This is a genomic window from Cloacibacterium caeni, from assembly GCF_907163125.1.
Lineage (GTDB): Bacteria > Bacteroidota > Bacteroidia > Flavobacteriales > Weeksellaceae > Cloacibacterium > Cloacibacterium caeni_B.
This window is the reverse complement of the sequence record NZ_OU015319.1, coordinates 1,095,760-1,326,445: the sequence shown is the minus strand read 5'-3', so window position 1 is coordinate 1,326,445 and position 230,686 is coordinate 1,095,760. Positions and strand designations below refer to the sequence as shown.

At 32.6% G+C, this 230,686-nt stretch carries 207 protein-coding genes, 1 tRNA gene, 3 pseudogenes and 2 riboswitches (2 of these 213 running past the window's edge); of the genes and pseudogenes, 135 read left to right on the top strand and 76 right to left on the bottom strand.

From position 1 onward, the window contains the following. A protein-coding gene (locus KKQ79_RS06095) for a diacylglycerol/lipid kinase family protein (RefSeq protein ID WP_213189377.1) crosses the window boundary here: on the top strand, window positions 1-20 show its 3' portion. 910 nt of this gene lie to the left of the window's left edge; the window shows 20 of its 930 coding nt (coding positions 911-930); the start codon falls outside the window, past its left edge; its stop codon occupies window positions 18-20. 3 nt (window positions 21-23) lie between these two features. Here KKQ79_RS06095 and KKQ79_RS06090 read toward each other — a convergent pair whose 3' ends face one another. The 6 genes from KKQ79_RS06090 to KKQ79_RS06065 form a co-directional block, all read right to left on the bottom strand. Then, a complete protein-coding gene (locus tag KKQ79_RS06090) occupies window positions 24-881 on the bottom strand; it encodes a mechanosensitive ion channel family protein (RefSeq protein ID WP_213189376.1) in 858 nt (285 codons plus the stop codon). Window position 882: 1 nt separating this feature from the next. Beyond that, on the bottom strand, window positions 883-1,386 hold the full coding sequence (locus KKQ79_RS06085) for a phosphoribosyl-ATP pyrophosphatase (protein WP_213189375.1): 504 nt from the start codon (window positions 1,384-1,386) through the stop codon (window positions 883-885). 11 nt (window positions 1,387-1,397) lie between these two features. Next, a complete protein-coding gene (locus KKQ79_RS06080) occupies window positions 1,398-1,709 on the bottom strand; it encodes a phage holin family protein (protein WP_069796910.1) in 312 nt (103 codons plus the stop codon). Between the two features lie 82 nt (window positions 1,710-1,791). Continuing rightward, a complete protein-coding gene (locus tag KKQ79_RS06075) occupies window positions 1,792-2,136 on the bottom strand; it encodes a YtxH domain-containing protein (protein WP_069796908.1) in 345 nt (114 codons plus the stop codon). A gap of 123 nt (window positions 2,137-2,259) precedes the next feature. Next, window positions 2,260-2,934, bottom strand: a complete 675-nt coding sequence (cmk, locus tag KKQ79_RS06070) for a (d)CMP kinase (protein ID WP_213189374.1) — start codon at window positions 2,932-2,934, stop codon at window positions 2,260-2,262. Between the two features lie 80 nt (window positions 2,935-3,014). Beyond that, complete coding sequence (locus tag KKQ79_RS06065) at window positions 3,015-3,464, bottom strand: hypothetical protein (RefSeq protein ID WP_213189373.1); 450 nt, start codon at window positions 3,462-3,464, stop codon at window positions 3,015-3,017. Window positions 3,465-3,669: 205 nt separating this feature from the next. On the opposite strand from KKQ79_RS06065, the gene typA reads away from it, so the two are divergent. From typA to KKQ79_RS06050, 3 genes are all read left to right on the top strand, one after another. Beyond that, a complete protein-coding gene (gene typA / locus KKQ79_RS06060; RefSeq protein ID WP_213189372.1) occupies window positions 3,670-5,472 on the top strand; it encodes a translational GTPase TypA in 1,803 nt (600 codons plus the stop codon). Between the two features lie 32 nt (window positions 5,473-5,504). Then, complete coding sequence (gene ychF, locus KKQ79_RS06055) at window positions 5,505-6,596, top strand: redox-regulated ATPase YchF (protein WP_213189371.1); 1,092 nt, start codon at window positions 5,505-5,507, stop codon at window positions 6,594-6,596. A gap of 108 nt (window positions 6,597-6,704) precedes the next feature. Next, window positions 6,705-7,493: a TIGR00266 family protein gene (locus KKQ79_RS06050; RefSeq protein WP_213189370.1), complete on the top strand. Its 789-nt coding sequence runs from the start codon at window positions 6,705-6,707 to the stop codon at window positions 7,491-7,493. Window positions 7,494-7,550: 57 nt separating this feature from the next. On the opposite strand, the gene KKQ79_RS06045 is transcribed toward KKQ79_RS06050, so the two are convergent. Then, window positions 7,551-8,255, bottom strand: coding sequence for a DsbA family oxidoreductase (locus KKQ79_RS06045; RefSeq protein WP_213189369.1), 705 nt, complete (start codon window positions 8,253-8,255; stop codon window positions 7,551-7,553). A gap of 173 nt (window positions 8,256-8,428) precedes the next feature. Between KKQ79_RS06045 and KKQ79_RS06040 the strand changes: the two genes are divergently transcribed. The 3 genes from KKQ79_RS06040 to KKQ79_RS06030 all read left to right on the top strand — a co-directional run bounded on the left by KKQ79_RS06040 (window position 8,429) and on the right by KKQ79_RS06030 (window position 13,650). Next, entirely contained in the window at window positions 8,429-10,306 is a 1,878-nt protein-coding gene (locus KKQ79_RS06040) for a DNA topoisomerase IV subunit B (RefSeq protein ID WP_213189368.1), read from the top strand. A 64-nt stretch (window positions 10,307-10,370) separates the two neighbouring features. Next, window positions 10,371-12,974, top strand: a complete 2,604-nt coding sequence (locus tag KKQ79_RS06035; protein WP_213189367.1) for a DNA gyrase/topoisomerase IV subunit A — start codon at window positions 10,371-10,373, stop codon at window positions 12,972-12,974. 10 nt (window positions 12,975-12,984) lie between these two features. Further along, entirely contained in the window at window positions 12,985-13,650 is a 666-nt protein-coding gene (locus KKQ79_RS06030) for a rhomboid family intramembrane serine protease (protein ID WP_213189366.1), read from the top strand. A 103-nt stretch (window positions 13,651-13,753) separates the two neighbouring features. Here the strand turns inward: KKQ79_RS06030 and prmC are convergent, their stop codons facing one another. Further along, the gene (gene prmC / locus KKQ79_RS06025; RefSeq protein ID WP_213189365.1) at window positions 13,754-14,566 is read right to left on the bottom strand and encodes a peptide chain release factor N(5)-glutamine methyltransferase; all 813 of its coding nucleotides are present in this window, start codon (window positions 14,564-14,566) and stop codon (window positions 13,754-13,756) included. Between the two features lie 84 nt (window positions 14,567-14,650). On the opposite strand from prmC, the gene KKQ79_RS13880 reads away from it, so the two are divergent. The 4 genes from KKQ79_RS13880 to KKQ79_RS06010 are packed head-to-tail and all read left to right on the top strand — an operon-like array spanning window position 14,651 to window position 16,155. Continuing rightward, window positions 14,651-14,860, top strand: coding sequence for a hypothetical protein (locus tag KKQ79_RS13880; protein ID WP_250131202.1), 210 nt, complete (start codon window positions 14,651-14,653; stop codon window positions 14,858-14,860). Continuing rightward, window positions 14,848-15,024 carry an STAS/SEC14 domain-containing protein gene (locus tag KKQ79_RS13875; RefSeq protein WP_250131201.1) on the top strand — a complete coding sequence of 59 codons (177 nt, stop codon included), beginning with the start codon at window positions 14,848-14,850 and terminating at the stop codon, window positions 15,022-15,024. Before KKQ79_RS13880 ends, KKQ79_RS13875 begins: the two co-directional genes overlap by 13 nt. A gap of 24 nt (window positions 15,025-15,048) precedes the next feature. After that, window positions 15,049-15,606 (top strand): hypothetical protein, encoded by a 558-nt coding sequence (locus KKQ79_RS06015; RefSeq protein ID WP_213189364.1) that lies wholly within the window; start codon window positions 15,049-15,051, stop codon window positions 15,604-15,606. A gap of 42 nt (window positions 15,607-15,648) precedes the next feature. After that, on the top strand, window positions 15,649-16,155 hold the full coding sequence (locus tag KKQ79_RS06010) for a pyridoxamine 5'-phosphate oxidase family protein (protein ID WP_213189363.1): 507 nt from the start codon (window positions 15,649-15,651) through the stop codon (window positions 16,153-16,155). 45 nt (window positions 16,156-16,200) lie between these two features. Here the strand turns inward: KKQ79_RS06010 and pdeM are convergent, their stop codons facing one another. The 7 genes from pdeM to KKQ79_RS05975 all read right to left on the bottom strand — a co-directional run bounded on the left by pdeM (window position 16,201) and on the right by KKQ79_RS05975 (window position 24,412). Further along, window positions 16,201-16,839, bottom strand: coding sequence for a ligase-associated DNA damage response endonuclease PdeM (gene pdeM, locus KKQ79_RS06005; protein WP_213189362.1), 639 nt, complete (start codon window positions 16,837-16,839; stop codon window positions 16,201-16,203). 21 nt (window positions 16,840-16,860) lie between these two features. Further along, window positions 16,861-19,338 (bottom strand): ligase-associated DNA damage response DEXH box helicase, encoded by a 2,478-nt coding sequence (locus KKQ79_RS06000; RefSeq protein ID WP_213189361.1) that lies wholly within the window; start codon window positions 19,336-19,338, stop codon window positions 16,861-16,863. A 31-nt stretch (window positions 19,339-19,369) separates the two neighbouring features. Next, window positions 19,370-20,965: an ATP-dependent DNA ligase gene (locus tag KKQ79_RS05995; protein WP_213189360.1), complete on the bottom strand. Its 1,596-nt coding sequence runs from the start codon at window positions 20,963-20,965 to the stop codon at window positions 19,370-19,372. Window positions 20,966-20,968: 3 nt separating this feature from the next. Further along, entirely contained in the window at window positions 20,969-22,006 is a 1,038-nt protein-coding gene (locus tag KKQ79_RS05990) for a ligase-associated DNA damage response exonuclease (RefSeq protein ID WP_213189359.1), read from the bottom strand. A gap of 63 nt (window positions 22,007-22,069) precedes the next feature. Further along, complete coding sequence (locus KKQ79_RS05985) at window positions 22,070-22,660, bottom strand: YciE/YciF ferroxidase family protein (protein ID WP_213189358.1); 591 nt, start codon at window positions 22,658-22,660, stop codon at window positions 22,070-22,072. A gap of 101 nt (window positions 22,661-22,761) precedes the next feature. Further along, entirely contained in the window at window positions 22,762-23,523 is a 762-nt protein-coding gene (gene yaaA, locus KKQ79_RS05980; RefSeq protein ID WP_213189357.1) for a peroxide stress protein YaaA, read from the bottom strand. 277 nt (window positions 23,524-23,800) lie between these two features. After that, window positions 23,801-24,412: an L-threonylcarbamoyladenylate synthase gene (locus KKQ79_RS05975; protein WP_213189356.1), complete on the bottom strand. Its 612-nt coding sequence runs from the start codon at window positions 24,410-24,412 to the stop codon at window positions 23,801-23,803. 89 nt (window positions 24,413-24,501) lie between these two features. Between KKQ79_RS05975 and KKQ79_RS05970 the strand changes: the two genes are divergently transcribed. From KKQ79_RS05970 to KKQ79_RS05950, 5 genes are all read left to right on the top strand, one after another. Next, window positions 24,502-24,574, top strand: a tRNA-Met gene (locus KKQ79_RS05970). 123 nt (window positions 24,575-24,697) lie between these two features. Next, window positions 24,698-26,110, top strand: a complete 1,413-nt coding sequence (locus tag KKQ79_RS05965; protein WP_213189355.1) for a CotH kinase family protein — start codon at window positions 24,698-24,700, stop codon at window positions 26,108-26,110. A gap of 179 nt (window positions 26,111-26,289) precedes the next feature. Then, the gene (locus KKQ79_RS05960; RefSeq protein WP_069798227.1) at window positions 26,290-26,649 is read left to right on the top strand and encodes a BlaI/MecI/CopY family transcriptional regulator; all 360 of its coding nucleotides are present in this window, start codon (window positions 26,290-26,292) and stop codon (window positions 26,647-26,649) included. Window positions 26,650-26,734: 85 nt separating this feature from the next. Then, window positions 26,735-28,627: a M56 family metallopeptidase gene (locus KKQ79_RS05955; protein WP_213189354.1), complete on the top strand. Its 1,893-nt coding sequence runs from the start codon at window positions 26,735-26,737 to the stop codon at window positions 28,625-28,627. A gap of 59 nt (window positions 28,628-28,686) precedes the next feature. Beyond that, complete coding sequence (locus KKQ79_RS05950; RefSeq protein WP_213189353.1) at window positions 28,687-29,547, top strand: GLPGLI family protein; 861 nt, start codon at window positions 28,687-28,689, stop codon at window positions 29,545-29,547. Between the two features lie 147 nt (window positions 29,548-29,694). Here KKQ79_RS05950 and fsa read toward each other — a convergent pair whose 3' ends face one another. Then, a complete protein-coding gene (fsa, locus tag KKQ79_RS05945) occupies window positions 29,695-30,348 on the bottom strand; it encodes a fructose-6-phosphate aldolase (protein WP_069798232.1) in 654 nt (217 codons plus the stop codon). Between the two features lie 260 nt (window positions 30,349-30,608). On the opposite strand from fsa, the gene pepE reads away from it, so the two are divergent. Next, complete coding sequence (pepE, locus tag KKQ79_RS05940) at window positions 30,609-31,301, top strand: dipeptidase PepE (RefSeq protein ID WP_213189352.1); 693 nt, start codon at window positions 30,609-30,611, stop codon at window positions 31,299-31,301. 274 nt (window positions 31,302-31,575) lie between these two features. Here pepE and KKQ79_RS05935 read toward each other — a convergent pair whose 3' ends face one another. Continuing rightward, the gene (locus tag KKQ79_RS05935) at window positions 31,576-31,986 is read right to left on the bottom strand and encodes an acyl-CoA thioesterase (RefSeq protein ID WP_213189351.1); all 411 of its coding nucleotides are present in this window, start codon (window positions 31,984-31,986) and stop codon (window positions 31,576-31,578) included. A gap of 134 nt (window positions 31,987-32,120) precedes the next feature. On the opposite strand from KKQ79_RS05935, the gene dnaA reads away from it, so the two are divergent. The 3 genes from dnaA (at window position 32,121) to KKQ79_RS05920 (ending at window position 34,876) form a co-directional block, all read left to right on the top strand. Further along, on the top strand, window positions 32,121-33,572 hold the full coding sequence (gene dnaA, locus KKQ79_RS05930; protein ID WP_213189350.1) for a chromosomal replication initiator protein DnaA: 1,452 nt from the start codon (window positions 32,121-32,123) through the stop codon (window positions 33,570-33,572). Window positions 33,573-33,669: 97 nt separating this feature from the next. Next, window positions 33,670-34,128, top strand: a complete 459-nt coding sequence (locus tag KKQ79_RS05925; protein WP_213189349.1) for a low molecular weight protein-tyrosine-phosphatase — start codon at window positions 33,670-33,672, stop codon at window positions 34,126-34,128. Between the two features lie 49 nt (window positions 34,129-34,177). Continuing rightward, window positions 34,178-34,876 (top strand): SAM-dependent methyltransferase, encoded by a 699-nt coding sequence (locus KKQ79_RS05920; protein WP_213189348.1) that lies wholly within the window; start codon window positions 34,178-34,180, stop codon window positions 34,874-34,876. Between the two features lie 2 nt (window positions 34,877-34,878). On the opposite strand, the gene KKQ79_RS05915 is transcribed toward KKQ79_RS05920, so the two are convergent. Both KKQ79_RS05915 and KKQ79_RS05910 read right to left on the bottom strand, forming a co-directional pair. Further along, on the bottom strand, window positions 34,879-35,304 hold the full coding sequence (locus tag KKQ79_RS05915; RefSeq protein ID WP_213189347.1) for a hypothetical protein: 426 nt from the start codon (window positions 35,302-35,304) through the stop codon (window positions 34,879-34,881). Window positions 35,305-35,459: 155 nt separating this feature from the next. Further along, the gene (locus KKQ79_RS05910) at window positions 35,460-35,933 is read right to left on the bottom strand and encodes an Mpo1 family 2-hydroxy fatty acid dioxygenase (RefSeq protein WP_213189346.1); all 474 of its coding nucleotides are present in this window, start codon (window positions 35,931-35,933) and stop codon (window positions 35,460-35,462) included. 97 nt (window positions 35,934-36,030) lie between these two features. On the opposite strand from KKQ79_RS05910, the gene KKQ79_RS05905 reads away from it, so the two are divergent. Beyond that, the gene (locus tag KKQ79_RS05905) at window positions 36,031-36,669 is read left to right on the top strand and encodes a class I SAM-dependent methyltransferase (protein ID WP_213189345.1); all 639 of its coding nucleotides are present in this window, start codon (window positions 36,031-36,033) and stop codon (window positions 36,667-36,669) included. Here KKQ79_RS05905 and KKQ79_RS05900 read toward each other — a convergent pair. The 3 genes from KKQ79_RS05900 to metG form a co-directional block, all read right to left on the bottom strand. After that, window positions 36,648-37,961, bottom strand: coding sequence for an IS1380 family transposase (locus KKQ79_RS05900; protein ID WP_213188815.1), 1,314 nt, complete (start codon window positions 37,959-37,961; stop codon window positions 36,648-36,650). The genes KKQ79_RS05905 and KKQ79_RS05900 overlap by 22 nt on opposite strands. A 180-nt stretch (window positions 37,962-38,141) precedes the next feature. After that, the gene (locus tag KKQ79_RS05895; RefSeq protein WP_213189344.1) at window positions 38,142-38,732 is read right to left on the bottom strand and encodes a hypothetical protein; all 591 of its coding nucleotides are present in this window, start codon (window positions 38,730-38,732) and stop codon (window positions 38,142-38,144) included. Window positions 38,733-39,091: 359 nt separating this feature from the next. After that, complete coding sequence (gene metG, locus KKQ79_RS05890) at window positions 39,092-41,125, bottom strand: methionine--tRNA ligase (RefSeq protein WP_213189343.1); 2,034 nt, start codon at window positions 41,123-41,125, stop codon at window positions 39,092-39,094. A 362-nt stretch (window positions 41,126-41,487) separates the two neighbouring features. Between metG and KKQ79_RS05885 the strand changes: the two genes are divergently transcribed. The 16 genes from KKQ79_RS05885 to KKQ79_RS05810 all read left to right on the top strand — a co-directional run bounded on the left by KKQ79_RS05885 (window position 41,488) and on the right by KKQ79_RS05810 (window position 64,804). Continuing rightward, window positions 41,488-44,319, top strand: a complete 2,832-nt coding sequence (locus KKQ79_RS05885) for a SusC/RagA family TonB-linked outer membrane protein (protein WP_213189342.1) — start codon at window positions 41,488-41,490, stop codon at window positions 44,317-44,319. Between the two features lie 15 nt (window positions 44,320-44,334). Beyond that, window positions 44,335-45,945 carry a RagB/SusD family nutrient uptake outer membrane protein gene (locus KKQ79_RS05880; RefSeq protein ID WP_213189341.1) on the top strand — a complete coding sequence of 537 codons (1,611 nt, stop codon included), beginning with the start codon at window positions 44,335-44,337 and terminating at the stop codon, window positions 45,943-45,945. Window positions 45,946-45,963: 18 nt separating this feature from the next. Further along, window positions 45,964-47,097 (top strand): SusE domain-containing protein, encoded by a 1,134-nt coding sequence (locus KKQ79_RS05875; RefSeq protein ID WP_284070057.1) that lies wholly within the window; start codon window positions 45,964-45,966, stop codon window positions 47,095-47,097. Between the two features lie 27 nt (window positions 47,098-47,124). Then, on the top strand, window positions 47,125-48,531 hold the full coding sequence (locus tag KKQ79_RS05870) for a SusE domain-containing protein (protein WP_213189339.1): 1,407 nt from the start codon (window positions 47,125-47,127) through the stop codon (window positions 48,529-48,531). Window positions 48,532-48,668: 137 nt separating this feature from the next. Beyond that, window positions 48,669-50,828, top strand: a complete 2,160-nt coding sequence (locus tag KKQ79_RS05865) for a glycoside hydrolase family 97 protein (protein ID WP_213189338.1) — start codon at window positions 48,669-48,671, stop codon at window positions 50,826-50,828. 64 nt (window positions 50,829-50,892) lie between these two features. After that, a complete protein-coding gene (locus KKQ79_RS05860) occupies window positions 50,893-52,734 on the top strand; it encodes a glycoside hydrolase family 13 protein (RefSeq protein WP_213189337.1) in 1,842 nt (613 codons plus the stop codon). A 31-nt stretch (window positions 52,735-52,765) separates the two neighbouring features. Next, a complete protein-coding gene (locus KKQ79_RS05855; RefSeq protein WP_213189336.1) occupies window positions 52,766-54,088 on the top strand; it encodes an MFS transporter in 1,323 nt (440 codons plus the stop codon). 127 nt (window positions 54,089-54,215) lie between these two features. Continuing rightward, the gene (locus tag KKQ79_RS05850; RefSeq protein ID WP_213189335.1) at window positions 54,216-54,938 is read left to right on the top strand and encodes a pirin family protein; all 723 of its coding nucleotides are present in this window, start codon (window positions 54,216-54,218) and stop codon (window positions 54,936-54,938) included. A 325-nt stretch (window positions 54,939-55,263) separates the two neighbouring features. Continuing rightward, complete coding sequence (gene purM, locus KKQ79_RS05845) at window positions 55,264-56,253, top strand: phosphoribosylformylglycinamidine cyclo-ligase (RefSeq protein WP_213189334.1); 990 nt, start codon at window positions 55,264-55,266, stop codon at window positions 56,251-56,253. 69 nt (window positions 56,254-56,322) lie between these two features. Then, window positions 56,323-56,895 carry a phosphoribosylglycinamide formyltransferase gene (gene purN / locus KKQ79_RS05840; RefSeq protein WP_213189333.1) on the top strand — a complete coding sequence of 191 codons (573 nt, stop codon included), beginning with the start codon at window positions 56,323-56,325 and terminating at the stop codon, window positions 56,893-56,895. A gap of 64 nt (window positions 56,896-56,959) precedes the next feature. Beyond that, window positions 56,960-58,474 carry a bifunctional phosphoribosylaminoimidazolecarboxamide formyltransferase/IMP cyclohydrolase gene (gene purH, locus KKQ79_RS05835; RefSeq protein WP_213189332.1) on the top strand — a complete coding sequence of 505 codons (1,515 nt, stop codon included), beginning with the start codon at window positions 56,960-56,962 and terminating at the stop codon, window positions 58,472-58,474. Between the two features lie 110 nt (window positions 58,475-58,584). Continuing rightward, the gene (purD, locus tag KKQ79_RS05830; protein WP_213189331.1) at window positions 58,585-59,823 is read left to right on the top strand and encodes a phosphoribosylamine--glycine ligase; all 1,239 of its coding nucleotides are present in this window, start codon (window positions 58,585-58,587) and stop codon (window positions 59,821-59,823) included. 251 nt (window positions 59,824-60,074) lie between these two features. Next, window positions 60,075-61,604: a glutamine-hydrolyzing GMP synthase gene (gene guaA, locus KKQ79_RS05825; RefSeq protein ID WP_213189330.1), complete on the top strand. Its 1,530-nt coding sequence runs from the start codon at window positions 60,075-60,077 to the stop codon at window positions 61,602-61,604. A gap of 67 nt (window positions 61,605-61,671) precedes the next feature. Then, the gene (locus KKQ79_RS05820) at window positions 61,672-62,178 is read left to right on the top strand and encodes a hypothetical protein (RefSeq protein WP_250131199.1); all 507 of its coding nucleotides are present in this window, start codon (window positions 61,672-61,674) and stop codon (window positions 62,176-62,178) included. 109 nt (window positions 62,179-62,287) lie between these two features. Next, the gene (locus tag KKQ79_RS05815; protein WP_213189329.1) at window positions 62,288-63,421 is read left to right on the top strand and encodes a porin; all 1,134 of its coding nucleotides are present in this window, start codon (window positions 62,288-62,290) and stop codon (window positions 63,419-63,421) included. A gap of 30 nt (window positions 63,422-63,451) precedes the next feature. Beyond that, window positions 63,452-64,804: a DEAD/DEAH box helicase gene (locus tag KKQ79_RS05810; protein WP_213189328.1), complete on the top strand. Its 1,353-nt coding sequence runs from the start codon at window positions 63,452-63,454 to the stop codon at window positions 64,802-64,804. A 33-nt stretch (window positions 64,805-64,837) separates the two neighbouring features. Here KKQ79_RS05810 and KKQ79_RS05805 read toward each other — a convergent pair whose 3' ends face one another. From KKQ79_RS05805 to KKQ79_RS05785, 5 genes are all read right to left on the bottom strand, one after another. Beyond that, window positions 64,838-65,149: a tetratricopeptide repeat protein gene (locus tag KKQ79_RS05805; RefSeq protein ID WP_213189327.1), complete on the bottom strand. Its 312-nt coding sequence runs from the start codon at window positions 65,147-65,149 to the stop codon at window positions 64,838-64,840. Window positions 65,150-65,178: 29 nt separating this feature from the next. Then, entirely contained in the window at window positions 65,179-65,796 is a 618-nt protein-coding gene (locus KKQ79_RS05800; protein WP_213189326.1) for a tetratricopeptide repeat protein, read from the bottom strand. Window positions 65,797-65,817: 21 nt separating this feature from the next. Beyond that, window positions 65,818-66,477: a GDSL-type esterase/lipase family protein gene (locus KKQ79_RS05795; RefSeq protein ID WP_250131198.1), complete on the bottom strand. Its 660-nt coding sequence runs from the start codon at window positions 66,475-66,477 to the stop codon at window positions 65,818-65,820. Window positions 66,478-66,522: 45 nt separating this feature from the next. Next, window positions 66,523-67,893: an aminotransferase class V-fold PLP-dependent enzyme gene (locus KKQ79_RS05790; RefSeq protein WP_213189325.1), complete on the bottom strand. Its 1,371-nt coding sequence runs from the start codon at window positions 67,891-67,893 to the stop codon at window positions 66,523-66,525. An 87-nt stretch (window positions 67,894-67,980) separates the two neighbouring features. Then, window positions 67,981-69,144 (bottom strand): iron-containing alcohol dehydrogenase, encoded by a 1,164-nt coding sequence (locus KKQ79_RS05785; RefSeq protein ID WP_213189324.1) that lies wholly within the window; start codon window positions 69,142-69,144, stop codon window positions 67,981-67,983. Between the two features lie 123 nt (window positions 69,145-69,267). Here KKQ79_RS05785 and KKQ79_RS05780 point away from each other — a divergent pair, with 123 nt between their 5' ends. Then, complete coding sequence (locus KKQ79_RS05780; protein WP_213189323.1) at window positions 69,268-71,814, top strand: phosphoenolpyruvate carboxylase; 2,547 nt, start codon at window positions 69,268-69,270, stop codon at window positions 71,812-71,814. A gap of 76 nt (window positions 71,815-71,890) precedes the next feature. On the opposite strand, the gene KKQ79_RS05775 is transcribed toward KKQ79_RS05780, so the two are convergent. Then, window positions 71,891-73,486 carry a S8/S53 family peptidase gene (locus tag KKQ79_RS05775; RefSeq protein WP_213189322.1) on the bottom strand — a complete coding sequence of 532 codons (1,596 nt, stop codon included), beginning with the start codon at window positions 73,484-73,486 and terminating at the stop codon, window positions 71,891-71,893. Window positions 73,487-73,591: 105 nt separating this feature from the next. On the opposite strand from KKQ79_RS05775, the gene KKQ79_RS05770 reads away from it, so the two are divergent. The 4 genes from KKQ79_RS05770 to KKQ79_RS05755 are packed head-to-tail and all read left to right on the top strand — an operon-like array spanning window position 73,592 to window position 77,397. After that, the gene (locus KKQ79_RS05770) at window positions 73,592-74,716 is read left to right on the top strand and encodes a DegT/DnrJ/EryC1/StrS family aminotransferase (protein ID WP_213189321.1); all 1,125 of its coding nucleotides are present in this window, start codon (window positions 73,592-73,594) and stop codon (window positions 74,714-74,716) included. A 36-nt stretch (window positions 74,717-74,752) separates the two neighbouring features. Continuing rightward, window positions 74,753-75,772 carry a UDP-glucose 4-epimerase GalE gene (galE, locus tag KKQ79_RS05765; RefSeq protein ID WP_213189320.1) on the top strand — a complete coding sequence of 340 codons (1,020 nt, stop codon included), beginning with the start codon at window positions 74,753-74,755 and terminating at the stop codon, window positions 75,770-75,772. Window positions 75,773-75,778: 6 nt separating this feature from the next. Then, window positions 75,779-76,927, top strand: a complete 1,149-nt coding sequence (locus KKQ79_RS05760; RefSeq protein ID WP_213189319.1) for a hypothetical protein — start codon at window positions 75,779-75,781, stop codon at window positions 76,925-76,927. A gap of 32 nt (window positions 76,928-76,959) precedes the next feature. After that, window positions 76,960-77,397 (top strand): adenylyltransferase/cytidyltransferase family protein, encoded by a 438-nt coding sequence (locus KKQ79_RS05755; RefSeq protein WP_069798309.1) that lies wholly within the window; start codon window positions 76,960-76,962, stop codon window positions 77,395-77,397. A 36-nt stretch (window positions 77,398-77,433) separates the two neighbouring features. Here KKQ79_RS05755 and KKQ79_RS05750 read toward each other — a convergent pair whose 3' ends face one another. From KKQ79_RS05750 to pnuC, 4 genes are all read right to left on the bottom strand, one after another. Then, the gene (locus KKQ79_RS05750; RefSeq protein WP_250131197.1) at window positions 77,434-79,914 is read right to left on the bottom strand and encodes a TonB-dependent receptor; all 2,481 of its coding nucleotides are present in this window, start codon (window positions 79,912-79,914) and stop codon (window positions 77,434-77,436) included. A 141-nt stretch (window positions 79,915-80,055) separates the two neighbouring features. Then, on the bottom strand, window positions 80,056-81,093 hold the full coding sequence (mltG, locus tag KKQ79_RS05745; protein ID WP_213189317.1) for an endolytic transglycosylase MltG: 1,038 nt from the start codon (window positions 81,091-81,093) through the stop codon (window positions 80,056-80,058). Window positions 81,094-81,180: 87 nt separating this feature from the next. After that, window positions 81,181-81,966 (bottom strand): diaminopimelate epimerase, encoded by a 786-nt coding sequence (gene dapF, locus KKQ79_RS05740; RefSeq protein ID WP_213189316.1) that lies wholly within the window; start codon window positions 81,964-81,966, stop codon window positions 81,181-81,183. A 60-nt stretch (window positions 81,967-82,026) separates the two neighbouring features. Then, a complete protein-coding gene (gene pnuC / locus KKQ79_RS05735; protein WP_213189315.1) occupies window positions 82,027-82,689 on the bottom strand; it encodes a nicotinamide riboside transporter PnuC in 663 nt (220 codons plus the stop codon). Between the two features lie 208 nt (window positions 82,690-82,897). Here pnuC and KKQ79_RS05730 point away from each other — a divergent pair, with 208 nt between their 5' ends. From KKQ79_RS05730 to KKQ79_RS05700, 7 genes are all read left to right on the top strand, one after another. Then, complete coding sequence (locus KKQ79_RS05730) at window positions 82,898-84,439, top strand: APC family permease (RefSeq protein ID WP_250131196.1); 1,542 nt, start codon at window positions 82,898-82,900, stop codon at window positions 84,437-84,439. 53 nt (window positions 84,440-84,492) lie between these two features. Beyond that, entirely contained in the window at window positions 84,493-85,512 is a 1,020-nt protein-coding gene (locus KKQ79_RS05725) for a WD40/YVTN/BNR-like repeat-containing protein (protein WP_213189314.1), read from the top strand. 84 nt (window positions 85,513-85,596) lie between these two features. After that, a complete protein-coding gene (gene hemN, locus KKQ79_RS05720; protein WP_213189313.1) occupies window positions 85,597-86,955 on the top strand; it encodes an oxygen-independent coproporphyrinogen III oxidase in 1,359 nt (452 codons plus the stop codon). Between the two features lie 216 nt (window positions 86,956-87,171). Then, complete coding sequence (secD, locus tag KKQ79_RS05715) at window positions 87,172-90,063, top strand: protein translocase subunit SecD (RefSeq protein WP_213189312.1); 2,892 nt, start codon at window positions 87,172-87,174, stop codon at window positions 90,061-90,063. 100 nt (window positions 90,064-90,163) lie between these two features. Further along, a complete protein-coding gene (locus KKQ79_RS05710) occupies window positions 90,164-91,411 on the top strand; it encodes a TCR/Tet family MFS transporter (protein ID WP_213189311.1) in 1,248 nt (415 codons plus the stop codon). Window positions 91,412-91,443: 32 nt separating this feature from the next. Further along, entirely contained in the window at window positions 91,444-91,803 is a 360-nt protein-coding gene (locus tag KKQ79_RS05705; RefSeq protein ID WP_069798325.1) for a Sec-independent protein translocase subunit TatA/TatB, read from the top strand. After that, window positions 91,803-92,378, top strand: coding sequence for a phosphatase PAP2 family protein (locus KKQ79_RS05700; protein WP_213189310.1), 576 nt, complete (start codon window positions 91,803-91,805; stop codon window positions 92,376-92,378). The genes KKQ79_RS05705 and KKQ79_RS05700 overlap by 1 nt, the downstream gene beginning before the upstream one ends. 39 nt (window positions 92,379-92,417) lie before the next feature. On the opposite strand, the gene rlmH is transcribed toward KKQ79_RS05700, so the two are convergent. Beyond that, window positions 92,418-92,891, bottom strand: a complete 474-nt coding sequence (gene rlmH, locus KKQ79_RS05695) for a 23S rRNA (pseudouridine(1915)-N(3))-methyltransferase RlmH (RefSeq protein WP_213189309.1) — start codon at window positions 92,889-92,891, stop codon at window positions 92,418-92,420. Window positions 92,892-92,984: 93 nt separating this feature from the next. Here rlmH and KKQ79_RS05690 point away from each other — a divergent pair, with 93 nt between their 5' ends. After that, complete coding sequence (locus KKQ79_RS05690) at window positions 92,985-93,929, top strand: YihY/virulence factor BrkB family protein (RefSeq protein WP_213190689.1); 945 nt, start codon at window positions 92,985-92,987, stop codon at window positions 93,927-93,929. Window positions 93,930-93,990: 61 nt separating this feature from the next. On the opposite strand, the gene KKQ79_RS05685 is transcribed toward KKQ79_RS05690, so the two are convergent. The 3 genes from KKQ79_RS05685 to cdd all read right to left on the bottom strand — a co-directional run bounded on the left by KKQ79_RS05685 (window position 93,991) and on the right by cdd (window position 96,775). After that, window positions 93,991-95,892 carry a TonB-dependent receptor gene (locus tag KKQ79_RS05685; protein WP_213189308.1) on the bottom strand — a complete coding sequence of 634 codons (1,902 nt, stop codon included), beginning with the start codon at window positions 95,890-95,892 and terminating at the stop codon, window positions 93,991-93,993. Between the two features lie 2 nt (window positions 95,893-95,894). Beyond that, window positions 95,895-96,047, bottom strand: a complete 153-nt coding sequence (locus tag KKQ79_RS05680; RefSeq protein WP_213189307.1) for a hypothetical protein — start codon at window positions 96,045-96,047, stop codon at window positions 95,895-95,897. Continuing rightward, window positions 96,008-96,214: riboswitch (cobalamin riboswitch) on the bottom strand. (Overlaps the previous gene by 40 nt.) 81 nt (window positions 96,215-96,295) lie before the next feature. Further along, window positions 96,296-96,775, bottom strand: a complete 480-nt coding sequence (gene cdd / locus KKQ79_RS05675; protein ID WP_213189306.1) for a cytidine deaminase — start codon at window positions 96,773-96,775, stop codon at window positions 96,296-96,298. Between the two features lie 108 nt (window positions 96,776-96,883). Between cdd and namA the strand changes: the two genes are divergently transcribed. Beyond that, window positions 96,884-97,936 carry an NADPH dehydrogenase NamA gene (gene namA, locus KKQ79_RS05670; protein WP_213189305.1) on the top strand — a complete coding sequence of 351 codons (1,053 nt, stop codon included), beginning with the start codon at window positions 96,884-96,886 and terminating at the stop codon, window positions 97,934-97,936. A 42-nt stretch (window positions 97,937-97,978) separates the two neighbouring features. On the opposite strand, the gene nhaA is transcribed toward namA, so the two are convergent. From nhaA to KKQ79_RS05655, 3 genes are all read right to left on the bottom strand, one after another. Beyond that, window positions 97,979-99,151, bottom strand: a complete 1,173-nt coding sequence (gene nhaA, locus KKQ79_RS05665; RefSeq protein WP_213189304.1) for a Na+/H+ antiporter NhaA — start codon at window positions 99,149-99,151, stop codon at window positions 97,979-97,981. Between the two features lie 2 nt (window positions 99,152-99,153). Beyond that, entirely contained in the window at window positions 99,154-101,358 is a 2,205-nt protein-coding gene (locus KKQ79_RS05660) for a RelA/SpoT family protein (protein WP_213189303.1), read from the bottom strand. Between the two features lie 133 nt (window positions 101,359-101,491). After that, entirely contained in the window at window positions 101,492-101,932 is a 441-nt protein-coding gene (locus KKQ79_RS05655; RefSeq protein ID WP_213189302.1) for a hypothetical protein, read from the bottom strand. A gap of 241 nt (window positions 101,933-102,173) precedes the next feature. Between KKQ79_RS05655 and dacB the strand changes: the two genes are divergently transcribed. Further along, window positions 102,174-103,523, top strand: coding sequence for a D-alanyl-D-alanine carboxypeptidase/D-alanyl-D-alanine endopeptidase (gene dacB, locus KKQ79_RS05650; RefSeq protein WP_213189301.1), 1,350 nt, complete (start codon window positions 102,174-102,176; stop codon window positions 103,521-103,523). A 25-nt stretch (window positions 103,524-103,548) separates the two neighbouring features. Then, window positions 103,549-104,700, top strand: a complete 1,152-nt coding sequence (locus KKQ79_RS05645; RefSeq protein WP_213189300.1) for a sensor histidine kinase — start codon at window positions 103,549-103,551, stop codon at window positions 104,698-104,700. A gap of 131 nt (window positions 104,701-104,831) precedes the next feature. Here KKQ79_RS05645 and KKQ79_RS05640 read toward each other — a convergent pair whose 3' ends face one another. The 5 genes from KKQ79_RS05640 to KKQ79_RS05620 form a co-directional block, all read right to left on the bottom strand. Then, window positions 104,832-105,383: a hypothetical protein gene (locus KKQ79_RS05640; protein ID WP_213189299.1), complete on the bottom strand. Its 552-nt coding sequence runs from the start codon at window positions 105,381-105,383 to the stop codon at window positions 104,832-104,834. Window positions 105,384-105,438: 55 nt separating this feature from the next. Then, window positions 105,439-107,046, bottom strand: a complete 1,608-nt coding sequence (locus tag KKQ79_RS05635) for a M1 family metallopeptidase (protein WP_213189298.1) — start codon at window positions 107,044-107,046, stop codon at window positions 105,439-105,441. Between the two features lie 117 nt (window positions 107,047-107,163). After that, entirely contained in the window at window positions 107,164-108,348 is a 1,185-nt protein-coding gene (locus KKQ79_RS05630; protein WP_213189297.1) for a sigma-54-dependent transcriptional regulator, read from the bottom strand. 40 nt (window positions 108,349-108,388) lie between these two features. Further along, entirely contained in the window at window positions 108,389-109,156 is a 768-nt protein-coding gene (locus KKQ79_RS05625; protein ID WP_213189296.1) for a hypothetical protein, read from the bottom strand. 618 nt (window positions 109,157-109,774) lie between these two features. Beyond that, window positions 109,775-110,428 carry a YggS family pyridoxal phosphate-dependent enzyme gene (locus KKQ79_RS05620; protein ID WP_213189295.1) on the bottom strand — a complete coding sequence of 218 codons (654 nt, stop codon included), beginning with the start codon at window positions 110,426-110,428 and terminating at the stop codon, window positions 109,775-109,777. 88 nt (window positions 110,429-110,516) lie between these two features. On the opposite strand from KKQ79_RS05620, the gene KKQ79_RS05615 reads away from it, so the two are divergent. The 6 genes and pseudogenes from KKQ79_RS05615 to arsB form a co-directional block, all read left to right on the top strand. After that, entirely contained in the window at window positions 110,517-110,846 is a 330-nt protein-coding gene (locus KKQ79_RS05615; protein ID WP_213189294.1) for an ArsR/SmtB family transcription factor, read from the top strand. Between the two features lie 180 nt (window positions 110,847-111,026). Beyond that, window positions 111,027-111,866, top strand: a complete 840-nt coding sequence (locus tag KKQ79_RS05610; RefSeq protein ID WP_213189293.1) for an arsenite methyltransferase — start codon at window positions 111,027-111,029, stop codon at window positions 111,864-111,866. A gap of 37 nt (window positions 111,867-111,903) precedes the next feature. Continuing rightward, window positions 111,904-112,524, top strand: coding sequence for a class I SAM-dependent methyltransferase (locus tag KKQ79_RS05605; protein ID WP_213189292.1), 621 nt, complete (start codon window positions 111,904-111,906; stop codon window positions 112,522-112,524). Between the two features lie 9 nt (window positions 112,525-112,533). Next, window positions 112,534-113,322, top strand: coding sequence for a cation efflux transmembrane domain-containing protein (locus KKQ79_RS05600; RefSeq protein WP_213190688.1), 789 nt, complete (start codon window positions 112,534-112,536; stop codon window positions 113,320-113,322). 4 nt (window positions 113,323-113,326) lie between these two features. Then, on the top strand, window positions 113,327-113,941 hold the full coding sequence (locus tag KKQ79_RS05595) for an arsenate-mycothiol transferase ArsC (protein ID WP_213189291.1): 615 nt from the start codon (window positions 113,327-113,329) through the stop codon (window positions 113,939-113,941). Between the two features lie 19 nt (window positions 113,942-113,960). Then, window positions 113,961-114,677 (top strand): annotated as a pseudogene (arsB, locus tag KKQ79_RS05590) (ACR3 family arsenite efflux transporter); the annotation flags it as partial. Between the two features lie 7 nt (window positions 114,678-114,684). Here the strand turns inward: arsB and KKQ79_RS05585 are convergent. After that, entirely contained in the window at window positions 114,685-115,998 is a 1,314-nt protein-coding gene (locus KKQ79_RS05585) for an IS1380 family transposase (protein WP_213188815.1), read from the bottom strand. Window positions 115,999-116,074: 76 nt separating this feature from the next. Here KKQ79_RS05585 and KKQ79_RS05580 point away from each other — a divergent pair. Next, window positions 116,075-116,395, top strand: a pseudogene (locus KKQ79_RS05580) (arsenic resistance protein); the annotation flags it as partial. Window positions 116,396-116,508: 113 nt separating this feature from the next. On the opposite strand, the gene KKQ79_RS05575 reads toward KKQ79_RS05580, so the two are convergent. From KKQ79_RS05575 to KKQ79_RS05550, 6 genes are all read right to left on the bottom strand, one after another. After that, the gene (locus KKQ79_RS05575) at window positions 116,509-117,198 is read right to left on the bottom strand and encodes an SIR2 family NAD-dependent protein deacylase (protein WP_213189289.1); all 690 of its coding nucleotides are present in this window, start codon (window positions 117,196-117,198) and stop codon (window positions 116,509-116,511) included. Further along, on the bottom strand, window positions 117,195-117,521 hold the full coding sequence (locus KKQ79_RS05570) for a hypothetical protein (RefSeq protein ID WP_213189288.1): 327 nt from the start codon (window positions 117,519-117,521) through the stop codon (window positions 117,195-117,197). Before KKQ79_RS05570 ends, KKQ79_RS05575 begins: the two co-directional genes overlap by 4 nt. 4 nt (window positions 117,522-117,525) lie before the next feature. Next, complete coding sequence (locus KKQ79_RS05565; RefSeq protein ID WP_250131195.1) at window positions 117,526-119,085, bottom strand: amidase; 1,560 nt, start codon at window positions 119,083-119,085, stop codon at window positions 117,526-117,528. 49 nt (window positions 119,086-119,134) lie between these two features. Next, window positions 119,135-121,747, bottom strand: a complete 2,613-nt coding sequence (locus tag KKQ79_RS05560; protein ID WP_213189287.1) for a heavy metal translocating P-type ATPase — start codon at window positions 121,745-121,747, stop codon at window positions 119,135-119,137. Between the two features lie 109 nt (window positions 121,748-121,856). Next, on the bottom strand, window positions 121,857-122,417 hold the full coding sequence (locus KKQ79_RS05555; protein WP_213189286.1) for a helix-turn-helix transcriptional regulator: 561 nt from the start codon (window positions 122,415-122,417) through the stop codon (window positions 121,857-121,859). After that, complete coding sequence (locus KKQ79_RS05550; protein ID WP_213189285.1) at window positions 122,418-122,810, bottom strand: acyl-CoA thioesterase; 393 nt, start codon at window positions 122,808-122,810, stop codon at window positions 122,418-122,420. A gap of 184 nt (window positions 122,811-122,994) precedes the next feature. Here KKQ79_RS05550 and KKQ79_RS05545 point away from each other — a divergent pair, with 184 nt between their 5' ends. Beyond that, window positions 122,995-123,861 (top strand): aldo/keto reductase, encoded by an 867-nt coding sequence (locus KKQ79_RS05545; protein ID WP_213189284.1) that lies wholly within the window; start codon window positions 122,995-122,997, stop codon window positions 123,859-123,861. A gap of 303 nt (window positions 123,862-124,164) precedes the next feature. Next, entirely contained in the window at window positions 124,165-124,512 is a 348-nt protein-coding gene (rbp, locus tag KKQ79_RS05540; RefSeq protein WP_069798372.1) for an RNA-binding regulator, read from the top strand. A 71-nt stretch (window positions 124,513-124,583) separates the two neighbouring features. Here rbp and KKQ79_RS05535 read toward each other — a convergent pair whose 3' ends face one another. From KKQ79_RS05535 to KKQ79_RS05525, 3 genes are all read right to left on the bottom strand, one after another. After that, the gene (locus KKQ79_RS05535) at window positions 124,584-126,383 is read right to left on the bottom strand and encodes a DUF4153 domain-containing protein (RefSeq protein WP_213189283.1); all 1,800 of its coding nucleotides are present in this window, start codon (window positions 126,381-126,383) and stop codon (window positions 124,584-124,586) included. A 77-nt stretch (window positions 126,384-126,460) separates the two neighbouring features. Continuing rightward, window positions 126,461-126,844: a BlaI/MecI/CopY family transcriptional regulator gene (locus KKQ79_RS05530; protein ID WP_213189282.1), complete on the bottom strand. Its 384-nt coding sequence runs from the start codon at window positions 126,842-126,844 to the stop codon at window positions 126,461-126,463. 41 nt (window positions 126,845-126,885) lie between these two features. Beyond that, window positions 126,886-127,494, bottom strand: a complete 609-nt coding sequence (locus KKQ79_RS05525; RefSeq protein WP_213189281.1) for a phosphatase PAP2 family protein — start codon at window positions 127,492-127,494, stop codon at window positions 126,886-126,888. 174 nt (window positions 127,495-127,668) lie between these two features. Here KKQ79_RS05525 and pdhA point away from each other — a divergent pair, with 174 nt between their 5' ends. The 13 genes from pdhA (at window position 127,669) to KKQ79_RS05460 (ending at window position 142,146) form a co-directional block, all read left to right on the top strand. Then, window positions 127,669-128,670: a pyruvate dehydrogenase (acetyl-transferring) E1 component subunit alpha gene (gene pdhA, locus KKQ79_RS05520; protein ID WP_213189280.1), complete on the top strand. Its 1,002-nt coding sequence runs from the start codon at window positions 127,669-127,671 to the stop codon at window positions 128,668-128,670. A gap of 96 nt (window positions 128,671-128,766) precedes the next feature. Further along, window positions 128,767-130,380, top strand: coding sequence for a dihydrolipoyl dehydrogenase family protein (locus KKQ79_RS05515; protein WP_213189279.1), 1,614 nt, complete (start codon window positions 128,767-128,769; stop codon window positions 130,378-130,380). 132 nt (window positions 130,381-130,512) lie between these two features. Further along, window positions 130,513-131,178, top strand: coding sequence for an ABC transporter ATP-binding protein (locus KKQ79_RS05510; protein ID WP_069798382.1), 666 nt, complete (start codon window positions 130,513-130,515; stop codon window positions 131,176-131,178). Window positions 131,179-131,227: 49 nt separating this feature from the next. Next, entirely contained in the window at window positions 131,228-131,905 is a 678-nt protein-coding gene (radC, locus tag KKQ79_RS05505) for a RadC family protein (protein ID WP_213189278.1), read from the top strand. Next, complete coding sequence (locus tag KKQ79_RS05500; RefSeq protein WP_213189277.1) at window positions 131,902-132,798, top strand: hypothetical protein; 897 nt, start codon at window positions 131,902-131,904, stop codon at window positions 132,796-132,798. Before radC ends, KKQ79_RS05500 begins: the two co-directional genes overlap by 4 nt. Before the next feature lie 35 nt (window positions 132,799-132,833). After that, window positions 132,834-133,343, top strand: coding sequence for a DUF7935 family protein (locus tag KKQ79_RS05495; protein WP_213189276.1), 510 nt, complete (start codon window positions 132,834-132,836; stop codon window positions 133,341-133,343). 27 nt (window positions 133,344-133,370) lie between these two features. Continuing rightward, complete coding sequence (locus KKQ79_RS05490; RefSeq protein WP_069798390.1) at window positions 133,371-133,988, top strand: inorganic pyrophosphatase; 618 nt, start codon at window positions 133,371-133,373, stop codon at window positions 133,986-133,988. Window positions 133,989-134,166: 178 nt separating this feature from the next. Further along, the gene (locus tag KKQ79_RS05485; protein ID WP_213189275.1) at window positions 134,167-136,440 is read left to right on the top strand and encodes a sodium-translocating pyrophosphatase; all 2,274 of its coding nucleotides are present in this window, start codon (window positions 134,167-134,169) and stop codon (window positions 136,438-136,440) included. Window positions 136,441-136,533: 93 nt separating this feature from the next. Continuing rightward, entirely contained in the window at window positions 136,534-137,619 is a 1,086-nt protein-coding gene (gene dnaX / locus KKQ79_RS05480; protein ID WP_213189274.1) for a DNA polymerase III subunit gamma/tau, read from the top strand. Further along, window positions 137,619-138,224 carry a hypothetical protein gene (locus KKQ79_RS14010; protein WP_488645670.1) on the top strand — a complete coding sequence of 202 codons (606 nt, stop codon included), beginning with the start codon at window positions 137,619-137,621 and terminating at the stop codon, window positions 138,222-138,224. Before dnaX ends, KKQ79_RS14010 begins: the two co-directional genes overlap by 1 nt. 12 nt (window positions 138,225-138,236) lie before the next feature. Next, window positions 138,237-139,511: a TIGR00341 family protein gene (locus KKQ79_RS05470; RefSeq protein WP_213189272.1), complete on the top strand. Its 1,275-nt coding sequence runs from the start codon at window positions 138,237-138,239 to the stop codon at window positions 139,509-139,511. A gap of 35 nt (window positions 139,512-139,546) precedes the next feature. Continuing rightward, a complete protein-coding gene (locus tag KKQ79_RS05465) occupies window positions 139,547-140,956 on the top strand; it encodes a chloride channel protein (protein ID WP_250131194.1) in 1,410 nt (469 codons plus the stop codon). Between the two features lie 110 nt (window positions 140,957-141,066). After that, window positions 141,067-142,146 (top strand): chorismate mutase, encoded by a 1,080-nt coding sequence (locus KKQ79_RS05460; protein WP_213189271.1) that lies wholly within the window; start codon window positions 141,067-141,069, stop codon window positions 142,144-142,146. A 47-nt stretch (window positions 142,147-142,193) separates the two neighbouring features. Here the strand turns inward: KKQ79_RS05460 and KKQ79_RS05455 are convergent. Further along, a protein-coding gene (locus KKQ79_RS05455) for an IS3 family transposase (RefSeq protein WP_213190683.1) occupies window positions 142,194-143,548 on the bottom strand; the annotation gives its coding sequence in 2 pieces (ribosomal slippage) (window positions 142,194-143,074 and window positions 143,074-143,548; 1,356 coding nt in all). A 100-nt stretch (window positions 143,549-143,648) separates the two neighbouring features. On the opposite strand from KKQ79_RS05455, the gene rsgA reads away from it, so the two are divergent. Beyond that, window positions 143,649-144,575, top strand: a complete 927-nt coding sequence (gene rsgA, locus KKQ79_RS05450; RefSeq protein ID WP_213189270.1) for a ribosome small subunit-dependent GTPase A — start codon at window positions 143,649-143,651, stop codon at window positions 144,573-144,575. Window positions 144,576-144,710: 135 nt separating this feature from the next. Here the strand turns inward: rsgA and KKQ79_RS05445 are convergent, their stop codons facing one another. Then, window positions 144,711-145,655, bottom strand: a complete 945-nt coding sequence (locus tag KKQ79_RS05445; protein ID WP_213189269.1) for an ISAon1 family transposase — start codon at window positions 145,653-145,655, stop codon at window positions 144,711-144,713. Between the two features lie 28 nt (window positions 145,656-145,683). Beyond that, a complete protein-coding gene (locus KKQ79_RS05440) occupies window positions 145,684-146,037 on the bottom strand; it encodes an ISAon1 family transposase N-terminal region protein (protein WP_213189268.1) in 354 nt (117 codons plus the stop codon). A gap of 154 nt (window positions 146,038-146,191) precedes the next feature. Between KKQ79_RS05440 and KKQ79_RS05435 the strand changes: the two genes are divergently transcribed. Both KKQ79_RS05435 and KKQ79_RS05430 read left to right on the top strand, forming a co-directional pair. Continuing rightward, window positions 146,192-147,118 carry a mevalonate kinase family protein gene (locus KKQ79_RS05435; protein ID WP_213189267.1) on the top strand — a complete coding sequence of 309 codons (927 nt, stop codon included), beginning with the start codon at window positions 146,192-146,194 and terminating at the stop codon, window positions 147,116-147,118. A 63-nt stretch (window positions 147,119-147,181) separates the two neighbouring features. Continuing rightward, on the top strand, window positions 147,182-148,075 hold the full coding sequence (locus KKQ79_RS05430; RefSeq protein ID WP_213189266.1) for a UbiA family prenyltransferase: 894 nt from the start codon (window positions 147,182-147,184) through the stop codon (window positions 148,073-148,075). Here KKQ79_RS05430 and KKQ79_RS05425 read toward each other — a convergent pair. After that, window positions 148,072-149,148, bottom strand: a complete 1,077-nt coding sequence (locus KKQ79_RS05425) for a glycoside hydrolase family 53 protein (protein ID WP_213189265.1) — start codon at window positions 149,146-149,148, stop codon at window positions 148,072-148,074. The genes KKQ79_RS05430 and KKQ79_RS05425 overlap by 4 nt on opposite strands. 3 nt (window positions 149,149-149,151) lie before the next feature. Beyond that, window positions 149,152-150,162 carry an aldose epimerase family protein gene (locus KKQ79_RS05420; RefSeq protein ID WP_213189264.1) on the bottom strand — a complete coding sequence of 337 codons (1,011 nt, stop codon included), beginning with the start codon at window positions 150,160-150,162 and terminating at the stop codon, window positions 149,152-149,154. A 128-nt stretch (window positions 150,163-150,290) separates the two neighbouring features. On the opposite strand from KKQ79_RS05420, the gene KKQ79_RS05415 reads away from it, so the two are divergent. The 5 genes from KKQ79_RS05415 to KKQ79_RS05395 all read left to right on the top strand — a co-directional run bounded on the left by KKQ79_RS05415 (window position 150,291) and on the right by KKQ79_RS05395 (window position 153,069). Further along, window positions 150,291-151,283 carry a pseudouridine synthase gene (locus KKQ79_RS05415; protein WP_213189263.1) on the top strand — a complete coding sequence of 331 codons (993 nt, stop codon included), beginning with the start codon at window positions 150,291-150,293 and terminating at the stop codon, window positions 151,281-151,283. A gap of 63 nt (window positions 151,284-151,346) precedes the next feature. Continuing rightward, window positions 151,347-151,805 carry a DUF1569 domain-containing protein gene (locus tag KKQ79_RS05410; protein WP_213189262.1) on the top strand — a complete coding sequence of 153 codons (459 nt, stop codon included), beginning with the start codon at window positions 151,347-151,349 and terminating at the stop codon, window positions 151,803-151,805. Then, window positions 151,802-152,188 (top strand): bacillithiol system redox-active protein YtxJ, encoded by a 387-nt coding sequence (ytxJ, locus tag KKQ79_RS05405; protein WP_213189261.1) that lies wholly within the window; start codon window positions 151,802-151,804, stop codon window positions 152,186-152,188. The genes KKQ79_RS05410 and ytxJ overlap by 4 nt, the downstream gene beginning before the upstream one ends. A gap of 11 nt (window positions 152,189-152,199) precedes the next feature. Then, a complete protein-coding gene (locus tag KKQ79_RS05400) occupies window positions 152,200-152,778 on the top strand; it encodes a Crp/Fnr family transcriptional regulator (protein ID WP_213189260.1) in 579 nt (192 codons plus the stop codon). Window positions 152,779-152,805: 27 nt separating this feature from the next. Continuing rightward, the gene (locus KKQ79_RS05395) at window positions 152,806-153,069 is read left to right on the top strand and encodes a GNAT family N-acetyltransferase (protein WP_213189259.1); all 264 of its coding nucleotides are present in this window, start codon (window positions 152,806-152,808) and stop codon (window positions 153,067-153,069) included. Window positions 153,070-153,110: 41 nt separating this feature from the next. Here the strand turns inward: KKQ79_RS05395 and KKQ79_RS05390 are convergent, their stop codons facing one another. From KKQ79_RS05390 to KKQ79_RS05380, 3 genes are all read right to left on the bottom strand, one after another. Next, window positions 153,111-153,767 carry a 3-oxoacid CoA-transferase subunit B gene (locus KKQ79_RS05390; RefSeq protein ID WP_213189258.1) on the bottom strand — a complete coding sequence of 219 codons (657 nt, stop codon included), beginning with the start codon at window positions 153,765-153,767 and terminating at the stop codon, window positions 153,111-153,113. A 12-nt stretch (window positions 153,768-153,779) separates the two neighbouring features. Then, a complete protein-coding gene (locus tag KKQ79_RS05385; RefSeq protein WP_213189257.1) occupies window positions 153,780-154,481 on the bottom strand; it encodes a CoA transferase subunit A in 702 nt (233 codons plus the stop codon). 103 nt (window positions 154,482-154,584) lie between these two features. Then, entirely contained in the window at window positions 154,585-155,661 is a 1,077-nt protein-coding gene (locus KKQ79_RS05380; RefSeq protein ID WP_213189256.1) for a M28 family peptidase, read from the bottom strand. A 55-nt stretch (window positions 155,662-155,716) separates the two neighbouring features. Between KKQ79_RS05380 and KKQ79_RS05375 the strand changes: the two genes are divergently transcribed. Further along, window positions 155,717-156,427 carry a DUF4294 domain-containing protein gene (locus KKQ79_RS05375; RefSeq protein WP_213189255.1) on the top strand — a complete coding sequence of 237 codons (711 nt, stop codon included), beginning with the start codon at window positions 155,717-155,719 and terminating at the stop codon, window positions 156,425-156,427. 1 nt (window position 156,428) lies between these two features. Further along, window positions 156,429-157,220, top strand: coding sequence for a S1/P1 nuclease (locus KKQ79_RS05370; RefSeq protein WP_213189254.1), 792 nt, complete (start codon window positions 156,429-156,431; stop codon window positions 157,218-157,220). On the opposite strand, the gene KKQ79_RS05365 is transcribed toward KKQ79_RS05370, so the two are convergent. Next, the gene (locus KKQ79_RS05365; RefSeq protein ID WP_213189253.1) at window positions 157,212-157,628 is read right to left on the bottom strand and encodes an NUDIX hydrolase; all 417 of its coding nucleotides are present in this window, start codon (window positions 157,626-157,628) and stop codon (window positions 157,212-157,214) included. The genes KKQ79_RS05370 and KKQ79_RS05365 overlap by 9 nt on opposite strands. 36 nt (window positions 157,629-157,664) lie before the next feature. Beyond that, a complete protein-coding gene (gene mnmC2, locus KKQ79_RS05360) occupies window positions 157,665-158,348 on the bottom strand; it encodes a tRNA (5-methylaminomethyl-2-thiouridine)(34)-methyltransferase MnmC2 (protein ID WP_213189252.1) in 684 nt (227 codons plus the stop codon). Window positions 158,349-158,432: 84 nt separating this feature from the next. Between mnmC2 and KKQ79_RS05355 the strand changes: the two genes are divergently transcribed. The 5 genes from KKQ79_RS05355 (at window position 158,433) to KKQ79_RS05335 (ending at window position 162,272) form a co-directional block, all read left to right on the top strand. Beyond that, complete coding sequence (locus KKQ79_RS05355) at window positions 158,433-159,506, top strand: branched-chain amino acid aminotransferase (protein ID WP_213189251.1); 1,074 nt, start codon at window positions 158,433-158,435, stop codon at window positions 159,504-159,506. Window positions 159,507-159,596: 90 nt separating this feature from the next. Beyond that, window positions 159,597-160,106 carry an FKBP-type peptidyl-prolyl cis-trans isomerase gene (locus KKQ79_RS05350; protein WP_213189250.1) on the top strand — a complete coding sequence of 170 codons (510 nt, stop codon included), beginning with the start codon at window positions 159,597-159,599 and terminating at the stop codon, window positions 160,104-160,106. Window positions 160,107-160,184: 78 nt separating this feature from the next. Further along, entirely contained in the window at window positions 160,185-161,192 is a 1,008-nt protein-coding gene (locus KKQ79_RS05345) for a peptidylprolyl isomerase (RefSeq protein ID WP_250131255.1), read from the top strand. A gap of 134 nt (window positions 161,193-161,326) precedes the next feature. After that, the gene (parS, locus tag KKQ79_RS05340; RefSeq protein WP_213189248.1) at window positions 161,327-161,806 is read left to right on the top strand and encodes a type II RES/Xre toxin-antitoxin system antitoxin; all 480 of its coding nucleotides are present in this window, start codon (window positions 161,327-161,329) and stop codon (window positions 161,804-161,806) included. A gap of 13 nt (window positions 161,807-161,819) precedes the next feature. Then, window positions 161,820-162,272 (top strand): RES family NAD+ phosphorylase, encoded by a 453-nt coding sequence (locus KKQ79_RS05335; protein ID WP_213189247.1) that lies wholly within the window; start codon window positions 161,820-161,822, stop codon window positions 162,270-162,272. A gap of 5 nt (window positions 162,273-162,277) precedes the next feature. Here the strand turns inward: KKQ79_RS05335 and KKQ79_RS05330 are convergent, their stop codons facing one another. Continuing rightward, the gene (locus KKQ79_RS05330; protein ID WP_213189246.1) at window positions 162,278-163,114 is read right to left on the bottom strand and encodes an ion transporter; all 837 of its coding nucleotides are present in this window, start codon (window positions 163,112-163,114) and stop codon (window positions 162,278-162,280) included. 140 nt (window positions 163,115-163,254) lie between these two features. Here KKQ79_RS05330 and KKQ79_RS05325 point away from each other — a divergent pair, with 140 nt between their 5' ends. From KKQ79_RS05325 to KKQ79_RS13965, 7 genes are all read left to right on the top strand, one after another. Then, window positions 163,255-164,352 (top strand): Nif3-like dinuclear metal center hexameric protein, encoded by a 1,098-nt coding sequence (locus KKQ79_RS05325; RefSeq protein WP_213189245.1) that lies wholly within the window; start codon window positions 163,255-163,257, stop codon window positions 164,350-164,352. A 3-nt stretch (window positions 164,353-164,355) separates the two neighbouring features. Then, entirely contained in the window at window positions 164,356-165,135 is a 780-nt protein-coding gene (locus KKQ79_RS05320) for a zinc ribbon domain-containing protein (RefSeq protein WP_104793683.1), read from the top strand. Window positions 165,136-165,204: 69 nt separating this feature from the next. Continuing rightward, entirely contained in the window at window positions 165,205-165,684 is a 480-nt protein-coding gene (locus tag KKQ79_RS05315; protein ID WP_213189244.1) for a PH domain-containing protein, read from the top strand. Between the two features lie 7 nt (window positions 165,685-165,691). Beyond that, window positions 165,692-166,504 (top strand): 3-deoxy-8-phosphooctulonate synthase, encoded by an 813-nt coding sequence (kdsA, locus tag KKQ79_RS05310; RefSeq protein WP_213189243.1) that lies wholly within the window; start codon window positions 165,692-165,694, stop codon window positions 166,502-166,504. 397 nt (window positions 166,505-166,901) lie between these two features. Further along, complete coding sequence (locus KKQ79_RS05305) at window positions 166,902-169,040, top strand: TonB-dependent receptor plug domain-containing protein (protein ID WP_213190685.1); 2,139 nt, start codon at window positions 166,902-166,904, stop codon at window positions 169,038-169,040. 21 nt (window positions 169,041-169,061) lie between these two features. Then, complete coding sequence (locus tag KKQ79_RS13970) at window positions 169,062-169,631, top strand: helix-turn-helix domain-containing protein (RefSeq protein WP_430982093.1); 570 nt, start codon at window positions 169,062-169,064, stop codon at window positions 169,629-169,631. Then, the gene (locus KKQ79_RS13965) at window positions 169,619-170,461 is read left to right on the top strand and encodes an IS3 family transposase (protein ID WP_430982099.1); all 843 of its coding nucleotides are present in this window, start codon (window positions 169,619-169,621) and stop codon (window positions 170,459-170,461) included. Before KKQ79_RS13970 ends, KKQ79_RS13965 begins: the two co-directional genes overlap by 13 nt. A gap of 50 nt (window positions 170,462-170,511) precedes the next feature. Here KKQ79_RS13965 and KKQ79_RS05295 read toward each other — a convergent pair whose 3' ends face one another. The 3 genes from KKQ79_RS05295 to KKQ79_RS05285 all read right to left on the bottom strand — a co-directional run bounded on the left by KKQ79_RS05295 (window position 170,512) and on the right by KKQ79_RS05285 (window position 173,800). Then, window positions 170,512-171,864 (bottom strand): MATE family efflux transporter, encoded by a 1,353-nt coding sequence (locus KKQ79_RS05295; RefSeq protein ID WP_213189242.1) that lies wholly within the window; start codon window positions 171,862-171,864, stop codon window positions 170,512-170,514. A gap of 16 nt (window positions 171,865-171,880) precedes the next feature. Beyond that, window positions 171,881-172,711, bottom strand: coding sequence for a twin-arginine translocase subunit TatC (gene tatC, locus KKQ79_RS05290; RefSeq protein ID WP_213189241.1), 831 nt, complete (start codon window positions 172,709-172,711; stop codon window positions 171,881-171,883). Between the two features lie 129 nt (window positions 172,712-172,840). After that, on the bottom strand, window positions 172,841-173,800 hold the full coding sequence (locus KKQ79_RS05285; RefSeq protein WP_213189240.1) for a KpsF/GutQ family sugar-phosphate isomerase: 960 nt from the start codon (window positions 173,798-173,800) through the stop codon (window positions 172,841-172,843). A 134-nt stretch (window positions 173,801-173,934) separates the two neighbouring features. Between KKQ79_RS05285 and recQ the strand changes: the two genes are divergently transcribed. From recQ to KKQ79_RS05260, 5 genes are all read left to right on the top strand, one after another. Continuing rightward, entirely contained in the window at window positions 173,935-176,136 is a 2,202-nt protein-coding gene (gene recQ / locus KKQ79_RS05280) for a DNA helicase RecQ (RefSeq protein WP_104793677.1), read from the top strand. Window positions 176,137-176,225: 89 nt separating this feature from the next. Continuing rightward, a complete protein-coding gene (locus tag KKQ79_RS05275; RefSeq protein WP_213189239.1) occupies window positions 176,226-176,429 on the top strand; it encodes a hypothetical protein in 204 nt (67 codons plus the stop codon). Between the two features lie 215 nt (window positions 176,430-176,644). Beyond that, window positions 176,645-178,048 (top strand): dihydrolipoyl dehydrogenase, encoded by a 1,404-nt coding sequence (gene lpdA / locus KKQ79_RS05270; RefSeq protein ID WP_213189238.1) that lies wholly within the window; start codon window positions 176,645-176,647, stop codon window positions 178,046-178,048. Window positions 178,049-178,378: 330 nt separating this feature from the next. Beyond that, window positions 178,379-178,813, top strand: coding sequence for a VOC family protein (locus KKQ79_RS05265; RefSeq protein ID WP_213189237.1), 435 nt, complete (start codon window positions 178,379-178,381; stop codon window positions 178,811-178,813). Window positions 178,814-178,854: 41 nt separating this feature from the next. Further along, a complete protein-coding gene (locus tag KKQ79_RS05260) occupies window positions 178,855-179,691 on the top strand; it encodes a CvfB family protein (RefSeq protein WP_213189236.1) in 837 nt (278 codons plus the stop codon). 35 nt (window positions 179,692-179,726) lie between these two features. On the opposite strand, the gene KKQ79_RS05255 is transcribed toward KKQ79_RS05260, so the two are convergent. The 4 genes from KKQ79_RS05255 to KKQ79_RS05240 form a co-directional block, all read right to left on the bottom strand. After that, window positions 179,727-181,262 (bottom strand): flotillin family protein, encoded by a 1,536-nt coding sequence (locus KKQ79_RS05255; RefSeq protein WP_213189235.1) that lies wholly within the window; start codon window positions 181,260-181,262, stop codon window positions 179,727-179,729. A 24-nt stretch (window positions 181,263-181,286) separates the two neighbouring features. After that, window positions 181,287-181,847 (bottom strand): NfeD family protein, encoded by a 561-nt coding sequence (locus KKQ79_RS05250; RefSeq protein ID WP_213189234.1) that lies wholly within the window; start codon window positions 181,845-181,847, stop codon window positions 181,287-181,289. A 65-nt stretch (window positions 181,848-181,912) separates the two neighbouring features. After that, window positions 181,913-182,263, bottom strand: coding sequence for a hypothetical protein (locus KKQ79_RS05245; protein ID WP_213189233.1), 351 nt, complete (start codon window positions 182,261-182,263; stop codon window positions 181,913-181,915). A 129-nt stretch (window positions 182,264-182,392) separates the two neighbouring features. Then, window positions 182,393-182,929, bottom strand: a complete 537-nt coding sequence (locus tag KKQ79_RS05240) for a hypothetical protein (protein WP_213189232.1) — start codon at window positions 182,927-182,929, stop codon at window positions 182,393-182,395. Between the two features lie 237 nt (window positions 182,930-183,166). Between KKQ79_RS05240 and KKQ79_RS05235 the strand changes: the two genes are divergently transcribed. The 3 genes from KKQ79_RS05235 (at window position 183,167) to hisS (ending at window position 185,735) form a co-directional block, all read left to right on the top strand. Beyond that, window positions 183,167-183,496, top strand: coding sequence for a single-stranded DNA-binding protein (locus KKQ79_RS05235; RefSeq protein WP_104793665.1), 330 nt, complete (start codon window positions 183,167-183,169; stop codon window positions 183,494-183,496). Window positions 183,497-183,811: 315 nt separating this feature from the next. Beyond that, window positions 183,812-184,309: a GNAT family N-acetyltransferase gene (locus KKQ79_RS05230; RefSeq protein ID WP_213189231.1), complete on the top strand. Its 498-nt coding sequence runs from the start codon at window positions 183,812-183,814 to the stop codon at window positions 184,307-184,309. A gap of 82 nt (window positions 184,310-184,391) precedes the next feature. Further along, window positions 184,392-185,735 carry a histidine--tRNA ligase gene (gene hisS, locus KKQ79_RS05225; protein ID WP_213189230.1) on the top strand — a complete coding sequence of 448 codons (1,344 nt, stop codon included), beginning with the start codon at window positions 184,392-184,394 and terminating at the stop codon, window positions 185,733-185,735. Window positions 185,736-185,765: 30 nt separating this feature from the next. On the opposite strand, the gene KKQ79_RS05220 is transcribed toward hisS, so the two are convergent. After that, window positions 185,766-186,047: a YtxH domain-containing protein gene (locus KKQ79_RS05220; RefSeq protein ID WP_213189229.1), complete on the bottom strand. Its 282-nt coding sequence runs from the start codon at window positions 186,045-186,047 to the stop codon at window positions 185,766-185,768. 144 nt (window positions 186,048-186,191) lie between these two features. Here KKQ79_RS05220 and KKQ79_RS05215 point away from each other — a divergent pair, with 144 nt between their 5' ends. Together KKQ79_RS05215 and KKQ79_RS05210 are read left to right on the top strand one after the other, a co-directional pair. Then, window positions 186,192-186,992 (top strand): class I SAM-dependent methyltransferase, encoded by an 801-nt coding sequence (locus KKQ79_RS05215; RefSeq protein WP_213189228.1) that lies wholly within the window; start codon window positions 186,192-186,194, stop codon window positions 186,990-186,992. Between the two features lie 249 nt (window positions 186,993-187,241). Then, on the top strand, window positions 187,242-188,510 hold the full coding sequence (locus tag KKQ79_RS05210) for an OmpP1/FadL family transporter (RefSeq protein WP_213189227.1): 1,269 nt from the start codon (window positions 187,242-187,244) through the stop codon (window positions 188,508-188,510). A gap of 241 nt (window positions 188,511-188,751) precedes the next feature. Here KKQ79_RS05210 and pruA read toward each other — a convergent pair whose 3' ends face one another. Then, entirely contained in the window at window positions 188,752-190,377 is a 1,626-nt protein-coding gene (gene pruA / locus KKQ79_RS05205; RefSeq protein ID WP_213189226.1) for an L-glutamate gamma-semialdehyde dehydrogenase, read from the bottom strand. A gap of 216 nt (window positions 190,378-190,593) precedes the next feature. Between pruA and KKQ79_RS05200 the strand changes: the two genes are divergently transcribed. Together KKQ79_RS05200 and KKQ79_RS05195 are read left to right on the top strand one after the other, a co-directional pair. Beyond that, a complete protein-coding gene (locus KKQ79_RS05200; protein ID WP_213189225.1) occupies window positions 190,594-191,124 on the top strand; it encodes a lipocalin family protein in 531 nt (176 codons plus the stop codon). Window positions 191,125-191,218: 94 nt separating this feature from the next. Then, window positions 191,219-192,486 (top strand): IS3 family transposase gene (locus tag KKQ79_RS05195; protein WP_213188606.1). Its coding sequence is split into 2 segments (ribosomal slippage): window positions 191,219-191,558 and window positions 191,558-192,486, totalling 1,269 coding nucleotides; the frame shifts between segments, so codons are not numbered across the junction. A gap of 143 nt (window positions 192,487-192,629) precedes the next feature. On the opposite strand, the gene KKQ79_RS05190 is transcribed toward KKQ79_RS05195, so the two are convergent. Then, window positions 192,630-193,004 carry a hypothetical protein gene (locus KKQ79_RS05190; RefSeq protein ID WP_213189224.1) on the bottom strand — a complete coding sequence of 125 codons (375 nt, stop codon included), beginning with the start codon at window positions 193,002-193,004 and terminating at the stop codon, window positions 192,630-192,632. A 1,261-nt stretch (window positions 193,005-194,265) separates the two neighbouring features. Here KKQ79_RS05190 and KKQ79_RS05185 point away from each other — a divergent pair. Together KKQ79_RS05185 and KKQ79_RS05180 are read left to right on the top strand one after the other, a co-directional pair. After that, complete coding sequence (locus KKQ79_RS05185) at window positions 194,266-195,015, top strand: hypothetical protein (RefSeq protein WP_213189223.1); 750 nt, start codon at window positions 194,266-194,268, stop codon at window positions 195,013-195,015. A gap of 241 nt (window positions 195,016-195,256) precedes the next feature. Further along, window positions 195,257-195,353: riboswitch (SAM-I-IV-variant riboswitch) on the top strand. Between the two features lie 36 nt (window positions 195,354-195,389). Next, entirely contained in the window at window positions 195,390-196,709 is a 1,320-nt protein-coding gene (locus tag KKQ79_RS05180; protein WP_213189222.1) for a Na+/H+ antiporter NhaC family protein, read from the top strand. 895 nt (window positions 196,710-197,604) lie between these two features. Here the strand turns inward: KKQ79_RS05180 and uraH are convergent. Further along, a complete protein-coding gene (gene uraH, locus KKQ79_RS05175) occupies window positions 197,605-198,015 on the bottom strand; it encodes a hydroxyisourate hydrolase (RefSeq protein WP_213189221.1) in 411 nt (136 codons plus the stop codon). Window positions 198,016-198,278: 263 nt separating this feature from the next. Between uraH and KKQ79_RS05170 the strand changes: the two genes are divergently transcribed. The 24 genes and pseudogenes from KKQ79_RS05170 to KKQ79_RS05055 all read left to right on the top strand — a co-directional run. Further along, the gene (locus tag KKQ79_RS05170; protein WP_213189220.1) at window positions 198,279-199,874 is read left to right on the top strand and encodes a type I restriction-modification system subunit M; all 1,596 of its coding nucleotides are present in this window, start codon (window positions 198,279-198,281) and stop codon (window positions 199,872-199,874) included. A gap of 46 nt (window positions 199,875-199,920) precedes the next feature. Continuing rightward, on the top strand, window positions 199,921-201,084 hold the full coding sequence (locus KKQ79_RS05165) for a restriction endonuclease subunit S (RefSeq protein ID WP_213189219.1): 1,164 nt from the start codon (window positions 199,921-199,923) through the stop codon (window positions 201,082-201,084). 27 nt (window positions 201,085-201,111) lie between these two features. Then, entirely contained in the window at window positions 201,112-202,266 is a 1,155-nt protein-coding gene (locus KKQ79_RS05160) for a PDDEXK-like family protein (RefSeq protein WP_213189218.1), read from the top strand. Between the two features lie 52 nt (window positions 202,267-202,318). Then, on the top strand, window positions 202,319-204,616 hold the full coding sequence (locus KKQ79_RS05155; RefSeq protein WP_213189217.1) for an AAA family ATPase: 2,298 nt from the start codon (window positions 202,319-202,321) through the stop codon (window positions 204,614-204,616). A 151-nt stretch (window positions 204,617-204,767) separates the two neighbouring features. Beyond that, entirely contained in the window at window positions 204,768-205,493 is a 726-nt protein-coding gene (locus KKQ79_RS05150; protein ID WP_213189216.1) for a type IV toxin-antitoxin system AbiEi family antitoxin domain-containing protein, read from the top strand. After that, window positions 205,478-206,479, top strand: a pseudogene (locus KKQ79_RS05145) (nucleotidyl transferase AbiEii/AbiGii toxin family protein). Before KKQ79_RS05150 ends, KKQ79_RS05145 begins: the two are co-directional and overlap by 16 nt. Then, window positions 206,476-209,664, top strand: coding sequence for a type I restriction endonuclease subunit R (locus KKQ79_RS05140; RefSeq protein ID WP_213189215.1), 3,189 nt, complete (start codon window positions 206,476-206,478; stop codon window positions 209,662-209,664). The pseudogene KKQ79_RS05145 and the gene KKQ79_RS05140 overlap by 4 nt, the downstream one beginning before the upstream one ends. Window positions 209,665-209,690: 26 nt before the next feature. Then, complete coding sequence (locus KKQ79_RS05135) at window positions 209,691-211,757, top strand: McrB family protein (protein ID WP_213189214.1); 2,067 nt, start codon at window positions 209,691-209,693, stop codon at window positions 211,755-211,757. Further along, on the top strand, window positions 211,744-212,982 hold the full coding sequence (locus KKQ79_RS05130) for an McrC family protein (RefSeq protein WP_213189213.1): 1,239 nt from the start codon (window positions 211,744-211,746) through the stop codon (window positions 212,980-212,982). The genes KKQ79_RS05135 and KKQ79_RS05130 overlap by 14 nt, the downstream gene beginning before the upstream one ends. A 4-nt stretch (window positions 212,983-212,986) precedes the next feature. Further along, complete coding sequence (locus KKQ79_RS05125) at window positions 212,987-213,748, top strand: LytR/AlgR family response regulator transcription factor (protein ID WP_213189212.1); 762 nt, start codon at window positions 212,987-212,989, stop codon at window positions 213,746-213,748. Between the two features lie 138 nt (window positions 213,749-213,886). Beyond that, entirely contained in the window at window positions 213,887-214,789 is a 903-nt protein-coding gene (locus KKQ79_RS05120; RefSeq protein ID WP_213189211.1) for a viperin family antiviral radical SAM protein, read from the top strand. Further along, window positions 214,786-214,917 (top strand): cytidylate kinase family protein, encoded by a 132-nt coding sequence (locus tag KKQ79_RS05115; protein ID WP_213189210.1) that lies wholly within the window; start codon window positions 214,786-214,788, stop codon window positions 214,915-214,917. The genes KKQ79_RS05120 and KKQ79_RS05115 overlap by 4 nt, the downstream gene beginning before the upstream one ends. 452 nt (window positions 214,918-215,369) lie before the next feature. Then, window positions 215,370-216,724, top strand: a protein-coding gene (locus KKQ79_RS05110) for an IS3 family transposase (RefSeq protein ID WP_213190656.1) whose coding sequence is annotated in 2 segments (ribosomal slippage) — window positions 215,370-215,844 and window positions 215,844-216,724 — 1,356 coding nt in all. Because the reading frame shifts where the segments join, the coding sequence is not laid out codon by codon here. 151 nt (window positions 216,725-216,875) lie between these two features. Further along, window positions 216,876-217,784, top strand: coding sequence for a L,D-transpeptidase (locus KKQ79_RS05105; protein WP_213189209.1), 909 nt, complete (start codon window positions 216,876-216,878; stop codon window positions 217,782-217,784). A gap of 153 nt (window positions 217,785-217,937) precedes the next feature. Next, complete coding sequence (locus tag KKQ79_RS05100; RefSeq protein WP_213189208.1) at window positions 217,938-220,124, top strand: alpha-N-acetylglucosaminidase; 2,187 nt, start codon at window positions 217,938-217,940, stop codon at window positions 220,122-220,124. Window positions 220,125-220,335: 211 nt separating this feature from the next. Further along, a complete protein-coding gene (locus KKQ79_RS05095) occupies window positions 220,336-221,535 on the top strand; it encodes an acyltransferase family protein (protein WP_250131193.1) in 1,200 nt (399 codons plus the stop codon). Between the two features lie 76 nt (window positions 221,536-221,611). Beyond that, on the top strand, window positions 221,612-222,997 hold the full coding sequence (gene mnmE, locus KKQ79_RS05090; RefSeq protein ID WP_213189207.1) for a tRNA uridine-5-carboxymethylaminomethyl(34) synthesis GTPase MnmE: 1,386 nt from the start codon (window positions 221,612-221,614) through the stop codon (window positions 222,995-222,997). A gap of 148 nt (window positions 222,998-223,145) precedes the next feature. Continuing rightward, on the top strand, window positions 223,146-224,285 hold the full coding sequence (locus KKQ79_RS05085) for a site-specific integrase (protein ID WP_213189206.1): 1,140 nt from the start codon (window positions 223,146-223,148) through the stop codon (window positions 224,283-224,285). 259 nt (window positions 224,286-224,544) lie between these two features. Continuing rightward, window positions 224,545-224,829: a helix-turn-helix transcriptional regulator gene (locus tag KKQ79_RS05080; protein ID WP_213189205.1), complete on the top strand. Its 285-nt coding sequence runs from the start codon at window positions 224,545-224,547 to the stop codon at window positions 224,827-224,829. A 101-nt stretch (window positions 224,830-224,930) separates the two neighbouring features. Further along, a complete protein-coding gene (locus KKQ79_RS05075; RefSeq protein ID WP_213189204.1) occupies window positions 224,931-226,088 on the top strand; it encodes a VapE domain-containing protein in 1,158 nt (385 codons plus the stop codon). A gap of 234 nt (window positions 226,089-226,322) precedes the next feature. Next, on the top strand, window positions 226,323-227,126 hold the full coding sequence (locus tag KKQ79_RS05070; RefSeq protein ID WP_213189203.1) for a toprim domain-containing protein: 804 nt from the start codon (window positions 226,323-226,325) through the stop codon (window positions 227,124-227,126). A gap of 22 nt (window positions 227,127-227,148) precedes the next feature. Beyond that, a protein-coding gene (locus tag KKQ79_RS05065) for an IS3 family transposase (RefSeq protein WP_213190683.1) occupies window positions 227,149-228,503 on the top strand; the annotation gives its coding sequence in 2 pieces (ribosomal slippage) (window positions 227,149-227,623 and window positions 227,623-228,503; 1,356 coding nt in all). Between the two features lie 127 nt (window positions 228,504-228,630). Then, window positions 228,631-229,272: a cyclic nucleotide-binding domain-containing protein gene (locus KKQ79_RS05060; protein WP_213189202.1), complete on the top strand. Its 642-nt coding sequence runs from the start codon at window positions 228,631-228,633 to the stop codon at window positions 229,270-229,272. A gap of 522 nt (window positions 229,273-229,794) precedes the next feature. Continuing rightward, window positions 229,795-230,686, top strand: the 5' end (the start) of a protein-coding gene (locus KKQ79_RS05055) for a type I restriction endonuclease (protein WP_250131192.1). Its footprint extends 2,168 nt past the window's final position; only the first 892 of its 3,060 coding nucleotides appear in the window; it begins with the start codon at window positions 229,795-229,797; its stop codon lies off the right edge, out of view.

The following is a 230,686-nucleotide window of genomic DNA, read 5'->3' as shown; positions in this document are numbered from 1 at the left end:
AATTGCGTTTTTTGAAGTAAAAATTATTCTTTTACCGTTTTTCGTTCATCATCAGGATTGGGAGAGTTTTCCTCGATTTGAATGTCTTGTTTTTTAATGTAATGAATAACTTTGAACAATATTTCAGATTTTAAACTGTTTCCGGGAGCGTTTACATCAGTCGTTTTGAACCAATAAGCGCCACGCAATTTTATTTTTTCGCCATCTATTTCCTGTACATAAACACTTGCATGAGGATTTTTCTCTACTTCTTCAAACGAATTGATGATGTGCAAAATATCCTTCATCACTTTTTCTAAATCTTCGGAATAATCTACATTAATGAAGAATTCACTTCTCAAAAGTTGATTGTACGTGAAATTTTCAAGTGGATTTTTAAGAATAATGGAATTGGGAATGAAAACATCTTTTCCGTCAAGAGTTTTAATATTGGTTTCTCTGAGCGACATTTTTTTAACTCGACCTCTCATTCCTTGCACTTCGATTAAATCACCGATTCTAAAAGGTCTTCTAAACGCCATAAGAATTCCTGCCAAGAAATTTTCGCCAATATCTTTTAAGGCAAAACCTACAATAAAAGTGGTGAGCGCAGTTCCTGCCAGAATTTTATCGGTAATGTTTCCGTAGCCCAAAATCCCCAAACAAACAATAATCAGAAAGATGGTGAGGATAAAAGAAACGATATTCACCAAGAAATCTGTAACGATAGAATCTTTTGATTTTTCGTCTATGAATTTGGTAACAACTTTTGAAAATAGTTTAATGGCAAAAATTCCAGCAATAAAAACCAAAATTGACATCAAAATTGCCGGCAATTGACTTAGAAAATTTTCCCATGAATGTTGTATAGTAGTTCTAAAATCTACAAATTCCTTTTCCATATTATAAAATTTCTTCTAAGCTTTTTAAAACTTCACGTTCTTCGTATTCTTCTAATTTTTCTCTTAAAAATTTTAAAACAAAGGGCGCCAAATAAATAAGTGCAATGCCGATTAATTTTTTCTTCCAACTGGTATGATAGAGGTTCTTCTTCGCAAAATTGGTAACTACGGCTGCCAATCCTATTTTGATGGCGTTTTCGGCGATGCTTCCTACTACGTTTTGAGTATTGATGCCTATTTTTTCTTCGCCGTATTGATTAATTTTGGTTTTGATATAATTTTCGGAAGCGCCACCAGTTGCAAAACTTAGAATTTCGGCTGGTTTCAGTCCTAATCGGTGTTCTCCGTTTTCGTCTGTCTTATCGACTAAAAATTGGTCAGTGAATCCATGAGTGATGGCACTTAAACTTTCTTTAGGATTTTTAAATGCTGCGATGTCTTCTAACTCTGCAATTTCTTTTCTTAAAGTTTCCTTGCGTTTTCTTAAGTCTTCTAAGTTTTTCATGTCATGGAGTTTTAATCGTTAAACAGCATTTCTATGGCCTTGTTGGTAATGATTTTTTTAATGTAATTTCTCATTAAAAAGACCAATAAAATGAGCAATAAATAGAATCCTGCAAGAATGAGGAAGCCATAAGCAAAGTTGTGGAGCCAATTTCCTAAGAATAAACCTAAACTCACGTTTAACAAAAAGATAAAGAAAATGGCAAGAACAGAGATAATCATTACAGGTACTGAAACTCCAATGATTTTAAGAGATTTCTCGGTAGCATCTAGCTTTACGAGTTCTATTTTTTTTTCTGCGTAATCTTTGATGAGGTCTATCATGGCAAATTTCTTTGTTTAAAGGTACAAAAAAAGGAACTTTTATGATAAGTTCCTTTATAAAATTTTATAAAAACTTTACAGATTATTTTAAAGCATCTAGCTCTGTTTCTACTTCTTTTACTACTCCCGAAGCTTTATTGGCTGCGGTATGTTTGTATTTTTCGTAGCTATCTTTTACACTAGAAACTACTTTATCTAAATTTTCTTTTGCCTTGTCTGATAGATTTCCGTATTCCGACTTTACTTTTTCAGATACTTTATCATATTCATCTAATGCTTGATCTTTTAAATCATTTGCTTTAGCTTTTAGTTTTTTTCTGGTTTCTTTACCTTCTTCTGGAGCGTAAAGCATTCCTAGAACTACACCTACTGCAGCACCTGCTAGAAGACCTGCAATAATTCCTGCTGTATTTTTACCTTTTCCCATTTTGTAATAATTTAGTGTTAATAATTTATTTTCGTTTACCTCTTCATTCGCACAACTTCTATACCAAATATAAGGAAAATTTTCACAAATTTATGTTAAAATTGTATGAATAGATTCTATTTTTTATTTCGAAATATGTGATAGAATCAATGCTATGGTTTCTTCTTTGTTCAGTAAAGTATTGTCTATCAAGATGGCATCATCTGCTTTTTTCAGCGGAGCTACCACTCTTTCGCTATCGATTTTATCTCTGGTTTTAAGGTTTTCGTAAACTTCTTCTCTAGAAATGTCTACGCCAGAATGTTGCAATTCTAGATGTCTTCTTTTGGCTCTTTCTTCTGGACTGGCGGTGATGAAAAATTTATAATCTGCATTAGGCAAAATAACGGTTCCTATGTCTCTTCCGTCCATAATGACACCACCTTTTTGAGCTAAATTTCGTTGAAAATCAAGTAAAAAAGCTCTTACTTCTGCCTGTTTTGCAATGAGGCTTACATGGTCAGAAACTCTAGGTTCGCGAATTTCTTTATCAATATTTTTACCATTGAGGAAAAGCTCTAAAACGCCATTGTTTAAAATAAATTCCAAATGAATTTGGTCAAATTTTTCAAAGAGTGACTTTATGTCTATTTCTTGGCTGTCATTAAGGCAGTTTTCTAAAGCGAAATACGTAATTCCACGGTAGAGTGCACCTGTATCAATATGGATGAGGTCAAGTTTTTGGGCAATCACTTTAGAAATTGAACTTTTTCCGGTAGATGAAAATCCGTCAATAGCAATAACTGGTTTTTTGTTCATGCTACAAATTTCGTTAAAGTTTTTTGAATTTGAAAATAACTAAAAGAAAAACCTTTTTGTGGTTGCTGAGTTTTTATCTTTTAAAAGGATTTATTTTTTGGATAGCCATGATAATAGTTAACTTCTATAATGAACGCTTTTCCATTGTTTGTTCTTTTAAAATTTTTTAGTCCAAGAGAATCCAAAATGCGATTTCCATGATTTAATATCAATTTGTCTAATGGTGAAAACTTTAAATAGATATTTTTGCCATAATCTTGGGGTAAATCTCCATCAAAAACAGTGTAAATCATTTGTTTTGAAACTTCACTAGTTTTTGTAATCTTATTAGGATAGAATTCGTAATAACTTCGAAATCCTAAACTATCAACCGAAGCATAAATATGTTGAATATTGTTTTTTTTACTTTCGTTGTAAAATTTTACTTTCCCATAATGTGTATCGATTTTATCAACAAGTGTTTTGTTGCTTGAGCAAGAAACAAATAGAATTTGTAAAACTATTATTTCAAAAAAACGTAGGTTAGTCATTTCGTAAAGTTAAAAATTACAACAAACTTGCAGACTTGCAAAGTTACCAAACCAAATATACAAAAGTTTTCTTGCTATTCGTTTTCTAAAATATAAAGTCTCAAAATGATTTCATTATCAATGTTTTAACGAATTGTTAATCTTGTATCTTCATACTTCCATCTTCCAATTTTTTTCACTACTTTTGCACCTTCAAAAAATATATATGCAAAATATCAGAAACATCGCAATTATTGCCCACGTAGACCACGGGAAAACCACATTGGTAGACAAAATTATCCATGCTACTAATGTTTTCAGAGATAATCAAGAATCTGGAGATTTAATTATGGATAATAACGATTTAGAAAGAGAAAGAGGAATTACCATTCTTTCTAAAAATATTTCGGTTACGTATAAAGATACTAAAATTAATGTAATCGACACTCCTGGTCACGCCGATTTTGGTGGTGAAGTAGAGCGTGTTCTTAAAATGGCAGATGGTGTTATTTTATTGGTAGATGCTTTCGAAGGACCAATGCCACAAACTCGTTTCGTTTTGCATAAAGCTTTAGAATTAGGGCTTAAACCTATTGTAGTTATCAATAAAGTAGATAAAGAAAACTGTCGTCCAGACGAAGTTCATGATAAAGTTTTTGATTTATTCTTTAACTTAGATGCTACCGAAGAACAGTTAGATTTCCCTAATTTCTATGGTTCTTCTAAGCAAGGTTGGTTCAATACTTCTTTAGAGCCTACAGATAATATTTTACCAATTCTAGATGGTATTTTACAATATGTTCCTGCTCCAAAAGTAGAAGAAGGTAACTTACAAATGCAAGTAACTTCTCTAGATTATTCTTCATTTTTAGGAAGAATTGCAGTAGGTAAAGTAACCAGAGGTTCTATCAAAGAATCTCAGTGGATTGGTCTTGCACAAGAAAATGGCAATATCCTTAAAGGAAAAGTTAAAGAATTATATATTTTTGAAGGTTTAGGCAAGAAAAAAGTTACAGAAGTTCAAGCAGGTGATATTTGTGCAGTAGTAGGTTTTGATGCCTTCCAAATTGGAGATACTTTCGTAGATTTAGAAAATCCAGAACCATTGACTAGATTGTCTATTGACGAGCCTACGTTGAACATGACATTCTCAATCAACAATTCTCCTTTCTTCGGTAAAGATGGTAAATATGTAACCTCTAATCACTTGAAAGAAAGATTAGAAAAAGAATTAGAGAAAAACTTAGCATTAAGAGTAGAACAAACCGAAGATGCAAATACATTCCTAGTTTTTGGTAGAGGTATTCTTCACTTATCTGTTTTAATTGAAACCATGAGAAGAGAAGGTTACGAGATGACGATTGGTCAGCCACAAGTAATTCTTCACGATGTAGATGGAGAAAGCCACGAACCATACGAAAGTTTAGTAGTAGATGTTCCAGAAGAGTATGCTTCTAGAGTAATCGATTTAGCTACACAAAGAAAAGGTGACCTTCACATTATGGAAACCAAAGGAGAAATGCAACACATGGAATTCGAAATTCCTTCAAGAGGTTTAATCGGATTGCGTTCTCAAATGTTGACGGCAACAGCAGGTGAAGCGATTATGGCGCACCGTTTTACAGATTATAAACCTTTCAAAGGAGCGATTCCTGGTAGAAATAACGGAGTTTTAGTTTCTAAAACACAAGGTCCATGTACAGAATATTCTATCGCAAAACTTCAAGATAGAGGAAAGTTTTTTGTAGATCCGGGTGAAGAAATTTATGCAGGAATGATTATTGGTGAACAAAACAAACCTGGAGACTTAGTCGTAAATATTGTAGAAGCAAAACAATTGAATAACATGCGTGCTGCTGGTAAAGATAAAGACGGAAACATTGCTCCAAAAATCTTATTCTCGCTAGAAGAATGTATGGAATATATTCAAGCAGACGAATGTATAGAAGTTACTCCAAACTTCATCAGAATGCGTAAAAAAATCCTTTCTGAAGAAGATAGAAAACGTGCGGAAAGAAACGCGAAATAAATTGAACTTCAAATTTCAAATAATAAATTACAATGAAATGTGGAATTGTAGGTTTACCAAACGTAGGTAAATCAACCTTATTTAACTGTCTTAGCAACGCCAAAGCACAATCTGCGAACTATCCGTTTTGTACAATCGAACCTAACTTAGGAACAGTTTCTGTACCAGATCCTCGTCTTTTTGAGTTAGAAAAATTGGTAAATCCAGAGCGTGTTTTACCAGCAGTGGTAGAAATTGTAGATATTGCAGGTTTGGTAAAAGGAGCTTCTAAAGGCGAAGGTTTAGGAAACCAATTTTTGGCAAATATCAGAGAATGTGAAGCGATTATTCATGTTTTAAGATGTTTTGATAATGGAAATATCGTTCACGTAGAAGGTTCTGTAGATCCAATGAGAGATAAAGAAATTATCGATATAGAACTTCAATTAAAAGACCTTGAAACACTTGGTAAAGCAGTTGAAAAAGCTAAAAAATTTATTAAGTCTGGTAAAAAAGAAGATATTTTAACTTACGAAACGCTTCAAAATCTTCAGAAATTTGTTGAAGATGGCAAAAACGTAAGAGAATTCCCTACAGACGATTTTACTCAATCTATTATTGATGAGGTTCATTTGTTAACCAAAAAGCCTGTGCTTTACGTTTGTAATGTAGATGAAAACTCTATTAAAAACGGAAACGAATGGATTGCTAAAATCGAGGAAATGGCTGCTAAAGAAAAGGCTGAAGTAGTAGTTTTGGCCGCACAAATCGAAGCAGATATCAATGAACTGGAAACTTTCGAAGAAAGACAAATGTTCTTAGAAGAATTAGGTCTTGAAGAACCAGGAGTGAACAGACTCATCAGAAAAGCATACGATTTACTGCATCTTCAAACGTATTTTACAGCGGGTGTTAAAGAAGTAAGAGCTTGGACAATTGGTAAAGGTTGGACTGCTCCACAAGCTGCTGGTGTAATTCACACTGATTTTGAAAAAGGTTTTATTAGAGCTGAGGTTATTGGTTATGAAGATTTCATAAGTTTTGGTTCTGAAGCGAAAGTAAAAGAAGCAGGTAAAATGAGAGTAGAAGGAAAAGAATACATCGTGAAAGATGGAGATGTAATGCATTTCCGTTTTAACGTGTAAAAATTTTATAAGTAAAAACTTAGTATATTAAATCGAGCAAGGTAATTTGCTCGATTTTTTTTGTAACGATTTCAATGGTTTCAAAACTAATTGTAAAAAAATAAAAAAATGAACAATCACGAAATAGACTACAAAATTCACGGTGAAGAACTGCAATGTGTTGAAATAGAATTAGATCCACAAGAAGCAGTGATTTCTGAACCCGGAAGTTTTATGATGATGACAGATGGTATCCAAATGGAAACTCTTTTTGGCGATGGAACAGAAACTGGCGGATTATTAGGGAAACTATTTTCTGCAGGAAAAAGATTATTGACAGGAGAAAATCTTTTCATGACGGTTTATACCAACACTTCTTATCAGAAAAGACAAGTTACCTTTGCTGCGCCTTATTCTGGAAAAATTATTCCTTTGGATTTGTCCGATTTAGGTGGTAAAGTGATTTGTCAAAAAGACAGTTTTCTTTGCGCTGCAAAAGGCGTTTCTGTAGGAATAGAATTTCAAAGAAAATTAGGAACCGGACTTTTCGGAGGAGAAGGTTTCATTATGCAGAAACTGGAAGGAGACGGAATGGCTTTCGTGCACAGTGGTGGTTATGTGGTGGAAAAAGAATTGCAACCCGGCGAAATTTTGAAAATAGATACTGGTTGTATTGTAGCTTTTACCCAAACTGTTTCTTATGATATTCAATTTGTTGGCGGAATTAAAAATACTATTTTCGGTGGAGAAGGTTTATTCTTTGCGCAATTGCAAGGTCCAGGAAAAGTTTGGATTCAGACGCTTCCTATCAGCAGATTGGCAAGTAGAATTTTACAATATGCAGGGCCTTCTGGAAGAAGAGAAGAAGGAAGTGTTTTAGGGAAATTAGGAAATATGCTCGATGGAGACGGATTTTAATATTTAACTATTGATTTCAAAAATAAAAGCGAACTGTTTAAGGTTCGCTTTTTTATTTTAATTGCAATTTCCATCTATGTCACAAGATTCTCCAGAATTGATGAGTTGTAAACCTTTGTCACCATTCGAAAATTCTTCCCAAGTTTTTTCTAATGCTTCTAAAAACAATTCAGGTTGTTGTGCACCAGAAATTCCATATTTGTCATTAATCACAAAGAAAGGAACTGCATTAATTCCTAATTGTGCAGCCAATTGCATATCTTGTTTCACGAGATAACCTAATTCATCAGATTGTAAGGCGTTTTTAGCCTCATCTTCAGTGATTCCAATAGATTTTGCCAACTGAATCAATGTTTCCTCATCATCGATGTTTTTCCCATCTAAAAACTGTGCTTCAAAAAGCGCTTCTTCCATTTCATTGGCTAAATTTTTAGTTTTTGACAACTGAATCAGCAAATGTGCTTTGTAAGAATTAGCCACTTTAGAATCATCAAAATTAAAGTCGATTCCCGCTTCTTTTCCAGCCATTGCTGCACCTTCATGCATGGCTTTTGCTCTTTCTATGGTAATTCCTTTCGCTTTCGCAAAATATTCATATGGACTCACTTCTGGCTGCGTTACCAATTGTGGGTCTAATTGAAAACTGTGCCAAGTGATTTCTAATTTTTCGGCGTGAGGAAATTTTTCTAATGCTTTTTCAAATTTCTTTTTTCCTACAAAGCAAAACGGACAACGAACGTCACTCCAAATATTTATTTTCATAATTTTCCTAATTTGAACTACAAATATAGTTTAGTTTATACGCTATTGCATTGATGTATGATAAATTCTCGCTAAAAAAAACTTTTCCACAAAATTTCTTCCATAAATTTAGTTTCGTTAAATTTGTGAGTTATTGGTTTTAATTAACTTTCACGCGGTAAAGCAGGAAATATATGAGTGAGAATCTACAGGTAAATTATTCAGAAGAAAACATACGAACGCTCGATTGGCAGGAACACATTCGTCTTCGTCCTGGTATGTATATTGGGAAACTAGGAGACGGTTCTTCCGCAGATGATGGGATTTATATTTTGTTAAAGGAAATCATTGATAACTCTATCGATGAATTCCGTATGAAATCTGGAAAAAGAATCGAAATTAAATTAGATGAAGGCAAAGTAACCATCAGAGACTTTGGTCGTGGTATTCCTTTAGGAAAAGTAGTAGATGCGGTTTCTAAAATGAATACGGGTGGTAAATATGATTCTAAAGCTTTCAAAAAATCTGTAGGTCTTAATGGTGTAGGTACCAAAGCGGTAAATGCACTTTCTGATTATTTTAGAGTGCGTTCGTTCCGTGATGGAAAAATGAAAGTGGCAGAGTTTTCTAAAGGAAACATCACCGAAAACCATCCTGAAACCGATACCTCAGACAGAAACGGAACCGAAATTTCTTTTATTCCTGATTACAGTATTTTCACGCATTTTAAATTCAGAAAAGAGTACATCGAAAGAATGCTTCGCAATTACGCTTATCTGAATCCTGGTCTTAAAATTATCTTTAACGGAGAAACGTATTACTCTGAAAACGGATTAAAAGACCTGTTGGAAGAAGAGTTAGAAGGCGAAATTCTTTATCCAATCGTTCACTTGAATGATGAAGACATCGAACTCGCGATTACCCATTCTGATAAATCACAAACCGAAACCTATTTCTCTTTCGTGAACGGACAAAATACTACACAAGGTGGAACACACCTTAATGCTTTCCGTGAAGCGTATGTAAAAACGATTAGAGAATTTTTTAATAAAAACTTTGAAGCAGCAGATATTAGAAAATCTATTATTGCCGCTATTTCGATTAATGTAGAAGAACCCGTTTTCGAATCTCAAACCAAAACCAAACTCGGTTCTAACGATATCGGTCCAAATGGTCCTTCTGTAAGAACTTTTATCATTGATTTCTTAAAAAATAAACTCGATAATTTTTTACACAAAAATCCAGAAGTTGCCGAAGCAATTTTAAGAAAAATCATCATTTCTGAAAGAGAAAGAAAAGAACTTTCGGGAATTCAGAAATTGGCGAGAGAAAGAGCGAAAAAAGTTTCGCTTCACAATAAAAAATTGAGAGATTGTAGACAACACTACAATGACCAAAAAGCGTCTAGAAAATCTGAAACCATGATTTTCATTACCGAGGGAGATTCTGCTTCTGGTTCTATTACTAAATCAAGAGATGTAGAAACTCAAGCGGTGTTTTCATTGAAAGGGAAACCTCTTAACTGCTATGGTTTGACCAAGAAAATTGTTTATGAAAACGAAGAATTTAACCTTCTTCAAGCTGCACTGAATATTGAAAATAGTTTAGAGGATTTGCGATACAATCATGTTATCATAGCTACTGATGCCGATGTAGACGGAATGCACATTCGATTGTTGATGATTACGTTTTTCTTACAATTTTTCCCTGATTTAATTAAAAATGGACATTTGTATATTTTGCAAACGCCACTTTTCAGGGTGAGAAATAAGAAAGAAACCAGATATTGCTATTCTGAAGAAGAACGTTTGAAAGCATTGAATGAATTAGGCAAAAATCCAGAAATTACACGATTCAAAGGTTTGGGAGAAATTTCACCTGATGAATTTAAACATTTCATAGGGAAAGATATTCGTCTAGAACCAGTAGTCATTGGTAAAGACAGTACCATTAATGATTTGTTAGAGTTTTACATGGGTAAAAACACTCCAGACAGACAAACTTTCATTTTAGAAAACTTAGTGGTGGAAGCCCCAGATATTGATAAAAAAGAGGTTCTGAACGACGCATAATTGTTTCTAAGAATTGGAAATATTTGAAAAAAGCAAACAGAGAAGGTAAAACGCAAGGTTAATAATGGAAGGACACGAGCACAAGGAAGAATCCTTAAAAAAAGTATCAGGTTTATACAAAGATTGGTTTCTAGATTACGCATCATACGTAATTTTAGACAGAGCCATTCCGTCTATTTATGATGGTTTTAAGCCAGTACAGCGTAGAATTATGCATTCTATGCGCGAATTAGAGGACGGTAGATATAATAAAGTTGCTAATATTGTAGGAAATACCATGAAATACCATCCTCATGGTGATGCTTCTATTACGGATGCAATGGTGCAAATTGGTCAAAAAGAATTGCTCATTGATACCCAAGGAAACTGGGGAAATGTCTACACTGGAGATTCTGCAGCAGCAGCCAGATATATTGAAGCAAGACTTACACCGTTTGCTTTGGAAGTAGTTTTCAACCCGAAAACTACAGAATGGAGCAAATCTTATGATGGTAGAAATAATGAACCGATTGATTTACCTGTAAAATTTCCTTTGCTTTTGGCTCAAGGTGTAGAAGGAATTGGGGTAGGACTTTCTACCAAAATTATGCCTCATAATTTTAATGAATTGTTGAGCGCTTCTGTAGCTTATTTGAAAGGTAAAAAATTTGAACTTTATCCAGATTTTCAAACGGGAGGTTTACTAGATGTAAGCAATTATAATGATGGTCAACGTGGCGGAAAACTCCGTACTAGAGCTAGAATTATTCAAAAAGATAAAAATACCCTTTGCATTACCGAGCTTCCTTTTTCTAAAAATACTGGCGATTTAATTGATTCCGTAATTAAAGCCAACGAAAAAGGGAAAATCAAAATCAAAAAAATTGAAGACAATACTTCTGATAAGGTAGAAATCAATATTCATTTAGCGAATGACGTTTCTCCTGATAAAACCATAGATGCGTTATATGCTTTCACCGATTGCGAAGTTTCTATTTCGCCGAATGCTTGTGTTATTGTTGGCGACAAACCAGAGTTTCTTTCGGTTTCTGAAATTCTCAGAAGAAATACTGACCATACTGTTTCTTTGTTGAAAAAAGAATTAGAAATAGAACTCCACGAACTCGAAGAAAAGTGGCATTTTGCAAGTTTAGAGAGAATCTTCATCGAAAATGAAATTTACCAAGAAATTAAAGGTAAAAACTCTAAAGAAGAAGTCTATGAAGCGATTGATAAAGCGCTGAAACCTTTCATTAAAAAGCTAATGAGAGCAGTTACAGTAGAAGATATCATCAAGTTGACGGAGCTTCCTTTCATGAGAATTTCTCGTTATGATAGAGATAAAGCCGAAGAAAATATATTCGCTTTAGAAGGTAAAATGGAACAGGTGAAACATCACTTAGCGAATCTGATTGCTTATGCTATCGATTATTTTACCAATATTCAGAAAAAATACGGAAAAGACAAAGAGCGTAAAACTGAACTTAGAGTTTTTGATAATATTGACGCAACCAAAGTTGTTTTAGCCAACGAAAAATTCTACGTAAACAGAGAAGAAGGTTTCATAGGTACTTCGCTTAAAAAAGACGAATACGTTTTTGATTGTTCTGATATTGATGACATCATCACCTTCCAAAAAGATGGAACGATGAAAGTGGTGAAAGTAGAAGCCAAAACGTTCATCGGAAAAAATATTGTACATGTTGGCGTTTTCAAAAAAGGAGACAAACGTACCGTTTACAACATGATTTATCGTGAAGGAAAAGAAGGTCCTTACTACATGAAACGTTTTTCTGTAACGGGTGTTACCAGAAATACAGACTATAAATTGGCTTCTGATAAAAAAGGTTCAGAAATGTTGTATTTCTCTGCCAATCCAAATGGTGAAGCAGAAACGGTAACTGTTTTACTGAAACCAAATTCTAGAGTTAGAAAAAATAAAATTGAGATTGATTTCTCAGAATTAGCGATTAAAGGAAGAGATTCCAGAGGAAATCTCGTAACCAAATACGCCGTGAAGAAAGTTGATTTAAAAGAAGAAGGCGTTTCTACATTGGCTCCAAGAAAAATTTGGTTTGATGATACGGTTCGTAGACTGAATGCAGACGGAAGAGGTACATTATTAGGCAGTTTCAAAGGTGATGACAAAATCTTAACCATAAATCAAAATGGTGAAGCCAAATTGGTGACTTTTGACTTGCTTAATCGTTTTGATGATGAATATTTAATTCTCGAAAAATGGAAGCCAGAACAGCCGATTACGTGTATCTATTTTGATGGTGAAAAAGGAATCTATTTCATCAAACGTTTCTTGCTGGAAAACACTACAAACGTTCAGCATTTTATGCCAAGTGAGCATCCGAAATCTTTCGTAGAATTTGTGGGAACTTCTGATGGTTGTACTGCAGAAATTGTTTTCCCGAAAGATAAATCAGGCAAAGAAAAAGAACCAGAAATTATCAATATTGATGAATTTATCGCCGTGAAAGGTATTAAAGCCATCGGAAATCAGTTTATCAAAGAAAAAGTAAAATCTATTAACATCACCATTCCAGAACCTTTGGAAGAAGAAATTATTGAAGCAGAGGAATCTGAAAGTGAAGAAGCTAATGCAGATTCTGAAGTTAATGAAATTCCAGAAGAAGGTCAAATCGGAGATTTATTCTCTATTGATGAAAATAACGAATAATTAAAAAAGTATGCATCCAATATTATTAATAATCATAGCCATAACTGTAATCATCAGTATTATGGGATTCCAAAACATTCAACTTTTTGAAAAATATAAGTTCAATGTTTCGGCGATACAAAATCGAAAAGAATACATCAGACTGCTTTCTGCAGGATTTCTTCATGCAGATTGGGGACATTTGTTTTTTAATATGTTGACGCTGTATTTCTTTGCACCAATCGTTTTATATGTATATGGTATTTCAGGATTTTTGTTGGTGTATTTAGGTTCAATTGTTATTGGGAATTTATTTTCTTTGTATTTGTATAAAAGACAAAGTTGGTATTCGGCAATTGGAGCTAGTGGTGGCGTTTCGGGGATTATTTTTGCAAGTGTTGCGATGAATCCAGTAGCTAGTAGAATAGGTATTATTTTTTTACCTCCAGAATTAAGTATTCCTGGTTATATTTTTGGAGCTTTGTATTTTGGGTATTCCGTTTACATGATGCTTAATCCTAGACCGCATGATAATATTGGTCACGCTGCACATTTAGGTGGTGCTGCTTTTGGCTTGGTTTACGCAGTTGCGCTAGAGCCAGAAATTGCCATGAATAATGCAGTTTATTTGCTTGTGATGTCCCTTCCTTTGATTTACATGAGCTACCAAGTTTTTGTGAAGAAGAAAATTGGGTAGTTTATAATTAAAGAATTCAAAAATAAAGAAATAGTAAGTCGGATTTTAGTCCGACTTTTTTATTATAAATAATCAGTAAAATTTGTTTAATCAGCGAGAGAAATTACTTTCTTCCCATCACAAATCTATCATTTCCAGATAAATCTTTTACCAATTCGCTTTCTGAGAAATTTTTGAACAGTTCTAAGGTTTCATTTCCTAATTTTTGATTGATTTCAAGGAAAAATAAACCGTTTTCATTGAGATGATTTTCACAGTCTTTTGTAATTTTTCGGTAGAAAATAAGCGCATCTTGAGTTGGTGAGAATAGTGCAATATTGGGCTCAAAACCTTTTACCGAATCTTCGATTTCCGTATTTTCATCGATTCCAATATAGGGTGGGTTTGAGATGATTACATCATATTTTTCGGTCAAATTTGTATTCAGATAATCTGCTTGTAAAAATTTAATTTCAGTTTGATGAAAGTCTGCATTTTTTTGAGCAATTTCAAGTGCTTTTTCAGAAATGTCCATTGCAAAAACTTCCGTATCTGGGAAATGTTTTTTTAAAGTAATCGGAATGATTCCGCTTCCTGTTCCAACGTCTAATAATTTTAGATTTTGGATTTTAGATTTTAGATTTTTAATTTTTGAAATCGCCAATTCTAGCAATTCTTCTGTTTCAGGACGAGGAATTAAGACGTTTTCATCTACAAAAAATCTATTTCCATAAAATTCGGTATATCCCAAAATTTGCTGGTAAGGTTTTCCTTTTTTGAGTTCTTCAGTTACTTTTTCAAATTCCGAAGCCAGATTTTCTACTTTTCTTTCTTGAAAATCTTCTAAGAAATATCGGTAAAGAATTCTGTTTTCCTCTTTGGAATAAATAGTCGCTAAAGCTTCGGAAAACGAGGAGAAATAATCTTGAAATTGCATTTTACAAAATTATATAAATTATCCTAAATATTCTGTAATATGTTTCGGAGCTTAAACTCTGAAATTTGTCAAAAAATAAAAGTAATGATTACTAGAATCAAAGAATTACCAGATAACATGGTGGGGTTTTTAGCCACAGACGAGGTTTCAGGAAAAGATTTTATAGACGTAGTAATGCCAGAAGTAGAAAAATTTATCGAGGAAAAAGATAAATTGAATTACATGTTGGTCATGAAACAGATTTATCCAAATTTACAGCAGGAGCTTGGTTTCAAGACGCAATGTTGGGCGTAAAAACATTAACAAAATGGAATAGAGCAGCCATCGTTTATGATTCTGAAACAGTACAAGATTTTACAGAAATTTTTAGCAAAATTATGATTGGCGAGTTTAAAGGATTTGATAAAAAAGATTACGATACAGCCGTAAAATGGACTTCCGAACAAATTGACCTTTAATTTTTAACATCAAAAACTCTTGCTATGAATGAACATAAAAATCCTCAAATTACCTTAACCAAAAGCAGTTCTGTTTCGGAAATTCTACTTGAAAACGACAACAATGCTAAAGAAATTTTTAAAAATTTAAAACAAAATCTCTACAACGTAGAGCATTGGAACTTGGTTAAAGACAAGGAACATTGTCATTTTCAACTTTGCAACAAGCATGGAGAAGAAAAAACTGGAAAAATAGAAAATGGCGACCTGATTAGAATCTGCGTTACTGATGAAAATCAGAAAACGACTTGCTATGATTGGTTTCAAATAAGAGATTTAGAAGAAACCAATTTTCCAGACGAACAAATTATCAGTTTTCATCTTAAACCGATGATGAGCTCTCAATTGGTCATTGAAAAGAAGAATAGAAGCAAAAAACGCTTGGTAATTAATTCTTTTTCAATTAGAAGACTGAGAAATAAAATTATTACAGAGATAGAAGAAACCAACGAAATGATTAATCTAGAAACGGTGAATTTTTATCACAAAATCAGAAATCTTTTCTTAGGTTTTAATGGAGTTCTAAATATTAAAACGTATTAAACAACACCAATACATTATATCAATCACCAAATCACAAAATTTATGTCAACCCAAAATTTATTTCAAAAAGAAGCTATAGAAAAGCTTATAGAGCTTTCAGAAAAAGCGAGAACGTGTATGTTTGTGACCGAATTAGACCAATTACCATCCAATTCTAGACCTATGAGTCTGCAAGAATGCGATGATGAAGGAAATCTTTGGTTTATTTCGAGCAAAGAAAGCAATAAAAATATGGAAATCGAAAGAGATTCTAGAGTGCAACTTTATTTTATGAATAATAGCGACAGCGAATATCTTTCTGTGTATGGCAAAGCGTTTATCTATGATGATAGATCTACAATAGAAGAAAAATGGAGTGCTTTTGCCAATGCTTGGTTTGATGGAAAAGATGACCCAAATGTTTCTATTCTTAGAATTGCTCCAGAAGATGTCTATTATTGGGATACGAAAGTTGGTAAACTCGTTTCTTTATTGTCATTTGCTGCTGCGATTGTTACTGGTAATAAAACCGATAACAGTGATGGAGTAGAAGGACAAATTTCAATCTAGAAGCACTCTATATAAATCGAAGTCCGCAATTTATTGCGGGCTTTTTTACCATTCAATTAAATTTTCAGCGGTAATAATGTATTTTTTAAAAGTGGAATTTTGCTTTTTCTCAAAATTAGTATCTAATCCAGTGAATTGAGAGAATGCAGGCAAAATAATTTGATTTTCCGAGACTAAAAAGCAAGGAAATTTTAATTTCTGTCTATTTTGAGCCATTAATGAAATTCCAGGATGAATGTGCCCACCAATTTGTGGTTTTGGAATAGAGTCTAAAGATTCGTGAGAGAAAATAATATTTTCGGTTTCATAGATTTCAGTTTCTTTCATTCCGAATTTTTTAGAAAATTTATCGTGATTTCCTTTCACGAGCAACCACTTTATCATCTTAAAATCCTCAAACCATTTTCTGAAGATTTCTATTTCAGAATTCAGTTCTGCGTGAAACAAATCGCCAACAATGATTATCTTTTTAGGTTCATAATGTTTGATTACTTTTTGGAGATTTTCTAAATCTTTTTCAATCACACCATTCGGTAAAGCAATGCCATTTTTTCTGAAATGTGCGGTTTTTCCTAAGTGTAAATCAGACAAAATCAAGGATTTTTCTTTGTCCCAAAAAATACTTCGGTATTGATTGAGCTTCAACTGTTCTCCAGCAAAATTGATAGAAATTTCAGAAATCATGTTGCAAAAATACGAGAAAAATTATCGAGAAAAGCGATTTCTTTTTTTAGGAATTCCAGCGGTTTTCATTCTTTCTATTCTAGTCAATAAATCTTCACTAGAAAGCGATTGACGAAGGCTGTCAACTTTTATGGGGAAACTCAGTGGAGTAAATTGGGTTGTTTTCTTGAATACAATTTTAGAAGCCGAAATTCTCTCAAAAGCTTCTCTTAACCGTACTTCTTCTAACTGGTTGTTAAAAACTTCGGTGTAAGCTTGTCTCAAAAGCAAATTATCTGGTTCGTAATCTTCCAATACCTTAAAAATAAGGTTTGACGAAGATTGAATGCTTTTAAATTTCTTTTTATTGCCGTAATAATTTTGTAAAACCAAGCCAGAAATCACCGAAATATCTCGAAATTTTCTTTTGGCCATTTCCGCAGCATTGATACTTGCCATCACATCTTGAATGAGGTTTTCTTTGCTCAATATTTGTTGCAAATGCTTTTCTTCTAAAGGAATCGGTTGGTCGCTACTCAGTTCAAAACCGTAATCATTCATCGCCATGGTAAATGAAATCTGGAAAATTTTAGAAATTCTGTATGCTACCAAAGCAGACATCACTTCGTGAACCAATCTTCCTTCAAATGGATACATAAAAAGATGATTTCCGTATTTGTTTTCGATGAGTTCTACCAAAAATTCATCAGATTTCGGAATGTGCGAAACGCCTTCTTGGTCTAGAAGCAACGGTTGTAGAAATTTTAGTTCTTTTTCTCTAGGATTTGGTGAAAGTGAATCATTTAATTTTTCTCGTAAAAAATGAGACAAATAGGAAGTCATGGGCAATCTTCCACCTGCGTAACTTGCTGCAATTCCGCGTTTTTTTGAGCTTAATTTTACCTGAACTTCCTGTTCTTTAATATTCACAATTTCTAAAACTCTTCCTGCTAAAATAAAAGCATCTCCTTTGTTCAAACGGGAAATAAAAAACTCTTCAATCATCCCAATGTAACCACCTCCGAAAAATTTCACTTTCATCATCACATCGCTTACAATCGCGCCCAAATTCATCCGATGAAGCATCGCAATTCTTCTGCTTTTGACTTTATAAATTCCGTCTTCTATGACTACTTTTTGGAATTCTTCATAACTTTTCAGTGATTTTCCACCAATGGTGATGAACTGCAAAATCCATTTCCATTCATCATCTGTCATTTCTCGAAAACAAAAGGTTTCTTTGACTTGTTTTTTGATTTCTTCTTCTCTAAAACCTTCACCAACTGCCAAAGTCACGAGAAATTGCACCAAAACATCAAAAGCTAAAACAACTGTTTCTCTTTTCTCGATTTGATTCTGTTTATGCGCTTCTTTCAACGCTGCCACTTCTATCAATTCCAAAGAATGGGTAGGAACGAAATAAATTTTAGAAGTTTCAAAAGGAGAATGTCCGCTTCTTCCCGCTCTTTGTAAAAATCTTGCAACTCCTTTACTAGAACCGATTTGAATCACGGTATCCACAGGTTTGAAATCTACGCCCAAATCCAAAGAAGAGGTAGAAACTACCGCTTTCAAATAACCCGAAGCTAAATTATCTTCAATCCAATTTCTGAGTTCAAAATCTATTGAACTGTGATGAATCGCGATTTGACCAGCTAAATCTGGATTGACTGCCAATAAATTTTGATACCAATTTTCTGCTTGATTTCTGGTGTTGGTAAAAATGAGAGTAGTCTTGCTTTGGTCGATAATCGGAAGAATTTTTTCTGTCATTTTGCTTCCCATGTGTCCAGCCCAAGGCAAAAGTTCTAATTCATCTGGCAAAACGGAAAGGATTTCTATTTTCTTTTTTTCTTTTGCGAGGACTATTTTTTTTGAAGTTTCATAAGGAACTAAAACATCTAAAGCTTCTTCTAAATTTCCGATCGTAGCAGTTAATCCCCAAATTTTCAAATTTTTAGAAATGCTTCGTAAATGCGAAAGTGCCAATTCTACCATGACGCCTCGTTTTGTTGAGAGCAATTCGTGCCATTCATCTACAGCGACACATTGTAAATTTTCAAAAAATTTGGTTTTAGATTTTTGAGCGAGAAGCAAATGCAAACTTTCTGGAGTTACCACCAAAATTTCAGGCATGTTTTTGGTCTGTTTTTGCTTTTCTGATGCAGAAATGTCGCCGTTTCTTACTCCAACTGTCCAATCCAATCCGATTTCGTCAATGGCAGTTTGCATCGCTTTTGCAATGTCTTTAGAAAGCGAACGAAGTGGAGTTACCCAAAGCAGTTGTAATTTGGACAAGTCTCGACTTGTCCTTACTTTTTCTGGATGATTGAGGAAATTATGGATAACAGCTAAAAATACCGAGAATGTTTTTCCAAAACCAGTAGGAGCCACTACCAATCCTGAGAAATTTTGAGCATACAAATCCCAAGTTTCCTCTTGAAAAGAAAACGGTTTTTGACCTTTTTCGTTCATCCAATTTTGGATGATTTGGTAACATTGGGTTTTATTAATTTTCATTGAATTGATTTGGACAAGTCTCGACTTGTCCCTACATAATTAAACTTTTTACGGTTTCTATAGTGTCTATTTCTTCTACGGTTTTGTCTTTTCGCCATCTTAAAATTCTTGGAAAACGCACTGCAACACCAGATTTATGTCGACTGCTATAACCAATTCCTTCAAAAGCAATTTCGAAAACCAATTCGGGTTTCACGGTTCTCACTGGTCCGAATTTTTCTAAAGAATTATTGCGGATAAATTTATTGATTTCCATAATTTCTTTATCCGTTAAACCAGAATATGCTTTGGCAATAGTAACGAGTTTTTCGCCGTCTTTTATAGCAAAAGTATAGTCTGTGTAATAAGCGCTCCTTCTTCCAGAGCCTTTTTGTGCATAAATGAGAACCGCATCAATCGTGAGTGGAGCAACTTTCCATTTCCACCAATCGCCTTTTTTTCTTCCCTCATGATAAATGGAATTTTTACTTTTCAGCATTAATCCTTCTGAGTTGATTTCTCTAGATTTTTCACGAAATTCATGAAGTTCTTCCCAATTATTAAAATCGATAATTTCTGACAATCTGAGATTTGAAATTTGAGATTTGAAATTTTCAGCATTTTGAATGAGATTTTCTAATTTCTGTCTTCTAATTTCTAACTTTTCATTCCGTAAATCTTCAAAATCAAGTTCTAATAAATCATAAACGTACAAACCAACGGGAATTTCTTCCATCATTTTTTTAGAAACATTTTTTCGATTCAGACGTTTTTGTAAGTCATTAAAATTGAGAACTTGACCTTCTTTAATGGCTAAAATTTCTCCATCTAAAACGAAGTTTCCAGAAATTTTTTTGATGTTTTCTACGAGTTCAGGAAATTGTTCTGTTACCAATTCTTCGCCACGACTCCAGATGAAAATTTCTTCATTTCTTTTGATGATTTGTCCACGAATTCCATCCCATTTGTATTCTATTTGCCAATCTTTTGCTTCTCCTAACTTTTCTAGTTCGTTTTCTAATGGATATGCCAAGCAAAAAGGGTAGAGTTTTGATGCGTCTGTATTGATGTTTTCGCCATTAATCAATTCGGAAAATTGAGTTTCTTTTACTTTCCATTTTCCGATAATGGCATGCATTAAAGCGTTTTCATCAATTCCTGAATATTTGGAAAGTGCGTTCACCAACAATTTATGAGAAACGCCAATTCTGAAACTTCCGCCAATTAATTTGTTGAAAATTAATCGTTCTTGAGTATCAAGGTTTTTCCAGGCATTTGTGACGAATTCTTTTTTTTCTTCATCGGTTTTATCATGTAACGCGATGATTTCTTTCATCCAAACGGAAAGTGATTGATCAATAGAATTTTCAGAAGGTGGCAATAAAAGTGCGATGGTTTCTCCTAAATCGCCTACAGAAGCGTAACTTTCTAAAAATAGCCATTCTGGAATTTCAGAAATTTCCATTGCCCAAAGTTTTAGAAAATTGGTTTTTACAGGTCTTTTTGGTCGTTTTCCTGTGAAAAGTGCAATCAGCCACAATTTGTCTTCTTCTGTTGCGGTAGAAAAGTAATGGACCAACGCCGAAATTTTGTCGTTGGTCTTATTAGATGTTTCTAACGTAGAAAATAATTGTGAAAATTGCTTCATGGTTTAGAATTCTGAATTAGAATTTTCTTCTTGACTTCCAGGTTCTATATTATCGTCTCCTTGTTCTTCTTCGCCAAATTTGGTTTTCACCACTTCGGCAGAAATTCCGATTTCATTTAAATATTTTGAGAAGATCTCAGTAGAACCATGCGTTACGTATACTTTTTCGGCTTCTGTAGATTTTACCGTTTGTAATAATCCGTTCCAATCTGCGTGGTCCGAAATGGCAAAACCTGCATCTGCAGATTTCCAGCGTCTTCTTCCTCTCACTTGCATCCAACCAGAACAAATTGCGGTGGCAGCATTTGGAATTTTTTTAATCATATTCGTTCCCAATAAAGCTGGTGGAACGATGATGATTTGATTTTCTAGTGCTTTTTTATCATCAATTTCTAAAAGTTGAGTTTTTGGTAAAATCAATCCAGTAGAAGTAATAGCCTCATTCAATCGATGAATCGGGGAATGTACATGAATGTTTGCGATTCCTTCTAAAGCTTTCATTAAACGTTGTGCTTTGCCTAGAGAATATCCAAAAAACACAGATGTTTTGTTCATTTTTTGGTTTTCTATCACCCAATTTTGAATTTCTTGATTGATTTTTTCTACCGATTTCCACTGATAAATTGGCAATCCAAAAGTAGATTCAGTAACGAATTCATTGCATCTTAAAACTTCAAAAGGTGTAGAAATTCCATCATCTTGAATTTTATAATCTCCTGAAATTACCGTCACAAAACCTTTATATTCTAAACGGACTTGTGCAGAACCAACAATATGACCAGCAGGATGAAAACTTAATTTTACACCGTTGATTTCTAGTGTTTCATCGTAAGCTAAGCTTTGAACCGAAATGTCTTCTGAAATTCTAGATTTTAGGATAGGTTTAGTCTCGTGAGTACAAAGATATTCTTGCATTCCCCATCTTGCATGATCTGCGTGAGCATGCGTTATTACGGCTTTCTTTACAGGAAACCAAGGGTCTATGTAGAAATCTCCTTTCTTACAATAAATGCCTTCTCTGCGAAATTCTATCAGTTTCACGATTTTTAAAGTTAAAAAAAAACCGATATTAAATCGGTTTTTTATGTGAAGTAAAAGTATAAATTATTTTGCTTTAGTATTCAGATTGGTGTCTGCAATTTGAGTTAAATGTTCGTCACATTTTTTCTCTTCTTCTAAAGTGGCTAATAATAATTTTAAACTTTGTTTGTATCCTAATACTTTTGCAAAAGCTGCGAGTGTACCATAAGAAGCAATTTCGTAATGTTCCATTTTTTGAGCAGCTGCAATGATTCCTGCATCTCGTACTGCACCCATTTCTGTTTCTTCCATTATGCCTTTTCCTTCTTCTAATAAGCCTTTCATGGCATCGCAAACAGCAGCTTGTGGTTTTTTTCCTAATTCTTTGAAACAGTCTTCAATTCTTTTAATTTGATTTTCTGTTTCTTTCATGTGGTCTTCTAAAGACTTTTTGAGTTCTGGAGAACTTGCATTTTTATGCATTTTCGGCATGTTTTTTAGGAGGTTTTTTTCTGCCCAATACAAGTCTTTTAGTCCATCTTCAAATAAATCTGCTAAATCTTTTGCAGCGTCTTTTTTAGCAGGAACTTTTTCTGCTTTTACTGTTTTTACTGCAGTAGTTTTAGGAGTTGAAGTTTTAGTTGTCGTCTTTTTTGTTTTTGTAAGAGTTGCCATACTTATCTTTTTTTTAATTAATAATTTGTGATTGTGATATGGCAAATTTCTATCTTTTCAAAAGACTTTTTCTTATATTTTATTTGAAAATCATTATAAAATTACCTTACAAAAACCAATTTTTGGTCTGTTGATAATTCTTCGTTAATCAAATAATTTTCATAGTTGAATGCTTTTACGTCATTCAATGTTTTGGCGTTGGTTTCAGCGCAAAATCTAGCGACTAAACCTCTCGCATGTTTGGTGTAAACTACGATGGTTTTTAGTTTTCCGGTCGGTTGAGTTTGGTAAAATTCAAAATCTACAACAGGATTATTGAGTTTTTTTCTGTTGATGACTTTCCCGTATTCATTGCTTGCTAGATTGAGCAATAATTCATTTTTTTTGAGTTCAGTATTGATTTGTTCTGTGATTTTGTCACTCCAAAATTCATATAGATTTTTATAATGCTCAAATTCGAAATTTCTTCCCATTTCTAAACGGTAAAGCATTACTTTGTCTGATGGTTTTAGCAATCCATATAAACCAGAAAGTATTCTGTGATTTTTTTGAAGATAATCCACAGCGTCTTTGCTTAACGTTTTCGCATCAAGACCTCTGTAAACTTCTCCTGTAAAAGCAAAAAGGGCAGGAGCAGATTCTTTGGCAGTTGGTTTGGGTTTCCAAACTTGGTTTCTGTGCCAGTTTTCATCTGCTAATTTTGCTGAAATTTCCATTAATTCTGATAAATATTGTGGACTTTTTTCTTTGAGATAAGAATGTATTAAAGTCGCTTCTTCTATGAATTTTGGAGTGGTAGATTTCAAAAATTCTGTAGAATTTTCTACATTCATCAGTTTTGCTGGAGAAGTAATGATTTTCATGAAAATTTTAAATTAAAATTTTAAATTTTAGATTTCGAATGTTCAAAAATAAGACAAATTTTGATTTTTGCCGACTATAACTGTCATAGACGAAAACTGCGCCCCGACTGAAGCGGAACTCTTTTTAAAATTTTTTGATTTTCCGAACTTTTTATATTGAACGAACGGAAAATTTTAAAAAAGTGGGAGCGGAAGGCGGAAACCTAACGAAGTGGTTCGACGACTTTAGGAGTCAAATTGGCGCCCAAAGTCTTCGACTTCGCTCAGACTGACACTTTTACAGAATTCCTTTTCCTTCTCTCAGGATTTCTGGTTCGCCGCTGGTTAAATCTACGATGGTAGAAGCTACGTTATCTCCATAGCCAGAATCGATGACAATGTCTACCAAATGGTCATATTTCTCTGCAATGAGTTCTGGATCGGTAGAATATTCAATGACTTCGTCATCATCTTTAATGGAAGTAGAAGCGATTGGATGACCTAATTTCTCCACAATTAACTGCGGAATAGAATGGTCTGGAACTCTAATTCCGACGGTTTTTTTGCCTTTGTAAGCCAATGGTAAATTTTTATTGGCTTCTAAAATAAAGGTGAAAGGTCCTGGAATTTTAGATTTTAAAAGTCTGAAAGTAGACGTTTCGATAGGACGAGTAAATTCTGAAAGATGGCTGAGATTGTTACAAATAATAGAAAATTGCGCTTTGTCTAGTGTAGTATTTTTAAGACGAGCAAGTTTTTCCATAGCTTTTACATTGTAAATATCGCAACCCAACGCATAAACTGTGTCTGAAGGATAAATAATCAATCCACCATCTTGCAGCGTTTTAATCACCTCGTTCATGTAATTTTCTTGAGGATTGTCTGGATATATTTTCAGGATTTTTGCCATACTCAAAGATACAAAAAATGAATTAATAAAAAATATTTTTCAGAAATTTTGGAGATTTAAAAAATTGTTATATATTTGCACCACAATAACGCGAGATGGAGCAGTAGGTAGCTCGTCGGGCTCATAACCCGAAGGTCACAGGTTCGAGTCCTGTTCTCGCTACTAAGTTAAAAGAGGATTACGAAAGTAATTCTCTTTTTTTTTTGAAATAAGCTATTATAAATCATAGAATTTTGGTAATTTTTTATAAGATAATTGATGTAGTTTTGTTTCAAATTTCTAATCATGAAAAAGTTTTTTCTGTTCAGTATTCTTTTACTTTTAGTAACTTGTAGAAATCAAGAAGAAAACAATCCTGTCACTCCAGATCCTCCGTTGTTTCAACAAGCATATCAACCGCCTTATTTTCAAACAAATTCTCAAAAATTTATTTATGATATTGATGCATTGCCAGAAATTACGGTAGAAGTTTCTCTTGCAGAATGGAATAAATTTTTGAATTATTACGACCAAAATCCCAATAATGAAGAATATGTAGCTGGAAAATTCACTTGGGTGAAAAACGGAACTACAGAAATTTTAGATAATATAGGATTAAGATTGAAAGGAAATACCAGCAGAAGAAGACCGGAAGGAAATCCCGGAGAAACACATAATGCGACCAATCCAGATTGGCATCATGCAAGTTTTACTGTGAGTTTCAAGAAATATAATAAAACTCAACTCTTTCATAATTCAGAAAAAGTAGTGTTGAAATGGTTTAAAGATGATGCCATGTATGCCAGAGAAGTCTATTCTTATGATTTATTTGAGAAATTTGGAGTTTGGACTGCGCCACAATCCAGTTATTGTAAACTTACCATTAAAGTGACTGGAGATAACAAAGCCGCTTATTTTGGAGTTTATCAGTTGCAAGAACCTGTTGACGATGTTTATTTAGCCAATAGAAGTACGTTTTTTTCTACGACTGGAAATTTATGGAAAGCAAATTGGGGAGCGAGTTTTAAAGATGCTTCCACTTCGAATATGGGAATAGAAGATGTGACTTTAACTTATACCAATACGCCAACTTACGATTACAAAGGCAGTAAATCTAATTTGGAGACAGCCAAAACACAATTAGCAGATTTCATCACGAATGTCAATTCCAAAAATGGAGATGATTTTAAAACTTATATTTCACAAAAAATGGATGTCAATCTGTTTTTGAAAACTTACGCCGTAAATGTAATGGTAGGAATGTGGGACGATTATTGGAATAATTCTAATAATTTTTATTTCTATTTTGATGCGGCAGGAAAATTTTATTTCATTCCTTATGATTATGACAATACTTTGGGAACATCTCTTCTGATGACAGATTCTGGTATTCAGAATCCTTTGACTTGGGGAAAAAGTGACCAAAATCCTTTGGTTTCAAAAGTTTTATCTATTCCTGAATACAAAACTCAATATGTAAAATACCTCAATGATTTGATTGATAAAAAATACGATTTATTTTATATTGATTACAGTCAACAAAGAATTCAGAAGTGGCAAAATATGATTGCAGCGCACGTTTCTAATGATACTGGCGAAGATATGACCATTACAGATGTTCCTGCATCTTGGGGAAATTGTGGTTTCTACAGATTAAGAGGCAATAGTTCTACCGATAATTACTTCGTGAGAAAGGCTGCAAGTATACCTAAAAATTAATTTATTCTATTGTATTTCAGTCTGTTGTAAAAATTTAACAATATTTTAACTAATTTTTTAGTGATAAAAGAAAATCTTTTCTAAATTTGTATCACTAAATAATTAGTTATGATTTCTTTTTTGTTAAATTTGATTTTAGAAATAGTAAATTTCTTTTTATCAATAATGATGTAATGATTATGACAGCAAAAACACTTACAAAAGCAGAAGAACAAGTAATGCAATATCTTTGGGAGCTAGAAAAAGGTTTCTTAAAAGATATATTAGAGCTTTTTCCAGAACCGAAACCTCATACCAATACTGTTTCTACCATTTTAAAAATTTTGATGGAAAAAGAGTTTGTAGGGCATAATGTTCACGGAAGACAACACGAATATTTCCCGCTTATTTCTAAAGAAACCTACAGCGGAAAATCCATAAAAAGTTTGGTGAAGAACTATTTTGAAGGTTCTTACAGAAACGCTGTTTCATTTTTGGTAGAAAAAAATGAGATGAGTGTAGAAGATTTAGAGATGCTTCTAAAAGAACTGAAAAAGTAGGAAGTATGAAGTCAGAAGACGGAAGTCGGAAGATGACTTTCAAACCATTTCAAACCAATTCAAACCATTTCAAACAAAATAAATTATGGAAACAATATTCCTGTATTTCGGAAAGATGATTTTAGTTTCGGCAGTGATGTCGGCGTATTATCTTTTGTTTCTTCGCGACAAAACTTTTCACCATTATAACAGATTTTACCTTCTGGGAACGATGGTTTTAAGTCTTTTGTTGCCGCTTTTAAAAGTAGAATATTTTACTATAGAAACTGATAGTAGAATTTTATTATTGCTGAATCAATTCAACCAAAATTCTTCTCAAGAAGTTGGAAATTCTTTCAATTTTTGGAATTTTGGAGCTTTGATTTTAGGAATAGTTTCCTTTTTTCTTTTGGCTAAATTAACTTTAGGATTGGTGAAAATTCATCAACTCAAAAAAGAATTTCCGAAGGAAAGCATAGAAGGAATTACCTTTTATAACACCAATTTGCATGATGCTCCGTTTTCGTTTTTTAGAAATTTGTTTTGGAAAAAATCGATTCTGATCAACTCAGATTTAGGAAAACAAATCCTGAAACACGAAATGGTACACATAGAACAAAAACACAGTTTTGATAAACTGTTTGTCCAAATTATTCAATCTCTGTTTTGGTTTAATCCAATTTTTTACTTCATCAAAAAAGAAATCACCCTTATTCATGAATATTTGGCAGACAAAAAAGCTGTGAAAAACGCGGACACTAGAGCATTTGCGCAGATGCTTTTGGCGAGTAATTTCTCCGGAAATGTATTGCCTGCAACCAGTCCGTTTTTATCATCAAACCTTAAAAAACGACTAAAAATGCTTACACAGAAAAATACAAAATACAGTTATGCGCGTAGAATTTTGGCTTTGCCAATTCTTTTCGGGGTTTCCTTTGCGCTATTGGTTAATGCTAAAAATATAGAAATCAAAAAGCAAAATAAAGCCATAGAAATTGCGGTTCAGGAACTTAAAAAAGATACCGTTAAAGAAAAAGATGTGCAAAAACTGTTAGAAGCTCAACAAGCGAAAATTAATAAAGCTTCTGAAAAAATTAAAAAAGAGAACGAAAAAATAGCTACACTTAGCGAACAAACTCGTAAAAAATCTGAAGAGTTACAGAAAATTGCAAAAGAAAAAGGTGCAGATAGTTATGATTATGAATTGAAAGCCAAAGAATTAGAAAATCTTGGAAACGAAATTGATAGAATTGCTAATTCTGATGGATATAAAGATGAAATATCTTTTTTGATGGAAATGAAAAACGGTTTAGATCAAATTGAAGGATTTAAACTAAATAATTTAGAATTTAATAAAGAATTAGATAATGGTTTAAAATATAAAATTTTTGTTGATAATACTAGTAATAATTTTTCTTCAATAAAAGAATTAGAGAAAAAGCTCAATTCTAAAGAATTTAATAATGGAATAGTAAAAATAAAAAAAGTTGAATTTCATAAAAAAAATGATGGAAAAGTTCAGTCATTTCCACCGATGAATATTGAGAATTTCAACTGGACTGATAAATCTAAACTTTCTAAAGCAGAACAGAAAAAACTAGAAAAACTTTCAAAAGAAAGAAGAGATTTAGCACAAAAACAAGCAGAACTGGCTAGAAAACAAGCTGAAATTGCCAAACAACAGGCAGAAATTTCTAGAAAATATACTCAAAATAATCCTTGGATAATTACTGTAGATGCTAATGTCCCAAAAGATGGAGTAGTAAGTGTTTCCGCAGATAAAATAAAGTATAATTTAGCCACTAAAAATAGTGAAGTTGAAGGATTGAAATCAATGAAAGTTATCTCGGATAAATCGATTAAATATTATATCAATGGTAAACTTTCTACCAAAGAAGAAATGGATAAATTAAACCCTAATGATATTGCTACGGTAAACGTAAATAAAAACGTGAATAATGGCAAAGAAGAAGGCGAAATAAGAATCCAAACCAAATAAAAAAACTTAAAATCCTTCAAGTTTAAAAATCTTGAAGGATTTTTTAAATTAATACACCTATGAAAAAATTACTTTTTACTTTTTTATTGATTTCAGCATTCTTTTCGGCGCAGAATAGATTTATCTATGATTATAAATTTGTGACGGATTCTACCAACAATGCGGATGTGAAATCAGAACTTATGTATCTTGATATTTCGGAGAAAGGCTCTAAGTTTTACAGTAGAGAAGTTTATGTTTCGGATTCTATCATGACGGCTGCTTTTGAGAAGCAAATAAAAGCAACGGGAAGCATGAATGTAGATATGAAAGCCATGTCTATGAGAAAAGGAAGTGTACGCTATAAAATTCATAAGAATTATCCTTCTTTCGAAACGTATTCATTAACCAGAAGCGGAATGGATGCTTATAAAGTTTGGGACAAAAGAAAAATTCAATGGAAAATTCTTCCAGAAAAACAAAAAATAGGAGAGTTCGAGGCTCAAAAAGCGGTTACAGAATTTGCAGGAAGAAAATGGACGGCTTGGTTCACCGAGGAATTGCCTTTTCAAGACGGACCATATAAATTTAGAGGATTACCAGGATTGATTGTGAAGCTGGAAGATGCTACTCAATCTCACGTTTTTGAGCTAAAAGCAGTAGGGAAATATAAGGAGGAAATTCAAAAAGTTTCTGAATTTGTTGGCAATGATAAATATATAGAAGTTAATCAAGAACAGTACAAAAAAATATTTCTAGAAGACCGAAATGATCCAGCAAAATCTATGAAAATGGCGATGGCAAATGTAGCCGTTCTTCAGTTTAGAGACCAAAGCGGAAACGAAATTTCTGCATCGGAAATGATTAAAAGAAGGGAACAACAAGTCAAAGAAAATAATAAGCGAGACAATAATCTTTTAGAGTTAGACTTGCTTCAATAAAAAATAAAAAATCCTGAAAATCTAAATTTTCAGGATTTTTATTTGTAGAAAACTCAAAATTTATTAGCCTCAATCCTAAAGGAAGTAAATTTTGAATTTTTTATCATCCATCTTCCAACATCTAACATCCAGCATCCAGCATCTTTATTACATCATCTTTTTAGAGTCTGCAATAAATTGAGCTAAACCATTATCAGTTAAAGGGTGTTTTAGTAAAGATAAAATCGGAGCAAGAGGTGTAGTTACTACATCTGCACCAATCTTAGCACAGTTGATAATGTGCATAGAATGACGGATAGAAGCTGCTAGAATTTCAGTTTTGTAATCGTAGTTATCAAAAATAATTCTAATTTCTTCTATTAATGCTAATCCGTCTGTAGAAACATCATCTAATCTTCCTAAGAAAGGAGAAACGTAAGTAGCACCAGCTTTTGCAGCAAGAAGCGCTTGTCCAGCAGAAAAAATTAAAGTACAGTTGGTTTTAATTCCTTTATCTGTAAAATATTTTAATGCTTTAATTCCGTCTTTAATCATAGGAATTTTTACCACGATGTTTGGGTGAATTGCAGCCAATTCTTCTCCTTCTTTAATCATTTCTTCGTAAGTAGTACTTAGAACTTCCGCAGAAATATCACCATCTACGATTTCGCAAATCGTTTTGTAATGATTTTTAATCGCTTCAGCTCCAGAAATGCCTTCTTTCGCCATTAAACTTGGATTGGTCGTAACACCGTCTAGAATTCCTAAATCTTGTGCCTCTCTAATTTGGTCTAGATTAGCTGTATCAATAAAAAATTTCATGTTAAAATTATTTTTTGCAAAGATAAGGATTTAAGAGCCAAGTAAAAAGCGAAACGGAGTGAAATTGTAAAGTCGTGAAGTCGTTAATCTGTAAAATCGTGAAATCGTTTAATTGTGAATTGGTGTAAAATTAAGATTATTAACTTGACTCAGCGTGGAGAGCAATTTACCTTTTTTGAAAGGATATTTTCAGTAAAATATTATATTTTTGCATTTTTATAACTACTTTACAAATTAACGACTTTACAACTTCACAAAAAATGAACGTTTTATTAGCTTCTACCTCTTCACTTTTTGGTGGGAAATATTTAGAATATATCAAAGAAGAAATTGCCGAATTATTCAGCGGAATAGTCGAAATTATCTTTATTCCTTTTGCAAGACCAAGCGGAATTTCACATGAAGAATACACGCAAATTGCAAGAGATTTTTTTGAACAAATCAATATAAAAGTAAAAGGATTACATGAATTCGAGGATAAAATTGCAGCGGTAAACGAAGCAAAAGGCTTTTTTACTGGCGGTGGAAATACTTTTCTCCTCGTGAAAACCTTACACGAAGAAAATCTAATGTCTGTTTTAGCAGAAAATGTAAAATCTGGAAATCCGTATTTAGGAACTTCTGCAGGAAGCAATATCGCAGGCCTTAACATGAAAACTACGAACGATATGCCAATTGTATATCCGCCAAGTTTTGATTGTATGGGATTGGTTCCGTTTAATATCAATCCGCATTATTTAGACCCAAATCCAAATTTGAAACATAATGGAGAAACCAGAGAAACCAGAATTAAAGAATTCCTTACCCAAAATGAGGTAAAAGTAGTAGGTTTAAGAGAAGGAAACTGGATTAGAGTTCTTGGTGATAAAATTACAACAGAAGGAACACAACTGACTAGAATTTTTGAAAAAGGAAAAGAACCATATGAATTGGAGAGTGGGAGTGAGTTGTAGAGTTGGAGAGTTGTAGAATGGGAGAGGAAACGAGTGTTTTTTTAATGGATAGATTTGTAGATTTTTAAAATTATTTATTCCGTAGGAATGTAATGTGTGTAGAATTTGCTAATTAATAAAAAAGCGTTCCGTAGGAACGCAATGTTATGAGATTAATTTAAACAAAAAATTAATTCATCTAAATCAAATTTTAGTCATCATTTTTGGTGAATTTTATTTTTGATTTTTTTGGATGATTTTTGTCATCTCACTTTTTTATTTTTGTTCTTTTTACTTATTCCTTCCAATTTTTTTGGATGAGTTCCATCAAGAAATCAGGACATCTAGACACTTTGTTGGTTGTAGCGTCTAAGAAAAAAAGAGTAGTAGATGCTTCTGTGATTTTTTGTTTAGAATCATTATAAATTTCATATTCAAATTCTATTTTCACTCCTGGAATTTTTCTTACATAAGTGTGAATTTCTAAAATTTCGTCATAAAAAGCAGGTTTTAAATACTTGATTTTATACTCAGAAACAGGCAGCCAAATCCCGCGTTTTTCGATTTCATCGTATGAAATTCCAATGCTTCTAAACAGCTCAACTCTAGCAACTTCTAGGTATTCTGCATAGTTGCCATAGTAGACATATTTCATAGGATCTGTTTCTCCGTAACGTACTCGTAATGTGTGAGTTGTGTGTATCATTTTAACTTTTCTTTAATACATACAAATATATTTTTAAAAAAGCAATACCCCAAAATTTTTTTAAGAAAAAATTATTTTTCATATTTGTCTTCCCGATAAAATTAATCAGACAAAACTGTTTAGCAGAGAAAAAAATGGATCAAAACTTAGGCTTGATTTGGGAGCGTTGTCTTAAATTTATGAGAGACAATTTGAGCGCTTCTGAGCATGAAGATGTAAAAAAACTAGAACACTCATTCGACTTATTGTTTGACAGAGTACAACCTGTGTCATTAATTAACCATAATCTTACATTGTTGGTTCCTTCTGACTTCTATAAAGAATATATAGAAGAAAATTACCTTTCTCTACTCTCTGCAGCTCTCAAAAAAAATATCGGAAAAGGAGTTAAATTGTGGTATTCTGTAATGGAAAATAAACCACAAGGATTAGAAAAACCCGCTACTCAAAATTATAAAGGGATTTCTGTACAAGCTCCGAAAGTTCAAGAGGTGCTTCCTACCACAGTTTCTAAAAGTTTAGTGAATCCTTTTGTAGTTCCAGGAATTAAAAAGGTAAACATAGATGCTAACCTTAACCCAAATTTATCATTTGATAATTTTGTGGAAGGGGAAAGCAATAAATTTGCATATACAGTTGCTAAAACCATTGCAAAAAGACCTGGCGCAACTTCTTTCAACCCATTATTTATTCATGGTGGAGTAGGTGTAGGAAAAACGCACTTAGCTCATGCAATTGGTTTAGATATTAAACAGAATCTTCCAGATAAAGTTGTTTTATATTTATCATCAGAAAAATTTATCCAGCAGTTTGTTTCTGCGGCCAAAGCTCAGAATAAAACAGATTTTGGTAATTTTTACCAAATGGTAGATGTTCTAATAATCGATGATATTCAGTTTCTTTCTGGTAAAGCTGCAACTCAGGATATGTTCTTCCACATTTTTGATCATTTACATCAAAACGGAAAACAAATTATCTTAACTTCTGATAAAGCTCCTGCGGATATTCAAGATATTCAAGAAAGAATTGTTTCTCGTTTTAAATGGGGATTGAGTGCAGAAGTAAAATCTCCAGATTTTGATACGAGAAAGAAAATTATCGTAGATAAACTTCACAGAGATGGTATCGTTTTAAAAGATGATATGGTAGATTTCTTGGCTGGAGAAGTAAAATCTAACGTGAGAGAACTGATTGGAGTGATTAATTCTGTGATTGCGCATTCTATGATTTCTAAATCAGATTTAAGTCTAGATTTATTAAAAGAAACCATCAATAAGATTGCGGCAAATCAAAAGAAAACCATCAATATTCCATACATTCAAGAAGTGGTTTGCGAATATTTCGGTATTCAGAGAGAGCAATTGCTGTCTAAAACCAGAAAAAGAGAAATTGCATTGCCTAGACAATTAGCGATGTATTTCGCGAAAGAATATACCAATGCTACTTTTACCAAAATTGGCGAAGAAATGGGCGGAAAAGACCATTCTACAGTAATGTATGCTTGTGAAACCATCAGAGATGTTTCTAAAATTGACAAAGAACTGAAGAAATATCTAAAAGAAATTAAAGATAAAATCTTTGAATAAAATTTAGGTCTTTGACCTATTGATAATAAAAATATTGAGGAATTTTTTAAATGTTAAGTTTGAAAAATTCCTTTTTTAATTAAATGAAGACTTACTTATGAAAATTTTAATGGTTTGCCTCGGAAATATATGCAGAAGTCCATTAGCAGAAGGAATTTTGCGTTCTAAAATTTCAGAAAAACATACGGTTGCAAGTGCAGGAACAATTTCTTTTCATCAAGGTTCACCTCCTGACAAACGTTCTACCAAAACTGCCCAAGAACATGGCGTAGATATTTCTCATCAAAGAGCTAATTACTTCACCGAAAAGCATTTAGAAGACTTTGATAAGATTTTCTGCATGGATTTAAAAAATTTAGAAGATGTATTGTCAAAAGCCAAATCTGAAGAACAGAGAAATAAAGTTTCCTTGATTATGGAAGAAGCTGGCGTTTTATCTGATGGAAAAATAGAAGTTCCAGATCCGTATTATGGCGATATGAGTGATTTCGAAAAGGTATATCAAATGTTAGATCAAGCTTGTGAAGCGATTGCTGAAAAGTACAACTTGAAGTAAATTTTCTAAAAATTGATTACTTTTATCTCTAATTAAATTTTTTTAAAACATGTTGTTTCTAATCCCAGCTTATTTATCCGAAGAATCTCCGATAGACTATTTTGCGCCATCGATTAAAGAATATATTCTTAAAACCGATTATTTTTTCGTGGAAAACGAAAAAACGGCCAGAAAAGTCATCAAATTTTTTGCACCAGAGAAAAAACAAAGTGATTTAAAGCTTTTTATTTTGGATAAATATTCTGAATCTAATGATTTAAAAGAAGCACAAAAACTCATGAAATCTGGTCAGGATTTCGGATTGCTTTCTGAAGCAGGATTGCCTTGTATTGCAGATCCTGGAAATTTGATGGTGAAATGGTGTCATGAGAATAATATTAAAGTTATTCCAATTAATGGGCCGAGTTCTATCATTTTAGCTTTAATTTCGAGTGGTTTTAATGGTCAAGAATTTACTTTTCACGGATATTTACCAATTGATAAGGAGCAAAAGAAAAAGCAGATTTTGTTTCTAGAAAATCAAGTTCAAAAGTCAGGATATTCTCAGATCTTTATGGAAACACCGTACAGAAATAATCAGCTTTTAGAAGATTTAATTAAATTTCTCAATCCTAATACGAAACTTTGCATCGCTGCAAATATCAATCATCCAACCGAAGAATTTATCAAAACCTTAAAAATCTCTGATTGGAAAAATAAAAAACCGGAACTTCATAAAATTCCGGCGGTATTTGTTTTGGGGAAATAAATTTATTTTTTCTTGTAAGTATAAGTGTATCCGTTGTTTGCATCGTCACTCCAAACTAAGTTCACTCCATCATTATTGATAATCATTTTATCAGGATAATTAGAAAAATCTATATATAATCTATCTAAATGTTCTAGATTAGAAACGTTTTTGTAAAGTGAAAAAGTCCCTTCATTGGTAACTGTTCCGTTAGTAGTAATGGTGTATTTTTTATCTGCGCCAAAGTTGAAAACTATATTATTTCCAGTAGAAGTAGGCGTTTCAGTAGTATTTCCAACTCCACCTATAGAAGAAACCCATTCCCAATTTCCTACTAAAGGTGTTACATCTTCTGTGTCATCTTCTCCTCTACAAGAAATCACAGAAAATAATGCGATGAATAAAACAATTAAAGGTTTAATTAGGAAGTTTTTTTGAGAATCTTTCATTTTTTAACTTTTTATATTTAAGACAAATTTAAATGTTTTTTTTGAAAAATTCTAAATGAAATTTATCATATTTCATTTATGTGATAAAATAATTTGTGATTTTTGCATTGTTTTGATTAGTTTGATTTCATTTATTTTTGTGAATAATTAATTGATTAATATTTTATTCCGATTTTCTTTAATATAAAATGTAAAAGCCAAATTGGTCCAACCAATAAAAACTGTAAATCCTTTAAGAAACTCGGTTTTTTACCTTCAATTTTATGACCGATGAACTGAAAAATCCATGTGATAACAAAAATGGAGAGATAAATAATCAAAGAATTTTCTTTAAAATGTACATTGATTGCATACGCAAAATGTTCCATTAAAAGCATTATTAAAAGCATGATTAAAGAAATTCTCCATGAAAGAGTAAAGTAAAAAATACTTACCAAAACAAGCGCAACAATACTGGCAATGCTGATGCAACCAAAATAAGGTGCACAAAAATGTGGCGCAGGAATAAGACTGATAAATCCTACTATAGTAAAGAAAATTAAAGGAACGCAAATCCAATGAATGAATTTATTCGTTTGGTTTTGATGACTTTCTGCGTATTCTGCGAAAAGTTGGTCTATTTTTCTCATATTTTTTAAATTTTATTAAAAGTAATAAATCCTTTTTAAAACCTGAATATTTTTTGAAATTTTAAATTATGTGATTCCTAATTAATATTTTTGCAAAATGAAAGACTTAATGGGACGCGCAATTTGGGATTATTATTACCAAGAAAATCCTGAAGATTTACAAACCGAAACTTCTATTTCTGAGTTGGATGATTTGCCAGTTTCTTATCTTTTCAGAGATTATCAAGAAATGAATGCTTTAGAAAAAAAAGCATTGGATTTGTCTTTTGGTAAGGTTCTAGATGTAGGTTCTGGAGCGGGTTCACATAGCCTTTATCTGCAAAATGAAAGAAAATTAGAAGTAACAGCACTAGATATTTCTCCGAAATCTATTGAAATTTGTAAAGCAAGAGGTGTAAAAAATGCCATATGCGAAGATTTGCTTCAATTTTCTGAAAAGAATTTTGATACCGTTTTGCTTTTGATGAATGGAACTGGAATTTTTCAAAGTTTAGAACACATTGACCAATACTTGCAAAAACTGAAAAGTTTAGTTGCTGAAAACGGACAAATTCTCTTAGATAGTACAGATATTTTGTATATGTATGACCAAGATGAAGATGGTGGAGTTCTGGTTCCTGCAACAGGTTTTTACGGAGAATTAGATTATTATTTGCATTACAAAGGAGAATCTGAAGAACCTATGAAATGGTTGTATTTAGATTTTAACCCAAATCACGCAGTTGAAATTTTTTGAGATAAGTCTATGGGGTAATCCCAAATTCCGACGAACCATTTTCTGCGTTTTTTGGTGAGTGCAATCTTCAGTTTGAGTGTGTCACCTACTTTTTCAAAATAAGCTCCAATAGCAAAGGTTCTATATCGTAGTGTAGATAATGTTTTCTGCGTTTTTTCCTGAAGAACAAACAGTCTGAAAATTGACATCAGATTATAAGCAATCATCGAAAATATAAGTGCAGCTTCTGTAGGGAAAAAGCCTTTAAGGTTAAAACTTTCGGCTCCAAAATCTGCCTTTAATTCCTTGATTCGATTCTCTGCATCGCCTCTGTTTCGGTACGTTCTCCAAACATCTGTTGCCGATTGTTCTTGGTTGGTAATATAGGCTGAATAGCGATAATTTCTATGGATTTCATCTTCCGGAAACAGGCTTAATATTCGGCCTGCCGCATTCGGCCGTTGTGCTATTTTTTGCCTTACAATGACTATCCTTCTTGGCTTTTCCCAGTTTTTTGCTTGATAATATTTGTCGCAAATTTCGATGCCCTCATCAACTTTTATCCAAAAATCTTGCTGGTCTATCAAGTGTTGAATGGGGTGAGTAAATTTTGCAGCGATGATGTATTGGAGTGTTTTTAATTCAAGATAATCCATAATGTCTTTCTGGAAAAAACCACTATCCAAACGAACTAATCCTACTTTCTTATCCCCAAAATTTAAGAGTGTTTCTTCTAAAAATCCTACAAAATTATTTGCCGAAGAAGTATTGCCGCTCCTGAGCCAAAAATTAGCGACCATCTTTACATCGTTCACAAATGCAATGATAGGATGATGGCTGTTTCTTCCTTTTTTCTTAGGATTGTAGCCTTTTTTTGCTCCCTCTTGCTCTCCGTATCGAGTAATTACAGATGAATCAATGTCTAACGTAAAATAATTGAGGTTCAAATTCTGAAAAAACCAACTGAAAAAATAATGCCCAACTTGCTGGTTGATGTGTTGTGTAAACTTGCCAAAATAGCGTTTATATGCGTCCTGAGCAGGGGTCTTTCGCCAGTCAAATATTTCCCCAAGAGCCTTATCTGCACGGGTAATTTCTGTGTGCAAAAAACGATTGGCACCACACCAAATACTCGTAATAAAAGATTCAAGCAAAACTTCTTTTTTATAAGAATTATTGGAAAGTGACACAGGTAAAGATTCGCATTTTTCAATTTGCTCTCTAAAGCCGATTTTGTCCAACATTTGCTTTAAAAACACCATGCCTCCCCAAGGCGTAATCTCTTTATTGGTAAAGGATAGCTCGAATTTCATCGCTTATTTTTTTCTACTGCTACGCAGTTGGATATTAGAATACTAAAATACTCTTTTTTTTCTATTGCGGAATTTGGGTTTAACACCTTAGAAAATGCAGCGATTGCTAATGGTTTTAAAATTCAAAAAATTGAACAACTAGAAGATTCTTATTTGGCTCAACTTACGTTAAAATAAGGTTTATTCTACATTCCAAAGTAGAAAATTGATGATGTCTATTCTTTTTCTTTGGTTTTCATCAAATAAATCTTGAAAAATTTCAAAACGATAAGGAATCGTTAATGCAAATTTATCACGATTAATTTCATCTGTGATTTTAGAAAGTTCTATATAGGTTTCGTTTGGAATTTGTTTGGCAATTTCTAGAAAAAGAGCATTGTATTTTTGTTTTTCTTCATCTGAGATTTTTTCATCAGATAAAAGATTTCCTCTGTTAAAGAAAACTGCGTTGATATCTGGATAAGATTCACCTAAAGACTTTAGAGTAATGGCTTTGTAAAGTTCATAGTCATTAGAAATTTTATTAATTATTTTTAACTCATTATTAATTTTAGCAAAATAATTTATACTTAATTTTTTTAAGTTTTGTTTCAATTCATATGATAAATTTAGACTTTTTCTTTTGTTAAGATAATTTGCTTTTAACTTATATTTTTGTTGCTGATAAAAATTAATTCTTCTATCAAAATTATTTAACAATAAATTTTGAGCTTTAAAATTCCCCAATCCAAAAAATAAAAAGCAGAGTAGAAGTGATTTTAAAAGTTTCATGGTAATACATTTAACTTTGTCAAAGATTCCTTTGCTTCGCAAAAACTTTGACAAAGTGTGATATCCAAAAATAAAAAAAGATTTCGGAAATATGAAAATTCTCGCTGATTTAGCAGATTTAGCTGATGATTGAGTTGCAATTAGCTGAAAAACAAAATTTGAAAATCTAAAATACAAAAAAAACTCTCACAGATTTAGCTGATTTAGCTGATGATTGCGTTGCAATTAACTGAAAAACAAAAATTTGAAAATTTAAAATAAAAAAAACTCGCAGATGAAGTGAAGTGTACAGAAAAATCTGCAAAATCAGCACAATCTGCGAGAGCATATTATAATCTTCCGACTTCTGTCTTCTGACTTTAGCCTATTTCGATTCCGTTTTCTACGGTTTCATCAGGCGTTACAAAACTCAATTTTCCGTCTGGTTTTGTCGTCAATAAAAGCATTCCTTGAGATTCTATTCCACGGATTTTTCTTGGAGCCAAATTCAATAAAATCATTACTTGTTTCCCAATGATTTCTTCTGGCGAAAAACTCTCTGCAATCCCCGAAACTACGGTTCTTACATCAACTCCGGTATCTACTTTTAGTTTTAATAATTTGTCTGCTTTTTCTACTTTTTCAGCTTCTAAAATAGTGGCAGTTCTTAAATCTATTTTGGTAAAATCGTCAAAAGTGATTTCTTCTTTCATGGGATTGGCTTTAGGATTGGTTTTTGCGTTAGAGATTTTGGTATTTTCTAATTTTTGAATTTGGAAATCAATGGTTTCGTCTTCAATTTTTGAGAAAAGTAGAGAACTTTCATTGATTGTGTGACCTGTTTTTACGAAAACTTTAGCTTTTTCCACTTCTTGCCAAGAAATTTTCTCAGTGTTAAACATTTTCAATAATTTTTCCGAAGAAAAAGGCATAAATGGTTCACATAATTGTGCTAAACCAACTGCAATTTGTGCTCCTACAAACAATGAGTTTGCTGCTTTTTCAGGATTATCTTTGATGGTTTTCCAAGGTTCTTCGGTTTGAAGATATTGATTTCCGAAACGTGCTAAATTCATTAAAGCTGAAAGAGCATTTCTGAATTCATATTTGCTTAGGTATTCATTAATTTCTTTTGCAGCTTTAGAAATTTCAGAAAGTTCTTCTGCGTTTTCATTTCCTGCAGGAATCACTCCATTATAATATTTGTGAATAAGAACCGCAACTCTATTGATGAAATTCCCAAAAATCCCTACCAATTCAGAGTTGTTTTTGGTTTGGAAATCTTTCCAAGTAAAATTGTTGTCCTTAGTTTCTGGAGCAGAAGAAATCAAAGCATAACGAAGAACATCTTGTTGACCTGGGAATTCTTCTACATATTCATGCGCCCAAACTGCCCAATTTCTAGAGGTAGAAATCTTGTCATTTTCAAGATTTAAAAATTCAAAAGCAGGAACATTAGTTGGCATAATGTATTTTCCGTGAGCCTTCATCATTGCAGGGAAAATAATACAGTGGAATACAATATTGTCTTTCCCGATAAAGTGAATTAAGTCTGAATCGTTTGATTGCCAATAATCTTTCCAATTTTTACCATTTTTTTCTGCCCATTCTTTGGTGAAAGAAATATAACCAATCGGCGCATCAAACCAAACGTAAAGCACTTTTCCTTCTGCATCAGGAAGTGGAACTTGTACACCCCAATTTAAATCTCTGGTCATTGCTCTAGGTTTCAAACCATCATTGAGCCAAGATTTTACTTGTCCATAAACATTAGGTTTCCAGTCGTCTTTATGTCCTTCAATAATCCACTCGTTTAAGAAATCTTCATATTCATTTAAAGGTAAATACCAGTTTTTGGTTTCTTTAAGTACAGGAATGTTTCCACTCAATGCAGATTTTGGATTAATTAATTCTGAAGGAGAGAGCGTAGAACCACATTTTTCGCATTGGTCACCATAAGCTCCATCATTTCCACATTTTGGGCAAGTTCCAACAATGTATCTGTCTGCCAAAAATTCGCCAGCTTGTTCATCATAATATTGTTCTGAGATTTCTTCAGTGAATTTTCCGTTTTCGTACATTTTCAAGAAAAAATCTTGAGAGGTTTTTTTGTGATTTTCTGATGAAGTTCTAGAATATTCATCAAATGAAATGCCTAAGTCTTCAAAAGATTTTTTTATGATTGCGTGATATTTATCTACAATATCTTGAGGGGTAACCCCTTCTTTTTTTGCTCTAATGGTAATAGGAATTCCGTGTTCATCTGAACCACAGATAAAAGCAACATCGCTTCCTAATCTTCTTTGGAAACGTGCGTAAACATCAGCAGGAATATATACTCCTGCTAAATGACCGATATGAACAGGGCCGTTTGCATAGGGTAATGCAGCGGTAATCATTTTTCTCTTCTGCATGGAAATTTTTTTGCAAAGATAAGGTTTTGTTTGCCTTTTTGGAAAATTTTGACTTCTTGGTTAATATTTTGGTAAAAATTTTCTTTCTTAACATTTGCTTAACATATCAAATTGTTAAACATTCGTTTGAAATATTGCGAAATCTTTCATTGTCTCATTGGTGAGATAATAAATGAAATTGAATTGATTTACAATGTTTTAGCTTTTAATTCGTACAAAACACACTGATTCTTATCATAAATAATTAACATTTTTTAGATAAATTTAATAAATATTTAAAAATTTCATAAATTAGCAGTGCATAATTGTAATAGAAATTATGCGATGTGAAAAATGAATATTAATCCTTAAATTTTATTTTTGTGAGAAACTATAGTAAAGTTTTAAAAATTGCTCCAGCTTTTTTATTGGCAGGAACAATTATGCTAGAAGCTCAACAAAGAGATTCAATCAAACAAAAAGACATTGAACAAGTTGTGCTAATTGGTTATGGTAGTAAAAAGAAAACCGATTTAACTGGTTCCGTAACTGCATTTGGTGAAAAAGATTTTAACAAAGGTGCGGTAGTTAATACACAACAAATGTTGCAAGGTAAAGCAGCAGGTGTTACCATAACAAATGATGGAGCTCCAGGTGGAGGTTCTACTGTAAGAATTAGAGGTTTATCATCTCTTAACGGTAATACTGATCCATTGTATGTAATTGATGGAGTTCCTATTACTAAAGACGGAACAGGAGGTGTAGGTAATCCTTTAAACTTAATTAATCCTAATGATATAGAATCAATTTCTGTATTAAAAGATGCATCAGCTACTGCTATTTATGGTATGAGAGCTTCTGCTGGTGTTGTTATTATTAAAACTAAAAGTGGATTATCAGGTAAGTGGAAATTTAATTATTCAGGAAATGTACAAATGAGTACATTAATGGATAAATTTGATGTTTATACTGGGACTGAGCTTTCTGAGATTGTTCAAACTAGTTTGCCAGATAAATATAATATTTTAGGTATAAATGATGCAGCAGGTAGCCAAGTATTATATAATACTGATTGGCAAGATCAAATTTTTCAAAAAGCTTGGGGTACCACTCAGGATATAAGTGCAAGAGGAAATGTTTTTGGCGGTAAATTGCCAATGAGAGTTTCTTTAGGGTACAATAATATTGATGGTATTCTTAAAACATCAAATTTTGAAAGATATAATGCAGGTGTCTCATTAACTCCAAAATTATTAAATGATAATTTATTGGTGACACTTAATGCAAAAGGTACTCAAACAAAATACAGATATGCAGATACTGGAGCTATAGGACAAGCAATTGCTATGGATCCTACAAAACCTGTAACATCTGATCTCCCATTATACGAAAATTATGGAGGTTTTGTACAATTTTTAGAAACTAGAAACGGACATGTTACTACACCTCAAAACGTAGGTTTGGTAAATCCTGTAGCAACTTTAGAAGGTAAAAAGAATTTAGCAGATGTAAAACAATTTATTGGAAATTCAGAATTTGAATATAAAATACCTTTTGTAAAAGGACTTAGTGCTGTTGCAAATCTTGGTTTAGAATATACAGAATCAGAAACTACTAATAATAATCAGGCTTACCTTACTGCTATTGATTCTGGTACTGGTAATCAAATAGCTTATGCAGATATTGCAAACCAAAGAAGAAATAATCAGTCATTAGATTTATATTTTAAATATAATAAAAGCGATTTCAAATCTGGGGTGATTACTAATTTAGGTTTTACTGGCGGTTATACTTACCAAAAACTAAGAAATGATGGTACTTACGCAAGGGATTTAAATGATCCTGTAAAAAGTGTTACCAATAAAGGTTTTTACAAAGATACAGGTGTTTTAATTTCATTTTTTGGAAGAGCTAATATGACATTTGTTGATAAATATTTATTAACGATTACAGCAAGACGCGAAGCTTCTTCTAGATTTAACGGAAGTGAACAAACTTGGGAAATTTTTCCTTCTGCAGCTTTTGCATGGCAAATGAAGAAAGAAGATTGGCTAAAAGATAATAATTTCTTTAGTGAGATGAAATTGCGTATGGGTTGGGGTGTAACTGGTAATCAAGATGTTGGAGGTTGGTACCCTACGGTTGCTGTTTATAATACAGTTAATAGTTCTTTTACAAATTATGTATTGTATCCTAATGGTAATAATACCTTACCTGCCTATATTGCTACAATGAATCCAAATAGTTATAATAAATCATTCAGTTGGGAAAAAACTACCCAATATAATACAGGTTTAGATTTTGGTATTTTAAGAAAAGTAACTGGTTCTGTAGATTATTGGAGAAAAGAAATTAATGATCTTTTATACAACTCATTTTTACCTGCAGGTGCTAATCTAGACAGTAAAGTAGATGGTAATATTGCATCTATGGATTCTCAAGGTATTGATGTAGATTTAAATGTTAAAGTTGTAAATACCAATAAAACTAAATTTGATGTTGGTTTTAATATGGGTTGGGTAGACATGGAAGTTAAGAAATTAAATTCTAGCGGTACAATAGATGACAAAATTGGACAATTAAATGGGTTGGTTGAAAATCCTTATGTTCAATCTCTAAGCGCAGGTAGAATACCATATGAGTATTATGTATATAAGCAAGTATATGATACAAATGGTAAACCATTAGAAGGTGTATTTGCAGATATAAATGGAGATGGTAAAATTACAGCAGATGATAAATATCTTACTGGTAAATCACCAATTGCAGATTTTACTTTTGGGTGGAATACTTTTTTACAAGTGGGGAAATTTGATTTAAGAACTGTATGGAGAGCAAGCGTAGGTAATTATGCATTTAACAACGTTAAAGCAAGATATGCAACATTGAAATTTATAGATTCTGATGGTTTTGGTGCTGTAAATAACACAATTAAATATTATGATCAAACAGGATTTGTAAATCCTCCTGGGCAAATTCAATTTGCCTCAGACTTATATTTAGAAGAAGCATCTTTTATGAAATTAGACAATGTAACTGCTGGTTATGTTTTTGATAATTTCTTAGGAACTAAAACAAAGTTTAGATTTTATGGTTCTGTTCAGAACGTGTTTACAATTACTGATTATTCAGGTTTAGATCCAGAAGTAGGTATTGATTGGAATTTATTTCCAAGATCAAGAACATTTACTTTTGGTGTAAACTTTGATTTTTAATTTAATTTAATAGAAATGAAAAATAAATTTTATAAAATATTTTTGCTTAGTGGGGTTTCATTACTTTCACTATCATGTGTTAATGATTTAGAGCAAGTGCCAGAAGATGGTAGAGTTACTGTAGAAGAACAGTTTGCCAATAATCCTTTCGGTACTTATGAATCTTTAAATGCAAAATTATATGCTCAATTAAGTCTTGCAGGACAAGGTGGACCTAATGGAGAAACTACTGATGCTTCTGATTTACAAGGCTTTGATGGAGGTAAATCTAATTATTTTAGAGTTTTGTGGAGTACACAAGAGTTAATTACTGATGAAGCTAAAAACAGCTGGGAAGGTGATGCAGGAATGATTGAATTATCTTCTGTTGACATTAATTCATCTAATGATGTTTTAAAAAATTTCTTTTATAGAATATTTACTTGCATTGCAAAAGACAATGAATTTATAAGAGAAGCTACAGATTCTAAGATAGAAGCTAGAAATCTTACTGATGCACAAAAAACTGAAGTTAAATTTTATAGAGCAGAGGCTAGATTCTTAAGAGCCCTACACTATTATCATGCAATAGATAATTTTGGAAATGTTCCTTTTATAGATGAATCTGATTTACCAGGTATTAAAGCACCAAGAGTAAAATCAAGAACTGAAGTTTTTAATTTTATTGAAAGCGAATTGAAAGAAATAATTCCATTATTAAGACCCGCAAGAAGTGTATATGGTAGAGCAGATAAAGCTGCTGCAGGTATGCTTTTAGCAAAACTTTATCTTAATGCTGGAGTTTATACTGGTACAACTAGATATGCAGATTGCAAAAAGGCTTTAGATGATTATGTTCTTAATGCGGGTTATACAATTGATAGTAATTTTGCAGATACATTTAAAGGTGACAATAATCTCTCAAATGAAATTATTTTCCCAATAATCTCAGATCCTAATCATTCACAATCTTATGGTAATATGACTTACTTGATTAATGCAGCAGGCATCGGTAAAACAGATAATATTGATTTACAACCTGCATTTTATTTAGGTTCTTCGGGACAATGGGGAGGTAATAAAACAACTAAAGAATTTATTTCATTGTTTTCTTCGACAGACAAAAGAGCAATGTTTGATAAAAGAGATGGTTTAATAGAATTTATTACCGATTTATCTAAAGATAGACAAGGCTATAGAATTACAAAATTTACGAATATTAGAAGAGATGGTAGTTATATTGCAGGAGGAAGTGGTAGTAATTTTGTGGATACCGATTTTCCAATGTTTAGACTGTCTGACGCTTATTTAATGGTTGCTGAATGTGCTTTAAATGGAGCAGGTAGTTTAGATGCTACAGTTCTTGGTAATTTGAATAAACTTAGACAAAGAGCTGGCGTTCCAGATGTTACAGCAGCGGCTATTAATTCTAAATTTTTGATAGATGAGAGAGGAAGAGAATTGTATTGGGAAGCTCATAGAAGACAAGACTTAATTAGATTTCATATGTTAGAAGGAAGTCAGTATGTTTGGAATTGGAAAGGATCTGTAAATGGTAGTGCTTTACCTAGTACAATTAATTTATATCCTATCCCTTATGATCAATTAGTTATGAATCCAAATTTGAAACAGAACCCAGGATATTAATCTTAAAGCATAATTAAAATGAATAAAAAAATATTTAATATAATAGCTTTTGCAATTATTGCCATAATAGGCTTAATTGCTTGTGATGATAGAAATGATACAATGATTGAGACTAAGCAAGCTCCAATTGTTGTAGATTTATCAACTGATAAAATAGTATTAGATAGTAATTTTCCTAAAAATCCTGCATTGTCAGTGTTTTGGGATGCTACTCAATATTCTGTGCCTACAGAAATTCAGTATAGAGTTGAAGCTTCTGCTGATAATAAATTCACAAAACCTTTTACATTAACAACTTTAAAAGAGTCTACTAGAACTTCTACTTTTACAGCAGAACAAATGAATACTGCTGCAGTTTCTATTGGATTAACACCTTATGTAGAAGGAACTATGTATATAAGAGTTATTTCTTATTTGGGAACTAACAATTCTATGGTTTCTACATCTAACATAACATCTGTTAAAATTACACCTTATAAGTTATCTTATCCTGATTTTTATATAGTAGGAGAAGCAAGTTATGTTGGTTGGAACGCTGGAAGTGCTCAGCTTTTTTATAAATCTGATAATTTTTCTACAATTTATACTTATCTAGAAAAAGATAAAAACTTTAGATTTTTAGGACAACAAGATTGGAATCCAACTAATTATAGTATTAATGCTGATGGTATAAAAGATGCTTATAAATATTTTAAGCAAGCTTCTTCTAATATCATTAAAGCAGCTGGGGATGATGAAAATATGAAGTTTACTGGCGATACAGGAATTTATAAAGTTACAATTGATGCAACTTCTGAAATTAAATCACTTACAGCAGTAGCTTCACCAATTTTTGGTTATGATTTTGCTGAGGTGTATTTAGTTGGTAATGTAGGAGGAAATGGTTGGGATGCAGCCAATGCACTTACTATGACTAAAGTTTCAACAGGAGTATATGAATTTGTAACAACATTAGTAGCTGATACAGAATTTAAAATTATTGGGCAAAAATCTTGGGGAAGTTTAGAATGGGGAGATATTTCTTCAACAGGAAATTCAGGGTTCCTTGCTCCAAAAGGAGATAATGGAAATATTAAATTTGTTGGTGATGGTTCTTCTTATAAGATTACGGTTAACTTGAAAGGAGGAATTTATACTATTAAAAAACAATAAAACTTTTTAACTATTAAGTTTATAAAAATGAAAAATATTTTAAGAATTTTATTTATAACAACACTCTTTTCATTCTTTTTACAGTCTTGTAGAGATGATAATGATGTTACTTGGACAACAAAGGCACCTTCATTTAAGTTGTATGATACTACTTTAGGAAGCAATGTTTTGTATCCTACTATGGAAAATAACCCTTTTCAATTAGTATGGGAGAAATTTGGAACTACTAATAAATATAATGTTGTTTTTTCTGATACTTCAGATTTTGCAAAGACAATAACATTAGCTAGTACAACTACAAATAATTATAAAACTACAATTGGGGAGTTGAATACTGCTTTATTGCAAGCAGGATATTCTCCTTATGCATCAAAGCAAATGTACTTACGAATTCAAACTGCTGGAACAGGAACGGATATTAGTGTTTCTAATACTATTGCCTTTACTGTTACTCCTTATCCAGTTTCTGTTCCTGTAATTACTTCTCCTTCATCAGGATCAAGTTTTATTTTAGATGGTAAAAATGCTCAAGGAATTGTAACTAAAGTTGTATGGGCAGATTATTCATCATATGGTGTAGATGTAAAATATTTAGTAGAAATAGCTTTATCTGGTACAGAAAATTTTATAGCTTCTGGTGAAGTAAATAATATAAAATTACTAGACTGGACAAATAAATCACTTAATGATGCTGTTCTAAAAGCTGGTGCTCAAGCAAATGTAGCAACAGATATTGATGTAAGAGTTACTGCTGTTACAAAAACTGTAACAGAAATAAAAAAAGTTTCAGATGTAGTAACAATTAAAGTAACACCTTATGTTGCGTTCAAAAATCTATTCTTCGTAGGTGATGCTACTGCTGCAGGTTGGAATACGAATAATAATAACCAAGCTCTTTACAGAGATGCATCAAATACCAATAAATTTTACTTCACAGGAAAATTTGGAACAAGTATGTTTAAGTTATTAGAAATCTTAGGAGACAATACATGGCAACCACAATGGGGGTTAAAAGGAGGAGTTGTTGCAAACAGTGATGGTGGTGAACCAGAACCATTTACAGTTTCTACTGCAGGATATTATACTTTTGAGGTAGATATTCTTGCTAAAACTTACTCTATTACTCCATATTCAGGAGCTATGACTACTTACAGTTCTATTGATATAGCAGGTAATTTAAACGGATGGAGTGGAAGCACTGTACTTACACAATCTAGTTTTGATCCTCACCAATGGTTTATTAAAGATTTAGTAGTGTCATCAAATGGTGAAGCTAAATTTAGAGCTAATGGTACTTGGGATATTAACTGGGGAGCTGCTGCAGAATTCTCTGGTCAAGGTACTCAAGGAGGTGCAAATATTCCTTTAAACGCAGGTACTTATGATGTTTATTTCAATGACATCGACGGAAGATATGTTTTCGTTAAAAAATAATTGATTATAAACAACTAAACCATATTAAAGCCGCATTTTTTGCGGCTTTTTTATGAAATAAAACATATATTTCATAGACTAAACAGTTGCTTTTTAGCCTTAGTTTTTTTACTTTTAAACCTTCAAAAAATTACGAAATGAAATACGCTAAATGGTGTTTTGCTCTGCTTTTTTCAAGTTCTATTTTTAATGCACAAACACTTAAATCTCCTAACGGAAATTTCGAAATGAATTTCCAACTGAAAAATGGAGTTCCTTATTATCATCTGAATTATAAAGGAAAAACAGTCATAGAAGATTCTAAACTAGGTCTTCGATTGCTTAAAGATAATACCATCGCTTTTGATAATGTCAATAAACTTCCAGATGGTAAAAATCTCAATTCTGACTTCGAAAAAATTGCAGAAAGCAGAGATTCTAAAAACGAAAATTGGGCTCCCGTTCTTGGAGAAAAAAAATATTATACCAATCATTACAACGAACTTTCGGTTACATTGAATCAACCCAATGAAGACCGAAAAATCATCGTTAAGTTCAGACTTTTTAATGATGGTTTAGGTTTCAGATATGAGTTTCCTCAACAGAAAAATCTTAATTATTTCGTTGTAAAAGAAGAAGATACTGAATTTAATTTTCCTTATGATTTAAAATCTTGGTGGGTTCCTGCAGATTATGACACCCAGGAATATAAACCTACAACCAGTTTGGTTTCTCAGATTTCTACAAAATGGGAAAGCAGTTTTGATAGTAACGCATCTCAAACTTTGGTTAAAAATGCGGTTCAATCACCTCTTATGTTAAAAAAAGAGGTTTCTGGTAAAGAAAAACCACTGTACATAAACCTTGCAGAAGCTGCTGTAATCAATTATCCCGCTTCTCAACTTGAAGTAAATTCAGAAAATTTTGATTTCAAAACCCATCTTACTCCAGATGCTCAAGGTGCAAAAGGTTATATGCAAACTCCTGCAGTAACACCATGGAGAACCGTAATCGTTTCAGAAAAAGCAGAAGAAGTGCTAGATTCTAAAATGATTTTTAACTTAAATGAACCAACGAAATATACGGATACTTCTTGGATTCATCCAGTGAAATATATTGGAGTTTGGTGGCAAATGTTCGTTCCAAACCGTGGAACTTGGAATTATACCAATATCGATAATGTACATCTTGGCGTAACAGATTATTCTAAAACGAAACCAAACGGAACACACGCTGCGAATAATGATAATGTAAAAAAATACATCGATTTCGCTTCTAAACATGGCTTTGATGCTGTTTTGGTAGAGGGTTGGAACGAAGGTTGGGAAGATTGGTTCGGAAAATCGAAAGAATTTGTTTTTGATTTTATTACACCTTATCCAGATTTTGATATTAAAATGCTCAATGAATACGCACATTCTAAAAATGTGAAACTCATAATGCACCATGAAACATCTGCTTCAGCAACCAATTACGAAAGATGGCTTGATCCAGCTTTTAAATTGATGAAAGAACATGGTTATGACGCGGTGAAAACGGGTTACGTAGGAAATATTATTCCTAGAGGAGAACATCACTATTCTCAGTGGATGATTAACCATTATCAAAGAGTAGTAGACAAAGCTGCAGAATATAAAATCATGGTTAATTCTCACGAAAGTGTTCGTCCTAGTGGTTTAAGCAGAACTTATCCGAATTGGATTGCTGCAGAAGCTGCTCGTGGAACAGAGTTCGAAGCAATGGGAGGAAACAATCCAGACCATACTACCATTTTGCCATTTACAAGATTTATGGGTGGACCAATGGATTACACTCCAGGAATTTTCCAAACACAATACAATTATTATGATGCTAACAGTAAAAATTTTGCCAATACTACTTTAGCTAAACAATTAGGATTATATGTGGTGATGTATTCTCCACTTCAGATGGCTTGTGATTTACCAGAAAACTACGAAAGACATTTAGATGCTTTCCAGTTCATCAAAGATGTAGCGGTAGATTGGGATGATACCAAAATTTTATCAGCCGAACCAGGGGATTATATTCACACTGCTAGAAAAGCGAAAGGTTCAGAAAATTGGTTTGTAGGAGGTGTTACAGACGAATATGCTAGAGATTTCACTGTAGATTTTTCTTTCTTAGAAAAAGGAAAAAAATATGAAGCTATTATTTACGAAGATGGTAAAAATGCTGATTACGAAAAAAATCCGCAAGCTTATCATATTTACAAAAAAGTAGTAACCAATGGTTCTAAAATTAAGGTTCACCTTGCAAGAAGTGGTGGTTATGCTATTTCTTTAAAGCCAATTAAATAGAGACGGGCTTTAGCCCGTCTAATAATAAAAAAATATAATTGGCTTTAGCCAAAACTTATAAAAAATGAAAAAACTAACATTTTTATTTCTGTTCATCACAACATTTTCCTTTGCTCAATTCCAAAGAGTAGAACCTGCTTTTTGGTGGAAAGGAATGAAGAATCCTGAGCTTCAGATTTTGTTATATGGCAAAAATATTGCCCAACAAAACATAGAACTTTCAGATGGAATTCAGATTAAGGATTTAACGAAGGTAGAAAATCCTAATTATGTGTTTATCACCATTAATACTAATGAAATTAACACGCCTAAATTCAAAATTTTCCTTAAAAACGGTAAGAAAACCATCAGTACATATCAGTATGAATTGAAGGAAAGAACGCCTAATTCATCTGCGCGAGAATCTTATACTTCTAAAGATGTTTTCTACCTGATTATGCCAGATCGTTTTGCCAATGGCGATGAAAAAAATGATTCTAACAAAGCTCTCATCGAAAAAGCAGACAGAAAAAGCGAAGGAGGAAGACATGGTGGTGATTTAAGAGGAATTATCAATAATCTGGATTATCTTAAAAATCTTGGAGTGACTACACTTTGGCTTACTCCAGTTTGTGAAGACAATGAAAAAGCGTATACGTATCATGGTTATGCACAGACTGATTTGTACAAAATAGATGCGAGATACGGAACCAATGAAGAATACCGTGAACTTTCTACTGAACTCAAAAAAAGAGACATGAAATTGGTGAAAGATTACGTGACCAATCACTGGGGAGTTTCGCATTGGTTGATTCAGGATTTGCCTACTAAAGATTGGATTCATTGGTTTGAAGATGGAAAGAATGGTTTCAAACGTTCTAACTACAGAACCAATTCTCAAATGAATCCTTATGCTGCTGATGTTGATAAAAAAGTCGCTTTAGATGGTTGGTTTGATACCACAATGCCTGATCTTAACCAAAGCAATCCATTGGTTTTAAAATATTTAATTCAAAATGCAATTTGGTGGATTGAATATGCGCAGTTAGACGGTTATAGAGTAGACACTTATCCTTATAACGACAAAGATGGAATGGCAAAATGGTGTAAAGCGATTACAGATGAATATCCTAACTTCAATATTGTAGGCGAAACTTGGATGTATGACCCAGCTCAAATCGCTTTCTGGCAAAAAGATTCTAAAGTAGGCGAAATAGAAAATTACAATTCTAATTTGCCATCGGTAATGGATTTTATGTTGTATGAAAATCTTCCAAAAGCTTTACAAGAAGAAGAAAATTGGGACAAAGGTATGATTAGACTTTACAATTCTTTTGCCAGTGATTTCTTATTTCCAAATCCTAAAAACATGATGGTTTTCTTCGAAAATCATGATACTCCTAGAATCAATGAAATGTTCAACGGAAATCCTGCTTATTACAAATTGGCATTAACGATTGTTTCTACCATTAGAGGAATTCCGCAATTGTATTATGGTTCAGAAATAGGAATGCGTGGTGATAAAAACAAAGGAGACGCAGACATCAGAAGAGATTTCCCTGGAGGTTGGAAAGGTGATGCTCAAAATGCTTTTGTTTCTAGAACACCAGAGCAAAATGAGTTTTTTGATTATACCCAAAAATTATTAAACTGGAGAAAGTCTAAAGATGTTATCCACAATGGGAAAACCAAAAACTTTTCGCCAGAGAAAAATGTTTACGTTTATTTCCGTTATAATGATGAGGAAAAAGTAATGGTAGTGATCAACAGCAGTGATAAAGAACAAACCATCGAAATGAATAGATTCCAAGAAATGGTTCCTTCTAGTTTTACAGCAAAAGACGTAATGAAAGATGCTACGGTTCAAATTAAAAATTTGTTAACTATTCCTGCAAAATCTTCTTTGATTTTAGAAATAAATAAGTAAATTCGTTAAAAACAAATAAAAATTATAGTATATGAGTAATACACAGAAAAAACCACTCTTGTCTTTCTGGCAAATCTGGAACATAAGTTTTGGTTTTTTGGGAGTGCAAATTGGTTATTCTCTTCAGAACGCCAATACCAGTAGAATTCTTTCGGCAATCGGTGCAGATGTACATCATTTAAGCTATTTTTGGTTAGCAGCTCCTCTTGCAGGACTTTTTGTACAACCTATTGTAGGTCTTTCTAGTGATAAAACTTGGACGAGATTAGGTCGTAGAATTCCATTTATTTTAGGTGGAGCAATTGTTTCTGCATTGGCAATGTTTTTTATGCCAAATTCTGAACATTTCGCACAATTATTTCCTGCCGTTTTCTTCGGAGCGATGATGCTACTTTTCATGGACGTTTCTTTTAACGTTACCATGCAACCATTCCGTGCTTTGGTAAGTGATATGGTAGACGAATCTCAAAGAAATAAGGGATATTCTATCCAAAGTTTTTTAATTAATGTAGGAGCTGTTTTCGGTTCACTTTTACCATTTTTATTGACATGGTGGGGAATTGCAAACGAACCAGAAGCTGGTCAAAAAGTTGCACCTACTGTAATTTGGTCTTTCTATATTGGTGGAGCAGTTTTATTGGCTTCGGTTTTATGGACTTCTTTTAGAACGAAAGAATATCCGCCAGAAGAATACGCGAAATACAATAATTTAGAAGAAAAAGAAAACGAAAATCCAGAAAAAGTAAGTTTCTTTACTTTGATTAAAAATGTACCAAACGCCATGAAACAATTGGCTGTTACACAGTTTTTTTCTTGGTTTGCTTTGTTTTTAATGTGGGTTTACACTACTCAAGGAATTGCTCAAAATATTTGGGGAACGACAGATGCTACCTCTAATGCTTTTAACGAAGCAGGAAACTGGACTGGTGTAATCTTTGCCGCTTATAGTGTTTTTGCCGCTCTATTTTCTTTAGTGATTACTCCATTAGCAAATAAATACGGAAGAAGAAATGTTTATGTTGTTTCTTTAATTTTAGGTGGTCTTGGTTTGTTATCTATTATGTTTATCAAAGACAAAAACCTATTATTCTTACCAATGATTGGAGTAGGTATAGCTTGGGCAGCTATTTTAGCATTGCCTTATGCCATTTTATCTTCTAAACTTCCAGCAAAACAAACAGGAGTTTACATGGGAATTTTTAATGCTACCATTACTATTCCACAGATTGCTGCTGGTTTATTAGGTGGAGTTTTACTTTCTGCTTTAGGCGGAACAGCTATTAACATGGTTGCTTTAGCAGGTGTTTCTATGGCGGTTGCAGGAATTGCAGCGCTTTTAGTCATTAAAGAATAATCTTCTCAAAATATTCACTTCATAATCCACCAAATTTTGGTGGATTTTTTTATTATCTTACATCAATGACTTCTGCTTTTGATTAGGCTAACTTTGCAGTATTAAATTGATAAATAATTATCTACATATGAAAACAATATTACATAAAGCAAGCGAAAGAGGATTTCAAAATCACGGTTGGTTAGTTGCCAATCACAGTTTTTCTTTTGCAAATTATTACAATCCAGACAAAGTGCATTTCGGAAATTTAAGAGTTCTCAATGACGATTTTGTAGAAAAAGGAATGGGTTTTGGGATGCATCCACATGCAAATATGGAAATTGTGACCATTCCATTAAGTGGAGAGTTGCATCACCGTGATTCTATGGGGAATTTTGGAGCAATTAAAAAAGGCGAAATTCAAGTGATGAGTGCAGGAACAGGAATTCAACACAGTGAATTTAACGGAAGTAAAGAACAACCCGTAACTTTATTGCAAATTTGGGTCATTCCTAATAAAATGGGAGTAGAACCAAGATACGACCAATTGAAAATTTCTGACAATGCAGTAGAGAATGAATTTCAACAGATTGTTTCTCCTAATCCTAATGATGAAGGAAGTTGGATTCACCAGGATGCTTGGTTTCACTTAGGAAATTTCACCGAAAAATCTTCTAGAACTTATCAAGTTAAAAAAGAAGGAAATGGAGTTTACGTTTTCGTTATTTCAGGAAGTGTGAAAATAGCCGAAAATACTCTTGGGCAAAGAGATGCTTTAGGAATTACAGAAACAGAACATTTTGATTTAGAAATAGATAAGGATTCTGAAATTTTATTGATTGAAGTTCCAATGGAATTGCCCAAAATCTAAAAATTAAGTTAAAATTGAAGAGCAATGAAGAAAAAATATTTTTTCTGTTGCTTTTTGTCAATAAAAAATATAATTTTGCGAAATCAAATTCCAAACAAATTGAATATTAAATCGCAACATTTTGGCTCTTGTACATTCCAAGAAATTGGGAAGCTAAAATACGCAGCAAAATAATTGAGGCCGATAATCAGAACGATTGTCGGCTTTTTTTGTATCGTTTATTTTTGATTTTCAATGCGTTTGCAGTTTGAAATAAATCTAGTAAAAACCTGAATCTTGCAGGATAAAGTCCTGCAAGTTTTTCAGAAAAAAAACAAAAAGAAAAATGAATAATACGTATAAATCAGCTGGCGTAGACAAAGAAGAAGGCTACAAAACCGTAGACAAAATAAAATCTGCAGTAGCCGAAACGCACAATAAAAATGTACTGAACAATCTAGGAAGTTTTGGAGCTTTCTATGAAATTGGTGGCTATAAAAATCCTGTTTTGGTTTCTGGAACTGATGGAGTAGGAACCAAATTAAAAATTGCATTAGATACCAAAAAATATGATTCTATTGGTGTAGATTGTTTTGCGATGTGTGCCAATGATATTCTGTGTCATGGCGCAAAACCTCTATTTTTTTTAGATTATTTAGCTTGCGGAAAACTAGATGCAGATGTAGCAGCAGAAATTGTTCTAGGAATGGTAAATGCTTGCAAAGACAATGAGTGCGCATTAATTGGTGGTGAAACCGCAGAAATGCCAGGAATGTATCAACCAGGAGATTACGATGTAGCAGGTTTCTGCGTAGGAATTGTTGAAAAAGACCAAATTATTGATGGTTCTAAAATAAAAATGGGTGATAAAATCATCGCTTTACCAAGTTCTGGTTTTCACAGCAATGGTTTTTCATTGGTAAGAAAAATTTTTCCAAATTTTGAAGAAGAATTCGAAGGAAAACCTCTTTACGAGACACTTTTAGTTCCTACGAAACTCTATTACAAAGACGTTTTTAAACTGAAAGAAAATTTGGAAATTTCAGGAATTGCTCATATTACAGGTGGCGGTTTAATAGAAAACGTTCCGAGAATTATTCCGAATGGATTATGTGCGAAAATAGACACTTCTAAAATCCAAATTCCAAATGTAATGTTAGAATTAGAAAAACGTGGAAACATCGAAAGAATGGAGATGTTCGGTACTTTTAACATGGGAGTAGGAATGGTTATCGTAGTAGATGAAAGCCTTGCCGAAAAAGCACTTTCTTTAATCGAAGACGCTTATTTAGTAGGTGAAATCGTAGAAAACGAAGAGAAAATTCAATTAATATAGAAACGAGATTTTAGATAAGAGATATCAGACAAAAATCTGAAATCTGAAATCTGAAATCTGAAATCTAACATGAAAAATATTACAGTTTTAGTTTCGGGTTCTGGTAGCAATTTACAGCGAATCATTGATTGTATTGATAATGGAGAAATCAGCAATACAAAAGTCAATTTGGTGGTTGCAGACAGAGATTGCTATGCTTTAGAAAGAGCCGAAAATCATCAAATTCCGCATCAACTTATCAAAAGAGGAAAAGATTTCTCTGAAAATTTAGAAAAACTTTTGCCCGAAAATACAGATTTGATTGTATTAGCTGGTTTTCTATCAATTTTGAGCAAAAATTTTTGTGAAAAATACAAAGGAAAAATCATCAATATTCATCCTGCTTTATTGCCAAAATTCGGTGGAAAAGGAATGTGGGGACATCACGTTCACGAAGCGGTAATTGCAGCCCAAGAAAAAGAAAGTGGTGCAACTGTTCATTTTGTGACTTCTGGAATTGATGAAGGCGAAATTATCCTTCAAGGAAAATTTGAAATTGCAGAAAATGAAACTCCAGAAACTTTAGCACAGAAAGTGCATCAAATCGAGTACGAGATTTTCCCGAAAGCGATTGACTTGGTTTTAAATAAAAGAGTTCCATAGGAACGACAGATTTTACAGAATTGGAATTCGTTCCAATGATTTAATAAAAAAAGTATAAATAAAAATGAAAAAACGAGCATTAATCAGTGTCTCCAACAAAAACAATCTTATTGATTTTGCCAAATTTTTAGAATCTAAAAATTACGAACTCATTTCTACTGGCGGAACCTTCAAACATCTTAAAGAAGCGGGACTTAACCCAATTCAGATTGATGAAGTGACCAATTTTCCTGAAATGTTAGACGGAAGAGTAAAAACCCTTCATCCAAAAGTTCACGGCGGTTTATTAGCAGTTCGTGATAATGAAGAACACATGAAAACCGTTCAGGAACACGGAATAGAGCTGATTGATATGGTAATTGTAAACCTTTATCCGTTTTTCGAAAATGTAAATAAAGAAATTTCATTAGAAGAAAAAGTAGAATTTATCGATATTGGTGGACCATCAATGCTTCGTTCTGCTGCTAAAAATTTCGCTTCTGTGACTGTAGTTACCGATGTGGAAGATTATGCTAAAGTTCAACAAGAAATCTCTGAAAACGGCGATACTACAATTGAAACTCGTAAAAAATTGGCAGGTAAAGTTTTCAACTTAACTTCTGCTTATGATGCTGCGATTTCTCAAATGTTGTTGAATGAAGATTATCCTGAATATTTACAGGCTTCTTACCAAAAAGTTTCTGATTTAAGATATGGCGAAAATCCTCATCAATCGGCAGCGTATTACGTTTCTACTACTGAAAACGGTGCGATGAAAGATTTCGAAATTTTAGGAGGCAAAGAACTTTCTTTCAATAATTTGAGAGATATGGATTTATGTTGGAAAGTGGTTAATGAATTCAAAGATGAAATGGCTTGTTGTGCCGTAAAACATTCTACACCTTGTGGAGTTGCCATCGGAACTACTGCTTTAGAAACTTATACCAAAACTTTTGAATGCGATCCAATTTCTATTTTCGGTGGAATCATCGGAATGAATTATAAAGTAGATGCGGCAACTGCGGAAGAACTCAACAAAACTTTCCTTGAGATTGTAATGGCAACTGATTTTGATGAAGAGGCGCTAGAAATTTTGAGAAAGAAGAAAAATCTTAGAATTATAAAAATCAAAAATCCAGTTTCAGACAAAAAAACTTGGGTGAAAATAGATGGCGGAATTTTGGTTCAAGATGTAGATGACCAATTTTCTACAGACTTTAAAGTAGTTACAGAAATTCAACCAACAGAACAGCAAGAAAAAGCACTTTTATTTGCTCAAAGAGTGGTTAAATATGTAAAATCTAACGCTATAGTAGTTTCAAACGGAATTCAAGCTTTCGGAATTGGAGGCGGTCAAGTGAATAGAATTTGGGCTACTGAACAAGCGATTTCTAGAGCGAAAGAGAAATTTTCAGGAAATTTAGTTCTCGCTTCAGATGCATTTTTCCCATTCAGAGATGTGGTAGATTTCTGTGCTAAAGAAGGAATTACAGCGATTGTTCAACCGGGTGGCTCTGTAAAAGATGAAGATTCTATTGCAGCTGCTAATGAACATAAAATTCCAATGATGTTCACAGGAATGAGACATTTCTTACATTAATTAAAAATTGAAGAATTAAAAAATTAATTTTGACTTAAAATCAAACAAATTCGTAAATTTGATAAAATCAATATACCAAATACTAACATACCAAATACCAAATACAAAAAATGAAAGTATTAATAATAGGAAACGGAGGTAGAGAATCTGCTATTGCAAAAAAATTATCAGAAGACAAAAGAATCAGTCAAATGTTTTTTGCAAAAGGCAATGCTACAACAGAAAATTTGGGTAAAAACTTGCCTTATGAGAGTGTAGCAGAGTTAAGAGATTTTGCTCTTAGAGAAAAAATAGATTTCACATTCGTAGGTCCAGAATTACCTTTAGTTAATGGTATTGTAGACGAATTTCAAAAACATAATCTCAAAATTTTTGGCCCAACAAAACGTGCCGCAGATTTAGAAGGAAGCAAAGCTTTTTCTAAAAAATTTATGCAAGATTATGGCATAAGAACAGCTAAAGCTGCTATTTTTGATTCTTATGTAGAAGCAGATAAATATATCCAAAATCATTCTTATCCTTTGGTGATTAAAGCAAGTGGTTTAGCAAGCGGAAAAGGAGTAGTTATTTGTGAAGACAAAGAAACCGCGCATCACACTTTGCACCAATTCATGATTGAAAGAATTTATGGAGATGCTGGAATAAAAGTTGTCATAGAAGAGTTTTTACAAGGTTTCGAAGCGTCTATTATTGCTTTTTGGAATGGTGAAAAAGCTTTTCCATGTGTTTCTGCCAAAGATTATAAAAAAGTAGGAAACGGAAATACTGGCGCAAATACTGGTGGAATGGGAACTGTAGCTCCAAGTCCAGAATTTACGGCAGAGCATTTAGCAGATTTTAATAAAAATATTTTAGAGCCTACCGTTAAAGGAATTAAAGACAAAGCACTTGATTTTGTAGGGATTATATTTTTTGGTGTTTTGGTACAAGATAATCAATGTTATTTGTTAGAATATAACATGAGATTTGGCGATCCAGAAACGCAAGTCATCATGGCACTTTTAGAGAATAATTTGTTAGATGTTATCCATGACTGTATCGAAGGAAAAGATTTAGATTTACAGTTTTCAGACAAGAAGGCGATTTGTCTCGTGATGTGTTCTGGCGGTTATCCTGGGAATTATGAAATCGGTTACGAAATCCAAGGTTTAGACAAGGTAAAACACAGCAATGTTCTCTTTGCTGGAGCAGAGCAAATTGCAGGAAAAGTAGTCACCAATTCTGGTAGAGTGCTAAATGTGGTTGCAACTGGTGATACTTACGAAGAAGCTCGCGAAAAAGTCTATGAAGATGCTAAAACACTTCATTTCGACTACGCATTTTACAGAGAAGACATCGGAAAATTTTAATAAAATGAGGGAATTTTCCCTCAATTTTTTTAGGAGCTAATCCTGCTTTCCTCTGCAATCTGTCATTGCAAGCAAAGCGAAGCAATCCCAAGTTTTTGCTCACAATAACAGGATTTCCGTTGCAATCAGGGCTAGTTACGCTTAGAAATAATAAGTAATTTTTGTTTATTTAGTCGAGTTTCTAAGTCTTGAATTTTTGGTTCTTTTGGTTCAAGCCAAAAGAACATTAAAGTAATAAAATAGAAAAATAAATGAATAAAGGAATCATCATTTTGGACTTCGGTTCACAATATAACCAGTTGATTGGTAGAAGAATACGCGAAATGGAAGTGTATTCAGAAATTTTACCTTTTAATACCTCTTTAGAAGAAATACAATCCAAAAATCCTGCGGGAATTATCCTTTCTGGAGGACCGAGTTCTGTAAATTCTCCAGATGCACATTTGGTAGAAAAAGAATTATTCGAATTGGGAATTCCAGTTTTGGGAATTTGCTACGGAATGCAACTTACAGCACATCTTTTGGGTGGAAACGTAAAAAAAGGTGAAAAAGGAGAATACGGAAAAGCAACTCTAGAAATCACAAAATCTAATCCACTTTTTACAGGAGTAAGCAGATTTTCTACCGTTTGGATGAGCCATTTTGATGAAGTAGAAACTTTGCCAGAGAATTTTGAAATTTCAGCAAAATCTGGAGTAATTGCAGGGATTTTTAACGAAAAGAAAAATATTTATTGCGTCCAGTTCCATCCAGAAGTTTCGCACAGTGAATTTGGAGCTAGAATGCTCGAAAACTTCGTTTTCCAGATTTGTAAAGCAGAAAAAAATTGGAAACTGACCAATTATATCGAAAAAACCGTTGCCGAAATCCGCGAAAAAGTAGGAAATGATAAGGTCATTCTTGGGCTTTCTGGTGGTGTAGATTCATCAGTAGCTGCGGTTCTCATTCATAAAGCTATTGGAGACCAGTTGCAATGTATTTTCGTAGATACTGGACTTTTGCGTAAAGATGAAGGCAAAAAAGTAATGGAAAATTACGGAGAACATTTCCATATGAATATTGATATGGTAGATGCTTCAGAAAGATTTTTGTCAAAATTAGCTGGAGTTTCAGACCCAGAAGAAAAACGAAAAATCATCGGTAGAGAATTTGTTGCCGTTTTCGATGAAGAATCTCACAAAATAGAAGGAGCTAAATTTTTGGCTCAAGGAACCATTTATCCAGATGTTATCGAATCTCAATCGGTAAAAGGACCTTCTGCAGTGATTAAATCTCACCACAATGTAGGTGGATTGCCGGAAGAAATGAAACTTCAACTTCTAGAACCGCTTCGTGAATTATTTAAAGATGAAGTAAGAAAAGTAGGCGAAGAATTAGGAATTCCGCATCATTTGGTTTACAGACATCCATTTCCAGGACCAGGTTTAGGAATCAGAATTTTAGGAGAAGTAGATGCCGAAAAAGTGAAAATATTACAAGAAGCAGATGATATTTTCATAGAAGAATTGTATAAAAATGATTTGTATGAAAAGGTTTCTCAGGCTTTTGTGGTGTTACTTCCTGTGAAATCTGTTGGAGTAATGGGAGACGAAAGAACGTATGAATACACCGCTGTAGTTCGCTCTGCGAATACTACGGATTTTATGACGGCAACTTTCAGTCATTTTCCTTGGGAATTTTTAGAAAATGTATCGAACAGAATTATCAATGAAGTGAAAGGAATTAATAGAGTCGCTTATGATATTTCGAGTAAACCACCAGCAACGATTGAGTGGGAATAAATTTTAAAATCTTTCATTAACATGAAAGATTTTTTTTATTTTTGAAATACACAAAACACAAATGATTATGAAAAAAATAGCTTCCGTTTCTTTTTTTCTGATGGTTAATTTCTTGTTTTCACAAACTTCTGGTGTGAAGATAGAAGGAGATTATAACGGAGATGGCAAAAAAGAATTTGCATATGCTACGGTTTCAGATTGTAGTGATGAATGCGAAGGAAATTGTATTACTACCATTCATTTTTCTGATGAAAAAATTAAACCGATTACCATCAAAAATGCTAAAAACGGCGATATCAATAACCTGAAAGATTTAAACAATGATGGCGCAGATGAAATAGGATTTTATCCGAATTGGTGCACCAGTTGTTGGCATTCTTTTTACGTCTACACTTTTAAAAATAATGAATCGAAATTCTTGGTAAAACCTATTCCTACGCATTGTTTGCAGTGGGAAGAAAATAAATTTCCTATTGAAAAAGATCCTCTGAAAAAAGGATTCGTAAGAATTACTTCAAGTGTTTGGAAAAATGATGAAATCAAAGTAGAAACCAAATCTGTGAAGCTCAAATAATGATTTTTGTCTTATTTTCTTAAATTATTCTCTGCTTAGCATAATTTAGTCCTTTCTGAATGATAATTTTGCAACTTCAAATTTAAATGATTGTTTAAAATTAATGAAGATGAAGAAAATTCTTTTATTCAGTTTTGTATTGTTCAGTTTGGCGATTTTTGCGCAAAATGATTCTAAAAAAGACACCATTTCTAACTATTCTAAAATCTTAAGAAATACTAGTTTTAGCGGTTTGTTGCAGACCAGATATTTGGTTTCTCTCACCGATAATGTAGATGTAAACGGTGTAAATATAGCAGACCAACAAAAATTAGTGACCAATAGTTTTAACGTAAGAAGAGCAAGATTTTTATTGAAATCTAAGATTAATGACCGTTTTGACTTGGGAATGATGCTTAATTTTGCTGAGTTTAACAGCAGTAACCTTACCGGAAAAGTATTAGAACAAGCTTTTGTAAGATATTCTCATAATAAGCATCTCAAAATTCAATTAGGGCAGTTCCGTCCGTATTTTGGGATAGAAGACAAAATTCCGAGTGAGTTTATCAAGTCTGTAGATTTCTCAAATGGTTATTATTTATTGGGGAAAAACGGTTGGCAAAGTTTTCAAACAGGAATTGCTGTTTATGGTGATGTCAATAATGCTAAAAATCCTTTGAAATATTACATAGGAGCTACCAATGGAAATTCTCGTGGTTCTGAAATTGATAATGACCAAAGCAAACATGTTTACGCCAGATTAGAAAAGGATTTTAAAGATGATTTAAAAATTGGAGTGAATGGAGGAATTGGCAGTTACATGAATCAATCAGGAAATGTAATCGGGGCAGATATAGAAAAAACCTTTACCATTAATCCAAAATGGAATCTAGAAATCATCTCAGAATACAAAGAAGGAAACAATTTTTCAGAATTTGGAGTTTCTAAGCTTTCGCCAAAACCAGAGCTGAAAGACTTTAGATTTAGAAGTTTTTATATCAATCCTATTATTCGATATAATCTGAATTCACCAAGACTAAGGAGCATAGAATTCTCTAACCGATATGAATATCTTAATCCTAATTACCAATTAGAAGGCAATGTAAGAACTACTTTTACGCCGATGCTTACATTAGAATTTGCCGACCAATATTTTGCTTGTTTGCAAATAGGCGCCATGATTGATGATTATCAAAAAAATGTTCCACTTACTTCAGAATATGACCATACTACAATGTTTGTGCAAGTTCAGGCAAGATTTTAACCTCAAATTTAAAAATCGTATTTTTGCCAAATGAAAGTATCATTTGCAGATTTTGATTTGCCAAAACAACTCAACAGCGCTTTAGAAAAATTAGGAATTTCTGAGCCTACTCCTATTCAGCTGAAATCTTTTTCGCCAATTATGTCTGGAAAAGATGTAATGGGAATTGCACAAACCGGAACTGGTAAAACATTAGCTTATCTTCTTCCAGTTCTTAAAACTTGGAAATACAATAAAAACGGAAGTCCAACTGTACTTATCCTTGTTCCTACACGTGAATTGGTGGTGCAAGTTGCCGAAGTTGTAGAAAAACTGACAGAAGATATGTCAACAAGAGTTTTAGGCGTTTATGGCGGTGTAAATATTAATACTCAGAAACTTTTGGTTTACGAAGGTGTAGATATTTTGGTGGGAACTCCGGGAAGAGTAATGGATTTGATGAAAGATGCTGTTTTGAACTTGAAAGATTTGAAAAAACTGATTATCGATGAGTTTGATGAGATGCTTTCATTGGGTTTCAGAAGACAGTTAGAAGATATTTTCACGATGATGAGTGAGCGCAGACAAAATATTCTTTTCTCTGCAACGATGACGGATGAAGTAGATGCCATGTTAGACGAATATTTCAAAAATCCACAGGAAATTTCTTTAGCAAGAAGCGGAACTCCACTCGAAAAAATAGCTCAATCTGCTATTCCGGTAAAGAATTTTAATACCAAATTAAATCTATTGGTTCACTTGTTAAGAACGCAGGATGAATTTGAGAAAATTTTAATTTTTGCCAATAATAAGAGACACGCCGATTTGATTTTTAATAAAATAGATGAAGAATTTCCTGGAGAATTTGGGGTGATTCACTCGAATAAATCTCAAAATTTCAGATTGAGAACCATGAAATCTTTCTCAGACAATGAATTGAGAGGAATTATTACCACTGATGTTATGGCGAGAGGTCTTGATATTCCGGATGTTTCACACGTTTTTAACTTTGAAATTCCAGAAATTCAGGAGCAATATATTCACAGAATTGGTAGAACAGGTAGAGCAGATAAAGACGGAATTGCGATTTCTTTTTACACACCAAAAGAAGAAGAACGTTTCATAGAACTGGAAATGTTTATGAACAAGGAAGTGAAAAGAGTAGAATTTCCAGAAGAAGTGAAGGTTTCTGAGGTGAAAATTGCGTCAGAAAAAGAAGTTGTAGTGATGAAAAATCCTGTTCAGTATAAGAAAATTGAACCGGGTTCTGCTTTCCACGAGAAAAAAGACAAAAATAAGAAAGTGAATCTTGGTGGACCAAGCAAAAGAAAACCACCAAAAACCAAACCGGGAAACAGAGCTCAAGCAAAAGCAAAATCTATTGCAAAGAGAAAAAAGAAATAAAACAAAAATCGCTCCGAATTTCGGAGCGGTTTTTTATTTTGTATTAATATTATTGGCTTTTAAAATTTCATAAAATTTGTCTTCTTTGCCAAGTTTTTTCATCTCTGTAAAATTATACCTGATTATGTTTTCTGCATCTACACGATATGGAGAGTTATTTTTGATATAGAGATTAAAAGCTTTACACATATAATCTAGACTTTTTTCATATTCTTTTAAATACTGAAAGTAAATTTGACCAATTCCATAATAGATTTCAGGATTTTCGGAGTCTAATTTTTTGAGAAGTTCAAAGGTGTCAATAGCTTTTTGATATTCTTTTTTATAGGTGTATGCAACAGCCAAATTTTGAATAGGAAATGAATGATTTGGGTCTAATTCGATAGATTTTTATAAGCTTCTATCGCTTTGTCATATTCTCCTAATTGTCTGTAGCAATATCCTAAATTATCCCATGCAAAAGGAAAATTGCTGTCTTCTTTTACTGCTAAAAGAAAATATTCTAATGCTTTTGTGTAGTTTTTATTGTTAGATTGATTTACACCTTTTGTATAGTAATCTCTAGCTTTTGGATTTTGAGAAAGCGAATTTTCATTTTCTCTATCATTAGTCGCTAAGACGAATTTCAGAGATTCGCAATTTGCCATCAAATAATCTTCTAATTCTCTTTTTGAATCTAGGTAATCCTGAGATTTTTCGTTTAAGTTAATGTCGATATTGCTGTCTTTGGTTTTATCTACTGCTGCTAATTTTTTACCTAGCATATACGCTCCAGTATATTCTTTTACGCAGCCGTTGATTCCTTCAATATTTTCTTTTCTTTTACGGTTAATGACTTCATCTTTTACAGAATCAATGCATTTACAAGTTTTGTCAGCAATTTCTTTTTTAATGCTTTCAATGATTTTATTAACATCTTCTTTAGTCTCTTTCTCTTGAGAAAAAATAGAAATGGAAATCACTGAAAAAAGGAAAATCATTAGTTTTTTCATGGTTATTGGTTTTTAAAGTTTTTATTTTAAATAAGGATACATCACTTTAGTCCAGATTTTATAACCTTCAGGTTTCATGTGTAGCATGTCTTCTAAGTATAAATCTTTTCTGATGTTGCCATTTTCATCATTCATGCTTTCTGTGATGTCTATAAATTCTGCATTTTTCTTAGCATTCATGAAGTTTCTAATTTTTTTATTCACATGCTTCATGGTAGGCCAATATTGTTCTCTACTTGGCGAATATTTGATGGAAACGTAAGAGATGTTGGCATTTGGATAATGAGCTCTTACCGTTTTATAAAATTGTTTAAATCTTTTGAAAACTTCATTTGCAGAAGGTTTTTCATCATGCGCAATGTCATTTTCGCCGCAATAGATCACCACTTGTTTCGGTTGATAAGGATTGAGTAAATCTTCGGCATAGTAATTTAGATTAAGCAATCTAGAACCTCCAAAAGCTCTATTGATAATGGTTTTATCAGGGAAATAATCTGCTACGTCTTTCCACATGGTAAAAGATGAACTTCCCAAGAAAAGGATAGCATCTTTTGGTGGCGTTTTTTCTGCATCTAATTTTTTAAAATGTTGAATATCATCATAAAAATCTGCTTTTTGAGCAGTAAGAGAACCGAAAATAAATACAAAAAAGAGGAATGAAATTTTAAGAAAATTCTTCAAGATAAAAATATTAGGATAAACTTTTCAAATTTAGGGAAACCTAAATTACTTATTGAGCAATTCTCTTATGAAATTCATCAGTTTATCAATATCATTTTTAGTAGTAGCAATTCCTACAGAAATTCTAGTTGCGCCACGCATTTTTCCTAAAAATTTAATCATGTCTTTGTAATCACCTTGTTCGTGAGAAGAGTAGTAGGTTGCTAATTCATTGTCTGTTAAGCAATTATTAACTTCGTCAATACCGGGATTGCAGAAACAACCTGAACGAAGTGAAATGTTATGTTGATTTGCCATTTCTTCTATTTGTTCAAATTCATAACGAACGCCTTCTTGGTTGTAAAACCCTAAAATAATGGTTCCTCCAAGATTCTGATGGTCTTTTGGACCGAAAATCTGAATTAATTTTCTACCATTATCGTGTTGTAAACTTTCTAATTTTTCGAATAGATATTTTCTGAGAGAAGCTACACGTTCATTAATGCGCTGTATTCCGATATTTTCGATGTAATCTAAACCAATTTTTACCGCAGGAATGTCTAAATAATTGAGCGTTCCATCTTCGAATCTCTCGTGGTTATTAATCAAAAAATGATGAATGGCATTCACCGAAACCAAACTTACGGTTCCACCTGCAAACCATGGTTTTTGTAGTTTTTTAAACTTTTCTTTATTCACCAAGAGACAACCAATTCCTGTAGGATAGCCAAAAATTTTATAAAAAGAAACACAAACAAAATCTGGTTTTACTTCTTTTAAATCCAATTGATTCGTTGGGACAAATGCTGCTGCATCTAGTAAAACATCCCAACCTAAATCTTGTGCTTTTTTAATCCAACCTAAATCGTGTTTCACGCCCGAAACGTTTGACTGAGCAGGAAATGCGAAGAGTTTATTTTCGAAATTTTCAGATTCTTGAAGTTTTTCCATCACGAAATTTTCGTCCATTCTTAAATCCTGATAATAGATAGGAGCGTACGTTACTTTTCCGCCTTTTGATAGGCAAAATTGACGAATTCCATTTACTGAATTATGGTTATCTGCAAGAAGTAAAAAATGTGATTTTTCGTTGAATGGATAAGATTCTCCTACAATTTTCAATGCATTAGAAGCATTTTGAGTAAAAATGCAGTAATAATCTTCTGCATTGAAGTAGTCAATTACCTTTTGTCTCGCTTCTTCTACCAATTTTGTTGACAATTGAGATGTAGGATTGGTAGAATGTGGATTGCCGAGAATATTATTAATCAACAAATCTTGATGTTCCAAAATCTGTGATTTAGCATAGAGATTTCCTCCCGTAAAATCTAGATAAACTTGCTTGTGTGTATCTAAACGTTTGTATTCTACATTTCTCAGAATTTCGAAGAAATCATTGTGTGCTAAAACGGTCTTATTCTCTGCTAATGCATTCATTTTTACTTTTTTTCAAAAATAAAAAAAAATCACAGAATTCTCTGTGATTTTGTGAAAGTTATTTTGAGCATATAATGAACGAGTTCATTAGTACGCCATTTCTACAATTTTTTTAGCATCTTCAGGTTTTACAATGCCTTTTTCGCCAATCGCTAACCAATTTCTAGCAATAAATGCTTCTTGAATTTTTTCTGCTGTTCCTTGGTAGTTTTCGGTGTACTCAGATAATTTGGTTTTTATCCCTAAACTTTGGAAGAAAGCTTCCATTTTTTCTATTCCTTTCAATGCTTTTTCTTCGGTAGAACCTTCTGTCACATTCCAAACTCTTTCTGCATATTGTGCTAATTTTTCTTTTTTAGCATCAAAATTATAACGGTAATGAGAAGGTGCAATAATGGCTAAAGTTCTGGCATGGTCTATACCAAATTGAGCAGTTAATTCGTGACCAATTCCGTGAATTGCCCAGTCAGAAATGACTCCTTTTTGAATCAATCCATTTAAAGCCATGGTACAACTCCACATAAAATTAGCAGCTGAATCATAATCGAACTCTTCTTCCATCATTTTTGGAGCAATTTCTTGTAAAGTTTGTAAAATACTTTCGGCAAAACGGTCTTGAAGTGTAGCAGAGGTTTTTACAGTCATATATTGCTCTAAAACGTGAGTGTAAGCATCTGTAATTCCGTTTGCAATTTGTTTTTTAGGGATTGAACGAATCACTTCTGGGTCTAAAATAGAAAATTGAGGGAATAAACCAGGACCTCCCATTCCTAATTTCTGACCGATTTCTCTTCTAGAAACTACTGCGCCAGAATTCATTTCAGAACCTGTTGCAGGAAGCGTAAGTACAGAAGCAAATGGTAAACCTTTTCCTTCTTCTGTTCTAATTCCATTTTTTAAAATATCCCAAGGTTCTCCTTCATAATTAGCTGCTGCAGAAAGGAATTTAACTCCATCAATTACAGAACCACCACCTACTGCTAACATGTAAGTGATATTTTTTTCTTTGATGATTTTTAAAGCTTCTAATAAAACTTCATATTCTGGATTTGCAGGAATTCCACCGAATTCTTCCCAGTTGTAGCCTTCTAATGCTGCTTTTACTTGGTCGTAAACGCCATTGGTTTTAATGCTTCCGCCTCCGTAAAGCACTAATATTTTTTCTGTTTTCGGGATTTCTCTAGAAATTTTAGCGATTTCGCCTTTACCGAAAATGATTTTTGTAGGATTTTTAAATTCAAAATTTAACATATTAATAAATTTTTTCTCAAAATTACGAAATAAGATTCCGAATGTGATGAAAATTAATAAAAATTTAAGATTGAAAATTTCAATAATATGCTATAAATAAAGAGTTTTTAATACCTTTGTTATATGATTAATGAAGCCCGCTTAGAAAAATTTCGTCAGGTTGTAGAAAATAAATTTCAGATTTATAACAGCTTGTTTATGAGCCTTCCGTATGATAAAATGACCAACATCGGAATGCTTTTGCCGTTTCTTTATGAAGAAAGTAGAGATGGCTATGAAGAAGGAAAATCTCCAGAAGAAATTGTAGAAGAATTCTTCAAAAAACATACAGAAGTTACTACAGAAGAACAAAAGCAGGAACTGCTTTTTAAGATTATTCAATACATTGAAAGGCAAGTGGTGCTTTTTGACAGTATAGAAGATGCAGCTTTTCAACAGTTGCATTCAGAAAGTGATGCGGGAACGGTAATGCAATTGCATGAACGTGCTTTGCAAGAACATAAACTAGGAAAAGTTCGCGAAAAGTTAGAAGATTTTGCCGTAAAAGTGGTTTTTACAGCGCATCCTACACAGTTTTATCCGAATGCTGTACAAAGAATTTTGCATGATTTGCGTTCTGCTATTTTAAAAGATGACATAAATGAAATAGACCTTTTACTTCAACAGTTAGGAAAAACTCCATTTGTAAATAAAGAGCGACCAACACCGCTAGATGAAGCATTAAGCATTATTTTTTACTTGAGATATGTGTATTATGACACGATTGGTGAATTGTATAAAAAACTGAAACAATCTTTCGGAAATGAATATTTTGATATACATCAAGACGTTTTTCAATTAGGTTTTTGGCCAGGAGGAGACAGAGATGGGAATCCTTTTGTGACGGCAGATGTTACGCTAAAAGTTGCCAATGAACTTAGAAATTCTATTCTCAAAAATTATTACAATCATTTAAAAGATTTAAGAAGACGATTAAGTTTTAGAGGCGTTTCAGAAGTTTTAGAAAAATTAAGCAATGAATTGTACAATAACATTTTCAAAAATGAAAATTCTATTTCTAGTGAAACGATTTTAAAATATTTATCAGAAGCTGAACATATTCTGAAAACTCAACATAATGGACTTTTTACCAATATTTTGGTAGATTACAGAGACCGAGTTAAGATTTTTGGAACTCATTTTGCAACTTTGGATATTCGCCAAGATAGCAGAATTCACCAAAAAGTGATAGATGAGTTGGTGACGAAATATTCTAAGCAAAATGTTGCAGAACTTACCAATTCTGAAAAAGTAAATATCTTGATTTCTGAACATATTCTGGCTAATCCTGATGATTTCGAAGATGAAATTATCAAAGAAACCCTAAAAAGCGTCATCAATGTTAAAGAAGTTCAGGCCAAAAATGGCGAAAGAGGAATGCATCGTTACATCATTTCTAATTCTGATACGGTAGAAGATGTGATGAATGTTTTCGCTTTGTTCAAAGTGTGTGGTTATCAAGATGAAGACATCAACATAGATATTGTTCCGCTTTTTGAAACTATGGAAGGACTTGCCAATGCAGAAAAAGTGATGCAGGATTTATACAATGATGAAGTTTATCAAAAACATTTGGCAAAGAGAAAAAGAGAACAAACGATAATGCTCGGTTTTTCTGATGGAACCAAAGATGGTGGTTATTTAAAAGCCAATTGGGAAATTTATGCTACCAAAGAAAGACTTTCTAAAGTTTCTGAAGAGAATGATGTAAAAGTAATTTTCTTTGACGGTAGAGGTGGACCTCCAGCTCGTGGTGGTGGTAAAACGCACCAGTTCTACGCAAGCCAAGGAAAAACTATCGCCAATAACAAAATAGAATTAACGATTCAAGGTCAAACCATTACTTCGGTTTTTGGAAATAAAGATCAAGCAAAATATAATTTTGAGCAACTTTTGACTGCTGGAATCGAGAATGAAGTTTTTAAAAATCACAAAAAAGATTTAACCGAAAAAGAAAGAGCCTTAATTGAAGAATTAGCAGAATTGAGTTATGTGAAATATGTTGATTTAAAGCAAAATCCACTGTTTGTACCTTATTTGCAAGAAATAAGTACGCTTCAATATTACGGGAAAACCAACATAGGAAGTAGACCGAGCAAACGTGGCGCAGGAAATGAATTGAAATTCGAGGATTTAAGAGCGATTCCTTTTGTGGGAAGTTGGAGCCAACTGAAGCAAAATATACCAGGGTTTTTTGGTTTTGGAACTGCAATTAAAAAATTAAAAGACGAAGGCAGAATAGAAGAAGTAAAAGATTTATTTAGAAATTCTGATTTCTTTAAAACTTTGGTGCTTAATTCTATGATGGCGATGAATAAATCTTATTTTCCGCTCACCTATTACATGAAAAATCATCCTAAATTCGGCGAGTTTTGGCAAGTTTTGTTTAGTGAATATGAATTGTCTAAAGAAATGATGTTCGAAATTACAGGTTTCCATAGTTTGATGGAAGAAGAACCAGTAGGAAGAAAATCCGTGAAAATTAGAGAAAAAATAGTGCTTCCGTTGTTGAGTATTCAGCAGTATGCACTCATGAAATTACAGAAAAACGAAGGAGATAGAGAAACGCTCGAAAAATTGGTTACTCGTTCTCTTTTTGGAAATATAAATGCGAGTAGGAATTCGGCATAAAAGAGCCAAGTAAAAAGAGTCAAGTAAAAAGTAAGCCTTCAGATTTTCTGAAGGCTTTTTTTAGAGTTTGTTTTTATTATTCTTTTATGAACTTTTCTACGGTTTCAGAAGAAGAGGTTTTGATTTTTAAAAAATACAGTCCTTTTTCTAATTTCTCAATATTAATTTGATTGGTTTTTGATTCGAATAAAAATTGGCCTAAACTATTATAAACAGATATTTTTTCAATTTTTTGAGTAGAAGAAATATTGATCTCTTGTTTTGCAGGATTAGGATATACAATTGCCTTATTTTGTGAATAAAACTCATTTGTTTTTAAGAAAGATGAAAGAACTTGCCCAAAATTTAAAATTCCATAACCTAGTTGGTCAGTATAATTAGGGTATAGAGATGCAGTTTGTCTCAAACTATTTTTCAAAAATTCTCTGTTAGTAGAGTTTGGAATAGCTTGTAATAAACAAGCAATACCACCAGCAGAAAGTGGGGTAGCATAAGAAGTTCCATTTCCAGGATATGCACCATTATTATATGCAAAGTAGGTAGAAGTTGCTCTAGCAGAAGCATCGGGTTTAACTTTTCCCGCAGAATTTGGGCCAAAAGAAGTAAAAATAGAAGGATTTCCTGTACTATCTACACCTCCAATCGTAAAAACATTTTCATTATCAGCAGGTGTAGAAATATATTTCCATGTTTGGTTTCCTTCATTTCCTGCAGCAACCACTACAATTATTCCTTTTTCTGAAGCAATTTGTGCGGCTCTTGCAATAAATGAAGTAGAGCCATTCATCTGAGCGTAAGTATAATTGTAACGAGTATCATCAAAAAAATCTGCATATCCTAAAGAAGTAGAAATAATATCAACTCCTTTTCTATCGGCTTCTTCTGCGGCTTGAATCCAATATAATTCTTCTTCTGGAATTTCTTCATCGCCCACTTCCGTTGCATATAAATAAAAATTTGCATCTGGAGCTGCTCCCACAAAAGTTCCGTCAAGATAACCTCCGATTATTCCTAAGCAATTGGTTCCGTGATTGTTGAGAGAAGTGTTGTAAACATCTGTATTTTTAGAGATAAAATTATAAACATCCTTTATTTGCCCATTGTTTCTCATTCTAGCAAATGCAGAACCAGTATTTACTGTTGGAAATCCCGTATCTATGACTGCAATGGAAATTCCTGAGCCCGTAAAACCTTGTACATGAAGTGTTCTAAGATTAACTTGATCTATTTGAGCTAAAGAGTTTCCATAATTGAAACTTATTTTAGAAGATAAATTTTTAGGGAATTTTTCTTTTTTGGTGGTTTTTCCAGAAGGATTGTTTTTAACAAAACTTTCTACTTTTAATACATAAGATTCTGCTTGTAATTGTGCAATTTGAGCTGCTGTAGCAATCACGGCAACACCATTGAGCCATTTTGATTTATCATTAACGGTAAATCCCAAATTTTGTATATTCTGAATATATGCTGGTTCTATTGGTGCATCTTGAGCGGTAATAGCTATTCCAAGGTTGGTTCTTCTGTCAAGGGCTTTTTGTGATAATTCTGAAAGAGGATTGGCTAAAAAAGCAGATGCATTTGGTTTGTCTTTAAAATAAACAAATACCAATTCTGTTTGCGAAAAAACAAAACTAAAAAAGAAGAGAAAATATAAATGAATGATTTTTTTCATCGTTTAAAAATTTTCTACGAATTTAAAATATTTCGACAATATGTATTTTAAAAAATTCACTTATTTTTCCTTACAAATTCCGTATTTTTGCTAAAATTTTTAGAAATGAAAAAAATCCAAATGGTTGACTTACAAAGTCAGTATCAAAAAATAAAAAATGAAGTAGACGAAAAAGTGCTCAATGTGATGCAAAGTGCACAATTCATTAATGGTCCAGAAGTTCAGAATTTTCAAAAAGAATTAGAGCAATATCTTGGTGTAAAACATGTGATTCCTTGTGCTAATGGTACAGATGCATTGCAAATAGCTTTGATGGCGCTAGATTTACAACCAGGTGATGAGGTTATCACCGCAGATTTCACATTTGCGGCAACGGTAGAAGTGGTTCATCTTTTAAAATTAAAATCAGTTTTAGTAGATGTAGATTATGATACTTTCAATATTGACATTGAAAAATTAAAAGCTGCGATTACTCCAAAAACGAAAGCGATTATTCCTGTGCATTTGTTCGGACAATGTGCTAATATGGAAGCCGTTTTAGAAGTAGCAAAAGAGCATAATTTATTCGTAGTAGAAGACAATTGTCAAGGAATTGGTGCCGATTTCACTTTTTCTGAAGGTACAGTAAAAAAATCTGGAACTATGGGAACTATTGGTACCACAAGTTTCTTTCCATCTAAAAATTTAGGTTGTTACGGAGATGGTGGTGCTATTTTTACCAATGATGACGAATTAGCGTACAAAATGCGTGGAATTGTAAACCACGGAATGTACAAGCGTTATTATCACGATGAAGTAGGCGTAAATTCTAGATTAGACAGTGTTCAAGCTGCGGTTCTAAGAGTGAAACTTCCGCTTTTGGATTCTTATAATACTGCAAGAAGAAGTGCTGCAGATTATTATGACAAAGCTTTTGCAAATCATCCAAATATTTTAACACCGAAAAGAGCAGAAAACTCTACTCACGTTTTTCATCAATATACACTCAGAATTTTGAACGGAAAAAGAAACGAATTACAAGCGTTTTTAGCCGAAAAAGAAATTCCAGCGATGATTTATTATCCAGTTGCGTTAAGAAAACAAAAAGCCTATTACCAAGAGTCTAATGATGCAGATTTTGTTAACACAGATAAATTATTAGACCAAGTGATTTCTTTACCAATGCATACAGAATTAGAAGAGGAGCAATTGAAGTTCATTACAGATTCTGTTTTAGAGTTTATGAAATAAGTCTAATTATAATTCTGAAAACATAACAAAATAATCATGACCATACTCGTAACAGGCGGATTAGGATATATAGGTTCACACACCGTAGTAGAACTTTTGAATAACAATTTTGAAGTAGTCATCATCGATGATTTATCCAATACCGAAAAATTTATCCTTAAAAATATAGAAGAAATCTCGGGCAAAAAACCTATTTTCTATCCTTTTGATTTAAAAAGAAAGGAATTACTGAAACAAGTTTTTGATGCTCACAAAATCGAAGGTTGTATTCATTTTGCGGCATATAAAGCGGTAGGCGAATCTCAGGTAAAACCTATTGATTATTACGAAAATAATCTGTTTTCGCTCCTAAATCTTTTGCAAGAAATGAAAGAAAGAAATATTTCTAATTTCATTTTTAGTTCAAGTTGTACGGTTTACGGACAAGCTGATACAATGCCAATTGACGAAAATACACCTCTGAAATTACCAGAATCTTCCTACGGAAAGACCAAACAAATGGGCGAAGAAATTCTGAAAGATTTTGCAACAGCTCATCAGAAAAAAGTGACTTTGTTGAGGTATTTTAATCCAATTGGAGCGCATCCATCTGCGAAATTAGGAGAATTGCCTATCGGAATTCCGAATAATTTGGTTCCTTATGTGATGCAAACTGCTGCGGGAATTCGTGAGAAACTTTCGGTTTGGGGAAATGATTATCCTACTGAAGATGGAACCGCAATCAGAGATTATATTTATGTAGTAGATTTGGCAAAAGCGCATGTAAAAGCTTTGCAGAAATTAATTTCTGAAAACTCTGAAACGCTGTTAGATATTTATAACCTAGGAACAGGAAAAGGAAGTTCAGTTTTAGAAGTGGTTCATGCTTTTGAAAAAGCCAACGATGTAGCTGTTCCTTATCAAATTTGTGAAAGAAGAGCAGGAGATATTACCATCGCTTATGCAAATGCTGATAAAGCCGAAAAAGAACTCGGTTGGAAATCTGAAACTTCATTAGAAGAGGCTCTCAGAACCGTTTGGCAATGGCAGAAATATTTAGAAACCAGGGATATTTAAAAAACTATGAAACCGAGAATTTTCTTATTACTATTATTTTTTTTCTTTAAATCATTTGCTCAAGAACAAAATGAAAATGTTCTTTATGTAATTGATAATGTAAAAGTTATTAATGATCCGGAAAGAGGAAATGATATAAATGCTAATGATATAGAAGAGGTGGATATTGTTAAAAATAAGGATTCTCTTAAGAAAAATGGTTTAGAAAAATTCGATGGAGTTATTTATATTTTTACAAAAGAATTTAAAAAACGTTCCGATGAATTGAAAAAAATTCCGACTACAAGAAATATGGAAATGTTAAATGGAAATATTTGGCATTATAATAATAAAATTTATAGTGGGAAGTTTATAGATTACTATTATAGTGGAAGAATTCAAGGAGAAGGAAATTTATTGAATGGAAGGCTTGATGGTTTAAGAAAAATGTATTTTCAGAATGGAAATGTTTCTTTAGAAAGATATTATAAAAATTCTATTCCTAATGGTCTGGAACAAGAGTTTTATGAAGATGGCTCTTTAAAACAAAAAGGAGAGTTTATTAACGGAAAAGAAGAAGGAGTTTGGGAAATGTATTATCCTAACGGTAAAGTGAAGCAACGTAATATTTTTAAGAATGGAAAAATGGTAGATAAATCTATTACTTTTATGTCTAATGGAAATGAAGACAGAAATGAATTAATAATAGATGGAAAGATTTTACCAGATTCTAAATTTGCGGAATTAGATTCTCAAATGAAAAAATCTAATGAAGAATATAGAAATGGAAATGAAAAATCTGCAATTAAAATTCTTTCTAAATTAATTGATGCAAGTCCTAGTTTTAAAGATGCTTATTTTTCTAGAGGTACCATGTTGCTCAATCAAATGAAGTTTGATGAGGCTATAAAGGATTTTGATAAAGCTATTGAAATAGAACCTTATTACACTTTTGCGATTACAAATCGTGCCTTTGTAAGAATTAGAAAATATGAATTAGGAGGAAGAGAATTATTGAAAAACTCTGAGGTTACTATTATTGCTTCTAAAAAAGAAGTTATCATCCCAGAAATTGAAAAAGATAAAATCTGTTCAGATTTAAAATTAGCAGTTTTTCTTGGAGATAGAAATGCCATGAATTTTGATGCTTTAGATAAATACTGCACTAAAAAATAAAATTTTCTAATTTTTTTAAATTTAATTTGACTATGAAAACTCAAAAAATAGGAATTACTTTTTCATCATTTGATTTGCTTCATGCAGGTCATATCAAGATGCTAGAAGAAGCAAAAACGGTTTGTGATTATTTGATTGTTGGGCTGCAATTAGACCCAGCTTATGACAGACCTACTAAAAACAAACCTACTCAAACGGTTGTAGAACGATATATTCAGCTAAAGGCTGTGAATGCAGTAGATGAAATCGTTCCCTATTACACAGAGCAGGATTTAGAAGATATTTTGAGGTCTTTTGTGATTGATGTGAGAATTATTGGAGATGAATATAAAGACAAAGATTTCACTGGAAGACAATATTGCGAAGAAAAAGGAATTGAAATATATTACAATAAAAGAGACCACCGATTTTCTTCCACAGATTTAAGAAAAAGAATCTACGAAGCCGAAAAAGCGAAACTAGATAAATAAAAAAATCCGAGAAAATTTTCTCGGATTTTGTTTTTATTACATTGGAACGTCATCCATTCCGCCATTATCTCTTTGCTGGTCTTGTTTTCTTGGTTTCATTTTCTTTTCGTCAGCAAATTTATTCTTAAATCTGTAAGAGAAAGAAAGCATAACTGTTCTAGGCATAAACTGCATTTCTGCTTCTCTATAGAAATCTTCTCCATATGTTTTCATACGTCTCTTTCTTGTGTTAAAAACGTCTTGTACATTAAGGTTGATGGTTCCTTGATTGTTAAGTATATTTCTACTGATCCCAAAATTCATTGCATAAATTGCTAATCTTTCGTTTTGGAAAGTTTTTTGAGGAGCATTATAGTTTCCTTGTAATTGTAAGTTGGTTTGTTTATTTAATTTTATTGCAGTGGTAAGTCTAGTTTGGAAAGATGTTCCTGAATTTTCTGTTTTTATGTTATTAAATTCAGATTCATTTTTATAACCAAATAGATTAAAATTACCAAATACTCTTAACCATTTAGTAGCAGTAATATTATAGTTAAAATCCATACCATATCTGTCTTCTGTACCTAAGTTCGCTGGCATAGATACATAGTTTCCGTCTGTGTCTTTGGTTACCGTAAAATTGATGTCATCATTTGTTCTTTGGTAGTATAGAGTAGGATTGATGGTTAATTTATTTCCTTTAGAGTAGTTATAACCCAACTCAAATGAATTTACATACGAAGGATTAAGGTCTGCGTTTCCTTTAAAATAGTTGGTAGCATTTTGTAGTCTGTATGCAGGAATTAACTGAAAAGATCTAGGTCTATTAATTCTTCTAGCATAATTTAGTGAAAATTGGCTCTTATCTGTGATGTTATAACTTAAAAATACAGAAGGGAAAAATCCGCTATATGATTTAGTATTTTTAAGATTATTGATAGGCGTGATTGGATTTGTTCTGATATCGTAACCATTGAAAACAGTAGCAATACTGGTGTTCTCATTTCTTAGGCCTAATTGATAACCAAAATTGTCGAATTTACTTTTGAATTGAGCATAAATGGCTAATATTTTCTCGGTATAATCTGTTTTATTAGAGAATCTTTCGTCTAAATCTTGTCCAGCAGTTACATCATAAAAAAGGTTTTCAGTAATGTTGTTTCTGAAATCATATCTTGCTCCTGCTTCAAATTTAGAATCTTCTGTAATAGGAAGTTCATAATCTGCTTTTGCAATCCAAGTTTTTTGATTGTTATTATTATAATTATTCTGACTTACGCTATTGATGTAATTGTCTTCAATGTCTTCAAAATTATTATTCTTGGTTTTTTGAAAACTTCCACTTGCTGATAAAACATGTCCTTTATTGTCAAATTTATGCTCTAAACCTGCGTCTAATTGTACACTGTTATTTTCGCCTTCTCCATTAACATTTCTAGAAGAATTACCAAATTTAGTAGAACTAGTAGTAGATGTAGATTCGCTATCACTATTATTACCATTGGTCGTAATAGAGAAATTAGCAGAGGTGAAGTCTGTAAAATTATAATTCAGTCCAGTAGTGAAGTTGAAGTTCTTAAAGTTATTGGTATTTACGCTTTCTATATTAGAAATTTCTGCATTTCCCGTATCATTAGAGTAGGTTTTGCTTTTGTTTTCAAATTTTCCAAAACCACCACCACCATTCACAAACCAAGAAAATTTACCATAATTCCATGATAGATTGGTATTCAGTCTTGATTGAGGAAGATAGCCTACAGTTCCTTCTACAGAACCATTAAATCCTAATCCTTTTGATTTTTTTAATACAATATTTAAAATCCCAGCTGTACCTGAAGCTTCGTATTTAGAAGAAGGATTTGTAATCACTTCTATCTTTTCTATTTGGTCTGCTGGAATATTTTTTAGAGCATTACTGTCATCTGTAATTCCTAAAATAGATGAAGGTTTTCCGTTAATTAAAAACTTAATGTTTGAGTTTCCTCTCATAGAAACACTTCCGTCTGCATCTACATTTACAGAAGGTACATTAGCGAGTACATCTTGTAAATTCCCACCTTTGGCAGTTAAATCTTGAGTAACATCATATGTTTTTTTATCAAGTTCTACCTTGTAAACAGGTTTTGAAGCTGTAAGAGTAACGCCTTCTATATCTTTGGTTTTAGAGTTGGTAACTTGTTGCTCAGATTCTATTTTGATGTTTCCTAAATTAGGATTTTGCCCGATACTTTTTGTAACCACTAATTTTTTGAAATCTACTGCATCAATGGTGATTTCGTAGTTTCCAGGAATAAGGTTGATGGTAAAGTTTCCTTTTTCATCGGTTAAAGTAGCATCGCTAAAAAGCGCAGCATTTTCTTTTACGGTTTTATTGCTAAAAGAGATAGAAGCATAAGGAACTGCATTGTTTTGTGCATCTACAATTTTACCTGAAATTTGTTGTTTTTCTTGTGCAAAAGCCATTGCAGCAGCAGAAAGAACGAGGGTTAGTCCTAGTGTTTTTTTGGTAATTAAATTTAGAATTTCTGTTTGAATCATCTTCATTAATTTTTGTGTTGTGAAGCTAAATTTTTCGCTCCAGATTATTTTTTTAAATTTTTAATAAATAAAAAGATTTCTGTCGATTAGACGCAGAAATCTTAATTATGTTAAACTTAAAAAAGTTAAATTTTTGTTAATTTATTGAGTAATGTTTTTTGAATTGAGCCAATCTTGATAAGCTTTTGCATTCGCAGCGTGTTCTACATCATTGTCTGTAAATTTGTGATAACCCATTCTTTTTGGGTCGGCACACATAAAAATGTAATTGTTATTTTCTGCGTTTAGAACAGCGTCTACAGAATTTTTGTCGACCACGCAAATTGGTCCTGGAGGAATTCCTTTTACTGCATAAGTATTGTAAGGAGAAGGGAAGGAAAGATGCTTGTAAAGCACTCTTTTAATATCTTGAGTAAAGTTATTTTCTTTGTTAATGGCATAAATTACAGTCGGGTCAGATTGTAACTTCATTCCTTTTCTTACACGATTAAGGTATAATCCTGCTATTGTTTTTTGCTCGTCTGTTTTTCCACCAGATTCTTTGTAAACGATAGAAGCTAGTGCATAAATTTCTTCTCTAGAAAGGTTGAGTTTTCTCTCTTTCGCAAGTCTTTCTTCATTCCAGAATTCTTGATATTGATTTTCGAATTTTTCAAAAAATTCCGTAGGTTTTACCGTCCAAAAGAATTGATAAGTATCTGCAAAGAAGTATTTTTTTAAGTCTTCGGCATTGTTAAGACCTTTCGAAACTGCTATTTTATTGAATTCTTTGACAAAAGTTAAAGAATCTGCTTCCGTTTTTCTAGAAACTCTTCCTATCATTTGATAAACATCATTGAAATCTCCAATTCTGAAACTGCTTTCTGTTTGGTTTCCAGCTTTAATCATGTTTACCAAGTCTGTGTTGTCCGTTCCAGACTCAATTTTATAACGACCAGGCTTAATTTTTTGGTCAAGATTTTTCTTTAATGCTACTTCTTTGAAATTTTCTTTATTTTTAAGATAAGGAGAGATAGAATCAAGAACCTGTTCGAAATTTGCACCTGTCGGAACGAGAATATAGCCTTCTTTTGCTACGTTCCCGAGTTTATATTTTTTCAAAAAATTAAATGCAAAGTATCCGCCAATCAAAAAAACGATTAGCCCAATAACGGCGATGATAGAACAACCTTTTTTCATAAATAATTATTGCTTTTTGCCTTCAGCTTTCAGCTTTTGGCATTTATTTTTAGTTAGCTAATTGCAGAATGCTGACAGCCGATTGCATTATAAATTGATTTTTCCTTTGAAAACTTGTTTTGCGGGACCTTCTAGCCAAACGTTTTTGAATCCGTTTTCAGTTTTTTCTGCATATACTTTTAGATTTCCGCCCAGAACTTTTACGTCTACTTTTTCTACATGATTTTGAAGCATATAAACCAATGAACAAGCAGTTACACCTGTTCCACAACTGTAGGTTTCGTCTTCTACACCACGTTCATAAGTTCTTACGAAGATTTTATTTTCATCCGTTTTTTCTACAAAATTTACATTAATGCCTTCTTGAGCGTATCTTTCAGAATTTCTGATAGCATAACCATTGTTGTAAACATCAAAATTTTCTAGATTTTCTACATATTTCACAAAATGAGGAGAACCCGTATTGAGTTCAAAATCTTCATCAATGTTTTTAATATTTTCTACATCTATCATTTTCAGTTTTACCGTTCCGAAATTCATTTCAGCTTCATGTAAACCATCGATGGCAAGAAACGTACATTTATCCTCGAAAATATCTAAAAAATGAGCAAAAGCTACAATGCATCTTCCACCATTTCCACACATGGTAGATTCATTTCCGTCTGAATTGTAATACACCATTTTGAAATCTGTTTTAAAATCTCCTTCTGCTGCATTTTCTAGTAAAATAAGTCCATCACCACCAATTCCGAAACGTCTGTCACAGAGTTTTTTGATGATTTCTGTATCTTTTGGGAAACTTAGGTCACGATTGTCTATCATTACAAAATCGTTTCCTGTTCCTTGATATTTATAAAAATCTAGTGTTGTCATTAATTTTTAAAGTTGAAATAATGAATAAGTTTGCAAATATATCTTAGATTATTAGAATTTTTACATTTTTTTGATTGATTTTTTCCATTCTAAATATCCTTGATAAGCCATTACCGTAAAAACCAAATATTGCACCGAAGTTATTCCTAGACCTTTGTAGAGCATCATCGGAATGCAAATAAAATCACCGATGATCCAAAAAATCCAGTTTTCTATTTTTCTTTTTGCCATGAGCCACATTCCTACTAAAAATATAGAAGTGGTGAAGACATCTAGCCAATTTGCCCAATCGAGATGATGTAAACCTAAATTTACATTTTCGGTAGAAAAATGATTGTCAATAGCAGGTTTGTAATAATAAATAAGGGTGACTAATCCTAAACTGAAGACAAATAAAACTGTGGCAAAAATCCATTGTTTAAAGTTTGCCCACGAAACTTCTACGTGGATATTATCTTCTGAACTCGCTGACCAAAGAATCCAGCCATAAATGCTCATAATCGTATAATACACATTAATCATAGCATCTCCTAAAAGCCCAAAATTAAAGAGTATATAGACATAAAGAGCCGTAGAAATTATACCTGTAGGATAGACCCAAATATTTTTTTTGATGGAAAAATAAACACTCAGCAATCCGAAAATAGCTGCGGTTGCTTCCAGAAAAATCTGAAAATTGGTGTAGGTTTCGTAAGGTTTGAAAAAAAGTTCGTACAAATTCATTGTTTCAAAGATAAAGATTTCGTTTAGAAAATAAGCGAGGAATTAAAAATTTAAAGATTCGCAAAAAAACAAATAAAAAAATGATAATCTTTCAAAGCTATTATTTGAGGAAATCTACCATCTCTGTTAAAAAATTGAATAAAAGTTCTTAATACTTCTAAAAAATTTATATTTTCGTGAATTCTAAAATGTAAAAAATTGATTTAATATGTCGAATATTTGGATTAAAAAGCCGATGGAAGCTTATGAGGCAGACATCAAAAAGAGTCAGCTGAAGAGAGTTCTCGGAAAATGGAGTTTAACAGCCATAGGAATTGGAGCCATTATTGGTGGTGGTATTTTTGTATTGACAGGAACTGGTGCATATTATAATGCAGGTCCAGCTCTTGCACTTTCTTTCGTAATAGCGGGGATTGCTTGTGTATTTGCAGCACTGTGTTACGCAGAATTTGCATCAATTCTACCAGTAGAAGGTTCTGCTTATGCATATGCTTATGGAACAGTAGGAGAGATTTTTGCGTGGATTATTGGATGGGGATTGATACTAGAATATGCAATGGGTTCTATGACGGTGGCGGTTTCTTGGTCAGGATATTTTGGGAAATTGCTCAAAATGTTTGGCTTGCATCTTCCAGCTTGGTTAACTACCGATCCTCAAACATATTTAGCAGCAGGAAACTCAGGTTTTTCCATGAATTTACCAGCGTTTTTCATCGTTTTAATAGTAATTTCTATCCTATTGAGAGGAACTAAAGGTGCTGCTAAAGCAAATAATTTTATTGTAATGCTTAAAGTAGCTGCGATTATTTTCGTAATTGTAGCAGGAGCATTTTTCATTGACCCAGCTAACTGGACACCTTTTATTCCAGAACCAACGGTGATTACTGAAAACGGAGTTTCGCATAGTGCATATGGTTATGCCGGAATTATTGCAGGTGCTTCTGCCATTTTCTTTGCTTATGTAGGTTTTGATGCAGTTTCTACACAAGCCGGTGAAGCGATTAATCCTAAAAAAGATGTACCATTTGCTATTATTGCTTCGTTATTAATTTGTACTTTATTGTATATTTTAGTTTCATTGGTTTTAACAGGAATGATGCATTATTCAGATTTTAATCCACTAGGAAAATATCCAGATGCAATTAAAGCTCCAGTAGCTTATGCGTTTGATATTGCTGGTCAAGCTTGGGCAGGATACATCATCACGATTGCTGCAACAGTAGGTCTTATTTCTGTATTGATGGTAATGATTATGGGACAATCTAGAATTTTCTTAGGAATGTCTAAAGACGGTTTAATTCCTAAAACTTTCTCTAAAGTAAACGCAGAAACAGGTGTTCCAAGTAAAAATTTAATGATTCTAGGTGGGGTTATTTCTGTAGTTGCAGCTTTTACACCTATTAACGATTTAGCACACATGACAAGTTTCGGGACGCTTTTCGCGTTTACGATGGTTTGTGTTGCGGTTTGGGTATTGAGAGTAAAACAACCTAATCTTCAAAGAAATTTTAGAGTTCCTGCATTGCCATTAATTGCAACTTTAGGAATTTTAATTAATATTTATTTGATTATTAATTTAAGTATAGAAGCACAAACATATTCTGCAATTTGGTTGTTGTTTGGTTTTGTGATTTACTTCTTATACAGTAGAAAAAATTCTAAACTTCAAAATGGTGGTTTCGATGAAACTTTCAAAGCGGAACAAGAACCTTTAGAAGAAATAGAAATCGATATTGACAATAAAGATTAACAAATTAAATCCCACTTTTTGGTGGGATTTTTTATTTTTGTAAAAAAGTAAAAATGAAAAGAATAATATTAGCCTTTTGTTTATTGGCTCATGCTTTTATAATGGCTCAAAGTCTAGAATTCTCGGCTTTAGCAGAAAATTATAACATGAGTGTAAGAGCAATTCAGATTTGGCAAAATAAAGTTTATTACGCCGCTACAGATTCTAAATTTGGGTATATTCATTTGAAAGAACCAACGATTAGAAAGCAAATGAAATTATCAGATGCTAATCTTCAATTCAGAACTTTGGCACAGACTAAAGATTTATTTTATACCGTAAACATCGAAAGTCCGGCCACTTTTTACAAAATCACCAAAAGCAGTTTCACAGCAGAAGAAGTTTTTACCGATACCATAAAAACTGCATTTTATGACGCTTTTATGTTTGATAAAAAGGGGAGAGGATTGGCAATAAGTGACCCAAGAAAAGAAGGAAAACCTCATTTTAGAATTATTTCGAGCAAAAATTATAAAAACGAAGGCGGAATTATGCCGAAATATCAAGATGGTGAAGCTCATTTTGCAGCGAGTAATACCAATATTGCAATGAAAGGAAATACCGTTTGGATTGCAACAGGAGGAACCGTTTCTAGAATTTTTAAATTCAATTGGGATAAACCTTATTTTTGGAATGTTTACAATACGCCTTTTGTCAACGGGAAATCGTCTACAGGAATTTATTCTATAGATTTCTATGATGAGAAATTCGGGATTGCAGTAGGTGGTGATTATACCCAACAATCAGATAATGTTAACAATATCGCTACAACTTCAGACGGTGGCGAAACCTGGCAAATTCAAGCTTCTGGAAAAAATGGAGGATATAAAACGTGTGTTAAAATTCGTCCGAAATTTAAAGGTAAAGACATCATTGCAGTGGGAGACCAAAATATAGAATTTTCTAGCGATTATGGAAAAACTTGGAAAACGATTTCACAAGAAAAAAATCTTTACGTTTGCGAATGGATAGATGAAAACAGTCTCGTATTTGCCGGAAAAAATAGGATTTTAAAAGCGGTATTCACTGAGTAGTTTTAATTGCTGCAATAGATTCGTTTTATCATTTTTTTTAAAACTAATCCCTAAAAACTAAAACCTAATCCCTAATTTTGCAAAATGAATTCACTTATCGATAAATATAATATTCCGGGACCTAGATATACTTCTTATCCTACTGTTCCTTACTGGGATAATGATGGTTTTACTTCTGAACAATGGCAAAAAACTGTTATTCAATCTTTCAACGAGAGCAATGCTCAAGAAGGAATTTCTATTTATATTCACCTTCCTTTTTGTGAGCAATTGTGTACTTTTTGTGCTTGTCATAAACGCATAACTAAACAACATTCTGTGGAAACACCTTATTTAGAAAGTGTTTTAAAAGAGTGGAATCTCTATCTGAATCTTTTTGAAGAAAAACCAAAGCTTAAAGAATTGCATCTCGGTGGAGGAACTCCTACCTTTTTCTCTCCAGAAAATTTGAGAATTTTACTAGAAGGAATTTTTAGCACCGTAGAAATTGCCGAAAATCCTGAATTTTCTTTTGAAGGTCACCCAAACAATACTACAAAAGTACATTTGCAAACTTTGTATGATTTAGGTTTCAGAAGATGTAGTTTCGGAGTGCAAGATTATGATGCAAAAGTTCAAAAAGCCATCAATAGAATTCAGCCTTTCGAAAATGTGAAAAACGTTACAGAATGGGCTAGAGAAATTGGTTATAAGAGTGTTTCTCACGATTTGGTTTTTGGTTTACCGCACCAAACTTGGGACGCGATGGAATTTACCATCAGAAAAACTTTGGAATTAAAACCAGACAGGCTTGCATTTTATTCTTACGCTCACGTTCCGTGGATAAAAGGAGTTGGTCAACGTGGATTTGACGAAAATGATTTGCCAAGTGGCGAAGAAAAACGAAAACTCTACGAAAACGGCAAAAAACTGTTAGAAGAATTAGGTTATATAGAAGTAGGAATGGACCATTTTTCACTCGAAAAAGATGATTTGTACCAATCTTTAATTCATAAAAAATTACACCGAAATTTCATGGGCTATACATCGAGTAATACTCAATTGATGGTTGGTTTAGGTATGTCTGCGATTTCGGATTCTTGGTATGCTTTTGCTCAAAACGAAAAATCGGTAGAAGAATATCAAAAAAGAGTAGAAGAAGGAATTATTCCTGTGGTGAAAGGTCATATTTTAAATGAAGAAGATTTAAAATTAAGAAGACATATTCTCAATTTAATGTGTCAGTTAGAAACCACTTTTACACCAGAAAATTCTTTTGAAGAATTACCAGAAGCATTGAAAAAGCTACAAGAAATGCAAGAAGATGGTCTGGTAGAAATTTCAGGAAATACCGTGAAAATTACTGAAAAAGGAAGAGTTTTCACTAGAAATGTTGCCATGGCTTTTGACTTAAGAATGATGAGAAAAATGCCGGAAACCAGATTGTTTTCGATGACGGTTTAATCTGCAAAATCCATTAAAATATATTGAAAAGACGCAATGATTTGCGTCTTTTTTGTTTTGAAATTCATAAGATTTTTTTGAATTTGGGATTCCTTTGTCGCTTTATTACCTGAATTCTGTGAAATATCTTCAAAAATCATGTAAACAAAATTTTTATTTCAACTGATAATCATTATATTTGCCGACTATAATTTTAAATGTTGTAAACTATAAACAATGCAAGGAAAAGGACTTATTACGATTGTAGCGATTGTTCTTGGGCTTATTTGTATCAACGAGTTGTTGCCAACTTGGTATGCAAATAAAATAGAAAACGAAGCCAAAGCTATTGCTGGTGAAGACGAAGCAAAATATAATAAAGAAATTGCGCGTCTATCTAAAGATACCATCCATTTAGGATTCACTCAGCTGAACTATCCTGAAGCTAAGCAGAAAGAAATGAAGCTTGGTTTGGACTTAAAAGGTGGTATTAACGTTCTATTAGAAATTAACCAAAGAGATTTAGTAAATGATTTAACCAATTATTCTACTAATCCTATCGTTATAGAAGCGCTAGACAGAGCTGACAAAGTTCAGAAACAGTCTACAAAACCTTATATTGAAGATTTTTTCACTCAGTTTGACTTAGTTAATCAAGAGAAAAAAGCTGGTCTTAAATTGGCTAGCCCAGAAGTTTTTGGAACTCAAAAGTTAAGTGGTCAAATTAAATTCAATACTACAGATGATCAAGTAAAATCCATTATTAGAAGTAAAATTGATGCTTCTGTAGGAACTGCTTTCGAAGTAATTAGAACCAGAATTGATAAAATGGGAGCGGTACAACCAAACGTACAACGTGTTCCTGGTACTGGTAGAATTGCGGTAGAAATGCCAGGTATTAAAGATAAAGACAAAGTGAAAAAAATGCTTTCTACTTCTGCTAAATTGCAGTTCTGGGAAGTACAACAAATCAACGAAGTTGCTCCTTATCTAGAAACACTTTCTAAAATTGTTCCAGCAAAAGCAGATTCTCTTGGTGTTGCTAAAAACACTAATCTTATCAACATGCTTCAGTTGAATACATTGAGACAAGCTGGTGTAGGTAATATCAAGCTTTCTGATACTTCAGCAATAAACAAAATTCTGAATAGCGAAATTGCAATAAAACTAAGACCTGCAAACCTTAAATTTACTAAATTTATGTGGGCTTATAAGCCAGATGCTGCTGATCCAGATAATTTAGTTCTTTATGCTATCAGAGGTAATATCAATCAAAAAGCTCCAGTAGACGGTGCTGTAGAAACTGCTAGAATTAACTATGATAATCTTGGTAGAATTGTAGTAGACATGCAAATGGATACTGAAGGTACTAGAGACTGGAAAACACTTACTGAGAAAAACGTAGGAAAACCAGTTGCGGTAACTTTAGATAACATTGTTTACACAGCTCCAAATGTAAATGAACCAATTCCTTCTGGTAGATCTCAGATTTCTGGAAGTTTCACTCAAGAAGAAGCTAAAGACCTTACAGACGTATTAAGCGCAGGTAAATTACCAGCTTCTGCTAAAGTTGTTCAGGCAGATGTGGTAGGACCTTCTCTTGGTCAGGAATCTATTTCCGCAGGACTTTGGTCTTTCTTTATTGCATTCTTAATTATTGTAGCGTATATCATTTTCTACTACGGTGGCGCTGGTGTTTATGCGATTATAGCAATGATATTTAACCTATTCTACCTTTTCGGAATTATGGATTCTATCAATGCTACACTTACTCTTCCTGGTATTGCTGGTATTGTATTAACCATGGCAATTGCGGTAGACACAAACGTAATCATCTACGAAAGAACGAAAGAAGAATTATTTGCAGGTAAATCTATTAAACAAGCATATACAGACGGTTTCAAACATGCATTAAATGCAATTGTAGATGGTCACCTTACTTCGTTATTGACAGCATTAGTATTATTTATCTTTGGTACAGGACCTATTAAAGGTTTCGCAGTAACTACAGGTATTGGTCTTATCATGACTTTCTTTACTTCTGTATTGTTATCTAGAGTAATGATTTTCCATAGATTAAATAAAGGAAAAGGACTTTCTGTTTGGACTCCAATTACTAAAAATTGGTTCAGAAATGTTTGGATTGATTTCATTGGTAAAAGAAAATATTCTTACGTCGTTTCTGCTATTCTTACTGTTGCGAGTTTATTCTCCATTTTCAACTATGGTTTCAAAACTGGTGTAGACTTCAAAGGGGGTAGAAGTTATGTAGTAAGATTTGATAAAGATGTAGAGGCTACTAAAGCTCATGAATCTCTTGCTAAAGTATTCGTTTTAAATGGCGAATCTCAAGCGGTAGATGTTAAAACTTTTGGTAATGCAAACCAGTTGAAAATTACAACTGACTATAAAATTGATGATGAATCCATCGAAGCTGACCAAGATATTGAGAAAAAATTATTTGAAGGATTAAAACCTTTCCTTTCTTCTAAAACTACATTAGCAGATTTCAAAGACGCTCAAGGTTCAGAATTAGGAATTGTTTCTTCTTCTAAAGTAGGACCTACTGTAGCAGATGATATTAAGACAGGCGGTACTTATGCAGTATTAGCATCTTTATTAGGAATCTTCATTTATATCTTATTCAGATTTAACAAATGGCAGTTCTCTTTAGGTGCAGTAGCAGCATTAGCTCATGATGCCATTATCATTCTTGGGGTATTCTCATTCTTTAAAAATATCATGCCATTCAACATGGAGATTAACCAAGACTTTATCGCTGCGATTCTTACAGTACTCGGTTACTCGATAAATGATACCGTAATTGTATTCGACAGAATTAGAGAATACTTGAAAGAGAAGAAATCTCTTACTCTAGCAGGATTGTTTGATGACTCTATTTCTAGTACACTAGGTAGAACTTTCAATACATCTATTACTGTATTATTAGTAATTATGGCTATTTTCTTCTTCGGAGGAGATAACTTAAAAGGATTTATGTTCGCATTATTCTTAGGGATTTTCTTCGGAACTTATTCTTCCGTATTCATTGCATCTGCACTTGCATACGATTTCCTAAAAACAGGAAAAGAAGAAGCTCCACACGAAAGAACAACCACAGAAAAATAAATAGAAGCGCTCGAAAGAGCGCTTTTTTTATGAGATAAGTCGATATATAAAAGTTAAAAAATTTTTTGAAAATCGAAAAAGATGTATCTTCGCTTTCTGTATGAAAAATTCGAATAAAACAGCTGCAATTTGGTTTATATTTATCACCTTAATCATTGATATTACAGGGTGGGGAATTGTAATCCCAGTTGTGCCTAAATTAATAGAAGAATTGATTAATGGAGACGTAAGCGAAGCTTCTAAATATGGAGGTTGGCTTAGTTTTTTATATGCTTTCATGCAATTCCTTTTTGCGCCAGTTTTAGGTAATTTAAGTGACAATTATGGTAGAAGACCGGTTATTTTATTTTCACTTTTAGGATTTTCTATCAACTTTTTCATTCAAGCTTGGGCGCCAACCATTTTTTGGCTGTTTGTAGGTCGTATTTTTTCTGGAATTACGGGAGCAAGTATCACCACCGCTTCTGCTTATATAGCAGATATTTCAGATGATAGCAATCGTTCTAAAAACTTTGGAATGATAGGTGCGGCTTTTGGTTTAGGATTTATCATTGGTCCTGTAATTGGTGGTTTATTAGGACAATTCGGGTCTAGAGTGCCATTTTATGCCGCCGCTGTTTTATGTTTGGTGAATTTCGCTTACGGATATTTTATATTGCCAGAAAGTTTAGGAAAAGAACACAGAAGACCTTTTGAATGGAAAAGAGCCAATCCAGTAGGTTCATTATTAAAAGTAAGAACACATCCTGAAATTTTAAAACTTTTCATTGCTTGGTTTTTGGTGTATTTGGCGAGTCATGCGGTACAAACCAATTGGGCATATTTTACGATGTATAAATTTGCCTGGGACGAAAAAACAGTAGGGATTTCTCTCGGTGTGATGGGAGCTTTTACCGCTTTTGTTCAAGGATTTTTAATTAGAAAAGTTCACCCTAAATTGGGTAGCGAAAGAAGTATTTTATACGGAATTACGTTTTACTGTACAGGAATGTTGCTTTTTGCATTCGCTCAAAAAGAATGGATGATGTACGCTATTTTAGCCATTTATTGTTTAGGTGGAATTGCAGGGCCAGCTTTACAATCCGTTATTTCATCTAAAGTTTCCCCGAAAGAACAAGGGGATTTACAAGGTGCTTTAACAAGTGTCATCAGTATTACGTCTATTATTGGACCGCTTCTGATGACTCAGATTTTTTATTTTTTCACTCATCCAGATGCTAAAATTAAACTTTTAACTTTAGAATTGAAGCCTCCATTTCAGTTTTCTGGAGCGCCATTTTTCTTAGGATTTGTGTTAATGGCAGTGAGTGCTTATTTTGTTTATTACGTTTTTCACAGAAAAAAGTAAATAATTATTAATTAATAATTTAAATTTGCAGAATGGAACTAAGTTTTGGAGAAATGCTGATGATTGCTTTGGTAATCGTCGTTTTATTTGGACCTAATAAAATCCCTGAAATTGCAAGAGGATTAGGACAAGGAGTGCGTAAAATGAAAGATGCGATGGAAGATGTGAAATCGGAAATCATGAAGGAAACAGATAATCCAGTCTCGGAAATAAAGCGCGAAATAGAAAAAGTAAAAAAAGCAGCTCAAGAATACGATCCTACCGAAAAAATTAAACAAGAATTAGATTTAAGAAAACAAATCGAAGGGAAATCTTCTGATGAATTGATTCAAGAATCTAAAGAAGAAATCAATAAATTGAGCGACGAATATCAAGGCCCCGTTTCAAGATAATGGAAGAAATTATTTTAGAAGACAAACAAGCCATGATTTTCCTAAACAATTTAGGAAGTTCTACTTTTGATCCGTTCTGGATTTTGGTTTCAGAAAAATGGTTCTGGATTCCGCTTTATGTTGTTTTTTTATATTTTTTGTATAAAAATTTCAATAAAAAATCATTGTTCTACATATTGCTTTTTGTAGCATTAGGAATTACAGCTTCTGACCAAATCGCTAATATTTTTAAATTTGGATTTGAGCGATTAAGACCTTGTCATGACCCATCGTTAGAAGGTTTGTTGAGAGAAGTAAAATGCGGTGGAAAATTCGGGTTTTATTCTGCGCACTCGTCTAATTCTTTTTTTGTAGCGACTTATCTTACCATACTTTTAGGCAAAAAAATAAAACAATTGCCCTATTTTCTATTTGTTTGGGCAGCTATCGTTGCATACAGTAGAGTCTATCTCGGAATGCATTTTCCTGGAGATATCATAGTAGGTGCCATCATGGGAATTCTTTTGGCTTTATTCTTTGGAACTTTAGCAAAAAAAGTCATCAAAAAGTCAGAAGTTACAACTCAAGACTCATAATTTCTAAATCTTAAATCTAAAATCCCAAATCGTAACTCATCAGTCATTATGATACGGTTTTCCTTGTAGGATTTGGTCTGCTCGGTAAATCTGTTCTACAAAAAATAATCGAATCATTTGATGCGTGAAAGTCATTTTAGAAATGGAGATTTTTTCGTTTGCTCTTTGATACATTTCTTCTGAAAAACCATAAGCTCCACCCACTAAAAAACAGATTTTTTTGATAGAATTATTTTGATAAGAATCTAATTTTTGAGCAAATTCTCTGCTGGTAAATTGTTTTCCTTTTTCATCTAAAAGCACTACCAAATCTGTGTTTTCTATTTGGTTGATAAATAATTTAGCTTCTTCTTTTTTAAGCAAATCAGACGTGAGATTTCTAGCATTTTTAACATCTGGAATTTCTGTAATTTCGAAATTCCAATGTCTGGGAAGTCTTGTAAGATAGTAATTGATGAGATTTTTAATTTCTTTATCGTCAGTTTTGCCTATGCAGAGTAAATTAATTTTCATTCCTTATCTTTGTACAAATATAAAATAACGATTTTGAAACTTCCTACTTTCCTTAGAAAAATTCATCGTTTTTTAGATGGCATACATTTGCCCATGTTAGGCATTTCTCTTTGGGAAATGTTTAATATCTATGTAAGAGGAGTTTTTAAAAACCGATTAATTGCGAAAGCTTCTGCCATTTCGTGGAGTTTCTTTTTAAGTTTATTCCCATTTTTATTGTTTTTGCTTTCCATTTTGCCTTATTTACCGCATTATGACAAGCTTCAGTTTTATATTTTTGAAGTATTGATGCATAATGTTTTTCCTGCGCACATGCATGCAGATGTTACGAATTACATTACCAAAAGTATCGTTCCTAATATGAAGAGCATCAGTAATTTCACGATTATTTTTGCTTTGATTTTTGCAACCAACGGAACTTTTTCTCTCATTGATGGATTTAATGACCACACCGAAGAAAAACGAACCGATGTTTATGAATATATTTTGTCTTTTTTCATCACGATTGGTTTTATTGCGATTATCTTTTTAGCGCTTTTCGGCGTGTATTATTCTGAGGTCGTTCTCAAACTTTTTACGCCACAATACGATATTTCTTGGTTTGTAGATAATTTATCGAAAATCATTGGTTTTGTTTCCTTTCCATTGTTTTATTTCTTGTTGTTGGCATTGTTTTATTGGGTAGGAACAGCCAAAATTACCAGATTCAGACAATCACTTCCTGGAGCGTTTTTCACCACTGTAGTATTTGTGATTACTACGTATTTCTTTGCGGTTTATGTAAGTAAATTTGCCAGATATAATGTTTTATACGGTTCTATTGGTTCGATTATTTTATTAATGGTTTGGGTGAATTTAAATGTGATTTTACTTCTTTTAGGAAATGAATTGAATATTGCTATCAGAAAACTCAGAATTGAGAAAATTTTGGCAGATGAAATGAAACATGAAGTAGAAGAATATCACCACGAAATCGAAAATTTACCAGATGCAAGTTCTGAACATACTGTTAAATTAAATTCTGATAAAAAATCATAAAAAAAACTTCAGCAAATAAATTGCTGAAGCTCGAAACACAAGTGGAATAAAAATTTAATCCTTAAAATTTATATTCAACTCCTAAAGTTATATTTCTAGGTTTTGTAGTAAAACCGATGACATCTGTATAACTGGTATTCAATACGTTTCCTACGTTTAAATAAGTATCTAGAGATTTGGTGATTTTCTGATTGATATTGAGGTTAAACAAATGGAACGCTTCTAATTCTACGTTTTTTGTACTAAAACTACTGGTATCATAGAACGCATCATTTCTTTTTGAGGTATATTGATAAGAAATATTGATTCTGTTGTTTTTAATCGGTAAAATTTCTAAAAAAGCATTAGCTCTTTGTTTCGGTGAACGTAATCTTGTTGCAGGATTGTCTTTTTCAGCGAAAGAGAAATTACCACCTACATTTACTTTTTCATTAAAATGATATTGAATTCCTAATTCTACACCCTTTACTTTATTGCTTTCTACGTTTAAAAATTTCCTATTATCCCAATTATACACGAAAACATCTTTTTCTTTTCTACTGAAAACACTTGCATTCACTACAAATGTTCTGTCTTTCTTTCCAAAACTGAAATCCAATTCATGCGAAGCATTGGTTTCTGGTTTTAAATCAAAATTTGGCAAAACATAGGGCAGTGAACCGTAAGATTGATATAGAGTAGGTGCGATAAATGCAGTGGCATAAGAATAGCCTATTTTTAAGAATTTATCGTCTAAATCTGTTAAAATAAATGGATTTACGCTGTAAACAAAGTGATTGTCATATTTAGAATGATTGTTCAATCGAGCTCCTAAATCCAAATGAAAAATTTGATAGGCTAAATTTGCATTGGCAAAAACATCAAAATTACTGATTTCGGTTTCGCCTAGAGTCAATACATTTTGCATGGAAGTTCCGCCCCAAGGTAAAGATTTATAACCTAAATTCTGAGTTTCATACTGAATTCCCGCTACGAAATTAATATGCTCCGAAAATTGAGTCTGATTGTACAATTCTGCAAAAATATTTTGACCTTGATAGCTGTATTGGTCTTGATAGGTATTATTGTTGAGATTTCTCACGATTCTTTCATTCGCAGAAATTCTAGAATTGAACGTGATATTTCCTTTTTCGTATGAATATTGAGCATTGAGTCCGCTGAATTTTTGCGTGTCATTGCCTTTGTATTTTCCATCATCAAAAGCGCCATTGTCAAAATCATAATAATGATGTTGATAACCAGCGTTTACATTTACATTGAAATTTTGAGTACTGTAACCTACAGTAGCATTTGCATTTTGCTTTTCAAAACCATCTTTATCGAAATTTTCTCCAAGAGCTGCCGAAATTCCGTCTGATTTTTCATTAGAACCAGAGAATTGATAATTCCATTGATTGATTTTCCCTTGAGCGCTCAAATTTTGTCCAAAAGTTCCGAAACTTCCAATTCTTGCTCCAATTCTTCCTTCTAAAGCTTGTTGAGAAGATTTTTTAGTTTTAATATTAATCACAGAAACGGTAGCATTAGAACCATATAAAACCGAAGATGCTCCATTCAGAATTTCTATAGATTCTATATTTTCTGAAGCAAAAAGTCTAAGGTCTGTAGCGGTATAATCATTTCCGGTAACGTCTTTTAACGGAATTCCATCTACTAAAATCAAAACGTTGGCTAGTTTTCCACCTCTAATTTTTAGAGATTTCGGTTCTGGACCATTGTTGAAGTTTCCAGTAATTTGATAACCAGAGACTTGGTTAAGGATTTCTGCAGCGTTTTGTCCTTTGAATTTTTCTAAATCTTTAGAAGTAAGGAGTTGTACATTTTTACCTGTTTTGTGAAGTTGTTGTTTAGCTTTTGCTGCGATGGTAACTTCTGGAATTAGTTTTTCTTCTTTTTCTTGAGCTGACAATTGTGAAATTCCCGTCACAAAGAGCATTCCTGCGAAGATTAAGTTTTTCTTCATTGTTAAATTTTAAAGTTAATGACTGCTATCAATAACTTTCTGGAAAAGAAATAAAGAAAAACCACAGAAGAACTGCGTTTTTTACAGGATTTCTCTACTTTTCCTCCGAAAGTATTGATAATGAATGTTTTTGGCAGGTCTCCTGACTTTCGCATTTTTTGCACCTTCTCATCTTTTCAAATAAGATAATGGCTTTTTTTGCAAAAAATTCCTTCGATTTTCACCGAAGCACGATCTACAGTTGCGGGGACAGTTTCGGATTTTCACCGAATTCCCATTTTAATTCCGACAAACATCGGAAACCAAAAGCATTGCAAATGTACATTTAAACCAGAAATTGTGAAAATTTTTGGTCTATATATTTCAAAAAAAATAGAAAACCCTAAGGTTTTCTATTTAGATTTTATAAAAAAGAAGCATCAAATGAGAACGGAAGTAAATCTTTAATCGAATCACATTTATAAACCGCTCCATCAATTCCAGAAAAATAAATTTCTATCGGCTCATTTTGCTTTGTCTCATATTCTAATAAACTCTGTCTACATGCACCACAAGGTGGAGTAGGAGTAGTAAAAGTCTCTTCTCTAGAAGGTCCACCAATAACGTATAATTTTTTAATTTTTACGTTCGGATAATTGGCACCTATATTAAAAACTGTGACTCTTTCTGCACATAAACCAGAAGGATAAGCTGCGTTTTCTTGGTTGTTACCTGTAACAATTTCTCCGTTTTCCAGAAGAACAGCGCAACCTACATTGAAATGAGAATAGGGAGCATAAGCGTTTTTTCTAGCATTGATAGCTGCTTCATGAAGGGTTTTCTCTATGTCTGAAAGTTCGTTTCTTTCTATTTGAGAAAATTTAATTCTTAATTCTTTTTCCATTTTAAAAAAATAGGAGAGTAAAATTACAAAAATTTTGTGAAACCAAAGAATTAATCGTGATTTTCTGCGTAAAAATGATAAATTTGAGCTCAAATTAATATTGTAAATATGAAACTTTTTACCCCAATTAAGTTTAGAAATTTAGAAATAAAAAACAGAGTAGTCATGGCGCCTATGTGTATGTATTCTGCAGAAAATGGCGTAGTGAATGATTTTCACTTGGTGCATTATGCCACTCGCGCTTTTGGTGGAGTAGGATTAATCATTGCAGAAGCTACTGGTGTAGTTCCAGAAGGTAGAATTACGGATAAATGTGCTGGAATTTGGAATGATGAACAAGCTGAAGCATGGAAAAAAATCGTAGAATTCATCCATCAAAATACAGAAACCAAAATCGGGATTCAATTAGGTCATGCTGGTAGAAAAGCTTCTACTTGGAATGGCAAACAAACTTCTTTAGAAGAAAACGGATGGATTACGGTTGCGCCTTCAGAAATTCCTTATCTAGAAGGTGAAAGAACACCTCATGCTTTAACAAAATCTGAAATTTCAGAATTGGTAAACGCTTTCAAAGAAGCTGCAGTAAGAAGTGTGAAAGCAGGTTTTGATGTGATTGAGATTCATGCTGCACATGGTTATTTAATTTCTCAGTTTTTATCTCCTTTAAGCAATGTAAGAACAGATGAATACGGCGGAAGTTTAGAAAATAGAGCGAGAATTTTACTAGAAATCGTAGAAGCTGTGAATGAAGTTTTAAATAACAATGTTCCTTTGTTTGTGAGGATTTCTGCAACAGAATACGCTGAAAACGGTTGGAATGTAGAAGATTCCGTAGCGCTTTCTAAAATTTTGAAAGAAAAGGGTGTAGATTTAATTGATGTTTCTAGCGGTGGAAATATTTCTGGTGCTAAAATCAATGTTTTTTCGGGTTATCAAGTTCCTTTTTCTCATCAAATAAAGCAAGAAGCAGAAGTGAAAACTGGTGCAGTAGGCTTGATTACCAATGCAATTCAAGCGGAAGAAATTTTGCAAAAAGATGAAGCAGATGTAATTTTGTTAGCAAGAGAACTTCTTAGAAATCCATATTTTGTAGCAAAAAGCTCTTGGGAAAATAATCAAGTAAGTTTCTTCCCTCCACAATACGAAAGGGGTAAGCCTTAAAATAAAAAGGGGTTCTAAATTTTAGAAACCCTTTTTTTATGCTTAAATATTTTCTTTATAATCGGAAACCGAAATTTTCTTTTTAGCTGAAAGTTTCAGTAAAAAGTAACCAGAAAATCCAGAAATTGCAGAAGCTACCAGAATCGCAAATTTAGCTTCGTCTTGTATTTCGGTGTGTCCTTTGTAAGATAGCAACGCGATGAAAATAGACATGGTAAAACCAATTCCTGCCAATAAACCTGCACCAATCATTTGAGACCAATTGCTTTTTTTAGGTAAATCGCTTAGCTTTAATTTGATGGCAATAAAGGAAAAAAGATTGATTCCTATTACTTTTCCTAGAACTAAACCTAGAATAATTCCGTAGCCGAAATTGCTAAATAATCCCTCTATCATTCCGCTTTTAAACTGAATATTAGTATTCGCTAATGCAAAAATCGGCATGATGAAATAATTAACGGGTAAGTGTAATTTTTCTTCTAATTTTTCTAAAGGCGAGATTTCTGTAGTGCTTTCATTTGTAGGAATGGTAAATGCCAATAAAACTCCTGCGATAGTAGCATGAATGCCACTGTGATGCATAAAATGCCATAAAAATAATCCTGGAATGATGTAGAAAATATGTTTTTTAACTTTGAAAAAATTTAAAAGAATTAAAAGGAGTAAAATGGCACCACTCAAAGCTAAATAAGTGAATTCTAATTTCTCTGTATAAAAAATCGCAATCACAACAATTGCTCCCAAATCGTCTACAATAGCTAATGCAGTAAGGAAAATTTTAACAGAAGCTGGAACTCTTTTCCCCAGCATAGAAATAATAGCGAGAGAAAAGGCAATATCTGTTGCCATAGGAATTCCCCAACCATTTTGGTATTCTGTTCCGTAGTTAAAAAATACGAAGATTAATGCAGGAACCAGCATTCCGCCAATTGCTGCAAAAATAGGAAGAGAAGCGTTTTTAAGGCTAGAAAGTTCTCCTTCTATGAGTTCACGTTTAATTTCTAAACCTACCAATAAGAAGAAAATGGCCATTAAACCATCATTAATCCAAAGACTTGTAGAATAAGGTCCAATTGGATAATTTAACAGATTTTCAAAATCATCTCCTAAACTAGAGTTGGCAATCATTAATGAAACGATGACACAGATAATCAATAAATTTCCTGAAGATTGTGCAATTTGGAAAAATTTTCTAAAATAATTGGTAATCAGCATATTTATATTCTTTTTACTTGGGTTACACTCAGTACATTTCTGAGTTGTTTTAGTGTTTCTTCTAGTTGGCTTTTGTTTTTAACTTCTAATGTGATGGTTCCTAAGAAAATACCGTCATTACTTTCGATAGAAATACTTTTCATATCAATATTCATGGCATTACTTATCACTTCAGTAATGTCATTAACCAATCCTTTTCTGTCGATTCCTTCGATTTGTATTCTCACTCTGCTGCTGTAACGTTGTTCATTAACCCATTTTGCAGGCATAACTCTATAATCGTAATTGGCTCTAAGGTTAATCGCATTAGGACAATTGTCATTATGAACTTTAATTCCGTCTGAAATCGTGATAAATCCAAAAATTTTATCACCTGGAATTACGGTACAACATTTGGCGAAGCTGTAATTCAGTTTTTCTTCATCTTTACCGAAAACGATTAAGTCTAAATCTGAGGTTGGACTTTCTTCGTGAGCAGTATTGATGTTGGATGATTTTCTAAATCTCTGGAAGAAGTTTTTTAGCGCACTTTTAGAATCGGCATATTTTTTTAAATCTGTGGTATCATAAGTGCCATCGTAGAATTTTAAAAATAAATCTTGAGAAGTTTTATGATTAAAAAATTTCTGAATATTATTCACTTCTTCCTCGGAAAAGTTAAGTTTTGCGTGTCTTAATTTTCTTTGGAAAATTTCTTTTCCTTCTGCAACTTGGCCATTTTTTTCGGAATTAAGCGCGGCTTTGATTCTGGATTTTGCTTTAGACGTGATAACAATATCTAGCCAATCTTGCTTTGGTTTTTGATTTTGAGAAGAAAGAATGTCTATTTGGTCGCCGTTTTGTAAAACGTAAGAAATAGGAACGAGTTTTCCATTGATTTTTGCACCTAAACATTTCATTCCCAAATCGGTGTGAACTGAAAAAGCAAAATCCAGAGCAGTAGAACCCACTGGTAAAATTTTAATTTCTCCTTTTGGTGTGAAAACAAAAACTTCTTTGGAATAAAGATTAAGTTTAATATTATCCAAAAGTTCTGTGGTGGAAAGGTTTTGTTGTTGTTCTATGACTTCTCTAATCTGAGAAACCCACTTTTCGAAGTTTCTATCGTCGCTGTTTTGTTTGAAGCCTTCTTTGTATTTATAATGCGCTGCAACACCTTTTTCAGCGATTTCGTCCATTCTTTCGGAGCGAATTTGAACTTCAATCCATTTTTTATCAGGACCTAAAACGGTCAAATGTAAACTTTCGTAACCTGTAGAACGAGGATTGGTAATCCAGTCGCGCATTCTTTGCGGATTGCTGTGGTATAAATCGGTAACGATGGAATAGATTTTCCAAGCGATGAATTTTTCGTTTTTAGCGTCTGATTTATAAATAATTCTAATCGCGTAATTGTCAAAAACCTCTTCAAAAGGTACGTTTTGCTTCAGCATTTTTCTATAAATAGAATTGATGGCTTTTGCTCGTCCTTTGATGGTAAAATTGAGATGCTCTTCTTTGAGTTGTTCCGAAACTTCTTTTTTGAACTCTTCTACATATTTCTCGCGATTATCTTTGGCAAGTTCTAATTTATTAGCAATGTCATAATAAACATCTGGATTGTTATATTTTAAAGATAAATCTTCAAGTTCTGATTTTATGTTATAAAGTCCTAATCTATGAGCTAGAGGAGCGTAAATGTAAACCGTTTCTGAGGCGATTTTCTTTTGTTTGTCATCTCTCATGCTTTCAAGAGTTCTCATATTGTGCAATCTGTCTGCAATTTTGATGAGAATCACGCGGAAATCTTCGGAAAGAGTTAAAAGTAATTTTCTGTAATTTTCAGACTGAACCGAGATGTTTTGATGGTTCATCACCGAAATTTTAGTCAATCCGTTAACAATATCTGCTATTTTTTGACCAAAAATTTTCTTGATGTCTTCATAAGTATATTCAGAATCTTCAATCACGTCATGAAGTAATGCACAAGCGATAGAAGTGGCTCCTAAACCTATTTCATTGGCAACAATTTTTGCCACTTCGATAGGGTGATAGATGTAAGGTTCGCCCGTTTTTCTTCTTTGGTCTTTGTGAGCGTCTAAAGCAATATCAAATGCTTTCCTGATGAGTTTATTCTGTTCTTCATCAAGAGTTCTGTATGTATTAGAGATTAAATCTTTATAGCGATACTGAATTTCTTTATTTTCTTTTTCTAAATCATAAACCATCTTTGAACCTCTTTAATTATCACGAAAATACAAAAAAAAAGCTTTAAAAAAAAAGCTTTACTGTAATTCCTAAAAAGAAAACCCGAAAATAAATTTCGGGCTTCGTATGAAAAAATTAATTTGATATGAAGAATTATGTGTTTGAACTTACTTCAGAATTTATTCCTGTGCTCATCTCTGAGCTAGAAGTTTTAATTTCTGGCATTGCGTAAATAAGCGCTTTTGCTTTTAGGGCAACTACTTTTTTAATGTAATCTAAATCTACTGCTTCTGCAAAATCTACTTCGGGTAATTCATAAGTATTGACTACTTTGTTTTCTCTGAAAGCGTCTTTTGCTAATTGTAATTCAGTATCATTATTAATCGCCACACTAGTAATCAAAGAATCTACAGCAGTAGCTTCTTGGTCTATGTCATTAGTAAAAAGTTTGCTCCAAAAAGATTTTTCTACTGGCTTACTTTGGGTAAGGTAAACAATGTAATCAGAGTCTTTGAAACCTTTTTTTTCTAAACTTTCAGAAACTGCTTTTGATTGGTCTTGGCTTCCGAAGAGCCCTACAAATGTGTATGACATAATTTTAAAAATTTTAGTCGGTTAATTATGATGCAAATATATACTAAATAAATGATAATAAAATGTTAAAAAATAAAATTTTAATATAAAATTGATAAAAATCATCGTTTATTTTGTTAATTAAATAATTGTTTAATAAATTGACATTGCTAATAAATCATTTATTTCTTTGTTTTTTTAATTATTTAGGAAGAAGTAATCCATTTTATTTTCTTTATATTTGAAAAAACAATTATTCTTTATGAAGAAATTTTTTGCTTTTATAACGGTTTTTTGCTTGCAAATATTTTATTCACAGTCGGTTACACAGAATTTAGATAAAGCGGTTCAGTCACTTTTGGCGTCTTCTCCTATGTATTCTGGGAATCTTTCTTTTTATGTAGCAGATGAAAGCGGAAACTTTGTTTATGAATATCAAGGAAACAAAGGATTGTCTACCGCTTCTACCATGAAAATTTTTACTGCAGCAGCGGCTTTGGAAACTTTAGGAAAGAATTATCAATATAAAACTCAAATCGCTTTAGATAAAAATCTGTATATTTTTTCAAATGGAGATCCTACTTTGGGAAGTTGGCGTTATGATGGTTATAAACCAGAACATTTTATTTCAAAAATCATAGAAACACTCAAGTCCAGAAATATCAAAGAAATTCCTGGCGATTTAGTGATAGATGACACGTACTTTGATTTTCAAAAAATTCCTGGAGGTTGGCCTTATAATGACATTGGGAATTATTACGGAGCTGGAGTTTGGGGTTTAAATTGGCGAGAAAACCAATTTGACATCAATACTTTTGGTAAAGATTTTAAAAATATCAATATCAATTTAGAAGGTGTACATTTTGTGAATGATGCAAGAACGGAAGGAACTTCGGACAGAAGTATTATTTTTACTACTCCATATAATAATGTGGCGCATATTACAGGAACGCTTCCTGCAAAAAATATAACGATTTCTGGAGCGTCACCTAATCCGCCAAAACAATTGGCGCTAGAAATTGTGGCAGAATTAAAGAAACAAAACATCGCTTTTAACGGAAAAATGATCATCAATTCTGAAAGATTAATTGAAGGGCAAAATCCTTTAGCATTTCCTAAAAATAAAGTGATTTTAGAATATTTGTCGCCTACTTTAGATAAAATGGTCTTTTGGTTTCTGAAAAAAAGCATCAATTTCTACGGTGAAACTTTCGTGAAAACAATGGCTAAAGAAAAAACAGGAAATTCATCTTTTGAAATTGGAATGAAATACCTTAAAAATTTCTGGAAACAGCGTGGAATAGATGAAAGAATGATTAATTTTGTAGATGGAAGTGGATTGTCTCCGCAAAATTATGCTTCTACAAGAGCTGAAGTTTTAGCTTTGATTTGGGCGAAAAAACAACCTTGGTTTGCTGAATATTTTGAAGGATTTCCAGTGCAAGGAAATGGCATGAAAATGAAAAGCGGTAGCATAAAAGATTGCAGAGCTTTTGCAGGTTATCATACTTCTCAATCTGGTCAAAAATATGTTTTTGCGATTATTATGAATAATTATCAGGCTAATGATATGAGTGATGCGCTGTACAAAGTTTTGAATCATTTGAAATAATTCTAAAAAATTAAATTATAAATTCTTGAGAAACAACTTTATTTCTAAGATAAACAACTGGTTTGTGTTTGTGCTATTAACCATAATAGTTGCAGGATTGGCTGTTTCTTCTAATTTTTTAATCAATCATCTTAGAAAAAAAGAAACCGACAGAATAAAATCGCTTGCAACGGCTGTAAAATATCTTCAAGACAATAACGTAGATTCTCGATTGAATGACTTATCACTCAATGTTATCGACGAAAATAAGGACATTCCCATTATTATCACTGATAAAAACAGGAATCTGATTGAAAGTAAAAATATCGATGAAGAAATCTTAAACAATCCCGAAAAACTGAAACAAAAAATAGCTGAAATGGATGATAAATATCCTCCATTTGAAATTCAGTTGCCCAATTTTAATAACCAATTTGTGTTTTATGATAACTCAGATTTACTCAATTATTTGCGTTATTATCCTTATGCATTAGGTTTGTTCATCGGTTTGTATCTTCTGTTTTCTTTTTGGTTTTTGCGCACCATCAAAAAATCAGATGAATCCATGTTGTGGGCTGGTTTGGCTAAAGAAACTGCACACCAAATCGGAACTCCGCTTTCTTCTATGATTGGTTGGGTAGAAGTAATGAAACTCGATGCCAATAGAAATGATGATGGTTTACTTGAAATCAATAAAGATATCAATCGTTTAAAAACCATTTCTGAACGTTTTTCGAAAATTGGTTCGGTTCCAGAACTTAATGATTTGAATTTAAAGGAAACATTTCAACAAAACTTTGATTATCTGAAATCTAGAATTTCCAGAAAAGTAAATTTTGAACTCAAAGTTCCCGCAAGAGAAATATTGATTCCTCACAATAGAATTTTGATGAGTTGGGTGATCGAAAACCTTGTGAAAAATGCGGTAGATGCCATGAAAGGAGAGGGAAAATTGGAAATTTCTCTTTATTCTAAAAATAATTACGTGTTGATAGACGTAAAAGATTCTGGCTCTGGAATGACCAATACTCAAATGCGAAGTGCTTTCAAACCGGGTTATTCTACCAAAAAAAGAGGTTGGGGGCTTGGTTTGTCTTTAGCAAAACGAGTCATCAACGAATATCACAATGGCGACATCAAAATCGCTGAATCTGAGGTAGGAAAGGGAACTACTTTTAGAATTGTGCTGAAAGCGTAGAATTTTTGTTTCGCGTTTCGGGTTTCGCGTTCCGAGTTTATTGTACTAATTTATAATTCCGTAGGAATTGAAGGTTTGTAGAAAATTTGCAAAAAGGAAATAAGTTCGGCTCCGTTAGGAGCCGAAAGTTTTTATAAATCTTTTTCTATTTTTTTCAAAATATTTAAAAGTTCTTTAAATTCTGTTTTATCCAGTAATATTGGATTTTGAGAGGAAGAATTTGGTAATTTAATATAATAAGTCCAAGAATTAGAAATTTCGTTAAATGAGCTCCCAACTTCTAAATAATTTTTAGTCAAATATTTGTATTTACTTTCAGTACTAGGCTTACTTGATGTTTTTTGTTCCAATATTTGAAGGTTATTAATAAATAAATTTACTTCTTCTTTATCAAAAGTGATGGTTCTTTTAGAAATAGAATCAAAAGTTTCAAAAAAAGTCATAATACCTAAAACAGAAAAACTTGAATTGTCTTTGGAGTCTTTTAAAATAATTTTTTGAAAATTCAAATTCTTGATTTTTCCGATATCAAAAATTTGTTTCTCTAAAAGTGTTTCTTTTCTGTTGTTAAATTTATAATACCCAGAATTAAATTCTGTATTTCTATTGAATGTTAATGGTGACTCTTGAGCAAATGTAGAAACAGAAATCATTGACAAAGCAATAAGAATTGAATATTTCATGTTTATAGTTTTAAATATATTTTAAATAGTATAACTTAAATTTCTGAATGTTATTTTAAATCTTCACAAAATTCACATAGTAATTATCATTAAACTTTACGTCTTTTTTGTCTTTCAGTTTAATAGTTTGCCAATCTTTGGTTGGAGTTAGAGTTGTATTCTCTATTCTAATAGGCAAGTTGAAACCTTCCACCGTATTCGTCCATCTGTATTTTAACGTTTTTCCGTTTTGAGAAAATTCTAAAGTTGGAATTTGAGTAGTTCTTAAATATTGGTCAAAAACAGTGGAGAAATTTATTCCAGATTTTTCAGAAATATAATTTTCGATTTGCTGAGTAGTTACTGTTTGATGATAAAAATCTGTACCGATTCCTCTTAAAATTTGTCTGAATTTTTCATCGTGGTTTATGGCGGTTCTTATCGTGTGAAGCATGTTTGCACCTTTGTAATACATGTCACCACTTCCTTCGTTTCTTACACCGTATTTCCCGATAATAGGTTTGTCGTTTTCTATGTTTTGACGGATTCCTTTAATGTACAATTCTGCTTTTTCTTTGTTCAAATAATTTTGAGTAAAAAGCGTTTCTGAGTAACAAGTAAAACCTTCATGAATCCACATGTCAGCTTGATCTTTTGCAGTAATGTTGTTCGCAAACCATTCGTGACCAGATTCATGAATAATGATGAAATCCCAATTTAATCCAACTCCAGTTCCAGATAAATCTCTACCAAGATAACCATTCAAATAATGATTTCCGTAGGCTACATTAGACTGATGTTCCATTCCTAAATAAGGCGTTTCTACCAATTTATAACCGTCTTCGTAGAAAGGATAAGCTCCAAACCAATATTCAAACGCTTGAAGCATTGGTTTTACTTGCGTAAATTGTTTTTTGGCTTTATCTAGATTGTAAGAAAGTACATAATAATCGCAATCTAATTTACCTTTTTCTCCATCATAAATTTCAGAAAAATGTTCAAATTTCCCAATGGTAGGAACAATGCTGTATAGATTGATAGGGTTTTTAACTTCCCAAGTAAAAACATTTTTGCCTTTTTCTACTGTTTGAGAGATTAATTTACCGTTTCCAACTCCTGTTAAATTTTTTGGCGTAATGATTTTCATTTCTATGCCTTCATCTGGCTCATCATTCCAAATATCTTTTGAGGGTAACCAAAGGCTGGTTCCGTCTCCTTCTTGAGCCACGGAAATCCACGGATTTCCTTTTTCATCTTTGGTGAAAACCCAACCTCCATCCCAAGGTGCTTTTTTGGCAATTCTAGGATTCCCGAAATATTCTAAAATCATGTAAAAACGTTCTCCTTTTTTGAAACTTTGTTGAGTTTCTATAAAAATGAAATCGTCTTCGGTTTTTACTTGGGTATAATTAAAATTTCCCATGAAATTTTTAGAATTCATAGGCTTTTGAAGGTCTAATTGAAATGTAGGATTTTCTACATCTTTGGTGATTTCAAAGAAAATGGTGTTTTTTCCGCTGACTGATTGATCCTGAATATTAGGTTCTACAGTGAGCTCGTATTTTTTGACGTCCCAAAAATTTCTAAACGCCGTATCAGAACCTTTTAAAGTATCTTTTTTGGTAAAAGTTTGTGCAAAGGTGATTTGACTAAAAACTAAAAGAAATAAACCGATTTTTTTCATGAATAAAATATTTTCAGTGTTTAAAAATAACAAAAACCACGCAAAATCACGTGGTTTAGTGTATAAATTTATTAAATTTTTCTAGTATCTAAAATCTAAAATATTGCATCTAACATACTATTTTCTTACGAAAGCTGCTACATCTTCTGCTGTTACAGGATTCCCGCCCAAAATGATTAAACGCTCTACTACGTTTCTCAGCTCACGAATGTTTCCTGTCCAAGAGAAATTTTGAAGTGCTTTTATCGCTTTGTCGTCAAATTTTCTAACTGCATTTCCTTGTTCATCTGCAATGATTTGAGCAAAATGTTCTACCAAAAGCGGAATGTCCTCCTTTCTAGCATCTAATGGTGGTACATAAATTTCAATCACAGAAAGTCTGTGATACAAATCTTCTCTAAATTTTCCGTCTTCTATTTCTTTTTGTAGATTTTTATTGGTTGCAGCAACCACTCTTACATCTACTTTTATTTCTTTGTCACTTCCTACAGGTGAAACTCTGCTTTCTTGAAGCGCACGAAGAACTTTAGCTTGTGCTACCAAACTCATGTCGCCAATTTCGTCTAAGAAAATTGTTCCTCCGTTTGCTAATTCAAATTTACCTTGTTTGTCTTTTATAGCGCCTGTAAATGAACCTTTTACGTGACCGAAAAGTTCAGATTCTATTAATTCTGATGGAATTGCCGCACAGTTTACCTCAATCATTGGTCCTCTACTTCTTTCGCTTTGTGCATGAATAGAATGGGCTACCAATTCTTTACCAGCACCATTTGGCCCCGTAATCAAAACTCTAGCATCTGTAGCAGCTACTTTTTCAATCATATTTTGAATTTTAGAAAGCGCTTCAGAAGTACCAATCATTTGGTATTTTTTGTTGACTTTTTTCTTGAGTTGAGTATTTTCTTTTTGAAGAACTTTAGTCGTTTGAACCAAATTTTTACGGTCAAGAGCATTTCTTACGCTGGTAATCAATCTATTAATATCAATAGGTTTTGAAATAAAATCATAAGCGCCATCTTTAAGAGAATTTACAGCAGTATCAATGTCAGCATGACCAGAAATCATGACAAAAGTAGTGTCTGGTTTTAATTGAAGTGCTTGTTTCAAAAGTTCTGTACCAGAAAGTTTTGGCATTTTTATATCTGAAATAACCAATGCAAAATCATCTTTTTCGATGAGTTTGTAGGCTTCTAAACCATCTTCTGCAACCAAAACTTCGTAATTGGTTAATTCATCTGATAAAATACTGTGCAGTACACCAGAAATTGCTTTTTCGTCTTCTACGATTAATACTTTTTGCATAAGGCAAATTTATTTATTTTTATGGAGAACCTGTGTGAAATTATTTAATATCACTGCTAAAAATAATGCTTTTTTTATTTTTAACAGTGTCTTTTAACAATAAATTAATTTCTGGATTTTTTGAAATAATTATATTTCCATCAATAAATGGTTTTTGTTGATTACCATGTTCGTAATAAAAAGTTTTATTGATAATAGGGATTTTATATTCTTTACGCGATTTTTCTACTTTTTTAATATTGTCAAAATAGTACTTTTTGTCTTTTAAATTTACGATTTGATTTTCAACTTCTGCTTTTCTTTTAAGAAAATTTTGTGGAGTTTTTATCAAGTAAGCAGCATTAAATAGAAGTGAAAATACAGCTAAATAAAATATGATTTTTTTATTATAATCAGATTGAAAATATAGAATTATAGCACTAAGAAATAAAGGGAAACTGCTTTCGGAAAGCATTCTGGTATTGAGTTCTTCTATGCCTTGAAAAAATTTTGATATGATTACTAAAACCAAATAAGTTGCCGAAGAAATCAATAAAAATGTAATTGTAAAATCTGACTTCCAAGCTTTATTTTTTTTGAAGAGATGGTAAATTAGATAAATAAAAATAAGATTAATAAAGAAAAGAAAAAACTCTATAATAATAGTGATGGGAGTAAAATGAGCAGGTTTTATTCCAAGAATTGGGTTTGCTAAGTTCATCACTCCAAGAAAATTTCTAATGATATCAAGACCAATACTGGATTTATCCACCGAAAATCTTTCATTTTCGCCCATAATTCCTCCGAAATTCAGAAAATTGTAGAGCATGTAAGACGCAATGAAGAAACCACTTAAAATTATAACAAAGAAAAAATCTTTTTTATAATTCTTAAACGTTGGTTTTCTATAATTTATTAAGAAAAATATAAGTATTGCTGCGTAAATAAAAATCCCAGAATATCTGGTTAAAAATAATGCAAGAAATAACAAACTAGTTGGCAATATAAAAGACCATCCTTTTTTATTCTTGGAAAAAAATTCATGAAAATAAAAGATTAGAAAATAAAAAATCCCTAAAAATAAACCTTCAGATATGAGATTGTATATGCAAAAAACAAAAATTTTGGTACATAGTAAAATAACGGTTTCTTTGAAATAAAATTTCTTATAAAAAGAAAATACTCCAATAAGTAAGACCGTTAAAATGCTTATTATTCTTGCAGAAAAGTAATAATCATCTGTAAATGAATGAAATAATCTAATAATTAAAGGATAGCCTAGTGGAAAAAGATTAGATTTTACATCAGGAATACTATCTGCAATTTTTATATAACTCAGCGTATCTGCAACTATTCCTCCATAAGAAATAAAAAAAGGAATAAAAATTGCGAAAAATAAAATGGCAAAGTAGAGGTAAGTATATTTTTTCTCAGTCATCCTTAAATTTTAATAATTTCTCACTCCAAATATAGCAGAACCTATTCTTACAGAAGTAGAGCCACATTCTATTGCAAGTGCAAAATCGTCACTCATTCCCATAGAAAGTGTTTCTAGTTTTCTGAAGGTAGAAAGTTCATCGAATAGAGATTTTAGAACTAAAAACTCTGATTTTACTTGATTTTTGTTGTCTGTAAAAGTTGCCATTCCCATCAAACCTAAAATCTCAATATTTGGGTATTTGTGTTCTAAATAATTGCTGAAAATTTCTTTCGCTTCAGCGATTTCAAGACCATATTTGGTTTCTTCTTCGGCAATTTTTACTTGAAGTAAAACTTTAATTATTCTATTTTTTTTTGCTGCTTCTTTGTTGATTTCTAATAATAATTTTTCAGAATCTACACTTTGAATGGTATCTATAAAAGGAGAAATATATTTTACTTTATTGGTTTGTAAATGACCAATTAAATGCCATTGAATATCAGCTGGAAGTTCGTTTACTTTGGTTAAAAGCTCTTGTACTTTATTTTCTCCGAAAACTTTTTGTCCGCAATCATAAACTTCTTTAATTTTTTCAATATGATGAAATTTAGAAACGGCTACTAATTCTACGTTTTCTGAAATTTGGGCTTTTATTTTATGGTAATTTTCTTGAATAGACATGATTTTGAATTTCTTTTTCAAATTTATGAAGAAAATTTTGGTTTAGAAAATTATATATCGTAATATTGCAATATGAAAATATAAAATTATGGGAATTTCTAAAACTGAATATTTTACAGAAGAACAAAATGAAGTGGCAAAATTAATGAAGGCGCTTTCTCATCCTGCTAGAATTGCGATTGTAGAATATTTACTTTCTGTAGATTCATGTATTTGTAATGATATTGTTGAGGAAGTGAAACTAGCACAACCAACTGTTTCTCAGCACCTTAAAGAACTGAAAAGCGCAGGAATTATACAAGGAGAAATTGATGGAAAAGCGATTTGCTATTGCATTAATCCAGATACATTGAAAAAAATGGAGCATTTTATTTCTGAAATTTTTAGAAAAATAGAAAAGCAGAAATCTTGCTGCTAAAGTTCTTTCAAAAACGAAAACGTAACTAGCCCTGATTGAGCGGTTTGTTTGAGCTCTTTTTATTTTTTCATTGTGAGCGGAGTCGAAGAATCTAAAAATAAAAAAGCGAGTAGCGAAAGCAGGAAATAGCTTCAAAAAAAATATCTAAAATTTATCATTTAAAATTTAAAATTTAAAAAAATGAATTCTAACGAAGAAATCAAAGAAATGGTGAAGCAAAAATATGCAGAAATTGCTTTGCAAAACCAAGATACTAACGCTTCATCTTGCTGTGGAAGTGGCGGTTGTAGTACAGAAGTGTACAATATTATGACGGATGATTATGACCATTTAGAAGGTTATAATCCTGATGCAGACCTTAAATTAGGTTGCGGTTTGCCAACAGAATTTGCCAAAATTAAAAAAGGAGATTACGTAGTAGATTTAGGAAGTGGAGCAGGAAACGATTGTTTCGTAGCGCGAGCAGAAACTGGCGAATCTGGAAAAGTGGTGGGAATAGATTTCACTCCTGAAATGATAGAAAAAGCGAGAAATAATGCAGATAAATTAGGTTTCAATAATGTGGAATTCAGATTGGGAGACATTGAGAATATTCCTTTGATGAGCAATGTTGCCGATGTTGTGGTAAGCAATTGCGTGATGAATTTGGTTCCTAACAAACCAAAAGCTTTTGCAGAAGTTCAAAGAATTTTGAAACCAACTGGTCATTTTTCGATTTCTGATATTGTTTTGGAGGGAGATTTACCAGAAAAAATTAAAAATGCGGCCGAAATGTATGCTGGTTGTGTAGCTTCGGCGATTCAAATGGAAGATTATTTGAAAATTATCGAAAATTCTGGTTTCAAAAACATTAGTTTACAGAAGAAAAAACCGATTATCGTTCCTGATGATATTCTGAAAAATTATCTGAACGAAGAAGAAATTCAGCAATATAAAGATTCTACCACTAGGATTTACAGCATCACTGTTTACGCAGAAAAAGTAGTGGGTTATTGTACTCCAAATTCGGGTTGTTGTTAAATTATTTTAATCCTTCAAGGATTGTTTACTTTAAACTATGGAAATAAATAAAAAGCAACATTGGGAAAATGTTTTCGGCACAAAAAAAGAAACAGAAGTAAGTTGGTATCAAGAGAAACCTGAAACTTCTCTACAATTTTTTGAAAGAAATAAAATACCAAAAACTTCCAAAATTTTAGAAATTGGTGGAGGAGATAGTTATTTGATGGACAATCTTTTAGAGCAAGGCTTTGAAAGTCTTACTTTTCTAGATATTTCAGAAAATGCAATAGAAAGAATCAAGAAAAGACTAGGCGAAAAATCAGAAAAAGTACGTTTTATAGTGTCTGATATTTTAGATTTTTCTTCAATAGAAAAGTTTGACGTGATACATGATAGAGCGAGTTTTCATTTTTTGACCAAAGAAGAAGATATTCAAAAATATGCTACTTTGTTGAGCGATATTTTAGGAGAAAACGGACTGTTTTTTGTGGGAACCTTTTCAGAATCAGGACCTCTAAAATGTAGCGGTTTAGAAATTACGCAATACAGCAAAGAGAAGTTCTTGAAAATTTTCGGAACTCATTTTTCGCTGCTCCATAGTTTTGAAGAAGTACATAAAACACCTTTTGAAACTACTCAAAACTTTATTTTCTGCGAATTCCAAAAGAAAATGTAATTTTATATGATGAAAAAATCCAAATTCAAAATCCATAAAATGGATTGCCCTTCAGAAGAGCAAATCATCAGAATGAAGCTTCAGAATTTCACATCGATTGAAGCTTTGGATTTTGATATTCCCAATCGGGAATTATTGGTTTTTCATCATGAAAATGAAGAGGAAATTTTCAAACAATTAGAAACACTAAATTTTGATACACAGCATATTTCTACAGAATTTACGCAAGAAAAACTCCAAGAACACAAAAATCAAACACAATTGCTTTGGAGTGTTTTAGGAATCAATTTTTTCTTTTTTTTGCTAGAAATTTTCTATGGTTTTTGGTCTAATTCTATGGGATTAGTTGCCGATAGTCTAGATATGTTGGCAGATAGTTTTGTGTATTTATTGGCTTTATTTGCAGTTGGAAAAGCCATTGAAAGAAAGAAAAATGTTGCCAAAATCAGCGGATATTTTCAGTTGATTTTGGCAATTTTAGGTTTAACAGAAGTTTTGCGAAGATTTTTTGTAAAAACAGAAGTTCCAGAATTTCAAATGATGATGCTTATTTCGTTTTTTGCATTATTAGGAAACGCAGCTTGTCTTTATCTTTTGCAAAAAAGTAAAAGCAAAGAAGCTCATATTCAGGCGAGTGTAATCTTTACCAATAATGATGTGATGATCAATCTAGGAGTGATAATTGCTGGGGTTTTAGTCTATTTTACACATAGCAAAATGCCAGATTTAGCCATTGGAACTCTTATTTTTATCTTGGTGACAAGAGGCGCTTTTTCGATTTTAAAACTATCAAAATAATCACATGAACATAAAAATTAGAGAAATAATTGCTCAACTTTCCACAGAAAGAATTTCTGAGGAACGAAAAAGAATACTTCAACCTTTAATTCAGTTTATATCTTCTAAATTATCTAAAAATGAAGAAGTTAGATTAAATTTTATTTGTACTCATAATTCCAGAAGGAGCCATCTTTCACAGATTTGGGCACAAACAATGGCGAATTATTATCAAATTGAAAATGTTTTTTGCTATTCTGGTGGAACAGAAGCAACAGCCATGTTTCCAAAAATTTCTGAAACGCTTACAAATCAAGGTTTTGAAATTTTAAAATTATCAGAAACTGAAAATCCTGTTTATGCGGTAAAATTTGCAGAAAATGAACATGCGGTGGTTTGTTTTTCTAAAAAATATAATGATGATTTTAACCCGAAATCAGCATTTGCCGCCATTCTCACGTGTGATTCTGCAGACGAAAATTGCCCGATTGTTTACGGTGCAGAAGCTAGAATTCCAATAAAATACGAAGATCCTAAAAAATCTGATGGAACAGCTGAAATGAACGAAACGTATTTCAACAGAAGTTTAGAAATTGCTACAGAAATGAAATTTGTTTTTGAAAATTTAAGAAAATCATAAATCAAATTCAAAAATTAACATGAAACCCAAACTAAAATTTCTCGACAGATATTTAACATTATGGATTTTCTTGGCAATGATTTTTGGAGTTTTGCTCGGAAAATTTATTCCAGCAATTCCAGAAACCATCAATCAATTTTCTAGTGGAACGACTAATATTCCATTAGCGATTGGTTTGATTCTCATGATGTTTCCGCCGTTAGCTAAAGTAGATTATAGTCTTTTGCCTATGGCTTTTAAAGACCGTAAAACAATGGGAGTTTCATTAATTCTCAATTGGATTATTGGTCCGATTTTGATGTTCGTTTTGGCGATTATTTTCCTAAAAGACGAACCCAATTATATGGTTGGACTGATTTTGATTGGTTTGGCAAGATGTATTGCAATGGTGATTGTGTGGAATGATTTGGCTTCTGGAAATCGTGAATATGCCGCAATGTTGGTGGCTCTAAATAGTATTTTTCAAGTGTTTACGTACAGTTTTTACGCTTGGTTATTTATAAATTTTTTACCGCAATATTTAGGTTTTGGAAATTTTGAAATCTCAGTTCCCATGAAAGATGTAGCAATAAGTGTTGCCATTTATTTGGGAATTCCTTTTGTTGCAGGTTTTTTGACAAGATATTTCTTGATTCAGCAAAAAGGAAAAGAGTGGTACAATAGAGTTTTCGTTCCGAAAATTTCACCCATTACTTTGTATGCATTGTTGTTTACAATAGTAGTGATGTTCAGTTTAACCCAAATCACGCAGTTGAAATTTTTTGAGATAAGTCTATGGGGTAATCCCAAATTCCGACGAACCATTTTCTGCGTTTTTTGGTGAGTGCAATCTTCAGTTTGAGTGTGTCACCTACTTTTTCAAAATAAGCTCCAATAGCAAAGGTTCTATATCGTAGTGTAGATAATGTTTTCTGCGTTTTTTCCTGAAGAACAAACAGTCTGAAAATTGACATCAGATTATAAGCAATCATCGAAAATATAAGTGCAGCTTCTGTAGGGAAAAAGCCTTTAAGGTTAAAACTTTCGGCTCCAAAATCTGCCTTTAATTCCTTGATTCGATTCTCTGCATCGCCTCTGTTTCGGTACGTTCTCCAAACATCTGTTGCCGATTGTTCTTGGTTGGTAATATAGGCTGAATAGCGATAATTTCTATGGATTTCATCTTCCGGAAACAGGCTTAATATTCGGCCTGCCGCATTCGGCCGTTGTGCTATTTTTTGCCTTACAATGACTATCCTTCTTGGCTTTTCCCAGTTTTTTGCTTGATAATATTTGTCGCAAATTTCGATGCCCTCATCAACTTTTATCCAAAAATCTTGCTGGTCTATCAAGTGTTGAATGGGGTGAGTAAATTTTGCAGCGATGATGTATTGGAGTGTTTTTAATTCAAGATAATCCATAATGTCTTTCTGGAAAAAACCACTATCCAAACGAACTAATCCTACTTTCTTATCCCCAAAATTTAAGAGTGTTTCTTCTAAAAATCCTACAAAATTATTTGCCGAAGAAGTATTGCCGCTCCTGAGCCAAAAATTAGCGACCATCTTTACATCGTTCACAAATGCAATGATAGGATGATGGCTGTTTCTTCCTTTTTTCTTAGGATTGTAGCCTTTTTTTGCTCCCTCTTGCTCTCCGTATCGAGTAATTACAGATGAATCAATGTCTAACGTAAAATAATTGAGGTTCAAATTCTGAAAAAACCAACTGAAAAAATAATGCCCAACTTGCTGGTTGATGTGTTGTGTAAACTTGCCAAAATAGCGTTTATATGCGTCCTGAGCAGGGGTCTTTCGCCAGTCAAATATTTCCCCAAGAGCCTTATCTGCACGGGTAATTTCTGTGTGCAAAAAACGATTGGCACCACACCAAATACTCGTAATAAAAGATTCAAGCAAAACTTCTTTTTTATAAGAATTATTGGAAAGTGACACAGGTAAAGATTCGCATTTTTCAATTTGCTCTCTAAAGCCGATTTTGTCCAACATTTGCTTTAAAAACACCATGCCTCCCCAAGGCGTAATCTCTTTATTGGTAAAGGATAGCTCGAATTTCATCGCTTATTTTTTTCTACTGCTACGCAGTTGGATATTAGAATACTAAAATACTCTTTTTTTTCTATTGCGGAATTTGGGTTTAAAAGGCGATAAAATTGTAGAATTACCTTTTGACGTGATTAAAATAGCGATTCCATTGGTGATTTATTTTGTTTTGATGTTTTTCACTAGTTTCTTTATCAATCGTAAATTAGGAATAGATTATGATAAAAACGCTTCAGTTTCTTTCACCGCCACTGGAAATAATTTTGAACTCGCGATTGCTGTTGCCATTGCTGTTTTTGGGATTCATTCTAAAGAAGCTTTTGCTGGAGTAATTGGTCCACTCATTGAAGTTCCAGTGCTTATTTTATTGGTGAAAGCAAGTCTTTGGTTAAAGAAAAAGTGGTATAAATAACAATAAATTTTAGTCAAATTAATAATGGAAATTCGAATAAAATTTTAAAATCAAATGGAACGGGCTTTAGCCCGTTTTCAAATTAAAAAAAATCAATTGGCTTTAGCCAAAATCTAAATAGTTTCTTTTAACAATCTTTTTTTCAAAATCTTCATTCCTTCGGTGGCAGATGTTTTCAAGAAATTTTCGTGTTTGGTGAACTGGTTTTCTAAATGTGGATCAATCACAAAAATTTCACAATTCTTAGGGACGTAATGTATCAATCCAGCAGCTGGATACACTTGCATAGAAGTTCCTATCACGATGAAAATATCCGCTTTAGAAGCAATTTCGGTAGCATTATCCATTTCTGGAACCATTTCCCCAAACCAAACAATATGTGGACGAAGTTGGTTTCCCAATTCATCACAATCTCCTAAATTGCAATCTTCTTCCCAGTCGAAAATTTGGGTTTCATCTTTCACAGAACGTACTTTTTTCAATTCTCCATGTAAATGAATGACTTTTTTAGAACCCGCTCTTTCGTGTAAATCATCTACATTTTGGGTGATGATATGTACATCAAAATATTGTTCTAATTCTGCAAGAATTTCGTGAGCGAGATTGGGTTTTACTTCTTTCAATTGTCTTCGTCTCAAATTGTAAAAATCTAAAACCAACTGCGGATTTCTAGCAAAACCTTCTGGCGAAGCCACATCTTCTATTCTGTGGTTTTCCCAAAGTCCGTTAGAATCTCTAAACGTAGAAATTCCACTTTCCGCAGAAATTCCTGCACCTGATAAAACGACGAGTTTCTTTTTCATTCCTCAATTTTTTTCTTACTGAATTTCTTTCTAAATTCTAGTTTTTGAAGTTGTCTTTCGATAATTAATTTGGCAATGGTTTTGCCAGAACTGATGGTTTTGTCTTCATTTTGAAGGGCAATTTTCAGTTTTTGTTCGCTGATATCAATTCGGTATAATAAGTTGACTAATTTATTGAAATCTTTGTCTATCAATTCATTAATATAAACGGCGAGATGATTTTCTAAATCATTTTCGGAATATTTTTCCAAAACTTCAGGAAACTCATGAGAGATGAGTTTGTTCATTAATTGCTCGGTATTATATTTCTGAAGATCAGACATTTTTCTAATTTTTAAACTGTGGAACTAATCTCTGTGGATTTTTTTGCTCAAAAGTATAGGCCATATTGATGAGTTTTCCTTCGCTCCAAGCTTCTGCGTAAAATAAAATTCCAACCGGTAATCCATCAATATTTCCCATAGGAACGGTAATGCTAGGATAACCAGCAATCGCAGCAGCGCCAGAACCTTCAAAAATATAATTGTCGCCATTCACCATATCCGTTTTCCAAGCTGGACTAGTAGAAGCAGCGATAAGAGCGTCTAATTTGTACTTTTTCAATGTGGCATCAATTCCGTTTTTACGACTTCCTTCCTGAATTTCTTTTAACAATTTAGCATAATTTTCATCTTGCATTCCTTTGGTAGCCTGCGTCATTTCTAGAAATTCTTGCTTGAAATATTTCATTTCTTCAGGATTATTTTTGTTGAAAACTATCAATTCTTCTACCGATTTTATTTTTGCATTTGGTCCTAAAGATTTGAAATAATTATTCAATCCATCTTTGTATTCCAAAACCATCAATTCAAAAGATTTTCCTTGAATTTCATTTGAAACAGGCTCTTCAGAAATTTCAACTAAAATAGCGCCTTCTTTCTCCAAAAATTTTAAATTTTCTTGAAAAAGTGCATCTACTTTTACATTTCCGCTAGATTTTTTAGAATAACCAATTCGTTTTCCTTTTAAACCGTCTAGTTTTAAGAAAGAAGTATAATCTGTTTTTGCGATATTTTTGGAAGCTAAAGTATGCGCATCTTTTTCGTCAACACCTGTCAAAACGCCAAGTGCAATCGCAGCGTCTTTTACGGTTCTCGTCATCGGTCCTGCTGTATCTTGCGAAACAGAAATCGGGATAATTCCGCTTCTGCTCACTAATCCAACCGTAGGTTTTAAGCCTACAATTCCATTCACACTACTCGGACAAATAATTGAACCGTTGGTTTCGGTTCCAATCGCAAAAATTCCCAAATTTGCAGAAATTGCAGCGCCAGAACCTGCACTAGAACCACAAGTATTTCTCGTTAAATCATACGGATTTTTAGTTAAACCACCATTTCCACTCCAGCCAGAAACAGACATCATTCCACGGAAATTGGCCCATTCTGAAAGATTGGTTTTCCCGATGATAATGGCACCAGATTTTCTTAATTTTTCAACCAAAAATGCATCATGCAGCGGAAAAGAATCCTTCATTGCCAAAGAACCTGCTGTATTAGGCATTTTGTCTTTGGTATCAATATTATCTTTCAGCAAAACAGGAACGCCAAAAAGTGCACCTTTTCTTAATTGAAAAGGAACTTGGTCTAAACTGTCTGCAATCTTCATTGCATCAGGATTTACCGTAATTACAGCATTGAGTTTTGCTCCGTTTTTATCCACTTTTTCTATTCTTTCCAAGTAAGATTTTACAACTTCTGAAATTTTATATTCTTTATTTTGATAGCCTTTTTGAAGCTTTTCGATATCGTATTCTAAGAATTTAAAATCTTTGTTATAATCTGTATTTTGAGCTTTCATTAAGAAAAATGAAGCTACTGAAAGCAGTGATAAAAGTTTTCTTTTCATTAGAGATATTATTTATCTCAAAGATACATTTTTCGTCTAAAAAATCAACTTAAATTTTCAATTTTACTTTATTCAATCTCAGAGAATTAGCAATCACGGAAACGGAAGAAAAACTCATAGCAGCTGCAGCAAACATTGGAGACAATAAAACGCCGAAAATAGGGTAGAGTAAACCTGCAGCAATCGGAATTCCGAGCGTGTTGTAGGCAAAAGCAAAAAACAAGTTTTCTTTTACATTTTTCATCATTTTTTCGCTCAAAATTTTAGATTTTGCAACGCCAGAAATGTCGCCTTTCAGTAAAGTAATTTCTGCGGAATTCATAGCAATATCAGTTCCTGTTCCCATTGCAATTCCTACATTGGCTTGTGCAAGAGCAGGAGCGTCATTGATTCCATCGCCAGTCATTGCCACGATTTTTCCTTGAGTTTGGAGGTTTTTAACCTCGTTTATTTTGTCTTGAGGAAGACAATTCGCAAAATATTTTTTGATGCCCAAATTTTCTGCAACGTGTTTTGCAGTGGCTTCATTATCGCCCGTCATCATGATAACTTCAATGCCTTTATTTTGTAAAGATTTGATGGCAGATTTTGCATTTTCTTTGATTTTATCTTTAAAGCCAAAAACAGCAACAGCTTTTCCGTCAATCGTTAAGTAAGAAACAGTATTCGCCTCGTTTTCTAAAATTTGAGCTTTTTGAAGTAGATTTTCAGAAATTTCAAAGTGATTTTCTTTAAGAAAATGAATATTTCCTAGGAACAATGTTTTGCCATCAATTTCTCCTAAAATTCCTCTACCTGAAATATTTTCAAAGTTTTTAACTGTTTCATTTTGAGGCAAAACAGACTCTTCATTTCGTTTTTGAACTACGTTCGCAGACTTATCGTCTGTATTCAGAATGACAGCATTTAAAACCGCTTGTGAAAGTGGATGTTCAGAGTTTTCATTTAGAGAAGCAGCCAATTGTAATGCTTCATTTTCTAGGATATTTTCTGAGAAAATTTGAGTTAAAGAAGGCTTTCCTTCGGTTAAAGTTCCGGTTTTATCGGTGATTATCACGTTTACTTTCTCCATTTCTTCCAAAGCTTCGGCATTTTTAATCAAAATTCCGTTTCTCGCACCTTTACCAATTCCCACCATTACAGACATTGGCGTTGCCAAACCAAGAGCGCACGGACAAGCTACAATGAGAACCGCTAAAGCATTGACCAAAGCAAAAATAGCACGATTTTCTCCACCGAAAAAGTACCAGAAAATGAAAGTTAACACTGAAATAGCAATCACCACTGGAACAAAAATTTTAGAAACTTTATCCGTTAGTTTTTGGATTGGTGCTTTACTTCGGCTTGCAGCATTTACCATTTCTATAATTTGAGAAAGGAGTGTGTCTTTGCAAATTTTCTCTGTTTTCATGAGAAAAACTTGGTTTCCGTTGATGGTTCCAGAAGTGACTTTGTCGCCTAATTTTTTCTCTGCAGGAATAGGTTCACCTGTAATCATGCTTTCGTCAATGGTTGTGTTTCCTTCAATGATTTCGCCGTCAACAGGAATTTTTTCTCCTGGTTTTACTTTTAGAATATCTCCAATCTTAACTTCTGAAATTGGAATATTTTTTTCTACATTATTCTGAATAAGATGTGCTTCTTTTGGCGATAGATTCATCAATTCTTTGATGGCGTTTCCTGTTTTCTGATGGGCTTTTGCTTCCAACATTTGTCCGAAAATTACCAAAGTTAAAATCACAGCTACCGCTTCGAAATAGAGTGGAACTTCGTGATGGTTTTGCATGAATTCGTGAGGAATTAAACTCGGAAAAAATAATGAGAAAATGCTGTAAACGAAAGCTGCACTTGCTCCTAAACCAATCAGTGAAAACATATTGAGGTTCCAAGACTTAAAAGAAATCCAAGCTCTTTTGAACAAAAACCAACCTGTAAAAAATACTACAGGAAACGTGAAAATCAATTGTAAAATTCCTGAAACTCTTGAACTAAAAGGAAACTCAAAAAACATTCCTCCCATCGATAAAATAAAAACGGGAAGTGTAAAAGCAACCGAAATCCAAAATTTATTTTGCAGATTTTTGTAAGTATCATCTTCGGATTCATCGTCATTTCCTGTGATTTTCACCAAATCCATTCCGCAAACTGGGCATCCAACATTTTCAGGGTAGGATTTATCTCCTTCACAAAACATCGGACAATAATATTCACCCAATTTTTCTGAAAAAGTTTCCACATGATGCTCATGTTTGGTTTCGTGGTGATGCTGATGTATTCCTTTCTTGCGATTTTCTTCTTTTTCTTCAATTGGAACGCAGTACATATTACAAACTGGACAACGTTTACCTTGCACGAAATAGACTTTATCGCCTTCGCATTCCATCGGGCAATAATAGACCGAACTTATAGAAACTCTGTCTTGAGGTGGAATAAATTCTGTAGATTTTGGTTTTTCTGGATCTTCTAAAACGTAGTTTCCAGCATTTTTAAGCTCTGTATTGAGTTGTTCTAAGTCGATTTCTTGTTCAGAAGTGATTTCAACGAAATTTCCTGCGAGATTTACATCGGCTTTTATTCCTTCAACATTATTTAAAGCAGAAAAAATTTTTTTCTGACAGCCTTCGCAAGACATTCCGAGAACGTTATATTTTTTGGTATTCATCTTTCTTAATTTTGATACAAATTTCAAAATTAATCAAATAAAAACCATTATCAAATCTTGGTAGAATGTTATGAAATTTAGATTTTTAAGATTTTGGCAAATGAAAATTTTAAATCAAATCAATAGGTAATCTCTTTTTTTCTTTGAGTTCTTGAAACTGTGACGGCGAAAATCCTGTGATTTTTTTGAACTGTTGAGAAAGATGTTGAACCGTTTTATAACCTAATTTATCGGCAATCTGAGAAAGGGTAAGTTCGCGATAAATCAAAAGCTCCTTTACTTTTTCAATTTTTTGAAGAATGAAATATTGTTCTAAAGTAATGTTTTCTGTTTGTGAAAAAACCTTAGAAATACTGCTGTATTCTTTGTGGAGTTGCTCGGAAAGATATTTAGAAAGCAAGAATTCTTCATTAATATCAAGATTTTGAACTTTTTCTAAAATCAGTTTTTTGATGTTTTCGATTTGTTTTTTTGATGCATCCTCTAGAATTTCAAAACCTATTTTTTTTAGATTTTCGTTGAGTTTTTCAAACTGATTTTTTGAAATTTCTGTAGAAATATCCACCCAACCCAAATTGACCGAAACGAAATCAATTTCAGAATTTCGGAAAACATCTTCCACTGCAGAAATACAGCGGTTACAAACCATATTTTTAATAAAAATTTGCATTTATCCTTTGCCTAATCGGTCTTCCACATATTCCACTTCGGTTTTTCCGTGGGGTTGCGGATTTCCATTTTCATCCAAAGATACAAAAACAATTTTGTCAATAGTAATAATGGTTTGGTGCGTCATTTTGTTTCTCACTTCGCAGCTAAGTGTGATAGAAGTTCTCCCAAAATTTACTACTTCAATCCCGATTTCTATAATATCTCCTTGTTTTGCAGAATTTACGAAATTAATTTCGGAAATATATTTGGTAACTGTTCTAGGATTTTCTAATTGGATAATGGCGTACAAAGCGGCTTCTTCGTCTATCCATTGTAATAATTTGCCTCCAAAAAGAGTATGGTTGGCGTTTAAATCTTCTGGTTTAATCCATTTTCTTGTGTGATAATTCATCTACATTATTTTTTCAAGCCACAAAATTATGCTATAAATATGAACTGAGCGTTAGTTTAAAATACTTTCTTTTCATTGATTTTATTGAAGGAAACTATAATTGTTTTGATGTGAATCTTCTGTTTTTACGAATAATTGCTTCACAATTGAAGAGATAATTTTAACTTTGATGAAAATTAAAATTATGGATTTTTCAAAAATTATTATTGGAGTAATGCGATGGGGAATTTGGGGAGCCAATCATTCTGAAAGTGGTGTGCAAAAATTAATAGAAACGTCTTTAGAAGAGGGTTTATCTACTTTTGATCATGCAGATATTTATGGTGGTTATACTACAGAAGAATTGTTCGGAAATGCTTTTTCTGAAATGAAAATTGAACGTGAAAAAATTCAGTTGATTACCAAATGTGGAATTTGTATGCCTTCTGAAAAGAAAAATTTTCCGTTGAAATACTATAATTATTCTAAAGAATATATTCTGAATCAGGTAGATGAGAGTTTGAAAAATCTAAAAACAGACTATATAGATTTGTTATTGTTACACAGACCTTCTCCACTCATGAATCCTGAAGAAATAGCTGCTGCATTCGGAATTTTGAGAAGTTCTGGAAAAGTGAGAGATTTCGGGGTGAGCAATTTTTCGGTGACTCAGTTTGATTTAATTTCTAAATTTTTTCCGCAATTGGTGACTAATCAAGTAGAAGTTTCTTTGACGGAAACCAAAGCTTTTTATGATGGAACGATTGACCAAATGATGATGAAAAAGTTGCAACCTATGGCTTGGAGTGTGATGGGAAGTTATTTCGCAGAAGATTCTGAAAGAACCGCGAGAATAAAGTCGGTTTTGGGTGATTTGTCAAAAAAATATAATGCAGACGAAGCACAACTTTTACTTGCGTTTCTCCTAAAACATCCTGCTAAAATTTTACCGATAATAGGAACGTCTAAAGCGGAAAGCATAAAATCTCTTAGAAAATCTCTCGAAATAAATTTAACAATAGAAGATTGGTTTACCCTTTTAGAAGCCAGTTTGGGGCATAAAGTGCCTTAGAATTAGGTAAAGGTAAAGGTTGAGTGGTGTTTTATAACGGGAGTTTGCGTGAGTGCGAAGCGATTTGTCTGAGCTCTCCCGAAAATAAATTTTCGGGAAGCGAGTGAGCGTAGAACGACCTATTTTACAGGGATTTAGGCTTTGGGAAATAGGGCACGCCAAAATAAAAATTGTTTATGTCATTTATTGTTGTATCTTGCGAAAGATTTCTTATAAATGTTTTTCAAAATAATGTTCATTCGTTTTTTGTCTTCTTTTATAATTCAATCATTTAGGACAATTTTAATTTAATTTTTTTTAACAATGAACATTTTTGTTTCAAACATCAATTACGTAACTAAAGATTATCAGTTACAAGATTTATTTTCAGAATTTGGCGAAGTTACTTCGTGCAAAATTATTACAGACAAAGAAACAGGTAGAAGTAGAGGTTTCGGATTCGTAGAAATGAGTGATGAAGAAGGACAACAAGCAGTTGAAGCTCTAAACGGTAAAGAATTTAACGGAAAAGAACTTAATGTTTCTGAAGCGAAACCAAGAGAAGAAAAACCAAGAAGAAGTTTCGATAACAACAGAGGTGGTGGTTACGGAAACAGAGGTGGTTACGGAAATAACAGAGGTGGAAACGATAGAGGTGGAAGCCGTTGGTAAACAATCTTTTTTCAAAGAAAAAAATGAAGCGACTCAGTATTGAGTCGCTTTTTTATTGGGGTAAATAGGAATTATTTTTTCTTGACTAAAATGATCATGTCTCTCAAAGAAATATTATCTTTTTTGTTGTCTTTGTCATTGATAATTTCTGAAAAATATACTTTGAAATGATACTGGTGCAAATCAAATTCTGTAGAAATTTCTTCTATTGGAGTAATGAGCTGGTCTGCATTATCTTTTTCTAATTGTTTTTTGAGAAAAGGAGTTAAATCATAAGATTGGGTAACTTTGGTAGGTGATTCTAAATCAATGATATATCCTGAGAAAATATAAGCATCTTTAATTGGTTTTGTCTTTAATATGTAATCGTCTAATTGTTCTTCGTTTTGAATGTCTGTATTGCTGAAAACAATAAGTTTTTCGTAGTTCTGAATATCATAATTTCTTTTGTTAGAAAATACACCTTGATAATCGCTTTTGTAAGCATTAACTTCTTTCGATTTAATGATGTTTTGGAAAGAAATTCTCATTTCTGAGTTCACCATATATCTTTCTTTTTCTAATATTTTTTTGAATTTAGAAAGATGAGTTTTTGGGATAAAATTCAGTAGAAATGCTTGTTGTTTTCTTTCGTTCAGAAATTGAAATTTATTTGCAACTTCAGTTGCTACTGAATCTTGAATCGCTTTTTCAAAATTAATTTTTCCTTTTTCTAAAAGTTGGTTTTTGGTTAGAATCTGTTGTAATTCTGTTTTCTGACTCCTTTTAGCGGTAGAAAAAGCATTGACATAAGGGAATATCAATGCAAATACACCAAAGATAAACAGTGAAATCGGAACAAATTTAATGGTCGCTTTTTTGTAAAAAATAAAATAAAAAACTACTGTGGTAAGCCAAATTGCCAATAGCAAAACGAAATATCTCGGTTCTGTATAACCATATTCTAAAATTCTGGTAAAAATCGCTACAAAAAGTAAAACCAATAATGGAATAAGCGTGTAATAGAAAATTTTGGAGAAAACTTTTACCCAAGATTTTGCAGATTCTTCTTTCAGAGGATGAACCAAAAGCAATGCTAAAATTCCGACCACTGAATAAATTAAAATAAGATAAGAAACCCAACCTCGTGGTAATTCCCAGTTAATCAATATTTTACCAGCGTAGAAATATAAAATCGTTACATAAATTAATAATAGCGGAATAAGAACAAATTGTGTGAAAAATTTCAGAATTTGAGGGTAGTTTCCGTCTTTTTCGAGTTGAAAAATTCCTTTGTCATTAAAAATTAGAAAAATGAAAGTGCTTCCTAAAATGGCTAAAAATAGGATGGTTTTAGGATAAAGATTATTGTTGAAATTGAAGTCAAATAATTTATCTACCGCTAAAATCGCCAAAACAACTCCCAAAACTAAAACTCCTGTGAAAACGGCAGTTAGGAAAATATTGATGAATAAATTTTTATTGAATTGCCAAAAATTAAGTTCTGGTTTTTTATTTAAAAATCCTGAAAATGAAACGAATAAGTGTGATAAAATGACCAGCGCAAAAATCACAAAACCATTTACTTCTGTAAATTGCTTTTCGGAGTCTGGCAAATAAAAATAAAACCAAACAAGAAATGCAGCTCCTAAAATTTCTAAAAGTAAACCTTTGCCAATTCTTTGAGAGAGCATTTTAATACCAAACATCAGCGAAATTCCCAAACATCCAGCAAAAGCTAATTTGGTTACTAAAAATTGATTGTCTTGATGGTCAATTTCTATTGCAACAACCGCAGAAATAGCTGCAATAAGCGCTGTGGTAAGAACCATAGGATATCTTAAAATAATATCATCGGTTTTTCCCCAGATTTCTTTAAATTTTGTAATCATGATGTATGCTTTGAAGTTGGAAAAAGGGTGTTCTATTTCATAAACTTCTCACCTGTAACATCCATTATCCAACAGAATTATTTTTTCTTCTTCTTTTTCTTCTTTTTGTCTTTGTCCTTTTCTTTTTCAGGTACGGAAAGCTGAACCATTCCTTCATTCATTAAGTCCACTAATAAAGCATTAGGATTATTATCGTAAAAATTCAGAATGAAGTTTTTCAAAAGTGTTTTTTTATAATTTTCCTGAGTTACAGAGATTTCATATTTATGAATTCTACCTTCAGAAACAGGTTTTAGGTAGTTTTTGGTAACCAAGTTTTTCAAAAAAGTAGAAACGGTATTTTGGTGTGGTTTTGGCTCTGGAAAAGCAAGCATAATGTCTTTAAGATAAGTAGGGCCAAGTTTCCAAATGATTTTCATGACTTGTTCTTCGCCAGAAGTCAAGGATTTAAGATTTTCCATATTCTTGAAATTGAGTTATAAATGTAGTGAAAAATTTAAGATTATAGAAATGTCTGTATATTAAAATATAAGTAAGCTAAAGAAACCACCGTTCCAATAAATGCTCCCATTATCACTTCTTTTGGCGTGTGTCTTTTCAGAATAATTCTAGAAATGGCAACAAATGATGTGAGAACGAACCAAATAATTCCTAAAATAGGATTCAAAGAAAAGAATAGCGCTGTTACAAAAACATTAAAAGCGGTGTGCATAGAACTTTTGATGAAAAAATTACTGATATGCATAATCAGCATGAGGATAAACAAAAAAACAATGATAAAAAGCAAATCTGTTCTTTGTTTGGTATAATATAAAACTCCTGTATAAATGGCAATGATGATGAAATTAAAGAGATAAAGACTGTTTCTCTGTTTTCGGTCAGAAACATCCATGTTAGTGTAGTTTCCCTTTTTTACATTCCAGCCAATCCATGAGAAAATAGGAATAACCACTAACGCAATCATCAATAAAATATTGATTAAAGATTCTTCCCAAGTCATTTTTACATAAGCAAAACAAATAAAAAAGATGAGTAGCGAAAAAAGTGGATTGAGTAGGTTAGAAATTACTTTAGAAAGGAATACAACAGCAGAAAAATTTTTCTTAGACATGGATTTATAAATGTTTTTTCAAAAATATAATATTTAAAGAAACAAATATCATCATTATTTGTGACATAAGTTTTCTTATAAACAAAAGAATTTTACTATTTTTGCATATTATTCAGAAAAATGCTCTTTAAAGGCATTTTAAATTTTGAAAAATCAACAAATTAAAACTTATCAATGAAAGAGTTTTCTAAAGAAGTTTATTTGCAATGGTATGCAGATATGACAATGTGGAGAAGGTTTGAAGACAAATGCCGTTCTCTTTATTTAAAACAAAAAATTAGAGGTTTTTTACACTTATACAATGGCCAAGAAGCTATTCCTGCAGGATTTGTACATGCGATGGATCTTACTAAAGATGCGATGATTACAGCATACAGATGTCACGTCCATCCTATGGCAATGGGAGTAGATCCTAAGAGAATTATGGCTGAATTGTGCGGTAAAGCAACAGGAACTTCTCAAGGACTAGGTGGTTCTATGCACATTTTCTCAAAAGAGCATAGATTCTACGGAGGTCACGGAATTGTAGGTGGTCAGATTCCATTAGGAGCAGGTATTGCATTTGCAGATAAGTATTTTGAAAGAGGAGGAGTTACCATTTGTTATTTTGGTGATGGAGCGGTAAGACAAGGTGCTTTACACGAAACTTTTAACATGGCAATGAACTGGAAACTTCCAGTAGTTTTCGTGGTAGAAAATAACCAATATGCAATGGGAACATCAGTTTCTAGAACAGCAAACCACGAAGATATTTACAAATTAGGTTTAGGTTACGAAATGCCTTGTATGCCTGTAGATGCTATGGATCCAGAAAAAGTAGCAGAAGTAGCTTACGAAGCTGTGGAAAGAGCAAGAAGAGGAGACGGTCCTACTTTTATAGAAGCTAGAACTTACAGATTCAGAGGTCACTCTATGTCAGATGCAGAACCTTATAGAACTAAAGAAGAAGTAGCGCTTAAAAAAGAAGAAGACCCAATCGTTTTAGTTAAAAACAGAATTTTAGAAAACAAATGGGCTACTGAAGAAGAATTAGAAGCTATCGAAGAAAAATCTAAAATGTTTGTAGAAGAATGTGAAGCTTTTGCAGAAGAATCTCCGTATCCAAGTGCAGAAAAAGTATATGAATATGTTTATTCTGAACCAAACTATCCATTCTTAGATAAATTAGAAAATTAATTTTAAATTCATTTGAAATTTGAAATTTGAGTTTGAAATTCTTTGAGTTTTAAATCTCGAATCTCGAATCTCGAATCTCAAATCAATATAAAAATTATGGCTGAAGTAATTACAATGCCCAGACTTTCTGATACAATGACCGAGGGAAAAGTATCAAAATGGCATAAAAAAGTAGGTGATACAGTAAAAGAAGGCGATGTTTTAGCCGAAATCGAAACAGATAAAGCCGTTCAAGATTTTGAATCAGAATTTAACGGTACTCTTTTATACATTGGTACAGAAGAAGGAAGTAATTCTCCTGTAGATAGCGTTTTAGCAATTATAGGAAATGCCGGAGAAGATATTTCTGGTTTAGTTTCAGGAGGTAATTCTGCTCCTCAAACAGAAGAAAAGAAAGAAGAAGTTGCAGTTTCTGCACCAGAAGTTTCGGCTGTTTCAGCAGAGATTCCTGCAGGTGTAGAAGTAATTACTATGCCTAGACTTTCTGATACCATGACTGAAGGAAAAGTGGCTAAATGGCACAAAAATGTAGGTGATGATGTAAAAGAAGGTGATATTCTTGCAGAAATTGAAACAGATAAAGCGGTTCAAGATTTTGAATCAGAATTTAAAGGGACGCTTCTTTACCAAGGCGTTTCAGAAGGAAATGCAACGAATGTTGATGAAATTTTAGCTATTATTGGTCCTGCTGGAACAGATGTTTCTGCAATTGTTGCAGGTGGCGGAAAAGTTGCTGCTCCAGTTGCTGCAGAGGCTCCAAAAACAGAATCTGCACCAGCAGTAAATGCACCAGTTTCTACTACAACTTCTACTGGCGGAAGAATTAATATCTCTCCTTTAGCTAAAAAAATGGCTTCAGAAAAAGGAATTGATATTTCAACCGTTAAAGGAAGTGGAGACAACGGAAGAATCGTTAAAAAAGATATTGAAAATTATCAACCAAGTGCAGCTCCAGTTCAGCAAACTGCTGCAGTTTCTACAAGTGTAGCTTCTGCTCCTGCCGCTCAAGTGGCTATGAATTTCGTAGCAGGTGAAACTACAGAAACCGTAAACTCTCAAGTAAGAAATGTAATTGCAAAAAGACTTTCTGAAAGTAAATTTACTGCGCCTCACTACTATTTAATGGTAGAAATCAACATGGACAAAGCTATCGAAGCTAGAAAAGAGTTGAATAGTTTACCAGATACTAAGGTTTCTTTCAATGATATGGTGATTAAAGCTACTGCTTTAGCATTGAGAAAACACCCACAAGTAAATTCTTCTTGGGCAGGTGATAAAATTATTCACCACGGAAATATCAACGTAGGTGTAGCTGTTGCAATTCCAGATGGTTTAGTAGTTCCAGTTCTTAAAAATGCAGATTACATGAATTATAATCAAATTTCTGCATCTGTAAAAGATATGGCTTCTAGAGCGAAATCAAAAGGTCTTAAAGCGAATGAAATGGAAGGTTCTACTTTCTCTATCTCTAACCTTGGTATGTTTGGAATCGAAACCTTTACATCGATTATTAACCAACCGAATTCTTGTATTCTTTCAGTAGGTGCAATTATTGAAAAACCAGTGGTTAAAAACGGTCAAATCGTGGTAGGAAATACCATGAAACTTTCTCTAGCTTGTGACCATAGAGTAGTAGATGGCGCTACAGGTGCACAATTCTTACAGACTCTTAAAACTTATTTAGAAAGTCCGTTGACTATGTTACTGTAAAATTTTAAAATTTTATATATCCAAAATCCTTTCATTTTTTTGAAAGGATTTTTTTATTTGTGATTTTTAGAATATTTAAAAAATCTCATGTCTCATATCTCGTATCTCACATCAATTTACTATTTTTGAACTATGATTAAAGCGAAAAATATTCACAAATCTTACGGTGATTTAGAAGTTCTAAAAGGAGTAGACTTAGAAATAAAAACAGGCGAAATTGTTTCCATTGTTGGAGAATCAGGAGCTGGTAAATCTACTTTGCTACACATTCTGGGAACTTTAGATTTGCCTTCTCATATAGATAAATACGGCACTGAATTAACGATTGGTGATCAATCATTCCTAAAAATGAACGACAGAGAAATTTCTAAATTTAGAAATGAAAACATAGGATTCGTATTTCAGCATCATCAGTTATTGCCAGAATTTACAGCTTTAGAAAATGTTTTGATGCCAACGAGAATTTCTGGGAAAAACGAAAAAGAATCTATGGACAAAGCATTTCTGTTGTTCGAAGAATTACACATTGCACATAGAATTCAGCATAAACCCAAAGAACTTTCTGGTGGTGAAGCGCAACGTGTAGCCGTAGCCAGAGCTTTAATCAATTCTCCGAAAATTATTTTTGCAGACGAACCCACTGGAAATTTAGATTCCAAAAATGCAGATGCACTGCATCAACTTTTCTTTGATTTAAGAGACAGATATAATCAGACTTTTGTGATTGTAACGCACAATAAAGAATTGGCAGAAAGTACCGATAGAAAATTAGTCATGAAAGACGGACTTATTTTATAAAAGAGCCAAGTAAAAAGTAAAAAGAACAAAGTTTACCTTAACCTAAAGAATGTCAATAAAATTCCTTTCTGAAGATGATAGACCAAGAGAAAAGTTTCTTTTGAAGGGTAAATCTGCACTTTCAGATTCAGAATTATTGGCGATCATTTTAGGAAGTGGAAATACAGAAGAATCTGCGGTAGAACTCGCTCAGAAAATTTTGAAAAGTGTAGACAATAATTGGCAAAATCTGAGTTTACTTTCCATAAAAGATTTGATGAAATTCAAAGGAATTGGTGAAGCAAAAGCAATTTCTATTGCTACAGCGCTGGAAATTGGCAGAAGAAAAGCATCACAAGAAATTCCAGAAAAATTGATTATCAAAAGTTCTGAACAGGCTTATAAAATACTTTTGCCACATCTTTCCGACCTCAGAACAGAAGAGTTTTGGGTAATTTTCTTGAATCAGAAAAATCAACTGATTAAAAAAACTCAAATTTCAAAAGGCGGAATTTCTGCAACTCATGTAGATGTTAGAGTGCTCTTTAAAGAAGCTTTAGAGAATTTTTCCACTAATATTATTGTGGCGCATAATCATCCAACTGGTGTTCTAAAACCGAGCGAAGCAGACATTAGAATGACTAAAAATATTCAAAATGCTGGCGAAATTTTAGACATTAAATTGCTAGACCATATCATAATTGGCGAAAATTCATTTTACAGTTTTGCAGAAGCAGGTTTATTATGATAAAGCGACTGAAATATGAAGAAATAGATTGGCAGAAATATCAAAATTGTTTAAAGCGTTCTGAACAATACATTCTCTTTGCCAAAAAAAAATATTTAGACCTTTTGCTTCATCAAAATTGGGAAATTCTTGTTGATAATGATTACGAAGCAGTAATGCCCATTCCTTTAGCGAAAAAATGGAGTTTTAACTTTGTGGTAATGCCTTTGCAAACTCAACAGTTAGGAATTTTTTCAGAAAAAGATACTCCAGAATTGAATGAATCGTTTTTAGCATTTTTTCAACAACATTATAAGGTGTTTTACTATGCTTTTAATGCGAAAAATGAGTTTAAAACGCATTTAAAAACTAGAAAAAACTATAAATTATTTTCTGAAGATTACGAAAGTATCAAAAAGAAATATTCTATTCACAGAAGAAGAAACGTAAGGATTACAGATGTTTTGCAGGATAAAATAAAATTTACGGAAGCAGAAAATCTGAATCATTCTGAATCTTTTTTTACTGAAAATGTAATTGGTTTTCCAAATTTTTCTTTGAAAAAGCGAGCTTTTGAAAATATGAAAAACTTTTTGAGTCAAAATCTTTTAAAAGTATATGAATTGTATTTTGATGGGAAATTAGCTTCACAAGCTTATCTAATAGAATCTGAAAAAGAAGATTTTTTGGTTAATTTTATTAATGATAAAAAATTTTCTAAGTATAATCTATCGTCTATTATTCTTGACCAAATTTTCAGAAAAAACATTGAGAAAAAAGATTTTAACTTTCATGGAAGTAATATTTCTGAAATTGCAGAATTTTATAGGCGTTTTGGAGCGACAGAAGAAAATTACGCTTTCGTAGAAAACTCTAAGATTCAGTTACTTAAATCGTATTTTATTAGACAATAATTATTCCTATCTTTGCACCCTCAATTTTTCGTAAAATGAATTTTGAAAACATGCTTCCTTATGCTTTTGCATTAATCATTGCGTTCCCAATAATTTTTTTATTGAGACAATTTGTTTTTACTTATATTAATCTGAAAAACAAAGAGTTAAAACTTTTGGCGGTAAAAGCAAATGGAGATTTGAAAATGCAAGCCTACGAAAGAATGACGCTTTTTTTAGAAAGAATAAAACCATCGAATTTGGTGAATAAGTTTGATAAAGACTTAGCGATTCATGAGTTTATTTATCTTTTAGAAAAGAATATTAAAGAAGAATTTGAGTATAACAGTTCTCAGCAATTGTATATTTCTAGAAATTCTTGGGAGAATGTTGTTGCATCTAAGAATAATGTGATTCAGTTGATGAGAAAAACTTACGAAAGTCTTAGTAATACTGCAAGTTTACAAGATTTCAAAACCATATTTTTAATGAATTATGTTAATGGCGAAGATTTTATAGCAAACACTATAGAAGATTTAAGAAAAGATGCCATTTTATTATCTTAACTTTGTAAAATTAGAAACAAGTATATTATGATTCCAAATTTTAAAGCACATCCATGGCATGGAGTTTCTGCAGGAGATGATGCTCCAAATGTAGTAACTACTTTCATAGAAATTGTTCCAGCAGATACAATTAAGTATGAAGTAGACAAAAAAAGTGGATATTTAAAAGTAGACAGACCACAGAAATTTTCGAATATTATTCCAGCATTGTACGGTTTTATTCCTAGAACGTATTGCCACGAAGAAGTTAAAAAATTAGCGATTAGAGAAGGAGCAGTAGATGTTTCAGAAGGTGACCACGATCCATTGGATATTTTAGTGTTAAGCTCACACAATATTCACTCTGGTGGTTTATTGATGGATGCGATTCCAGTTGGCGGTTTTAAAATGATTGACAAAGGTGAAGCAGATGATAAAATCGTAGCAGTAATGGTAGGAGATCAAGTGTATGGTCACATCAGAGATATTTCTGAATTGCCACAAGCTGAAGTTTTCAGACTAAAACATTACTTCTTAACTTATAAAAATCTTCCTTATGAAGAAGCAACTTGTAGAATAGAAGAAATATACGGAGCTGAACATGCTAAAGAAGTAATTGTAGCTTCACAAAAAGACTATTCTGACAAATTTGGGGGCATTATGTAAAAGCCGAAATTTGAGTAAATTTACAAAATCTAGCGAATATTCGCTAGATTTTTTTGTTTTATTTTCGGTACTTTACGATATAAATCATAACTTAAAAAATCTTAAATCTAAATTTGTTTTTTGTGTTATTGTTTTTACTATATTAGTCCCATCAATTGTTAACAAAAATTAATATTCTATGAATTTACTATTTTATTTGGTACCTCTTTTTGGTGTCATAGCCTTACTTTATACCTTCGTTCAAAGTTCTTGGGTAAGTAAGCAACCAGCAGGTAATGACAGAATGAAAACCATTAGTGGTCATATTGCAGATGGAGCGATGGCTTTTCTAAAAGCTGAATATCGTATCCTTACTTATTTTGTAATTGTGGTAGGTGTATTATTGGGAATTATGGGATTTAGCAATGCTAATTCTCATTGGAGTATAGGAGTAGCATTTGCTGTAGGAGCAGTTTTTTCGGCAACAGCAGGTTATATAGGAATGAAAATCGCAACGAAATCAAATGTAAGAACAGCAGAAGCGGCTAAAACTTCATTAGCTCAAGCGCTTAAAGTTTCTTTTACTGGAGGTTCTGTAATGGGAATGGGAGTTGCAGGTCTTGCTGTTTTAGGCTTAGGTTCTTTATTCTTAATTATTAAACAAATTTTTGCGCCAGAAGCCAGTGTAGATTCCCACGAAATGGAAAGAGCCATCGAAATATTGACTGGTTTTTCTTTAGGAGCAGAATCTATTGCTTTATTTGCAAGAGTTGGTGGTGGTATTTATACCAAAGCAGCAGATGTAGGTGCAGATTTAGTAGGGAAAGTAGAAGCAGGTATTCCTGAAGACGATCCTAGAAATCCAGCTACGATTGCGGATAATGTAGGAGATAATGTGGGAGATGTTGCAGGAATGGGAGCAGATTTATTTGGCTCTTATGTGGCTACTGTTTTAGCAACGATGGTTTTGGGTAGAGAAACTTTATCGGTAGATAATTATGGTGGTTTCGCTCCAATTCTTTTACCAATGCTTATTGCAGGAACTGGAATTGTATTTTCTATTATAGGAACTTTCTTTGTTAAAATTTCAGATAAAACAGAAGATACCACTGCTAAAGTTCAAAAAGCATTAAACATGGGGAACTGGGGAAGTATTATTCTAACAGCGGTTGCTTCTTATTTCTTGGTGAATTTCATTCTTCCTGAAAATATGTCTTTAAGAGGTTTTGAGTTTACCAGAATGGGTGTTTTCGGAGCGATTATGGTAGGTTTAGTAGTTGGAACATTGATGTCTATCATTACTGAATATTACACAGCAATGGGAAAAAGACCTGTAACAAGTATTGTGAAACAGTCTTCTACAGGACACGCAACTAATATTATTGGTGGACTCTCTGTGGGAATGGAATCTACATTATTGCCAATGATTGTACTTTCTGCGGGAATTTGGGGTTCTTATCTTTGTGCAGGTTTATATGGAGTAGCTATTGCTGCTGCTGGAATGATGGCAACTACAGCCATGCAATTAGCGATTGATGCTTTCGGACCAATTGCAGATAATGCAGGTGGAATTGCAGAAATGAGTGAATTGCCAAAAAGTGTAAGAGAAAAAACAGATATTTTAGATGCTGTAGGAAACACTACTGCAGCTACTGGAAAAGGATTTGCTATTGCTTCTGCAGCACTTACAGCTTTAGCGCTATTTGCAGCATTTGTTGGAATTGCAGGAATTGATGGTATTGATATTTATAAAGCAGATGTTTTATCGGGGCTTTTTATTGGGGCAATGATTCCGTTTATTTTCTCATCATTAGCTATTAATGCAGTAGGAAAAGCGGCTATGGCAATGGTAGAAGAAGTAAGAAGACAGTTCAGAGAAATTCCAGGAATTTTAGAAGGAACTGGGCAACCAGAATATGATAAATGCGTAGCGATTTCTACGGATGCTTCTATCAAAAAAATGTTATTACCAGGTTCTATCGCTATTGTTACTCCATTATTAGTTGGTTTTATTTGGGGGCCTGAAGTTTTAGGAGGATTTTTAGCGGGAGCTACCGCAAGTGGAGTTTTACTTGGAATGTTCCAAAATAACGCTGGTGGAGCTTGGGATAATGCGAAAAAATCTTTTGAAAAAGGAGTAGATGTAAATGGAGAAACTTATTACAAAGGTTCTGAAATGCACAAAGCTTCAGTAACAGGAGATACAGTAGGTGATCCATTTAAAGATACTTCTGGACCTTCAATGAATATTTTAATTAAGTTAATGTCAATTGTTTCTTTGGTTATTGCTCCTACATTAGCTTCTATGTTTGCCGAAAAAATTGAAAAAGACAGACAAAATAAAATTGAAACCATGATTTCTGCCTCTCAAAAGAAATCCGTTTCTATGACTAATTGTAATACAGAATGTATGAAAGAATGTTCCGCTCAAGGAAAAAATTGTGAAACCGAATATTTCCAATGTTGTAAATAAAAATCTAACCGTCGTATTTTTTACGGCGGTTTTTTTTGAAAAACTTTGTCATTTTAATTTTTAAAATTTCATTTATTTCCCTATTTTTGACCAATGGAAAATTTTATCGTATCCGCAAGAAAATATCGTCCGCAAGAGTTTGACACTGTTGTAGGGCAATCTCACGTTACAGATACCTTAGAACATGCCATAGAAAATAGTCAGTTGGCTCAAGCGTTGCTTTTTTGCGGACCAAGAGGTGTAGGAAAAACGACTTGTGCTAGAATTTTGGCTAGAAAAATCAACGAAAAAGATGGTTCTACCTCAGAAGACGGATTTGCGTATAATATCTTTGAATTAGATGCTGCTTCTAATAACTCAGTAGATGATATTAGAGATTTAACAGACCAAGTTCGTTTTGCTCCACAAGTTGGGAAATATAAAATTTACATTATAGACGAGGTTCATATGCTGTCTACAGCGGCGTTTAATGCTTTTCTTAAAACATTAGAAGAACCTCCAGTTCACGCTATTTTTATTTTAGCAACTACCGAAAAACATAAGATAATTCCTACCATTTTATCAAGATGTCAGATTTATGATTTCAAAAGAATCACTATTGAAGATATACAGGAACATCTTAGAAAAATTGCTGAAAAAGAAGGTGTAAATTATGAAGATGATGCATTGTTTTTAATTGCTCAAAAAGCAGATGGAGCACTAAGAGATGCACTTTCTATCTTCGATAGACTTACCACTTTTACTCAAAAAAATATTACGCTTGCTAAAGCTGCAGAAGTTCTCAATATTCTAGATTACGATCAATATTTGAAAATTGTAGATTTCGCAAAAGAAAATAGCATTCCGGGAATCCTTACCGCTTTCAATGATATTGTTAAAAAAGGTTTTGACCCACATTTATTTATTGGTGGATTGGGAAGTCATTTCCGTGATTTAATGATGGCTCAGAATGCTTCTACACTTGCTCTAATAGAAGTAGGTGAGAACACGAAACAGAAGTTTTCTGAACAGAGCAAAAATTGGAGTGCTCAGCAACTCATAGATGCTATAGAAATCTGTAATCACGCAGATATTAATTACAAAAATTCTAAAAATCCAAGATTAACGGTAGAAATCGCTTTGATGCAGTTGGCCAGTCTTACTGCTGCGAAAAGTGATGATAAAAAAAAAAGTTCTTAATTCTAGCGCCACTATTTCGTAAAAAGGAAAGCGAAAAACCAAAGGTAGCTTCAGAAAAACCACAAGAAACTTTACCGTTAACTAAAAAAACAGAAGAATCTGTTCCAAAAACTGTTCAAAAAATTACTGAACCAATTGTTAAGAAAACCATTGTTTCAGAATTTAGCATTCTTGCTACGCTCAATAAAAAAGAGGAAGAAGAAGTAGTTGTCACTCCTCAGAAAAAAGAAGAAGATTTACCAGACCATCACTTCACCGAAAAAGATTTACAAACAGAATGGCAAGTTTTTCTAAATGATTTATTTATAAAAGACCAAGTCACCTATTTTGCCGTAAATACAGCAAAACTTCATAAAAAAGAAGAAAATGTAGTAGAAATTTTATATCCTTCAGATTTGGTGAAAACTGAGTTCGAGAAAATTCAAGCGCAATTTTTTAATCATTTCAAGAGAAAAGTCAATAACTACAAAATAGAAGTTTCTTACCGAGAAGACAAAAAACTCATCAAAAAACAAGAGACTAAAAGAGATATTTTCCAGAAATATGTAGAAATTAATCCTGTTTTAAAAGATTTAGATGAATTGATGAAGCTAGATTTAAGTTAAAAATTCCATATCATGTTTAGACTATTAGATTTACACAAAGGAGAAGAAAACAAACAAAAAGTTTTAGAAAACGTAAAAGATAATATTTCTTTTTCTGGTTCTAATTTATGGATTCTAATGGCTGCGATTCTTGTAGCATCTGTAGGTCTTAATGTAAATTCTACAGCAGTGGTGATTGGAGCCATGCTTATTTCTCCTTTGATGGGACCTATTGTAGGCGCTGGTTTTGCACTTGGCGTTTTTGATTTTGAATTACTGAAAAAATCTTTAAAAAACTTACTTATTGCTACCATTGCGAGTTTATTAGTTTCTACCATCTATTTTTATATTAGTCCTTTCAAAGAAGCTCAATCTGAGTTATTAGCCAGAACATCTCCTAATATTTATGATGTGCTTATTGCATTTTTTGGCGGTTTAGCTGGTGTTATTGCAATAACTAGAGTGGAAAAAGGAAATCCTATTCCTGGGGTTGCCATTGCTACAGCTCTTATGCCACCATTATGTACAGCAGGTTTTGGTTTGGCAACAGGTAATTTTAAGTTCTTTTTTGGAGCATTATTTCTTTATACAATTAATTGTGTTTTTATAGGGATTTCTACATTTTTAATTGTTAAATTTCTTAAATATCCATCGGTTAAATTTGTAGATTTAAAAGAAAGAAAAAGAGTGCAAAATTTGATAACTCTACTTTCTTTACTGGTTCTTTTGCCAAGTATTTATTTTGCCTATTCATTATATAAAGAACAGGAATTTAGGATTAAAGCAGACCAGTTTATTGAAAAAGAATTTATAGAAAAAGGAAATACTTTGGTTTATAAAAAAATAAATTTTTTAAGCAATCCTCGAAAAATAGAATTGGCTTTCTTAAAGAGAAATTTTACTCAAGATGAAATAAAAAAAATGAACCAAAGTCTTTCAGAAATTGGTCTAAATAATACCGAACTTATTATTAAAGCTAATAACTATCAAAATTTAGAAGTTTTAAAAGACGATATTCTTAATGAAATCAATAAAAATTCTGAAAGAGATAAAGAATTATTGGCTTTAAAAAGTCAAACTTCATCTTTAGAAGATAATATGCAGTTGCTTAAAGAAGCTCAAGTTTTGTTTCCAAATATTAATGCGATAAATGTTTCTGAACTCAGTTTTGCACAAGGTGATTCATTGGTTGAAAAACCTGTACTAATTTATCAATCATCAGAAAATCTTACAGATGAAGACCAAATAAAACTGAAAAAATGGATTGAGAAAAGACTTAATAAATCAAATGTAGAAGTGTATAAATAAATTTTAAAGCTTCAAATCATGTAAAAAAATATTCAATGAATTTTCATTACAAAAGATTGCTGGTTCCCATTCGGAAAAATTTTATTGTAAGAAATCTACTTTCTTATTTTAAAAATGTATACCAAAGAACCACTTATGCCAATTCTACCCTCAAAAAGCAGTTTCTACAGTTTTTACCTTTTTTATTGGCATCTTTTATCACTGGATTTGTGGCTTTCTTGTACAGTAAAATATTCACCTTTTCAGAAAAGTGGTCTCACGAAATTTTTCATCAGAATAAATTATATATTTTCATCATCACGCCTTTGAGTTTTTTCATTTCTTGGTTTTTGGTAAGAACTTTTGCCAAATATTCTGCTGGAAGCGGAATTCCGCAAGTCATGGCTTCAGTAGAATTGTCAAAACCAAATACACATCATCTTGTTAAAAGATTTTTGAGTTTAAGAATAATCATCATCAAAATTTTAGCAAGTGCCGTAAAAGTTTTTGGTGGAGGAATTGCAGGAAGAGAAGGGCCAACCATTCAAATTGCAGGTTCTATTTTTGTGGAAATTCATAAAAGATTGCCAAAATGGTGGGTTCCAATTTCCGAAAAAAATGTAATGATTGCAGGAGCCGCTTCTGGTTTAGCCGCAGCTTTTAACACGCCACTTGGCGGAATTATTTTTGCGATTGAAGAATTAGCCAAAACTCATATTAAGTATATTAAATCTCCACTTTTTGTAGCAGTTATCATCGCTGGTCTCACTGCGCAAGGTTTTGGTGGCAGTTACTTGTATCTAGGTTATCCTAAAACCAATTACTCTGGTTGGCTGGTTTTTGTAGGAATTTTTATTACGGCTATTGTCGCTGGATATTTTGGAAGTAAAATGTGTAGCATTATCATTGCAGTGATGAGTTTTTTTGAGAAATTTAAGAAAAATTATCAACAAGTTTTTATCGTTTTTTTCTGTGGATTTTTTGTGGCAACTTTCATCTATTTTTTCGGAACCGAAGTTATGGGCTCTGGTAAAGAATTAATGGAAAGATTGCTTTTTACCTCAGATAAATCGGTAGAATGGTATTTACCTTTTTTGAGAATGAATGGTTTAATTGCTACTTTCAGTTTTGGCGGAGCAGGAGGTGTTTTTGCCCCTTCACTGAGCTCGGGAGCAAGTTTTGGAGCGTTGATTGCTCAATTGCTACAATTAACAGGAGATAATGCTAATTTATTGATTTTAATTGGGATGACTGCTTTTCTTACAGGAGTTACCAGAGCGCCATTTACCTCCGCAATTATTATATTTGAAATGACAGACAGACATAGTATCATCTTTTTTCTATTATTGGGAGCAGTTCTCGCTTCTTTGGTTTGTAATTTTGTAACCAAGAAAGCTTTTTATGATGTTCTGAAAGAAAAATATATCGAAAAGGCTCTGAATCAAGAAAATATTGAAAAAAAATAAAAACAAATAGTCGTAATTTTCTATATTTGAAAAATATTTCAAAAAAGAACATAATTGAACACGCTTTTTGCGTGTTCTGTATTTTATAAAAGTTGTAAGAATCACGAAGTATGAATTTAAAAGATTTACAAAACGATTGGATTAATGAGTTCTCGAAACCATTAATTATAGCAGGACCTTGTAGCGCAGAATCAGAAGCACAAATGATGGAAACTGCACAAAGATTGAAAGAAAGTGGTGCAGAAGTTCCCGTTTTTAGAGCAGGAATTTGGAAGCCAAGAACCAAACCAAATGGTTTCGAAGGAGTAGGAGTTATCGGTCTTAATTGGCTAAAAAAAGTAAAAGACGAGTTTGGTTTTAAAACAGCAACCGAAGTTGCCAATGCACATCACGTTTATGCAGCTCTAGAAGCAGATGTAGATATTCTTTGGATTGGAGCGCGTTCTACCGTAAATCCATTTACCGTTCAAGAAATTGCTGTGGCATTAAAGGGAACCAATAAACCTGTTTTGGTGAAAAATCCGGTAAATCCAGATTTAGCACTTTGGATTGGTGCTTTAGAAAGACTTTTAGGTCAAGATGTGAAAAACTTAGGCGTTATTCACAGAGGATTTTCATCTTATCAAAAAACAAAATATAGAAATTTACCCAATTGGCAAATCGCATTAGATTTTAAACACCAATATCCGAATATTCCAATGTTTGTAGACCCTTCTCACATTTGTGGTAGAAGAGATTTGCTTTCGGATGTTACTCAGGAAGCATTTAACGTAGGTTACGAAGGAGCGATGATAGAATCTCACTGCAATCCAGATGCAGCTTGGAGTGATGCAGCTCAACAAATTACGCCAGAAGTTTTGGCTGAAATGTTAGGAAATCTACAAATTAGAAACTCAGATATTTCTGGATTTGATGAAGAAATGGGCAAACACAGAGCTTTAATTTCTGATATTGACTTCCAATTAATAGAATTATTATCAAACAGAATGAAAATTTCTGAAAAAATTGGAGCGTTGAAGAAAGAGAATAATATCGCAATCTTCCAGCCAGACCGTTGGAAAGTGATTGCAGAATATGCCTCTGCAAGAGCCGAAGAATCTGGAATGGGCAAAGATTTTATAGAAAAAGTTTTCAAGGCGATTCACGAAGAATCCATTGAAGTTCAAAACAATATCATGATTGATAAATAACAAGAAAACACGCTGAAAATAGACTGCACCCAAAAGTTTAGACAAAATTAAACAATATTTTCAAAGGAAAGAGTTCGGTACTGTACCGGACTCTTTCCTTTGAGATTGAGTCTTATTCTATCATTGTTGTAATAGTGAATGTACTTCACTATTTCCTTCTTAAGTTCCTGAATGGAACCAAACTTTCTGGTATAAAACATTTCTGATTTTATCGTTCCAAAAAAGTTTTCTATCACCGCATTGTCCAAACAGTTTCCTTTTCGGGACATACTTTGAATAATACCTTTTTCTTTTAACAAGTTTTGGTAATGTTTCATTTGATATTGCCAACCTTGATCAGAATGTAGAATGATGTTTTGTGTAGATTTTACTTTTCTGAATGATTTCTTTAGCATTCTGATGATTTGGCTAAACACAGGTCTTTCAGATAAGTCAAAACTGACAATTTCACCATTAAATAAATCGATGATTGGAGATAGGTAAAGTTTATTACCCGATACATTAAACTCTGTAACATCGGTTGCCCATTTCTGATTAGGAGTGTCCGATTTGAAATTCCTCTGTAGAACATTGGGCGCAATTTTCCCTTGCTCTCCCTTGTAAGATTTATATTTCTTCACTCGGATAATACTCTTTAAACCTAATATTTTCATAAGTCGTAAAACAGTTTTGTGATTAATCAAAATTCCTTTTTCTTTCAAAAGCAAAGTAATTCTTCTATAGCCCAACCTTCCTTTATGACGATGATAAATCTGCTTAATCATTTCTTTTATTTCCGCATATTTATCTTTCATTTGAAAGCGTTTTTGATAGTAATAAAAACTGCTTCTTGCCATCGATGTACAATGCAGCAGTACTGCTAAATCAAAGTCCTGCCTTAACTCTTCGATGGCTTTGGATTTTTCCTTTCCTGAATTAAGGCGTCTAACTTTTTTAAAATGGCGTTCTCGGCTTCTAAATAATAAATCCTCTCCAACAGTTCTTCCTCCCTTGTTAAGGGTTTGCCTGTTTTCTTTTTTTTTCGCTTGTAATTACTCATGGTTTTAGGTCTTCCTCTGGGTCTGTTTTCTAAACCTAAAATACCATTTTTTTTGTAATTACGCTGCCAACTAAGAATACTGGACTCCGCAGGAATATTAAACCTTCTCGACGCTTCTTTTAAACTTAAATTCTCTTTCTCAATTACTGATAAAATCTTTAATTTAAAATCTTTTGTGTAATGCGTATTGGAAAGCCGAACAAGTCCTGAAACTCCATAAAGTTCATAAAATTTTATCCATTTACGAACCAAGGAACCACAAACTCCAATGCGTTTTCCTAAATCGTCTGTTCCAATATCCCCTTTGTGATATCTCTTTATAGCTTTTAATTTAAAGTCTACTGAATATTTACTTTTCCCCATAAAAAATGCCCCTAAAAAGTGTCTAACTTTTTGGGGGCAGTCCAAAAGCGTGTTTTTTTATTGTGAGAAGATTTCGTAAATTGCACAAAAGAAATTCGTTTTGAAAGGACTCATCACAAAATCTACAGGAAGTTGGTATCAAGTTTTAGATTTGGAAACTAGGCAAGTTTTCGAGGCGAGAATTCGTGGGAAATTTAAACTCTTAAAAACCAGACTCACCAATCCTTTGGCTGTTGGTGATTTTGTAGAATTTCAACTGGAGCAAGATGATATTGCGTGGATTACCAAAATAGAACCTCGAAAAAATTATCTCATCAGAAAATCCGTGAATTTATCTAAAGAAGCGCACATTATTGCGAGTAATTTAGATTTGGCGTGTATTATTTTTACCTTGCAATCTCCAGAAACGTCTTTAGGATTTTTAGACCGATTTTTAGCGTGTTGCGAAGCGTATAATATTCCCGTTCTCATTCTTTTTAACAAAATAGATTTATTGAATTTCGAAGAAGTAGAATTGGTTGAAGAATTGCAAGCCATGTACGAAAATTTGGGTTATCAAACGTTGCAAGTTTCTTCTGCTGAAAAACTGAATTTAGATAAACTTCAAGAAATTTTAAAAGATAAAACTTGCGTTTTCTTTGGTCATTCTGGAGCTGGAAAATCTACTTTGGCAAATGCACTTCAACCTGATTTGAATTTGAAAACCAACGAAATTTCTGAAACGCATAATAAAGGAAAGCACACCACTACATTTGCTCAAATGCATTTTTGGCATTTTGGAGGTGCAGTAATAGACACACCTGGAGTTCGTGAGTTTGCAATGATAGACGTAGAAAAAGAAGAAATTCAACATTATTTTCCTGAAATTTTTGAGAAAGGAAGAGAGTGTAAATTTCATAATTGCAAACACATTAATGAACCAAAATGTGCTGTTTTAGAGTCTTTAGAAACTGGTGAAATTCTAGAAAGCAGATATATAACGTATCTAAAATTAATGGAAGAAGCGGAGGAACAAAACCAATTGTAAAATTTGATGTTACCGTTCCATAGGAACGAAATGTGTGTAAAAAGTTTATTACAAATTTTTAGCGTTCAGTAGGAACGCAATGTTTTTTATAATGAGTTTTCAATTAAATTTTGGATCAGTAACAAAAGTTGGGGACTAGGCAAAAAGTTTGGATAATCTGAATAGAAAAAAAGCTTTGTCTTTCACTCCACGAAGTTGTATTCTGAAGTTTTTGATTTTTGCATTGAAACTTTCCGCAGAAGCATTGGTACTTCTCTTTTCAAAATAGTTGAGAGTATCATTATAATGGTTGGTAATTGTATTTTTTAGGATAGAAAATGATTTAAATCCCGATTCTTCCACTTCGTTAAACCAATGTGCAAGTTTGAGCATTGCTACAGATTTTAGAGTATTCTGATTATAAATCCTTCTCAATTTGCCAGACAAGTTGTAGGCTTTTTCCAAATTGGGATATTCACTAAACAGAATTTCAGCTCTCTCAGCTTGGTTTTTTGTCCATTTATCATGGCTTTTATAGAGTAAATATCGGCTTCTTGCCAAGAGTTGCTTTCTAGAGTCGCCATTGCTAAAAACTTGGATTTCTGGTTTTATTCTCTTGGCTTTGGCTTGTTTTAGAATTTCATTTTCCGTATCAATCGCTTCCCATCGGTATTTTATCCTAATCTCCTGAACGGCTTCTGTGGCTAATTTTTGCACATGGAAGCGGTCGACAACTTGTATTGCACTAGGAAAACATCGTTTGGCAATGAGTTTCATAGAACCTGCCATATCCAAAGTCAGCTCTTTTACATTTAATCTTATTTTTCTATTGATTTTTAAAAGCCTATCGATTACTTCTTCACTTTTTGTTCCTTTAATGATGGCAACAATACTCCCTTTTTTACCTCTTGCTATTTTGGAAGTGAGTACGGTGTAAAGTTCTCCTTCAGACAAAGCAACTTCGTCTATTGATAAGCTTTCAGAACAGTTTTCGGGAAAAATAATCCAATCTTCTGCGTGAGACCTTTGATTCCAGTCTTTAAACTCACTCAGTGATTTTTTATACTGCCTACGGAATTTTTTTCCATTAATACCATACATTTCTCCGATGGTTTCTAGGGGAAGAGCTTTAGTATCTGCTGATTTTTTTTAAGAACTCAGCAAAATCCTGTGTCATTCGAGTTCCTTTGGCAATAAGCATCCAATCTCTTTGTGTGATTTTTCCTGATTTTGTATCCGTCCATCTTCTTCGTTTGATGTGAAGTTTAACGGCTTTTCCTCGAAGCGGAAAGTCATCTACGATAATCACTTCGTGAAAGCCTTTGGATTGAAGTTGTATCGTTGAAAATTCTTTTGGAATTGTATTTTTCTCTTCAAAATAGAGATGAAGCAAGCCATCAATCTCTTCAAATTTTACAATATTAAAGTATTCGATTAAGTATTCAGGAAGTAAAAACTTCAATAATTCGTGATCGTTGAACATGATGTAAAGATAGAAATTTAATCATTCTACCCAACTTTTGTTACTGATCCTAAATTTTTTCGGAAAATTTGGCCTGAAATTTGTTGATAATCAGTATCTTTACATAGAAAAAGATTTTTTATTATCTTTGCATTACCAAACATAGAATAGATTAATGACGAACCCGTTATTTTACGCTAAAATATTGCTTTTCGGAGAGTACGGAATCATAGAAGATTCTCAAGGATTAACCTTGCCGTACAGTTTCTACAAAGGCACTCTTAAATTTTCTGAAAATCAATCTGATTTCGAGAAAAAATCAAACGAATCTCTATCTAAATACGCTCAATATTTATCTGAATTAAATCTTCCTGAAGCTTTTAAAATTAATGTAGAAGCCTTCAAAAAAGATATAGAAAAAGGATTATTTTTTGATTCTAATATTCCGCAAGGTTATGGAGTAGGAAGTTCTGGAGCTTTGGTAGCAGCTATTTTCGAAAAATATTCTTTCATTAAATATAATCCGGAAGAAATTTCTAAAAATCAATTAAAAGATTTGAAAAGAGTTTTCGGAGAATTAGAGTCTTATTTTCATGGTAAATCTTCTGGAATTGACCCTTTGATTTGTTACATGAACCTTCCGATTCTCATTGAAAACAAAGAAAGTGTAGACAAAGTTTCTATTCCAAAAGAAGAAGCTGGAAAAGGTGCGATTTTCTTGATAGATTCTGGTTCTGTAGGTGAAACTGGACCGATGGTTCAAATATTTTTTGAAAAATTAAAAAATGAAGGTTTCAGAAAAACTTTGAAAGAAGAATTCATTAAGTACAATAATGCTTGTATTGATACTTTCCTGAACAAAGAAATGAAGCCGTTTTTCAAACATTTGAAAGACCTTTCTAAATGGGCTTATGTTCATTTCAAACCGATGATTCCTACCAATCTTTACAATGCTTGGAAAAAAGGTCTTGATACCAATGCTTATTACTTAAAACTCTGCGGAAGTGGAGGCGGTGGTTATATTCTTGGTTTTGCCAAAGATTACGAAAAAGCAGACAAAATGCTAGAAGGCTTCAACAAAGAAGTGATTTATAGATTTTAAGATTTTTATAAAGAAGTCTGAAATTTTCAATTTTTTTCTCTGAAATCTAAAATCTCAAATCTAATGAGTAACAATCCCATTCTTCATCGTTTATCTCAATTGATGAGTTTGCTTTTAGGAGCAAGGATTTTCGTATTGGCATTGTTTACATTTACGTTGTATGTTTCTACCTTTTTTCTTTTTAACCAAGAAGAAAGTCTCAGAAAATTTGTTTTCGATTATAAAGTTCACGGAATTATTCTCTGTGCGATGCTGAGTATTGCAGCAGGCGGAATTATCAATCGTTTTTATGACAAGGAGAAAGATGAAGTAGAAAAGCCATTTAGAAGCAGATTACAAAGTTTTTTAAAGGAAAAATATTTTCTGTACAGTTATGTTATTCTCAATGTTTTTTCATTGGGGATTTCTGCGGTTCTTTCTTGGAGAATTCTTATTTTTTTCTTGATTTATCAATTTATCATTTGGTTTTACAGTCATAAATTGAGCAAAATGCTCATTATTAATAATCTCACTTTTGTGAGTTTAACACTCTATCCCTTTTTTGGATTATTAGTTTACTATAAGCATTTTTCGTATAAATTATTTTTAATGGCAGCGTTTTTATTTTTAATTATGTTGACGATAGACTTGATTAAAGATGTTTTGACAAGAAATGTAGATAGAGTTTTTGGCTATAATACAATTGCCAATGTTTTTGGAAAAAAAGTAAGTTATATTGTCATCGGGTTTGTGATTTTTGCAAATGTTTTGGTATCTATTCTGTTGCTTTTCTTCATCCCGAGAACCAATTATATGTTAGGTTACTTTTCTTTAAGTATTCTTTTTTTCGTAATGATGAGTTTTCCTATTCTTACTTATCAAAAATCTAAATTATTTTGGGTAATCAATTTCTTTAGAATTTGGGTTTTTGTTGGCGTAATTTTCATGTTGATCAATGGCATTTTTGAAAGGTTTTAATCTTTATTAAATGCTTGAATTGCTTCTAAAGCGTTATTATTGAAATCCCAAAGTGCTTGATTTTCCCAAGTAGAGCCGTTAGTTGCTTGATTTCCTTTGAAGGCAACCCATTCTCCTCCCCAATAACAGAATCCAGAACCATTCGGAACTGATTTTACCAATGATTTGATGGCGAGAATATAATTTTTTTGACCAGAAGCAGTAGCGTCATAACCTGCAACCAATTGATTGCTTTGTCCCACCACATTATTGGTCCAATCATTCCAACTTAGTGTAAAAGGATAAGAGGTTTCTGCCAAAATGATTTTTTTGTTATACGTTTGGCTTAGTGTAGTGAGCTTGGTTTTTAAATCAGTTAAAGAAGTTCCATGATAAACGGGATAATAAGAAATGCCAATGTAATCATAATTTAGGTTTTTCACTTTATTAAAATACCAATCTGCTGAATTAGAAATTCCCGCAAAATGCAACATGATTTTAGTAGCACTATTGGCGGTTTTCACGCTTGAAATAGCAGTATTTGTTAAATCTAAATATTGAGTTTCATTGGTAGAAAGTTTTCCTTCTGGCCATAGAAATCCATCATTGGTTTCATTTCCTATTTGTATAATTTCGGGTTTTATTTCGGTAACTACTTGTGTAGTGTAAACGCTGACCGCAGATTTTAAATCAGAAAAATTTAAATTTTGCCAAGCTATAGGTTTTGTTTGATTGCCTGGATCTGCCCAAGTATCAGAATAATGAACGGTGAGCCAAACTTTCATTCCGTGGTTTCTAACTTTAGTTGCCAGTTGTTTTACTTCAGATAAATTAGAATGTCCGTTACTAGGATTATTCCAAAGACGAATTCTAATGTAATTTACTCCAGCATTTTTTAAAGTAAGCAATGGGTCTTGCACAGTATTATTGTACTTAAAAGAAACTCCTGCTGCTTCTATTTCTGGTAAAAATGATAAATCTGCAGCTCTAATAAAACTATCTTCTGTAGGAATTGGAGTGGGTTCTGGACTGTCGCCACCAGAACTACAAGAAATAATTGCTAATGTTGAAAAACAGAAAATTAACTTTTTCATTTTCTAAGAAATTATAAATTGGAAAGTAGTGTTCTGATGATATGTTTCGCCTTTTCTTAAAATAGCATTCGGGAAATCTTCGTGATTAGGAGCATCTGGAAAGGCTTGAGTTTCAAAACAAATTCCGCTTTCTGTGTGATATTTTACCGATTCTTTATTTTGAAGTTCATCAGAAGTTTTTCCGCCTACATAAATCTGTACCGCAGGTTGGTCTGTGTAAACCTTCATGGTTAAACCATTTTTTACACTTTCTAAAATAGCTGCAGGTTCTTTATTGTTCTTTAAAACAAAACAATGGTCTATTCCAACCACTACATTTTTAGAGCTTCTGAAATCAAATGCGTGGTTTTCCATAGGAATAAAATTTCCTGTAGGAATATTTTCTGCATCTAATTCTAAGAATTTTTCAGCATTGATTTGTAATTTTTGGTCAAGAGTATTTCCTGAAATTCCGTCAAGGTTAAAATAAGCGTGATTGGTAAGGTTTAGAAGCGTGTCTTCTGTAGTAGTTGCTTTATATTTGATGTTTAATTCGTTTTCGTCTGTTAAAGTATAAGCTACTTCTATGGTAACATCTCCAGGATAAAATTCATTGGCTTTACTTACATAAGAGAAGGTAAGTGTATTGGTTTCTTCGTTGTAGTTTTCAAAATTCCAAGCGACGTTACTTAATTGGTATTTTCCGCCGTGCAAATGGTGTTTCCCATGATTTTGGTCTAATTGAATGATTTTTCCGTTCAGTTGAAATTGAGCGTTTTTAATTCTTCCTGCAAATCTTCCGACCACTGAATTAAAATATGGAGAAGCACCTATTTCGAAAGCTTTAATATACTCATCAATCGAATGAAACCCTAAAACGACGTCTATTTTACCATTTTTGGTAGGAACGTAGAGCGAAAGTAGTGTTGCACCATAATTAGTAAGATTTATTTCTATACCATTTTTATTGGTAATTTTGTATAGTGATATATTATTTTTGATTGGTGTAATAATTACATTGTTTTTAGAATGCATAGATATTTTTAAGATTTCAAAATTAAGTATTAGTTTGATTAAATTCTTTTTTTTTGGTGAAAAATCATAATAATTTATGACAAAAATGTTAAAACTTATTTTTGTACCTTTGCAAAAATTTATTATTTATGAGCAGAGAAAGAAATTCAGGGAAAAGTAACAATAGAAATTCTGAGAGGAGACCTTCCTCACCTAAAAGCTCAAAACCTTCATTTGATAAACCAAAGAGAACCAGAGGAACTGACACCCCAAAAAGAGGTGGCGAGAAAACTTTTGATTCTAGAGAGAAATATGTAAAAGGTGATCTGAAGTTAAGCAAAAAGCCTTTCAAAAAATTCGAAAAAGACGAAGACAAAGCAAAATCTTTCGTTCAAAAAAGACGACTAGAAAAACTAGCGAAATCTGAGAACAAAGAAACCATTCGTTTAAATAAATACATTGCGAATTCTGGAATTTGTAGCAGAAGAGAAGCGGATGAATTAATTACTCAAGGTTTGGTAGAAGTTAATGGTAAAGTAATTTCAGAATTAGGTTACCAAGTACAAAAAACTGATAGAGTAGTTTTTGACGGACAAGGAATTACGCCAGAAAAACCAGTGTATGTTTTACTAAACAAACCAAAAGGTTATATTTCTACAACTAAGGACGAAAAAATGCGCAAAACCGTAATGGATTTAGTGGCAAATGCTTCGCCATATCGTTTATTTCCTGTTGGTAGATTAGACAGAAGTACTACTGGTGTTATTTTATTGACGAATGATGGACACATGACTAAAAAATTGACGCATCCATCATTTAACATGAAAAAAATCTATCACGTAACGCTTGATAGAAAAATCTCTAAAGAGGATATGCAAGCTATTGCAGACGGAATTAGATTAGAAGAAGGTGTAGCAGAAGTAGATGCGATTTCTTACATCGATGGAAAACCTAAAAATGAGGTGGGAATAGAAATCCATATTGGTTGGAATAGAGTAGTGCGTAGAATTTTCCAGAAAATGGGCTACGAAGTAGAAGCGCTAGACAGAGTAATGTTTGCGGGACTTACCAAGAAAAATGTAAAAAGAGGCTACTGGCGAATTCTTACAGATTTAGAAGTCAACAACCTGAAAATGTTATAAGAAAATAAAGAAATTATAGAGCGTTTTATAACGCTCTTTTTTATTGTTTTGCGTTAAAAAAAAGTGAGAAAATCTTTACACAATCTTTCAGACGTAAACGAAATCATCAATAGAATACATTTTCTACATGAGAATTCTCCTAGAAAATGGGGAAGTATGAATGTCTCACAAATGATGGTGCATTGTGCTAAAATCTTAGAAATTCCCAATAAAAATTTACAACTGAAACATCCTCATTTTCTAATTCGGCTTATTGGAGTAGTAACCAAGTACGAGCTCAGAATTTTCAATAACGGAATTCCACATAATATGCCCACTTTCAAAGAAGTGATAGTAAACGAAACCTGTGATTTTCTAGAAAGTAAAAAATATTTATTAACAACTTTAGATGAATATGTTTGGAATGCATCACAAAATAATTTACCCAAAACTCACCAATTATTCGGGAAAATGACGAAATTTGACTGGGGATTTTTAGAGTATAAACATCTTCATCATCATTTAAAACAATTTAATGTATGAGTATTTTTAACAATATATTTGGAGGAAATTCTAATGGCTCTTCTCTGAAAGAGTTTTGGAATGAAATACAGTCTTCAGAAGATTTAGAAACTGCAATAGAAGCCTCAAAACTAGGAAAAGTAGTGATTTTCAAACATTCTACCAGATGCATGATTAGCAAAACAGTTCTTAGAAATTTTGAAAGACAAATAGAGTCAGAATCTGTTGACTTGCCAAGATTTTATTATTTAGATTTATTAAATCATCGAGATATTTCTAATGAAATTGCCCAAAAATTTTCGGTCATTCATCAGAGTCCACAAATTGTAGTTATAGAAAACGGTCAAGTTATTCATCATGCTTCACATGATAATATTGATTTAAGTCTTATCTTAGCATTATAAAAACAAAACAATTGGAAAATTTTCAATTTCAAATTTCTAGATTACTTGATGCTCCTATAGAAATCGTACAGTTTTGTAGTGAGAAAATCAAAGTAAAAAATGTACAAAAAGGCGAGTTTTTCTTACAACCCGGCGAAGTATGTAATGATACATTTTTTGTGAATAAAGGCTTACTAAGAATGTACAGTATTGATAAAAACGGAAAAGAGCACATCTTGCATTTTGCTCCCGAAAACTGGATTTTAGTAGACCGAAGTAGTCTTTATCTTAATCAACCTTCAGATTATTACATAGATGCGGTAGAACCTTCAGAAGTTTTGGTGCTTTCGCCAGAATATTTTGATTTTTTAGCTGAAAATCAACCTTCAGTTATTGCAAAACAGAATGTTCTATTGCACAAACATGTAAGCAGTCTACAAAAAAGAATTACGCAATTATTGGGTGCGACAGCAGAAGAAAGATATGTAGATTTTTTGAAAACTTATCCTAATATTTTCGAAAGAGTTCCACAATGGATGGTGGCGTCTTACTTAGGGATTACCCCAGAAAGTTTGAGTCGTGTGAGAAAAGAATTGGTACGGAAAAAATAATTTTCTATACTTATCAAAAAAACACAAATGGAATTTAGTAAATTGGTCAAAGGATTCGAAGTCTCTGAAGAAGGGCATAAAATCGGGCATATCGAGTTTAATATTGTAAATGGAGTGATGAAAATTACTCATACTGAAGTAGATAAAAAACATTCTGGTAAGGGAATTGCCACAGAATTGGTAAAAACTGCTGTAGAATATGCAAGGCATAAAAACCTAAAAGTGAAACCTCTTTGTTCGCTTGCTTCGCATGTCCTGAAAAAGGATGATTACTCAGATATTTTAGAATAAAAAAGGAACTTCAATAGAAGTTCCTTTAGTTTTTGATTATTTTAGAAAACCATTTCAGGTACATTATCATCAATGATTAATTTTCCAGCAGTTGCTTTTTTAATATCGTCTATAGAAACTCCAGGAGCTCTTTCTAAGCAATGAAATGCGCCATCTTTAACTTCGTAAACGCCTAATTCTGTTACAATTTTTTTAATACATTTCACTCCAGTTAAAGGCAAAGTACATTTTGGTAAAAGTTTGCTTTCGCCATGTTTATTGACTTGTTGCATGGCTACGATGATATTCTTCGCCGAAGCAACTAAATCCATTGCGCCGCCCATTCCTTTCACCATTTTTCCAGGAATTTTCCAATTGGCAATGTCTCCATTTTCAGAAACTTCCATTGCGCCAAGAATCGTTAAGTCTACTTTTTGAGCTCTAATCATTCCAAAACTTGTTGTGCCATCAAAAATAGATGCACCTTTTAATAAGGTAACGGTTTGTTTTCCTGCATTAATTAGATCTGCATCTTCATCGCCTTCGAAAGGAAATGGTCCCATTCCCAGAATTCCGTTTTCAGATTGTAACACTACATTAAAACCTTCTGGAATGTAATTCGCTACCAATGTAGGAATACCAATTCCTAAATTTACATACGTGTTGTTTTTTATTTCTCTTGCAATTCTCATTGCAATTTGTTCTTTTGTAAGTCCCATAATTTCAAATTTTTAAATTTTAGAACGAACAGTTCTCTGTTCAATACGCTTTTCATAATTTTCGCCTTGGAAAATTCTATGAACATAAATTCCTGGAGTGTGAATTTGGTCTGGATCTAGTTCTCCAGCTTCTACCAATTCTTCTACTTCGGCAATAGTAATTTTACCAGCCATCGCCATCATTGGATTAAAATTTCTAGCGGTAGAACGATAAATGAGATTTCCTGCAGTATCGCCTTTCCAAGCTTTTACAATAGCGAAATCTGCATCAAAAGCATATTCTAACAAATAATCTTTTCCATTAAAATTTCTAACTTCTTTTCCTTCTGCAACTTCTGTTCCTACACCAGCTGGAGTGAAAATTGCAGGCATACCGTAACCTGCAGCCATACAGCGAGTTGCCAAAGTTCCTTGAGGAATCAGTTCAACTTCTAATTCTCCAGAAAGCAATTGACGCTCAAATTCAGCGTTTTCGCCCACGTAAGAAGAAATCATTTTCTTGATTTGCTTTTTTTGCAGCAATAAACCCAATCCGAAATCATCTACACCTGCATTATTAGAAATACAAGTAAGGTTTTTAACTCCCTTTTTTACGAGTTCGGCGATAGAATTTTCTGGAATACCGCATAAACCGAAACCACCGAGCATAATAGTAGCGCCGTCTTGAATATCAGCACAAGCTTCTGTTACGTTTTTTACTGTTTTATTAATCATTAGATTTTTCGTTTGCTCTAAAATACAAATTTTTTGAAATCTAAAATAAAAAACGCTTCCAAGTTCTAATCCCTTGAAAGCGTGATGTTATCATAAATTTTGGTTAAAAATATTTTAAACTCATGTTTGGTTTTATTTGAAGCAAAGTTTCATAAATGAGTTGAATAACATTGGCTACATCTTCTTTGGCAACCATTTCTACCGTAGTGTGCATGTATCTTAATGGTAGAGAAATCAGTGCAGAAGGAACACCTCCGTTAGAAAATGCGAAAGAATCTGTATCCGTTCCTGTTGCTCTGCTTAAAGCATTTCTCTGGAAAGGAATTTTCTTTTTCTTAGCGGTATCTGTGATTAAATCTCTGATGATGTGATGAACAGAAGGAGCATAAGCAATTACAGGTCCGTCTCCACATTTCATGTGACCTTCTTTTTTCTTCTCGATGTGTGGAGTAGTGGTGTCATGAGTAACGTCTGTAACGATAGCGATATTTGGTTTTATAGTTTGTGCAATCATTGTTGCTCCATATAAACCCACTTCTTCTTGCACAGAATTGGTGATATATAAACCAAAAGGTAGTTTCTTTTTGTTTTCTTTTAAAAGTCTCGCTACTTCTGCAATCATAAATCCGCCCATTCTGTTGTCTAGCGCTCTACAAACGAAATAACGGTTGTTGAGTTCAAAAAATTCATCTGGATAAGTAATCATACAACCTACATAAATTCCTAAATTTTCTACTTCTTCTTTAGATATACAACCGCAATCAATGAAAATATTTTCAATTTTTGGTACAGGTTCATGAGGATTTGCGCTTCTGGTATGAATAGCTGGCCAACCGAAAACTCCTTTTACAATGCCTTTTTCTCCGTGAATGTGTACCGTTTTAGAAGGAGCAATCATTTGGTCTGAACCTCCGTTTCTAATTACGTAAATCATTCCATCATCAGAAATGTAATTTACGTACCAAGAAATTTCGTCGGCATGAGCTTCTATCACTACTTTGAACTCCGCTTCTGGATTGATGATTCCGTAGCAAGTTCCATAGTGGTCTACTCTTATTTCGTCTACATAAGGCTTAATATAATCTGCCCAAATTTTTTGCCCATTCTGCTCAAAACCAGTTGGCGAAGCAGTGTTCAAATATTTTTCTAAAAATTTTAAAGATTTATTTTCAAATTTCATATAAAGGAACGATTTTTGTGATACTTAAAATTAAATTTTAATTCAGGTAAAAATAATGAAATTTCAGAACATTTTCACCATATTTCTTTTGTTGTTTAGCTTATCATTTCAGGCTCAACAAGATACTATAAAAATAGAATTGAAGGCACTAAAAGATGTTCCAAAAGAAAAACTTCAAAAAGATGATTTTGGGAATATTTTTTATTACGACGAAAAGCAAAAAGCTAGAATTTACGAAATCAACGGAGAAAAAGTAGTGGTGATGGATGAGTTGCTTCTCATGCAGAGACCTCATTTTAATAACCAACTTGACCGTAATTTCTATTATTTTCTCAATAAAAAATTGAATAGAGTTTATCCCTATTTCATTACCGCTCTAGAGCAATACAGAGATATCCAAGATGAACTTTCTAAAATAGATGATGATAGAAAAAGAGCTTACATCAGAAAAAGGCAAGAAGGGCTCGCCAATCAATATGAAACCCAATTAAGGGATTTGACGACTACAGAAGGTAGAATTTTTGCCAAATTAATGCACAGAGCTACTGGAAAAACAGTGTACGAAATCATTAAAGAATTGCGTGGAAATTGGAGTGCTTTTTGGTGGAATGTAAAAGGAAATATTGCAGATGTAGACATTAAAGAACCTTATGATCCGCATGCTAATAGACAAGATGCTTTTGTAGAATCTCTTTTGTATTCTAACTGGAATTTAGGATATTTGCAGCCTTATGAAGGATACAGAGATTTTAAAACAAAAAAATAACATGAAATTTTTATTCAAACTATTATTTACGGTAAGCATTTTATATTCAGCAGAAGCTTACTCATGGGGAATTATTGGGCATAGAACCATTGCAGAAATTGCAGAAAATCACATTTCTAATAAATCTAAGCGTAAACTTAAAAAGATTATAGGAAAACAAAATCTAGCTTACATAGCTAACTGGCCAGATTTTGTAAAATCTGATACGCTTAATACTTATAAAGAAACAGAAGTTTGGCATTATGTGAATGTGAAACCCAACCAGAATTTTACAGAATTTGAGAAATCTTTAAAAGAACTTAATACTCCTAATCTTTACAATCAAATTATTAAGCAAAAAAAAATTATCGCCAACAAAAATTCAACAAAAGAAGAAAAAATTGTAGCACTTAAGTTTTTGGTTCATTTAATGGGAGATTTACACCAACCAATGCACGTAGGAAGAGCAGAAGATTTAGGTGGAAATTTAATCCAGTTAACTTTTAATAAAGACCAAACGAATTTACACAGTTTATGGGATACAAAATTGGTAGATTATCAAAGATATTCATATAAAGAGTTTGCTAAAGTGCTAGATTATAAATCTAAAGAGGAAATCCAAAAAATACAAAGCGGAACTCTTGAAAATTGGTTGTTTGATAGTTACACGAAAGCCAACAGAATCTACACGCAGACCAAACCAAATGGCGTTTACAGTTATGATTATAATTATAAATTTTCAGGATTGTTAGAAGAGCAATTATTAACAGGTGGATTAAGACTTGCTAAAGTTTTAGACGAAATCTTACAATAATTTTTCTTTCAGTTTCTGAAAAACAATTTGATCAATAGGCAATTCTAATGGGTTTTCTTCATGTAAGGAAATCCATTTTATTTTTTCTATGCTTTCATCTAAAATCTGCAATTCATCTAGGTTTAAAATATCTACTTTATAATATATAGTAAGCAATTGCTCGTTTTCTCTAAATCTAGAAATCAAAAAATCTTCTTGAGTGTAAAAATGCTCCACTATATTTATTTTAAGGTTAAGTTCTTCTGCGAATTCTCTGTGAAGACATTCTAAGGTTCCCTCGCCAAATTCTAAACCGCCACCAGGTAATTTTATCAATTTTTGTCCGGCATAACCTTCATCTAGAGCCATTATTTCTTGATTTTCATTGATGCAAATGGCATAAACTCTTATGTTAATTTTATCTATCATGTTTTGTTTTTTTAATTTGATTGGCTCTTTTTACTTTTAACTTAATTCTTTCAAAATGGCATTAATCATTTCGCGTTTTCCTTTTGGGCCTTCTAATTTAGTAACTTCGAAATTAAGTTCCTTCAGAATTCTTCTCACGCTTCCTTTTGAAGAATAAGTAGTGAGTAGTCCACCATCTTTCATTTTGCTCTTTACGATTTCAAATAGCGGTTTTTCCCATAAATCTGGTTGAACTTTTGCACCGAAACAATCATAATAAACTAGGTTAATTGCAGGTAAATTTATCTCTTTTATCTTAAAAAAGTCCAAATTGTATTTAGTAAAGAAGAAATTTGGCAAAATTTCATGTGTTTTGTTCCATTCTAATTCATGGATTTTTTGATAAATTTCTTGCGCATTTTCGAATGTAAAATGCTTTGCATAGTTCAATTCTACGATTTCTTCATTATTTACAGGATATTTTTCGAATGTGAAATAGTGAAAAACATGATTTTTATCATTTTTCAAATATTCATTAATTGTGACTAAAGCGTTAAGACCTGTGCCAAATCCCATCTCTAAAATGTTGATTTCGTAATCATAAACATTTTTTAATCCATTTTTTATAAATACATGTTCTGCTTCTTGGATGGCTCCATTGTGAGAATGATAGCATTCATTTAAATCATTGATATACAATGTTTTGCTTCCGTCTAATGTGGTTTTTATTTCTCTTTTCAAAGTATTTTTTGTCAAAAATAAATTAAAATTTTGATATTTAAAAAATTATATTAAATTTGTAGAAACTCAATTAAAATTTTTAAAATGATAATTCAAAAAACTTCAAACTCAAGAATTGGGGAATTTGACCCAGAAAACATTGGATTTGGTACAGCATTTATAGATCATATGATTGTATGTGAGTACGAAAATGGAAAATGGGGTGAAGTCAGGCTTATGCCATATGGTCCGCTACCTTTTACACCAGCGATGATGGGCGTAAATTATGGGCAAGCTTGTTTTGAAGGAATGAAGGCTTATAAAGATAAAGATGGAGAAGTGTATCTTTTCCGTCCTGAGAAAAATTTCGAAAGAATTAATAAGTCAGCAAAGCGTCTTGCAATGCCAGAAATCACTGAAGAAATGTTTATCGGTGGTTTAAAAGCATTAGTAGATATGGATAGAAATTGGATTCCTTATGGAGAAGGAAAATCACTATACATTAGACCTCTAATTTTTGCAACGGAAGAAGCTTTAAAAGCAAGAATTGCTAATAAATATATGTTTGCGATTGTTGCAACTCCAGTGCAAAGTTATTACACAGAGCCAGTTTCTGTAAAAATTTCAGATTTTTATTCTAGAGCGGCAAGTGGTGGAGTAGGTTCTGCTAAAGCTGCAGGAAATTACGCTGCTTCATTTTATCCAACAAAATTAGCTGCAGAAGAAGGTTATGAGCAAATCATCTGGACAGATGATGCTACTCATAAATATTTTGAAGAAAGTGGTACTATGAACGTTTTTGTAAGAATAAACGATACTATTTACACACCTCCAACTTCTGAAAAAATTCTAGATGGAGTTACTAGAGATAGTTTCCTTCAATTAGCAAAACACAAAGGTATTGACGTAAAAGTAGAGCCAGTAGAAGTTGCTAAAGTTCTAGAAGCACATTCAAAAGGTGAGTTAATTGAAGTTTGGGGAGTAGGAACTGCCGTAGTAACTAGCGTTTTTAAAGCTCTTGGTTATAAAGACCAAAAATTAACTTTACCAGAACTTTCAGAAGAAGCAAGTTTCGCGTTAACTCTTAAAAAAGCATTGGTGGATATTCAAACCAATAAAGCTGAAGATCCTTTTGGGTGGAGAGTGAAAGTAGAAAAGCATATTTTAGAAACTGCTTAGAAATAAGACTTTAAATATTTTAAACCGAGGAAATCTTTTCTCGGTTTTTTCGTTGTTATTTATTGAGTAATTAGTATTTTCGCAGTCAATATGAAAAAGGTAGTTTTCATTTCATTATTATCACTTTTATCTTGTGTTAAAAATTCACCAGCTCATCCTCCAGTTGGCGGCGTTTTATCACAAGAAGACTTAAATGTGTCTAAAAATAGAGCTAAAAGTCTCAATTTATTAGAAAGAAAACAAATTCAGGATTGGATAAACCAGCAAGACAAAAAATTCTATTCTACAGGACTAAATTATTGGACGGATATTAGTAATTCTGAATCTAGAACTAAGAAAAAAGATGGTGAATTGGTTTCGTATGAATATGATTTATATGATTTCAACCAAGAAAAACTATACGAAAAGCCTAACCAAAATATAGATGCTCCATTAGGAAAATTCGAAGAATTAAAAGCGGTAGAAGATGCAGTACGTTATATGAAAAAAGGAGAACAAGCTACACTTTTGGTACCTTCAGTTCTTGCTTTTGGAACGTACGGAGATGATGAAAAAATTCCAAATGACATGCCTTTAATCATTAAAGTTAAAATTTTGTAAATCCATAAAATGAAAAAAATATTTTTATTAACTATTGCAATTATTACCTTAATTAATTGTACTCCAATTTATAAAAAAATGAATATAGACAAAGATTTTTACAACGGTCTTCAAGACGGTGTTTACGCTAAAATGGAAACTTCTAAAGGTGAATTGATTATCCAATTTTTTGATCAAGATGCGCCTGTTACAGTAGCTAATTTTGTAGGCCTTGCACAAGGAACTATTGAAAATAAAGCAAAAGCAAAAGGAGTTCCTTATTATGACGGAATTGTTTTTCACAGAGTGATTAAAAACTTTATGATTCAAGGAGGTGATCCTCAAGGAACAGGAATGGGAGATCCTGGTTATAAGTTTGATGATGAGAAAAACAACCTAAAACACGAAGGAAAAGGTTACCTTTCTATGGCAAATTCTGGACCTAATACTAATGGTTCTCAGTTTTTTATCACAGAAGTTCCTACGCCTTGGTTAGACGGAAGACATACTATTTTTGGTAAAGTAATTAAAGGAGAAGATGTAATTGATGCGATTGCTAATTCTGAAACTGGTGCTCAAGACAGACCAAAAGAAGAAATTAAAATTGTAAAAGTGACTGTTTTCACTAAGGGTGATGCTTACGAAAAATATGATGCTGCTAAAATCTTCAACGAAGGGAGGGCAAAAATCCAAGAAAACAACAAAGTTTACATCGCTAAACAAGAAGCAGAAGCTGCTAAAAAATTAGAAGATTTAAAAGCTGGAATGACTACCACAGCTTCTGGTTTACTATATAAAATCACAAAATCTAATCCAGAAGGTAAAGCTCCAAAAGCTGGAGACATGGTTTCTGTACACTACGCTGGTAAATTAACAAACGGACAAGAATTTGACAATTCTTTCAAAAGAGGTGAACCAATTGAGATTCCAATCGGTGTTGGTCAAGTAATCAAAGGTTGGGATGAAGGAATCCAACTTCTAAAAGCAGGAGAAGCGGCTACTTTATTGATTCCATCTGAATTAGGTTACGGAACAAGAGGAGCAGGAGGTGTAATTCCACCAAATGCTTGGTTAATCTTCGATGTAGAATTGGTGAAAGTAAAATAATATTACTCCCAATATATTTAAGAAAAACGCGCTAAATAGCGCGTTTTTTATTTTTTTAACTATTATTGAAAAAAAATAGACAAAAGTCTTTTAATTTTAGACAAAAGTCTTATATTTGTGTAAATATTTATGAGATGAAAAAGAATAAACTTTATACACAAGAAGAAAAAGAAGTGCAACTTGTGCAAGAAACCACCGCTTTTTATGGTACTTCAGTAGGTTTTACTTCTATTGATGATAGAAGCGTCTTTGCTATTATAGATTCTATTAATAAAGGGATTTCTTTTACTGCTTTCGAAAATATTATAAAAAAATACAGTTTTACGCTCCAAAATTGGGCGGAGTTTTTACATATTTCTAATAAAACCTTATCTCGCTACCAAAAAGAATCAAAAACGTTTGATGCTTTACAGTCAGAGCGTATTATGCAAATAGAAATTTTACACAGTAAAGGAGAAGAAGTTTTCGGCAGTAGAGAGAATTTTTCTACTTGGCTAGAAACAGAAAACCTTGCTCTAGGAAACATTATACCAAGGGATTTGCTTAAAAATTCTTTTGGCATAAATTTATTAATGGATGAATTAGTTAGAATTGAGCACGGTGTTTTAGCATAAGATAGATTCAGAAATGATTGTTTTTAGACTTTCAAAAGCACAATTTGCCAATGATGTATCTGGAAAAGGAGCTGAATTGGTTGGAGGAAGGTGGAATAGCAGAGGAAATGCTATGCTGTATACTTCTCAAAGTATTGCGCTTTGCGTTACAGAAATTGCAGTTCATGTTCCGCTTGGAATTTTACCAAAAGATTATCAATTGGTACATATTGAAGTTCCTGATGAAGATTTTTTAGAATTGAAAAGATTACCAAAAGATTGGCAAACATTTCCGCACTCTAATTCTACTCAAATGTTAGGAGATAAATTTCTGAAAGAGCAGAAATTTTTGGTACTGAAAGTTCCTTCTGCTACGGTTCAAGGTGAATTTAATTATTTGATAAATCCGAGACATAAAAATTTTAATCAAATTAAAATTTTGAAAATAGAAAGTTTTAGTTTTGATGAAAGGCTATTTAGAAGATGATAAGTTTATTTTAATTCCATAAGTTTTTCGCCACAAGTCTTGCAATATCTTGCATCTTCATCATTTTCACTATTTCCACATCTGTCGCAAAGTCTAGTTTTGGCCATTTTTCTTCTCATTTCAGAGGTTACAATTCCTGTAGGAACCGCAATGATGCTATAACCGCATAACATTAAAATGACGGATAAAAATTTTCCTAAAGGAGTGACTGGAGAAATATCACCATAACCAACTGTAGTAATTGTTACAACTGCCCAATAAATAGACGTAGGAATGTCTATAAATCCGTTATTTCCGTTTTCTATAACAAACATCAGTGAACCAATTATAGTCACTAGAATCATTATGAAAAGAAGGAAAATATAAATTTTTCTAGAACTATTTTTTAGTGCTTGAACAATGTATTGGCCGTCATTCATGTAATCTAATAAATTGAGAACTCTAAAAATTCTTAGCATTCTCAAGAGTCTAATCATAGAAAGAAACTTGGTGAATGGGAAAAATAAGCTCAAGAAAAACGGAAGAAGTGATAAAAAATCTATAATGCCTAAAAAACTGAAAATATAATCTTTTTTGTTTTTAACCACAGAAATTCTCAGAATATATTCTATCGTAAATGCAATGGTAATGAGCCATTCAAGGCTTACCAAAAGAGAATGATAATGTTCGTCTACTTTTTGAACACTTTCCATCATAACAATGAAAGTGCTCAGGATAATCATCAAAAGAAGCAATAAGTCAAAAATCTTTCCTGATGGAGTATCAGAAAAATAGATAATCCTGAAAATTTTCTTTTTCCAAGGAGTATCTTCTGCAATTAAATTATGTTCTCTTTTTTGCATTTTTAGAAAATTAAGTGTTTTAATCAAGTGACAGCTTCCTCTTGTCAAAAATAAGAGAAATATTTAGATTTCAAGAAGATAAAAGTAAGAATGAAATTGTATTTTTGTATGACTTAATTTTTCAGAAATATTATTTGAAAATGATTTTAAAAGAATTTACTTCAGAATTAGATAAACTATTTTCGCTTAGACAAGCTGAAGATTTTGATAATGTAGGTTTGCTTTGTGGTAAACCAACTCGCGAAGTTTCTGGAGTTTTGGTTTGTCATGATGCGCTAGAAAACGTTGTAGATGAAGCTATTTTGAAGAATTGTAATGTGATTGTAACGTTTCACCCAATTATTTTTTCTGGGTTAAAATCCATCACTGGCAAAAACTATGTAGAACGCGCAGTCCTAAAAGCCATCGAAAATAAAATTGCGATTTATGCGATTCACACAGCGTTTGATAATGATTATTTCGGAGTGAATTATAGAATCTGCAATGAATTAGGCTTGAAAAATCAAAAAATTCTGATGCCAAAGTCAGAAAATCTTTTGCAATTGGTGGTTTATGTTCCTTCTGAATATTCAGAAAAGGTGAAAAATGCTTTATTTGAAGCAGGTGCAGGAAATATTGGTTTCTATGATGAATGCAGTTTTTCGGTGAAAGGAAATGGAACTTTCAGACCGATTGAAGGTTCTAATCCATTTTTGGGAACTTATAATGTGAGAGAAAATACTGATGAAGAAATGATTTCTGTGATTTTTGAAGGTTTCAAAAAGAATCAGATTTTGTCTGCGATGAAATCTGCGCATCCTTATGAAGAAGTAGCGTATCAACTTTATGCTTTAGAGAATGACAATCAATACGTTGGCTTAGGAAGATACGGAGAATTAGAACAAGAAATGGAAGAAAAATATTTCTTAAAATTCGTGAAAGAAAAATTCAATTTAGAAGTGATTCGTCATTCTGAGTTTTTGAATAAAAAAATCAAAAAAGTAGGCGTTTTAGGTGGAAGTGGAGTCAGTGGAATTTCGGCAGCAAAAGCTTCTGGATGTGATGCTTACTTAACGGGAGATGTAAAATACCATGATTTTTTCCAAAGCGAAAACCAAATGATCATCTGTGATATAGGACATTTCGAGTCAGAACAATTTGTTACTGAGCAATTAGTTGAGATTTTGTCGGAAAAATTTCCTACATTTGCATTCTCAAAATCCACAGAAAAAACCAACCCTGTAAATTATTTCTTTTAAGATATGGCAAAAAAAACTGTAGAAATTTCAGTAGAAGAAAAATTAAGAGCCCTTTATGATTTACAAATCATAGACTCTAGATTAGACGAAATCCGCAATACAAGAGGTGAATTACCAATTGAGGTAGAAGATTTAGAAATCGAAATCGAAGGTCTTAACAAGAGAGCACAAAAATTCGAAAACGAAATTAAAGACTTAAATGATGACATTAATAACAAAAAAGAAGTTATTAATCATTCTAAATCTTTGATGGAGAAATATAAATCTCAACAAGACAACGTAAGAAATAATAAAGAATTCGAAGCGCTTGCTAAAGAAATCGAATTTCAGGATTTAGAAGTTCAGTTAGCTGAAAAGAAAATCAAAGAATTTACTGCAAAAATCGCTCACAAAAATGAACTTTTAGATGAGTTGAAAGGTAAAATCGGAGAGCTAGAAAGTCACTTAAACTTCAAGAAAAACGAACTTGATGCTTTAATTTCTGAAACTCAAAAAGAAGAAGATTATTTATTAGAAAAATCTAAAGAATTTGCAGAAAAAATAGACGAAAGATTATTAGCTTCTTACAAAAGAATTAGAAATAATTCTGGAAACGGATTAGCAGTAGTAGGTCTAGAAAGAGGTGCGCCAAAAGGTTCATTCTTTACCATTCCGCCACAGAAACAAATGGAAATCGCTCAGCGTAAGAAAATTATCATTGATGAGCATTCTGGTAAAATATTGGTAGACGATGAGTTGGTAATGGAAGAGAATGAAAAAATGGCTTCTATCATTAAATTCTAAAAATGTTAAATCAATATAAATTCCGTTCTTTTTGAGCGGAATTTTTTATTTTTGCCTAAAGCTAATGATATGAAAGAATTTGCGAATGCCAAAATGGATAAATGGACTTTGTTTTACACCATTTTATACATTTTTTTCTCTATTGGAATGGTGATTTTTATGTTTAATACAGATGCACCTAAGTTCGCATTAATTACTTTGGGTAGCATTCTTTCTGGAGCTTTTATTTTTGCTTATTTCATGATTCCCAAAATCAGTTTGGGTGAAAATGCAATCCATGTAAAAAATGCTTTTGTTAATTTTAAAATTTCAATCCAAGATATTTCTTATGTTGAAAAAGTAGAAAAACTGGGATTAAACATCAGAACATTTGGAGCAGGAGGCGTTTTTGGTTATTTTGGTTATTTTAATGGCAATGATGTTTGGTACGTAACCAATATTTATAAAAAAGTAAAAATTACCATGAAATCTGGGAAAATCTATATGTTTTCACCAGAAAATACAGAAGATTTTATTCAACAAATCACAAACCTAAAATCTAAAATTTAAAGTTATAATGATACAATTACTTGATAAAATTCATCACAAAGATTCTAAAAATTTTTTTTTAATTGCTGGTCCTTGTGCTATTGAAGGCGAAGAAATGGCATTTGAAATTGCCGAAAAAATTGTAAAACTTTCAGATAAATATAAAATTCCTTACATTTTCAAAGGAAGTTTTAAAAAAGCCAACAGAAGCAGAGTAGACAGTTTCACAGGAATTGGCGACGAAAAAGCTTTAGAAATTATCAAAAAAATAGGAGAACATTTTAATATTCCTACTACTACAGATATTCACGAAAACGCTCATGCAGAACTCGCAGCTTCTTACGGAGTAGATGTTTTACAAATCCCTGCGTTTTTGGTTCGTCAGACTGATTTAGTAGTGGCTGCAGCAAAAACAGGGAAAGCCGTAACTTTGAAAAAAGGACAGTTTCTTTCGCCAGAATCTATGAAATTTGCAGTGCAAAAAGTCTTAGATTCAGGAAATGACAAAGTGGCGATTATCGAGAGAGGAAATTCTTTCGGATATACAGATTTGGTGGTAGATTTCAGAGGAATTCCTACCATGCAACATTATGCGCCAGTGATTCTAGATGTAACGCACTCTCTTCAACAGCCTAATCAAAATTCAGGAGTAACAGGAGGAAGACCAGAATTGATAGAAACCATTGCCAAAGCTGGAATTGCAGTAGGAACAGACGGAATTTTCATTGAAACACATCCAGATCCTTCTTGTGCAAAATCAGACGGAGCAAATATGCTAAAACTGGATTTGCTTGATGATTTATTAGGAAAACTAACCAGAGTAAGAGAAGCAATCTTATAATATTGAACCAAGCATTTTTGCTTGGTTTTTTCTTTCGAAAAAACACAAAAAATTACTAAAATTTACCATTGAAATAATTCTTTATCAATTTGATTAAATTTTATAAATTTATCCTTTAAAATATAACCTTTTGAAAAAGCTCATATTATTCTTAGTTCTTACATTTCCAGTCTTCATTTTTTCTCAAATTAATTTGAAAATTTTAGACGATAACGGAAGTCCAGTTTCTGATGTAAAAGTCACTTATAACAATCAAAACTTTACCACAAATGTGCAAGGTTTTGTTAAAATTCCCGTAGCTGAAACAGAACAAGTATTGACGGCAGAAAAGGAATCTTATGTTTCTTTTACCAAGAAAATCAATCCTAAATTAAGATACCAAAACTTAAATGTTTTGATGGTACTTTCCATTAAAACCAAAGAAATTAAAGAGATTACCTTCCGTGGAAAAGGAAAACCAAAGAATACCGATCTTACTTCTCTTGAAATTTCTGCAAAACAAGCTCAGATTGTAGCTTCGCTTTCTGGTGGTGTAGAAGGTTTGATTAAGTCTTTGCCTTCGGTAAATTCTAATGCAGAATTGTCATCGCAATACATGGTGAGAGGTGGTAATTATGATGAAAATTTAATTTACATCAATGATATTGAGATTTACAGACCATTTCTTGTGAGAAACTCTTTGCAAGAAGGAATGAGCATCATTAATCCAGATATGGTTTCTATGATTAACTTTTCTGCAGGTGGTTTCGAAGCGAAATATGGTGATAAAATGAGTTCTGCGCTGAATATTTATTACAGGCAACCTTCAAAAACCGAAATCTCTGGTGAGGCAAGTCTTATTGGCGGAAGATTGTCTCTAGGTTTAGCTTCTAAGAATAAAAAATTATCTGCTTTATTCTCAGGAAGATACAGAAACACCAATTTGGTTCTGAATACGTTGAATGAAGATACAGATTTTAATCCTCAATATTTTGATTTTCAATCGTATATCAATTATTACATCAATGATAAATGGTCGGTTTCATTTTTAGGATATTGGTCGAAAAATGACTACGAAATGATTCCAAACTACAAAGAAGTAGATTTTGGAACCGTACAACAGCCGATAAAATTATTGGTAGGTTATGAAGGAAAAGAAGATGATTCTTATAAAAACATGATGGGAACTGCTTCTATCACTTATAAACCAAGCAAAAAATTAAGTGTTACGCTAGATAATTTTGCCTATCAAAACAGAGAAAGAGAATATTATACTATTGCTTCAGGTTATTTATTGCAAACCTTTGATCCTGTGACTGGAGACCCGAATTCTAGTTATGATGCAGGCGGACAAATAGATCATGCAAGAAATGATTTATTAGCAAGAACGTATGGAAGTCAATTGAGAGTAAAATTTTCTCCAAATGCCAATACTGATATAGAAGTAGGTGCAAAATTCGAGAAAGAAATGCTGAAAGATCTTACGAATGAATGGCAATTGGTAGATTCTTTAGGTTACAGTACACCGAGAACTTATTTGAATCCTGGAGTTTTAGACGCGTCTGATTTAAAATTGAAATACAATATTTCTGGAAATAACGAAATCAATCCTACGAGAATTTCTGGTTACGCTCAGTTTTCTAAAAAATTATATTGGGAAGAAAACAGAGTGTTCATCAACGGTGGAGTAAGAGCGCAACAATGGAGTTTTAACAAAGAGACTTTAATTTCACCAAGAGCACAATTCGCGATAAAACCAGATTGGGATGCAGATATGCTTTTCAGAATTTCTGGAGGAATTTATTATCAAGCGCCATATTACAAAGAAATCAAAGATTTAGACGGAACATTTAATGAAAATATTAAAGCTCAGAAATCCATTCAACTTATTTTAGCGAATGATTATGAGTTCAAAATGGTAGAGCGACCATTTAAATTGACCACAGAATTATATTACAAAAAAATGAATGATTTAATTCCGTATTATATTGATAATGTTAGAATTAGATATTCAGGAAAAAATAATTCAGAAGGTTATGCTTATGGAGTTGATACCAGACTGTTCGGTGAATTTGTCCCAGGTGTAGATTCTTGGATTTCTGTAAGTTATGCCAGAGCAAAAGAAAATATTGATGGAAGAGGCTATATTGCAAGACCAACTGACCAAAGATTTAGATTTTCTATGTTTTACCAAGATTACATGCCGAAATTCCCAAGCATGAAAGTTAATCTTACCTTATTATTTGCAAGTGGTTTACCAAATGGAGCTTCATTATTTGCAGACCCTTATGAATACACTAAAACTTTACCTTCTTACAAACGTGTTGATATTGGTTTAGAAAAAGTTTTCATTGACCAAAAAGACAATAAAGCAACAGGTGATTTCTGGAGAAAATGTAAAGAGTTATCATTAGGTGTACAAATTTTCAATGCTTTCAATATTAATAACACTATTGCTAATCAATGGATTACCGATGTTAATTCAAGTTATATTTATCCAGTTCCTGTAAGATTAACGGGTAGATTTTTTAATGTTAGGTTAAACTTTAAGTTTTAATAAAAAGAAAGTCTTGAATGTTTGGACTGCCCCCAAAAAGTTAGACACTTTTTAGGGGCATTTTTTATGGGGAAAAGTAAATATTCATTAGACTTTAAATTAAAAGCTATAAAGAGATATCACAAAGGGGATATTGGAACAGACGATTTAGGAAAACGCATTGGAGTTTGTGGTTCCTTGGTTCGTAAATGGATAAAATTTTATGAACTTTATGGAGTTTCAGGACTTGTTCGGCTTTCCAATACGCATTACACAAAAGATTTTAAATTAAAGATTTTATCAGTAATTGAGAAAGAGAATTTAAGTTTAAAAGAAGCGTCGAGAAGGTTTAATATTCCTGCGGAGTCCAGTATTCTTAGTTGGCAGCGTAATTACAAAAAAAATGGTATTTTAGGTTTAGAAAACATACCCAGAGGAAGACCTAAAACCATGAGTAATTACACGCGAAAAAAAAAGAAAACAGGCAAACCCTTAACAAGGGAGGAAGAACTGTTGGAGAGGATTTATTATTTAGAAGCCGAGAACGCCATTTTAAAAAAGTTAGACGCCTTAATTCAGGAAAGGAAAAATCCAAAGCCATCGAAGAGTTAAGGCAGGACTTTGATTTAGCAGTACTACTGCATTGTACATCGATGGCAAGAAGCAGTTTTTATTACTATCAAAAACGCTTTCAAATGAAAGATAAATATGCGGAAATAAAAGAAATGATTAAGCAGATTTATCATCGTCACAAAGGAAGGTTGGGCTATAGAAGAATTACTTTGCTTTTGAAAGAAAAAGGAATTTTGATTAATCACAAAACTGTTTTACGACTTATGAAAATATTAGGTTTAAAGAGTATTATCCGAGTGAAGAAATATAAATCTTACAAGGGAGAGCAAGGGAAAATTGCGCCCAATGTTCTACAGAGGAATTTCAAATCGGACACTCCTAATCAGAAATGGGCAACCGATGTTACAGAGTTTAATGTATCGGGTAATAAACTTTATCTATCTCCAATCATCGATTTATTTAATGGTGAAATTGTCAGTTTTGACTTATCTGAAAGACCTGTGTTTAGCCAAATCATCAGAATGCTAAAGAAATCATTCAGAAAAGTAAAATCTACACAAAACATCATTCTACATTCTGATCAAGGTTGGCAATATCAAATGAAACATTACCAAAACTTGTTAAAAGAAAAAGGTATTATTCAAAGTATGTCCCGAAAAGGAAACTGTTTGGACAATGCGGTGATAGAAAACTTTTTTGGAACGATAAAATCAGAAATGTTTTATGCCAGAAAGTTTGGTTCCATTCAGGAACTTAAGATGGAAATAGTGAAGTACATTCACTATTACAACAATGATAGAATAAGACTCAATCTCAAAGGAAAGAGTCCGGTACAGTACCGAACTCTTTCCTTTGAAAATATTGTTTAATTTTGTCTAAACTTTTGGGTGCAGTCTAGTTCTTCAAGACTTTTTTATTTTTAGTTGGACTGAGCTTTAATTCTTTTCTCCGAGAGATTTCTAAATCTTATCACCAAAAGCACCGCAGAAATGGTAAGTCCAATTCCCAGAGCTATCCACATTCCGAAAGCACCCATTTTCATAGGAACCGTAAGATAATAACCTAATGGAATAGTAATCACCCAATAAGCGATAAACGTAAGAATTGAAGGAATTTTCACATCTTGTATTCCTCTGAGACAACCAAGTGCAGTCACTTGAATTCCATCTGATAATTGAAATAATGCTGCGATAATCATCAATTGAGACGCCAATTCTACTACAGCAATGTCTTCTTTTTTGGTGAAAAATGTTGGTAAAACATCTTTTCCAAGAATAAAAACCAATCCGCACATTAACATAAAGATAAAAGCGATTTTTAAGTTGTTAAAACCAACTTTTTCTAGATTTACAAAGTCTTTTTCGCCTAATTTTCTTCCAATCATTACCGTAGAAGCTACACTGAATCCTACACAAAGATTAAACGTGAAACTCGCCATAGAAAGGGCAATTTGATGTGCTGCAATGTCTTTTGCAGAAATCAATCCACAGATAAAAGCTGCACCAGCAAAAGCTGTTACCTCAAAAAATAATTGCAATGCAGTAGGAAAGCCCAATCTGATTAGTTTTTCGAACATTTCTTTGGTGAAATCCTTTATTTTCAGAGAAAAATCTTTGATGTATCTTCTCGTTTTTTCTTCTTTAATCAATACATAATACAAGAAAACCATCATGGCAACTCTTGCAATAAATGTAGCCCAAGCTGAACCAGCAACTCCCATTTTAAAATGCTCTATAAACACATAATTGAGGATTACGTTAATAATATTTGCAAAAATGGTCGCTTTGGTTACTCCAATCGTAAAAGAAAGTCCTTCTGAAACTTCTCTCATCGTTTGAAAAATCATAAATGGAATAATACTCAAGGTGACGATGGAAAGAAAGGTAATAGTATCGGGTAAAATTTCTTTTGGTTGATTCAAATATGGCATAAGTGGAATGATTCCAAAAATCAAAAGCATTAAGACAAAAGCCAAAATGATATTTACCACAAATCCGTGTCGGAAAATGCTGTTAATTCTGTTGTGATCATGTTGAGAATGCGCTTCGGAAACCAATGGCGGAATCGCCAATGAAAAACCTAGTCCAAAGATGAAAATAGAGAAAAACATAGCGTTTCCTAGAGAAACTGCTGCCAATGCTTTTGCGCCGAGAAGTTTCCCCACAATAATGTTATCAAACAAGTTTACAGAAACTTGCCCTACTTGTGTAAGCATTACTGGGAGCGCAAGTTTTAAGGTTTCTTGCGTAAACTGTTTATTGAGAAATTTCATTTTTTAAGTTTAAAGGTTAAGCGTTTCTTTTGGCCAATTCTTTTTGTTCTGCTTTTTGAATTTTTTTGTAAACATAAATGCTCATCAAAACACTGAATTCATACAAAACTAAAAGCGGAAATGCTGCAGCCAACATACTGAAAACATCTGCAGGAGTAACAATTGCGGCAACTACCATAATGACTACAATCGCGTGTCTTCTGTACGTTTTTAAAAATACAGGCGTCAAAATTCCTATCGTTGTCAAAAAATAAACGACTACTGGAAATAAGAAAACCAATCCCATTCCTAAAACCACTTGCAAAAATAGAGTAGTGTAATCTGATAAATCAAATAATTGCGTGATAGAATCTGAAATGGTAAACAATAATCCGAAATTTATTGCTAATGGAAGGATAAGATAATAACCAACTAAAGCTCCTATTAGAAATAAAATCCACACAAAATTAATCACAAAAGATGAATTTTTTCTTTCTTTGGGATGAAGTGCTGGACTGATGAATCTCCACAATTCCCAAATAATATAAGGAAGAGCCAAAACCATTCCTCCGAAAATAGAAACAGACATCATTACATCAAATTGTTGCAATAATTTTTTCTGTTGAACTTGAAACGTATCTGGCAAAACGAAACTTTCGTGACCAAAAAATTCCTGAGAATAATGATTGATCACTCTAAAAGTAATAAAATCATTTTTGGTAGGTGCAAAAAACACATTATCCATAATCCAGTTAATATTGAAACCTACAATTAAAGCTCCAATAATAATTGCGATAATACAACGAATAAGATGCGATCTTAGTTCACCTATATGTCCTAAAAAGGACATTTCTTTCTCTTCTGCCATATATTTTAGTTCCGAATTTTCGGATTTTATTTTTTATTATTTAAACTTACAGTTTAATTCTTTCTTGTACAAAATGTTTTAGTTCTTGACTCTTGGCTCTTGATTCTAGATTCTAGATTCTTGTCTCTTCTAGTTAATTCCTTCATCTAACAATCTATGTAAATCGATAATTCCGAAATAATTTCCGTTATCAGTTACAATCAATTGACCGATATTGTTTTGCTTTAAAACAGTCATCGCTTCTTTTGCAAGCGCATTTTTGTCAACCGTTTTTGGGTTTGCAGACATTAAATCTTTTGCTAAAATTCCGGTAAGATTTTCAGTTTTTAGAAGCATTCTTCTTAAATCTCCATCGGTAATTACACCAACTATTTTTTCTTGGTCTGTTACCACCGTTATTCCATGCTTAGAGCTTGAAATAGAAAAAATTACATCTTTTATGCTAGAATTTACTTCAACTAAAGGTCTTTGCTCAGAAACGAATTGTTCTACTCTTGCTGTTAAGTTTTTTCCTAAACTTCCACCAGGGTGAAACTTGGCAAAATCTTGGTCTTTGAAATTATTCAGTTCCATTAAACAAACCGCTAAAGCATCACCAATGGCCATTTGAACCGTAGTAGAACTTGTTGGCGCCAATTTATTAGGACAAGCTTCCACTTTTACCGAAGAATCTAAAACCACATCAGAAGCTTCTGCCAATTTAGATTTTACATTTCCTGTCATCCCGATGAATGCCGAAGAATAATCTTTCAAAAATGGCAATAAATACACTACTTCTGGCGAATTTCCAGAGTTAGAGATGCAAAGCACCACGTCATTTTTTTGTATCACGCCTAAATCTCCGTGAATTGCTTCCGCAGCGTGTAAAAACTGAGAAGGAGTACCTGTAGAATTTAAAGTTGCTACAATTTTGTTTCCTACGTGTGCAGATTTACCGATGCCTACTACAATCAGTTTTCCTGTAGAATTATTGATGATGTTTACGGCTTTTTCGAATTGTTCATTAATTCTATTTTTAAGCGATTCTAGCTCAGTAACTTCTACTGCAATAGCGTTTTTGGCAAGGCTAATAATGTCTATTTTTTCCAAAATACAATTTCTTAGATTTATTTATTTTTCAGAAGACAAAAATTAAGATTTTTAAAATTTTTAAAAATTTTCAAATCTCATTAAAAAGTTTTATCTTTGGTAAGATGCAAATTTAGTAAAACTTACTTGAACAGATGAAGACTAAACATGAAGATTTAACAAGTGCACTAAAAAAATATTTCGGATTTTCTACTTTTAAAGGAAGACAAGAAGAAATTATTTCCACTTTATTAAGTGGTAATGATGTTTTCGTATTAATGCCAACTGGCGGTGGTAAATCGTTGTGTTATCAACTTCCTGCACTTCTTTCAGAAGGAACTGCTATTGTAGTTTCTCCGCTGATTGCTTTAATGAAAAACCAAGTAGATGCCATTAATGGTATTTCTGCCGAGGAAGGAGTAGGTCATGTCCTGAATTCTTCTCTCAATAAAACCCAAACAAAACAAGTTTTTGATGACATCAAAAGCGGCAAAACCAAGTTGCTCTACGTAGCTCCAGAAAGTTTAGTAAAAGAAGAATACCTTAATTTTTTAAAAGAAATAAAAATTTCTTTCGTAGCGATAGACGAAGCGCACTGTATTTCGGAATGGGGACATGATTTCCGTCCAGAATACAGAAATCTCAAATTAATTATTGATAAAATTGCAAAAGTTCCTGTAATTGCATTAACTGCAACTGCTACACCTAAAGTTCAGGATGATATTCAGAAAACTCTAGGAATGAACAATGCATTGGTCTTTAAAGATAGTTTTAATAGACCTAATCTTTATTACGAAATTCGTCCTAAAGTAAATGTAGACAGAGAAATTGTAAAATTTATCAATCAACACAAAGGCAAATCAGGAATTGTTTATTGTCTCAGCCGAAGAAAAGTAGAGGAATTTTCTCAGTTATTGCAGGTAAATGGAATCAATGCATTACCATATCACGCTGGTCTTGACCAAAAAACCAGAGTGGCGAATCAAGATAAATTCTTGATGGAAGAAGCAGATGTAATTGTAGCTACCATTGCTTTCGGAATGGGAATTGACAAGCCAGATGTAAGATTTGTCATTCATTATGATATTCCAAAATCGCTAGAAAGTTATTATCAAGAAACAGGTAGAGCTGGTAGAGATGGAGGAGAAGGTCATTGCCTTGCTTTTTATGACCCAAAAGACATTGAAAAATTAGAAAAATTCTTAGCTCAAAAACCAGTTTCTGAACGTGAAATCGGACTTCAACTTTTGAATGAAGTAGTAGGTTACGCCGAAACTTCTATGAGCAGAAGACAATATTTATTGTATTATTTCGGAGAAGAATTTGACCCAATCAATGGTGATGGTGCTAAAATGGATGATAATTCTGTAAACCCGCCAAAACTGAAAGACGCTTCTAAAGATTTGAAAAAAGTCTTAGAAATCGTAAAAGATTTGGAAGAAAAATTCAGAACTAAAGATTTAATTTCGATTATTTCGGGTAAAGAATCTGCAACTACCAAAGCTTACAAATTAGAGAATTCTAAACATTTCGGAATTGGGAAATCTGAAAATGACAATTATTGGAAATCTATTATCAGACAAGCTACTGTACAAGGTTATTTGACTAAAGATATAGAAACTTACGGCGTTCTGAAACTTTCAGACAAAGCTAAAAATTTCCTTTCAGGAAAAGAAACACCAGAATTTATGATTGCCGAAGATAGAGAATATGATTTGGCAGCGATTGCAGACGCAGAACAAGTTCAGGTACAAGCTGGAGGTGGTCTTGACCAAAATCTTTTCGCTCAGTTAAAAGAGTTGAGAAAAAAAGTAGCCAAAAAACATGGCATTCCACCTTACACGGTTTTCATGGATCCAAGTTTGGAAGATATGACTGTACAATATCCAATTTCGGTAGACGAAATTGCAAAAGTTTACGGAGTTGGTGAAGGAAAAGCTAAAAAATACGGAAAAGAATTTGCAGAATTCATCGCGAAATATGTAGAAGATAACAATATTGAGAGAACTCAAGACATGGTGCTGAAAACAGTTGCCAATAAGTCTTCGCACAAAGTTTTTATCATTCAAAATACCGACAAAAAAATAGATTTAGAAGACATTGCCAAAGCGAAACATCTGAGCATGGACGATTTGCTTTCTGAAATGGAATCTATTGTTTATCAAGGAACTAAACTCAATATAGATTATTACATAGAAGAAAATTTTGACGAAGATATTGTAGATGATTTTATGGATTTTATGAAAGAATCCGAAAGTGATTCTATGAAAGTTCTTTTAGCAGAATTTGGTGATGATTTAACGGATGAAGAAGTAAGGATGCTCAGAATTAAGTTTATTTCTGATGTTGCGAATTAAGTAATTGAAAATATCTAATTCCCACAGATTACACAGAAAACACAGATTAATTTCTGTGAAAATTTGTGAAATCTGTGGGAAAATAATATATGAAAAAAATCCTTCCAGATCTTAATGCAGGTGGTGCAGAACGCATTGTGACTACCATTGACAATCATTTGCCCGGAGTAGAAATCTTAGAACAAAATCACGATTCGGAAGCGATTAAAAATTCAATACAATCTAGATTTTCTAAAGAAATGATTTTAGAGAAATATTTTGAGGTTTTTGAAAGTATTGTTTCTCACAGATAACACAGATTTTCACAGAAAAATTTAACGAATGTTTAAAATCTTATAAATCTGTGCATCTAATAGAAATAAAATCAATTTGAAAAAAAAATTAAGTATTAATTTAAAAATCATATCAATTTTTTTTTATCAATTCAAATTTGTAAAATCTGTGCAATCTGTGAGAGAAAAATTCCGTATTTTAGCAAAAATTAAGTTTTAATAAAAAATAATATAAAATGTCACAATTTGATGTTACTGTAATTGGTTCAGGACCTGGTGGTTACGTAGCTGCATTAAGATGCGCACAATTAGGCTTCAAAACTGCTCTTATCGAGAAATATTCTACTTTGGGAGGAACTTGCTTAAATGTAGGTTGTATTCCGTCAAAAGCGCTTTTAGACAGCTCAGAACATTTCGAAAATGCAAAGCATAATTTTGCAAATCATGGAATTATTATCAACGAACCTCAAGCTGATTTGGCAAGAATGGTGGCTCGTAAAAACGAAGTAGTAGACCAAACTACCAAAGGAATTAATTTCTTGATGGACAAGAATAAAGTAACTGTTTTTGAAGGTTTAGGAAGCTTCGAATCTGCTACTCAAGTAAAAGTAACGAAAAATGATGGTTCTTCTGAAATTTTAGAAACCAAATATGCAATTGTTGCTACAGGTTCTAAACCATCTACTTTGCCTTTCATCACTATAGATAAAGAAAGAATTATCACTTCTACGGAAGCGTTGAATTTAAAAGAAATTCCAAAACATTTAGTAGTAATTGGCGGTGGTGTAATTGGTCTAGAATTAGGTTCTGTTTATTTGAGATTAGGTTCTCAGGTAACCGTTGTAGAATATATGGACAAAATTATTCCTACAATGGATGGTGCTTTGTCTAAAGAATTGACTAAAGTTCTTAAAAAACAAGGTATGAAATTCATGCTTTCAACAGGAGTTCAATCGGTAGAAAGAAATGGAGATTCTGTAAAAATTACAGCGAAAGACAAAAAAGGAGAAGAAGTAAGTGTAGAAGGAGATTATGTTTTAGTTTCTGTAGGTAGAAAACCATTCACAGAAGGTCTTGGATTAGAAAAAGCTGGAGTAGAATTAGACGAAAGAGGAAGAGTAAAAGTAAACGACCATTTACAAACCAATGTTGCCAATATTTATGCAATTGGTGACGTAGTAAAAGGAGCTATGTTGGCTCACAAAGCGGAAGAAGAAGGCGTTTTCGTAGCTGAAACTTTGGCAGGTCAAAAACCACACATCAATTATAACTTAATTCCAGGAGTTGTTTACACTTGGCCAGAAGTTGCAGGAGTGGGTAAAACCGAAGAGCAATTAAAAGAAGAAGGAGCAGCTTATAAAGTAGGTTCTTTCCCAATGAGAGCACTTGGAAGAAGCCGTGCTTCTGGAGATATTGACGGATTAATTAAAATTTTGGCTGATGAAAAAACAGACGAAGTTTTAGGCGTTCACATGATTGGTGCAAGAGCTGCAGATTTAATTGCAGAAGCTGTAACTGCTATGGAATTCCGTGCAAGTGCAGAAGATATTTCTAGAATGTCTCATGCGCATCCTACTTATGCAGAAGCGATTAAAGAAGCTGCATTAGACGCTACAGGAAAACGTGCGCTTCACATGTAATTTTTGATTGAAAAATTTAAAAATTAAATATTTAAAAATAAAAGAGAAGTTTCGGCTTCTCTTTTTTATTTGGGCAGCAATTTCCTCGTTCCGCTCCCGCTTTTTTGTTTCGCTTCGCTACACAAAAAGAGCTCCGCTCAACTCGGGCTGCAATTCGGTTATCATTTAGAAAATTTCTGCAACTTTTTTTTGTACATTTGATTTTATATGTTTCTTGCAGATTACGCAGATATTGCAGATAATTGAAAATAAAAAATCTGTTTAATCAGCCAAATCAGCGAGAGAAATTGAAAAATTCTAAAATATCACTATTTCAAAAAAATTAAAAATATGATTACAAAACCTATATTTCCATGTCTTTGGTACGATGGAAAAGCCAGAGAAGCTGCAGATTTTTATTGCCAAATTTTCCCTAATTCTAAAATCCTTTCAGATAATGGAATGGTCGTAAAATTTGAACTGAACGGAAGAGAATTCATGGGATTAAATGGCGGTCCGAATTTCAAATTTGATGAAGCCGTTTCTTTTTGTATAGAATGCGAAACACAAGAAGAAATAGATTACTACTGGGAAAATTTACTGAAAAATGGAGGACAGGAAAAAGTTTGCGGTTGGCTTACAGACCAGTTCGGAATGTGTTGGCAAGTCTATCCAAAGATTTTAGTTGATATGATGAATGACGCCGAAAAAGCACCAAAAGCTGTAGAAGCATTTCAGAAAATGGTAAAATTTGATATACAAGCTTTACTTGATGCTGTGAAATAAAACCTTACCTTTGCAAAACTTACCAATTATCAATTATAAAAATGCAGTTAGGAAAAACTCAAACTTTAAAAATCGCAGAAAAAAATACCTCTGGACTTTTCTTAGAATCTCAAACCGGTGAAAGAGCTTTTTTGCCTAAAATTTTTGCAGACGAAAATGCAGAAATAGGCGATGAAATATCAGTTTTCGTGTATCAAGATGATTCTGCTTTGAAAGCTACTTCAGAAATTCCGCTTTGCGAAGTAGGAGAGTTTGCAGTGATGACTTGCGTGCAATCTTTGCCAAGTGGCGCTTTTATGGATTGGGGAATTATCAAAGATTTATTTATTCCGTACAAACAACAAAAAGGTAAAATCCTCGAAGGAAAACGTTATTTGGTGTACGTTTATGTAGATGATGTTTCAGACAGAATTACAGGAACCACTAAGTTTAAAAGAAATCAATCTTACGATAATGTTCCTTTCAAAAAAGGAGAAGAAGTAAACCTTATCATTGCAGGAGAATCAGAAATTGGGTTCAATGTAGTGGTGAATAAAAAATATTTAGGCTTAATTTATACTTCGGATGTATTTAAAAAATTATATCCACTGTCTGAAGAAACAGGCTACATCAAAACCATCAGAGAAGACGGTAAAATAGATGTTACGCTTCAGAAACAAGGTTATGAAAACAATCATGATGAATTTCAACAAAAAATTCTTCAGAAATTAGAAGAAAATTACGGAATTCTTTATCTCTCAGACAAATCAGAACCCGAAGAAATAAAGCAAGAACTGCAAATGAGTAAAAAGAATTTCAAAAAGGCAATTGGCGGTTTATATAAAGACCAAGTCATAGAAATTCTGGAAGACAAAATCAGACTCATCAACGAAGAATAAAACAAAAAGAGCAGAAATTTCTGCTCTTTTTTTGGTTATGCTTTTGGAGATTCACCTTCTGGTTTTGTAGGTTTTTCTTCTATTATTTTAGCATCCTCTTCTTTAGGATTTTCGCCTTTTAAGTAAGACGGAAGATTAAGTCCTGCCATATTGAATAAATCATTCAATGGAGGAACGGTTTTCATCATTCCTGAAACAAAATTTGCGGTAGAAGTACTTCCTTCAGGATTGTTTCCGCCATCCCAAACGGTAATTTTATCAATTTTAATATTTTTAACTGCTTCCACTTGAGTTTTTACCAATTCTGGTAATTTCTCAATCAATAATAATTGGAAAGCACTATTGGTATCACCACCTGCAGCTTTTACAATTTGGTCATAACCTTCTGCTTGTTTGGTTAAGATTTCATAAAGACCTTTTGCTTCTGCTTCCATTTTGGCAAAAATCGCGTCTGCTTCACCTTTTGCCTGAAGTCTTATTTTTTCTGCTTCTGCTTCTGCATCAATGATGGCTTTTTGTCTTGCAATTTCAGCTGGAACTACAATATTGGCATTTTGAGTAGAGCGTTCTCTTTCAGCTCTAGCGGTTTCAGCTTTTTGTTCAGCTAAGTAAGATTCTTCTAAAGCTTTTGCGGATTGTACTTTTTCAGCAGCCATTGCTATTTTAAGCGCTTCTGCTTCTTTTTCACGTCTTTGAGCATCAGAATTGGCAATGGTAATTTTCGCTTCGTTTTCTCCTTTTACAGCGATAGAGTTGGCTAGTGAAGTTGCGATTCTCGCTTCTTTTTCAGCTTCAGCTTTACCGATGCTTTCATCTTTTTTTGCTGAGGCAATGCTTACTTCTCTATCTTTTTGAGTAACAGCAATTTTTACATCTCTATCTCTTTGTGTTTCCGCAATGACTACATCTTTTTCTCGGTCTGCACTTGCCTTACCTGTTTCCCCGATTTTTTCTTGCTCCGCTACAGAAATTTTAGCTTCGTTAATCGCTTTTGCAGCAGCTTCTTTACCAAGAGCTTCTATGTAGCCAGATTCATCTTTAATATCGGTTACGTTTACGTTAATAAGTTTTAAACCAATTTTTTTAAGTTCTGTATCTACGTTTTTAGAAATATTATCAAGGAATTTATCTCTATCTGAGTTAATTTCTTCAATAGTCATGGTAGCAATCACCAAACGCAATTGACCAAAAAGAATATCTTTAGAAAGTTCTTGAATTTGTTCTGGAGCAAGTCCTAATAATCTTTCTGCAGCATTTCCCATAGAATCTGGCTCGGTAGAAATAGCGATGGTAAACCTACAAGGCACGTCTACTCTGATGTTTTGTCTAGAAAGCGCATTGGTAAGATTGGCTTCAATAGAAATTGGCTTAAGGTCTAGGTAAGCAAAATCTTGAATAACAGGCCAAATAAAAGCACCACCTCCGTGAATACATTTAGCAGATTGACCGCCAGTTCTTCCGTAGATGACTAAGATTTTGTCAGAAGGACATCTTTTGTACCTAGAAATAAGGGCTAGAATAGTTACAAATATTACAATTGCAACAATAACGATAATAATAAAAGGTTCCATTGATTTTAATCAGTTTATATTAATTTAAATTTTTTCTACAATTAAAATTTTGTTTTCTGTATTGATGATTTTCACGCTTTCGCCAGAAAGAATTTCTTCTCCTTCTGTTACTGCATTGAGTTCATGAAAACTACCATTAATGCTTACCTGAATTTTTCCAGTTCCCGATTTATGAGCGGGAATTTTAAGATAAACTTCAGCGGTTTTTCCGATGGTTTTTTCCATTTTAAAGGTGTTGTCTTCTTGTAATTTTAGAAATTGCTTGATGATGATAAAGAATATCGCCACGAAAATTAATCCTACTAAAGTTGCTAAAGCTACCAGAAGATAATCATTCATTTCGCCAAAAAAAGCCACACCAGTCCACCCAAAACCAAGAAGAAAATTAATGAGATTTCGGAAGGTAAACCATTCAAAAGGTGCATCTACATGATGAAAGTCTCCATCAAAATCTGTATCTAAATCAGAAGACTCTACTCCTACTAAAGTGAGAATGGTTTGCAATAAAAAAATAATGCTGGATAGGAGAGCAGAATACCAAAATGCTTGCTGAAGCACGCTCATCCCAGTAAAGAAATCGGTCATAGTTGAATAAAATAGTTTTCCAAATATAGCGAAAATCTGGTTCTTTATCAAGAAAAAGGAGACTTTTAAGCTTCTTTTCTTACAATCAGAATAAAATCATCTTCTAAAAATTTATACCCAAAATCATACACAAAATAATATTGAGCTCCGTTTTTATAGGTTTTAATATTGGTAAAATATTCGAAATCAAAACCAGCAACCGAAAGTTTATTTCTAGTGGTTTTGGCTTTGTTTTCTACAAAATTTTGTTCAGAGAGAATCTTGAAATTCTTGCGCAGTTTATTATTAATATTGCGCATAAGGTTGGTTTGGTCTTTGTTCTGTTTATTGTTATAGGCGTTTCTACAAGCATCACTGCAGAATTTCTTATCAATTCTGCCCATGATTTTTTCGCCACATTCTTGACAGTTTTGCATGGTGTTAGTTTTATGTAAAGATAAAAAATCCGTTTGTAAACGGATAATGTTTTGGTTAATTTTTTTGAAAGTTAAGTTGTTAAATACTTTGGGTATTACATTTTGCCGAACCTATTTAATCTACTGGTTTTATTTTCTTATAAATACTTGATTATAATATTTGTTTAAAAGTCCATTTCCAAAATAATTTTCAAGTATTTCTTTACTAACTTTTGACTTCAAGTTATTATATTCTTTTTTTTGTTCATCGTTAGTATTTTCTAAGCTTCCAAAAAATACCATTTTAAATAGGACATTATTAGGTTCTAATTTAGAAGCTTTAAATAATAATTGTTTTCCATATTTTTCCAGTTCAATATAGTCGCCGAATTCATAAGGGAAAATTGTAATTGTATATCCAGCTATAAAATTAAATTCTGGAATATTTTCAAAGTTTTTCAAACCAAATTTGAGTTCCTTATTCAATTCTTTACTTAAATCTTCATTATTGTATATCGTGAAAAAACCATTAACATCTTCAATCATTGACCAAAGAAAAAAGTAATAATATTTCCATATTTCAAAATTTATTGGATTTGAATTTAATAAAGATTTGTATTGAAAATATGCTTCATTATATTTTTCTTCGGATTCAAGTTTAAATATATTTTCGAGATTTTGATTCATTTGTATTTTTTTTTGATAAGCTACAGAAAAAAATCAAATATACACAATAATCACAAAAATTTTAAAAATAAATATAAATAATTGATTTTCAGTTATAAAAATTCATACAAACGACTACAAACGTATCTAAATGTATAAAAACCGAATAAAGTTTCTTTTCTGTCACAACTTTGCCACAGAGATTCGAGGGAAACACAGAACGACTCGTTTCTAACGTTTAATTTAAAATTTATTATTATGTCTTTAAGAAACAAAGTGACGCTTATCGGTCACACCGGAAAAGAAGTAGAAATCGTAAATTTCGAAAAAGGAATGAAAGCTACAGTTTCATTAGCAACCAACGATTATTACACCAATTCTCTTGGCGAAAAAGTAGAAGAAACTCAATGGCACAATTTGGTTGCTTTTGGTAAAACTGCAGAGATTTTTCAAAAATACGTGCAAAAAGGAAAAGAAATTGCCATCGAAGGAAAACTTACTTATAGAACTTATGATGATAAAGACGGACAAAAACGCTACATCACCGAAATTAGAGTAGAAGAACTCTTGCTTCTAGGAACTAAATAAAGAAAAACACAAATGGAATTACAGCCTTGTCATTTTTGGCAAGGTTTTTTTTATTTGTAAAATTTTTGTCATTTTGAGCGCAACGAAGTGGAGTCGAAAAATCTTAATTGATTTTAATTAGATTCTTCATTACATAATGCTTCGCAAAATTTCATTCAGAATGACAAAAAAATTAGAAAAATTGTAAATACCAGCTTGATAAATTTGTCAAAGCAAATAAATCTTTGCTTACTTTCAATAGTCATAAAATTATAAAATCTTTGCGTTTTTTTTGAAATCAGAATGTTTAGAAATAATTTTCACTATTTTTGAAATATGAAAATCAATATCAGAACAATTCAACCATCAGACAACGCTATTTTAGCCAAAATCATCAGAAGTTGCTTCCATGATTTCGAAGTAAAATGTACCGCAGGAACCGTTTATACAGATCCTACAACAGATGATTTGTATTCGCTTTTTCAAACGCCAAAATCTCAACTTTGGGTAGCAGAAGCTGATGATAAAATCGTAGGCTGTTGCGGAATTTTCCCCACCGAAAATCTACCAGAAGGTTGTACAGAACTCGTAAAATTCTATATTTCTAATGATGGAAGAGGAAAAGGAATTGGCAGATTATTGTTAGAAAAAACCATAGAAACCGCTCAGGAATTGGGGTATTCTCAGATATATTTAGAAAGCATTCCGGAATTTTCTACCGCTGTTTCCATTTACGAAAAACAAGGTTTCCAATACCTGAATCAACCACTCGGAAATACAGGTCATGATGGTTGTAATCTTTGGATGCTGAAAGAAATGAGCAATGAACAATAAGCAATGAGTAATTGTTTTAAAATCGTTATTTTTGCATAAATTTTTAAATTACTTATTACTCATTACCAATTACTCATAAAAAATGAAGCCAAGTTTAGCGAAAGGAACCAGAGATTTTACAGCGCAGGAAGTTTACCGTAGAAAATACATTATCAATACTTTACAGAATAATTTTGAATTATTTGGATTCCAACCTTTGGAAACACCAAGTTTTGAAAATTTATCTACTTTGACGGGGAAATACGGAGAAGAAGGAGACCGATTGATTTTTAAAATCCTTAATTCCGGAGATTACGCTGCGAAAACAAAAGAGGAAGATTGGAATGCTAAAAATTCTCAAAAGCTCATCGCTCAGATTTCAGAAAAAGCTTTAAGATATGATTTAACCGTTCCTTTTGCACGTTTTGTTGCCATGAATCAAGGAACGCTTACTTTTCCTTTTAAACGTTATCAAATCCAACCAGTTTGGAGAGCAGATCGTCCGCAAAAAGGGCGTTTCAGAGAGTTTTATCAGTGCGATGCAGATGTAGTTGGTTCAGAAAGTCTTTGGCAAGAAGTAGAATTGGTTCAGTTATATTTGAAGTCTTTCAAAGAATTACAAATTCCTGTAAAAATCCATATCAATAATCGTAAAATCCTTTCTGGATTAGCAGAATTTGCCAACATTTCTGAGCAGTTGATTGATTTTACCGTGGCGCTTGATAAATTAGACAAAATCGGGAAAGAAGGCGTGGTAAAAGAACTTCAAGAAAAAAATATTTCAGATGAAGCGATAGAAAAATTATCTTTCCTTTTTGATAATAAACCTCAAACCGAAGTTTTAGAAATCCTTAAAACCAATTTTGCCAATGTAGAAATCGGGAAAAATGGAGTAGAAGAACTAGAATTTGTTTTAGATAATTGTAAGAATCTAGGCATAGAAGATGAGTTGGTTTTCAACATCACTTTAGCGCGTGGTTTAGACTATTATACTGGTGCTATTTTCGAGGTAAAAGCGCAAGGTGTAGAAATGGGTTCCATTGGTGGTGGTGGAAGATATAACAATCTTACCGAAGTTTTCGGGGTGAAAAATATTCCAGGAATTGGAATTTCTTTCGGCTTGGATAGAATTTATCTCGTTATAGAAGAACTGAATCTTTTCCCACAAAATTCTGAAAGGAAAATAGAATATCTTTTTGCCAATTATGGTGAAAAAGAAGCAGCAGAAGCCATGAAGGTTTTAGCCAAACTTCGTGAGAAGGGAATCGCTGCAGAAATTTATCCTGAAAGTGCTAAATTGAAAAAACAATTTGCCTACGCCGAAAAGAAAGGCATAGAAAACCTTATTTTCCTTGGTGAACAAGAAATTGCAGAAGGAAATATCACCATCAAAAATCTAACTTCAGGTGAACAGAAAACAATGAAAATTGAAGAGTTCTTATCATAAAAAAAGCCATCGTAAAGATGGCTTTTTTGTTTATGCTTGTGGAGCGTTTTCTACTTTTTCTTCTACTGTCTCTTTTGCTTCTTCCATTTTGGTTTCCGCTTGAGATTTTAAATCATTGAATTTTTCTTCCGCTTTTCCTTTTAATTCTTCGGCTTTAGATTTTAAATCATTACCGTATTTGGTAAGGTTGTCTTTTGCGTTATTCAATAGGTCGTTAACTTTTTGTTTTTCTTCAGGAGTTGCTTTTTTATATCTCCAAAAAGCAAGCGCTCCAAGACCTAAAAGTGCTAATAATTTAGAACTGTTTTTCATAATTTTTGTATTTAGTGATTAAAATTGTTTGGTTGTTCTTCTGATGACAAAATTATTGTATTATCACCCATTAAAGTTACAAAATTAAATTAAAACGTTATAGTATTTACGTATTTAATTTATCTTTGAACAAATTAGAAAACAATGGATTATATCAATATCAATAAAAATTCTTGGAACGCCAAAGTAGATTATCACCTAAAATCTGATTTTTATTTTGTAAATGAGTTTATTGCAGGAAGAACTTCTCTTAATGAGCCAGAATTAGAACTTTTAGGAGATATTAAAGGAAAGAAAATGCTGCATTTGCAATGTCATTTTGGTCAAGATTCTATTTCTTTAGCAAGAATGGGAGCCGAAGTTACTGCAGTAGATTTATCAGACAAAGCTATTGTTGAAGCCAGAATATTGGCCGAAAAATGTGGAGTTGATGTCAACTTTATAGAATCGAATGTGTATGATTTACCAAATGTTTTAGAGGAAAAATTTGATGTCGTTTTCACCAGTTATGGAGTGATTGGTTGGCTTCCCGATTTAGAAAAATGGGCAAAAGTGATTCAGCATTTTCTTAAGCCCAATGGCGAATTCATCATGGTAGAATTTCACCCTGTAGTTTGGATGTTTGATGATGATTTTACCAAAGTTGCTTATGATTACCAATCTACAGAACCCATTGTAGAAACCTACGAAGGAACTTATGCTGATAAAGATGCGGCGATTACTCAAGAATATGTCATGTGGAATCATGCACTTTCTGAAGTATTTCAAAGTTTAATCAATCAAAATTTAGAGATTAAACACTTTCTAGAATACGATTGGTCGCCGTATGCATGTTTTAAACACACTGTAGAAGTAGAAAATGGGAAGTATAGAATCAGTAAATTTGATAAAAAAGTGCCTTTAGTCTTCTCTATAAAGGCGATGAATAAAGAATTTTCAAATTAATGATTATTTTGTTTTGATTTTTACAAATATTTTCTATATTTGTTTCATAATCGATATGATTAATGAAAAACCTATGAAAAAATGTACCTCTCGTGAAAGCGAGAGGTTTTTTTGTGCCTTCATGTATTCTTATAAATGGTAATAATTATTCAGCAAGTGGCAGTTTTTACTGAACATGACAAATGACAGTAAGTGTTTTAAAATCAGTAAAGTAGCCCGTCGTAACTTTATGAAACAAAAAATAACTTTATGAAAAGAATTATTATTACTCTTGGTGTATTATGTTCAGGAGTTATGATGGCTCAAGTAGGTCATCTTATGCAAGGTATAGGTTCAGTAAATATGAGTATGGGTGGTGCAGCAACGGGTCAACCTATTGACATTAGCGGTGCGTTACAGTGGAATCCTGCGGGAATTACAGATTTTAATGGAAATACCGTTTCTGTAAATGCGGGTTTATTTATGTCTAACCCAGAATTATCTTCTTCTTATGGACCAATGTCTGGAGTGACTAAAGACGAAAAAGCCAACTCTATCATGCCTGCTGTTGCAGTAACTTTTGGTAAAAATCCTCATCATAAATTTGGTATTTCTGTTTTCGGAGTGAGTGGTTTTGGAGTAGAATATCCAGAAAGTACCACCAATCCTATTCTCATGTCTCAACAATATGGTGGCTTTGGGAAAGTAGAATCTAATTATATGTTGATGCAAGTGGGTTTTGCTTATGCTTATAAATTCAATGAAAATTTCTCTATGGCTATTCAGCCTAACGTAAATTATTCAGCTCTAAAAATTCATCCTAATCCATTGGCTAATCCAAGCATGACTGCAGGTTATCCTAATTCTGATAATGCTTCTGCAATTGGCTTTGGAGCACAAGTTGGGATGTATTACAAAACCAACAATGGTTTTAAACTCGGGTTATCTTATAAATCACCGGTATACTTTAATGAATTTAAATTTGAAAACACTTATCTAGACAATACTAAAGGAGAAAACAAATTTACGATGAATTTCCCTGCAATTTATTCAGTAGGTGCTGGTTATTCTCATCGTTTATTTGATTTGGCTTTAGATTACAGATATGTAGACTATGCTAATACAGACGGTTTCTTAGCTAACGGATGGAGCAATTATGGCGCTGTAAAAGGTTTCGGTTGGGAAAGCATCGATGTAATTTCTGCAGGGATTCAAATCAAAGCCATTGAAAAAATGCCAATTAGATTAGGATATACTTACAGTTCTAATCCTATTAATCCAGAATTGACAATGTTCTCTGTTCCAGCTTCTGCTATCATTAGAGATGCATACGAAATAGGAGTAGGATATAAATTAAACGACAAATTCACTATCAATGCAAATTACCATTATGGAGCTAGTGATGGCAAAACTTCTGGAGCATTATTAAACCCGATGATGGCATCACCATCTAATCCTTATGGAGCAATTCCTGGAAGCACTGTAGCGTATGAAATGACCACTTCTATGGCTCAAATAGGAGTAGACTTTAAGTTTTAAAAATATATTAAATTGACTTGAACTCTTCACTATAAAAAGTGGAGAGTTTTTTGTACTTTTTATTCAATTAATGGTAATATTTAAAGATATATGTATATTTTATTTTGAATTTCAATATACTAATCATAAATTTGTCCTTTCAAACAAACTCATTTATCCGAAAGGAGAAAACACAAATGATGAAAAAGAAACGCCTCTCAAAGTATTTTGAGAGGCGTTTTTTATGATATTGAAATAATTCTTAACCTAAGAACGGATATTTATAATCGGTAGGAGATAAGAAATTTTCTTTGATGCTTCTTGCAGAAACCCAACGAAGAAGATTCATTTTAGAACCTGCTTTGTCATTGGTTCCAGAAGCTCTCGCTCCACCAAAAGGTTGTTGACCAACTACAGCACCTGTCGGTTTATCATTGATGTAGAAGTTTCCAGCTGCATTTTCTAAGGCTTTAGTCGCCTCGTTAATCGCATATCTGTCTTGTGCAAATACAGCACCTGTTAATGCATAAGGAGAAGTTTCATCTACTAATTGTAACGTAGCTTTCCAATCTTGGTCATCATACACATAAATCGTAAGAATTGGGCCAAAGATTTCTTCTTCCATACTTTCGTAATGAGGATTTTTAGCTTGAATAACCGTAGGCTGTACAAACCAACCTTTACTGTCATCACAATTACCACCGAAGATTACTTCTGCGTCATTGGCATTTTGAGCTCTTTCGATGTAGCCTTTGCATTTTTCAAATGAAGCCTTATCAATTACCGCATTTACGAAATTAGAAGGATCTTCTGGACTTCCCATTTTAATTTCAGCCAATTGTTCTCCCATAATTCTTTTTACTTCTCCCCAAAGTGATTGCGGAACGTAAGCTCTAGAAGCAGCAGAACATTTTTGACCTTGATATTCGAAAGCACCTCTTACCAAAGCAGTAGCAACTTGACTAGGAACAGCAGAAGGATGGGCTACTACAAAGTCTTTACCACCAGTTTCTCCTACGATTCTAGGATAAGTTTTATATTTATGAATATTTTCGCCAATTTGTCTCCATAATGATTGGAAAACTTCTGTAGAACCAGTGAAGTGGATTCCAGAGAAATCTGGGTGTTCTAGAATTTGCTTAGAAGTTTCTGCACCACCAGAGAAAACCATGTTGATAACACCTGCTGGTAAACCTGCTTCTATCAATACATCCATAATGACTTTAGCTGAATAGATTTGTGTAGCAGATGGTTTCCAAACCACTACATTTCCCATCATCGCCATAGAAGTTGGCAAGTTAAGAGAAATCGCGGTAAAGTTAAATGGCGTAATGGCATAAGTAAAACCTTCTAATGGTCTATATTCTGCTCTATTCCAGATTCCTGCATCAGAAACCGGTTGTTCAGAATACAATTCCGTCATGAATTGTACGTTAAAACGTAAGAAATCTATCGCTTCACAAGCTGAATCTATTTCTGCCTGCATTGCATTTTTACTTTGACCAATCATCGTCGCAGCGTTGATTTTATCTCTGTAAGGACCAGCCAATAAATCAGCCGCTTTTAAGAAAATAGAAGCTCTTTGCTCCCATGGTAAATTGGCCCATTCTGCTCTTGCCTTCAGACAAGAATTGATGGCATCATCTACATGTTGTTTATTTCCTTTGTGGTAATATCCTAAAGTGTGTTGATGATCTTGAGGAGAGTGTAGTGATACTTTTTCACCAGTTTTCACTTCTTTTCCGTCAATAACCATAGGGATTTCTACTTCTTCTGACCACATTTTTTGGTAAGTAGCAATCAGTGATTTAATCTCTGCAGAACCAGGAGCATAGCTTCTTACAGGTTCGTTTTTAGGAGTAGGAACTTGCGAAATTGCGAATGACATATAATTAGATTTAAATATTTAACAATTTAAAAAATGAAAAGATTTCACTTTTTTACAAAAATACAATATAAACCCTCTCCAACCAAAACACTTCTGTTACATTTCATGGAACTATTAGAAAATAAGTCTGATAGACAAATAAAATAAAAACATTTCTCACAATTCTATAATTTTGCTTCACTGATTTTTACCGAAATTTGTAGAAAAATAAATACAATGAAAATCATAAAAGGATTTGCCATCATGGCAGTAGTAGCCATCATTTTTACTTCTTGTGTAGGAATTCCAGAAGGAGTAACTGCTGTACAAAACTTTAACAAAGATAAATATCTGGGCAAATGGTATGAAATCGCTAGGTTTGATTTCCGTTTCGAAAGAAACTTAGACAATACCACAGCGCAATATTCCATCAATCCTGATGGAAGCATCAAAGTACTGAACCAAGGGTACAACTATGTGAAAAAAGAATGGGATTCTGCCGAAGGAAAAGCCAAATTCATAGGCTCTGAATCTGAAGCGAGACTGAAAGTTTCTTTCTTTGGGCCATTTTATGCTGGGTATAATGTGGTAGATATTGACGAAAATTATCAGAATGCCCTTATTTACGGGAATTCTACAGAATACATGTGGATTCTATCTAGAAATAAAACCATAGACGAAGCCACCAAAAAAAGATTCGTCGAGAAAGCAAAAAAAGACGGTTTCGATGTTTCAAAACTCATCTGGGTAAATCACAACAAAGACTAAATTCATTTCAATAACAAAAAAACTCGAGACTAGAACTCGAGTTTTTTTAATGATATGTCTTGTCCTGAAAAAAGTTGACTAAAAACTACTTAATATGTCAACAAAAAAGAAAATTTCAAAAATTCCAATTGCCCCACAAATTTATAGCGAAGCATTTAAACGTCAAGTTGTAAGTGAATTTGAGAGGGGTTTATTTACAAAAGCAGAACTTCGAAGACGTTACAATATTCTAGGCAATAGTTGTCTACCAAGATGGTTAAAAAAATATGGTAAATTTACCTATGAAGATAAATTAACTATTGGTCGTCCTATGAAAGATCCTCAACAACAGCGTATAAAAGAGCTAGAAGCTCAATTAGCAAAAAAAGAAGAAGAATTAAAAGTATTTAAACGATTTATTGAAATAGCTGAACGTGAGCTTAAAATTGATATTGTAAAAAAGTCTGGTTCCAAACAGTCGAAGAAATAAATGTAAATAGTTCATTGACTATTTATGAGTTATGCGAACTGTTTGGATACACAAAACAAGCATTTTACAAGCGAAAGAAAAACGTTAGAACACCTAAATACAACTCAGAATTATTACGAAGTTTAGTCGTTACTATTCGTAAGCAATTACCCCGAACAGGTGGCAAGAAACTTTATGTAATGTTACAAGATGAATTTACAAAACATCATATATCAATTGGTCGAGATAATTTCTTAGATTTTTTAAAAGCAGAACATTTACAAGTACCTAAAGTTCGAAGATATTACAAAACAACAAACTCACGACATTGGATGAAACGCTATCCAAATTTAATTAGCAATTTAGTACTTAACAGACCTGAGCAAGTTTGGGTTGCTGATATAACTTATTTACGAACAAAAGAGAAAACATACTATTTGCATTTACTCACTGATGCTTGTTCCAAGAAAATCGTTGGTTATCAACTGTCAGATAATTTAATGAGTTCAACTACAGTAAAAGCTTTAGAAATGGCTTTGATTAACAGGGAAACAAAAAATCAACTCATTCACCATTCTGATAGAGGTTTACAATATTGTAGTAAAGAGTATACCGAATTGTTAAAGAAAAACAATATTTTAATTAGTATGACGCAAGAATACGATCCATATGAAAATGCAGTAGCAGAAAGAGTAAATGGAATTTTAAAAGAAGAATTTGGTTTACATGAAATATTTGAAAACTATCAAAATTTAAACAAACAAGTTACACAAGCCATAACTTTATACAACAATTTTAGAATACATATGTCAATTAATATGATAACTCCAAACCAAGCACATCAACAAAAAATAATACATTTAAAACAATGGAAAAAAATAAATCGTAACAGAATTAATTCTGCTACGATTTAACTATATTTGAATTATTAACGAGTCAACCTTTTTTAGGACAACTCAATATTCTTTTTCTTATATCTTTGTTTACACAAAAAAGAAAGGCAGGATAAGCAATTATCCTGCCTTTATCTTGCCATTGTTTTGCAAGTATTGTACTCTTATTTCAGAGGTTTATTGGGAGTAATAAAATCAATAGATTTTTCAAACTCTTCTAAAGTAATCTGATGATACTGACAAAACTTGATTACAGGTAATGGTCTTTTTGGAGGAATATTATATTCCAACTTAAGTTCTAGCAAGTATTTTCTTGCTGTACGCGGTGAAACATTGTGGAACACTTCTAAATGTTTCGGACTGATGAAGAGAATTTTCTTTTTCATGACCTTTTTAGTTGCTTGGATTTTACTGAATATTTGTTGTGAGTTTGAAAAATGTTTAATTCTGTATGCATAGGTTTTAATATTTAAATTGTTAAAAATTAATTTTAGATTGACTAGATTTCTTACGGGATCTTTGTTTCTGTATTTTTTCATTGTATTGGTATTTTTAGGATTAAAAAATTATTGAGCTAAGGTATATAAGGGGTTCTCTAAAAACTGTAACATTAAAACGAAAAGAAAAAGTCAATTTTTTCGTGGTGTTATTATTGACAGAATCGGTATTATGTTTAGATTTTTTTCTTTATGACAGGTACAGCCTTTTAGAAAAGAATTAATTTTCGGTTTTAGGTTTTTGTAAATATTCATTTTGCTTTATTATTATTCAAATTTCAGGATGTAGAAATAAAATTCTGTGACGCATTTTTTCTCATGTTTATTTTCGTTTCAAATATCTTTTTATGTCTTTATTCGTAAAAGGACACCTTTCTACATTTCCTTAAAACTATTATGAATAAAGAGGTTTGTAGATTTTTGCACGAAGTTAGGGGGGCTATAAAACAAAAACTGTAACATTAAAACGAAAAGAAAAAGTCAATTTTTTCTAGCTCTGCCTTCGACAGGCTCAGGCAACGGGATGAGAAGTGAGAATGTGCCTTCGTGAACTTCGTTCGCAGACCTTCAGTCTGTGCTCAGGCAACGTGTAATAGAAGAATTGGTGATTTCTACAGGCTCAGGTAGCGAGAGTAACACGGGTGATTTCATGAACTTCGTTCGCAGATCTTCGGTCTGTGCTCAATCACCGAGAGTAGAAATAAATATAAAGGGTGGTTGAGTCCTAGTCTAAGGCACTGATTTAGAAAAACAATCCTGATTTCGGCAAGCAAAGTAAGCTTGGTAGGGATTTTTCTGTCTCTAGATTTGATAAACTTAGTTATTTATAAATTTATTTTTGCCTACGAGAAAATGTTTTAAATCCATTTTTTTGGCTCTTTTTTTTACAATTAAAGTTTGAGATTAAATTTAATTGGTAGTTTGTTTTAATACTTTGGAAGGTTTTAAGGATTGAAAAAAAAGACTATTCTCTAAAAACTAAGATTTCAGTTAAAAGTTTCATTTTCCGCTAAAAGTTGATTTTATGACTAAAAGTATTGTTTTCGGCAAAATGTGCTGAATTCGGTTCTTTTCGGCACTCTTGTTTTGGAAATCTTTTTTAGAGCCTCTACATTTGTCTTGCATTCTTAGGGTAAGGATGTAGAAAAGAGATCTTTTGGAAGATATTTTATCGGCAAGTAATATTTACTAGGATAGAGTTAGCGCGCTTTATTTATAGCTTTATTTGAAAAGAATACAACTTGTTTTTTCGCGAAGTCCAATTTTTCTTTTTTCTGATTAATTTATTTAAAAATTTCAAATTATGGCTAAATATAACGGCTTAATAACCATAGAAGGACAAATAGATGGTCTTTCTTTCTATAAAACTGCAGACGGAACATTTGTAAGAAGAGCTGGCGGAGTGAAAAAAAGCAGAATTATGAATGACAGTAATTTTGCAAGAACGCGTGAAAACATGAGTGAATTTAGCGAAGTAGCTAAATCTAATAAGCTCATGCGCAATAGTTTTGGGTATTTACTAGAGAAGTATAAAGACTCTAAAATGCAGGCAAGACTGACTTCTAAACTGTATGAAGTTCTAAGGAATGATACTGTTTCTGATAGAGGTGAGAGGAGTATTGCTATAGGAATAGGAACAGAAGGAGGAGTAGATGTAATGAGAGGTTTTGATTTTAATGCAAGAGCTTCGTTGAGTTCTGTTCTATTTGATGGATTTACCTTAGATATGGAAGCATCTACTTTGACTTTAACAGATGTAGTACTGGGTAGAGGTTTAAAGTTTCCAGCTGCAGCTACAGATTTCAATATCCGATTGATTGAAAGTGTTATCCGATTTGAGGGAGGGAATTTTGAAACCCATGAAAGTAATGTAGTTACGGGTAAAACTTATGGCACAACGCTGAATGGTGTTTTGAGTTTTGAAAGCCCTCTCACTATGCAGGGACAGCGATACTTTTTACTTGTAATAGAATATCTACAAGAAGTAAATGGAAATCTATATCCTCTCAATAATGGTGCATTTAATGTGGTCAATTTGTTGGATATGGTTTAGTAACACTGAATAAAGTGATTAAGAGACTGTCTAATTAGGCAGTCTCTTTTTTAATATCGCATTTGAACATTATGATTCTTTAAATATTTTCAAGAGTTTGAGGTATAAAAACGGGAACGGGAAAGGAAATTTTTATTCTTTAATTTTTAGAAATCAGGGAGTTAAAAGGCTGTGTTGATGGTCTATGAGGGCGATTGATAGATTGTATTTGGTTCGTTGGGAGATAATGATTACTTTTGCCGCCTATTATCAGGAACCTCTACGGGAGGTAGCAACCTGCAACAACAAGCAAGGTGCTAAAGCGATAAGCCAAACTTTTTGGAAAAAATGTTGTCTATCTTTTGTAAAGTTCCTGTGTTAAATTTTTAAATTTTATGAACAATACAAAAGCAAATTTTCTCAGTTTACTTCCTTTTTTAATTTTCGTAGGTACATTTTTAGGTGCCGGAATTGTATTGCAAGATTTTTATGCCTTGCCATCGCCTATTGCCGTGAGTATCGGTATTATTGCCGCCTTTGCCATGTCTAGGTTGCCTCATCAAGAAAAAATAAAAACTTTCTTACACGGTTGTGGGGAATCCAGTGTACTCACCATGTGTATTATTTATCTATTGGCAGGCGCTTTTTCTACGGTAGCACAAGTTTCGGGCAGTGTAGATGCGGTGGTGAATATCGGGCTAACCTATATCTCTGCTGATTATTATGCTCTAGGGATTTTCCTTTTGGCCTCATTCCTTTCCTTGTCTTCTGGAACCTCGGTTGGTGCTATTGTCGCATTAGGGCCTATCGCAATACAGTTGGCTCAAAAAAGTGGAGCAGACCTTAACCTAATTGGGGCAAGTCTTTTGGGTGGTGCTATGTTTGGCGACAATCTTTCGGTGATTTCTGATACTACCATTGCAGCAGCTCAAACGTTGGGCAGCAGCATGAAAGATAAGTTCAGAACCAATTTTTATTTGGCTGCCCCTGCAGTAGTATTAACGGTGGTCATCTTACTTTTTATAGGATTTAGCAATCCTGTCGCACCTATTGCCTATACGCCAACTCCCATTTCTTGGGAACTTATTTTCCCCTATTTGGTGGTTTTGGTTTTAGCCTTTTTAGGGTTAGATGTATTTCTGGTGTTGGTCATCGGGATATTTTTAGCGGGAGCCATTGGTTTGTGGCAAGGGAATCTCACGTGGTTGAGTTTTGCCAAAGCCAGTTATGAAGGCTTCACTTCTATGACCGAAATTTTCCTTTTGTCTTTGCTTACAGGTGGTTTAGCTGCCTTAGTAGAAAAAGCAGGGGGAATTCAATATTTATTGAACAAAATAGAAGCTAAGATTAGCTCTGCCAAATCTGCGCAATTGGGAGCAGGATTGATTACAGGTTTGGTAAATCTCTGTATTGCCAATAATACGGTGTCGATTCTAATCTCTGGGAAAGTGTTGAGACCTATTTCTGAACGTTTTGAAGTTCCAGCCCGAAAGATGGCTTCTGTGATTGATATTTTTGCGTGTATCGTTCAAGGGTTACTTCCTTATGGCGCTCAGGTTTTATTGATTATCGGTTACAGTAAAAATAAAATCAATTATGTGGATATGCTCTCGCATTCTTATTATTTAGGGCTTCTGTTCTTAATGGTGGTGGGTTCTATGTTTTGGGGAAGGTCTAGGAATGTGTTACCTTCGGGAGGCTCAGGTATTTGTTGAGAAAAATTCTTTTCCCCGACCCTAAAGGGTGAAATTTTTCTGTTTGGTTTTGGAGTTTTTATAACACAAAGTTCACGGAGATTTTGTAAAATCATGTCGTTTTTGAGTTCTCAAAGGAACATCAGAGATGTTCTATAGAGTGCACGGATTTTAATGCAATAGAAATAATGTGCCTTCGACTACGCTCAGGCACCGTGTAATAAAAGATTTGGTGGCAGAGCAAAGACTGAAGTTCTGCGAACGAAGTTCACGAAGCCACAGCATCAACAAATAAACTCTGCTTTTCAGATTTAATGTTCTTTTGTCTTGAAACAAAAGAACCAAAAGTTCAAGTCTGGAAATCCTCAGCTAAAAATAAATAACCTTTTCTAAAAACTCTGAAACTCACTCGGCAGAATGCCGAGCTTAAACAGCAGACTTTTTTAACGAAAAGGTTATTCATTTTTTTAACGCTTGCGGTTTCCTAGGACATCAATTAAAATAGGTAATTTTTCAACGTCTATGTTCCTAGGTTAAAAGTTTTAATATCACAAGGTTCACGGAGAGTTGTCGAAATGATGGCGTTTTTGAGTTTTCAAAGGAGCATCAGAGATGTTCTAGAAAGCACACGGATTTTAATGCAATAGAAATCATGTGCCTTCGACAGGCTCAGGCACCGAGATGAGAAGTGAGAATGTGCCTTCGACTACGCTCAGGCACCGAGTGTAGTAATAAATAATACGGTGATTGAGCGGAGTCGAAATCACAGGGAGGAATAAGAACGTGCCTTCGACTACGCTCAGGCACCGAGATTAGAATTGAGAACGTGCCTTCAACTACGCTCAGGCACCGTGTAATAGAAAAATTGGTGGCTGAGCTTGTCGAAGCCACCATTTTAGAAAATTCTTTTTTATTTTTAATTTCCTCTGTAAGTGGAGTAGCCGTAAGGCGATAGGGTGATGGGAACGTGGTAATGTTCTTGGTCTGCCAACTCAAAAACCACTTCTACAAAGGGATAAAAGGATTTTTGTCCTAGACTTTTAAAATACGGTGCGGTGTAAAACGTGAGTTTGTAAATGCCCGTGTTGTTTTTGCCCTCTTGTTTTAAGAAATCTTTTACCCTGCCGTTTTGATCGGTGATTTTTTCTTCTACCAATACCCAATTGTTTTGTGCATCTCTTTTTTGTAAAGTAATTTTTACGTGGGGAGCAGGTTTACCCGTGGAGATGTCTAAAATGTGACTTGAGAGTTGATAGCTGCTTTCTTGAGCATAAACCATAGGTACCATTAAAAACATCATGAGAAATACTAACCAGTTCTTTTTCATTTTTTTTTAGATTTTTATTGTTGAATATTTTTTGTCTTACCCTTACAAAGATGATGCCTATTTATGCCGAATTAACTTCATTTTGATTGATGTTTGCAATGGCATTTATTGTATTATTCTAATGGGAAAGTTTGTGGGTTTTGTGATTGTGGTTTTATTTCTAAATTTTTCATTGGATTTAAGTTGAGAATTACGGTTTTCCTTATTGGTATAAAGATAGGTTTTTGTTATATTTGGGAGAAATAATAAAGTATAGGAAACTAATGGCTAAGAAAAGCACTGTAAAAACTAAATCCATAGAAGAAACGCTTTGGGATTCTGCCAATAAATTGAGAGGTACGGTAGAATCTTCTGAATACAAACACGTAGTATTGGGACTGATTTTCTTAAAATTTGCGAGTGATAAATTTGAAGAGCGTAGAGCGGAACTTATTGCAGAAGGCAAAGAGAAATTTATAGAAATGAAAGAGTTCTACAATATGCAGAACATCTTTTATTTGCCAGAAGAAGCAAGATGGAGCACCATTATCGAACATTCTAAACAGGCAGACATTGCCCTAAAAATAGACACCGCTCTCCACACCATAGAAAAAAACAACCCTGCGCTGAAAGGGGCGCTTCCAGACAATTATTTTTCTCGTCTGAATATGGATGTGAGCAAATTGGCAGCTTTGCTGGATACCATTAACAATATCAATACCTTACAAGATAAGCAACAAGACATAGTAGGAAGAGTTTACGAATATTTTTTGAGCAAATTTGCCCTTGCCGAAGGTAAAGGAAAAGGAGAGTTCTACACCCCTAAAAGTATTGTAAACCTGATTGCCGAAATGATAGAACCTTACAAAGGTATAATCTATGATCCAGCTTGTGGAAGTGGTGGGATGTTTGTGCAGTCTATTAAATTTATAGAAAGCCATCACGGTAATAAAAAGGAAGTCTCTATCTACGGACAAGAATATACAGCTACCACCTATAAACTGGCGAAAATGAATTTGGCGATTAGAGGAATTGCCGCCAATTTGGGAGATGTACCAGCAGATACTTTTGGCAAAGACCAACATCCCGATTTGAAAGCCGACTTCATCATGGCGAACCCACCTTTTAACCAAAAAGATTGGCGAGCAGCCGATGAATTGGTGGACGATGCCCGATGGAAAGGTTATGATGTACCTCCAACCAGCAATGCCAATTATGCTTGGATTCTGAATATGGTAGCCAAACTTTCTGAAAACGGAGTGGCTGGTTTTATCTTGGCCAATGGCGCTTTGAGTGGTGGTGGAACCGAATACGAAATCCGTAAAAAACTGATAGAAAATGATTTGATAGAAGCCATTGTGATTTTACCGAGAAATATGTTTTATACAACAGATATTAGTGTAACGCTTTGGATTCTCAATAAAAACAAAAAAGAAAAAACGGTACAATTGCCTGATGAAGTGCGACAATACCGAAACCGTGAAAATGAAATATTGTTCTTGGATTTAAGACAAAAAGGAATTCCTTTTGAGAAAAAATACACCCAATTTTCTGAGGACGAAATTAGAGAAATTGCAGGAACGTATCACACTTGGCAGTGCCTTCGACAGGATGAGACAACGTCTGAAAACAAGCTGAAAGGTTATGAAGATATCCCAGAGTTCTGTTACAGTGCGACCAAAGAAGAAGTGAAAGCCAAAGATTATTCTCTGGTGCCGAGTAAGTACATTGCTTTTGTAAACCGAGATGAGCAGATAGATTATGAGGATAAAATGAAGGCTTTGCAACAGGATATTACCCAATTATTGCAAGAAGAAGCCCAATCTAAAAAAGATTTGTTGAATGTTTTTAAGGAGTTAGGTTATGCAATCCAATTATAAAAGATTAGGCGATTATATACAAGAAGTAAACATCCGAAACAAAGATTTGAAACAATATCCTTTGTTGGGTGTGAGTATTAAAAAAGAAATGATTATTTCTATTGCTAATACTGTGGGAACAGATATGTCAACGTATAAAATTATCAAAAAAAATCAGTTTGCTTACGGACCAGTAACTTCTAGAAATGGAGATAAAATTTCTATTGCTTTATCTAATGAAGAAAAAGCGTTATTATCCCAAGCTTATGTAGTTTTTGAAACCAATAATCTATTATTACCCGAATATTTAATGATGTGGTTTCGCAGACCTGAATTTGATAGATATGCACGTTACAAATCTCACGGAAGTGCTAGAGAAATCTTTGATTGGCAAGAAATGAGCGAGGTTATGCTCCCCATTCCTTCCCTAGAAAAGCAACAGGAAATGGTAAACGAATACCACACCATACAAAACCGTATTAACCTGAACAACCAACTAATTGCCAAATTAGAAGAAACCGCACAAACGATTTATAAACAGTGGTTTGTAGATTTTGAGTTTCCCGATGAAAACGGTAAGCCTTATAAAAGCAATGGCGGTAAAATGGTTTGGTGTGAGGAGTTGGAGAAGGAAATTCCGGAGGGGTGGGAAGTTGGAAAAATTGGTGATTATTCAAAAGTAAAATCTGGTTTTGCTTTTAAAAGTGACTTGTGGAAGTTAGAAGGAATCCCTGTAATTAAAATTGGTAGCATCTCAAATAATACAATAGATTTTAATGCTTTAGATTTTGTAGATTCAAAAGTATTAGTAAATGCTAGAAATTATACAATACAAAAAGGAGATATTGTTATTGCAATGACTGGTGCAACTATTGGTAAAATTGGAATCGTTCCAAATTTAGGTAAATACACATTAGTAAATCAACGTGTAGGTATGTTTAATTTAGGGGAGAAACCGTTAAATAAAGTTCCATTTCTTTATTTAGTTTTATTAGATGACATTGTTCAAAAAGAAATTAGTAATGTTGGTGGAGATAGTGCACAAGCAAATATTAGTAATTCACAAATAGAAAATATTAAAATAGTTTTACCAAAAGAAAAAAACATCAATGATTTCAATTTGTTATTAGAATCAACATTTGATTTAATTTTAAACAAAATAGAAGAAAACCAAAAACTAGAGGAGTTGAAGGAATTGTTGCTGGGGAGAATGGTAAGGGTTGAGAATTAAAGAATTAAAGAATTAAAAAACTAAACTATGAAAACTGAAATGATGGAAACTGAAAAGCTTCTAAAAGAAGTGAATTGGTTTCTCAAAAACAAAAAATTAGAAGTTGAGAAAAATGAAGATACTTTTAATATGTTTAGAATATGCGGTGTAAACCATTATGAAAACACGCATTCTTCTATTCTTGCAGAACTATTAGATCCCAATGCCAGTCATCAGTTTGAACATAAATTCTTAGATGCATTTATACAGACTCTTATAAAGTTAGATATCCTGCCACCAGAATATCAGTTTGCGTATCAAGATGTGGCAGTACATCGGGAATATTCTACGCCCTATGGTAGGCTTGATATTTTAATTACCAATTCATCATGTGATGCTCTGTTGATAGAAAATAAAATATATGCAGGCGACCAGTTTGACCAGTTAAAAAGATACCACACTTTTGGAGCTCAGAAATTTAATAACAAATTTAAATTGCTCTATCTTACTTTGTGGGGAAATGAATCTCCACAAGACGCATTAGACAAAACAGAATATCTGCAAGTTTCTTACTGTGAAGCGATTCTACAATGGTTGGAAAGATGTGTAGAAATAGCAGCCAGATCTCCTATTGTACGAGAAACCCTAATACAATACAGCAATCATATTAAAAACTTAACCAATCAAAACACCGAATCTACTATGAACAAAGAATTAATTGACCAACTTTCATCAGTCGAACATTTAGACGCCGTTTTTACGATATCTGAGAACATTAGCCATGTAAAAAATAATTTGATTAATAATGTATTATTAAAACAACTTGAAGAAATAGGCAAGGAACTGAACATTGTTTCTCAAAGTAAAAGCAAAGATTATGTGAACACCAGTTGGGCAGGATTTTCGTTTGCTGTACCTGCCTGGAAAAACTATAATATTTTTTTGGAATTTGGAGCCAGAGGATTAAGAAACTTGATTATTGGTCTTGTTCCTAAAAATGATCAGGTAGATACGAGTGCATTCTCAATTATTAAAGAAAAAGTAGGAGGAGGAAATGCAAGATGTGCCTACATCTGGTTTCCAAAATATCAAGACTGGAACGCTGATGCTATGAAAGCTATTGTGAATGGAGATATGAAAGATCTAATTAAAGATGAAATTATTAAATTGTTTGATGCCCTAAAAGAAGTGGAGGGGGTGTGAAAGATTTTTAAAAAGGAAGATAAAAACTAAATAACGTGAAAAGAGATTAAATATGAATAATAGTGAAAATCAAAAAAAATACAATATACAATTCACTTTAAAGAATATAGGACCTCATAGCAATTTAAGCCAATGTATAGATGCAGGAGAAAATGGAGCATTGAGAATTGCGATTTATGCAACAAATGGTTCAGGTAAATCTTCTATTAGTAAGCAGTTTAGGTTGTTAAACCTAGATGAAAAATCAATGCCTAAATCGGATAATTTTATCACATTGGGTGAAAATAGTGCTAGTTTCTTTTTTAAATTGTTTAATCAAAATACTCCAACTGAAAAATTTGAATTTAAAATAACACACTCTTCAATAAATAAGCCTTCAATTCAAAATTCTTCTAATTTAATTTTTCATACTTTCAATAGTGATTATGTAAAACAATCTATTGAACCAGTAAATTATGGACAAGAAAAAGAAATAAACGGTTATATTATTGGAAAAACAGAAGTCGATCTGTCTAATGAAAAAGAAGATTTAGAGAATATAAATAAAAACTATGTAGCTAATAAAGATATTATAATAAAAAAATTAGATGAAGCAAAAGAAGAGTTACAGAAATTAGGAGTAAACGCCAAAACAAATGATTATAAAGAGATTACATTTGAAAATTTAATTAATAATTCTTATTTAATTGAGGAAAAACTCTTATTTGAAGATTTAAAAAAATCTTTGAAAAAAGTACAAAACATACCTGAAAATTTAGAATTTGTTGATGAGTTTGAAAATTTTGAAATTAATTTAAATGTTTTAGATGAAATATTTAAAGATTTAAATGAAAATATCACTCTTTCCAAAATATCTGAAAGTTTTAAGCTAAAAGTACAATCTAAAGAAGATTTTATTAATTTGGGAATAAACTTAATAAATTATGAAAATAAAGAATGTCCTTTTTGTGAGCAAAGACTGAATTCAGAACAATTTGATTTAATAGACCTATATAACTCTTACATTAATGATTATGAGACAAAATATAGAAATAAACTAGTTAAGCATTTAGCTTCTGTAAAAACTATTAAAAATTTATTTGAGTTGAAGATTAACGAATTTTCTATTGTTGAAAATCAATACAATAAATTAAAAGACTATTTTCCATCATATTCTTCTTCAAATTTAGAAATTATCTCTAAAAATGATAAAATTTTAGAAAATTTAGATTGGGAAATTATTGAAAAAATTATTGAAGATAAAAAAAGTAGAGTAGAAGATTTACTTTCTGCTGATAGTCTTAAAAAAATAGAGTCTTTTAGATATGAATTATTAAATTTAGAAAAAACTATTAGAAAATTTATTACTGAAAATAATAAAAAAATAGATAAACTAAATGATACAAAAATATCAACAAGTGATGAAATTTTGAGATTAAAAAGAAGGTTATGTAAAGCTAAATTTAAGAGTTTAAGAAGTACTTTAGTTACTGAAATTAAAAATGAAAAATTATTAAAAGAAGAAGAATTAAAAAAGAAAAAATCAATTGAAGATATAGAAGGTACATCTAAAAAAAGTAAAAAAGATGTTGTTTCAGAAACATTTGAAAGTTTGATTAGATTTATTTTTTCTGATAAATATATCTATGACAAAGAAAAAAGTATAATAAAATTTAAGTCTCATTCTTTAAAGCGAAACATACATGACATATTAAGTGATGGTGAAAAAAACATCATTTCATTTTGTTATTATATTGCTGAAACTCATGTTTTAGTTAATAAGCAATCAGATTATGACAAGCTATTTTTTATAATTGACGATCCAATTTCTAGTATGGATTTTCACTTCACATATTCTGTCTGCCGAATCTTAGAAAGGTTGCATGATTATTTTCGCGAAATGAATAGGAAAAATTTAAAATTTATATTGTTTACGCATAGTATAGAATTTATGAGTATATTATTGAGAAATAATGTTGTTCAAAAGAAATATGTTTTAACACATAATAAATTAAAGGAGTTAAAAAAAGAACTCGTAATGCCATACCACGAACATTTATCTGATATATATAAAGTTGCTGATGAACAAATAGAACCTTCACATACAACTCCGAATTCAATGAGACATGTTTTAGAAACAATTTCAAAATTTGAAAATCCTAACCAAGATCTAATTTCATTTATTGATAATATTGAAATTTTAAAAAATTGCAGTTCATTATATAATATGATACAAGATTTATCTCATGGTATTATAAGATCTAGTTTGGCAATATCTTCTGATGATATAAAAAAAGGATGCAGAACAATTTCAGATTATATAGAGAGTAAGTATGCTGGGCAACTAAATAACATAAAGAAAACAATTTAACCAATGCACCCATACCACCCAGAAAAACACTATCGGCGTTCTATACAATTACAAAGATATGATGATAGTCAAGAGATATTTTATTTAAAAATGTCCAGTTTTTTTACTAATAAACTGGACAAATGATTTATATTTGTATTATAATAAAACAATGAAAATATCTGAATACATAGCATTTACTATAGATAGACTTCCTAAAGGCTATGTTTTCACCTATGCAGATTTTACTACTGAGGTGAATCAAAAAGAAGCGGTGATAAAAGCCCTGAATCGTATGGTTGCTTCAGGCAAAATCGCCAAACTCTCTAAAGGCAAATACTACAAACCAGAGAACACCCCTTTTGGTACCCTTCAACCCAATCAGGCGCAAGTAGTAAAAGATTTATTAGAAGAAAACGGTAAGATTACTGGCTATCTTACGGGTTACAGTATTTATAACCAGTTGGGTTTAACCACGCAAGTAAGCAATACCATACAGATTGGTAAAAATCAAGTTCGCCCTAAATTTAAAAGAGAACGCTACATTATTACATTTATCAAACAGAAAAATAGCATTACCAAAGAGAATATTCCTTTGTTGCAAGTATTGGATGCTATTCGCTATATCAAAAAAATACCTGATGCCAATATAGAAGCATCTTGTAAGCGGTTTTTGGCTATTATCAAAAACTTTACAGACAAAGAAATCAACACTTTGGTTCGCTTGGCTCTGAAATATCCACCTGCTACAAGGGCTTTATTGGGCGCATTGCTAGAGCAATTGCAGCAAAGCAAGACAACAGAAACTCTTTTCAAGTCCTTGAACCCAATTAGTAAGTATCAACTCACAGGTGCGGGGAAAGTATTATCTACCACCGAAAAATGGAATATTGTATGAAATTGCATGAAAATAAAACCTTGTTCAGACAGGCTGTTCAGTTTACTGCTGACCAAATGAAAATTCCTGCCATATATGTAGAAAAAGACTATTGGGTTACCTATGTTTTGTTTACGATTTTCAACAATGAAGTTGGCAATGATACAGTATTTAAGGGCGGAACAGCACTATCCAAATGTTACCAAATGATAGAACGTTTTTCTGAAGATATTGATTTGGTAGTATTGAGAAAAGAAGGAGAGACCGACAGCAAATTAAAATCAAAATTAAAAATAGTAAGTACAGTTGTAGATACTGTTTTACCCGAAGTTACGATTGAAGGAATAACCCATAAAATGTGAATGAATAGAAAAACGGCACACTCCTACAAAAAAGAATTTAAAGGAGATTACGGACAAGTGCGGGATACAATAGTTGTAGAAACCACTTGGTTGGGATACCATGAACCATATACTACCAAAAGCATCGTTTCATTTGTTGGCCAAATGATGTTGGATTATCAACAGTTTGATATTGCTAAAGAAAACGAGCTATTGCCTTATGATTTACTTGTATTAGAACCTATAAGAACCATTTGCGAAAAAATAATGAGTTTAGTACGTTTTTCTTATGGCGAAAATCCAATCGATGATTTAAAGAAAAAGATAAGACATACCTACGATTTATATCAGTTACTTACACAAGAGGAGTTTTTAAAATTCTTTCAATCAACAGCCTTCGATGAAATGCTTTTAAAAGTAGCCAATGATGATGTTATAAGTTTTAGAAATAATAATCAGTGGTTGATTCATCATCCTAACGAAGCACTTATTTTCAAAGACTTGGAAAATGTATGGAATGAATTGAAAGCAACTTATAACGGAGACTTTAAAAATTTGGTGTATGGCAAATTACCCAAAGAAGAAGTTATTTTAGAAACTTTAAAAATGATTCAAGAAAGATTAAAAACTATTTCTTGGACAATAAAAACTGAAGCAAAGAAATGAAATTCACCGAAGCACAATTAGAACAAGCCTTTATCCATCTTCTACAGCAAGAAGAAATGCAGCACGTTTTGGGAAATGATTTACGCAAAACAGAAGGGAATCTGGTAGAGGAATCTAGAGAAACTTACGGACATATAGCTACCGAAAAAGTATTGATAGAAGAAGATTTGCGTACATTTCTTACAATGCAATACCGAGAAGAAGGCATTACCCGTTCAGAAATTGATGGTATTATTAGGGAATTGGAGCAATTGCCAGCCTCGGATTTGTACGAAAGCAATAAGATTTTTATGAAAAAATTGAGTGATGGATTTCTATTGAAGAGAGAAGACCGCACCCAAAAAGATATTTTTATTCAGTTCATTGATTACAGCGAAGCCGACCAAAATATATACAAAATCGTGAATCAGTTGGCGATAAAAGGCTACGAAATGCGCATTCCCGATTTAATTTTGTATGTGAACGGATTGCCATTGGTGGTTTTTGAGTTTAAAACAGCCATACAAGAAGAAACCACGATTTTTGATGCTTACAAGCAATTGACGGTAAGATACCAAAGAGATATTCCCGAGTTGTTTAAATACAATGCTTTTTGTGTGATAAGTGATGGTGCAAATACCAAAGCAGGTTCATTTTTTGCGAAATATGATTTTTTCTATGCTTGGCGCAAAACCGAAGGAATGCCTAATGAAGTAGATGGCATAGATGCGATGTTTACGATGATACAAGGAATGTTTAACCGAGAACGTTTCAGAAATATTATTCAGAATTTTATCTTTTTGCCAGACAGCAGTAAGAAGAATGAGAAAATCGTTTGTAGATATCCGCAATATTACGCTACCATAAAATTGTTTGAAAACATTAAAATTCATCAAAAACCAGAAGGCGACGGAAAAGGAGGAACGTATTTTGGGACTACAGGTTGTGGTAAAAGTTATACGATGCTTTTTTTGGCAAGAATGCTGATGAAGAGTACTTATTTTAAAAGTCCTACGATTGTTCTTATTACCGATAGAACCGATTTAGATGACCAACTTTCTGGGCAATTTACCAGCGCCAAAGGTTTTATAGGAGATGAGACCGTAATTAGTGTAGAAAGCAGAGCGCATTTAAGAGAATTATTGCAAAATAGAAATAGTGGCGGTGTTTTTCTTACGACCATTCATAAATTTACAGAAGACACCCAATTGCTTACCGATAGAAGCAATGTAATCTGTATTTCTGATGAAGCACACAGAAGCCAAACCAATCTCAACCAAAAAATTACCTATTCTGAAAATGGGGTAAAGAAAACTTTTGGTTTTGCTAAATATCTGCACGATTCTTTGCCGAATGCTACGTATGTAGGTTTTACAGGAACACCTATAGATGCTACGATAGATGTTTTTGGCGAGGTAGTAGATGCTTATACTATGCGAGAATCTGTGGTAGATGAAATCACAGTTCCTTTAGTTTATGAAGGTAGAGCCGCCAAAGTAATGCTCCATAGCGAAAAACTGAGAGAAATAGAAGACTATTACGAACAATGTGCAGAAGAAGGCAGTAACGAAAATCAGATAGAAGAAAGCAAAAAGGCAATGTCTCAAATGAATGTGATTTTGGGAGACCCTTCTCGCTTAAAAGCTGTAGCCGAAGATTTTGTAAAACATTATGAAAAAAGAGTAGAAGAAGGAAGTAGTGTAGCAGGAAAAGCGATGTTTGTATGCAGTAGCAGAGAAATTGCGTATGAATTGTATAAAAATATTCTTGCCATAAAACCAGATTGGGGCGAGAAAAAGGAAGCCGAAAATCTAGAGCTCCTCACAGAAAAAGAGAAACGAGAACTATGGCCGATTGAAAAAATAAAAATGGTAATGACTCGCAATAAAGACGATGTAAAAGAACTCTATGATTTACTTGGCACAAAAGATTACCGAAAAGAACTTGACCGACAATTCAAATTTGAACACTCTAATTTTAAAATTGCCCTAGTAGTAGATATGTGGCTCACTGGTTTTGATGTTCCTTTCTTAGATACTATTTATATTGATAAACCCATCCAAAGGCATAATCTGATACAAACGATTTCTAGAGTTAATAGAAAATTTGAAGGTAAAGAAAAAGGTTTGGTGGTAGATTATATCGGAATCAAAAAACAAATGAATCTTGCATTGGCACAATACAACCAAGGCAATGAAAGCAATATAGAAGAAATAGAACATTCTGTAGTAGTGGTGAAAAACCAACTGGATTTGTTGCACCGTATTTTCCATACGTTTAATAGCCATTTATATTATCACGGTACTCCTATAGAACAATTGCAAACCCTAAATAGAGCAGCGGAATTTGTACAACAGACCAAAGAGTTGGAAACTCGTTTTATGAACATCGTAAAACGTTTGAAATTGGCTTTTGATATTTGTTCGGGTAGTGAATCTATTTCTGAAACCGAGAAAGATGAGATTCATTTTTATTTGGCGGTGCGTTCTATTATTTACAAGCTCACCAAAGGAACCGCTCCCGATGCTTCGCAAATGAACGAAAAGGTAAAAGCGATGATTCAAGAAGCCATAGAAAGCGAAGGTGTAGAAGAGATTTTCAAACTCGGTGAAGAGGAAGCCCAAGAAATTGATTTGTTTTCTGATGATTATTTAGCCAAATTAGATAAGATTAAACTGCCTAATACCAAGTTCAAACTCTTGCAAAAAGTATTGAAACAAGCCATCGATAGAATGAAGCAGGTGAATAAAGTGATGGGAATAGATTTTAGTAAACGTTTAGAAGCTATCGTACAAAAATACAATGAGCGTAAAGAAGGTGATGTATTGCGAAGTGAAGTTTTAGAGGATTTTACCAATGAAATCATTGAACTCTATTACGCTTTGAAAAAAGAAAATGACTCCTTCCAAGAACTAGGGATTGACATCGAAGAAAAAGCTTTTTATGATATTTTGAAAATGCTTACCGTGAAGTATGATTTTTCTTATGCAGACGAAAAACTTATTGAGCTAGCCAAAAAAGTAAAACTAGTGGTAGATGATAAAACCAAATACACCGATTGGAGTAAACGAGATGATATAAAAGCCGAACTAAAAGTAGATTTGATTATTCTCTTGGCAGAAAATGATTATCCACCAATAGACAGAGACGAGGTGTATAAAGAGATTTTTGAACAAGCAGAGAATTTTAAGAAATATAAAGGGTAAAATATAATAAACTAAACTAAACACTAATGACTAAATATCAAGAATTACAGAAAGACGTTTTTAATTGGTTAAAATCTAAATACGAAGAAGATAATACATTTACTTATTCGGTTAGGCAAAAAGCAAATAAAGGAGCAGAACTTAATTATTTTATTGGAACAGAAAGATCGAAATATTTTTCAACAACATTTTGGTTTATACCTGGTTCTTATCCTGGTTCTTCAGGTGATTTAATTAATTTAGTTTTTGATTTAAGATTCAAAGAAGGGTTTGAATTTTTTATTCAATTTAATCAAACTAAAAATCCATCTGGTAAACAGAATGAGTATGCTCTTGAATTAATTAGAAATATTAAGACAAGGATTGAAGGTAAATTCCAGAATACGCATTATGCTCCTGAACAAAATAAAATGGAGTTTTTTGCTATTTATTCGCCTCGAAAATACAATGGCTTTATAGAAATCATAAATGATTTGAATGATCTTCTATCTAAAATAGTACCAATTGTAAATGAGGAAATAGATAAATTAAAAAATATTTACTCAGATTTCATAGCCCATCGTTTTACGTCTAGCGAACAAATGAAAATGTTTGAAAAAATGCAAGAAAGATTTGAAAAATATAAAATTATAGAAGAGATGGAGGAAGAACTTGAAGAAGAAGATTTTGCTCCTTTGAATTATTTCTCTGAATCTACTTTTCCTCTCAATCAAATCCTCTACGGCCCTCCCGGAACAGGAAAAACATATAATACCATCAATAAAGCTTTAGAAATTATTAATGAGGATAAAGTAAAGCAACTTGATTTTAATGATAGAAAAGCTGTAAAAGATTTGTTTGATAAAAAGTTAAAAGAAGGACAAATTATGTTCACCACTTTTCATCAAAGCATGAGTTATGAGGATTTCATTGAGGGTATAAAACCAGAAATAGAAGAAGATGAGGAAGGAAGAAAATCTGTGATTTATGAAGTGAAGAAAGGCATTTTTAAACAAATAGCAGAAGAAGCTAGAAAAATAAGATATCAATCAGAAGAGTTGAGTCAGCAATATACCTTTGATGATGCTTGGGATGATTTGGTTTCTGAAGCCTATGAGTATTTAGAGAAAGAAGAATCACTTATCCTCAATATTCAAACAGTAGGAATGGGATTAAAAGTAGTAGATATTTCAGAAAAAGGAAATCTAAAAGTTCAACCAAAATCTTCTAAAGAAGCCAAGATTTATACTGTTTCTTTTTCAAGGGCTAAAAAATTACAAGAAGCATTTCCTGACTTATCTGTTATTAAAAATATCGATAAAGAATTTAGAGCGGTTATTGGAGGCTCAAACTCTACTGCTTATTGGGCAGTTTTAAATTATATAAATAACAGAATAAATTCCCAAACTACAACAACTCAATTAGAAATTCCATTAGCTCCCAAACCATATGTACTCATCATCGATGAAATCAACCGAGGTAATGTTTCTCAGATATTTGGTGAATTGATAACCTTAATAGAAGAAGACAAAAGATTAGGGAAGAATGAAGCATTGGAAGTGATTTTACCATACAGCAAAGAGAAGTTTGGTGTACCATCTAATCTTCATATCATTGGAACAATGAATACCGCAGATAGAAGTGTAGAAGCTCTAGATACAGCACTTAGAAGGAGGTTTTCTTTTGTAGAAATGATGCCTGAATATGAAGCATTAAACAAAATTCAGTTTGATGATTTTCACTTGGGAGAGCTATTGAAAACTATTAATAGTAGAATTGAGGCTCTTTTGGATAGAGATCATACCATAGGGCATTCTTATTTTATCAACATTAAACCTAATGATACAGAAGCGTTGAAAGAAGCTTTTACCAATAAAATCATTCCTCTTTTGCAAGAATATTTTTATCACGATTATGAAAAAATTGCCTTGATATTGGGAGAAGGTTTTGTAGAATGTATTGAACCAAAAGAAAGTAAGGTAGAATTTGCAAGATGGAATGGTAAAACATTAGAAAAGCCCGAAACTTCAAGACTATTTAAAATTAAAAAGTTTGATGACAATTTTAATATTCTTGATTCAATAAAACATTTACTTAACCGTGTTGCAATCTAAGAACATCATACAAGTTTTTGAATATAATTCTTTGCAATATGGCACAGAATATAATGGTGTGCTTTTTAAGGAAAGCCACTTTAATGCTTTAGTGAAGTTCAATGAATTGCATCAGAACAGGTATTTTAATATAGGTTATAAAAAAATTACTTTCAAAAATTATGTGGGGGTTCTGCAAGTAGATGGTTTGGTCATTGAGATTCTACCGAAAATAGACCAATATGAAACCAATACAGTTCTTTGGCAGAGTGTATTAATCCAAATGCTTAAAGTTACCAAAAAACTTAAAGTAAACGCTGTAGGTGAAGCTCAAATTAAGAAACAAAACATTCATTTGCTCGATATTTATTTTGAATGGTTTCTGAATGAAGTAGAACTTTTAATCCGACAAGGACTTATTAAGCAATATTATAAGGAGACTAAGAATATCAAGGCATTAAAGGGAAAGTTAGAGTTTTCTGGACATCTCTCAAAAAATCTGGTTCATAAGGAAAGATTTTATACCACTCATCAAGTCTATGAGAAGGATCATTTGATTCATCAAGTTATTGGTCAGGCTTTAGAAATTGTGGCATCTATGTCAAAAGGAAATCATCTATATCATCATTGTAAGTCAGTACAATTAGATTTTCCTGAAGTGACTTCTATACAAGCAACTCACCACACTTTCAATAAAATTCCCAAAACCAGAAAAACGGCACCATATGAAACGGTTTTGGCTATTGCGCGCTTAATTATTTTAAATTATGCTCCAAATGTTGCTAGCGGAAATGAAAATATGCTTGCTTTACTTTTTGATATGAATCGTTTATGGGAAGAATATGTTTTGGTAAGGTTAAAACAAGTTGCTGAAGAAAAAGGAGTAGAAGTTTATGGACAAAACTCGAAAGGTTTTTGGAATGGAATTACCATTCGTCCTGATATTGTTTTGGTGAAAAAGAACTATGAAAATAGAGAAGAATTTCTCATCATAGATACCAAATGGAAGAATATTGATTACGCGGAACCGTCTATTCATGATTTGAGGCAAATGTATGTTTATAATGAGTTTTGGAAATCTACAAGGTCATTACTTTTGTATCCTTCAATGAGTACCCATTTACATTCAGACCATTTTATCAGTTATGAAGATCATAAACATTCTTGTTGTTTAGGAAAGATTTCCATATTTAAAGAAGAAGAATTAGATATTTATTTGGGTGAAGAAATTTTAAAATTGTTTTAAATAAATGACCAGAACTTATAAAATTGCAATTTTAGAAGATAACAGTAAACTTCTAGAAAAACTATCAGAATATATTCTAAAAATACAAAATGTAGAAATTGTACTGAAGAGTAAAAACTCTGATGACTTTTTTGAGCAATTGTCTACCACACTTCCCGATATTTTGTTGACGGATTTAGATTTAGGAAATGACAGTATGACAGGAATTGAAGTGGCACAAGAAATACAACTCCCCGTATTTTTTGCCAGTGTCAATACAGCAGATTATGTGGAAAATATGGAATCCCTAAAAAGAGATGCTGAAATATGTGTAGACCATATAACCAAACCTTTTACAGAAGAACAGTTTTTAAAAAGCTTCAAAAGGTTTCTAAAAGAAGTTGAGCTTTTTTCTAATCTTCAATACATCTATTTAGATTTTAATAAAACTAAGAGAAATAAGATTCTCATTGATGACATTGTATTTTTAAGTGCAGATAAACAATTGGGCTCAGAATCCAATAACAAACAAATTCATTTTACCAATAGGCCTTCTGAAAAATTAATTGATTTTTCCTTTACAAAAATGGAAGAAAAAGGTTTATATTCTACTCAATTTGTTACCATTCATAAATCTTTTAGAGTGAATAAAAAATACATTTCAAAATATGACAGTAAATCTGCAAGTGTAGAACTGAAAGTTTATGACAAAGACTATATGACAAAAACTATCAAATTGGCAGTGTCAGAAAATTATCAAAATGTCATCAAAAAATTATTGAGCTAAGGATTTCATTGCTCAATTTTCCGCTTTTATTATTGCGTTCTCTATGATATTATTGGGGAACGCATTTTTTTGTTTTCTGGACTTTTATTTGATGTTAATAAAATCATAACAAAAAGTTAAAAAACGTTAAAACAAATTATGAAAATAAAAAAATTAGAAGGCATTATTCCTTCCGTAAATTATCACTTATGGGAACCTTGCAATATGAGATGTAAGTTTTGCTTTGCTACTTTTCAAGATGCCAAGATAATATTGCCCAAAGGTCACCTACCGAAAGAAGAATCATTAGAATTGGTCAGGGAAATTGCAGCAATTGGATTTAAAAAAATCACTTTTGCAGGTGGAGAACCTACACTATGTCCATGGATTTCTGAATTGATAAAAGAAGCTAAAAAAAATGGTTTAACTACTATGTTGGTAACGAATGGCACAAAAATAAATGAAGATTTTTTTACTGCAAATCATGATTATTTAGATTGGATAATTTTAAGTATTGATAGTCTAGATGATGAAACTAATTTTAAATCAGGCAGAGCTATTACAGGTAAAAAAACTTTATCTGTAGAAAACTATAAAAAAATCATTGATGACATCAAAAACTTCAATTACAAACTAAAGATTAATACTGTAATCCATCACTTTAATTATAAAGAATCTATGTTAGATTTCATAAAATATGCAAAACCAGAACGTTGGAAAGTGTTTCAAGTATTACCTATGAAAGGCGAGAATGATGATTTTATCGATGATTTTAAAATATCAAAAGAGCAATTTGAAGAATTTCTTATTCGGCATCAATCACTAAAGGAAGAGGGAATAATGGTTTCTGAAAATAATAATGAAATGATGGATAGCTATACAATGATAGACCCTTCTGGAAGGTTTTTTACCAATAAAAAAGGGTTTCAAGAGTATAGCGAACCTATTCTAAAGATTGGGATTAAAAGTGCGTATAAACAATTGAACTATAATTATGAAAAGTTTCAGAAAAGAGGAGGATTATATAATTGGGATAATAAAAAAATAAACTATAAAAAATGAACACAAAAATTACATTATCTGAAGAAGTAGCTTCAGGAAAAACAACAGTAGGAAAACTTTTGGCAGAAAGAATGGGATATGAATTTATTTCATTAGGCAATCTAGTAAGAAAAAAAGCAGAAAAATAAGGATTAAGTATTGTAGAGTTTCAAACAAAATGTTCTCAAAATCCTTCATTAGACAAAATAATAGACAATGAGTTTGCAACCTATTGTAATAATCGGGAAAATCTAGTGATAGACTATCGTCTAGGATTTAGATTCATTGAAAATGAATACCATGTATTTCTAAAGATTTCTGAAAAAGATGCTGTAGATAGATTGAAAAAAACAAAAAAGAGAAAATGAAACCTATGAAACGGTAAGACAAAGAAACAATTGTTTTAAAGAACAGTTTGAAAATACCTATCAGATAGACTACACTTTAGATTCTAACTATGATTTAGTTATAGAAATAGAGAATACTATGCAAACAAAAGAAATAGTAAATAAAATAATATTAACTTTTAAATACAAATCAAAGTGAAAAAAAATAATTGGACTGCCCCCAAAAAGTTAGACACTTTTTAGGGGCATTTTTTATGGGGAAAAGTAAATATTCATTAGACTTTAAATTAAAAGCTATAAAGAGATATCACAAAGGGGATATTGGAACAGACGATTTAGGAAAACGCATTGGAGTTTGTGGTTCCTTGGTTCGTAAATGGATAAAATTTTATGAACTTTATGGAGTTTCAGGACTTGTTCGGCTTTCCAATACGCATTACACAAAAGATTTTAAATTAAAGATTTTATCAGTAATTGAGAAAGAGAATTTAAGTTTAAAAGAAGCGTCGAGAAGGTTTAATATTCCTGCGGAGTCCAGTATTCTTAGTTGGCAGCGTAATTACAAAAAAAATGGTATTTTAGGTTTAGAAAACATACCCAGAGGAAGACCTAAAACCATGAGTAATTACACGCGAAAAAAAAAGAAAACAGGCAAACCCTTAACAAGGGAGGAAGAACTGTTGGAGAGGATTTATTATTTAGAAGCCGAGAACGCCATTTTAAAAAAGTTAGACGCCTTAATTCAGGAAAGGAAAAATCCAAAGCCATCGAAGAGTTAAGGCAGGACTTTGATTTAGCAGTACTACTGCATTGTACATCGATGGCAAGAAGCAGTTTTTATTACTATCAAAAACGCTTTCAAATGAAAGATAAATATGCGGAAATAAAAGAAATGATTAAGCAGATTTATCATCGTCACAAAGGAAGGTTGGGCTATAGAAGAATTACTTTGCTTTTGAAAGAAAAAGGAATTTTGATTAATCACAAAACTGTTTTACGACTTATGAAAATATTAGGTTTAAAGAGTATTATCCGAGTGAAGAAATATAAATCTTACAAGGGAGAGCAAGGGAAAATTGCGCCCAATGTTCTACAGAGGAATTTCAAATCGGACACTCCTAATCAGAAATGGGCAACCGATGTTACAGAGTTTAATGTATCGGGTAATAAACTTTATCTATCTCCAATCATCGATTTATTTAATGGTGAAATTGTCAGTTTTGACTTATCTGAAAGACCTGTGTTTAGCCAAATCATCAGAATGCTAAAGAAATCATTCAGAAAAGTAAAATCTACACAAAACATCATTCTACATTCTGATCAAGGTTGGCAATATCAAATGAAACATTACCAAAACTTGTTAAAAGAAAAAGGTATTATTCAAAGTATGTCCCGAAAAGGAAACTGTTTGGACAATGCGGTGATAGAAAACTTTTTTGGAACGATAAAATCAGAAATGTTTTATGCCAGAAAGTTTGGTTCCATTCAGGAACTTAAGATGGAAATAGTGAAGTACATTCACTATTACAACAATGATAGAATAAGACTCAATCTCAAAGGAAAGAGTCCGGTACAGTACCGAACTCTTTCCTTTGAAAATATTGTTTAATTTTGTCTAAACTTTTGGGTGCAGTCTATACACTCCGTGCTTTTTCATTTGTAATAAATCTTTCCTACAAATACTTGATAATCTGCTATTTCTTTCGTAAATTTAGGGTATCAATAAAATAAAAATTATATTGGTCTTTAATCTTAATAGCATGAACTGTTTTAGAAACTTTATCTATCTTATCGGTGTGTTCTTGTTGGTTCAGTGCAATAAAAGTGCTGGAGCAGAGGAAGTGCATTATGATACGATTCAGCACCAACAGAAAGCAGATACCGTCCAAAAAGATACGGTGGTGAAAAAAGAAATAAAGTATCATGCTTTTGTGGTTAAAAATAAAAATAAAGATTTTATAACTTTAGAGAAAAAGTATTCTCAAGAAGAACTGCATGCTATTTTAGCCATCAATCGTTTGGATTATAAAAACAAATGGAGAGCTGATACCTTAGTGGTTCCAGATGTGATGGAAAAAGATTTTACAGTTTACAGTCCGTTTCCTAAAAACGTTTCTGCGGCTAGAAACATTCAGAAATTGGCAATGTTCAGTTATGCCATTCATGCCTATGCCTTGTATGAAAACGGGAATCTCATCAAGTGGGGACCTACCAGTATGGGCAAAAAAGAAACGCCTACCAAAATGGGACTTACCTTTACCAATTGGAAGAAGGAAGTCGCCATCAGTACCGTGAATTCTGATTGGAAACTGAGATGGAACTTTAATTTGTATAATTATTTGGGCATCGGTTGGCATCAGTATGATTTGCCGGGGCATCATGCTTCACATTCTTGTGTTCGTTTATTAGAAGAAGATGCCTACTTTATGTACACTTGGGCAGATGAATGGATTCTGAACAAAAAAGGGACTGTAGCCTTGGCTAAAGGTACACCCGTGATTATTTTTGGAACCCCTGAATTTGAGAAAAAACCTTGGTTACAGCTCATCAAATCTCCTCATGCCAATGATTATACCGAGGATCAAATCAACTATGAAATACAACCGTTTATCTCTGAAATATTGAAGCAACAAAACATTAAAAGGCAATATCTAGAACACGTTCCATAGTCATTTGCTTTTTCAATGTTAAGCATTAAAAGCATTTCATGCAGCATCAGAAAAGTGTAGTAAGTGGTTGAAATCGGGATGATAAAAATCTTCTTTTATAAATTATCTTTTTGAGACAATAATTTTTTATCTTTATCCTCCTAATTGTAGACTATGGCAAAACTGAACGCACTATTCTTTACGTTTTTTTCTCTGTTTTTACTGGCTCAATCTTCTGATGTTGATGCGGCTAAAGGTTTGGTGCAGAGAATTGCTCCTGCTTATGCCGAAAAAATAGTCTTTCATCAAGTAAAAAGTAAGACTTCCCCAGATTATTACGAGCTGGAATTCAAGAAAGGGAAACTGCATATTTCTGCCAATAATGCCAATGCAATGGCTGTAGGTTTTAATGAATACCTCAAAACGTATGGTCATGTTTCAGTGTCTTGGTATGCAGATAATGTGGTGAAAGTTCCAGCAAAAATGCCTGTTTTTAAAGGACAAATACGAAACGAGGCAAGAGTTCCGCATCGTTTTTTCTTGAATTATTGTACTTTCGGGTATACCATGCCTTGGTGGAAATGGCACGACTGGGAGCGTTTTATCGATTGGATGGCGCTGAATGGCGTGAATCTACCTTTGGCGATTACGGGGCAAGAAAAAATTTGGCTCAACGTGTGGAAACAATTTGGTTTAAGCGATGAAGAAATTAAAAGTTTCTTTACTGGACCTGCTTATTTGCCTTGGCACAGAATGGCGAATATCGATCATTGGGAAGGTCCTCTTCCGATGTCTTGGATTGATGGTCAAGCCGAATTACAAAAGAAAATTTTAGCAAGAGCGAGAGCTTTTAACATGAAACCTGTATTGCCTGCTTTTGCGGGACATGTTCCTAAAGCATTGTTAAAAAAATATCCTCATGCTAAAATCACTTCCCTTGGAGAATGGGGTAATTTCAGCGAAACATACCAGAGTTACTTTTTAGATTCTTTTGACCCTTTATTTTTACAAATTCAAGAAGCCTTTTTGAAAGAACAAACCAAGGAATTTGGTACCGACCACATTTACGGCATAGACCCTTTTAATGAAGTTACCCCTCCAAGTTGGGAACCTGAATATTTGGCGAAAGTTTCTCAACATATTTATGAATCTCTCACGCATGTAGACCCGAAAGCGAAATGGTTGCAGATGGGTTGGATTTTCTATTATATACAAAATAAATGGACGAATGAGCGCATTAAAGCTTATTTGCAAGCTGTTCCGCAAGATCAGTTGATGATGCTGGATTATTTCTGTGACCATACCGAAGTTTGGAAACGCACCGATTCTTTTTTCGGTCAGCCTTACATTTGGTCTTACTTAGGGAATTTCGGAGGAAATACCACCCTGCATGGAAATCTGAAAGATGCAGATGAAAAAATAGAACATGTATTGCAGAATGGAGGCAAAAATCTATGGGGAATTGGCGCAACATTGGAAGGTTTCGGAGATAATCCCGTGATGTATGAATTTATCTTGGATAAAGTTTGGAAAAAAGGTCATCGCATGAAAGATTTTGTAAAAACCTATGCCAAAAGCAGAGCAGGAAAAGAAAATGCAGATGCTGAAAAAGCTTGGGAAATCCTTTCAGAAAAAGTATATGTCCAAAACTCTGATGTGGGAAAAGGCGATTTAACGCATTCAAAACCTGTCTTTGAAAAAGCTTATAATTGGACGGTAAATCCAGAGATTGCCTACGATAATCATGACCTTGCTTCCGCATGGAAGCATTTGATTGCCGTAGAAGCCAATACTGATGAATACAGAGATGATTTGACTGCAATTGGCAAACAAGTTTTGGGCAATTACTTTTATCAAGTCAGAGACCAATTTACGCAAGCATATCGTCAACAAGACGTCGCTAAAATGAAAAAAACAGGAGCCGAAATGCTTCAAATTATTGATGACATTGATGAACTACTCGCTTCTAATCCGAATTATTTGGTTGGAAAATGGATTGCCGATGCTAGAGCAATGACCGATATGGAACAAGAAAAAGCCTACTATGAAAGAGATGCCCGAAAAATCATCAGCGTCTGGGGAGAAAAAGGCAGAGATCTTAATGATTATGCCAATCGTTCTGTTGCTGGACTCATGAAAGATTATTATGGCGGTCGATGGAAAATCTTTATAGACGAGGCAATTCTTGCTGTAGAACAGGGCAGAAATGCAGATGAGCAATTGATTTTAGAAAGAGTGAATCAATTTTCATGGGATTGGTCGGAAGCGCAGAATACTTATCCTTCCACACCAAAAGGAAATACGCTAGAGATTTCTAAGAGATTGTGGGAGAAATATGGAGAGAGCGTTTTGAAATTGTAGAGTTGCAAAGTCGTGAAGTTGTAAAAATGGAAAAAATAACACATTATTCATTTGAATATAAAATATCTAATACCAATTACCTCAAACCAAATATGAAATATGAAGTATGAAATATGAAATATGAAGTATGAGATATGAAATTCTAAATACCAAATACTAAATACCAATTACCAATTACCTCAAACCAAATATGAAGTATGAAGTATGAAGTATGAGATATGAAATTCTAAATACTAAATACCAATTACAAATTACTAATCACCAATTACCAAAAATACCTAAAACCTATATAAAAAAAATTATGAAGTTGAGTAATCGTTCTTTAGCCTTAGATGTCTTCCGTGGGATGACGGTGTGTTTTATGATTATTGTAAATACTTCAGGGAACTGGGGAACTACTTTTGCGCCATTGCTTCATGCACAGTGGAATGGTTTTACGCCTACAGATTTGGTTTTCCCTGCTTTTCTTTTTGCCGTAGGAAACTCTATGAGTTTTGTAATGGATAAGTGGAAAAAAATGTCTCAACAGCAAGTTTTGACGAAGATTTTCAAAAGAACATTCATTATCTTTTTACTGGGGTATCTCATGTATTGGTTCCCGTTTTACAATGTAGATGCAGATTTTAATCTCAAAAGTTTTCCTTTTGTAGAGACTCGATTTCTAGGGGTATTGCAGAGAATTGCGCTTTGTTATGGCCTAGCTTCTTTAATTTTATATTATTTCAAACCTAAGTTTTCTTTGTATCTCAGCGCCATTATTTTGTTGGGATATTGGCTCGTTTTTATTGGATATGGACCTTATGACATGCAGCACAATCCTGTTCTGGACTTAGATTTACAACTATTTGGCGAAAGTCATCTCTATCATGGCGAAGGTTTTGCCTTTGACCCAGAAGGATTTTTGAGCACTTTCCCAGGTTTGGTAAATGTATTTGCAGGTTATTTCGCGGGTAAATTTATTCAAGAAAAAGGCAGAAGTTATGAAGGTATTGCCCAATTGCTTTTGGTAGGATTTATCTTGATTGCAGGTGGTTTTCTTTGGAATTATGGCTTCGCTATAAACAAAAAACTATGGACGAGTTCTTACGTATTGCTCACCATCGGTTTGTCGATTTCTATTTTGGCTTTGATTTTTTATTACACTGATTTTGTTCAACAGAAAAAAGGCGTTTATTTCTTTGAAGTCTTTGGCAAAAATACCTTGGCGATTTATTTGCTTTCTGAACTCATCGTTCCGCTCATGTGGAGAGTTCCTATCGCAGGACAAGCTTCTTATACTTGGATTTATGAGAACTTATTTACCCCTTTTGGAGCTTATTTTGGGGCGTTTTTATTCTCTTTTGTGTACATGCTTTTGTGCTGGAGTGTTGGTTATCTTTTAGATAAAAAGAAAATTTATATTAAGATTTAAAATGTCTTTTTAATAGATATAAAGAAGCTTTTTAGGCTTTTTTTGAAAGCATTTTAAGTTTTACTACCTTTGTGGCATGAATCAAGACACTATTTGTGCACTCGCTACTGCCAATGGAATTGGAGCGATAGGAATTATTAGAGTTTCTGGAGAACAAGCCATAGAAATCTGTGAAAAATGCTTTGATGGAAAAGCACTTACCCAACAGAAATCTCATACCGTACATTATGGTTTCATCAAAGATGGAGATGAAGTCATCGATGAAGTAATGGTTTCTATCTTTCTGGCTCCCAAATCTTTCACTACCGAAAATTCTGTGGAAATTTCTTTCCATGGTTCTCCGCATATTGGCAAAAGAATTTTAGAAGTCTTGATTAAAAATGGTGCAAGAATGGCAAAAGCAGGGGAGTTTACCATGCGTGCTTTTATGAACGGTAGAATAGACCTGAGTCAAGCCGAATCTATTGCCGACCTTATTGCTTCGGAGAATGAAGCGTCCAGAAAAGTAGCTCTTCAACAGCTGAAAGGTGGCATTTCTCAGGAGATTTCTGTTTTGAGAAATGACTTGCTCAATTTTGTTTCTTTGATTGAATTAGAATTAGATTTTGCGGAAGAAGATGTGGAATTTGCAGATAGAACTGCATTGGTACAACTGCTTCAAAAAATAGAAAGCAAACTGAAATCTTTGATTGACAGTTTCCAATACGGAAACGCAATTAAAAGTGGAGTTGCAGTAGCCATTATCGGAAAACCAAATGCTGGAAAATCTACTTTACTGAATGCTCTTTTAAAAGAAGAAAGAGCCATTGTTTCAGATATTGCAGGTACCACTCGTGATACGATAGAAGAGGTTTTGCACATCAAAGGAAATGCTTTTCGACTTATTGATACCGCTGGTTTGCGTGAAACAGAAGATGCCATAGAAGCAATAGGCGTGGTAAAAGCCAAAGAAAAAGTGGCTCAAGCTGATGTTTTGGTGTATTTGATTGATGTTGCAACTACCGATTTAAAAGACGACCTTGCCATGCTACAGGAATTGGCAAGAGAAGATTTGAAAATCATTATTTGTCTTACTAAAATTGATGAAGTAGAACAAGCCGAAGAAAAAGCACAAAACATTGCCAAAACCCTTCAATCTGAAATTCCTGCGCATGAGTTGTTGAAAATTTCGGCTAAGGAAAATATTCATCTTCAGGATTTAAAAGATGAACTTTCTACTTATGTAGAACACCTAAAATCTGAAAGCAACGTGGTGATTACCAACCAAAGACACTACGAATCTCTTCAAAAATCTATTGACGCGGTTTATAAAGTAAAAGAAGCCATTACTCATCAAATTTCTACTGAATTATTAGCGTACGAACTTAGAAATGCTCTAGAACATCTGGGTGAAATCTCTGGGGAATTTACCAATGATGAAGTATTGGGGAATATTTTTTCTAAGTTCTGTATCGGGAAATAAATATGCTTTTCTTTAGTTTCTTTTTCTTTCTTTTAATTGATTTACAGTATTTTATGTAAATTATATTTTCTTTTATTAATCTTTTATTTATATATTTGTACTACGATTGTACTACTTGTCACCAAAAAGTAGTACAAATGTACTACTTATGAAAATATCTATATACAAAAGAAAACTTGCAGATGGAAGAGAAAGTATATTCATTGAATATTACAAAGGTTCCGTTGTTTCAAAAGATGGTAAAAGAAAGCATTTAAGAGATTATGAAAATCTTCAATTGTATTTGCATAAGAATCCAAAAACGCAAGTTGAAAAAAATGAGAACAAAGAAACTTTGAAGCTTGCGGAAAATATTCTAGCAATTAGACAAACGGAATACATTCAAGGTAAATTTGATATTAAAAATACAACAAAAGCAAAAAGAACCTTTCTGAATTTCTTTTCTGAAATGGTAGATGATAGAGAAATTAATTTTTCTCATGATAATTATGGAAACTGGAAATCTACTTATGTTCATTTAAAGAAAATAGTCCCAACAAATCTAACTTTCGATGAGATTGATGAAAATTTTGTAAAAAAAGTGAAGGATTATTTTGATAAACAAGCTATTACAAAAAGTAACTTGCCTTTATCCCAAAATTCAAAACATTCTTACTTCAACAAATTTAAAGCTTGTCTAAAAAAAGCCTTTGATGACGGCTTTCTTTCTATTAATTATTCTACTAAAGTAAAATCATTTGAACAAGCAGAAAGTCAGAGAGAATATCTCACTTTTGATGAATTACAATCTTTAGCAAAATCAGAGTGTAAATATCCAGTTTTGAAAAAAGCATTTCTTTTTTCGTGTTTATCTGGTCTTCGTTGGTCAGATATCAATACTTTAAAGTGGTGCGAAGTGAGAGATGAAGGAGACGTAAGCAAGGTAAATTTCAGACAAGAAAAAACAGATGGAGTAGAGTACTTGTATATCTCAAAACAAGCCAGAGAATTGTTAGGTGAAAAACAAGAGCAACAGGAAAGAGTTTTTAAGGGTTTGAAATATGGAATGACTTACAATACAGAAATTATAAGATGGTGCAATCGTGCAGCTGTTTCTAAGCATATTACTTTTCATTCAGCAAGACATACTAATGCAGTTTTGTTATTGGAAAATGGTGCAGATATTTACACCGTTTCAAAAAGATTAGGACATAGAGAACTGAGAACCACACAGATTTATGCAAAAATTGTAGATTCTAAAGCAAGAGAAGCAGCAGAAATAATTCCGGAATTAAAGATTGAAATGTAAGATTTATTTGTTATTATTTTAAGCAAAAACACAAAAATATATGCAATTAAATATAATTGTTCAGTATAAATAAATATTATATGCTTTTGGATATAAATATGTTTAACCTTCCAAATTAATCTAGATTATTCTTTTTTACACTTTTGGAGATTCCAAATTAATCCAGATTAGTCTTAATTAGCCCACAATCTATTGATAGTATTGTATTTGTAGTTTTTCATGCTGACTTTTGCTTCGTTAAATCGAATAAAAGAAACAGATGGAAAATAACGAAATCATTATTCATAAGCTCAACCGAATTGAAAAGCATATTTTCGGACTCAAAACAATTCTTAATGTAGAAGAGCTTTCAGATTATACAGGATTCAAGAAATCCTATATCTACAAATTGGTTCATACTAATTCAATCCCATTTTCTAAACCTTCAGGAAAAATTCTCTTTTTTGAACGAAAAAAAATTGATGAGTGGTTGTTAAAAAACAGTCATAAGTCAAATGATGAAATTCAACAAGAAGCAATCGAATTTTCTTTACGCAAAAAATGAAGCCTTACTATCGTCATAGTTAGGCTTAAGATTTTGTTTTACTTGGAAGTAAAGTACAAATATTAAAAATATTCGTGCTACTACCATAATCCAAAAAATTTATGAACGAACAAAAACTCTTGTATCAATCCGATACTCCTTCCAAAACCATTTACGATCGAGCGATGCAATATTTAGACGAAAAATACAACATTCGTTACAATACCATTGCTTTGGAATTAGAAATTCAGTTGAAGGGGAAAAATGAAACTTGGTCGGTTCTCAACATCAATTCTTTATTGATAGAATTAGCACAATCTGGCATTGAAATCAATATGAATAAGTTGGAAATTCTGGTTAGAAGCCATTTAATTCAGCAATACAACCCAATTCGTGAATATTTTGAAAATTTAGAAACCTGGGATGGAGAAAATTATATCAAAAAGTTTAGTCAATATCTCAAAACCAATGATGATGAAGCATTTCTTTATCATTTTGAAAAATGGCTAACAAGAGCGGTATTATGTTCATTAAATAGAGGCTATGTCAATAAACAGTCATTGGTTTTAGCATCGCATCAAAATTCGGGGAAATCCTCTTTTTTAAGATTTTTAATTCCTCCAAAATTAGAAAATTATTACACCGAAAATATCTCTATCGACAAAGATGGTATTATTTCCATTTGTAAAAATTTGATTTGCAACCTCGATGAATTAGCGGTTTTATCAAAATCTGATGTCAATACTTTGAAATCTTTCATCTCAAAAAGTAGTGCAAATATTAGACTTCCTTATGCCAGAAAAGCCGAGTTTTTAGAACGGATTTGCTCATTTGTAGGTTCTACCAATCGTACTGACTTTCTTACCGATGAAACAGGAAGCATTCGCTGGTTGATTTTTGAGGTATATTCATTTGATTTTGAATATTCCAAAGAAATAGATATTGATAAAATTTGGGCTCAAGCTTACTACAATGCTTTTGAAAGGAAAAATTACAATCCCGAATTGACTGCAACAGACATCACCGAAAACGAAAAGCGAAACGAAAAATATGCACAAGTTTCAATGGAACAAGAAATCCTTTCTGCACATTTTGAAAAATCGGAAAAAATGGAAGAATTTCTAACAGCAACCGATATTATGTTGGCGATGAATAATGCTTTAGGCTTGCGATTGAATAATGTTAAAATCGGAAAAGCACTCACCAGTTTAAAATATCAAAGGATAAAACATCCCAAACTTCAGGTGTACGGTTATCTCATCAAAAGAAAATCTGAATAAACAAACTTACCAAAGTTACCAAGTTACCTTAAATCTTTAAACGATTTAATAATCAATGATTTATAAAGGTAATTTAATTTGAAAAATAGTTACCTAAAGTTACCTTGATTAGAAATTTATGGTAAGAAGGTAAAAACAGGTAATTGTAAAAATTTGCCTTAAAGTATTGTTAATCCATAAAAAGGTAATTAGGTAAGAGAAATTAAAAAAAACAAAGAAAACAAAAACATTAAAATGAACTGCAACCAATTCAACTCTATAAAGTTGGAAGAAGTCCTTGCTTCTCTCGGACACCATCCAACAAAACAAAATGAAAAAGAAGCTTGGTATCTCAATCCTTTTGCCAAAGAAAATCACGCCTCTTTTAAAATCAATAAAACTCTAAACTATTGGTATTTGCATTCCGAAGGAATCGGCGGAAACAATACCGATTTTATGAAAAAATATCTGAATACTTCCGTAAAAAATGTTTTGGAATGGGCAGAAAAGCAAACTTTTTCTTCTTTTCAACAGCAGATAATTTCAAATAAAAACTTAGAAAAATTACCTAAGAATTATGAAATTCTTGAAATTAAAAATATTGAACATTCTGCACTTTTGGAATATCTAAACGATAGAAAAGTCGTAAACCAAGCCAAATTTACACAAGAAATTCACTATCGAATGAATGGTAAAAATTACTTCGGAATTGGATTTAAGAATGATTCTGGAGGTTATGAAATTCGCAATAAATTCGCCAAAATTTGTTTAGGAAAAAAAGATATTTCTACAATAAAAAACGGTTCAAAAAGTGTAAAAATATTTGAAGGATTTTTTGATTTTCTTTCTTTCAAAAACATTGAAAAATATTTGGAAAAAGAACCTTCTGATTATATCATTTTGAATTCGGTTTCGATGATTTACAAGGCACAAAAATCCCTTGAAGATTATAAAAACATCGAGTTGTATTTTGACAATGACGAAGCTGGAAACAGAGCAGTAGAAATATTGAAAAATGAATTAAATAATGCTGAAGATGGACTGCCCCCAAAAAGTTAGACACTTTTTAGGGGCATTTTTTATGGGGAAAAGTAAATATTCAGTAGACTTTAAATTAAAAGCTATAAAGAGATATCACAAAGGGGATATTGGAACAGACGATTTAGGAAAACGCATTGGAGTTTGTGGTTCCTTGGTTCGTAAATGGATAAAATTTTATGAACTTTATGGAGTTTCAGGACTTGTTCGGCTTTCCAATACGCATTACACAAAAGATTTTAAATTAAAGATTTTATCAGTAATTGAGAAAGAGAATTTAAGTTTAAAAGAAGCGTCGAGAAGGTTTAATATTCCTGCGGAGTCCAGTATTCTTAGTTGGCAGCGTAATTACAAAAAAAATGGTATTTTAGGTTTAGAAAACAGACCCAGAGGAAGACCTAAAACCATGAGTAATTACAAGCGAAAAAAAAAGAAAACAGGCAAACCCTTAACAAGGGAGGAAGAACTGTTGGAGAGGATTTATTATTTAGAAGCCGAGAACGCCATTTTAAAAAAGTTAGACGCCTTAATTCAGGAAAGGAAAAATCCAAAGCCATCGAAGAGTTAAGGCAGGACTTTGATTTAGCAGTACTGCTGCATTGTACATCGATGGCAAGAAGCAGTTTTTATTACTATCAAAAACGCTTTCAAATGAAAGATAAATATGCGGAAATAAAAGAAATGATTAAGCAGATTTATCATCGTCATAAAGGAAGGTTGGGCTATAGAAGAATTACTTTGCTTTTGAAAGAAAAAGGAATTTTGATTAATCACAAAACTGTTTTACGACTTATGAAAATATTAGGTTTAAAGAGTATTATCCGAGTGAAGAAATATAAATCTTACAAGGGAGAGCAAGGGAAAATTGCGCCCAATGTTCTACAGAGGAATTTCAAATCGGACACTCCTAATCAGAAATGGGCAACCGATGTTACAGAGTTTAATGTATCGGGTAATAAACTTTACCTATCTCCAATCATCGATTTATTTAATGGTGAAATTGTCAGTTTTGACTTATCTGAAAGACCTGTGTTTAGCCAAATCATCAGAATGCTAAAGAAATCATTCAGAAAAGTAAAATCTACACAAAACATCATTCTACATTCTGATCAAGGTTGGCAATATCAAATGAAACATTACCAAAACTTGTTAAAAGAAAAAGGTATTATTCAAAGTATGTCCCGAAAAGGAAACTGTTTGGACAATGCGGTGATAGAAAACTTTTTTGGAACGATAAAATCAGAAATGTTTTATACCAGAAAGTTTGGTTCCATTCAGGAACTTAAGAAGGAAATAGTGAAGTACATTCACTATTACAACAATGATAGAATAAGACTCAATCTCAAAGGAAAGAGTCCGGTACAGTACCGAACTCTTTCCTTTGAAAATATTGTTTAATTTTGTCTAAACTTTTGGGTGCAGTCTAAGATGGTAGGGTTTTTTATCAAAATTTCAAGGATTTGAATGAATATCTGATTCAGCAAACCAATGAAGTTCAAAAACAATATAAACCGAGATTTAAAAGATGAAAAATTCTAAAAATTTTGATGGAGATTTATTTGAAAAGATTTTCGATTTGAATTCCAAAAATAAAATTGGTGCTAATACGATAGCGGTTTTCACATTTATCCTTTACAAATGCGAAGATTTGCAAAAAGAAATTGTATTGTCGGATTATCAAATGGCAAGTGAACTTGGGCTTTCCAGGCAAACGATTATTACGTCAAAAAATAAGCTCAAACTTTTAGGTATTTTAGATTACAGTAGAAATAGAGGTTTTCCGAACCGTTTCATTTTGAAAGGAAATGAATTACAGAAAACAGCATCAAAAAATGCAGAAATAAAAGAAATTTCGATTGAAGAACCTGTGCAAAATTCAGAACCAAATATTGATGAAAATCATTCATTTTCTAAATACCCAAATCTAAAACAGTTTATGGATTTCGCCAAAACATTAGAAAATTATTCTGAAAAATTAGACGATGCATTGATTGAAAAATTTCATCAATGGGAAGAAGCAGATTGGAAAAATGGAATAGGAAGACCTATTTTGGATTGGCAAATTGTTCTCAAGAATAATTTAAAAATGCTAGAGCAATCCTCATTATCTAAAAAGCAAATTTCTCTTCATAAAATTCCAAATATCAAAAGACCGAAACTAGACTAAAATAATTAATTCTAACAAGTCTAAAATAAAGTAGTCTAAATAAAATTTCTTTATTTTGTAACGTGTATTGCAAGATGTGTCTTTGTACATACAAAATTTACATTTTGTACTACCAAAGACTTTCTTGCCTTTTCTGAGAAAAGGGTAAAAAAATTTCGGAACTCGTTTTTTTTGTTTTGGAAATTCAATCTTTTTTAGAGTTAAGCAATCTGAATTTGTGTAAGAATTTTTGATAAAATTGCGGGTGAAAAGAAAAAAAATCTACAGCGAAAATGACATGAAAACCCAAAAATAATGTGAAAATAATTTCAAAAAAAGCGAATTTTTTTGAGAGGTAAGGAGGAATTTGATGCGAGGAAGAAATTTAAATAATTATTTTTTTCTTTTTAAAAATGTTCAACGCTACAAGGTTTCAATAGAAAAGATGTAGAAAGTTAATTTTCAGTTATGTTTTTGAGGATTTCCGTATTGCTGTTGAATGAGGTTTTTATTATATTTGGGGTGTAAAAGTAAAAACTAATAATGTTCAACGAAGATTCTAGAGTAAAAATTCCAGCCATCCTGCATTTATGCAGATTAGGATATACTTATATTCCTAAAAGCAAACAAGACAGACTGGAAGAAAACAATATATTTCCTGATATTTTTAAACGTTCTATTTCTAAAATAAATCCACAAATCTCTGAAGAAGAAATTCAGCGTTTATTAACAGATGTTTCCTTAAAACTCAACTATGATGATTTAGGCAGAGAGTTTTTCAGAAGTTTAGTCAATTCCTCTGGTACAAAGCTTATTGATTTTGAGAATTTCAATAATAATGAATTTCATGTTACTACAGAGCTTACCTGCAAGAAAGGTGATGAAGAATTTCGCCCAGACATCACGGTTTTAATCAATGGGATGCCTTTGGTTTTCATTGAGGTGAAAAAGCCAAACAACAGAGAAGGCGTAATTGCAGAAAGAAATAGAATCAATAAGAGATTTGCTTTAAAAGATTTCAGAGCATTTACCAATGTTACGCAGTTGATGCTTTTCTCCAACAATATGGAGTATGAAGATGGAGTAATAGAACCCATAATGGGAGCTTATTACGCCACACCGTCTAAAGATGGCGTAATGTTTAATTATTTCCGTGAAGAAGAATTATTAAACTATACAAATCTTTTAAAGCCTGAAAATGAAGAGCTCGAAAACTTGGTGTTAAAAGACAACAATATTGTTGCCATTAAATACACCGATGAATTTAAACTGAATAAAAATTACGAAACGCCTACCAATAGAATTATTACTTCTTTGCTTTCCAAAGAGCGATTGGCTTTCTTTTTACAGTTCGGGATTACCTATGTAGAAAGAACCAATAGAGAAGGAAAAATTGTGATTGAAAAACACATTATGCGTTATCCGCAGTTTTTTG

Coding starts and splice junctions, on each gene's coding strand:
- KKQ79_RS06090 (WP_213189376.1), bottom strand. CDS start 881: ATGGAAAAGGAATTTGTAGATTTTAGAACTACTATACAACATTCATGG.
- KKQ79_RS06085 (WP_213189375.1), bottom strand. CDS start 1,386: ATGAAAAACTTAGAAGACTTAAGAAAACGCAAGGAAACTTTAAGAAAA.
- KKQ79_RS06080 (WP_069796910.1), bottom strand. CDS start 1,709: ATGATAGACCTCATCAAAGATTACGCAGAAAAAAAAATAGAACTCGTA.
- KKQ79_RS06075 (WP_069796908.1), bottom strand. CDS start 2,136: ATGGGAAAAGGTAAAAATACAGCAGGAATTATTGCAGGTCTTCTAGCA.
- cmk (WP_213189374.1), bottom strand. CDS start 2,934: ATGAACAAAAAACCAGTTATTGCTATTGACGGATTTTCATCTACCGGA.
- KKQ79_RS06065 (WP_213189373.1), bottom strand. CDS start 3,464: ATGACTAACCTACGTTTTTTTGAAATAATAGTTTTACAAATTCTATTT.
- typA (WP_213189372.1), top strand. CDS start 3,670: ATGCAAAATATCAGAAACATCGCAATTATTGCCCACGTAGACCACGGG.
- ychF (WP_213189371.1), top strand. CDS start 5,505: ATGAAATGTGGAATTGTAGGTTTACCAAACGTAGGTAAATCAACCTTA.
- KKQ79_RS06050 (WP_213189370.1), top strand. CDS start 6,705: ATGAACAATCACGAAATAGACTACAAAATTCACGGTGAAGAACTGCAA.
- KKQ79_RS06045 (WP_213189369.1), bottom strand. CDS start 8,255: ATGAAAATAAATATTTGGAGTGACGTTCGTTGTCCGTTTTGCTTTGTA.
- KKQ79_RS06040 (WP_213189368.1), top strand. CDS start 8,429: ATGAGTGAGAATCTACAGGTAAATTATTCAGAAGAAAACATACGAACG.
- KKQ79_RS06035 (WP_213189367.1), top strand. CDS start 10,371: ATGGAAGGACACGAGCACAAGGAAGAATCCTTAAAAAAAGTATCAGGT.
- KKQ79_RS06030 (WP_213189366.1), top strand. CDS start 12,985: ATGCATCCAATATTATTAATAATCATAGCCATAACTGTAATCATCAGT.
- prmC (WP_213189365.1), bottom strand. CDS start 14,566: ATGCAATTTCAAGATTATTTCTCCTCGTTTTCCGAAGCTTTAGCGACT.
- KKQ79_RS13880 (WP_250131202.1), top strand. CDS start 14,651: ATGATTACTAGAATCAAAGAATTACCAGATAACATGGTGGGGTTTTTA.
- KKQ79_RS13875 (WP_250131201.1), top strand. CDS start 14,848: ATGTTGGGCGTAAAAACATTAACAAAATGGAATAGAGCAGCCATCGTT.
- KKQ79_RS06015 (WP_213189364.1), top strand. CDS start 15,049: ATGAATGAACATAAAAATCCTCAAATTACCTTAACCAAAAGCAGTTCT.
- KKQ79_RS06010 (WP_213189363.1), top strand. CDS start 15,649: ATGTCAACCCAAAATTTATTTCAAAAAGAAGCTATAGAAAAGCTTATA.
- pdeM (WP_213189362.1), bottom strand. CDS start 16,839: ATGATTTCTGAAATTTCTATCAATTTTGCTGGAGAACAGTTGAAGCTC.
- KKQ79_RS06000 (WP_213189361.1), bottom strand. CDS start 19,338: ATGAAAATTAATAAAACCCAATGTTACCAAATCATCCAAAATTGGATG.
- KKQ79_RS05995 (WP_213189360.1), bottom strand. CDS start 20,965: ATGAAGCAATTTTCACAATTATTTTCTACGTTAGAAACATCTAATAAG.
- KKQ79_RS05985 (WP_213189358.1), bottom strand. CDS start 22,660: ATGGCAACTCTTACAAAAACAAAAAAGACGACAACTAAAACTTCAACT.
- yaaA (WP_213189357.1), bottom strand. CDS start 23,523: ATGAAAATCATTACTTCTCCAGCAAAACTGATGAATGTAGAAAATTCT.
- KKQ79_RS05975 (WP_213189356.1), bottom strand. CDS start 24,412: ATGGCAAAAATCCTGAAAATATATCCAGACAATCCTCAAGAAAATTAC.
- KKQ79_RS05965 (WP_213189355.1), top strand. CDS start 24,698: ATGAAAAAGTTTTTTCTGTTCAGTATTCTTTTACTTTTAGTAACTTGT.
- KKQ79_RS05960 (WP_069798227.1), top strand. CDS start 26,290: ATGACAGCAAAAACACTTACAAAAGCAGAAGAACAAGTAATGCAATAT.
- KKQ79_RS05955 (WP_213189354.1), top strand. CDS start 26,735: ATGGAAACAATATTCCTGTATTTCGGAAAGATGATTTTAGTTTCGGCA.
- KKQ79_RS05950 (WP_213189353.1), top strand. CDS start 28,687: ATGAAAAAATTACTTTTTACTTTTTTATTGATTTCAGCATTCTTTTCG.
- fsa (WP_069798232.1), bottom strand. CDS start 30,348: ATGAAATTTTTTATTGATACAGCTAATCTAGACCAAATTAGAGAGGCA.
- pepE (WP_213189352.1), top strand. CDS start 30,609: ATGAACGTTTTATTAGCTTCTACCTCTTCACTTTTTGGTGGGAAATAT.
- KKQ79_RS05935 (WP_213189351.1), bottom strand. CDS start 31,986: ATGATACACACAACTCACACATTACGAGTACGTTACGGAGAAACAGAT.
- dnaA (WP_213189350.1), top strand. CDS start 32,121: ATGGATCAAAACTTAGGCTTGATTTGGGAGCGTTGTCTTAAATTTATG.
- KKQ79_RS05925 (WP_213189349.1), top strand. CDS start 33,670: ATGAAAATTTTAATGGTTTGCCTCGGAAATATATGCAGAAGTCCATTA.
- KKQ79_RS05920 (WP_213189348.1), top strand. CDS start 34,178: ATGTTGTTTCTAATCCCAGCTTATTTATCCGAAGAATCTCCGATAGAC.
- KKQ79_RS05915 (WP_213189347.1), bottom strand. CDS start 35,304: ATGAAAGATTCTCAAAAAAACTTCCTAATTAAACCTTTAATTGTTTTA.
- KKQ79_RS05910 (WP_213189346.1), bottom strand. CDS start 35,933: ATGAGAAAAATAGACCAACTTTTCGCAGAATACGCAGAAAGTCATCAA.
- KKQ79_RS05905 (WP_213189345.1), top strand. CDS start 36,031: ATGAAAGACTTAATGGGACGCGCAATTTGGGATTATTATTACCAAGAA.
- KKQ79_RS05900 (WP_213188815.1), bottom strand. CDS start 37,961: ATGAAATTCGAGCTATCCTTTACCAATAAAGAGATTACGCCTTGGGGA.
- KKQ79_RS05895 (WP_213189344.1), bottom strand. CDS start 38,732: ATGAAACTTTTAAAATCACTTCTACTCTGCTTTTTATTTTTTGGATTG.
- metG (WP_213189343.1), bottom strand. CDS start 41,125: ATGCAGAAGAGAAAAATGATTACCGCTGCATTACCCTATGCAAACGGC.
- KKQ79_RS05880 (WP_213189341.1), top strand. CDS start 44,335: ATGAAAAATAAATTTTATAAAATATTTTTGCTTAGTGGGGTTTCATTA.
- KKQ79_RS05875 (WP_284070057.1), top strand. CDS start 45,964: ATGAATAAAAAAATATTTAATATAATAGCTTTTGCAATTATTGCCATA.
- KKQ79_RS05870 (WP_213189339.1), top strand. CDS start 47,125: ATGAAAAATATTTTAAGAATTTTATTTATAACAACACTCTTTTCATTC.
- KKQ79_RS05865 (WP_213189338.1), top strand. CDS start 48,669: ATGAAATACGCTAAATGGTGTTTTGCTCTGCTTTTTTCAAGTTCTATT.
- KKQ79_RS05860 (WP_213189337.1), top strand. CDS start 50,893: ATGAAAAAACTAACATTTTTATTTCTGTTCATCACAACATTTTCCTTT.
- KKQ79_RS05855 (WP_213189336.1), top strand. CDS start 52,766: ATGAGTAATACACAGAAAAAACCACTCTTGTCTTTCTGGCAAATCTGG.
- KKQ79_RS05850 (WP_213189335.1), top strand. CDS start 54,216: ATGAAAACAATATTACATAAAGCAAGCGAAAGAGGATTTCAAAATCAC.
- purM (WP_213189334.1), top strand. CDS start 55,264: ATGAATAATACGTATAAATCAGCTGGCGTAGACAAAGAAGAAGGCTAC.
- purN (WP_213189333.1), top strand. CDS start 56,323: ATGAAAAATATTACAGTTTTAGTTTCGGGTTCTGGTAGCAATTTACAG.
- purH (WP_213189332.1), top strand. CDS start 56,960: ATGAAAAAACGAGCATTAATCAGTGTCTCCAACAAAAACAATCTTATT.
- purD (WP_213189331.1), top strand. CDS start 58,585: ATGAAAGTATTAATAATAGGAAACGGAGGTAGAGAATCTGCTATTGCA.
- guaA (WP_213189330.1), top strand. CDS start 60,075: ATGAATAAAGGAATCATCATTTTGGACTTCGGTTCACAATATAACCAG.
- KKQ79_RS05820 (WP_250131199.1), top strand. CDS start 61,672: ATGAAAAAAATAGCTTCCGTTTCTTTTTTTCTGATGGTTAATTTCTTG.
- KKQ79_RS05815 (WP_213189329.1), top strand. CDS start 62,288: ATGAAGAAAATTCTTTTATTCAGTTTTGTATTGTTCAGTTTGGCGATT.
- KKQ79_RS05810 (WP_213189328.1), top strand. CDS start 63,452: ATGAAAGTATCATTTGCAGATTTTGATTTGCCAAAACAACTCAACAGC.
- KKQ79_RS05800 (WP_213189326.1), bottom strand. CDS start 65,796: ATGAAAAAACTAATGATTTTCCTTTTTTCAGTGATTTCCATTTCTATT.
- KKQ79_RS05790 (WP_213189325.1), bottom strand. CDS start 67,893: ATGAATGCATTAGCAGAGAATAAGACCGTTTTAGCACACAATGATTTC.
- KKQ79_RS05785 (WP_213189324.1), bottom strand. CDS start 69,144: ATGTTAAATTTTGAATTTAAAAATCCTACAAAAATCATTTTCGGTAAA.
- KKQ79_RS05780 (WP_213189323.1), top strand. CDS start 69,268: ATGATTAATGAAGCCCGCTTAGAAAAATTTCGTCAGGTTGTAGAAAAT.
- KKQ79_RS05775 (WP_213189322.1), bottom strand. CDS start 73,486: ATGAAAAAAATCATTCATTTATATTTTCTCTTCTTTTTTAGTTTTGTT.
- KKQ79_RS05770 (WP_213189321.1), top strand. CDS start 73,592: ATGAAAAAAATCCAAATGGTTGACTTACAAAGTCAGTATCAAAAAATA.
- galE (WP_213189320.1), top strand. CDS start 74,753: ATGACCATACTCGTAACAGGCGGATTAGGATATATAGGTTCACACACC.
- KKQ79_RS05760 (WP_213189319.1), top strand. CDS start 75,779: ATGAAACCGAGAATTTTCTTATTACTATTATTTTTTTTCTTTAAATCA.
- KKQ79_RS05755 (WP_069798309.1), top strand. CDS start 76,960: ATGAAAACTCAAAAAATAGGAATTACTTTTTCATCATTTGATTTGCTT.
- KKQ79_RS05750 (WP_250131197.1), bottom strand. CDS start 79,914: ATGATTCAAACAGAAATTCTAAATTTAATTACCAAAAAAACACTAGGA.
- mltG (WP_213189317.1), bottom strand. CDS start 81,093: ATGAAAAAAGGTTGTTCTATCATCGCCGTTATTGGGCTAATCGTTTTT.
- dapF (WP_213189316.1), bottom strand. CDS start 81,966: ATGACAACACTAGATTTTTATAAATATCAAGGAACAGGAAACGATTTT.
- pnuC (WP_213189315.1), bottom strand. CDS start 82,689: ATGAATTTGTACGAACTTTTTTTCAAACCTTACGAAACCTACACCAAT.
- KKQ79_RS05730 (WP_250131196.1), top strand. CDS start 82,898: ATGTCGAATATTTGGATTAAAAAGCCGATGGAAGCTTATGAGGCAGAC.
- KKQ79_RS05725 (WP_213189314.1), top strand. CDS start 84,493: ATGAAAAGAATAATATTAGCCTTTTGTTTATTGGCTCATGCTTTTATA.
- hemN (WP_213189313.1), top strand. CDS start 85,597: ATGAATTCACTTATCGATAAATATAATATTCCGGGACCTAGATATACT.
- secD (WP_213189312.1), top strand. CDS start 87,172: ATGCAAGGAAAAGGACTTATTACGATTGTAGCGATTGTTCTTGGGCTT.
- KKQ79_RS05710 (WP_213189311.1), top strand. CDS start 90,164: ATGAAAAATTCGAATAAAACAGCTGCAATTTGGTTTATATTTATCACC.
- KKQ79_RS05705 (WP_069798325.1), top strand. CDS start 91,444: ATGGAACTAAGTTTTGGAGAAATGCTGATGATTGCTTTGGTAATCGTC.
- KKQ79_RS05700 (WP_213189310.1), top strand. CDS start 91,803: ATGGAAGAAATTATTTTAGAAGACAAACAAGCCATGATTTTCCTAAAC.
- rlmH (WP_213189309.1), bottom strand. CDS start 92,891: ATGAAAATTAATTTACTCTGCATAGGCAAAACTGACGATAAAGAAATT.
- KKQ79_RS05690 (WP_213190689.1), top strand. CDS start 92,985: ATGTTAGGCATTTCTCTTTGGGAAATGTTTAATATCTATGTAAGAGGA.
- KKQ79_RS05685 (WP_213189308.1), bottom strand. CDS start 95,892: ATGAAGAAAAACTTAATCTTCGCAGGAATGCTCTTTGTGACGGGAATT.
- KKQ79_RS05680 (WP_213189307.1), bottom strand. CDS start 96,047: ATGCGAAAGTCAGGAGACCTGCCAAAAACATTCATTATCAATACTTTC.
- cdd (WP_213189306.1), bottom strand. CDS start 96,775: ATGGAAAAAGAATTAAGAATTAAATTTTCTCAAATAGAAAGAAACGAA.
- namA (WP_213189305.1), top strand. CDS start 96,884: ATGAAACTTTTTACCCCAATTAAGTTTAGAAATTTAGAAATAAAAAAC.
- nhaA (WP_213189304.1), bottom strand. CDS start 99,151: ATGCTGATTACCAATTATTTTAGAAAATTTTTCCAAATTGCACAATCT.
- KKQ79_RS05660 (WP_213189303.1), bottom strand. CDS start 101,358: ATGGTTTATGATTTAGAAAAAGAAAATAAAGAAATTCAGTATCGCTAT.
- KKQ79_RS05655 (WP_213189302.1), bottom strand. CDS start 101,932: ATGTCATACACATTTGTAGGGCTCTTCGGAAGCCAAGACCAATCAAAA.
- dacB (WP_213189301.1), top strand. CDS start 102,174: ATGAAGAAATTTTTTGCTTTTATAACGGTTTTTTGCTTGCAAATATTT.
- KKQ79_RS05640 (WP_213189299.1), bottom strand. CDS start 105,383: ATGAAATATTCAATTCTTATTGCTTTGTCAATGATTTCTGTTTCTACA.
- KKQ79_RS05635 (WP_213189298.1), bottom strand. CDS start 107,046: ATGAAAAAAATCGGTTTATTTCTTTTAGTTTTTAGTCAAATCACCTTT.
- KKQ79_RS05630 (WP_213189297.1), bottom strand. CDS start 108,348: ATGCAAAAAGTATTAATCGTAGAAGACGAAAAAGCAATTTCTGGTGTA.
- KKQ79_RS05625 (WP_213189296.1), bottom strand. CDS start 109,156: ATGCTCTACAATTTTCTGAATTTCGGAGGAATTATGGGCGAAAATGAA.
- KKQ79_RS05620 (WP_213189295.1), bottom strand. CDS start 110,428: ATGTCTATTCAAGAAAATTACCATAAAATAAAAGCCCAAATTTCAGAA.
- KKQ79_RS05615 (WP_213189294.1), top strand. CDS start 110,517: ATGGGAATTTCTAAAACTGAATATTTTACAGAAGAACAAAATGAAGTG.
- KKQ79_RS05610 (WP_213189293.1), top strand. CDS start 111,027: ATGAATTCTAACGAAGAAATCAAAGAAATGGTGAAGCAAAAATATGCA.
- KKQ79_RS05605 (WP_213189292.1), top strand. CDS start 111,904: ATGGAAATAAATAAAAAGCAACATTGGGAAAATGTTTTCGGCACAAAA.
- KKQ79_RS05600 (WP_213190688.1), top strand. CDS start 112,534: ATGAAAAAATCCAAATTCAAAATCCATAAAATGGATTGCCCTTCAGAA.
- KKQ79_RS05595 (WP_213189291.1), top strand. CDS start 113,327: ATGAACATAAAAATTAGAGAAATAATTGCTCAACTTTCCACAGAAAGA.
- KKQ79_RS05585 (WP_213188815.1), bottom strand. CDS start 115,998: ATGAAATTCGAGCTATCCTTTACCAATAAAGAGATTACGCCTTGGGGA.
- KKQ79_RS05575 (WP_213189289.1), bottom strand. CDS start 117,198: ATGAAAAAGAAACTCGTCGTTTTATCAGGTGCAGGAATTTCTGCGGAA.
- KKQ79_RS05570 (WP_213189288.1), bottom strand. CDS start 117,521: ATGTCTGATCTTCAGAAATATAATACCGAGCAATTAATGAACAAACTC.
- KKQ79_RS05565 (WP_250131195.1), bottom strand. CDS start 119,085: ATGAAAAGAAAACTTTTATCACTGCTTTCAGTAGCTTCATTTTTCTTA.
- KKQ79_RS05560 (WP_213189287.1), bottom strand. CDS start 121,747: ATGAATACCAAAAAATATAACGTTCTCGGAATGTCTTGCGAAGGCTGT.
- KKQ79_RS05555 (WP_213189286.1), bottom strand. CDS start 122,417: ATGCAAATTTTTATTAAAAATATGGTTTGTAACCGCTGTATTTCTGCA.
- KKQ79_RS05550 (WP_213189285.1), bottom strand. CDS start 122,810: ATGAATTATCACACAAGAAAATGGATTAAACCAGAAGATTTAAACGCC.
- KKQ79_RS05545 (WP_213189284.1), top strand. CDS start 122,995: ATGGATTTTTCAAAAATTATTATTGGAGTAATGCGATGGGGAATTTGG.
- rbp (WP_069798372.1), top strand. CDS start 124,165: ATGAACATTTTTGTTTCAAACATCAATTACGTAACTAAAGATTATCAG.
- KKQ79_RS05535 (WP_213189283.1), bottom strand. CDS start 126,383: ATGATTACAAAATTTAAAGAAATCTGGGGAAAAACCGATGATATTATT.
- KKQ79_RS05530 (WP_213189282.1), bottom strand. CDS start 126,844: ATGGAAAATCTTAAATCCTTGACTTCTGGCGAAGAACAAGTCATGAAA.
- KKQ79_RS05525 (WP_213189281.1), bottom strand. CDS start 127,494: ATGTCTAAGAAAAATTTTTCTGCTGTTGTATTCCTTTCTAAAGTAATT.
- pdhA (WP_213189280.1), top strand. CDS start 127,669: ATGAAAGAGTTTTCTAAAGAAGTTTATTTGCAATGGTATGCAGATATG.
- KKQ79_RS05515 (WP_213189279.1), top strand. CDS start 128,767: ATGGCTGAAGTAATTACAATGCCCAGACTTTCTGATACAATGACCGAG.
- KKQ79_RS05510 (WP_069798382.1), top strand. CDS start 130,513: ATGATTAAAGCGAAAAATATTCACAAATCTTACGGTGATTTAGAAGTT.
- radC (WP_213189278.1), top strand. CDS start 131,228: ATGTCAATAAAATTCCTTTCTGAAGATGATAGACCAAGAGAAAAGTTT.
- KKQ79_RS05500 (WP_213189277.1), top strand. CDS start 131,902: ATGATAAAGCGACTGAAATATGAAGAAATAGATTGGCAGAAATATCAA.
- KKQ79_RS05495 (WP_213189276.1), top strand. CDS start 132,834: ATGAATTTTGAAAACATGCTTCCTTATGCTTTTGCATTAATCATTGCG.
- KKQ79_RS05490 (WP_069798390.1), top strand. CDS start 133,371: ATGATTCCAAATTTTAAAGCACATCCATGGCATGGAGTTTCTGCAGGA.
- KKQ79_RS05485 (WP_213189275.1), top strand. CDS start 134,167: ATGAATTTACTATTTTATTTGGTACCTCTTTTTGGTGTCATAGCCTTA.
- dnaX (WP_213189274.1), top strand. CDS start 136,534: ATGGAAAATTTTATCGTATCCGCAAGAAAATATCGTCCGCAAGAGTTT.
- KKQ79_RS05470 (WP_213189272.1), top strand. CDS start 138,237: ATGTTTAGACTATTAGATTTACACAAAGGAGAAGAAAACAAACAAAAA.
- KKQ79_RS05465 (WP_250131194.1), top strand. CDS start 139,547: ATGAATTTTCATTACAAAAGATTGCTGGTTCCCATTCGGAAAAATTTT.
- KKQ79_RS05460 (WP_213189271.1), top strand. CDS start 141,067: ATGAATTTAAAAGATTTACAAAACGATTGGATTAATGAGTTCTCGAAA.
- KKQ79_RS05445 (WP_213189269.1), bottom strand. CDS start 145,655: ATGTATGGTATTAATGGAAAAAAATTCCGTAGGCAGTATAAAAAATCA.
- KKQ79_RS05440 (WP_213189268.1), bottom strand. CDS start 146,037: ATGTTCAACGATCACGAATTATTGAAGTTTTTACTTCCTGAATACTTA.
- KKQ79_RS05435 (WP_213189267.1), top strand. CDS start 146,192: ATGACGAACCCGTTATTTTACGCTAAAATATTGCTTTTCGGAGAGTAC.
- KKQ79_RS05430 (WP_213189266.1), top strand. CDS start 147,182: ATGAGTAACAATCCCATTCTTCATCGTTTATCTCAATTGATGAGTTTG.
- KKQ79_RS05425 (WP_213189265.1), bottom strand. CDS start 149,148: ATGAAAAAGTTAATTTTCTGTTTTTCAACATTAGCAATTATTTCTTGT.
- KKQ79_RS05420 (WP_213189264.1), bottom strand. CDS start 150,162: ATGCATTCTAAAAACAATGTAATTATTACACCAATCAAAAATAATATA.
- KKQ79_RS05415 (WP_213189263.1), top strand. CDS start 150,291: ATGAGCAGAGAAAGAAATTCAGGGAAAAGTAACAATAGAAATTCTGAG.
- ytxJ (WP_213189261.1), top strand. CDS start 151,802: ATGAGTATTTTTAACAATATATTTGGAGGAAATTCTAATGGCTCTTCT.
- KKQ79_RS05395 (WP_213189259.1), top strand. CDS start 152,806: ATGGAATTTAGTAAATTGGTCAAAGGATTCGAAGTCTCTGAAGAAGGG.
- KKQ79_RS05390 (WP_213189258.1), bottom strand. CDS start 153,767: ATGGGACTTACAAAAGAACAAATTGCAATGAGAATTGCAAGAGAAATA.
- KKQ79_RS05385 (WP_213189257.1), bottom strand. CDS start 154,481: ATGATTAATAAAACAGTAAAAAACGTAACAGAAGCTTGTGCTGATATT.
- KKQ79_RS05380 (WP_213189256.1), bottom strand. CDS start 155,661: ATGAAATTTGAAAATAAATCTTTAAAATTTTTAGAAAAATATTTGAAC.
- KKQ79_RS05375 (WP_213189255.1), top strand. CDS start 155,717: ATGAAATTTCAGAACATTTTCACCATATTTCTTTTGTTGTTTAGCTTA.
- KKQ79_RS05370 (WP_213189254.1), top strand. CDS start 156,429: ATGAAATTTTTATTCAAACTATTATTTACGGTAAGCATTTTATATTCA.
- KKQ79_RS05365 (WP_213189253.1), bottom strand. CDS start 157,628: ATGATAGATAAAATTAACATAAGAGTTTATGCCATTTGCATCAATGAA.
- KKQ79_RS05355 (WP_213189251.1), top strand. CDS start 158,433: ATGATAATTCAAAAAACTTCAAACTCAAGAATTGGGGAATTTGACCCA.
- KKQ79_RS05350 (WP_213189250.1), top strand. CDS start 159,597: ATGAAAAAGGTAGTTTTCATTTCATTATTATCACTTTTATCTTGTGTT.
- KKQ79_RS05345 (WP_250131255.1), top strand. CDS start 160,185: ATGAATATAGACAAAGATTTTTACAACGGTCTTCAAGACGGTGTTTAC.
- parS (WP_213189248.1), top strand. CDS start 161,327: ATGAAAAAGAATAAACTTTATACACAAGAAGAAAAAGAAGTGCAACTT.
- KKQ79_RS05335 (WP_213189247.1), top strand. CDS start 161,820: ATGATTGTTTTTAGACTTTCAAAAGCACAATTTGCCAATGATGTATCT.
- KKQ79_RS05330 (WP_213189246.1), bottom strand. CDS start 163,114: ATGCAAAAAAGAGAACATAATTTAATTGCAGAAGATACTCCTTGGAAA.
- KKQ79_RS05325 (WP_213189245.1), top strand. CDS start 163,255: ATGATTTTAAAAGAATTTACTTCAGAATTAGATAAACTATTTTCGCTT.
- KKQ79_RS05320 (WP_104793683.1), top strand. CDS start 164,356: ATGGCAAAAAAAACTGTAGAAATTTCAGTAGAAGAAAAATTAAGAGCC.
- KKQ79_RS05315 (WP_213189244.1), top strand. CDS start 165,205: ATGAAAGAATTTGCGAATGCCAAAATGGATAAATGGACTTTGTTTTAC.
- kdsA (WP_213189243.1), top strand. CDS start 165,692: ATGATACAATTACTTGATAAAATTCATCACAAAGATTCTAAAAATTTT.
- KKQ79_RS05305 (WP_213190685.1), top strand. CDS start 166,902: ATGGTACTTTCCATTAAAACCAAAGAAATTAAAGAGATTACCTTCCGT.
- KKQ79_RS05295 (WP_213189242.1), bottom strand. CDS start 171,864: ATGAAATTTCTCAATAAACAGTTTACGCAAGAAACCTTAAAACTTGCG.
- tatC (WP_213189241.1), bottom strand. CDS start 172,711: ATGGCAGAAGAGAAAGAAATGTCCTTTTTAGGACATATAGGTGAACTA.
- recQ (WP_104793677.1), top strand. CDS start 173,935: ATGAAGACTAAACATGAAGATTTAACAAGTGCACTAAAAAAATATTTC.
- KKQ79_RS05275 (WP_213189239.1), top strand. CDS start 176,226: ATGAAAAAAATCCTTCCAGATCTTAATGCAGGTGGTGCAGAACGCATT.
- lpdA (WP_213189238.1), top strand. CDS start 176,645: ATGTCACAATTTGATGTTACTGTAATTGGTTCAGGACCTGGTGGTTAC.
- KKQ79_RS05265 (WP_213189237.1), top strand. CDS start 178,379: ATGATTACAAAACCTATATTTCCATGTCTTTGGTACGATGGAAAAGCC.
- KKQ79_RS05260 (WP_213189236.1), top strand. CDS start 178,855: ATGCAGTTAGGAAAAACTCAAACTTTAAAAATCGCAGAAAAAAATACC.
- KKQ79_RS05255 (WP_213189235.1), bottom strand. CDS start 181,262: ATGGAACCTTTTATTATTATCGTTATTGTTGCAATTGTAATATTTGTA.
- KKQ79_RS05250 (WP_213189234.1), bottom strand. CDS start 181,847: ATGACCGATTTCTTTACTGGGATGAGCGTGCTTCAGCAAGCATTTTGG.
- KKQ79_RS05245 (WP_213189233.1), bottom strand. CDS start 182,263: ATGCAAAACTGTCAAGAATGTGGCGAAAAAATCATGGGCAGAATTGAT.
- KKQ79_RS05240 (WP_213189232.1), bottom strand. CDS start 182,929: ATGAATCAAAATCTCGAAAATATATTTAAACTTGAATCCGAAGAAAAA.
- KKQ79_RS05235 (WP_104793665.1), top strand. CDS start 183,167: ATGTCTTTAAGAAACAAAGTGACGCTTATCGGTCACACCGGAAAAGAA.
- KKQ79_RS05230 (WP_213189231.1), top strand. CDS start 183,812: ATGAAAATCAATATCAGAACAATTCAACCATCAGACAACGCTATTTTA.
- hisS (WP_213189230.1), top strand. CDS start 184,392: ATGAAGCCAAGTTTAGCGAAAGGAACCAGAGATTTTACAGCGCAGGAA.
- KKQ79_RS05220 (WP_213189229.1), bottom strand. CDS start 186,047: ATGAAAAACAGTTCTAAATTATTAGCACTTTTAGGTCTTGGAGCGCTT.
- KKQ79_RS05215 (WP_213189228.1), top strand. CDS start 186,192: ATGGATTATATCAATATCAATAAAAATTCTTGGAACGCCAAAGTAGAT.
- KKQ79_RS05210 (WP_213189227.1), top strand. CDS start 187,242: ATGAAAAGAATTATTATTACTCTTGGTGTATTATGTTCAGGAGTTATG.
- pruA (WP_213189226.1), bottom strand. CDS start 190,377: ATGTCATTCGCAATTTCGCAAGTTCCTACTCCTAAAAACGAACCTGTA.
- KKQ79_RS05200 (WP_213189225.1), top strand. CDS start 190,594: ATGAAAATCATAAAAGGATTTGCCATCATGGCAGTAGTAGCCATCATT.
- KKQ79_RS05190 (WP_213189224.1), bottom strand. CDS start 193,004: ATGAAAAAATACAGAAACAAAGATCCCGTAAGAAATCTAGTCAATCTA.
- KKQ79_RS05185 (WP_213189223.1), top strand. CDS start 194,266: ATGGCTAAATATAACGGCTTAATAACCATAGAAGGACAAATAGATGGT.
- KKQ79_RS05180 (WP_213189222.1), top strand. CDS start 195,390: ATGAACAATACAAAAGCAAATTTTCTCAGTTTACTTCCTTTTTTAATT.
- uraH (WP_213189221.1), bottom strand. CDS start 198,015: ATGAAAAAGAACTGGTTAGTATTTCTCATGATGTTTTTAATGGTACCT.
- KKQ79_RS05170 (WP_213189220.1), top strand. CDS start 198,279: ATGGCTAAGAAAAGCACTGTAAAAACTAAATCCATAGAAGAAACGCTT.
- KKQ79_RS05160 (WP_213189218.1), top strand. CDS start 201,112: ATGAAAACTGAAATGATGGAAACTGAAAAGCTTCTAAAAGAAGTGAAT.
- KKQ79_RS05155 (WP_213189217.1), top strand. CDS start 202,319: ATGAATAATAGTGAAAATCAAAAAAAATACAATATACAATTCACTTTA.
- KKQ79_RS05150 (WP_213189216.1), top strand. CDS start 204,768: ATGAAAATATCTGAATACATAGCATTTACTATAGATAGACTTCCTAAA.
- KKQ79_RS05140 (WP_213189215.1), top strand. CDS start 206,476: ATGAAATTCACCGAAGCACAATTAGAACAAGCCTTTATCCATCTTCTA.
- KKQ79_RS05135 (WP_213189214.1), top strand. CDS start 209,691: ATGACTAAATATCAAGAATTACAGAAAGACGTTTTTAATTGGTTAAAA.
- KKQ79_RS05125 (WP_213189212.1), top strand. CDS start 212,987: ATGACCAGAACTTATAAAATTGCAATTTTAGAAGATAACAGTAAACTT.
- KKQ79_RS05120 (WP_213189211.1), top strand. CDS start 213,887: ATGAAAATAAAAAAATTAGAAGGCATTATTCCTTCCGTAAATTATCAC.
- KKQ79_RS05115 (WP_213189210.1), top strand. CDS start 214,786: ATGAACACAAAAATTACATTATCTGAAGAAGTAGCTTCAGGAAAAACA.
- KKQ79_RS05105 (WP_213189209.1), top strand. CDS start 216,876: ATGAACTGTTTTAGAAACTTTATCTATCTTATCGGTGTGTTCTTGTTG.
- KKQ79_RS05100 (WP_213189208.1), top strand. CDS start 217,938: ATGGCAAAACTGAACGCACTATTCTTTACGTTTTTTTCTCTGTTTTTA.
- KKQ79_RS05095 (WP_250131193.1), top strand. CDS start 220,336: ATGAGATATGAAATTCTAAATACTAAATACCAATTACAAATTACTAAT.
- mnmE (WP_213189207.1), top strand. CDS start 221,612: ATGAATCAAGACACTATTTGTGCACTCGCTACTGCCAATGGAATTGGA.
- KKQ79_RS05085 (WP_213189206.1), top strand. CDS start 223,146: ATGAAAATATCTATATACAAAAGAAAACTTGCAGATGGAAGAGAAAGT.
- KKQ79_RS05080 (WP_213189205.1), top strand. CDS start 224,545: ATGGAAAATAACGAAATCATTATTCATAAGCTCAACCGAATTGAAAAG.
- KKQ79_RS05075 (WP_213189204.1), top strand. CDS start 224,931: ATGAACGAACAAAAACTCTTGTATCAATCCGATACTCCTTCCAAAACC.
- KKQ79_RS05070 (WP_213189203.1), top strand. CDS start 226,323: ATGAACTGCAACCAATTCAACTCTATAAAGTTGGAAGAAGTCCTTGCT.
- KKQ79_RS05060 (WP_213189202.1), top strand. CDS start 228,631: ATGAAAAATTCTAAAAATTTTGATGGAGATTTATTTGAAAAGATTTTC.